A 230,686-nucleotide genomic window follows, 5' to 3' on the forward strand; every position below is an offset into this window, starting at 1 on the left:
ATACGGTCTGGTGGGCGAGGTGGTCCAGGTAGACCCCGCCGTCGTCAACGACGCCCTGGCGGTGGGCTATATTCCCGTGGTCTCTACCGTGGCCCAGGGAGTAGACGGGGAGACCGCCTACAACATCAACGCCGACACCGCCGCCGCCAAGCTGGCGGTAGCCCTCCACGCTGAGAAGCTGATCCTGCTCACCGACGTGCGGGGCCTGCTCCGGGACCCCAAGGATGAGGACACCCTCATCCCCGAGGTGGGGCTGTCCCAGGTCCCCGGCCTGGTGAAGGACGGGGTGATCCAGGGGGGGATGATCCCCAAGGTGGACTGCTGCGTGGAGGCCGTGCGCTCCGGCGTGAAGAACACCATTATCCTGGACGGGCGCATCCCCCACTCCATTTTGATCGAGCTGCTGTCCGATTCCGGCATCGGCACCATGCTGCTGTGAGGTGAAACCATGGATTTTCAGGAACTCAAGGCTCTGGACGACCAGTATGTGATGCATACCTACGGCCGCTTCCCGGTGGATGTGGACCACGGGGAGAACGCCACCTTGTACGACGCCCTGGGCCGGAGCTACATCGACTTTTCCAGCGGCATCGGGGTCAACTCCATCGGCTGCGCCCATCCCAGGTGGACGGAGGCCATCATGGAGCAGGCCATGAAGCTGGGGCATATCTCCAATCTGTTCTACACCGAGCCCTGCGCCCGGCTGGCCAAGGTGCTGTGCCAGCGCGCGGGCATGTCCAACGTGTTTTTCGGCAACTCCGGCGCGGAGGGCAACGAGGGGCTCATCAAGCTGGCCCGGAAGTACAGCTTTGACAAGTACGGCAAGGGCCGGGGCACCGTTCTGACCCTAAAGCAGTCCTTCCACGGCCGGACGCTGAACACCTTGGCCGCCACCGGCCAGGAGGTGTTCCACAACTATTTCTTCCCCTTTCCCGACGGCTTCCGCTACGCCGCCCCCACCATGGATGGGGTGAGCGAGGTGGCGGGACATGACGTGTGCGCCGTCCTGATGGAGCTGGTCCAGGGGGAGAGCGGCGTCTACCCGCTGGACCAGGGTTTTGTCCACGATCTGGCGGTGCTGTGCGCCGAGCGGGATTGGCTGCTGCTCATCGACGAGGTCCAGACCGGCATTGGCCGCACCGGCACCCTGTTCTGCTACCAGCAGTACGGCATCCTGCCCGACGCGGTGTCTTTTGCCAAGGGGATCGCCGGGGGCCTGCCCATGGGCGGCTTCCTGGCCAGCGACAAGTGCCGGGACGTGCTGGGGCCGGGCACCCACGGCTCCACCTTCGGGGGCAATCCGGTGTGCGCCGCGGCGGCCCTGGCGGTGCTGGACGTGCTGGACGAGGATACCATCTCCGCCGCTACTGACAAGGGCCGGTATATCCGCAATGCTATCGCATCCATGGCCCTGCCCTGTCTGGGGGCCACCCGCGGCCTGGGCCTGATGATCGGTGTGGAGGTCAAGGGGGACAAGACCAACAAGGAGCTGGCCGCCAAGCTCATCGAAAACGGCCTGCTGGTGCTCACCGCCGGCCCCGCCCTGCGCTTCCTGCCCCCGCTGACCATCACCCAGGCGGAGATGGACAAGGGACTGGAGATTTTGGAAAAGACCCTGAAAGAGGTGTGAGAAATGAAGAAGGATTTGCTCAAGCTGCTGGACCTGACCCGGGAGGACATCACCAAGATCCTCAACGTGGCCGACCAGATGAAGTACAACCAGAAGCACGGCCTGACCCACAACTATCTCCAGGGCAAGACTCTGGCCATGATCTTTGAAAAAAACTCCACCCGGACCCGGGTGTCCTTCGAGGTGGGGATGTACCAGCTCGGCGGCCACGCCTTGTTCCTCTCCGGCAAGGAGAGCCAGATCGGCCGGGGCGAGCCCATCGAGGACACCGCCCGGGTGCTCTCCCGCTACTGCGACGGCATCATGATCCGCACCTACGGTCAGGACGAGGTGGAGGAGCTGGCCAAGTACGCCTCCATCCCCGTCATCAACGGCCTGACCGACTTTGCACACCCCTGCCAGGTGCTGGCCGACCTGATGACCATCCGGGAAAAGATGACCCGGCTGGAGGGGCTGAAGCTGTGCTTTATCGGGGACGGCAATAACATGGCAAACTCTCTGATCGTGGGCGGCCTGAAGTGCGGTATGGACGTGTCCGTGGCCTGTCCTGCGGGCTATGATCCCGACCCCCGGGTGCTGGACTTTGCCAAGACCGTCACCGGCGCCGGGTTTGCCCTGTGCCGCGACCCGAAGCAGGCCGCCAAAGACGCCGACGTGATCATCACCGACGTATGGGCCTCCATGGGCCAGGAGGGGGAGAAGGCCAAGCGGGAGGCCGCCTTCGGCGGCGTCTATCAGGTCAACGAAGCGCTGATGGCTGTGGCCCACCCCGGCGCCATGGTGCAGCACTGTCTGCCCGCCCACCGGGGGGAGGAGATCACGGCGGAGGTGTTCGAGGCCCACGCCGGGGAGATCTTCGACGAGGCGGAGAACCGGCTCCACGCCCAGAAGGCGGTCATGTTCCTGCTGATGGGAGAGAAAAACTGACTTTCACAGACAAGAAAAAGAGCTGGAAGGCGATGCCTTCCAGCTCTTTTTGACGACAATTCAGCCGGCCAGATACTTTTTCACCAGCTCCTGAAGCAGCTCGTCCCGGTCCAGCTTGCGGATGAGGGAGCGTGCGTTGTTATAGTTGGTGATATAGGTGGGGTCCTCGGAGAGGATGTAACCGACGATTTGGTTGATGGGGTTATAGCCCTTCTCCTGAAGCGAGTTGTAAACCGAGGTCAAAATGGCCTTGATTTCGTCGCCACGGTCCTGATTCAAGCTGAACTTTCTGGTGAAGTCCAATTGTTCCTGCATGTCGGAAACACCTCCCTGTGCCGTTTTCCCTATTGTAACTGAATTTGCCGGTGGTGTAAAGAGGCCGCACACAAAATTTATGAAGAATTAAGATGCCCATTTTGGGACGAAATATTCCTCCAGCCGTGCGGCAGCCTGCCTCAGCGCAGCGTCGCGCCCAGCTCGGTTTGCAGCAGCGCCAAGATGCTCTTGACGTCCTCGTCCGCCTCGGCGGCGGTGAGGCTGCGCTCGTCGGAACGGAGGGTCAGGTTGAAGGCCACGCTCTTTTTGTCCTCGGGGATGCCGGGGCCGGTGTAGATGTCGAACAGAGCCACGTCCTTCAGCAGGCCCTTGGCCCCCCGGCGGATGCAGTCGGCCAGCTCGCCCACGGGGACGTCCTTGCCGCAGACCACCGCGATATCCCGGGCCACCGCAGGGAACTTGGGCAGAGGCTGATAGACGGGCAGGGGGCCCATACTCCGGTAGAGAGCGCCGAAGGCGAGCTCGGCGGCGTAGAGCGGGCAGTCCACGCCATAGTTGGCGGCCACATGGGGGTGGATCTGCCCCAGCACGCCCAGCAGCGTGCTGCCGCTGTAAACCTTCGCGCAGCGGCCGGGGTGGTAGGAGGGGTTCTCCTTCTCGGCCGCGAAGCGGACGCTGGGAATGCGCAGCCCGGCCAGCACGGCCTCCACCGCCCCCTTCAGGGCAAAGAAGTCCATGTCGGCGCCGTAGGCGCCCAGCGAGAGGACCTTGGGCTCGTCGGCCATGCCGGAGCCGTCGTTTTTGGCGAAGTAGGTCCTGCCCAGCTCGTAGAGCTTGGCGGACTTGTTGCGGAAGTTGTAGTTCCGGGCCAGGATCTCCAGCATGGAGGGCAGGGTGGTGGTGCGCATGATGGAGGTGTCCTCTCCCAGGGGGTTCAGGATGCGCATGGAGGTGCGCAGGGGGGAATCGGCGGGCAGGTCGATCTTATCGTAATACGCGGGGCTGATGAAGGAATAGGTGATGATTTCATCGTACCCGGCCGTGCGGCACAGCAGCCCGGCGGTGCGCTCGGCCTGCTGCTCCGGGGTGTAGCCGCCCCGGACGGTGGCCCCCCGCATGAGGGTGTTGGGGATCTTGTTGTAGCCGTAGAACCGGGCCACCTCCTCCGCGATGTCGGAGTAGTGCTCCACGTCGCTGCGCCAGGAGGGGACCAGGATGGTGTCTCCCTCCAGGCCGAAGCCCAGGGACAGCAGGATGCGGCGCATCTCCGCCTCGGACACGTCGGTGCCCAGCAGGGCGTTGATCTTCTCCGGCTCCAGCTTTACGGTGACGGGGGCGGCGTCCCTGGCGATCACGTCCAGCACGCCGTCCACCACCTCGCCGGCTTCCAGCAGCTCCACCAGCTCGCAGGCCCGCTGGACGGCCTTCATGGTGTTCATGGGGTCCAGACCCTTTTCATACCGGGATGAGGCGTCGGTGCGCATCCCCAGGGCGGTGGCGGTGCGGCGGACGGAGGCGCCGTTGAAGTTGGCCGACTCAAACAGGACCATGGCGGTGTCGCCCACGATCTCGGAGTTGGCGCCGCCCATGACGCCGGCCACACATACCGGCCGGTGCTCGTCACAGATGCACAGCATGGATGTGGTCAGGGCGTGGTCCTTGCCGTCCAGGGTCTGGATGGCCTCCCCCTCCCGAGCGGTGCGGACGACGATGTGCCCGCCTTCCACACAGGAGAAGTCAAAGGCGTGCATAGGCTGGCCATACTCCAGCATGACGTAGTTGGTGATGTCCACGATGTTGTTGATGGGCCGCACGCCGGAGTTGCGCAGCCGCTCCCGCATCCAGGCGGGGGAGGGCTTAATCTTTACATTTTTCACCATGCGGGCGGTGTACCGGGGACAGAGGTCCCCGTCCTCAATGTCAATATCCACCAGCTCGGCGATGGAGCCGCCGCAGCCCTTGATTTCGGGGGTATGGAGCTTCAGCTCCTTGCCGAAGGTGGCGGCAGCCTCCCGGGCCAGGCCGATGACGGACAGGCAGTCGGGACGGTTGGGGGTGATCTCGAACTCCACCACGTGGTCGTCGTAGCCGATGACGGCGGCCATGTCGTCGCCGGGCTGCACGCCCTGCTCGTGGAGGACCCAGATACCGTCCTCGATGCAGTGGGGGAATTCCTTCTGGTCGGCGTGGAGGTCGGCCAGGGTGCAGATGTGGCCCTTGGCGGTGTCATAGGCCACCCAATCGCCCGCGTGGATGTTCTGGCAGCCGGTTACGGCCTCCGCCTCACCGTCGCCGGTGTTGAGGCGGACGGTATAGGTAAAGCCGTCGCCCTCGATGGCGGCGACCTGGGCGGCAATGACCTTGCCGAACATCTTGTGTCCGGGGGCCGCGTCCGCCGGGATGGAGGGCTTGGCCGGGTCCAGGGGCTTGTAGTCGTTCAGCAGGGCGGCGGCCCGGATGACGGCGTAGGGATAGTCGTGGGCGGCGGTGAGGTTGAGCTCCTTCAGGGAGCAGAGCATCCCATTGGAGGGCACCCCCCGCAGCTTGCCCTTTTCGATCTTGACCCCGCCGGGGAGCAGGGATTTGTGCCGGGCCACGGGGACCAGGTCACCCACGTGGATGTTCCACGCGCCGGTGACGATCTGGACGGGCTCGTCCTGGCCCACATCCAACTGGCAGACCCACATGTGGTCGGAATCGGGATGGCGGTCCATCCGGAGGATGCGGCCCGCCACCACGTTTTTCAGCTCCTGGCTCAGGTCCGCCACGGACTCCACCTTGGAGCCGGAGAGCGTCATAGCCTCGGAAAAGTCGTGGTCGTTTGCATCAATCGCAACAAATTCGTTCAGCCATTTACGGGACAACTGCATGGTTCAACACTCTCCTTTCACTTAAAACTGGCTGAGGAACCGGACATCGTTTTCAAAGATCAGGCGCATGTCGCTGATCTTGAACTGGCCCAGGGCCAGCCGCTCCAGACCGAAGCCGAAGGCGAAGCCGGAGTACACGTCGGGGTCCACGTTGCAGTTGCGCAGCACCTTGGGGTGGACCATGCCGGCGCCCAGCACCTCGATCCAGCCCTCGCCCTTACAGGTGGGGCAGCCCTTGCCGCCGCACTTGTGGCACTGGATGTCCACCTCACAGGAGGGCTCGGTGAAGGGGAAGTGATGGGGACGGAAGCGGGTCTGGGTGTCGGGGCCGTAGATCTGCCGGATGACGGTGTTCAGGGTGCCCTTCAGGTCGGCCATGGTGATGCCCTTGTCCACCACCAGACCCTCGATCTGGTGGAACATAGGGGAGTGGGTGGCGTCCACCTCGTCCTTGCGGTACACCCGGCCGGGGGAGATGATGCGGATGGGCAGCTCGCGGGTCTCCATGGCCCGGATCTGCATGGGGGAGGTCTGGCTCCGCAGCAGGACGGAGGAGTCCTCAGTCAGATAGAAGGTGTCGGTCCAGTCCCGGGAGGGGTGATCCTCCGGGGCGTTGAGCTTGGTGAAGTTATACTCGGCCTGTTCGATCTCGGGGCCGTCCAGAATATCGAAGCCCATGCCGATGAAAATGTCCTTGATCTCGTCCAGAACGGTATACATGGGGTGCTTGTGGCCCACCTCGACGGGTTTGCCGGGGATGGTGACGTCCAGAGTCTCCGCCTCCAGCCGGGCGTGGAGGGCGGCGGCCTCCAGCACCTTCTGCTGCCGGGCCAGGGCCTCGGTGAGGGCCTCGCGCACCTCGTTGGCCAGTTGACCCATGACGGGGCGCTCCTCGGCCGAGAGCCTGCCCATCTGCTTGAGCAGAGCGGTGAGCTCACCCTTTTTGCCCAGATACCGGACTCGCAGGGCCTCCAGGTCGGCCGCCGTCTTGGTCTCACTGAGGGCGGCGAGGGCCTCGCGCCGGATTTGTTCCAGTGTTTCCTTCATATTCGCAGCTCCTTTGCGTAAGATAAGCAACAAAAAATGCCCCCCATCCCCAAAGAGGGACGAAAGGCAAGCCTTCCGCGGTACCACCCGCATTTCCACGCCCCGGTCCCGGGCGCAGACACTTCAACCACCATAACGGATGGAACCCGTCCGCGTCTTTCCCCGCGGCCGCTCCCGGGCGAACCAAGCGCGTTCCTCATGGGGCGGCTTTCAGCCGGTGACCGTCCCTCTCTGCCTGACGAACTGTGCGCTATTTTCCCGTTCTCAGCGTTTCTATCTTGCATTTATACCACATCGGCCGGAAAATTGCAAGATGAAATTGAATGTTCATGGCTTGCGGCGGGACGTGTTCCGCATTATAATGGACGGGTACATTCTGAGAAGAAACGAGTGGATTCGGTGAAACAAAGGCGTGACCGGACGGAGCTGCTGCTCCGGGAGCCCAATTTGTACAAGGCCTTTCTGATTCTGGCTCTGCCGGTGTTCGGGGCCAACTTTATGAAGGCCTTCAACGAGCTGGTGGACACCTATTTCATCGGCCAGATCGCCAACTCCGTGGCCGCCCAGGCGGGCGTTTCGCTGTCCTGGCCCCTGCTGAATATCTTCGCCTCCTTCCAGGCGGGCTTCGGCGTGGCGGGGGTGGCGGTGGTCAGCCAGCTTTTGGGTGCCGGAGAGCGGGAGCGGGCCCGGGATAACGCCGGGGTGCTGCTCCTGGTGTCGGTGGTGCTGGGGGCCGTCCTCAACCTGCTGCTGTATCTGGCTGCGCCGGGGGTCATGGCTCTGATGGGAGCGTCCGGGGATGTGCTGGCGTGCAGCGTGTCCTATCTGCGGGTGCGCTCCTTTGAACTGACATTTACCTTCATTTTTGCCGCATTCCAGGCCATCCGCCAGGCCCAGGGGGACACGGTGACCCCGGTGGTGCTCTCGGTGAGCGCCGTAATGCTCAACATCGTCCTCACCGCCGTCCATGTGCGCGTCCTGGGGCTGGGGGTGTTCGGCGCGGGCCTGGCCACCGCGGCGGGCAACGCCGTCATCGTGCCCGTCTGCCTGTATCTGCTGTTCGACCGGCGGCAGGCGCTCTTCCTGGACAGACGCCACCTGCGGCTGCAGTGGCCCCTGTTCCGGCGGCTCACCGCCGTGGCCGCCCCGGCGGCGGCCAGCCAGGCCCTCAGCTCTCTGGGCTTTCTGGTGCTGCAGGCCGTCATCCTCAGTTACGGCGACCACGTCACCGCCGCCTTCAGCATCGGCAACAAGGTGTCCAACCTGCTGCTCATGCCGGTGCTGGCCATGGGCTCGGTGCTGGCGGCCTACGTGGGGCAGAACATCGGCGCGGGCAACGGGGAGCGGGCCCGGCGGGCCTATCTGGTCAGCCGGAATGTGGGGCTGCTCGTCTCCATCGCCGGGAGCCTGCTGCTCTTCCCCCTGCGGGGGGTGCTGGTGACCGCCCTGACCAACGACTCTGCCACCCAGGCCGCCGCTTGGGAGTATATGTTCTGGGTGCTGCTCACCCAGCCGCTCATGTCTCTGTTCCAAAACTATCTGGGTGTGTTCAACGGCTCCGGGAACACCCGGTTTTCCTTCCTCATGGCCACCGCACGGCTGTGGATCATCCGCTTGCCCCTCATCCTCCTGTTCAAGCTTTTTACCAACGTGGGCAGTACGGGCATCTGGTACGCCATGGTCCTCAGCAACTTTATCATCCTCATCGTGGGCGCCCTGCTGTTCCGCCGGGTGAGCTTCACCCCTATGGACGCGGTGCAGGCCGCCGCGGAGCCCACTTCATAAGGAGGCGCATGGTATGCAATGGATCTCCAGCGCACGGGAGATGCGGGAGCTGGACCGCTCCGCCATCGGGGAGCGGGGAATCCCCTCCACGCGGCTGATGGAGGCCGCCGCCCGGGCGGTGGCGGAAGAGGCGGCCGCTCTGGCAGGTGAGAATCGGAGGGCCGCCGTCTTCTGCGGCAGCGGCAACAACGGTGGCGACGGCGTGGCCGCCGCCCGGTTCCTGCTGGAGCGGGGAATTTCGGTCCGGTGCTTTCTGGTGGGAGGGCGGGACAAGCTCACCGCCGATACCGCGGAGATGGAGCGCCGCCTGGGGGCCGCCGGCGGCGTGCTGGAGGCCTTCGATCCCGCCGACCCGGAGCAGACGGCCTGGGCCATGGGGGCCGGGGTGCTGGTGGACGCCCTCTTCGGCATCGGCCTGACCCGACCGGTGACCGGGGCCTTCCGCACCGCCATCGAGCGGATGAACGCCAGCCCCGCCCCGACCCTGGCGGTGGACCTGCCCAGCGGGGTGGAGACCGACACCGGTGCGGTGCTGGGCGCCGCGGCAGAGGCGGCGGTCACCGTCACCTTCACGGCGGCCAAGCCGGGCCACTATCTGGGAGAGGGAGGCGCCCTCTGCGGCAGGCTGTCCGTGGTCTCCATCGGTATCCCGGAGGACCTGACCGCCGCCGTGCCCAAGCCGGTTTGGGCGATGGGCCCCGGGGACCTGCCCCTGCCCCGCCGGCGGCGGGACAGCCACAAGGGGGACTACGGCAGGGACTATATCCTGGCGGGCAGCCGGGGCTACACCGGCGCGCCGGTACTGGCGGCCCGAGGGGCGCTGCGGTCGGGGGCGGGTCTGGTCACCCTGGCGGTGCCGGAGGACATCTATCCCATCGTGGCCGTCAAGTGTGACGAAGTCATGCCCAAGCCCCTGCCCGCCGACGGGGAAGGGGGCCTCTCCGCCGGGGCTCTGGCCCAGGTGCGCACCGACCTGGCGGGGAAGAGCGCTGCCCTGGTGGGGCCCGGCCTGGGCCGCGGCGCGGGAGCCGCCGCTTTGACGGCGGCGGTGCTGGAGGGGGCGGCGTGCCCCGTGGTGCTGGACGCCGACGGTCTAAACGCCGTTTCCGGGCATATAGATAGGTTGGACGCCCGGGCGGGGACGGGCCGGCTGACCGTGCTCACCCCCCACGACGGGGAGTTTGCCCGCCTGACCGGGGCAATGCCCGGGGCGGACCGGCTGCGGACGGCCCGGGACTTTGCCGGGGCCCACGGCTGTATCCTGGTCCTGAAGGGGCACCGTACCATCACCGCCTTCCCGGACGGGAGGGCCTTCGTCAACACCACCGGCAACCCGGGCATGGCCAAGGGGGGCAGCGGGGACGCGCTGGCGGGGGTGATCCTGTCTCTGCTGGGCCAGGGGCTGGCGCCGGAGCAGGCGGTCCCGGCGGCGGTGCTGTACCATGGCCTGGCCGGGGACCTGGCGGCGGAGGAGCGGGGGGAGTACGGCATGACCCCCATGGATCTGGTGGAGAAGCTGCCCGCGGCCCTCAGACACTTTTAGAAGGGGAGGACGTAGCCCGTGCGCATGAAGAGACTGTGCGCACCAATGATGACCCTCTGCCTGCTGCTGGCCGCCTGCGGCGGCGGGAGCGGGGGCAGGGGAGACGAGGAGCTGGCCCTGGACATCCGAGCGGAGTACCTGGGCATGGCGACCTGCGCCGCCACGGCGGAGATCACCGCCGACTACGGCCAGCGGGTGTATGTGTTTACGCTGGAACTGCAGTATACGAAGGGCGGGGAGACGGTGCTGACCGTCACCGCGCCGGAGGACATCGCGGGAGTGACGGCCCGGCTCAAGGACGGCGCGGCCACCCTGGAATACGACGGGGCCAGCCTGGAGACGGGGGAGCTGGACGGCCAGGGGCTCTCCCCGGTGAGCGCCCTGCCGGCCCTACTGAACGCCGTCCAGACGGGCTTCATCGCCGAGGTGGGCCGGGAGGACCTGGATGAGACGGCCACCCTGCGGATCTGCTGCCGGGACCCGGAGCAGGCCCCGGGCGCCGGCGTGGAGACGGCGGTGTGGTTCGATTTGGATACCCACGGCCTGGTGCAGGGAGAGATCTCGGTGGACGGGGCCCGGGTGATCCTGTGCCGGTTTACCCAGTTTACCATGGAGCCGGCCACACAACAGGAAGGATAGACCGATATGAGTGACGCACAGATGAGAACGTGGGCGGAGATCGACCTGGGCCGCCTGAAGCACAACTACACCGCCCTGCGGGAGCAGCTCGCCCCGGGATGCCGATTCGTGGGTGTGGTGAAAGCCAACGCCTACGGCCACGGGGCGGTCCCCGTGGCCCAAAAGCTGGAGGAGTGGGGGGCGGACTACCTGGCGGTGGCCTGCCTGGAGGAGGCCGCCGAGCTGCGGCAGGCCGGGGTCCGCGCCCCCATCCTGATCCTGGGCGTCACCCTGCCCCGGTACGCCGGGGAGCTGCTGGCGTGGGACGCCGCCCAGGCGGTGGGGGACCTGGAGACCGGCCGGGCCCTGTCCGCCGCGGCGGTGGCGGCGGGCCGAACGCTTACCATCCATGTGAAGGCGGACACTGGCATGTCCCGGCTGGGCTTCCTCTGTGACGAGGCCCATCTGGACCATGCCGCCGGGGAGATTGCCGCGCTGTGCGCCCTGCCGGGGCTGCGGGTGGAGGGCATCTTCACTCACTTCTCCGACGCCGACGGCTGCGAGGCATACACCATGCGCCAGTTCACCCGGTTCCTGGACCTGCTGGACAAGCTGTCCGCCCGGGGGGTGACCTTTGAAATCCGTCATTGCGCGGCCAGCGCCGCTATGTTAAACTATCCCTGTACCCATCTGGATATGGTCCGCCCCGGCATCGCCCTGTACGGCCACTATCCGGCCCCGGGCATGGAGTACACCTGCCCGCTCCTGCCGGTGATGACACTCAAGACCCGGGTGGCGGCGGTGCGGGACCTGCCCGCCGGGACCTGCGTCAGCTACGGCCGGACCGCCACCTTGGCGCGGGACAGCCGCCTGGCGGTGCTGCCGGTGGGCTACGGCGACGGCTATTTCCGCCTGTTTTCCAACGGCCAGCCGGTGGCCATCCGGGGGAAAAAGGCCCCGGTGGTGGGCCGGGTATGCATGGACCTGACCATGGTGGACGTTACCGACATCCCCGGCGTTATCCCCGGGGACGAGGCGGTGCTCTACGGTGACGCCGCCCCCGTGGAGGACGGAGCCGACCGGGCCGGAACCATCCAGTACGAGCTGCTCTGCGACGTGTCGCCCCGGGTACCCCGGGTCTATCTGGACTGAGGTGGCGGCCTCCGCGCTCCGCGCATAGAATGGCACGGGGGAGTCCCGCAGGAGCGGCGGCGGGGGCGAAAACTCTTCCTGATATTTGAAGGGATGTGTATAAATCCCGCCGCCCCGTGGGAGAATCATAGTGACCGCGTTACATAGGGCTTGCCCTCCCTGTGACGTTGGTGACTATCTTCCAGCGGAGTGTGAGCATGAGTGGACAACAGCGTGAAGCGCGGAGATATCTTTTATGCCGATCTGAGCCCGGTGGTGGGCAGCGAGCAGGGCGGGGTACGCCCGGTGCTCATCGTACAGAATGACACCGGGAACCGGCACAGTCCCACCGTCATCGCGGCAGCCATCACCTCACAGACCGGCAAGGCGAAGCTCCCCACCCACATCGAGCTGTCCGCCCGGAGCTATGGTCTGCCCAAGGACTCGGTGGTCCTGCTGGAGCAGATCCGGACCCTGGATAAGAAGCGGCTGCGCGAAAAAATGGGCAAGCTGGACGACAAGCTGATGCACCAGGTGGACTCGGCCATCGCGGTGAGCTTTGGGCTCCATCCGGAGCAGTTGATCTGAAGCGTGGGGGCCGCCCGAACGGCGGCCCTCCCCCTTTTTGACCTAGGAGGTTTTACGGATGAGAAAAAGCAGGACCAGACGTATTTTGGCGGCTGTGCTGGCGGTGGGAGCGGCGGCGGTGTTTCTGGGGGCGTCCCAGGGGACCCAGACCGACCCGCTGGTGACCATGAGCTACATAAACGAAGTGACGGCGCCCCAGATTCTCTCCGACGTAGATGCCAGACTGGACCAGCGGGAGCAGGCGCTGGTGGACCGGCTGGACGCCTCCATCGCCCGGTACGAGCGGGACATGGAGCAGAAGCTGTCCGGCTCGGCTGGGACGGGCACGGCGGGGACCTCCTCCGCCTTTACGGTGGTGAATGTGGCGGCGGGTCGGCAGCTCACCGGCGCCACCGGCTTCGAGTTCCTGCTGCGCTCCGGCTCGGCCACTGCGGTGGCGGCCTCGGCCCCGGGGCTCATCGATACCACCGGCGGCGGCACCCTGGCCTCCGGCGGGGCGGTGGAGCCCAACCACCTCTATCTCACCACGGCCGAAGGCAGGGGCCTGAAGGCCGTCACCGACCTCACCGTGCTGGTCCGGGGGAGCTATACCCTAACCTGAATGGAATGGAGCGGAAAAACACCCGGGACATCTGTCCCGGGTGTTTTGGCGTGTGGACCGTTCAGATTACGTAGTCGTTTCCCGGCTGGGTGGAGGCCGCCAGGTCGGCCAGCGTGATGCCGTCGAAGAAGTCCTGGATCAGGCCGTCCAGCTTCCGCCACATGGGCAGGGTGCGGCACTGGGCCATGCGGGGGCATTCGATGGGCTCCTGCTCCAGGCAGGCCACCGGTGCCAGACTGCCCTCCGTCAGACGCAGGATGCTGCCCACCGTATACTGCTCCGGCACTCTGGTCAGGCGGTATCCGCCCCCCTTGCCCCGCAGGCCGGTCAGGAACTTGTGCTTGACCAGGACCTTGAGGATGCTCTCCAGGTATTTTTCCGAGATATCCTGCCGCTCCGCGATCTCCTTCAGAGGGAGATAGCCCTCGGCCTGGTGCTCCGCCATGTCCACCATAACGCGCAGGGCATAGCGCCCCTTGGTCGAGATCATCATGTGGATCGCCCTCCCTTTCTTATATAAACCCATTATATAGCCAGGTAAATAGGAAATCAACGGGGCTGCTGCAAAAATTTTCGCTCCCCGGAACATACAGCAGGAGCCCCATGCGGGGCTCCTGTCACAGCGAGGATTATCCGGTTGTAAGCCACATGGGCAGGCGGGAAGGCCGCATACAGGCCATCAGGCAGAAAAAGACGCCCGCAGCCAGCAGAATGTCGCCCAGGCTGGCCAGACCGCCGAACAGCGGCAGGGGGCAGTAGAGGATGTCACCTAAAAACAACAGCCGGGTGGACGCGTCGGCGGCGCGGTACATGGGAATCTCCCCGGCCAGCAGGGCGGCCGCCCCCTGCTCGGAGAGCAGCGCCGCGGCCCAGGAGGCCACGGGCATCCTCCAGCCGTTGGCGGCGATGACCGCCAGATTGCACGCTCCGCCGGCCCCCACCAGGAGGCAGGTTTTTTTCAGATGCCGGTTTTGCCACAAAAAGAGGAAGATGAGCCCATAGGAGAGCAGCAGCGGCAGCCAGGCCCAGGCCTCAAAGGGCAGGGAGATACGGCCTGCCAGAGCGTTCATGGCCTGCTGGCAGGCGAAGGCTAGGACGGGCAGGGGAAGCAGCCGGAGGTACGCCTCCTCGAAGCGGGAGAGCCGGCCGCCGGTGCACCAGCCCAGGAGCAGGGCGAGGATCACGGAGAGCATCAGCATCGGCGCGCCTCCTCAGACCTGGACGGCCGCGCCGGCTTCGGCCGCCGCTTCGCCGTCGGGAGCCAGCTCGCCGGCCTCGGCCATCTTGGCCACCACCCGGGCCACCTCGGGGTGGAACTGCCTGCCGGCCTCCGCCCGCAGAATGCGGGCGGCCTCCACGGGGGTGCGGCCTTTCCGGTAGGGGCGGTCGCTGGTGATGGCGTCGTAGGCGTCCGCTGCACCCAGAATGTAGGTCTCCAGCGGCAGATCGTCGCCGGAGGTGCCGTCGGGATAGCCCCGGCCGTCAAAAAACTCATGGTGGTGGAGCACCAGAGGGATGATGTCCTCATAGGTGTCCATGTTCTGGAGAATGGATACGCCGGTGGCGGGGTGGCGCTGGATGACGGCCCGTTCCTCCGGGGTGAGCATGCCGGGCTTGCCCAGGATCGAGTCGGGTACGCCGATCTTGCCGATGTCGTGGAAGATGGCGGCGGTCTCCAGCCGGCGGACCCGGGCGCCGGACAGCCCCATTTTCTGGGCGATCCGGACGGAGTACAGGGACACCCGGGAGGAGTGGCCCTCGGTATAGGTGTCTTTGGCCTCCAGCGCGGTGGCAAAGGCCCGGATGATGTTGTATTGCTGCTTCTGGGCGGAGAGATAGAGCCGGAAGGAGAACCGGGTCATCAGCAGCGGCAGGACAAAGAGGATAGCGGGCCAGAAGGTGGGCATAGACAGCAGCATGGCCAGAAAATAGCCCAGCGTGGCGCTGCACAGCAGACTGGGGACCATGCCGATGGCCATCTGACCGAAGGTGACGAAGAAGGCCGCCCGGTACTCCAGATAGTAGAGAAAGGCCACGAACACAGCGTTGAGGCCCACGGCGCAGACGATATAGAGGATGCCGGGGGCCAGTACGGAGGGGAAGGTGATGGTGCCGGGCACGCCGCCCACGGCATGATAGACCACGCCCGCCGCCGCCATGGACAGATTCAGGTTGGCGGTGTTGAACAGGAGCTTGCTGGGGGCGGTGTTAAAAATATGATAAAAGCCCTTGCCGTCCTCGGTGGGTATGACCTCCAGAGGGGTAGTAAGGAAGATGATGGCCACAGCGGCCTCCGGCCCCAGCAGGAGGACCACGGCCAGAATGCTGATAAAGGACATATCAATGGTGCAGTCGTCCCGGACATAGAGGGGCAGACATCGGCAGAGGATGCACAGCACCGTCAGCACCACCAGCACCCCCAGCTCATGGGGGCTCCAGTTCTGCCTCTGACGGAAAAGCCAGGACCAGACCACATAGATACCGACGCCGATTCCGACGATGGAGAGCAGCGCCATATATCTTTTTGTAACCGGCTGCATAAAAACCTCCAATGATCGTGGGGGCCGTGGGATCGACCGCGGTACTCGAGACAGAACGCGGGAGCTATGGAAGGGCGAAGGGGAAAGCGGGCAGCCGGCCGTCGCCGGCTGCCCGCACCTCAGAGCTTGGGCTTCAACGCTTTCAACGGATCTTGAAGAATGCGCCGCAGGTAGCCAGCATAGAAGCCAGCGCGGTGAGGGCCATCATGATCTTCGCCTTTTTCATCGAATACAGCCTCCTCGTGACAGTACTCTGCCATCCGCTAAGACAGGCTATATCCGCTTCGCTCAGTTGATGCGGGAGGTCAGGGAGTCTGGACCTCCTCGTGCTCCTCCGGAGAAGGAAGGGCGGACAGCCGCCGGTTGACGGCGTCCAAGGTGGCCAGCGCCACCGAGAAATTGGGGTCCTCCCCCTCGTAGCAGGCACCCAGCAGGGGCTCGGCCTTGCCGCCGCTTTTGAGGAGAAGCCCCACAAGCACGGCCTGGTGTTCCCCCATGGCCGTGCGCCGGACCTCGTCCAGAGAGAAGACGAAGCCGGGGGCCAGCAGTTGGTTCAGAGCCGACACGGTGGCCTGGGCGATGGCGCGCCACCGTCCGCCCACCGAAAGGTCGCAGCCGGCCCGACCCACATAGCGCTTCCCGTCCGCCAGCAGATGGACCGAGGCGCTGGCCCCCTCCCGGCTGGTGGAGAGCTCCAACTGCTCGCAGCGCAGGCGCCGGGAGGGACGGTGTACCGCCGAGCCCGGAATCTGGGCCACGCTGACGATCCGATGGTCCAGCTCCACTTGAAACTTGGCCAGCATAGCCGACTGCACGTCCCGGACAATCTGCTTGGGGCTGCGGGACTGGTCGGAGAGAATATGGACCTCGCGAACGGTCCCGTTCTCCAGAGTGAATTCGGCCCCCAGCACGCCGGGCAGACGGGTGACGAGGGCCTTCCAGGATTCCGTGGCAGTATTGCTGTGCGGTTCGCTCATGGGCTGGACTCCTTTCCCGCAGGAGATAGAATGGGAGGACCCACCGCGGCAGCGATGGGAGGAAAAATCAGGAGCTTTTTTCAATAGACTCTATTATACAGAATCCGACGGGGCAAAGCAAGGGAAAAGCAAATTAAGTTTCCATAATGAAGGAATTCCCAATGCAAATTTTGGGATTCCCCGCGCATTGGGGCCGGGGTGTGGCATAGAATAGCAGTGAAAGTGCCGGAGCGGGGAGAGGAGGGCGATGAATTGGAACAGCGGATCGCGCTGGCGGGGGGGCTTGGCAGCCTGACCCTGCGGGAGGAGGGGCCGCGGCTGTGGGCCCGGGCCGAGCTGCCGGACGATGGCCGGGGGCTCTACAAGGTCTGGCTGAGCGGGCGGAACGGACGGGCTTTGCTGGGTACGCTGGTGCCGGAGCCCGGCGGCCGGCTGGCAGCGGAGCGGACCTTTACAGCCGACGCCCTGCGCCGGCAGGGGACATGGCCGGTGACCGGCGGGACGGCGGAGCTCACCTTCTCCTTCCATAACGACGGGCCGCCCGCCGGCTGGAACTGGGAGCGGCCGAACGGAGAGGCCTTTCGGGACCGATGCATCCGTTCGGCGGCGGCGGGGCTGGACCGGGTTCTGGTCCGCCGGGAGGGGGAGCGGTGGACCATGGCGTGCCCCTTTGCCTTCGACCGGGAATTTCCCCTGCTGCCCCTGTTCTGCTTCTCCCGGCTCAAGCAGTGGGACGAGGGCCTGTTCTGCCTATTTTCCTTTGACGCCGATGGGGCTCCCCTCATGCCGGGGAAGTGAATAAATGCCAGCCGCCGTGGGATACTAGGACCGCAATCTCAAAAAGGAGTGTGATCCAAGATGGTCAATCTCACCGGCAAGGAGCTGTCCGCTCTGGAGGATCAGTTGGGCTTTGAAAAGGTCCTGTACTGTAAATACCAGGCGGCGGAGCAGGAGTGCACCGATCAGGAACTGAAATCCTGCTTCCAGCAGTATGCCCAGCAGCACAAGCAGAACTACGACTGCCTGCTGACCTATCTGAACTAAGGAGGAAACGCCCACATGAACGATCAGGAGCACGTCACAGACCTTATCTTCACGGAGAAGAAGATGTCCGCCAACTACGACACCTATGCTTCCGAATGCGTGAATACCAAGCTGCGGGACGATTTTCTGCGCATGCTCAATCAGGGCCACGTGACCCAGAGCGAGCTGTTCCAGAAGGCCCAGGCCAAGGGCTGGTATCAGGTGGAGCCCGCCCCCGCCAGCAAGGTCCAGCAGGCCCAGACCAAGTTCCAGAACCAGAAGCCCCAGTAAAAAAGCCACAAGAGGGCCGCGCAGTGCGCGGCCCTCTTGTCATAGAGCGGGGAACTGTGATAAACTGAGGAAAAACCGAGAGGGAGGGAACGAACCGGATGAAAAACCAAAAAGCCCGGATCGGCGTCTTGATCCTGCTGGCGGCGGCCGCGCTGCTGGCGGCGGTCTACTACTTTGCCCGGCCCCAGCCGATGGCCGGAGCCAAGACCGTCACTGTGGAGGTAATCCACGGGGACGGCAGCATCAGGACGGCGGAGCTCCACACCGACGAGACGTACCTGGGCCCCGCCCTGCTGTCCAGTGAGGAGCTGGGCGTGGAGGGAGAAAACGGGCCCTACGGCCTGTATATCCAGACGGTGGACGGGGAGACCGCCTCCGACGCCGACCGGACCTACTGGAGCCTGTCCAAGGACGGGGAGATCACCCTCAACGGGGCCGACCTGACCCCCATCGCCGACGGGGAGCGCTATGAGCTGACGCTGACCAAGGGGAGCTGGTGATGGAACGGGGGCGTCTGGGGGCCAGGGGCATTGTGGTGCTGGGGCTGCTGGGGGCCCTGCTGGTGGTCTTGCAGGTTGCCATGGCCCTGCTGCCCAACATCGAACCGGTGTCGCTGCTGGTGATGGTCTACACCGCGGTGCTGGGGCGGCGGGCCGCCTATCCCATCGCGGTGTTCGTGGTGCTGGAGGCCCTCATCTGGGGCGTCAGCACCTGGGTCCTGAGCTACCTGTACGTCTGGGCCGTGCTGGCCGTACTGGCCTGGCTGCTGCGGGGTATGGAATCCCGGGTGGGCTGGGCCGTCCTTTCCGGCGCCTTCGGCCTGGCCTTCGGAGCCCTGTGCGCTCTGGTGTACCTGCCCGTGGGGGGATGGCGGATGTTCGCCGCCACCTGGGTGGCGGGCATCCCCTTCGACCTGCTCCACGGGGCGGGGAACTTCGCCATCGCCCTGGTGCTGTTCCAGCCCTGCCGGAGGGTGCTGGCCACCCTTTGTGCCAAAGTGTTTCCCCCGTGAAAAATGGTCCGCGGCGCGCCGGAGGATACCCGGCGCGCCGCGGATGCTTTCATTTGCAGCAGCCGTCATAGCGGCTTTCGACAAAGGGCCAGTTGATGAGGCTGAACCAGGCGTCCACGTAATCCGCCCGGCGGTTTTGGTAGCCCAGATAGTAGGCGTGCTCCCACACGTCCACGCACAGAAGGGGGTACTGCCCCTTGGACAGGGGACAGTCCTGGTTGGCGGTCTGGACCACCGACACGCAGCGGGAGGAGTCGCAGACCAGCCAGGCGTAGCCCGAGCCGAACTGCCCCACGGCGGCGGCCTTCATCCGGGTTTTCCAGTCCTCGTAGGAGCCGAAGGCGGTGTCCATGGCCCGGGCCAGCGCGCCGGAGGGGCGGGAGCCGCTCCGGGGGGCCATGCAGTCGAAATACAGGTAGTGGTTGTATACCCCGCCGCCGTTGTTGCGCACGGGGATGCGCTTGTCCGCGGGCAGGGCGTCCAGGTTCTGGAGCAGCTCCTCCAGGGTCATGCGCTGGCACGGAGCGCAGTCGGCCAGGGCCTTGTTTAGATTGTCCACATAGGTCTGCAGATGCTTGTCGTGGTGGAAGTGGAGGGTGGTGTCGCTGATTTCGGGGCACAGGGCCTCATAGCTGTAGGGCAGGGGACGAAGGGTGAAGGGATACGGCATAGAGAGGGCTCCTTTCGAATGATTGTGTTTTGGCGTGGTTTGCGGTATACTGATATTCATATGATTTCTATTTTGCAGGAGAAAATACCATGACAGATTATTTTCATCTGGATGCTGCGCCCGACCATATCCGGGCCATCAGCAATCTGGGTCTGGCCCACCTGGGAGACGCGGTCTTTGAGGTGATGGTCCGCTCCTGGCTGTGCCTGCGCGGCAAGGCCACCTCCAAAGGCCTGCACCGGGCCACCGTCCACTTTGTGGCCGCTCCCGCCCAGGCCGCCATGGCGGAGAAGATCCTGCCGCTCCTGTCGGAGGAGGAGGGGGACGTCTTCCGCCGGGGGCGCAACGCCAGCCCCCACTCCATCCCCAAGGCGGCCAGCCGGGAGGAGTACCAGACCGCCACCGCCCTGGAGGCTTTGTTCGGCTGGCTGTACCTCCAGGGAAGGACGGAGCGGCTTAACGCGCTATTTTCGACCATGATGGGGGACTGAACATGCCTTTGGACGCGATCTGCCTGACGGCAGTGGTGGAAGAACTGAAAAAGACCCTGGTGGGGGGCAAGGTGGACAAAATCTACCAGCCCACCCGGGATGAGGTGATCCTCAACATCCGGGCGGGGGAGAACGTAAAGCTGCTCCTCGCCGGCAGCCCCACGGCCCCCCGGCTCCACCTGACCCGGCTGCCCCGGGAGAACCCGGCCCAGCCCCCCATGTTCTGTATGCTCCTGCGCAAGCATCTCACCGGCGGGCGCATTCTGGCCATCGAGCAGCCGGAGCTGGAGCGCATCGTCCTGCTCCGGCTGGAGGTCATCGACGAGCTGGGGGACCGGGTGCCCCGCACCCTGGTGCTGGAGGCCATGAGCCGCCGGGCCAACCTCATCCTGTTGGACGCCGAGGGGCGCATCGTGGACTGCATGCGCCGGGTGGACGCCGACATGTCCGCCCAGCGGCAGGTGCTGCCCGGCCTGTTCTACCGGTTGCCGGAGCCCCGGCCCGGCCTGTCCCCCCTCATCGAGCGGGAGCTGGCCTTCCGGGGCGGGGTGGAGAGCGTGAAGGACCTGCCCCTGGAGAAGAAGCTGGAGCAGCTCTCACGGGCTGTGGGGGGAGCTTATGTTCCCACTCTGCTGGTGCGGGACGGCAAGGCCGCCGACTTCACCTTTCTGCCCATTTTACAGTACGGTCCGGGGACGGAGTCGAGGCCCTATCCCAGCTTTTCCGAGCTGCTGGAGGACTTTTACGCCACCCGGGAGACCGCCCAGCGCACCGGGCAGAAGGGGCAGGAGCTTTTGAAGGCGGTGGGCCGGATACGGGATCGCACCGCCCGCCGGGTGGGCCAGCAGGAGCTGGAGCTGGCGGCCACGAAGGACCGGGAGCGCAAGCGGGAGCTGGGGGACATCCTTACCTCCAACCTGTACGCGCTGGAGAAGGGAATGCGCACGGCCCGGCTGACGGACTACTACGACCCCGAGGGGCGGGAGGTGGACATCCCGCTGGACCCGCTTCTCACGCCCCAGCAGAACGCCGCCAAGTATTACAAGGAATACAACAAGGCCAAGACCGCCGAGCGGGTGCTCACGGAGCAGATCGAGAAGGGCCGGCGGGAGCTGGACTATCTGGACAGCGTACGGGAGGCTGTCAAGCTGGCCGAGGGGGAGCGGGACCTGCTGGAGATCCGGCAGGAGCTCACCGGCACCGGCTATCTCCGCAAGGGGAGCAAGGCCGGCCAGCGGAACCTGAAGGTGCAGACCCGGCCCATGGAGTTTCGGTCCTCGGCGGGGCTGCGGATTTCGGTGGGCAAGAACAACACCCAGAACGACGCCCTCACCACCAGGCAGGCGGGCAAGGGAGAGCTGTGGTTCCACACCCAGAAGATCCACGGCTCCCACGTCATCCTGTGGACGGACGGGCAGGAGCCTGACCTTCAGAGCGTCACCGAGGCCGCCCAACTGGCTGCCTGGTTTTCCCAGGGCCGGGAGGGCAAAAAGGTGCCGGTGGACTACACCCCGGTGAAATATGTGAAAAAGCCCGCCGGGGCCCGGCCGGGGATGGTGGTCTACACCACGTACCAGACGGCCTATGTGGACCCGGACGGGGAACTGGCCAGGAAGCTGCGGGTCAAATAAGAGGAGGAACGACTATGAAGTGGATCTGCTGGAGCTGCGGACGGGAAAATCCCTTTCGCCCTCTCAAGGCGGTGCAGGACAAGTGCCCCAAGTGCGGGGACGAACTCAGGACCGGCCGGGCGCCCCTGGCCACCACCACCAACATCGCCGGCTTTCTGCTGATGATCGGCGGCGTATTCTGGGGCATGGACCATCTGGTCCCCGCGCCTCTGAGCCTGCCCGTGTTTACCGTGCTGGCCGTCCTGTTCGCGGTGGCCGTAGGGGCCGGTATGGTGGCGGCGGGGCTGCATCTCTATAACCGGGCGGCCGAGGCCCGCCGGGAGGAGGCGAACCGATAGCATGGCGACCTATCACATCCTGGTGGTGGAGGACGATCCGGACATCAACCGCCTGCTGTGCCGCATTCTTACCGACGGGGGCTACGACGTGCGGCCCGCCTTCTCCGGCAGCGAGGCCGTGCTGTGGGCCGAGCAGTACGAGTACGACCTGGTGCTGCTGGATCTGATGCTCCCCGGTCTGACCGGCGAGGAGTTCATCGCCCAGATGCGGCGGAAAAAGACCATGCCCATCCTGGTCCTCTCCGCCAAGGCGGGATTGGAGGACCGGGTCAACGTCCTGCGGCTGGGGGCCGACGACTTCATCTCCAAGCCCTTCGACAACGCCGAGGTGCTGGCCCGTGTGGAGGCCCAGCTCCGCCGTTACCGGCAGTTCTCCGCCCCGGCGGAGGCGGGGGAGGTGCTCCGGCTGGGGGACCTGGTTCTGGACCGGGAGGCCGTCCGGGTGACGGCCGGGGGGAAGGACGTGGCCCTCACCGCCCGGGAGTTCGAGATCCTGGCGCTGCTGCTGTCCCACCCCAAAAAGGTCTACACCCGGGAGCAGCTCTATGAGAACGTCTGGGGCGGGGAGTACATGGGGGACGACAACACCGTCAACGTCCATATCTCCAACCTGCGCTCCAAGCTGGGAAAGGTCAGCGACCGGGAGTATATCAAAACGGTGTGGGGCATCGGGTTCAAAATGAACGAACTTTAAGGATTCTTCACCTTTGCTTTACGGGGATTTGTTGCTTCTTCGATAGAATGGCATCACAATCCAACAGAAAGGCTGATGCCACATGGCAGAATATGTACTGGTCACCCGGGCCCTGACCAAGCGGTACGGCGCCGCCGCGGCGGTGGACGGGGTAGACCTGGCCGTCGAGAAGGGCCAGATCTACGGCCTGGTGGGCCGCAACGGGGCGGGCAAAACCACCATTATTCGGATGCTCACCGCCCAGACCGTACCCACCACTGGGGAGATCGAGCTCTTCGGACAGACCACGGAGAAGGGGCTGGCCGCCGCCCGGGCCCGCACTGGGGCTATGGTGGAGACCCCCAGCTTTTACCCCTATCTGACCGCCCGGGAGAATCTGGAATACTACCGCCGCCAGCGGGGCATCCCCGGGGCGCAGTGCGTGGACCGGGCCCTGGAGCAGGTGGGGCTCCACGACGCGGGAAAAAAGAAGTTCAAGCAGTTTTCCCTGGGCATGAAGCAGCGGCTGGGGCTGGCCCTGGCCCTGATGAACCACCCGGACCTGCTGCTGCTGGACGAGCCCATCAACGGCCTGGACCCCGAGGGGATCGTGGAGTTTCGCAACATCCTGCTGGAGCTCAACCGCCAGCGGGAGACCACCATTCTCATCTCCAGCCACATCCTCTCTGAACTGAGCAACATCGCCACCCATTACGGCTTTCTGGACGGGGGCCGGATGCTGGAGCAGGTCTCCGCCGCCCGTCTGCGGGAAAAGTGCCGGGCGTGTCTCCAGCTCACCGTGGACGACGCCGCCCGGGCCGCCCTGGTGCTGGAGCAGGAGCTGGGCATCCGGGACTACGAGGTGCTGCCGGGGAACCTCCTGCGGCTCTATGACCGGCTGGACCGGCCCCAGACCGTCACCGCTGCCCTGATGGGGGCGGGGGTGGCCCTCATCGGGGCAGAGAATAAGAACGCCAACCTGGAGGACTACTTCCTGGGCCTGATCGGAGGTGTCCGCCATGGCTGACTACCTGAGTGCCGAGCTCTATAAGGTGGTACACCGGAAATACACCTGGATCGCCCTGGGACTGTTTCTGGGCTGTGTGGTGCTGCTGACCGCCCTGTGGTGGGCGACGAACTCCCACGGCGGCTTCGTCCCCCTGTCCGGGGCCCTGTATACCCTGGTGATGCTTCTGTCCGTGGGGCTTTACGCCCCCCTCATCACCACCGATCTGGTCTTTTCCGAGCAGTACAAGATCGGCACGCTGAAAAACGAGATCTCCTATGGCATCCCCAGAAGCCGCATCTATCTGGGCAAGCTGGTGCTGGAGATTGCCGTGGCGGTGCTGGCCTGCGCGCTGGCGGTGGGACTGTACCTGGCCCTGTGCGTGCCCACCCTGCCGCTGGAGGCGGACCCGGACGGCATGCTTATGGCGGAGACGGGCCGGATGTGGGAGCTGGTGGGCCGGTGCCTGCTGTCCGCCTTTCCCCTGTGGCTGGGAGCCCAGGGGGTGGCTCACCTGTGCTTTTTCCTGTTCCGCGGCGGCGTGGCGGCTCCCTTCGCCGCCGTCGGCGTGGTGGCCGGAATCCCGGGGCTGCTCAAGCTGCTGGGGCTGCTGCTGAACCCCCTGTTCCTGACGGCGCTCCGCCGCTTCACCCTGGTGGCCCCCATGGACAACTGGGACTACCCCATCTGGGAGTGCTGGCTCATCGGCCTGGGGTGGCTCGCCGCCAGCACTCTGCTGGGCCTGCTGCTGTTCCAACGCAGGGAGATCAACTGATGCCGAACCGGGGAGGCGGAGAAGATGCTCAACTACATCAGCGCGGAGCTCTATAAGGTCCGCCGCCGCAAGAGTACCTGGGCGCTGCTGGCTCTGCTCCTGGGGCTGGAGAGCCTCTACATCCTCCTGTTCGCCCACGGTGAGTGCTACGAGCTGCTGAACGCCTTCGTCACGACCCTGACTCTGGGCCTGCCTATGGCCATGCTGCTCTCCGCCCTGGTTTGCTCGGACATGGGCCGCAGCGGCACGCTGAAAAACGAGCTCTCCGCCGGCCTGCCCAGGAGCCGCATCTACCTGGGCAAGCTGCTCTCCGCCCTGATAGTGGCTCTGATCGCTCTGGCGCTGGTGGTGGGCCTGTGTCTGGCGGCAGGCGGGCTCCTGTTCCGCCATTCCGACCCGGCGCAGGACCGGGCGGCGCTGGCCGTCGTCGGCTACTGCCTGGCGGCGGCTTTGCCGCTGTGGGTGGGGGGGCTGGGCCTGGCCCAGATGCTGTTCTTCCTGGTGCCCAGTTCCGGCGCGGCGGAGAGCCTGTATTTCGTTTGGTTCGTCTTTCTGGACTGGATGGCCTCCCTCATCACCTGGAACGCCCAGGGGCCCCTGGCCCAGGCGGCCGCGGCCCTGCAGTCCCTGCTGCTGAGCTGGACCTTTGGTCAGCTTGAGGGCGTTTTGACCCGGGAGCTGCTGGCCCATAGCTGGCTGGTCGGCCTGGGGTGGCTGGCGGTCACCTCGTCGGTGGGCGTTTGGGTGTTCCGGCGGCGGGAACTGCGCTGAGAGAAAGGGGAGAGGACTTTGGTGATTGCGGCGGTGATTCTGGCGGCGCTGTGCGCCGTGCTGGGCCTGCGGCTCTACGCGCTGGAAAAGGATATCCGCTCCTGCGCCCGGCAGCTCCGGGAGGATGAGGGTGCCCGGGTGCGCATGGCCGCGCCCAACCGGGCGGCGGAGGACCTGCTCTCCGCCGTCAACCGCCTGCTGGAGCTGCGGGAGGCCGACGAGGCCGAGCACCGGCGGCAGGAGCACGCCATCCGGCAGCAGATCTCCAACATCTCCCACGACCTGCGCACGCCGCTGACCTCCATTCTGGGCTATCTCCAGCTCCTGGAGGGGGACAGCCTGACGGTGGAGGAGCGGCGGGAGTATCTGGGCATCGTCCGGGGCCGGGCTAAGGCCCTCCAGAGCCTCATCACCAGCTTTTACGACCTGTCCCGGCTGGAGGGGGGCGAATACCCCCTCTCCCGGGAGAAGGTGGACCTGTACCATGTGCTCAGTGAGCTGGTGGCCGAATTTTACAACGACTTCGAGCAGTCCGGCTTCGATATGACGGTGGAGCTGGCCCCGGGGCTGCCCGCCGTCACCGCCGATCCGGCGGGCGTGCTGCGGGTATTCACCAATCTGATCCGCAACGCCCTGGAGCACGGGCAGAAGCGGATGTCCATCCTCCTGTACCGGCAGGAGGAGACGGTGGTCTCCGCCTTTTCCAATGACGCGGCCGGGCTGACCCGGGAGGATGTGGAGCACGTCTTCGACCGCTTCTTTACCGCCGACAAGATGCGCACCGGCCAGTCCACCGGGCTGGGTCTGGCCATCGTCAAGGCTCTGGTCGGGCAGATGGGCCATCGGGTCACCGCGGCGCTGGACGGAGAGATGTTCACCGTGCAGGTGCGGTGGCGGATTTGAAAAACACCCCTGCGGCGCATCGGGTGGTGTCCGTAAAACAGTAAATCCTCCGTATGGTTACGACCATACGGAGGATTTACATGTCTGATCTTCAGGCTTGCTGACAGTCATAAAACGGGGGATAGCCGCCTTAGCGGTGCAAGGTGTGCGGTCACCTTGACGGCAGGAAGAGGCGAAATATTCTTGGTCATGCATGTTCTTTCTGCTGAGGTCGAATAAAGCGGCCGGGACGCACGATACTCCCGATAAGAGAGTATAGAAGTGCGCCTTTTAGTTCCTAAAGGGAATTCTTTGCTTAGTACTTTTTCATCAGCTTATTGAAAATGGCAATGTCTGCGATAACTTGAAACAGCAAATAGCTGCTGAGATAGAGCACGATCATACGAGCATGGCCTATGACCTCCAATGCCCCGAGGATACCGAAAACCAAAATAGAGAAACAAATGACCAGCAGCCCCAAGCTGTAAGTATATCTCCCGGCTCTATCTCTGATTATTGTTTTCAACTCGTCATGCTGTTCAATTCGTTCATTCTCCAAACGCTCCTCGTATCGTCCTTTATTCTTTGGGGAACTCCAATAGAAATATTTGCATATCATCATGATTCCGGGGAAGATACCTGCACCAGCAAATCCCCATAAAATGCTCTCTAACTTTGTTTCAAGCAATAGCGCAACGATCAAACAAGCTGCGCCGAAAAGCACATACAGTATCCCGGTTATGAAATTACCTTTTTTCATTTTCTGCACCTCTTTCATAGATGAAGATTTCTTCTATTCGTTTGCCGAAAAAATCTGAAATTGCAAAAGCTAACTCCAATGATGGATTATACTTCCCTGTTTCGATTGAACTAATGGTTTGTCTTGAGACACGGAGTATTTTTGCAAAATCATCTTGATTCAAACCTTGCTCCTTTCGTAACTGTTCAACTCTATTCTTCAAAAGACCATCTCCTTCGTGTAAAGCTTCCTTTACATCTCGTATGATAGCACAGCACGTGTCTATTGTCAAGTTTCCTTTACATTATTTCGCCAGTTCATCACAGAAAAGTGACAAATTATTTATATTCATATAAAGAGGAACGCCCAGAGCATTAGTCCGGGCGTTCCTCTCGGTATGCAGATAACTGCTTCTTTTACCTCATATTCCATTACTGTTTTATGACTGTCTGCCTATGCGCCGCAGGGGTGTTTTCGTTTACCAGCGGAACAGCCCGCCGGTCTCACGGGCGTCCAGGACCTCCAGCGCGCCGCAGAGCATCTCCGCGGCTTCGGCGCGGGTCAGGCCGCGGTTCAGGGAAAGGGAGCCAGTGGCGTCGGCGCGGATCACGCCTACCGTTTCCAGGTTGACCGCCGCCTGGTAGGCCCAGGCGGGGGTGGAGTCGGCGTCGGTAAAGAAGGTGGGGGTGGTCACGTCGGTGACCTGGAGCAGGCGGTTGAGCAGTACGGTGGCCTCCGCCTTGGTGATGGTGGCGTCGGGATGGAAGACCACGCCCTGGTCGCTGACGCTGCCCTGCACCACGCCGGACTTCAGGGCGGAGGAGACGTAGGGCTTGGCCCAGGTGGCGATGGAGGCGTCGTCGGCAAAGCCCGTGCGGGTGATGTCCTCCAAAGCCTCCAGGCCCACGGTGTGCATGGCCAGGGCAGTGAATTCATCCCGGCTGACGGGCAGGTCGGGCTGGAAGAAGTACTGCCCGCCCATGCACTCGCCGATGAGGATGCCCTCTTCGGCCAACCGGATGGCCGCCCGGTGGGCGGCGTGGCCGTCCAGGTCGGCGTAGGTCACCTTGGTGTTGGCTTTTTCAATTTTCACCTTGACGGTGGCGGGGGCGGAGGTGTTGCCCACGGCGTCCACGGCCACGTAGGTGAAGGTGTCCTTGCCGGTTTTGTTCTCATAGGGGGTGTAGACGAATGTGGCGGAGCCGTCCTCGGGCAGAGTGACGGAGCCCCGGGCGGGCTTGTTCGCCAGACGGAAGGTGAGGATGTCACCCTCCGGGTCCACGGCGGCGAACTGGGCGGTGACGGCCACGTTTTTATAAGTGGTCAGCTCCAGATTTTCCGCGATGGGGGAGCCGTTCTCTGCAGTGAGCAGATAGAGGTTCACCGTCGTGTCCGCCCCGGCGGAGCCGTCGGAGAACACGGGGGTGAAGGAGAAGGACGTGGTGGCCACGGTGGGGGTGGCCAGCGGGGTGAAGCGCAGGCCGGCCACGGCGCTCATACCCACCACGTCGCCCACCGCCAGCTCCACGTTCCCCATGGTCAGGATGCCGGCGTTGGCATCGGGCAGGGCGGTGAGCACGATGGAGTCCAGCTCCAGGTCGGTGTTCTCCACCAGGAAGTCGGCGGCCGAGAAGGTAAAGACCTCCTGCACGGTGCCGTTTTTGCCGAAGGTGGCCACCGCGGGCCCTTCCTCCTGGACGGTGGCGAGCAGTTGGGCAGAGGCGGGGATGGCGGTCAGGGCGGCCAGCACGGACGCCAGCGTCAAAAGGGTCATGCGGCGCAGGATCTGAGTTCGTTTCAAAGGGATGACCTCCTTGTACATTCGGGTCTTGTGATACCAGTACGGTGTGGTCTTATTCTTGACACATGCCAGACAAATATTCCAGCACAGCAGGAAAATTACAGGGACGCCGGATGACTCAGAGCGGACCGCGCCGGCGCCACCGCCCCAGCCGGAACCAAAGCAGGCCCAGCAGGGCCGAGGGAATGGGGGCCAGCATCTCGGCCCAGCACAGCCCGGAAAAGCCCAGCGCGCCGCCCAGCCACCAGGACAGGGCCAGGCGCATTACCACCGAGTGCAGCATGGCGTTGCCCATGGCCAGGCCCGCGGCTCCCACGCCGGTGGCCAGGGAGTCAAAGAGATACATGGCGGCGTAAAAGGCGAAGTTTACCGAGCAGCAGATGCGCAGATAGGTCACCCCCGCCGCCACCACGGCGGGATTCGGGTCAAAGAGGGCCACGATGGGCCCGGCAAAGAGCTGGACCAGCGCCACGGTGCCGGCGCACAGGGCCAAAGAGAGGTGCAGGCCCCAGCGGAGCGCCCCGGCGGCCCGGTCCGGGTCCCCGGCCCCCATGCACTGGCCGGCCATGGTGGTCACCGCCATCCCCACCGCCCAGCAGGGCATGGCGGCGAAGGTGTTCACCTTCAGCCCCACCCCCGCGGCGGCGGCCGCTGCGGTACCGTGGAGGTTGAACCATCCGGTGACCAGCAGATAGGACAGATTGACCACTGAGAGCTGTACGGCGGTGGGCAGGCCGATGCGCAGCAGGGCGATGGACAGGGCCCGGCCGGGGAGAAAGTGCCGGGGCTGGAGGCCGGAGAATAGGCCCCTGCGGAAGCAGAACCTTAAGGCGGCCAGGCAGGAGACCGCCTGGGAGCAAACGGTGGCCAGGGCGGCGCCTACGGTCCCGAGACCCAGCGCGCCCACCAGCAGCAGGTCCAGCGCGACGTTGACCGCGGTGGCCAGGGCCACGAAGAGGAGAGGGCTGACGGAATCCCCCAGGCCTCGCAGCACGCCGCACACGGCGTTGTAGCCCAGCACGAAAAAGGTGCCGCCGCAGATGACCAGCAGATAGCCGTGGGCCAGGGCCAGGGCCTCGCCGGGTACGTGCATGGCCCGCAGGATGGGCCCGCAGGTCAGCAGGCCTAGGGCGGTGACGGCCAGAGCGATCAGGCCGGAGAGGGTGAACAGGGCGCCGATGACCCGGCGGAGGCCCTCCGGGTCCCCGGCCCCCTGGCGCTGAGCCACCAGCACCGAGCCGCCGGTGGCCGCGCCGGAGCAGAGGGAGGTGATGACGTAGCAGAGCATGGCGGCGCTGCTGACGGCAGCTAGGCCGGGGCTGCCCAGAAAGCGGCCCACCACCAGCATATCCACCAGTTGGTAGAGGGATTGGAGCACGTTGGCGAACAAAAGGGGCAGGGCAAAGCGGAACAGGCGCTTGGGCACGCTGCCCGTGGTGAGATCGGATGTCATATCGGGTTTCCTCGCTTTGTATCAGATTGGGCCGGGACCGGAAAAGCAAAAAGGCCGCGGACGAGCCATCGTCCGCGGCCAAAGTTTTTTCCCGTCCCGGCGGAGGGCGCATTCCACCAGACGCGGCCGAAAGCCGCGCCTGCTGCGCCCTACTCGCCGATGAAGAGAAAAAGCAGCTCCGAACAATGCTTCATCGTTTCCGTTGTCCGGAGCCAAGTCTGATACACAGCTTCATACCCAAGGGGTCCTTTCCTGAGCTGAGGTCATTATAGCCAAAGAAGCCGAAATTGTCAAATTGGGGGTGCCAAACCGGGATGGGTGCGGTATAATGGACAGGCGACATTGCATAAAGAGAGGTACTTATGAAACGACTGCTGACATTGCTGCTAGGGCTGCTGCTGGCCCTGTCCCTCGCCGGGTGCGGAACATCTCGCCCCCAGGCGTCCGCCTCCGCCGGGCCGGCAGGGGGTACGCTGGAGGTCCATTTCATCGACGTGGGCCAGGCCGACGCCGCCCTGCTCCTGTGCGGGGGGGAGACCATGCTCATCGACGGGGGCAACGTGGACGATTCCGACCTCATCGTGTCCTACCTGTCCGGCCAGGGGGTGGAGAGGCTGGACTATGTGGTGTGCACACACGCCCATGAGGACCATGTGGGCGGGCTGGCCGGGGCGCTGGCCGCCTACCCGGCGGGGATGGTATACAGCCCCGTGATCCAATACGATTCCCGGGCCTTCGGGAATTTTGACAAGTATGTCGAGCAGCAGGGGCTGGAGCTCACCATCCCGGAGTCCGGCGACGCCTGGACGCTGGGGGAGGCCGCTGTCACCGTGCTGGGCCCCCGGAAGGAGTACGAGCAGACCAATAACACCTCCATCGTCCTGCGGGTGGACTTTGGGGAGACCTCCTTCCTCTTTACCGGCGACATGGAGCGGGACGCCGAGGCCGACCTGCTGGATGCGGGCGCGGACCTGAAGGCCGACGTGCTCAAGGTGGGGCACCACGGCAGCAGCACCTCCACCAGCTATCCTTTTCTGCGGGAGGTCCTGCCGGAGTACGCCGTCATCTCCTGCGGGACGGGCAACAGCTATGGCCACCCCCACGACGAGACCATGAGCCGCCTGCGGGACGCCGACGTGACGGTCTACCGCACCGATCTGCAGGGGCACGTCGTCTGCACCAGCGACGGGACCGGCCTGACCTTTACCACCCAGAAGAACCAGGACGCGGACACCAATCCCGATGAAGCGGAGGGGGCGGGGACCTATATCGGGAACAAAAACTCCCAGGTGTTCCACCGCCCGGACTGCACCGGCCTGCCCGCCGCGCAGAACCAGGTGGTCTTCGACAGCCGGGCCGAGGCGGTGGCGGCAGGCTATACCCCCTGCGGGCGGTGTAAGCCGTGAAAAGAAAGACCGGGCGCGAGGGTTTCCCTCGCGCCCGGCCTTTGCAATCCCATTACAACTGACTGCGGTCCCGGAGCCAACTGGGCAGGGAGCGCATCTTGACGCCGGAGACGATGCCCATGCAGGCGAAGAGGGTGAGGATGGAGGAGCCGCCGTAGCTGAAGAAGGGCAGGGTCAGCCCCACCAGAGGAAAGATATAGAGGCAGGAGGCCACGTTGACGAAGGTCTGGATGAGGAGCATCCCGCCGTAGCCCATGGCCACATAGGCGCTCATAGGGCTGCTGGCGTGGCGGGCCACCCACAGGCAGCGCAGGATGATGGCGGTCAGCAGCAGCAGGACCAGAAGGCATCCCACGAGGCCCAGCTCCTCCCCGCAGACGGCAAAGATCTCGTCGGTATAGCGGGCGTTCAGGGCCTCCTCCGCCGTGCTCTGGGTCTGTGTGCCCTGGAGGTAGCCCTGCCCGGTGAGGCCGCCGCTGCCGATGGCCAGGATGCTGCGGCTCTGCTGCCAGCCCTTGCCCTGGGTCTGTTCCAGGTAGCTGGCAGGCTCGGTGACGCCCAGGATGTGGTCGATGACGACGGTAAAGCGCAAAGTGATGTACTGGGGCAGGTGGGGCCACACCAGCGCCAGCCCGCCCGCGGCGGCCCCGCCGCCCAGGAGGAACCACCGCTTTTTGACCCCGGCGGTCCAGGCCATGACCACGAACAGGAAGAGATAGACCAGCACCATACCGAAATCGCCCGAGACCACCGCGATGAGCCCGGCCATGAAAAGCGTGTGGCCGGCCAGCAGAAAGACCGGGCCGGGGCGGCTGATGCCCCACTCCTGATAGCGGGCGCACTGCCAGGCCAGCACGAGGATGAAGAAGATCTTGGCCACCTCGGCGGGCTGGATGTTCACCGGCAGGAAGGGAAAGTCCAGCCAACTGTTGTTGCCGGTCTCCTCCTTGCCCACGCCGAAGGGGGTGAGCAGCAGCAGGATGAGGAAGACGTTGAAGACCAGCATCCACTTCCAGGACCGCTCGGTGAACAGCTCGATATCCACGAAGGACATGACGGCGTAGGCCACCACTCCGAGGCAGATAGCCGCGAGCTGGATGGGGACGAACCGGGAGCCGGCCTCGCCCAGATAGCGGGTGGCGCTGTAGATCAGCACCACGCCGAACAGGGAGGCCGCCACGCACAGCCCCAGAAGCAGCAGGTCAGCCTTATGGAAAAATTCGCGCAGGGCGTCCCGGAACCACATGGACACGGCCCTCCTTTTGGTATTCAGCAGCAAACGCGGATATATTATTGTACCACCTTCCCGCCGGTTCGTAAACCGTTTTACAAAAGCGGAAAGCTGTGATATAATACCTCAGAATTTTGAACGGAAGGGGGCGGGCGCGTGGACTATCTCTCCAACAGCGTGGAGGAGACCGAAGCCCTGGGGGCGGAGCTGGCCGGCCGGCTGGAGCCGGGAGACGTGGTGGCCTTCACCGGGGACCTGGGGGCGGGCAAGACCGCCTTTGTCCGGGGTCTGGCCCGGGGCCTGGGCATCCCGGACCGGGTGACCAGCCCCACCTTTACCATCGTCAACGAGTACGAGGGGGGGCGTCTGCCCCTGTTCCACTTTGACATGTACCGCCTGGGTTCGGCCGACGAGCTGTATGACATCGGCTGGGAGGACTATCTGGCCCGGGGCGGGGTATGCGCCGTGGAGTGGAGCGAGATCGTCCGCGACGCCTTGGAGCCCGGCTGTATCCGGGTGGACCTGCGCCGCGGGGAGCGCGACGGGCAGCGGCGGATCACCGTCACAGAGGAGGAACCCACATGAAGATACTGGCGCTGGAGTCCTCCGCCGTGGCCTGCTCGGTGTGCCTGTGGGAGGATGGGCGGCTGCTGGCCCAGTCCTTCCAGAACAGCGGCCTGACCCATTCCCGCACCCTGATGTCTCTGTGCGGGGACCTGCTGAAAAACGGTGGGTACACCCTGGATGAGGTGGACGTGGTGGCCGTGGCGGCGGGACCGGGGTCCTTTACCGGCCTGCGCATCGGCGTGGCGGCGGCCAAGGGGCTGGCCTGGGCAGGGGACAAGCTCTGCGCCGGGGTGTCCACTCTGGAGGCCATGGCCTGGCCCCTGGCGCATCTGGAGGGGGCCGACCTCTGCGCCGTCATGGACGCCCGGCGGCAGCAGGTCTACAACGCCCTGTTCGAGGTGCGGGGCGGCGCGCTGCTGCGCCGGTGCCCCGACCGGGCCGTGAGCGTCGAACAACTGGCAGCCGAGCTGGAGGTGCGGAAAAAACCGCAGATTTTGGTTGGAGACGGGACGAAGCTGTGCTATAATGAGCTCACGAAGCGCGGTCTTCCTATGGGGCCCGCACCGCCTCACCTGGTGTTTCAGAGCGCCTGGGGGGTTGCCCTGGCGGCGGCGGAGCTGGCTGGCCGGGGCGGACTGGTGACGGCCGCCGGGCTGGAGCCGGTCTACCACCGGCTCTCCCAGGCGGAGCGGGAGCGGCTTGCGAGACAAGGAAAAGCTGAAAAATGTAAAGGGGACAACTGACATGGACGAAATGGTACACATTTTTGATCACCCGCTGATCCAGCATAAACTGGCCATCCTCCGGGATGAGTGCACCGGCGTAAAGGAGTTCCGGGAGATCGTCTCCGAGATCGCCTCCCTCATGTGCTACGAGGCGACCCGGGACCTGCCCACCGAGGAGGTCACCATCAAGACCCCCGTGGCCACCGGCAAATTCAAGACCCTGGCGGGCAAAAAGCTGGCCATTGTCCCCATCCTGCGGGCCGGACTGGGCATGGTGGACGGCATTCTCACCCTCATTCCCTCCGCCAAGGTGGGCCATATCGGTCTGTACCGGGACCCCGACACCCTGGAGCCTGTGGAATACTACTGCAAGATGCCCTCCGACATCGCCGAGCGGGACGTGATCGTCCTGGACCCCATGCTGGCCACCGGCGGCTCGGCCTCCGCGGCCATCCAGTTCATCAAGAACTATGAGGTCAAGCACATCAAGCTGATGAACATCATCGCCGCTCCCGAGGGTGTGGAGCGCATCCGCAAGGACCATCCCGACGTGGCCATCTATTGCGCCGCGCTGGACGAGAAGCTCAATGACCACGGCTACATCGTTCCCGGCCTGGGCGACGCCGGCGACCGCATCTTCGGCACGAAGTAAGCCGGTGCAGCCAGTCTATGAGACGCGGCGGCTGCGCCTGATGCCGGCCGGACCGGAGTTGGCCGGGGCGGCGGCGGATTACTATCGCCGGAACCGGACCTTTCTGGCCGCTTTCGAGCCGGCGCGGGAGGAGAGCTTCTTCACGCAGGAGGGGCAGCGCTCCCTGCTGACGGAAGAGGCGCGGCTGGCGGAGGAGGACCGTTCCTACCGCTTCTACCTCGCCCTGCGGGAGGCGCCGGAGCGGATTGTGGGCCTGGTGGGACTCAACAATCTGGTCCGGGGGGCCTTTCAGTCTTGTTTTCTGGGCTACAAGCTGGACGGCGGGCTGCTGCGCCGGGGCTATATGACCGAGGCGGTGGAGGAAGCCGTCCGCATCGCCTTCACCGTGCTGGGGCTCCACCGGATTGAGGCCAACATTATGCCCCGGAACACGGCCTCCCTGGGCGTGGCCCGAAAGGCTGGCTTCCAAGAGGAGGGGCTGGCCGTCCGGTACCTGCGGATCAACGGGGTGTGGGAGGACCACATCCACATGGTCCGGCGCGACGAGTGAGCCCTCCATGCACCCCAAAGAGCGCCGGGCCGGAGCTTTGCCTCCGGCCCGGCGTTTGTTGCGGTTAGGATTGAGATTTTTTTCCGGCTGTGGTAAAATAAAAAATCAGGCGTACAATGGTAATATCTCTCTTGATAAAGGAGTTTCCTATGAAAATTGTTGTTTTAGCCGGGGGACTGAGCCCGGAGCGCAATGTCTCCCTCTCCTCCGGCACCATGATCGCCGAGGCCCTGCGGAGCCGGGGACACCGGGCGGCGCTGGTGGATCTGTACTTCGGCCTGGAGGACTACAACGGCCCAACAGAGGCCTATTTTGACGCGCCCCTGTCCGGCGCGGGCAGACGGGTACAGCGGGAGGCTCCCGATCTGGAGCAGGTGAAGGCTGCCCGGAAGTGGAAGGGCAAGAGCCAGTTCGGCCCCGGCGTGCTGGAGCTGTGCGCGTTGGCCGACGTGGTGTTCCTGGCCCTGCACGGCCAGTGCGGCGAGGACGGCCGGGTCCAGGCCGCCTTCGATCTGATGGGCATCCCCTATACCGGCGCGGGCTATCTGGGCTCCGCTTTGGCCATGGACAAGGACCTGACCAAGCGGCTCATCTCCGGCCTGGGGGTGGATACCCCCAAGTGGCGGACCGTTCGCTACACCGAGGCTGATGTGGACCGCCTGACCAGCACCACCCCGGCGCCCTGCGTGGTCAAGCCGGTGGACAGCGGTTCCTCCATCGGGGTCTCCATCGCCCACGACAAGAAGGAGCTCCACGCCGCCCTGCTGGAGGGCCTGCGCTTCGGCGGCCACTGCGTGCTGGAGCAGTATGTCCGGGGCCGGGAGGTCCAGGTGGGCGTCCTGGAGGACCGGGGCCTGCCCTCCATCGAGATCATCCCCAAGCAGGGCTTTTACGATTATGCCAACAAGTACCAGCCCGGCGCGGCGGTGGAGGTATGTCCGGCCCCCATTCCGGCGGAGGTCGAGGAAAAGCTGCGCAAGGCCACCCTGACGGTCTACCACGCCCTGGGCCTGAGCGTTTACTCCCGGGCCGACTTCATTCTGGACGAGGGCGGCACGCCCTGGTTTTTGGAGATCAACACCCTGCCCGGTATGACCCCCACCAGCCTGCTGCCCCAGGAGGCCGCCGCCGTGGGCATCGGCTATCCGGAGCTGTGCGAGCGCATCATCACCGCCTCCCTGGAGGCCAGAAAACAGGGAAAGTAGGGACTGTTATGGAGCCCATTACCGTTCGAGAGATCGCTGAGGCCGCGGGAGGCAAGCTCCTGGGGACGTTCGACGACCTGGACCGGACCGTCACCCATGTGTTTACCGACAGCCGGGAGCCCGACCCCGGCGCGCTGTTCATCCCCCTGGTGGGGGAGCGGTTCGACGGACACGCCTTCATCCACGACGCCCTCACCGGCGGGGCGGCGGGCTGCTTCACCCAGCGGGAGCGGGAGACCTATCTGCCCGGCAAGTTCTACATCAAGGTGTCCTCCACCCAGAAGGCCCTGCGGGATCTGGCCCGGCATTACAAGCAGAAGTTCAAGATCCCCTTCGTAGGCGTCACCGGCAGCGTGGGCAAGACCACCACGAAGGACATGGTGGCCGCCGTGCTGGGGGAGAAGTTCAAGGTCCTCAAGACCGAGGGCAACTTCAACAACGAGGTGGGCCTCCCCCTGACCCTGCTGCGGCTCAACCGCCAGCATGAGCTCTGTGTGCTGGAGATGGGGATGAACCATTTTGGAGAGATCGAGTACCTCAGCGGCATCGTGGAGCCCGACGTGGCCCTCATCACCAACATCGGGGACGCCCACATCGAGAACCTGGGCTCGAGGGAGAACATCCTCAAGGCCAAATGCGAGATCTTCTCCCACATGAAGCCGGGGGGGCTGGCGGTGCTCAACGGAGACGACGCGCTGCTGACCACCCTGCGGGGCGGGCTGCCCTTCCAGACCGTGTTCTGCGGTACGGCGGAGGGCCTGGAATACCGGGCCAGCCAGGTGTGGAGCGACGGGGAGCACAAGGTGGACTGCCGGGTGGACACCCCAGAGGGGGGCTTTCCGGTGGAGATCCCCGCTCTGGGCAACCACATGCTCTACCCCACCCTGATGGCCGCGGCGGTGGGACAGCACTTCGGCATGACCGGCGAGGAGATCGCCCGGGGCGTGCTCCGCTTCGCCCCCACCAAGATGCGCATGAACATCCTGCGCCGGGGGGACGGCATCACCATCCTGGACGACGCCTACAACGCCAATCCCCAGTCCATGCGGGCGGCGGTGGAGGTCCTGTCCAAGACCGGCGGGACCTATAAGATCGCCGTTTTGGGCGACATGTTCGAGCTGGGGCCCCTGGCCCCCACCCTCCACGCCGGTGTGGGCGCCTATCTGGGCAGGGCGGGCATCGACTGTCTGGTGGCCGTCGGCCCCCTGGCCCGGCACATCTATACTGCCGCCAAGGAGGCCCTGGTCCCCGGGGTATACTGGTTTGAGACGAAAGAGGAGGCCCGGGCCGCACTGCAGCAGGAGCTTCAGCCCCATACGACCGTGCTGGTCAAGGCCTCCCGTGGGATGGCGTTTGAAGAGATCGTGTCCTATCTGAAGAGCATTACGCCCGAGCCGTAGCGGCTCAGCCGAACCGCTCGGCGAGCTGCTCGGCAAAGGGCGGATGGATGACCCCCTTCTCGGTGATGATGCCGGTGAGCAGCCGGTGGGGCGTCACGTCGAAGGCGGGGTTATAGACCCCCACGCCCTCCGGCGCCGTCCGCACCCCGGCAAAGTGGGTGACCTCCGAGGCTTCCCGCTGTTCGATGGGGATGTGGCTGCCGTCGGGGATGGACAGGTCGATGGTGCTGGAAGGCAGCACCGAATAGAAGGGGATGCCGTGATAGTGGGCCAGCACCGCCACGCCGTAGGTGCCGATCTTATTGGCAAAGTCCCCGTTGGCCGCCATCCGGTCGCAGCCCAGAAGCACCAGGTCGATCTTCCCCTGGGCCATCAGGCTGGCGGCCATGTTGTCGGTGATGAGGGTGGCGGGGATGCCGTCCTTCACCAGCTCCCAGGCGGTGAGCCGGGCCCCCTGTAAAAGCGGCCGGGTCTCGTCACAGTAGACCATCTCCACCTTGCCCTGGGTAAAGGCCGAGCGCACCACCCCTAGGGCGGTGCCGTAGCCCCCGGTAGCGATGGCCCCGGCGTTGCAGTGGGTGAGGATGCGGGCCCCATGGGGGACGATCGCCGCCCCGGCCGCGCCGATGGCCCGGTTCATGGCCACGTCCTCCCGGTGGATGGCCTCGGCCTCCCGGATCAGGATGGGCAGGGCCTCTGCACCGCACCCCGCCGCCCCCAGGGCCAGGCCCATCCGGTCCAGGGCCCAGAACAGATTGACGGCGGTGGGGCGGCTGGCGGCCAGCTCCGCCGAGGCTGCCGCCATGCTCTTCTGGAATTCCTCCGGGTTTTGGCCCTTATATTCCATGGCGGCCAGGCACAGCGCATAGGCCGCCGCCACGCCGATGGCGGGCGCGCCCCGCACCACCAGACGGCGGATGGCGTCCGCCACCTTCCGGTAATCGGTATAGGTGTTCCAGACCTCCTCCACCGGGAGCCGGGTCTGGTCCAGCAGCGCAAGGGAATTCCCCTGCCAGCGAATGGCATCCATCGTAGAAACCCTCCAATCAAAGATATCGGTCTGTTGTTATCATACCACAACAGACGGCGGGAGTAAACGAATGATAGACATCTCCGTGTCAAGCCTCAGGAAAGAGTTTGAGGTTGGCAACAAAATATTGGACGGCCTCTCCTTCCAGGTGGACACCGGGGAGCGGGTGGGCCTTCTGGGCAAGAACGGGGCGGGCAAGACCACCCTGTTCAAGATCCTCACCGGGGAGCTGGACCACGACGGGGGCCAGGTCTCCATCGCCCCGGGCAAGCGGTTGGGCCTCATCTCTCAGATCCCCGTCTACCCGGCGGGCCACACCGTGGATATGGTGCTCCGCTCCGCCTTCGACCGGCTGGGGGACATGGAGCGCGAGATGGCGGGCCTCACCCGCCGCATGGAGGCCGGGGAGGACGACCCGGCCCTGCTGCGGCGCTACGACAACCTGGTGGCCGCCTTCGAGGCGGGAGGCGGCTACGACGTGGAGACCCCCCTCAACAAGGTGTGCAACGGTCTGCAGATCTCCCGGGACATGCGGGAGCAGCTTTTCTCCAGCCTGTCCGGCGGGGAGAAGACCCGGGTGAACCTGGGCCGTCTCATTTTGGAGGACACCGACATCCTCCTGCTGGACGAGCCCACCAACCACCTGGACCTGCGGGCCACCGAGTGGCTGGAGGACTACCTGGCCCGGTTCAAGGGCACCGTGCTGGCCATCTCCCACGACCGCTGGTTCTTGGACCGGGTGGTCACACGGGTCATTGAGCTGGTGGACGGAAAGGCGGAATTCTATTCCGGCAACTACAGCTTTTATGTGGAGGAGAAGGAGCGCCGCTACGAGGAGCGCAGAAAGCAGTATGAAAAGGAGCAGGCCAAGATCGAGCAGCTCCAGGAGGCGGCGGACAAGTTGCACCTGTGGGCCTTCATGGGGGCGGACAAGCTCCACAAGCGGGCCTTCTCCATGGAAAAGCGCATCGAGCGCCTGCGCCAGACCGACCGGCCCAGGAAGGAGCGGAAGCTGGACATCCGCTTTGGAGAGCGGGAGTTCCGGGGGGACGAGGTCCTGGTGGTGAAAGACCTCAGCAAGTCCTTCGATGGGCGGCGGCTCTTCTCGGACGTGAACCTGCTGGTGGAGGGGGGCGAGCGCATCGCCCTGCTGGGGGACAACGGCACGGGTAAGTCCACCCTTTTGAAGATCCTTCTGGGGGAGGAGGAGGCCGACACCGGCAAGGTCCGTATGGGCCCCACCGTCCGGCTGGGCTACCTGCCCCAAATCATCCATTTCGACCACCCGGAGCGCAGCCTGGTGGATACCATGCTCTACGACCTGGGCTGCTCCACCCAGGAGGCCCGGGACCGGCTGGCCGCCTTCAACTTCCGGGGAGAGGACGTGTTCAAGCCCGTCTCCGCCCTGTCCGGCGGGGAGCAGTCCCGGCTGCGGCTGTGTATGCTTATGGATGAGAAGATCAACCTGCTCATCCTGGACGAGCCCACCAACCATCTGGACCTCAGCTCCCGGGAGTGGATCGAGGAGGCGGTGGCCGACTACGGCGGCAACCTGCTCTTTGTCTCCCACGACCGCTACTTCATCCACCAGTTCGCCAACCGCATCTGGATGCTGGAGGACGGGCACATCACGGATTTCGTGGGCACCTTTGCCGAGTACAACGAGTTTCAGGAGCGGCGGACCAGGGGCCTGCCGCCCACCGCGCCGGTAAAGGAGGAGCCGCCGAAAAAGGAGAAGCCCAGGCGCACCGGCGGCACCAAGAATCTGGAAAAAGAGGTCAACGCCGCCGAGCGGGCCGTCACCAGGGCGGAGGAGCAGATGTACGACCTGACCTGTGAGATCGAAGAGGCCGCCAGCGACTATCTCCGGCTCACCGAGCTCTACGCCCGGCGGGATGCACTGGAGGACGAGATCGCCCACCTCTATGCGGTCTGGGAGGGCCTGGCGGCGGAGCTGGAGGAGGCGAAGGCGGAATGAGACGAAAAGGGGTATACCGTCCCTACGGCGGGCGGCGGAGGCGCTGGCTGCCCAGAGTGCTACTGTGCCTGCTCCTGGCCGGCGCTTTGGTATTCGGCGCTTTGGAGGCGCTGATCTTATCCGGCAGCCGGGACCAACTCCAGGGGGAACCACAGGTGATGGTGGTTTTTGGCTGCCAGGTGAAGCCCTGGGGACCGTCGGTGCTGCTGCAGGACCGACTGGACACCGCTCTGGCCTATCTGGAGGAGCATCCTGAGATGACGGTGGTGGTCACCGGCGGCCAGGGGGACGACGAGCCGGTCTCCGAGGCCCAATGCATGTACGACTACCTGACGGAGCACGGGGTGGACGGCTCCCGGATCGTAAAGGAAGACCGGTCCCGGAATACCTGGCAGAACATTAACTATACCCTGACGCTGTTTCAGGACGGGACAGTAGCGCCCGCAGAACAGATTCTGCTGGTGTCCAGCGGCTTCCACCTGACCCGCATCCGGATGCTATGGGAGCGGGTGTGGCCGGGGACCTATACCCTGTCCGTTCTGGCCGCGCCGGTGAGCCACGCGCCGTCGGCGGTGCAGATGTTTTTCCGGGAGCCGCTGGCCCTGGTGAAATCCTGGCTGCTGGACCGGCCGGGCTGAGGAGGAACGTATGTTAGAAGAGAAGCTGAAGGCCCTGGACCGGCAGTATGCCGAGCTGGAGGCCCGTCTGGCCGCGCCGGAGACCTACGACGACCCGACCCGGGTAGCCCGGCTCAACAAGGAGCAGCGGGATCTGGAGCCGGTGGTCACCGCCTACCGGACCTACGTCCGGCGGCAGAAGGACCTGGCCGACGCCCAGGCCCTGATGAGCGACCCGGACATGAAGGAGCTGGCTCAGGAGGAGTACCAGGCGGCCAAGGCTGACCTGGAGCGGCTGGTGGAGGAGATTCGGATTCTGCTGCTGCCCCGGGACCCCAACGACGCCAAGAACGTCATTGTGGAGATCCGGGCCGGGGTGGGCGGCGAGGAGGCCGCCCTCTTTGCCAACTCCCTCTATCGCATGTACTGCATGTACGCCGAATCCCGCCGCTGGCAGGTGGAGGTGGACAGCGTCAGTGAGACCGAGCTGGGCGGCGTGAAGGAGATCTGTTTCACCATCCAGGGGGACGGGGCCTACAGCCGCTTGAAATTCGAAAGCGGCGTCCACCGGGTCCAGCGGGTGCCCGAGACCGAGTCCGGCGGGCGCATTCACACCTCCACCGTCACGGTGGCGGTGCTGCCCGAGGTGGACGAGGTGGACTTTGCCCTCAACCCCGCCGACATCGAGATGCAGGTCTTCCGCTCCTCCGGCGCGGGGGGCCAGCACGTCAACAAGACCTCCTCCGCCGTGCGCCTGATCCACAAGCCCACCGGCACGGTGGTGGAGTGCCAGCAGGAGCGCAGCCAGTTCCAGAACCGGGACCGGGCCATGCAGATTCTGCGCTCCCGGCTCTATGAGGAGAAGGTGCGGGAGCAGGCCGATGCCGTCACCAGCCAGCGCCGCAGCCAGGTGGGCACCGGCATGCGCAACGAGCGCATCCGCACCTATAATTTTCCCCAGGGACGGCTCACCGACCACCGGGTGGGGCTGACCCTCTACCGGCTGGACAGCGTGATGAATGGAGACATTGACGAGATCATCGACGCCCTCATTACGGCGGATCAGGCGGAGCGCCTGAAGCACCAGGAACAGGGCGGTTAAGGAGGAAACACCCATGGAACTGCGGATTCACTTCCAGTCTCTGCCCACGGACATGACCCTGGAGAGCCTGAAGGCCGGGCTGGACGACATTCTGGAGGACGACGGCTGGCTCACCGGCTCCGGCGCGGACTACGTGGAGCTGGAGCTGGAGGACGAGCGCATGAACCCCAAATATGGCATCATGGCCGTCAAGAGCTACCTCCAGCGGGCCCGGTTCGCCCCGGACACCACCATCGAGCTGGCGGGCGTGCCCGTGGGCATCTACGAATAACGCGGAAATCAGGTGAACCGGATTGGAGACAAGGCGCTTCACGGCGGAGGAGATCGGACCCGCCGCCGACATCATACGCCGGGGCGGCCTGCTGGGAATCCCCACCGAGACGGTCTACGGCCTGGGGGCCAACGGCCTGGACCCGGCGGCGGTCCGGCGCATTTTTGAGGCCAAGGGCCGGCCACAGGACAACCCCCTCATCCTGCACGTCCCCGCGATGGATTGGCTGGAGCGGTACTGCAAACATATCCCGGCCGCCGCCTATACGCTTGCGGAGCGGTTCTGGCCGGGTCCGTTGACCATGATCCTGGAGCGGCGGGAGATGGTGCCCGACGTGACCACCGCCGGCCTGGAGACGGTGGGGATGCGCTGCCCCGACCACCCGGTGACCCGGGCCATCCTTACCGCGGCGGACCTGCCGGTGGCGGCCCCCTCGGGGAACACCTCGGGGCGGCCCAGCCCCACCAGCGCCGCCGATATGCTGGAGGATATGGACGGTAAAATCGACGGTATCGTAGACGGCGGGCCCTGCTCCGTGGGGGTGGAGTCCACCATCGTGGATCTGACCGTGACGCCGCCACGGCTTCTGCGCCCCGGCGGCGTCACCCTGGAGCAGCTCCGGGCGGCGCTGGGGGAGGTGGCGGTGGACCCGGCGGTGACCCGGCTCATGGGGGCGGGAGAGCAGCCCCGGGCTCCCGGCATGAAGTACCGCCACTACGCCCCCAAGGCCCCCGTCACGGTGGTGAAGGGGGAGCCCTCCGCCGGGGCGATCTTCATCGCCAGGCACGTCCGGGAGGGCGAGGGGATGATCTGCTTCGACGAGTACGCCCCTCTGTTTGAGGGACTGCCGGTGGAGCGGCTCGGCCCCGCGGCCGACAAGGCCGAGCAGGCGAGGAGGGTCTTTGACGCCCTGCGCCGCTTTGACCATACCGACGTGACCGGAATCTGGGCCCAGTGCCCCGACGACCACGGCATCGGTCTGGCCATCACCAACCGGCTCAACAAGGCGGCGGGCTTTCACATCATCGACCTGGACCGGGACGGGCCCACCGCCTCCGCCCCGATTTGCGGCAGGGCGCCGGATTATCGGGAGTGGGACGCCTTTCTGGACCGGGCGGCTGGGCGGGTCACACCCAACGCCCGCCCCCTGGCGGAGGTGATGGCGTGTCTGGAGCGGGACCGGGGCCTGACGCCCTATCAGCCCACGGCGGCCGAGCGGGTCCGCTTTCGGGGCCAGGTGCTGGAGTGGCTGAACCTGGACGGCCGCCCGGCGGACGCCCCCTTCCCGGAGATGGACCTGCGGTGCTGGCGGGTGCCGGGACAGCCCGAAGAGGGCAGACTTTGGCAGGATATGATCAGCGGCAAGGGCCTGGGAAGGGGTGCGGCCTGCCGGGGTCTGCTGGAGGAACTCGCCCTGCTGGAGGGTGTGACGGAAGAGGACATCCGAACCCGCAGCCCCCGCTTCCTCAACTATGCCTATATTTTGAAGCGCAGAGGTGCGATATGCTAGACAACGTCAGGCAAAAGGTTTATGATACGCTGGAGGCTGCCGGCATACCCTATCAGGTGTGGGAGCATCCGGCGGTGTTCACCATCGAGGAGATGGATGCGCTGCACCTGCCCCGGCCGGAGATCATCGCCAAGAATCTCTTCCTCCGGGACGCCAAGGGGAAGAAGTTTTTTCTGGCGGTGCTGCCAAAGGACAAAAAGGCGGATCTGAAGGCCCTGGGCGGCCGCCTGGGGGTCAGGCTAAGCTTTGCCTCTGAAGAGCGGCTGGAGGAGCATCTGGGTCTCACCAGGGGTTCCGTCACCCCCTTCGGCGTACTCAACGACGAGGCGCGGGCGGTGACGGTGCTGCTGGACGCCGGGCTGTGGGAGCTGCCCCTGGTGGGAGTCCACCCCAATGAAAACACCGCCACCGTGGTGCTCTCGCCCGACGATTTGGAGCGAGTGGTGCGGGAGCACGGCGGACCCGTGGAGCGGATCGAGCTGTAGCAAAGGAGAGGGGGACCTGCCATGTGGACTCTGGCTATGGCGCCGGGGCTGGTCGTTCGGCTGCGGGAGTCCTCCGGACAAACGGAGGCGTTTGTATGAAGATCCTCGGCATCACCGGCCCCACCGGGGCGGGCAAGACCACGGCGCTCAACGTGCTCACCAGCCTGGGAGCCTGCATCCTGGACGCGGACGCGGTGTATCACGACCTGCTGGAGCAGAGCCGTGCGCTGCGGGAGGCTTTGACCGGCCGATTTGGGGATATCTGCGATGAAACGGGCAAAATAGACCGCAAGAAGCTGGGCGGCGTGGTGTTCACCGACCCTGCGGCTTTGGCGGACCTGAACGGCATAACCCACCGCTTTATGGAGGCGGAGTTGGACCGCAGGCTGCGGGAGGCGGAGCAGGAGGGCCGTCCGGCGGCGGCCATCGACGCCATTGCCCTGCTGGAGAGCGGTTTCGGGACCAAGTGCGACGCCACCGTGGCGGTGGTGGCCCCGGCGGAGCTGCGGGTGCGGCGCATCATGGCCCGGGAGGGCATCCCGGAGGACTACGCCCGCAAGCGGGTGAACGCCCAGAAACCGGAGTCCTTCTTCCGGGAGAGCTGCGACTATGTACTGGAAAACAACGAGGACGACACGCCCGAGACCTTCGGGGCCCGGGCGCTGGCCCTTTTTCTCACCATATTAGAATGAAACTGGAGGGTTAACCCATGGAAGACAAGAAAAAGACCCCCGGCGAGCTGCGCCGGGAAGCCCTGTGCTGCAGCCCCAAGAACGGCTATGACCGTCTGACCCCCGCCGACGAGGCCGCCATGAAGGGCTACTGCGACGACTACAAGAAGTTCCTGGATAACGGCAAGACCGAACGCGAGGTGGTAGATACGGTGGTGGCCCTGGCCGAGAGCAAGGGCTTCCGGGCCTTTGTCCGCGGGATGGAGATCAAGCCCGGCGACAAGCTCTACCGGGTCAACCGGGGCAAGGCGATCATGCTGGCCGTGGTGGGGACCGCCTCCCTGGCCGAGGGCGTCAACATCGGCGCCGCCCACATCGACTCCCCCCGTCTGGACCTGAAGCAGAACCCTCTGTACGAGGACGCCGAGCTGGCCTTCCTCAAGACCCACTACTACGGCGGCATCCGCAAGTACCAGTGGGTGACCATCCCCCTGGAGCTCCACGGCGTCATCGCCCTCAAGGACGGCTCCAGCGTCAAGGTGGCTATCGGCGCCGGGGCAGGGGACCCCCTGTTTACCATCGACGACCTGCTGCCCCACCTGGGGGCGGAGCAGTCCAAAAAGCCCCTGGGCGAGGCCATCCCCGGCGAGAACCTCAACCTCCTGGTGGGCAGCCGTCCCTTCAAGGACGACGAGGGCGCCGAACGGGTGAAGCTGGCCGTTCTGGACCTCCTCAATCAGAAGTACGGCATCACGGAGACCGATTTTATTTCCGCCGAGCTGTGCGCTGTGCCGGCCTTCCACGCCTGCGACATCGGCTTCGACCGCTCTCTCATCGGAGCCTACGGCCACGATGACCGGGTGTGTGCCTACGCCTCCCTGGCCGCCCTGCTGGACTTGACGGGCGCCCCCCGCAGGACCGCCGTGTGCATGCTGGCCGACAAGGAGGAGATCGGCTCCGAGGGCGTGTCCGGCATGAAGTCCGCCGCCTTCGACACCTTTATGTCCGACCTGTGCGACAGCCAGCGGGTGATGCTTAAGACCTGCTATGAGAAGTCCTTCTGCCTGTCCGCCGATGTGACCGCCGCCTTCGACCCCAACTTCCCCGAGGTCTATGAAAAGCGCAACAGCGCCCGCATCAATTACGGCATGGGCCTGTGCAAGTACACCGGCGCCCGGGGCAAGTCCGGCGCGTCCGACGCCTCCGCAGAGGTGGTGGCCTATGCCAGACGGGTGCTGGACGACTACGGCGTGATGTGGCAGATGGCCGAGCTGGGCAAGGTGGACGCCGGCGGCGGCGGCACCGTGGCCTGCTATATGGCCGAGCGGGACATCGACACGCTGGACGCCGGCGTACCGGTGCTCAGTATGCACGCCCCCTTCGAGACGGTGTCCAAGCTGGACTGCTACATGACCTATAAGGGCATGAAGGCGGTCTATGAGGCGAAATAAATAAGACGATCCCAGCGGGAGGGGGGCGGCGGAAGCCGCTCCCCGTTTTTTCACTGTTTACAAAATATTTGTAGTTTTCCGGGGAAACATTTGATATCCTGGGAGCGTCTATAAAGACATACACCCGGCGAAAGGAGGGTCTGCATGGACCCCAAGGAGGACAAAGAGCGGGAGCAATCCCCTAAAAACCCCCTGTCCCGGCGGGACAGGGCCCTGCGCATCCTGCTGATCGTACTGGCGGCCCTGGCTGTCACCGCCGTGGCGGCTGTGGCCGTCTGGAACTTGGTGGTGGTCAAGCCCAGCGTGGCGCCCAAGCCCACCGCCCGGCCGGATACGCCTGTCGAGACCGACGGGGCGGACTATGAGGACCTGTGGATGCCCTATATCCCCGAGGGCGGGCGGAAGGACGATTTTTACACCTTTCTGATCGTGGGACGGGACACCGGCGGCGGCGGAAACACCGACACCATCCTGCTGGCGGCCTACGATCTGGCCAACCAGAAGCTGGCCGCCATGAGCCTGCTGCGGGACACCATGGTCAACGTATCCTGGGACATTAAGAAGATCAACTCGGTCTACAACGTCTATGGCGGCGGCGTAGACGGCATCGAGGCCCTCAAGCAGGAGGTGGGGCAGTTGGTGGGCTTCGTCCCCGACTTCCACGTGGTGGTGGAGTGGGAGGCCGTGGGCGAGCTGGTAGACGCCATCGGCGGCGTGACCTTCGACGTGCCGCTGGACATGAGCTACGACGACCCCACCCAGGACCTGCACATCCACGTGGACAAGGGGGAACAGAAGCTAGACGGCGACAAGGCCATGCAGCTTCTCCGCTGGCGCAAGAACAACAAGCTGGTCAACGGCCATGTGGTGAACTACGACGCCGAGGGCGGAGACGTCCGCCGCATCCAGATCCAGCAGGACTTTTTGAAGGCCACCCTCCAGCAGTGCCTGGAGAAGGTGCGGGACCTGCCCACCATTCTCCGGCTGGGCCGCATTTTTCTGGAGAATGTAGAGACCGATCTGCCGCTGAACAGCGTGGCCTACCTGGCCCAGAGCGCCGTACTGGGCGGGCTGTCCATGGAGGACGTGACCTTTTTGACGATGCCCTACCAGGGCGGGATGGTGTGGAGCCGCTCTCTCCGGGGGATGCAGGACTATGTGACCCCCAGGGCGGACGAACTGCTCAAGCTGGTCAACCAATATCTCAACCCCTATAACGCCGATCTGACCAGGGACAGTCTGGACGTCATGTCCATCCAGGCCGACGGCACCATCGCCTCCTCCACCGGTCGGTTGGCCGACACCAAGCACAACGCCCTGTGGCTGGAATATCAGGCGGCACAGAACGCACCCCCGGAGGAGACCGAGCCTCCGGCGCCGGAGGAGACGCCGCCGGAGGAAAGCGGCGGGCCGGAGACGCCGGAAGAGACGGCTCCGCCGGAGACGCCGGCACCCGGGGATACGTCCCCCACCGCCACGCTGCCCGTGGAGCCGGCGCCGACCGAGGCGCCGGCGGTCCAGACTCTTCCGGTGGAGTCCCGGCCGCTGCCCGACGGCATCCCCATTGCGTAGAGCAGAATGAAGCAGCCGCCCGGCGCTCCGGGCGGCTGCTTTGCCGGAAGTTTGAGAATGGGCCGGGGGATTTCTGCGCATGCTAACCCAAAGCAACATGGGGAGGCAGTTTCATATGGCAGAGGAAAAGCGGGAGACTCTGGAGACCGGAAACGAGGACAACAGCAATCCGTCGGAGCGGCAGCAGCAGATCGTGGACATGGGGTCGGCTACCATCAAGACCGACAAGGGGACCATCCACACCCTGACCATCGTGGGGCAGATTGAGGGCCATCAGATCCTGCCCCCCACCAGCAAATCCACCAAATACGAGCACGTTATGCCCCTGTTGGCCGCGGTGGAGGAGAGCGACGATGTGGACGGCCTGCTGGTGCTGCTCAACACCGTGGGGGGCGACATCGAGGCGGGACTGGGCATCGCCGAGCTCATCTCCAGCATGTCCAAGCCTACCGTCTCCCTGGTCCTGGGGGGCGGGCACTCCATCGGCGTGCCCCTGGCGGTGTCGGCCAAGACCTCCTTCATCGCCCCGTCCGCCGCCATGACCATCCATCCGGTGCGGCTGTCCGGCACGGTGATCGGCGTGTCGCAGACTTTCCACTACTTTACCCGCATCCAGGACCGCATCACCTCCTTCGTCACCCGCAACAGCCACGTCGCCCGGGAGACCTTTACCAAGCTCATGCTCCAGACGGGGGAGCTGGCCGCCGACGTGGGCAGCGTCATCTACGGGGAAGAGGCGGTGAAGATCGGCCTCATCGACCATATCGGGGGGCTGGCGGATGCGCTGGAGTGTCTGCACGGCATGATGGAGGAGCGCAAGCGGGAAAAGACCCAATAGCGGAAGCGGCGGGGAGAGGCCCCGCCGCTTTGTTTTACATAAAACAATGGAAATATCATGCGGCTTGTGTTAATATAATATTCGTATCTTTCTGCGTATAGGAGGGCTTTTCTTGACCTATCTCTTTTCCGTCCTGATGGGGGTGCTGCAGGGGGTCGCCGAGTTCCTACCCATCTCCAGTTCCGGACATCTGGCCCTGTTCCAGCACTTTTTCGGCGTGGAGAACTACGAGGAGACCCAGATGTTTTTCACGGTGCTGCTCCATCTCGGCACGCTGATCTCCGTGTGCGTCTATTACTGGCGGGATGTCATCGACATGATCCGGGAGTTCTTCCTGGGCATCCGGGACCTGACCGTCCGGCGGGGCGGGGGCGCTCCGCCGCCCCCCACCCGGCGGCTGGTAATGATGATTATCGTGGCCACGCTGCCGCTGTTCGCCATCCTGCCGGTGAAGGGCCTGGTGGAGGACGCCATGAGCAACGTGACTTTTGTCTCCGTCGCCCTGCTGGCCACCGGCTTCATCCTCTTTTTCTCCGACCGGATGGCCAGGGGCCGCAAAAACGCCCGGAACGCCACCGTGGCGGACGCCCTGCTGGTGGGCTGCGCCCAGGCGGTGGGCACGCTGCCGGGCATCTCCCGGTCGGGCATCACCATCTCCGCCGGACTGCTCCGGGGCTTTGACCGCACCTTTGCCGTGCGCTTCTCCTTCCTCATGTCCCTGCCCGCCGTGCTGGGAGCCAACATCCTCAGCCTGAAGGACGCCCTGGAGGCGGGGGTCGACCTGGAGATGCTGCCCATCTACCTGGTGGGCATGGTGGTCTCCGGCGTGGTGGGCTATTTTGCCATCCGGCTGGTGAACTTGCTGGCCGACAAGGGCAAGTTCGGCAATTTCGCCTACTATTGCTGGGTGGTGGGCCTGGGCTCCCTCATCGCCAGCTTCGTGGTGAAGTAAGACTCCTGAAAGGATGGACCTACATGGCATCGACACAAAAGAAATCCACCGGAGGAAAGCGGACGGCCCCGTCCTCCTCCGGTAAGCGGGCCGGCGCTTCCGCATCCCGGAGCGGCGGGAGCCGGAAGGCCGCCCCGGCGCCCAAGCCCATCCGGCGGGAGGTGGGGGCGGGGGTGTGCATCCTTCTGGCCTTCCTCACTGCCCTGGGCTGCTTCCATGTGGACGCCTGGCTGATCGACCTATTCTGCAACCTGCTGCGGGGCCTGCTGGGCTACGGCTTTTGGGCCGTGCCCGTCATGCTGGCGGTCGCCGGAGGCATCCTGGCCTTCCACCGGGGCCGCCCGGTCCGGCTGCGGGTGTGGTGCGCCCTGCTGACCCCGGTGCTCTTCGGCTGCCTGCTCCACCTGTTCCTGGCCTCCGGCGAAGCCCTCGTCTGGGGCTGGTCCCTGTTCCCGGAGCTGTGGAAGAGCGGCGTGGCCATGACCAGCGGCGGCGCAGTCAGCGGCCTGCTGGCCCAGCTCTGCATCGCGGGCATCAGCAAATACGGGGCCGGCGCGGTTTTCATCGTGGGCACCGCCCTGCTGCTGCTGGCCGCCTTCAACCTGACGGTCGTGGATGTGGTGGACTACATCCGCAGCCGCCCCCACCCGGAATATGAGGAAGAGGAGCTCCCCGAGCCACCGCGCTCCCGCAGGACCCAGCGGCCGGAGCCCACCCCACAGGCCCAGTCCGCAGCCCGGCGGGCCGACATCGATATCCCGGTGGACGACGGGCCCCTGGCCGGGGAGGCCAGACCCCAGCCGGAGGAGGTCCTTACCCCCCGGAAGGAGCGGCTGTTCAACCGCAAGCCCTCGGTGCGCACTCCCGACCAGGTCCTCACTGGGGCGCGGCCCATGGAGGCCCCGCCTTCCGCGCCGGCGGCCCCGGCGGAGCCGGCCGTTTCTCCGGAAGTTCCGGACGCCTCCGCCCCCGTGCCGGCACCCTTTGCCCCGGCCCCCGCGGCCCCGGCGGCCCCGGTTCCCGACCCGACTCCCATGCCGGAGATCCAGCGGGAACCGGCTGTGGAGAAGGTGAAAAAGTCCGACGCCGCCCAGGCTGCCGCCGAGGTGGCTCAGGAGGTGGAGAAGAAGCTGGAGGAGGGTCGGGCGGCCTATCAGTACCCGCCGGTCTCCCTGCTGCTGGAGGGGGGCGGCGATGTGGGCGTGGGGGCGGCCAAGGAGCTGCAGGCCAACCAGGCCCGCCTGGCCGACACCATCCAGTCCTTCGGCGTGGAGGCCCGCATGGTCAACGTGGTGCGGGGCCCCTCGGTGACCCGGTACGAAATGGAGTTGGAGCAGGGGGTCAAGCTCAACAAGATCACCAATCTGGCCGACGACATTGCCCTGGCCCTGGGGGCCACCGGCGTGCGCATCGCCCCTATCCCCGATAAAATTTCCACCGTGGGCATCGAGGTGCCCAACAAGCTGGTGAGTCCCGTCCACATCCACGAGGTCATCGACTCCAAGGAGTTCCGGGACCACCCCTCCAAGGTGGCCTTCGCCGTGGGCAAGGACATCGGCGGCAACTGCATCGTGGGCAACATCGCCAAGCTGCCCCACCTGCTCATCGCCGGCACCACCGGCTCCGGCAAGTCGGTGTGCACCAACTCCCTCATCATCTCCCTGCTCTACAAGGCCACCCCCGAGGAGGTCCGCCTCATCATGGTGGACCCCAAGATGGTGGAACTGGGCATCTACAACGGCATCCCCCACCTGCTCATCCCCGTGGTCACCGACCCCAAGAAGGCCGCCGGGGCTCTCCAATGGGCGGTGACCGAGATGATGAAGCGCTACCGGGCCTTTTCCGAGGTGGGGGTCCGGGACTTGGCTTCTTACAACGCCCACGCCGCCCGGACCGAGGGGATGGACAAGATGCCCCAGGTGGTGGTGGTGATCGACGAGCTGGCCGACCTGATGCTGGTGGCCGCCAAGGAAGTGGAGGAGTCCATCTGCCGGGTGGCCCAGATGGGCCGCGCCGCCGGGATGCACCTCATCATCGCCACCCAGCGGCCCTCCGCCGACGTGATCACCGGCCTGATGAAGGCCAACATCCCCAGCCGCATCGCCTTTGCCGTGGCCTCCTCGCTGGAGTCCCGCATCATTCTGGACACCACCGGTGCGGAGAAGCTGGTGGGCAAGGGCGACATGCTCTACTTCCCCCTGGGCTCCGGCAAGCCGCAGCGGGTCCAGGGCTGCCTCATCTCGGACGAGGAGGTGGCCGCCGTGGTGGAGTTTATCAAGAAGCAGTCCACCGCCGAGTACGACGAGGAGGTGCTCCACGAGATCGAGCAGCACGCCGCCGAGAAGGAGAAGGGCGCCAAGGGCGTGGGCGGCTCCGCCCCCGAAGAGGTGGGGGACGAGTACGACGAGCTGCTCCCCGCTGCCATCGAGGTGGTGGTGGACACCGGCATGGCCTCGGTATCCATGCTCCAGCGGCGGCTGAAGCTGGGCTATTCCCGGGCCGCCCGGCTGGTGGACCAGATGGAGGAGAAGGGCGTGGTGGGCCCCTTCGAGGGCTCCAAGCCCCGGCAGGTCCTCATCACCAAAGAGCAGTGGCAGGAGATGCAGTTCCGCCAGGGCATGGTGGACAAGGCCCCCGACCTGCCGCCCGGGATGCCCCCCCTCTCTGAGCCGGTGCCCGACGAGCTGGAATTTGAGGGGGACGCCATGCCCCAGAGCCGGGAGGCTCCCCCCTTCGACCTGTGAGGAGGGGGAACGACATGGAACCCTATGCGATCCTGCCTGCCACGGAGGAGGAGGTGGAGGCGGTCCACGCCGGACTGCGGGCCTATAACCGGAACTACTGTCCCGATGCAGAGGACCTGTCCCGGGCGGTCCGGGACGAGGCGGGCCGGGTCGTGGCCGGGACAGACTGCTTCCGCATGGGCACCCTGGTGCTGGTGGACGTCCTCTGGGTGGACGAGTCCTGCCGCGGCCAGGGCCTGGGGGCGCGGCTGCTGGCCGCCGCCGAGACCGACGGGCGCCGCCGGGGGGCCAGAAGGGTGGAGCTGAACACCTTCGGCTTTCAGGCCCCCGGCTTCTATGAGAAGCTGGGATACCGGCTCATCGGCAGTGTGGAGCCCTCCGTGGGGGACTACGGACACTATTATTATGCAAAAGAGCTGACATAACGGCACACGTCCCCCGGAGGCAGCGCCTCCGGGGGACATTTGCGGCAGGGGACAAAAAGGAAGAACGAAACCGGGTTCAGGAGTGGCCTTTTGGGGGGGAGGCGTGGCAGCCGCCGCAGCAACTGGAACAGCTTCCGCCGCAGGCGGAACAGCCGCCGCCTCCGGTTTTGTGCCGACGGACCATGTGGCGTACGAGAAGGGTCACGCCGGCCAACAGAAGCAGACCGACGATGATGGTAGCAGGGGTCATGGAAAAAGCTCCTTTCTAGAGGGAAGGCTCAGGCGTGGACGGCGTCCACCGCCCGCAGCCGTTCGCCCTCGCCGCGGTAGCCCTTGCGGAAGAGCAGCCAGAGGTAGACAGCCAGCACGACCAGGGCGGCCGCCGTTCCGGCGCGGAAGCCGCCGCCGGTGAAGGCCAGGCCAAACTGGTACACCATCAGGGCGATGGTATAGGCGAATACGCACTGATAGCCCACGGCGAAGAGCGTCCATTTGGGGTTGTTCATCTCCCGCTTGATGGCGCCGATGGCGGCGAAGCAGGGGGCGCACAGCAGGTTGAAGATCAGGAAGGAATAGGCGGACAGGGTGGTGAAATGGGCGGCGATGGGGGCCAGTCCGGCAAAGTCGCCCTCCTCCACCATGCCGAGGGCGTCGCCCGCTACGCCGTAGAGGGAGCCGAACACACCCACGACCTCTTCCTTGGCCACCAGACCCATGACGGTGGCCACGACGGGCTGCCAGGTCTCAAAGCCCAGGGGCCGGAAGAGGAACAGGACGGCGGAGCCGATGACGGCCAGCAGGGAGTGGTCCATATCCTCCACCAGGCCGAAGGAGCCGTCCACGAAGCCCAGATTGGAGGTGACCCAGATGAAGATGGAGGCCAGAACGATGACGGTGCCGGCACGTTTGAGAAAGGACCAGCCCCGCTCCCAGGTGCCGCGCAGGATGTTGACGGCCTTGGGGGCGTGATAGGGGGGCAGCTCCATGACGAAGGGGGCGGGGTCGCCGGCAAACGGCTTGGTTTTCTTCAGGATGATGCCGGAGAGAACAATGGCGGCCACCCCGATGAAGTAGGCGGAGGGGGCCACCCAGGAGGCCCCGCCGAAGATGGCGCCCGCGATCAGGCCCACGATGGGCATCTTGGCGCCGCAGGGGATAAAGGTGGTGGTCATGATGGTCATCTTACGGTCGCGGTCCTGCTCAATGGTACGGGAGGCCATGATGCCGGGCACGCCGCAGCCGGAGCCGATGAGCATGGGGATGAAGGATTTACCGGATAGGCCGAAGCGGCGGAAGATGCGGTCCATGATGAAGGCAACGCGGGCCATATAGCCGCAGTCCTCCAGGATGCACAGCATAAGGAAGAGCACCAGCATCTGCGGCACAAAGCCCAGCACGGAGCCCACGCCGCCCACGATGCCGTCCACAATCAGGCTGATGAGCCAGTCGGCGGTGCCGATGCCGGCCAAGAAGCCGCCCAGGGGGGCTTGAATCCACTCGGCCACGAAGGTGTCGTTGGTCCAGTTGGTGAGGATGTCGCCTACGGTGCTGATGGAGATGTAATAGACCACGTACATCACTACAGCGAAGATGGGCAGGGCCAGCCAGCGGTTGGTGACGATGCGGTCGATCTGGTCCGAGAGGGACAGGCCGGAGCGGCCCTTTCTGACGCAGCGGGCCACCAGCTTGGAGATGTATTCGTAGCGCTCGTTGGTGATGATGGACTCCCTATCGTCGTCCATGGCGGTCTCACAGATCTTGACGACGGCGGCCACCTGATCCGCGGTCTCGGCGTTCAGGGGCAGGGAGGCGAGCACCTTCTCATCCTGCTCGAAGAGCTTGACTGCGTACCAGCGGACGCTTTCCGCAGGCACCAGGCCGGAAATGTGGCCCTCGATCTCACCCAGCGCATCCTCCACCGCCGGGGCGAAGGTGTGCTTGGGGGTGAAAGGCCCGCCGGCGGTGGCCACCTGAGCGGCCTTCTCGGCCGCGGCGATGCAGCCCTCTCCCTTGATGGCGGAGGTCTCTACCACCGGACAGCCCAGAGCGGCGGACAGCTTGGCCCCGTCAATTTGGTCTCCGTTTTTCCGCACCACGTCCATCATGTTTAGGGCAATGACCACGGGGATACCCAGCTCCAGAAGCTGGGTGGTGAGGTACAGGTTGCGCTCGATGTTGGAGGCGTCCACCAGGTTCAGGATGACGTCGGGCTTCTCCTGGATGAGGTAATTCCGGGCCACCACCTCCTCCAGGGTGTAGGGGGACAGGGAGTAAATGCCGGGCAGGTCCATAATGGACACGTCCTTGCGGCCCTTCAGCCTGCCCTCTTTCTTCTCCACCGTCACGCCCGGCCAGTTGCCCACGAATTGGTTGGCGCCGGTTAGGGCGTTGAACATGGTGGTTTTGCCGCAGTTGGGATTGCCCGCCAGGGCAATGGTAATCGACATGTTCGAATTCCTCCTCCTTAGTTAGTTTTGGCTAACCGAATCTGAAATACATGGGGCGGTTTCGGACCGCCCCGTTACTCCACCTGGATGCTCTCGGCGTCTCCTTTTCGGATGGACAGCTCGTAGCCGCGGACGGTGACCTCCACCGGGTCGCCCAGGGGGGCTACTTTGCGGACATACACCGACGTGCCCTTGGTGATGCCCATGTCCATGATGCGCCGCCGGAGGGCACCCTCGCCGCCCAGTCGGACCACCTTGACGGTCTGACCGGGCTTTACGCTTTTTAAGGTCTGCATTTCCAATCCTCCTGTACTCACACAAAAATACGGTTGGCCATACTTTTGCTCAGGGCCACCCGGGTGTTCTTCACGTTGACGATCAGGTTGCCGCCCAGTTCAGAGATCACGGTTACCGACCCGCCCTCCACAAAGCCCAGACTGGCCAGAAATCGCCGGGTCTCGTCCCTCCCGCTGATTTTCCGGACGGTGGTTTCGGCGCCCGGTACCGCCATAGACAACGGCATGATACAGATCACCTCCTGAATTTAGTCAAGCCTAACTCTCGGGGAAAGGCGTGGAGGTTAGAAAACGCTAACCTCCGGGAACGTGGATAGTTTACCATCGCTAACCACAGATGTCAATCCCTATTTTGGAAAATTGTTTGGAAGCGGCGGATGGTTGACAGAGGAGGGCATATATGATAAGGTAAAAGCGGTTAGCTATATCTAACTTTTGAAAGGAGTGAAGTTTATGACGCAATCGCTGCTCTGGGCGGCCGGGGGCACGGGGTTTACCTTCCTGATGACCTCTCTGGGTGCCGCAGTGGTGTTCTTTTTTCGCAGGCAGGTGACGGCCTCGGCCCAACGGATCTTTCTGGGATTCGCCGCCGGGGTGATGATCGCCGCATCGGTCTGGTCTCTGCTTATCCCCGCCATTGAGGAGGCCGAGGGGGCCGGGCAGGTGGGGTGGGTCCCGGCGGCGGGCGGGTTTGTTTTGGGCGTGGCCTTCCTGATGGCGCTGGACGGCATCCTGCCCCACCTCCACCCCGGCGCACGGGAGCCGGAGGGAGCCAGGAGCAAGCTGCACCGGACCACCCTGCTCATCTTCGCCGTCACTCTGCACAACATTCCGGAGGGTATGGCGGTGGGCCTGTCCTTTGCCCTGGCGGCCCAGCACAATGACCCGGCCCTCTACGCCGGAGCCATGGCGCTGGCAGTGGGCATGGGCATCCAGAACTTTCCCGAAGGGGCGGCCATCGCGCTACCCCTGCGGCAGGAGGGCGTGGGCCGGACGAGAGCCTTCCTGTGGGGCAGCCTGTCCGGGCTGGTAGAGCCGGTGTTCGGCCTCATCACCGTCCTCCTCGCCGGGAGCATCCAGCCCCTGATGCCCTGGTTGCTCTCCTTTGCGGCGGGGGCCATGCTCTATGTGGTGGTAGAGGAGCTGATTCCCGAGGCCCACCTGGGGGAGCACTCCAACGTGGGCACCCTGGGGGTCATGGGAGGCTTTTTGGTGATGATGATTCTGGACGTGGCCCTGGGATAGATGTCTGCGTGCGCCGTCTGAGCCGGGCGGCGCGCTTGCATCTTGACGCCTTGGGCGGTATGATAAGGACAAGAAAACGGCGGGAGGGACGCGCCATGCTCATTGCGGATCTGCATATCCACTCCAAGTATTCCCGGGCCACCAGCAAGGACTGCGGGCCGGAGGCCCTGGACCTGTGGGCCCGGAAGAAGGGCATTGGTCTGGTGGGTACCGGGGACTTTACCCACCCGGCCTGGCGGGCCGAGCTGCGGGAAAAGCTGCTCCCCGCCGGAGGGGGACTCTATACGCTGAAGGACGGGGGGACGGGCGGTCCGCCGGGGGCGGAGCCGCCCCGGTTCGTGGTCACCGGAGAGATCAGCACCATTTACAAAAAAGACGGCAGGACCCGCAAGGTCCACAGCCTGATTCTGCTGCCCTCCCTGGAGGCCGCCGAGGACCTGTCCCACCGGCTGGAGGCCATCGGCAATCTCCACTCCGACGGGCGGCCCATCCTGGGGCTGGACTGCCGGGATCTGCTGGAGATCACGCTGGAGTCCTGCCCCCAGGCGGTGTTCGTCCCCGCCCACATCTGGACGCCCCATTTTTCGGTGTTCGGAGCTTTTTCCGGATTCAGCACGCTGGAGGAGTGCTTCGGGGACCTGACGGGCCACATCCGCGCGCTGGAGACAGGCCTGTCCTCTGACCCGCCCATGAACGGGCGGCTGTCGGCTCTGGACGGCTATCGGCTCATCTCCAACTCCGACGCCCACTCCCCGTCCAAGCTGGGCCGGGAGGCCAATCTGCTGGACATCGAGCCCTCCTATTCCGCCCTGGCGGCGGCCATCCAGGAGGGGAAGGGGCTGGTCGGGACCCTGGAATTTTTTCCGGAGGAGGGAAAGTACCACTTTGACGGCCATCGGAACTGCCAGCAGTGCCTGAGCCCGGCGGAAACGGCGGCGGCGGGGGGCCGGTGCCCCGTCTGCGGCAGAAAGCTGACCATCGGGGTGCTCCACCGGGTGGAAGAGCTGGCCGACCGACCGGAGGGCGTTGTGAGGCCGGACGCACCATACTTTGAAAGCCTGGTCCCCCTGCCCGAGGTCATTGCCGCCTCGGAGGGGTGCTCCGCCGCCTCCAAAAGGGTGGAGGCCAAGTATGAACGCCTGCTCCATGCGCTGGGGCCGGAGTTTTACATTTTGCGCCAGGCCCCTCTGGAGGACGTCGGCCGGACGGCGGGCCCCTGCGTGATGGAGGGCATTCGCCGCCTGCGGCAAGGGCGGGTGGAGCGGACCCCTGGCTACGACGGGACCTATGGCAAGATTCAGCTTCTGGACCCGGCGGAGCGGGAGGCCCTGAACGGACAGGTGAGCCTGTTTGGGGTGTCCCCGGCGGCGAAACGGCGGGGACTGGTGGCCGCCCCAAGCGCCGCCGCCGCGGAGAAACGCCCGGCGGCCGAGGAACCGGAAGGGGAGGCCGGTCCCCTGGCGGGGCTCAACGCCGAACAGCGCGCCGCCGTTCTGGACGAGAGCCGGGCCGTGGCGGTGGTGGCCGGGCCCGGCACCGGAAAGACCAAGACGCTGGTGTCCCGCATCGCCTGGATGATCGGGCAGCGGGGCATCCGGCCTGCCGAGATCACCGCCGTCACCTTTACCAATCAGGCGGCGGGAGAGATGCGGGCCCGGCTGGAGCAGGAGCTGGGGAAGAGAGCCGTCCGGGGCCTCACCGTGGGCACCTTCCACGCCATTGCGCTGGATCTGCTGAGGCAGAGGCGAGAGCCGGTCCGACTGCTGGCCGAGCAGGACGCTCTGGCCGAGGCAGCGGGAGTACTGGAGGCCTTGGGGCACAAGGGCTCGCCGCGGAAGCTGCTCCAGGAGGTCTCCCGTCGGAAAACCGGCCTGAAGCTGGAAGGCGGCGGGGACGAGGCGGCCTGCACCGCCTATGCCGCCCGGCTGAAGGAGCTGGGTGCGTTGGATTTTGACGACCTGCTCCTGGCTGCCCTGGCGGCGGCGGAGGAGGGCGCGCCGGACCGGCGTTTCCGCCACCTGCTGGTGGACGAGTTCCAGGACATCGACGGTCTGCAGCTCCGGCTGGTGGGGGCCTGGAACCGGGAGGGGGAGAGCCTCTTCGTCATCGGGGACCCGGATCAGTCCATCTACGGCTTTCGGGGCTCCGCCGCCAACTGCTTTGCCGCCCTGGCGGCGGAGTATCCCGGCCTGAGTACCGTCCGGCTGGTGCAGAATTACCGCTCCACCCCGGAGATCCTGGGCTGCGCCCTGCCGGTCATCGGCAAAAATCCCGGGCCCACCCGTAGGCTGGAGCCCAACCGGGCCCAGGGCGCCCGGCCTCTGCTGGTCACCGCCGACAGCGAGTGGAGCGAGGGTGCATTCATCGCCAAGGAGATCGGGCGTATGGTGGGGGGCGTGGACATGGTGGAGTCCGACCGCTGCGCGCCCCGGAGCGACCGGGACAAGCCCTGGAGCTTCGGCGATATGGCGGTGCTCTACCGAACCCACCGGCAGGCTGAGCTGGTGGAACAGTGCCTGGCCCGGGAGGGCATCCCCTGCGTGGTCGCCGGCCGGGAGGATTTTTTGAGCCATCCCCGGGTGCGGGCGGCGCTGGACTTCTTCCGGCGGCTGATGGACGGCGGGGTCCGGGAGGGGGAGGAGGCCTGGGCAGCCCACTTTTTGCCCGGACTGGGGACCGAGAAGCCCCGACGGCTGCTGGAGGACTGGGCGGAGCGGTCGGGCTGCCGGGAGGAAGGCGCGGTGGAGAAGCTGCTCCACACCGCGGTATTCCACGCCACCATGGCCGAGCTACTCAATACCCTGACATTGGGCGAGGAGGGAGACGTGCGCCGCAGCGGCCGGCGCCGCTACGAGACCGGGGCGGTTACCCTGATGACCCTCCACGGTGCCAAGGGGCTGGAGTTCCCGGTGGTCTTTCTCTGCGGCATCCGTGAGGGGGTCCTCCCACTGGAGAGCAAAGGGCGGCCAAGCGATCCGGAGGAGGAGCGGCGGCTGTTTTACGTGGGCATGACCCGGGCCAGGGACGAGCTGATCCTGCTCACCGGCCGGGAACCCTCCCCCTTTCTGGCGGACATCCCGGCGGGCCGGGTCCGGAGGCTGGCCGCCAATGGCCGGCACAGGCCGGAGAACAGGCAGCTCAGCCTGTTCGACCTGCGGTAGGATTTTTTACACAAGCCGCGTTGTATCCGGCGGCGTCCCGTGCTATAATCAAACCATAAATTGGAACTCAAAGGGGAGGTCACGGTATGAAAAAAACGGAGGCGTACAGCCCGTCCGACTTGCGCTATCTCCAGCTCCTGGCCCGCCAATATCCCACCGTGCAGGCGGCCAGCACCGAGATCATCAATTTGCAGGCCATTATGAATCTGCCCAAGGGGACCGAGCACTTCATCTCCGACATCCACGGGGAGTACGAAGCCTTCCTCCACATCCTAAACTCCGCCTCCGGCGTGGTGCGGGAGAAGATCGACGAACTGTTTGAGTCCACCGTTTCCCGGGCGGACCGGGACCAGCTTGCCACCCTCATCTACTATCCGGCGGAGAAGCTGGAAGAGCTGCGGGACGAGATCGACGACATGAGCGAATGGTACCGCATCACCCTCCACCGGCTCATCGAGGTGTGCCGCCTGGCCACCTCCAAGTACACCCGTTCCAAGGTCCGCAAGGCCCTGCCGCCGGAATACGCCTACATCATTGACGAGCTGCTCAACACCAACTACGAGGTTCACGATAAAAAGGACTACTACGAGAACATCATCAACACCATCATCGACATCGACCGGGCCGAGGACTTCATCGAGGCGGTGTGCGGGGTCATCAAGCGCATGGTGGTGGACCAGCTCCACGTGGTGGGGGACCTGTTCGACCGGGGGCCCCGGGCGGACATCATTCTGGACGCCCTGATGGAGCACCCCAATGTGGACATCCAGTGGGGCAACCACGATGTGCTGTGGATGGGGGCCGCCACCGGCAGCCGCACGGCGGTGGCCACCGTGCTGGCCAACTCCATCCATTACAACAACCTGGAGGTCATCGAGACGGGCTACGGCATCTCCCTGCGGCCCCTGGCCCTCTTCGCCAACGAGGTGTATAAGGACTGCGACTGCTCCTGCTTCCAGGCCAAGTTTGCCGGGGACGACGCCGAGCACTACACCGAGAAGGACAAGGCCCTGGCCGCCCGGATGCACAAGGCCGTCACCGTCATCCTCTTCAAGCTGGAGGGGCAGAAGATCCTGCGCAACCCCGGCTTCGGCATGGAGGACCGGCTGCTGCTGGACAAGATCGACTACGACAGCCAGACCATCGCCATCGGCGGCCACACCTACGCGCTGGCGGATACCGATTTCCCCACGGTGGACCGGGAGCACCCCTATGAGCTGTCCGGGGAGGAGTCAGAGCTCATCGCTCAGCTCACCGCCTCCTTCCAGCGCAGCGAGAAGCTCCAGCGCCATGTCCGGTTCCTGTACTCCAAGGGCGGGCTGTATAAGGTGTGCAACGGCAACCTGCTGCTCCACGGCTGCGTCCCCCTCACCGCCGACGGCAAGCTCCAGACCTTCTCCATCGGCTGCAGGGACTTGGGGGGCAGGGCCTTTCTGGACCACGCCGAGCGGGTGGCCCGTCAGGGCTACTATGCCAAACCGGGCTCGCCCGAGCGCATTCTGGGCCAGGATTTCCTGTGGTTCCTTTGGGCCGGGCGCAACGCGCCCACCTTCGGGCGGGACCGGATGACCACCTTTGAACGGCGGCTCATCAAGGACGAGTCGGCCTGGACCGAGCCCAAAAACGCCTACTATACCTACTACAACGACCCGGAGGTCTGCGACCGGCTGCTGCGGGAGTTCGGCCTGCAAGGGCCCCACTGCCACATCATCAACGGCCACATCCCAGTAAAGTCCAAAAAGGGGGAGAGCCCCATCAAGGGGGGCGGCAAGCTCATCGTCATTGACGGCGGCTTCTGCCGGGCCTACCAGCCCACCACCGGCATCGCCGGGTACACGCTGATCTATAACTCCAACTGCATCCGCATCGTCTCGCACCAGCCCTTCGCCGGCCGGCGGAACGCCATCCGGGAGAATGTGGATATCGCCTCCTCCTCCGAGGTTTTTGAGCGGATGGAGAAGCGCATCAAGATCGCCGAGACCGACGTGGGCGCCCAGCTCCAGAAGCAGGTGGACGACCTGAAGGCCCTGCTGCGGGCCTACAGGATGGGCGCGGTCACCGAGGACCACAAGAGCTGACGCGGAAAATGAAAAACCGCCCGGAACGGCTTGCCGTTCCGGGCGGGCTTTTTGCCTCTTACAGCGCGAAGGTGAACAGGGGGATATCCCTGGCGTCGCCGGGATAGGCGGTGTAGGTGGCGGCCATCAGGTCCATGGTGGCGTCGTATACGTCGGTACACCATACCGACATGCTGTCGGCGCCGTCCAGAAAGCGGGAAGCCGACTGGAGGAAGTCGTATTGGGGCAGGTTGATAAAGACCTTCAGGAACCTGGGCTCCAGGCCGGGCTGAATGCGCAGATAGTCAAAGACAAAGTGGGAACGCAGGTAGTCCAGGGTGGGGGTGATGTCGTCAATGAGGGAGCAGGGGATGTAGGTGTAATCCAGCGACTCGTTGCGCTCGCCGTCCTTGTTGGCCAGGATGATCTCGTAAAAGGGGGTGCCCTCCTCCACCTTGGCCCGCTCGGCCAGCTCGGGATAGGCCCCCATCACCCGAAACTGGAGGAGCTGATGGTGACGGCTGCCGGTGACATCCAGCTTGACCGCGGAGGCGAAGGCCTTGGCGCTGGTGGATAGATGGGGGTGGGCGCACACGAAGGTGCCCCGGCCCCGGACCCGCTCCAGCAGGCCCATGAGGGCCATCTCCTTGATGGCCTTGTTGGCGGTGATGCGGGAGACGGAGAATTGCTCGGCCAGCTCCGTCTCCGAGGGAATCTTGCCGCCCACCGGGTATTCTCCGCTGCGGATCTTTTCCGAGACATAATGCTGGATTTTCATATAACCGGGGGTGGCGTTCTCCTGGCTGTGCATACCAATGATCTCCCTTTGGGTTCTGTCTCCGATGTGGAGGCAAAAATGGTAGGACCATTCTCTCACAAATATTATATGGCTTCCACGGAATTTGTCAACACAGGCGGCGCCAATTTGTATATATTTTTGCAGATATGTATAGAGTTTATAGGGCTAAGGAGAGAAAGTGGAGGGAAAGGTTTCCTTTCAGGTGGCTTCGTGTTACAATACATAGCAACGATTTGACCGGAGAAGGGAGGACGAGCATGGACAGACGGCAGATCGCGGCACGGGCGCTCCAGTTCCCGCTGACCATCCTGTGGCTGGAAGGCGTGATCCGGCTGACTTGTGTGGGCGCTCTGGCCGGGCGCGGGTTGGCCTACACCCTCCTGTTCGGCCTGTCCGGCGGGCTGGCCTGCGGGGTTTTGGCCTGCCTGTGGGGTCCCAGGGGCAACCGGCGGGCTGCCTTTTTCCTCACCGGGCTGCTGACGGTGTGGTATATGGCCCAGGCTGCCTACTTCCGGGTGTTCAAGACCTTTTTGACGCTGGATACCGTCACCCTGGCGCGAAGCGCCATGACCGACTACTGGCCGGTGGCCCTCTCGGGCATTCTGGGGGCGCTGCCCATCCTGGCCCTGCTGGCCGTGCCGCTGCTGCTGCTGTGCCTATGGGAGCGGCGGGGCCGCCGGAAGGGGCGCAGGGAGCGGTCCACCCGCCCGTCCTGTTTTGCTCATACCCCCCGGGCCCTGGCGGCCTGCCTGCTGGTGGGGGCAGCGGTAGTCCAACTCACCGCCGTACTGGCCGTGGCGGCTGACGACCGGGGTATCCAGTCCCCCAGCGAGCTCTACCGGGGGCCGGTGGAGCCCGAGCTCTCGGTGTCGCACTTCGGCGTGCTGACCACCCTGCGCCTGGACGCCCAGCAGCTCCTGGCGGGGGAGCTGCCGGAGCTGGAGCTTGAACCTCCGGTGGGGCGGCCCGCCGCGCCGATGCCCGTCCGCCCGGAGCTGCTGGCCTGGCCGGAGCCCCCGTCGGAGTCCCGGAAGTCCGCCTATGCGCCCAATGTGCTGGACATCGACTTTGCCGGGCTGCTGGCGGAGGAGACCGACCCCGCGGTGGCGGAGCTGCACCAGTATTTCAGCCAGCGGCCCCCCACTTTGAAAAATGAGTATACCGGCCGGTTTGCGGGGAAAAACCTGCTGTTCATCACCGCCGAGGGCTTTTGGAAATATGCGGTGAACGAGACCTATACCCCCACGCTTTGGAAGCTGGCCCACGAGGGCTTTGTCTTTGAAAATTTCTACACTCCCCTGTGGTGGAAGTCCACCACCGACGGAGAGTATACGGTGTGCACCTCGCTGATCCCCACCAGCGCCCGGCGGTCCTTCAAGGCCTCGGCCGGGAACGACATGCCCTTCTGCATGGGCTGGATGCTGCGGGACCAGGGCTATCCTACCGCCGCCTACCACGACCATACCTGGACCTATTACGATCGGAATCTCTCCCACCCCAACATGGGCTACGATTTTTACGCCCTGGGCCACGGGCTGGAGGTGACGGAGAGCTGGCCGGAGTCCGACCTGGAGATGATGCAGCGTACCATCCCCAAGGCCCTGGCGGGGGAGAAGCCGTTCCATAACTACTACATGACGGTCAGCGGCCACATGAACTACAACTTCACCGGCAACGCCATGTCCATCAAGCATCAGGCCGAGGTGGCGGAACTGGACATGAGTGAGGAGGCCGCCGCCTACCTCGCCTGCAACATGGAACTGGACCAGGCCCTGGCCTATACGCTGGAGGAGCTGAAAAAGGCGGGGGAGCTGGAGAACACAGTGATCTGCCTGTCCGGCGACCATTACCCCTACGGCATGGACCCGGCCACCTGGGACGAGTTCTATGGCGGGCATATGGACACCGATTTTGAGGTCTATCACAGTACGCTGATCCTCTGGTCGGGCGATATGACCGAGCCCGTGGTGATCGAAAAGCCCTGCGAGAGCCTGGACATTCTGCCCACCCTGCTCAACCTGTTCGGGCTGGAGTACGACTCCCGGCTGCTGGCGGGGCGGGACATCCTGGCCGACGAGCCGGGCCTGGTGATCTTCTCCAACAGGAGCTTTCTCACCGACCTGGGGCGGTACAACGCCCGCACTGATACCTTTGCGCCCAGCGAGGGGGCGGCGGTGCCGGATGGATACGCCGTGGAGGTCTATCAGCAGGTAAGGGACCTGTTTGCCTACTCGGTGGCCGTTTTGGACGAGGACTATTACAGCCGGCTGGACCTGTATCCCGGGTGGGCGCGGGTCAGCCGGAGCGATATGGGAGGAATGTAAGAATGCAGACGTTGGACCGACTGATGACCTATCTGGAACACAGCCCCAGTCCCTTCCACGCGGCGGCCAGCGCCGCCGCGCTGCTGGAGGAGGGCGGATTTGTCCGGCTGGAGGAGGGGGATGCCTGGGCCCTGAAGCCCGGGGGACAGTATTATGTTACCCGCAACCAGTTCAGCCTCATCGCCTTCCGGCTGCCCGGCGGCCCTCTGACCGGCTGGCGCATGACCGCCGCCCACAGCGACTCACCCACCTTCCGGGTAAAGAACGACGGCATGGGCGGGGACAAGCGCTATGCCAGGCTGGAGGTGGAGGGTTACGGCGGCATGAACTGCGCTTCCTGGCTGGACCGGCCTCTGACGGTAGCGGGCCGGGTGGTGGTGCGCACCCCGGAGGGGGTGGAGAGCCGCCTGGTGTATCTGGACCGGGACCTGCTCACCATCCCCAGCCTGGCCATCCATCAGCAGCGGGACGTGAACAAGGGCCATGAGTACAACCTCCAGCGGGACATGCAGCCGCTCTTCGGTCTGAACGGCGCGGGGGAGGACCTGGGGGAACAGCTTGCCCGGGCGGCGGGGGTGGAGTATGGGGACCTGCTCTCCACCGACATTGTGCTGTGTCCCCGGCAGAAGCCGGTGCGGCTGGGGGCGGCGGGGGAGCTTTTCCAGGCCCCCCGCATCGACGACCTGGCCTGCGCTTACGCCACCTTGGAGGGCCTGCTCCGGGCCGGGCCCAACCCGGCGGCGGGGCAGGTCTACTGCCTCTTCGACAACGAGGAGGTGGGCAGCGGCACCCGCCAGGGGGCCATGAGCAGCTTCCTGCCCGACGTGCTCGCCCGGGCGGCTCTGGCTCTGGGCCTGGGGGAGGAGGAGCGGAGGCGGGCCCTGGCCAACAGCCTGCTCCTCAGCGCCGACAACGGCCATGCCGTCCACCCCAATTTTCCGGAGAAGGCCGACCCGGAGAACCGGGTCTACCCCAATGGCGGCGTGGTGGTCAAGCTCAACGCCAGCCAGAAGTACACCACAACCGGCCTCACCGCCGGGCTGTTCCGGGCCGTCTGCCAGCGGGCCGGGGTACCGGTGCAGGTCTTTGCCAACCGGGCCGACGAGCCCGGCGGCTCCACCCTGGGCAACCTGCTCAGTCACGCCGTCAGCATCCCCATGGTAGACATCGGCATGGCACAGCTCGCCATGCACGCCGCCGTGGAGACGGCGGGGAGCCAGGACCCGGAGCACCTCTCCCGGGCCTGTACGGCCTTTTTTGAAGCGAACTTCACCCAGTGCGCCGACGGCCGGTATGTACTTGGCTGAGGGGACGGGGAGATGAGACCGGAGCATTATGAGCGGGCCGCTTTGGCGCAGGGCTTTCTGGCTCGTTTGCCCCAAAACCTGGCACCGGAACAAAGCCAATTGGCGTTGAAGGCCTTGGGATTCAAGCCTTTTCGCTTTGTTCGGTGCGCATTAAAAGAAAGACTGTTGTGTGGCAGAAGTGCGTAAATCCAAATTTGGATTTACGCACTTCTGCCTTTATTCTTATGTCTCGGGAGGTCCTTATCTGGCCACGGAGCCCCTCGGAAAGCTGCCGCTCAAGTTCTCAGCGCCCTGTGTGCTGTCCATGCGAGGGAGCGATCTCTACCACATCGTGGATCAAATCTTTATCGGGCAGAGCGTGGGCTGTCCGGGCAACGCTGATACCAACGCGGAATCCATTTGGCTCGCAGTGGAGCGCCTGTTTTGACGGCCGGAACAGCAAACCCGGCCCGGTCCAGTTCATCGCGGTAGAGGCATCCCCTCCCGCCGGCAGGGCGGGAGGGGATGAAAGACCTTTATTTGCGGAACAGGCCGGTGATGGCATTCCAGAAGTCCCGGAACATGGCGGCGACGCGGCTCCAGAAGGTGCCCTGATCGGCGCTCTGCTGGGAGAGGGTCTGCTGGGATTCCTCCTCGTCCGCCTTGATCTCCTGGGTACGCATGATGTACTGGACGCTCTGGGGATTGCCGTTCTGCGCCGAGGTGAGGGAGCCCGGGCCCGCCCCGGCGTCCATCAGCAGCAGGTTGTTGTCCCCGCCGGTGTGGCTGTCCCACTCGTCGTCGATGAGGCTGGTAATGGTGTCCTTAGCGTTGCGGATGGTGCCGGTCTGCTCCAGTCCGGCGGTGGAGCGCCGCAGGGCGTCGCTGAGCCCGCTGAGGGTCTGGCGGGGACCGTCATCCAGGCTGGGGCCGCTCTGCTTCAGCAGGGCTTCTGCCGAGGAGAGAAAGGCATGGGTGTCCTTCAGGGCCGCCTGGGTGGTGTCGGAGAGGGCCTTGGCGTCGGTCAGGGCCTGCTGGGCCTGGGGCTCGTAGGTGTTCAGGGTGTCGTCCAGCTTCTGGACCAGATCCAGGGCGGTATCGGCGTTTTGGGTCACCCGGCCGGCCAGGTCGCCCAGCTCGTCCAGGTGGTCCAGCAGTCCGGCGGCATCCCCTTCATGGGCCTTCAAATCCTTTAAGAGGTCGGAAGCCAGCTTGGACAGGCGGGTCAGGTCGTCGCTGAGTCCATCCTCGCCCAGAGCGATGGTGAGGCTCTGGAGGTCGTCCACCACGTTGGCGGTGGGCTTGGCCAGGCCGGAGACCAGGGAGTTAACCTCGTCGATCTTGTCGTTGACCCCGGGGATGGCGCTGTTGGCGGTGTCCAGCAGCTTGAGCTGCTCTTCAAAGTCGGCTTCCTGGGACATCTCCAGCAGCTTTACGGCCAGTTGGGCCTCCTCGGCGGTCTTGCCGGGGCCGCCCATCTCCGTGGGGATCATCAAAAACTGCTCAAAGGTGGTGCCCTCCGGCAGCAGACCGGCGGCCAGCATCTGGTCGTAGGTGGCCTTTCCGGCCTGGACCTCCTCCAGCTTTTCCAGGATCTGCTCCGAAGAGGTAAAGCCGCCGATGTGGATGGTATCCACCTCAGAGACCCCCTTGGCGCCCTTCAGAGCGCTCTCCAGCTTGGCCAGGCTGCGCTCCAGGTCCTCCAGGGCGTCGCTCATATCGCTGAAGTCGTTCTCCAGGTTCCCGGCGATCTGGGCGGCCTCCTTGTTGTAGGACTCGATGCTGCCCGCCAGCTCCTTGAGCTTTTTGGTGTCGGACTGGAGGTTTTGGATGGATTTCCGGGCGGCGGAGAGCTCAGGCTTGAGGGCCACGGCGTTCTCCGTCAGGGCGGTGAGGGTGCCGGTGGTGTCGGTCAGGGCCTGAGAGGCGGTGTCCAGGTGGCCGTTCAGGGGGGCCAGGGCCCCGTTCAGGGCGTCCAGGTCGGCCAGAGCGGCGTCGGCGCTGTCGTAGACCTGCCCCTTGCCGCTGGAGATGGTGCCCCGGGCGGCGTTGAGCCGATCCAGGCCGCTGGCGGTGGCGTTGAGGCTGCCGCTCATGCCGTCCAAGGTGTTGAGGATCACGTCCATACTGTCGTTGATGGCGTCGTAGGAGTCCTCCACCTTTTCCTTGGCTTCCCGCAGATCCGCGATCTGGTCGAGCTGCTGGAGGGTGGCGGGGACGGCCAGCAGCACCAGGCCGGAGAAGGAGAAGTCGTCGCTGCCCACCCGGATGGCAAAGTGCTGCTCCTCGCCGGGCATGACCATGAACAGGACGGTGCGCAGGTTGCCCACGAGCTGGACCTCGGCCCCCGGAGCCTCCAGGGAGAGGATGTCGTCGGCGTTGAAGGCGGTGGCGGCGGTGAGGACCAGGTTGTTGCGGCTGTACTCCGAGGCGTTGGGGTTGGGCAGCACGTCCAGGTCGATCTCCACCAGGCCGGTCTTGCCCGCCAGGTCCTCGGCCAGGGCCGGGGCGCCGTTGAGCTTATAGGATACCGAGAAGGTCCAGGGCAGGTCATGGAAGGGCTGCTGGGTCTTGCCCTCGAAGTAGAACCGGGACGGGGCGTCCTCCCCCAGATCGAAGGTGACCGTGCCGTCAGACACGGTGGGGGTGCGGTCGTCGGTGAGGTTGATGATGTCGTCGTAGGTGCCGTAATCAGTAAGGCTGGTGTGGCCGTTGGTCTGGTAGCTCTTGACCACGCTGGCGTCCATCAGGCCGCCGTAGTAGTCCAGGGTGGCGTAATAGGACTCGTCGCAGACGGGCTCCAGCTCTCCCGCGGCCAGGGCGGAGGTGCACAGCGGGGCGGCGGCCAGAACGGCGGCGAGGAGCAGCGCCAAGGGGCGCCGATAAGGGGTTTTCATAGGGAACGATCTCCTTTCAGTGTTTTTCGGCGGCGGTGAGGGCGGCCTCGCCGGTTTTGGATGCTTTGGAGGCCTTGGACGGCTTGGCCTTCCGCCACCACAGGGTGGTTTTGGAGATGATGGGCTCAAAGACCACCAACACGGAGGGCAGGATGAACATGCTGATCAGGGCGGAGATGATGGCGCCCCGGGACAGCATCAGGCAGATGCTGCTGACGATGTCCATGGTAGAGATCAGCGCAACGCCCAGGGTGGAGCAGAAAAAGACCAGAGCGCTGGTGAGGATGGAGACGTCGGACGAAGCGGCGGCGATCTGGATGGCCTCCTTGCGGTCCCTCCCCTTTTGCAGCTCCTCCTGGAACCGTGTGGTCATCAGGATGGCGTAGTCCACCGTGGCGCCGAGCTGGACGCAGCCGATGACCGTGGGGGCCACGAAGGCGATCACCGTTCCGGTGAAGTAGGGGATGCCCTGATTGATGAAGATGGCCAGCTCGATGGTGGCCACCAGCAGGATGGGAACGGTGAGGGAGCGGAAGGTAAAGGCCACGATGATGAGAATGGCGAGGATGGACAGATAGCTTGTGATCCGGAAGTCGGAGTCGGACACGGTGATGAGGTCGTCGGTCATGGCGGCCTCGCCGGTGATATAGGCGCCGGGGTCGTAGGTGTGGAGCAGCTCGGTCAGCTCGGCGAGCTGCTGGGAGACCTCGTTCGAGGCGGTGACGTATTCGGAGTTGACCATCAGCATCTGATAGCCCTCCGCCTTGCACAGCTCCTTCACGTCGTCGGGGATGAAGAAGTCCGGGATGGTCCCGCTGATGAGCTTGTCGTAGGCCACCACGCTGGTGATGCCGGGGATGTCGTCGATGGCCTCCTCCAGCTCCTTCATTTTGGCCCGGCTCAGGTCGTCCCGCATCACGATGAAGTGGGACGAGGCCATGTTGAACTCATCCTTGAGCTTGTCGGTGGCCACGATGGAGGGCATATCCTGGGGCAGGGACTGGTCCAGCTTGTAGTAGACCTGCGTGTGGTTGTTGGAATAGACGGCGGGGAGGAACAGAACCAGGAAGAGCCCCACGAAGAAATGCCGGTGCCGGACCACGAAGGCGTTTAGCTTTTCGAAGTTGGGCTTGAGAGCCGGATGGCGGTATTTCCGGATGGCGCCGTCCATCTGCAGCAGGATGGAGGGCAGCACCAGTACCACGGTGGCCACGCCCAGCACCACGCCCTTGGCCATGACGATGCCCAGGTCCATGCCCAGGGTCAACCGCATGAAGCACAGGGCCAAAAAGCCCGCGATGGTGGTCAGGGAGCTGCCGGACAGGGACTTGAAGGCGGCCACGATGGAGGTGGCCATGGCGTCCCGCTTGTCCGCGTGGCGGGGGACCTCCTCCACATAGCGGTGGTAGAGGAAGATGGAGTAGTCCATGGTGACGCCCAGTTGCAGCACCGCCGCGATGGCCTGGGTGATGAAAGAGATCTCACCCTTGAAGAAGTTGGTGCCGAAGTTATAGATCACGGCCAGGCCGATGCTGCACATCAGGGCCACCGGCAGCGCCCAAGACTCCATCATCACGCACATGGCGATCATGGACAGGGCCACGGCCATCAGTACGTACAGCGGCATCTCCTGGGAAATCAGGTCCTTGGTGTCTTTGATAAAGACGGAGAAGCCGGCCAGAAAGCAGTTTTTGTTGCACAGGGAGCGGACCTGTTCGATGGATTTCATCGTGGCCTCCGAGGCGCCGGGCTGGTCGTACTGGACGATCATCATGGTGGCGTCGCCGGAGAAGAAGATGTCTCGGATGTCCGCGGGGATCATCTCCTGGGGGATCTGGATGCCCACCAGGCTGGACAGCCAGATGGCGTTGCTGACGCCGGGGACCTGCTCCACCTCTTTCTGGAGCTGGTTGGTGTACTCGGGGGGCATATCCTCCACGATCAGCATGGTGGTGGCCGCCATGTGGAAGGGCTCCTCCAGCAGAGCCTCCCCCTTGGCGGAATCCAGATCGTCGGGCAGATAGGACAGGATATCGTAGTTGATGCGGGTGGCAACGGCCCCCAGGATGCTGGGGATCAGAAGCAGGACCGCAATCGAAACCACTAGTTTTGGCTTCCGTGTCAGCGCGTGGGCAATTTTCTCAAGCAAAGCAGTCACCTTCCCAAATCGGATACCGGCGGCCGGGCCCGGCCGCCTTAAGGACCCCTCCATCTTAGTGTCGCGCCGTCCAAGAGTCAACAAAACCGGGCCGATCCTTATAATTCTTAATAAACGGACAGGCTTGACAGCCCGGGGGCAAGCAGCTACTCTAATCTTAATGATTCTTCATGGTTTGGCCTGGCCCGGCTGTGGTATCATCAGAGGGAAAGGAGGCGCGGCGGGATGCATGAGAAGATTCTTTTGGTAGACGACGACGTATCCATTCTTTTGCTGGTCTCCGACGTGCTGGAGGAGAAGGGCCTGGAGGTGACGGCCGTCCGCTCCGGGGAGGAAGCGCTCCGGCGTGTGGAGGAGGGGCGCTTCGACCTGATCTTGCTGGACATTATGATGAAGGGCCTCAGCGGGCTGGAGGTGTGCCGGCAGATCCGGGGACGGGTGGACTGCCCCATTCTGTTCCTCAGCGCCAAGGATTCGGTAAAGGATATCGTGAAGGGGCTGGACCTGGGGGCGGACGACTATCTGACCAAGCCCTTTGCCCTGGAGGAGCTGGCCGCCCGGGTGCAGGCCCATCTGCGGCGACAGGAGCGCTCCGCCCCGGGCCGGCCCGCCGGTGGCCCCATCCAGATCGGCGCCATTCGCCTGGACCCGGAAAAGCTGACGGTGACCAAGGCGGGGGCTCCGGTGGCCCTGTCCACCCGGGAGCTGGAGCTTTTGACCTATCTGATGCGCCACGCCGGGGAGACCCTGTCCCGGGACCGCATCTTCCACGACGTGTGGCGGACCGACTACGGCGACGTAGGCACCGTGGCCATCAACATCAAGAACCTGCGCAGCAAGCTGGACCCGGAGTGGCGCTACATCAAGACGGTGTGGGGCTCCGGCTACCGCTTCGTGACCCAGAGCGGGTTCGCGGAGGAAGAGGCGGAGAAGGGGTAACATGGAACAGAAAACGAAACGCGGGCGTTTTCCCGGCGCAGGCTGGCTGAGCGCCCATCTGTCCCGGAAGATGCTCCTGGCCCTGATAGCGTTGGCGGTGCTGAGCTGGGCCGTGATGTGCGGGTGCTTTCTGGCCTACCTGGGACGGTACGCCGGGAATACCTACGACCAGGTGCTCTCTGACGCGCAGGAGGACGCCCGGCAGGCCGCCGCCTTTTTGGAGGGCTGCGACGGAGATTTCCAGGCGCTGGAGCGCTATTTGTCCGAGCGGGACCTCTACGGTACGGTCCGGGGCGGTGGGGAGGAGCTTCTTTACGCCCGACTGCCGGAGGAGAGCCAGGCGGGCCTGGTGGCCGCCTCCGCCGTAGAGGTGGAGCTGACCGGCGGGCGGCGGGTGGAGCTGCTGCTGTGGGTGCGGGCCATGCAGCGCAACGAGCTGAGCCGCTCCCTACAGCGGGAGGCCCTGATTGGTCTGGCCGCCTTCAACGTCTGCGTGTTTCTGGTGGTGGCGGTCATCATGTACCTGGTGCTGGTGGACCCCATCGTCCGGCTGCGCAAGACCATGCGCTGCTACTCGGAAAGGGGAGAGCGGCCCGAGCGCAGCGAGCGGCAGGACGAGGTGGGCAAGCTGCAAAACGCCTTTGCCGATCTGGCGGGGGTGCTGGAGTGCAAGGAAAAGGCCGAGCACCAGCTCATTGCCTCCATCTCCCATGACATCAAGACCCCGCTGACCTCGGTGCTGGGCTATTCCGAGCGCCTGCACTCAGCGGACCTGCCCCCGGAAAAGCAGCGGCAGTACCTGGACCGGGTTTATGAGAAGGCCCTGCGCATCAAGTCCGTGGTGGATGAGTTCGACGATTACCTGGACGTGGGTTTGCGGGACACGGCCCCTATGCGGCTGATGACGGCGGAGGAGCTGTGCCGGCGGCTGCGGGAGGAGTACGAGGCCGAGCTCTCCGACGCCGGGGTGACGTTTCAGGTGGACTGCCGGTGTCCCCAGGAGCAGATCATCTGCAACTGGGAGCACATGCGCCGGTTTCTTGGAAATTTAATTGGGAACAGCTTTCAGCACGCGGAAAGCGACCATCTGGAGCTGCGGCTCCAGTGCCAAAAGGAGGAAGAGGAGCTGGTGCTGCTGTTTCAGGACAACGGCAGGGGTGTGGCGCCTGCGCTGCTCCAGCAGATTTTCGAGCCGCTGTATACCTCCGACCCGGGGCGGAAGGTCTCCGGCCTGGGACTGTCCATTTGCAAGAGCATCATCCGGGCCCACGGCGGCAGCATCAGCGCCGAAAATGTCCCCACCGGCGGGCTGCTCATCCGAGCTAGCCTGCCGTGCGTGAAGTTTTGAAGCCCAAAAGACGCCTCTTGCCCCGCGGGGCAAGAGGCGTCTTTTGGGCGTGCCGGTCACACGAACAGCTCGTTTTCCCGCCGGACGGTCCGGAGAGGGGCGAGGCGCTGGTCCACCATGGCCTGGGCCTTGGCCGGATAGGTCCGGGCGTGCTGAGGGCATCGGGCGATGCAGCGCATGCACAAAAAGCAGCGCTCCGGATCGGTGTGCTTCGGGTCGTCCGGGGAGATGGCCCGGGCGGGGCACTGGGCGGCGCACTGGCCACAGGCGGTGCAGGTCTCCGACACGGCGGGGACGGCCCGGGAGGGGGTCCACGCCCGGTAGGGACGGTTCCCGGGAACCGAAATATCGCCGCCGGAGGCCAGTTTGCGGAGGATGGCGGGGGCAAAGCCCAGAAGCTGCTCCCGGTCCGCCCCGTCGGGCCGCCCGGCGGCCACGGCCCGAGAGATGGAGTGCTCCGCTACCAGCGCGGCGGAGGCCACCACCCGGAAGCCCTGGGCCGTTACGCAGTCGTTCAGCTCCAGCAGGGCGTCATCAAAGGCACGGTTGCCATAGACGGCGGCGGTGACGGCCGGCGTACCTTCGCCGGTACAGTTTTTGAGCCGCTGCGTCATGAGGGGGGGCAGCCGGCCGCCGAAGACCGGCCCGGCAAAGAGGACCGCGTCCTGCGGGCCGAAGGCCCGGCCCGTCGATGTGGGGAGAGTGAGGTCCAGCTCTTCGATGCGCTCGGCCAGCCCCTCCGCCAGCAGCAGAGCTGCCCTGCGGGTGCCGCCGGTGGGGCTGAAGTGGACAACAGTGAGATGCTTTTGCACAAAAACGACCCCTTTCGTGATGGGAAGTGTAAGGACAGTATAACACTCCGGGGCCGGGGGTGCAACCTGCTGAGCGATCAGACCTCTCCGGCGGCCCCGGCTGCCGATCCAGGTGCCGATCAGGTGCCGATGACGGTCAGGAAGGTGGACATGAGAGAGACGGTGCACAGGACGTTGACCACGATGTGGGCGCGGAAGCGTTCCGTCATGCGTGGGGGCGCAAGACAAAAAATCAGCGCGAGATCCGTGCATTGATCTCGCGCTGAACCATTCTACGCGCCCATATGAACGGCTTTTACTTGATCGGACCGGGGGCCAAAATGCAAAGGCTATTTTGTATGGGAAAAACTATGGTTCAAGCGCGCGTTCGGTCCATTTTGGTAAAAACAGGTTCAGAGTCCCTGAATGACGGCCAGAAGCTCCGGGCCGATGGGGCCGTTGGAGGCCACCACAGCTCCGCCGCGGGACAGAGAGAGGGGCGTTCCCTCCGGGGTGGAGACCGTCCCACCGGCCTCCTGTACCAGCAACATGCCGGCAGCGTAGTCCCAGGGCTTCAGGCCGCCCTCCACGAAGCCGTCCACCCGCCCGGCGGCCACATAGCACAGGGCGATGGAGGCTGCGCCGATGCGCCGGATGTCGTGACTGCGGTCATAGACGGCCCGCATCCAGCGGAAGGTGCGGTCGGCGCCGGGGCGGTCGCTGGGATTGGTCCCCACGTCCACCAGGCTCTCGGCCAGGGTTTGGGCGCCGCTGGTGCGGATGGGCGCGCCGTTGCAGCGGGCGCCTTTGCCTTGTACGGCGGTGAACAGCTCGTCGGCATAGGGGTCGTAGACCAGACCCAGGACCACCCGACCCCTGTCGGACAGGGCCAGCGAGACCGCGCTGTGCCGATAGCCGTGAATCAGGTTGGTGGTACCGTCCACCGGGTCCAGAATCCAGACCGGGCGGCGGAAATCCACCCCGGCGTTGTCCTGTTCCTCTCCCATGAATTGCACCTCCGGGGCCAGCTCAGCCAGGCGGGCCTTCAGAAGGGCCTGGACGGATATGTCTACGCTGGTGACGAAATCCGTCGGGCCCTTTTGGCGGATTTGTCCGGCCATGGCCCGGTCGTCAAACAGGCGTCCGGCCTGCCGCACGGCCTCGGACAGCGGCCCAAGCAGGGCTTTTCGGTTCTGAATCATCAAAATGTCCCCTTTCAAAGAGCAGTCAGGAGATGTGTACGTTGACGCCGTTGACCTCCACGCCGTCGTCGGCCCGGATCAGGATGTACCGCTTCCCGTCGATGACACGGGTTTCCACCAGGTCGCTGTGCTCCGGATTCACGTGGATGGTCACATCCGGGGTGCGGAGCTCAAGCTGCTTGGCGTCCACCAGGTTCCGGGGGCTCAGGTCGGTGTCGGCGCCGAAGGCGGCGTCGTACTGCTGGTCAAAGGTAGCCACATGGGAATCGGCCACGCCGCAGGATTTGAGCATACACTTCACCGTCCCCTTGGAGATGACCAGCGGTTCGGTCTCCCTGCCCGCCTTGTGCTCCTCGATCATACCGCAGAGCTGCTCGTGGACGGCCTGGACCACCTCATACCGGCTGTCCTCGGCCAGGGTGTCCCCCAGGATGGACTGAAAAGTCTCCTTCTGGGCGGCGGCGGGCATGGGGACCGGGCTGCGGAACACGGCGTCCACGAATTCCGCATGGTTCTCCGCGATGTCCCGGGTGTAGTAGAGGGAGTTGTAGAGGTTGGTGCTGCGGTCGTCAAAGGCGGGGAAGAGAAAGCCCAGTTCCGGCGCGGACACGACCCAGTCGGTTCCCAGGGCATGGAACTGATTTTCATGGACGTGGTAGCTCAGGGCGGGTTTGGTCAGCTTCACCGGACAGATGCTGCACAGGATGTAGGAGTAGACCTCCGATGAGGCGTCGGCCTGGGTCTCGCCGTCTCTGGAGCGGTAGGGCACGTCATAGGCGTCGTGAGCCAGCAGGATGAGGTAGTTGCCCTCTAGGGCCAGGCCCTGAATGACGCGCCGGAAGAACTCTCCCACAGCGGCCTCGTCCTTCAGTGCGGAGCCCCGCAGGGCCATGAGGAGCCGGTGCTCGTCGCTGTCCACCACCTGCTGAGTGGTGAAGGAGAGGTCGATGAGGTGTTTGCCGGGGGTGCCGGACAGGGTGCGCTTGAGAATGGCCAGGAATTTTTCCGACTCCTCCTGGGACATGAGGGCCAGGGACGGATCAAACTCAGAGACGATCTCCCGCTTTTCGTTGACGTAGCAGCCCCGTACATGGGTGATGTTGTTCTTATCCGGCCGGAAACGCCGGCGGATTTCTGCGATTTCTTTCTCGTTCATAGCTGCCTCTTTCTTCTCGGACGGAGTGCCGTCCGGCTGGAATGGATTGGCCGGAAGACCGCTTTGGGCGGTCTCCCGGCCCTCCATTATAAAACAAAGCCCGGTCGGTGGAAAGAGGCAATGGATCCCCGAGCTCCGGAGACAGATCTGTCAATCCCTGCCGACTGCCCCGCTGCGGCGATGTCCCCTCAGGAGCAGTGGGCACGTGCTGCCCCGGCGACCGTGTCCTTATCCGTCCATTGATTGAGGACCTCTGTGCTGGCAGCCGACTCTGTCCGATCAAAATCCCCACACAGGGACCCATCTTGTGGGCCTCCAGCAGGTCTGCCGCTGCCTGCATTCTCTGCACCACGGCAGTAGGGGCGGCGGAACGCAGGCCTTATGAGGGGTGCCTTCCTTTTTGTTCTGCAAATACATAAGCCTCCCTCAGCCAGCCCAGCAGTTCGGCATCAAGCTGCCCCTCCTGATCCACCACCACATGGTGTGTCCAGCGGTTGGGGTACGGTTCTGTAGCCACGGCGATACGGGGCGCGGACAGCCGGTGGGACAGCCCGAAGGTGACAAGCAGGCAGTGCTCCGGCCAACTCTTCCGGCGGCGCACTGGAAGCGATACGGCGGCAAAGAGGTGTCTGGCATAAAAGCTGATCTGGCTTTTTTGCACCTTGACAGAGGTATCCGGGAACACCGCGTCTAGCTGTTGTAACAGCGCCTCATACAGCGAGTGCTCCAAAGGCTTGCCGTCAAAGAAAAACAGAACGTCAGCTTCATAATGCGCAGGCGTTAACATAGCGTTTACCTCCAAACAAAGGTGATTCTATCATACCATGCCTTTGACCGCTTGAAAAGCAAAGAAAACCTTGCAGTAAACACTGCAAGGCTCTTTGTGGTGGAGATAAGCGGGATCGAACCGCTGACCTCTTGAATGCCATTCAAGCGCTCTCCCGGTTAGATCGGTTACATACCCCTCTAAATCGGGCCAATAGAGCGTTCAATACGCGGGACACCCCACCAAAAGCCGACAAACCCATAGGCTTCATTGATGCCGCAATCCCCTTTCCACATGGTATAATTTCCTTGTTCCATAGCGAAAGGGGGTGTTGAGTATGGAGAAAGAATATATAGCTGGTGAGCTGCAAAGATATGAGATCGGCAATCGCGTTTTTATCGTGGAGCCCCGTTATGATAAAAACGGTGAAAGTATGTCGGACATCCTGTTAAAGCTGATGATGGCCGATGTCGATGAAAAATGTGGAACGAAGGCCACCGCGAAAAAATCTAATCTAAAATTTAATCCAAGTTGTCAAGCAAGGTTTTTATTTTAAATCAATTTCATATTGAACTTAACGCCGCCCGAGCCGGGCGGCGTTTCTTATGACTGGACTTTCCTGTCCATATATTTCCGCAAATAAAAATTCCATGCAGCAGAGCAAAATGCTACCTCAACAATGCACGCAAACAAACACCTAATAAAATATGCAAGAATATGAGTCAGAACGGGCATTAAGACCATGTTCTCCGTAAGCCGCAACGCAATGTTTAAGCTGATCCCCACTATCGGAGTAAAACCAGTTAAAGCTACAAATGGAGCAGAAGCAATTAAAGCTATGGCTGTCATCTGAAATTCGGTACCAGCTTCATATAGGTCTAACTCGATATAGCGTTTTCGTATAAAGTTGTATATGCATTTACCAGCAAGCCATAGGGAAATCACAGACCACAGGATAGGAAACTGTGATTCCATGGCAGTAGAAAACAGATAGTCAAACATAAATCATCACTTCTTTTTGTTGCTCCAATGAAGCAGATAAACTAAATACATCATAATCAACGCCAATCCAACGGCAAACGCTGAAACAGCAAATATCTTTGTCTGGAGATAGCATTGATAATTTTCGGTTACATACGGGGAGAGACTCAAGGGATAGACAATATTTACCGCAGAGAAGAGCGCAAACAAGGCTAATCCCTGCTTCATTCCTTTCGGTTTTTTGAGCGCTTTGAGGCGAGTTTCCTGTTGCTTTCGTTGCAGCATCAAATAGGTGATTTTGTTGTCAGCAGAAATCACCTTTTCTTGAGTGTCAGCATACCATTTTCCCGTTTGAATAGGTGCATCCAATCCTCGGTGCAAAGCAGCAAGCGGAGATGACTTATCCTCTATATACTCACATATTTTTTTGCAGACAGCATATTCAAAGTCTTGCGTGAATACCTTTGCTGCCTCTCGGGAACACCATCTTCATTTTCTTCGTAGTTGTTCATAGTTTTCTTTATGATAGCGCGTTACTGAGAATGTGTTTTCTCGGCCCTACTCCAATAAGGCTGCAATACTTCTTTTTCAAGCCGCGGGCGCTCTGCTTCTTTGTAAGCGTCGTCAAGAGTACACCGATTAACTATGTATTCAATGTTCTCGCAGACAAAGTCCAACGCGTCATCCTCGTCAAGCTGCTCTTGCAGCATATCCACGAAGCCCGCAAGCTCACTGGCTTTTTGGCGGCGGTGGCCCGACACGATTTCATACCCGCCGTCCTCACGGGGACGGACGATAGCGGGCTGGGTCACGCCCTTATCTCGGACGCTGGACACCATAGCCTTCATTTCCTCGTCATTACGGACTTGGAAGGGATGATTTTTGAAGGCGTGGAGCTCGGATAGCTTGATATAAACAATCTGCTCCTCTTTGCCCGGACGGGGAGCCTCGGCAGAAGTCGCAGGCGTTTCAGTCTGAACGGGAGTCTTTACCTCGGGCGTACCCTTGGCAGGCTTGGGAGTTTTCTCCGCTTTGCCAGCGGGAACACTCTTTTCGGCTTTCTTAGTCTGGCCTGATTTTTGAGCGGCTTTGTCTTTTTTCGCTGGAGCCTCCTTCTGTCCGGGAGCGGCAGTTTTTTCCTTGTCTGTCTTTGGCGGACGGCCCCGGCGTTTCGGGGGCTGGGCCTGTTCCTCCTGTTTCGGTCCGTTTTCCTTGGAGGGGACGGTAGAAGCCGCTTTTTCCGGGGCTTTCGCCTCCTGCTGGGCGGCAGCCCGTTCTGTGGCCTTCTTCTCGGCCATAATTTCAGAGAAATTGAAAACCGACACGCTGGCGGTTTTTTGCTCCTTGGGAGCGTCTGCGGCCTTGTCCTGTGAAGCTGTGGCCTCCTGCTCGGGAGCTTTAGACTTATCCGGGGCGGAAGCCTCGGAAGTGGGCTGCTCCTGCTTAGGAACCTGCGCGCCCGCTTCGGGCTGGGCAGGGGTAGAGCCCGGCCCGGTTGCGTCAGTTACGATTTTTGCTTTTTCATCGGCCATTCGCATTTCCTCCTATTACAATACATTTACGGGTTAAGGCACGGCAGCCAGCCGTGTCTTTTTCCGCATTGTTGCCTAAACTGTTAGAATGAGAGAGTCTTGGCCTGATGTTTTCCTCCAAGGACCATTGCGTCCGTATGAAAGTCCGTCAGCCAGCCTCTCATTCGCAGCATTCGATTTATGCAGGTTGAGCCACCACACCGGTGCGCCCGTGTCATCAAATAGATTGGATCGGCAATGATGAAATGGCTGGACGCCAAAAGACAAATCTACGATGAGGAGTTGCACGCTATGAACAAGGCCTGACTTTTTGCAGTCAAGCCCCGCTTGTAGGGATACCTCCTTCCTCTGCCTATGAAAAAACCGCCCTGTGTCTCATTAGGGCGGTAATTTCAGTAGGTTGGCAGTCCATATTTGGTTGTTTTATTGTGTATCCCTTTGTCCACCGACGCAAATATTTTTGGAGCCCGAAAAACTTTTGAGTACGAACTTGCTGCTTATCCGGAAAATATTCCTTAAGCAGGGAGGCATCAAGAGCATTTTAAACATACTGGCAGGGTCGATGGATGGGCGACCTGTTGCCGGATAATATGGCGCCAGAAGATCATAGATGAAGTCGAAGGATACCATCCGGTCGATTTTCCGCAGCAGGTGGTTTTCCGGGATTAATGACTCCATATCCACGAAAATCATTGCCATTTGTCTGCTTTGGTATCCCATCATGCAGCATCCCTCCCTATCGTTATTGTACCATAGGAAGGGTTTATACGCCACTTTGTCAACTGGTCCCTTATTTTACCTTATCGCAATTTTTATTCACACTCTGCGATTCAAAAAATCCCTGTTTGGCTGGAAAAGCTGCGCCGTACGGCGCAGCTTTTCCAGCCAAACAGGGATTTTTCACGCTTATGGCCGGCCCATTTTACCGGAATTCTTTGCCTGTACGGCAACCGGACTTTTCCAGACGTACACCGGTCAAATGCCCCGTTTGGTCTGGCAGTTATAGGGGCTCAGGGCCCATAGCGGTGTGGAGGTCAGAGGTGACAGCCCCACGGAACAGGCGTACCGCATGTCCGTGGAGCCCCTCCAAGACAGCCGGGACCCGGTCGGCAGAGAGGCTGCCGGCGACGGAAAAATCCCCATCCAGGATAAATTTAATCTCCGGGTCCTTTTTCCCGCCACCCAGCAGACCGGGACCGGCGTGGAGCTTCAGACGCTGGCCTTCTGGAAGGGCCAGGTGGGCGTCCACCGAGGAGCGGCTGGCCGCCTGCTCGTCCACGTCCAGCTCGGCCAGGACCCCCAGGAAGGCGGGCTGGATGAGGGAGACCCAAGGGACGTCCTCCAGCCCCAGGGCCTTGCGGGAGACGGCGTTGACGTACCGCAGACCGATGCGCTCAAAAAAAGCGGGCTGATAGAGCTGGATGAAGGAGGCCAGAGGCTTGTCCAGGCGCTGGGCAAAGTCCTCCCAGCAGTGGTAGCCCAGGGTGGACAGGGCGATGAAGTCTTTCGTCAGATTGAGCTTCCATAGGCCGTCAGCAGAGACGAAATTGTAGTTGGTCACAGGGGGCTGGGCCTCCAGCTTGGGGGCCGGACCGCCTGCGCCCACCACCCGGGGAGCGGGCTGTTCCTGCCGGACGGCGTAGCGGGGGAATTCGCGCCGGATGGCCTCCTGAAAAGCGGCGGGCTCCTGGCTGCCGATGGAGAGAATGGTGGGGAAGCGGAGCTGGCAGATGACCTCCACCAGCGGGCTTTTGGCATATTGATAGCGGTCGTAATGTCCGAAGAGCATGGTACCCGGCTCCTTCCGTGGAAAAATGACTCGATGAGCCTATTGTACCTGCTCTGCCAGAAGAAGTCAAACGGTGCGCACCCTTTTTTCTTCCTTGAATAGGATGGAACAGTCACGGAAACAACGGAGGGGAATGCCCATGAGACATGAACTGAATTTCTGGGTCGTCGGCGGAGATATGCGACAGGCCAAGCTGGCCGAACAGCTCAGCGACGACGGCCACACGGTACATACCTATGCCCTGGACCGGGCGCCGGAGCCTGTGCCTGACCCACAGGACAGCCTGGAGGACGCCGTTCTGGCCGACTGTGTGATCCTGCCGCTCCCCGCCGCAGGGGAGGGGGGGATGCTCAACGCCCCCATGTCGGGTCGGGAGACCGCCCTGGAGGAGGTTATGGACGCCCTGCGGCCGGGGCAGGTGGTCTGCGCGGGCCGGGTAACGCCGGAGCTGGAGGCCCTGGCAGAGCGGTACGAGCTCCGATTATACGACTACTTCGCCCGGGAAGAGCTGGCGGTGGCCAATGCGGTGCCCACCGCGTTTGCGGTGGGACACAGGACTGGGAACTGCAGCGGGGTCCGGCATGGAATCGGCCGGACCTCTCATATACTCCTACGGTGGAAAGAGCGCACGGCAGTCCCGGTGAACCGGATGCAGCATGGGAGGAGGCACGCCAGTGAAAACAGATAGAAAAGTATTTGGGAAAGCACAGTGTCCCACAGCGAGCGGGCGCCCCTGCGGGTAGCCGCTTACTGCCGCGTTTCCACCGATAAGGAGGATCAACTCAACTCCCTTGCCGCCCAGCGCCGATTCTTCCAGGAGTATATCGCTGACCATCCAGCATGGGCCTTTGCCGGCATCTTCGCGGACGAGGGGCTGTCCGGAACCTCGGTCAAGCGCCGTCCACAGTTTGCCGAGCTGGTGCAGCGGGCGATGGCGGGTGGTATCGACCTGATCCTTACCAAAGAGGTCTCCCGTTTCGCCCGCAATACGGTGGATGCCCTTCAAATCACCCGGCAGCTCAAGGGGCGTGGCGTGGGGGTCCTCTTCCTCAACGACAACATCGACACCCGGGAGAACGACGGGGAATTCCGGCTGACGATCATGGCCAGCGTGGCCCAGGAAGAGAGCCGCAAGGTCTCGGAACGGACTCGCTGGGGACAGCTCCAGGCCATGAAGCGCGGGGTGGCGTTTGGAAACAACTCCCTATATGGCTATACTCTGAGCGACGGGCGGCTGACGATCCAGCCGGAACAGGCCGAGGTGGTGCGCGCCGTATACCGCAAATTCCTGACCGAGCGCAAGGGGAGCCACATCATTGCCCGGGAGCTGACGGAGAGCGGCGTGCGCCCCCCGCTGCGCTCCGGAGGGGCCTGGTCCTCTGCCATGGTGCTGCGCCTGCTGAAAAACGAAAAATACTGCGGCGATCTGCTGCAAAAGAAGTACCGCACCACAGACCACCTGACCCACCGGAAGATCGTCAACGACGGGGCGGAGGAGCAATTCTGCCTGCGGGACCACCACGAGGCCATCGTCAGCCGGAGCCAGTTTCAGGCTGTGCAGGAGGAGCTGGCGCGGCGTTCGCGCCTGACGGCGGACAGAAACCGTTTTTCCGCCCGCTACTGGTACTCGGGGAAAATCCGCTGCGGCGCCTGTGGGAGAAGCCTGACCTTGAAGCGGACCCGGCGTCCGGACGGGACTGAGTACCGGCGCTTTGTTTGCCGGGGACGGCTGGAGGGGAGTGGGGGCTGCCAGATGCGGGCGGTCCGCGCGGAGGAGCTCTTCGCCTGTACCCAGTATGTTCTGGAACGGCTGGCCCTGGACCGCAGGGCCATGCTGGAGGAGCTGCTGGGCGCATGGCGGGCCTGGCGGCAGCCGGACGGCACTCCGGAGAAGATTCGGCAGGCCCTCCGGCGCCAGGGAGCCCGAAGGGAGCGGGCGGTGGAGGCTTTTCTGGACGGAGACTTGGATCGTGCGGCCATGCATCGGGCGATCTCTCGATGTGAGGGGGAGATGCAGAGGCTGGAGGCGGAACTGGCGCAGTGGGAACGGAGTTCCGTAACGGAGGACGAGGCGGAGATCCGGGCCCGGCTGGAACGGGAGCTGGAGGACGGGGACGCCTTTCTGGATGAGGCGGTCCAGCGCGTCACGGTTTACCCGGAGGACCTCCTGGTGGAGGTGGCGGAACTCCCCGTCCGGTTTCGGGTCCGCGCTGAGGGGCGGGGAACGGGGGCGGAGTATACGGTCGCGGTGCGGGCGTGTCTGTCGGAGCCGAGGGAGCGGGAGTAATTGGGAAAGAAAGATGAGCGTGTGCGTGACGATCGCATTACGCGGAATCCTCGGGCTTTTGGTTCCATGCTGGGCACCAATTTCTATTATCCGGACCGGAGTACATTGAAAGCCGAACCCGCATGTGAACCCTGGGCATCCGCTTCTATACCGGGACGGAGTTGCTGGGGTAATCCTCCGAGCGGGTGCGTTTGAGGGTCAGGATATCCTCCTTACGGTAACGCGTCATGTACTCCAATACGTGATAGCTGAACAGAAGGCGCTCCCGCAGGATGGGGTCGTCCAGGCTGCCGCCGATGATCTCTTCGATCTTGCGGATTTTATACAGGGCCGTATTGCGGTGTATGTAAAGGGCCTTGGCTGTCTCGGTGGCGTTGCGCTCATGCAGCAGATAGGTATATAGAAAATCCAGCAGATTGCCGCCCGTCTTGTTGTCGTGCAGGAGCAGAGCTACGGTTTCGTTGTTGCACAGGTGGACCAGGTTCCGGCTGCCCAGCTTCTGGCGGGCGGATTCCGCCGCCAGCTCGATCATCTGGTACATGCTGTAGTCCTCATAGTATAAGATGCGCTGGCCGGGGTCCATCGCCCGGCCCAGACGCAGGGCATCTCTGGCCTGGTGGTAGACCGGGGGCAGGGAAGTAAGGAATTCCGAGGTATTCCCGATGGCGGCATACCCGTTATAGTGCTCCAGAATGGTCAGCAGCTTCTGCCGGTCAAAGGAGATGCGGCTGCCGCGCTTCGTCTTACGTACCACCATCAGGATCTCGCCGTGGTAGGTGGTGATGTTGCTGAAGGGAAAGACCTGTTCCAACTGGCTAATGATGTAGTTCCAGGGGATGGTGCTTCGGTCCTGGTCGGTGTCGAAAGCGACCACAATGACGTGGTAGTACCGGCGCACAGCCAACTGGATCTGCTTGAGCCGCTGCTCCAGCTCATCGGGGTCGGTCAGGCGGCATTCAATCAGGTCGGCCGCCAGGCTGCCGAAGGCGGCATTGCTGCCATAATCCACCCCCTGATTGCTGAACATGTATTCCGTCACATAACCGGCCAGGATAGAGCTCAGGTCCGAATAGCATCGGTTGGGCTCCGGTCCGTTCAGAATGATGCACAGCCGGGCAGCCAGGGTGTCCTGATAGCGGATAAGCCGGACGATGGTGTAGTTATGGCTGACCTGAGAGATGTACTCGACAAACTCACCATAGGTTCCGCGCCGGACCGGTGTCTCACGGCGTACGGCCTGGATGGTATCGAAGGACTGATACCCATTGTCCCGGAGCTCGTCGGCGGTAGGGTCCTGGACCATGGGGCAGTAGACCGAAGCGATGTGCTTGTAGCCGGTGTTGACCAGCAGGATGGTGGCGTGCAGCTCAGAAGAGGCCCTTTGGAGCAGTTCCTGAAGCCCGGCGTTGTTGTAGACCACCTCGTGAAGGCTGGAGTCCCAGGCGATAAAACGGTGGACATGCTCCTGGACACAGTTGTAAAGCTCCAGCAGAGGCAGGTTGGTCTCAATCAGCGTAAGCACATCTGGAAGCATTTCGGCCCCGCACCTGCCGCTGGAAACGATCAGAAGGCATTCCTGAGGCAGCCTGCCGCAGGCGAGGGCATGTGTCACCGCCTGCGCTGTGCCGATATACAGACACTCGGCACGCAGGACGGATTCCCCCTGATCCAGCAGCTTGATGCCTCCCTCGCAGTGCGGCTCCGCGGCCCCGGGGCGGACGTCCAAAACGGCATCCCCGAGCCAATACGACAACATGGCGGGTGTATACAGGCCCATGCGACATCACTCCATCCCAAGCAAAATGATAAATGTGCATATTGCACATGAATAGGATGCGAAATTTGTGTGCTCCGCAGTGTAAAGGGCGCTTGACAACTCTATTATAGAGCAAATCTAAAAAATAGCAAGCAAATATTCAAAAATATTGCAAAAACTGCTATAAAAGTGGGCAAAATTCATAGTTGAGGCCTGGGAAGCCGTTATGTGCAAGATGAACATATGTTGACGCTCGTTTTTATGCAGGCCACATCTACCCAAGTGGTTGTATGGTGTGATAAGGTAAAGGTGCACAAAAAAATAACGTGTATGCGGAGAAAATTTGAAGATGGAGGGAGGTTCGGAGCAATTCACAAGCCGGCCCATATGTTCTGGAATTGATGGAGAGAAGAGCCCATTTTTGAAAGAGAAATTGAGGAAGGAAGTGCTATTATCATGTTATCCGCAGTTGGTTTCATTCTGGTCATCGCCATGGTGGCCCTGATTATCTGGGGCAAGGTAGCCCTGCCCCCCATCCTTGTCATTCTGCCTACCATCGCTGTCATCATCCTGGGCCTGATGGGCTATCTGGTGCCCCCCAAGGCCGAGGTGGCCGCTCCCATGGACCTGCTCATGTGCCTCAAGACCCTCCAGGGCTATCTGAGCACCGGCTTGAACAGCACGCTGAACACCGCCGCCCTGTTCACCTTTGCCGTGGTGTTCTTCAACGTGCTGGGCGACGCGGGCATGTTTGACTTCATCGTGTCCAAGGTCATGAAATACATCGGCAACAACGTCAGCATGATTCTGCTGATGACCTGCCTGCTGACCGCCATCTCCCACCTGGACGGCTCCGGCGCCACCACCTGGCTGATCACCGCGCCCACCATGCTTCCCCTGTTCAAGAAAATGCGCATCAGCCCCATCATTCTGCTGACCTATGTGGCTCTGGTTTCCGGCGTGGAGAACATGCTGCCCTGGACCTCGGCCCTGGCTCGCGTTTCCGCCTCCACCGGCGTGGAGGCCCGCGAGATCTGGACCGCCCTGCTGCCCACCCAGGTCGTGGGCCTGGTGTTGCTGTTCGCTTCCGTCTTCATCGTGGGCCCCATCCTGAAAAAGCGCGGCTGCGGCATGACCGATGAGGAATTCGCCGAGCTGAAATCCGGCATGCTCAAGCTCAATGACCCTGTGCTGAAGGTCAGCAAGGGCGTGCTGTTCTTTGATATGGCCTTCCTGGTGGTGCTGGTGGTCTGCCTGCTGATGGGCTGGATCAACACCAATGTGGCCTTTATGATTGGCCTGTCCATCGCTTTGATCGTCAACTGCAAGGACGCCAAGGAGATGACCTCCCAGATCAAAAAACACGGCTCCAACGCCCTGAACATGGTCATGATTATCTTTTCCATCGGCATGCTGGTGGGAGTCATGAAGGATTCCGGCATGATGAACGCCATGACCGACACCCTGATGAGCCTGGTTCCCGCGTCCATGGGCACCCACCTGACCTTCATCATCGCCCTGCTGTCCGTGCCCCTGTCCATGGCCGTGGGTTCCGACACCCTGTACATGGTCATGGCCCCCATCTTCGGCAACATGGCGATTGCCTATGGCGGCACCATGCTGGCCGGCGCCGCCGCCTGCACCGTGGGCGCCTGTGTGGCTGTCAACCTGTGCCTGGTGGCCCCCACTCCCTACCTGGCCCTTGGCCTGTGCGGCGTGGAGATGAAGGACAACCTGAAGTACTGCTTCCTGCCTACCTGGGGCCTGGGCATCTTTCTGGCCATCGTGGGCGGCCTTTCCGGAGCCTTCCCCTTCTAAGAGAAGCAACCCGGCCCCTTCCGGCCGCCGCCCCCGGGCCGGCGGCTGGGGGCGGGCCCATCGAGGATATTAAAGAAGGAAGTGATGTCTTATGAGCATCCGTGAATGCGCACTGCGAAGCCAGGCCTTTGCCGCGCTGAAGGATGTCTACGACCACCGGGAGACCGTGGCCGCCCGGTGGCGCGCCGATGGAGGAAAGGTGGTCGGGGAGCTGGGCTGCGATGTTCCGGACGAGTTCATACTGGCCGCCGGCATGCTGCCGGTGCGGGTCTACGCCGAAGTGGGAAAGCCCCTGGTGGAGACCGACAAGTATCTGGAATACGCCTTCGACCCGGTGGTCCGGGCCCAGTTTGAAAAGATCGTGGACGGGACCTATGACCGCCAGATCGATGCCCTGGCCATCTCCAACAGCACCGATGTCATCATCCGTATCTATCTGTACCTGCGAGAGCTGTGCCGGGTGGAGCCGGAAAAGCCGGTGCCGCCGGTGGAGTTCATCGATTGGTTGTTTACCCGCAACCGTCTGCACCAGGTCCGCAACGAGCAGACCTTGGAGCTGTTCCGCCAGACGGTGGAGCGGTGGGCAGGCCGGGCCATCACCGATGAAGAGATCGCCGCCGCCGGAGCCATCTGCAATGAAAACCGGCAAGCTCTGCGGGAAATGGCCGCCTTGCGCCGGTGTGCGCAGCCCCGAATCACCGGCAGCGAGGCCTTGGTCATCATCGGCAGCGCCTTCTTCATGGAGCGCTCCGCCCATACCGCTCTGGTAAGACAGGTGGTGACCGACGCCCAAAGCTGGCCTGTCCTCCACGGCCCGCGGGTGTTCTTCACCGGCAGCAACCAGGAGGATACCGCCCTGTATGAACAGATTGAGGCGGCCGGCGCCGTCATCGTGGGCGAGGACCACGACTGGGGCGACCGTTGGTATGACCGGGACTACAATCCCGAGTACTCCCCCGTTCGTGCGGTGGTGGACCGGTACATGCTGCGGGAATTCAGCAGCAAAAAAGCCTTCGTCAGCCAGCGGGTGGCCGCGCTGGACCGGGAAGTGGACGCCTCTGCCGCCCAGGCCGTGGTGTTCTATACCAACATCTACGAGGAGGCCGCGAGCTGGGACTATCCCAGCCAGAAGAAGAGTCTGGAGAGCCGGGGCATCCCCACCGCCTGCTTTGCCAAGATGGCCTGGCCTGCCCACCGCAACGAGGGACTAGAGGGGCGGTTCAGAGCCTTTGTCTCCACACTGAAAGGAGGTGCCAGCCGTGGCTGACGGAAAGAAAATGGCGGAGTCCCAGTCCACCGCCGTCAAAAAGCTGAAGGCCACGGCCGCCGCCGGAGCCCATCAAAAGGAGTGGTTTACCGGGCTGAAGGCACGGGTGGAGGCGGGCGAGGACTTCGGTTACCTCAACGCCGACGTACCCATGGAGGTCCTGCGGGCCATGGACATCCCCTTTGTGGTCAATCAGTGGTGGGCCGCCATCTGCGGAGCCAAGCGCATGACCAAAAAGTATTACGGCCTGCTGCGGGAGGCCGGCTACCGGGATGACCTGTGCTCCTACTGTGCCACCGCCTTTGCCGAGAGCCTGGACCCCGACGACCACAAGAGGGACGCCGAGGGCAGGCCTCTGGGGCCCTGGGGCGGTCTGCCTGCCCCCACCATCGCCATCACCCGGCTGACCTGCGACTGTCAGAGCAAGATCTTTGAACTTTTTGCACAGAATCACGGGGCCAGCTTCTACGCTATGGAGAATACCGTGGCTCGGAAGACCCCCCTAAAGTGGTTTGAGCTGGCCCCCGACCGCTGGGAGGAGCTCTACGACACCGACCGCCTGGATACCGCCGTGGAGGAGCTTAAGGAGCTCATCCGCTTCCTGGAGATGAAGACCGGGAAGATGTTCGACATCAACAAGCTCGAGCAGGTGATGAACCTTATCAACGAGCAGGAGATGTGGTACAAAAAGACCCGGGACCTCATCGCCGCTTGCCACCCCGTGCCCGTCACCGTGGTGGATACCATCAACGCCGTGATGCAGGCCCAGTGGCAGCGGGGTACCCAATGGGCTGCCGACCATGCCAAAAGCCTGTATGAGGAGGTCAAGGCTCTGGCCGACAAGGGCGAGGCCGCCGTGCCCAACGAGAAGTACCGCCTGATGTGGATTGGACGGGGCATCTGGCACGATTTCAGCTTCTATCAGCGCTTTGAGCAGAAGTACGGCGCGGTATTCATGTGGAGCATGTATCTGGCCATGGGGGCGGACGCCTACATCCGCAACCACGTCGAGGCCGATCCCCTACGGGCCCTGGCCGCCCGTTATATCGGCATGGAGGACTTTCTCCACATGCCGCCCTGGAACAGCCAGTGGTATCTCCAGCAGGCCGCCCAGAACGATATCGACGGCGTGGTCTACATGGTGCCGGAGAACTGCATGCAGGCGGTGGAAGGCAGCTACTTCATCAAAAAGGCCCTGGAGGACGCAGGCATCCCGGTGCTCATCTTCAAGGCCGACCCAGTGGATGCCCGTAAGTGGAACGCCGACACCATGACCGGGCTGGTGGAGGAGTTTATCGAGCAGCGGGTCATCCCCAATAAAAAATGAACTGGTTCATATGAATGTGTTCACAAATGCAAAAAACGGTATTATAATATAGGAGGTACTTACTATGGCTTGCAGAGGACCGCTTTCCGGTTACCGCGTTTTGGATATGACCCAGTTTGAGTCCGGCACTGTGTGCACCGAGACCCTGGCTTGGCTGGGGGCCGACGTATTCAAGGTGGAGCGCCCGGTGAAGGGGGAATTGGGTCGTTATTCCCAGGCCAATCCGGGCGTGGACAGCTACGGCTTTTTGGTGATGAACATGAACAAAAAGTCCATCACCTGCAACGCCAAGGCCCCTGAGGGCCTGGATCTGCTCAGGCGCCTGGTGGCCAAATGCGACGTCGTCGTGGAGAATATGGGGCCCGGCTCCATGGACAACCTGGGGCTGACCTATGAGGCGTGCCGGGAGATCAACCCGAAGATCGTCTATGCCAGCCTGAAGGGCTTCGCGCAGGACGGCCCCTACGCCGACTACCCAGCCTTCGACCCCATCGCCACCCACACCGGCGTCATGGTCTCCGCCACCGGTCTGCCCGAGCAACCCATCAAGTGCGGCATCTCGGTGGCCGACTCCGGCACCGGCATCACCCTGGCCATGAGCATCATCGCCGCCCTGCTCCAGCGGGAGCGGGAGGGGATCGGCCAGCGGGTAGACGTGGCCATGCAGGACTTTATGATCGGTCTGAGCCGTTCCCAGTGGGAGCCCTACCTCAACAACGGAAAGCCCAACCGCCGGGTGGCCAACGGGATGCCCCTGGAGGATGTGGCCCCGTCGGACACGTATCCCTGCAAGCCTTTCGGGCCCAACGACTATGTGCACATCTACTGCTCCCGCCACCCCGGCAGCAAGCAGTGGGACAATCTGTGCGATGTCATCGGGCGGCCCGACCTGAAGCAGGACGTCTGCCCCGAGATGGCTACGCCCCGCTCCCGGTACGAGCACCGGGAGATCTGCGACAGTGCCATCAAGGACTGGCTGAAGGACTATGACAAAATCACCGCCATGGATATCCTGTGCAAGGCGGACATCCCTGCCGGCGCATTGCTGGACTGCGCCGACATCACCAACGATCCCCAATATCTGGAGCGGGGCATGATCGTGGAGATCGAACATCCCGAGCGGGGCAAGGTGAAGGTGCCCGGCTTCGCGCCAAGACTCAGCGAGAATCACGTGGAGTACCAGTGCAGCCCGGCGCTGGGCGGCAGCAACCAGGAAGTCTATGGGGGGCTGTTGGGCCTGTCTGGTGAGGAACTGGACGCATTGAAGGAGAAAAAGGTCATCTGACCGTGCCAGAGGGCATGCCGCCAGACCGGCGCGCCGCCGTCGCTCCCTGCTCTGGAGCGGGGCGGCGCGCCGGTCTTTTGTGCCGGATACGGGGAAAAGGGAGAGAAAGACGTGAGGAACATGCTGCCATTGGAAGACCTGACCGTGGGAGGGCTGCTGCGGCGGACGGCCCGGCGGTTTCCGGACCGGCCGGCCCTGGAGTACCGGGGCCGGGTGTGGAGCTATGCCGCACTGGACGGGGAGGTGGATCGGACGGCCCGGCGGCTGCTGGGCTGGGGTGTGGACAAAGGGGACCACCTGGCTCTCTGGTGCGAGGCGGAGCCCAACGCGATCGTGCTGCTGTATGCGGCGAGCCGCATCGGCGCAGTCACCGCGCTGCTGAACACCAGCCTGGGGCGGACGGAGCTCAAAACACTTCTGGAGCGCAGCGACATCCGGTATCTGGTGATCGGAGATGGCTATAAAGAGCTGGACTACCCCGCGCTTTGCCGGGGCCTGACGGAGGAGTTGTCCGGACTGAAGGCGGTCCTCTACGCGGGGCAGCGGGGCTGCGGCGGGTATGCGGCCCTGGAGGATCTGGAGGAAGGTATGGCCTCGGAGGAGGTGCTGGCTGGGGCAGAGGTCCGGGTGCGGCCGGAGGACACCGCCTTTCTCCTCTATACCAGCGGTACCACCAGCGTCCCCAAGGCGGTACTGGGCAGCCACTACAGCCGGGTCAACAGCGGTATCCAGCAGGCCAACGACCTGGGGGCCACCCAGGCCGACCGCTTCTGCGTGGCTATGCCCATCTTCCACTGCTTCTGCCTGTCTGTGAATGTGATGGCGGCCTGCGCGGTCGGCGCCTGCCTGTATTTGCCGGAATCCCGGCGGACTGCCGCCCTGCTGGAGGCGGTGAGTCAGGGACGCTGCACCGTCATGAGCAGCGTCCCAGCCCTGTATCACGCCATGCTTTGCCGCCCCGACTTTGACACCTGGGACATCTCCACCCTACGGACCGGCTTCATCGGTGGCAGTCAGTATCCGCCCCGGCTTTTTCGGGAAATCAACGACCGCTTCGGATTTACGCTGCTGTCTAGCTTAGGGCAGACCGAGGCCACCGCCGGCATCACCACCGCCGCCCTGGGTGATTCTCTGGAGGTGCGGGCCACCACGGTAGGACACTTTATGGACCACCTAGAGGGGAAAATCGTCTGTCCCCGCACCGGGGCGCAGCAGCCCGCGGGGCAGATGGGAGAGATCTGCGTGCGGGGCTACGCCGTTATGCAGGGCTATTACCGCCAGCCGGAGTGCACCGCCCGGACTATAGACGCCGACGGTTGGCTCCACACCGGGGATATGGGGTATCTGGACGGCGATGGGAACGTGCATCTGACCGGCCGTCTGAAGGAACTCATCATCCGGGGCGGCGAGAACATCAGCCCGGCGGAGGTGGAGGCAGTGCTGGCCGGAGACGACCGCGTAGAGACCTGCAAGGCGGTGGGCGTGCCCGACCCCCACTACGGGGAGGTGGTCTGCCTGTGCGTGGTATGCCGCAAGGGGGCCCGCTGCACAGAGGCGGAACTGAAGACGGAGCTGAAAGCCGGCCTGGCCGACTTCAAGGTGCCCCAGTACATCCTGTTTTTGGAACGCCTGCCTGAGACCCTGACCGGAAAGGTCCGGGTGCAGGAGCTCAAGGACCTGGCGCGGGAGACCCTGGGCCTGACCTCGGACTGAAAGGGGGGAGGAACATGGCGCTGTTCGTCCGGGACCGGAGCTTTTATCGGAAGATCTTGCTCCTCGGCGGGCCCATCTCGGCCCAGCAGATCATTACGGTGGGGGTCAATATGATGGACACCGTGATGCTGGGACAGTTGGATGAGACGGCTCTCTCCGCCAGTTCCATGGCCGCCCAGGTCCACAACCTGTTCCATTTCATGTGCATGGGGTTGGGGATGGGGGCCAGCGTGCTCATCGCCCGGTACTGGGGCGCGGAGGAGCACGCCAGCCTGCGCAAGACCCTGGTGCTGATGTACCGCTTCTGCCTGCTGACGGCGCTGGTGTTCACGGCGGCGGTGGCGGCGGCTCCGGCGGGCATCATGGGACTGCTGACGCCGGACGGAGAGGTGGTGGCCGAGGGCGTGCGCTACCTGCGCTGGGCACTGCCCTGCTTTTTCTTCTATGGCTTATCCATGACCACCACCATCGTCCTGCGGAACACCGGACAGATGCACATTCCGCTGCTCACAGCGGTGGGGGCCTTCTTCCTCAATATCTTTTTCAACTGGATGTTTATTTTCGGCAAGTTGGGGGCCCCCGCCATGGGGGTGGCGGGGGCGGCTCTGGGTACCCTCATCAGCCGGGCCTTTGAATTTGCCGTCATCTGCGGCTATTTCCTCCTGCGGGACCGGAAGCTCCGGTTCCGGGTCCGGGACCTGCTGCTGCCCTGCGGCGACCTGTTGCCGGAGTATCTGCGTATCTCCCTACCCGTGCTGGTCAGTGACACCCTGCTGGGACTGGGAAACAGCATGACCATGGCGGTGGCCGGTCATATCGGCCGGACCTTTATGTCGGCCAACACCATTACCAGCGTCGCCCAGCAGATTACCACCGTATTCACAGCGGGGTTGGGGCAGGCGGCGGTCATCATTACCGGAAACACCCTGGGCCTTGGCGAGATGGAGAAGGCCCAGCGGCAGGGCGTGACCTTTGCGGTGCTGGGGGTCCTTCTGGGCGGGCTGTGCGGCGGGATCATTGTGGCGGTCAGCCCTCTGGGGGTGGGAAGCTACCAGATCACGGCGGAGACCCACGCCGTGGCGATGGAGCTGATGAACGCGGTGGGAGTGATAACGGTGTTTATGGCCGTCAGTTCCATCCTGACCAAGGGGGTGCTCCGGGGTGGAGGCGACACCCGTTTCTTGATGGTTGCCGACGTGTGTTTCCTCTGGGTGGTCAGCGTACCGCTGGGGGCCGGGGCGGGCCTGGTGTGGGAGTGGCCGCCCTTCTGGATCTTTTTCTGCCTGCGCATCGACCACGTTATCAAGGCGGTGTGGTGTATCTTCCGCCTGCGGAGCGGTAAGTGGATCAAGAGAATCCGGGCGGTTTAGGCTCGAGTGAAAAAAGGCAGCGGCGTAGCCGCTGCCTTTTTTCTGTGTCCGACCGCCAATGCGGTGCCCACCGCAGAGGGGGCCGTGCAGATCGCCATGGAGGAGCTGCCCATCACTCTACATCGGGCCCGGGTGCTGGTGCTGGGCTTTGGGCGGCTGGGCAAGCTGGCGGCCCACCGCTTCGCCGCCTTGGGGGCCAAGGTCAGCGTAGCGGCCCGAAAGTGGGCCGATCTGGCCTGGGCGGAGGCCTACGGCTACGGGGCGGAGCGCATCGACCAACTGGGAGGCTGGCTGTGCGCCTATGATTTGGTAATCAACACAGTGCCCGGCCGGGTGCTGGGCGCCGGCTACCTGGCCGACCTGAAGCCCGGCTGTCTGGTGGTGGACCTGGCCTCCAAGCCCGGGGGAGTGGACCTGGAGGCGGCGTCCCAGATGGGAGTCCGGGTGATCTGGGCCCTGTCGCTGCCGGGCAAGGTGGCTCCCGTCACAGCGGGCCGGGCCATACGGGACACGATCTATCACATTTTGCATGAGTTAGGAGTATGACTATGGAACACCTGCGCGTGGGCTTTGCCTTCTGCGGCTCCTTTTGTACCTATGACAAGGCCATGGCGGCGCTGGAGCAGGTACGGGCCCGCTACGGGGACGTGACGCCCATCGTCTCGGAAAGAAGCGCCGATACCGACACCCGCTTCGGGGAGGCCCATGAGTTTATGCGGGAGATGGAGCGCATCTGCGACAAGCGGGTGATCGATTCCATCCCCAAGGCGGAGCCCATCGGCCCGCAAAAACTGCTGGATGTGCTGGTCATCGCCCCCTGCACGGGCAGTACCCTGGCCCGGCTGGCCAACGGCTTCAGCGACACGGCGGTGACCATGGCGGCCAAGGCGATGTGGCGCAACGGCCGCCCCGTGGTGCTGGCCGTGAGCACCAACGACGGACTGGGCGCGTCGGCCAAGAACATCGGCGCGCTGCTGGAGAAAAAGTACGTATACTTTGTCCCCTACGGACAGGATGATCCGGAGAAGAAACCCACCTCCCTGGTGGCCGACTTCACCCGAATCCCGGATACCATCGACGCGGCGCTTGAGGGCAGGCAGCTTCAGCCCCTGCTGCTGGCCGCCGGGTGTTGAGAAAGCGCAAAAAGGCCGTGGACGGCGTACGCCGTCCACGGCCTTTTTGCTGCGCCGCCAAGGGCGCCTTCCCCTTTTTCACCGCCGATCTACTTCACCACAAAGCCGTATCCGCGCAGGATGTCCCGCAGACGCTCCACCTCCTCCTGGGAGGGGGTACGGCTGGTGAAGCCCTCGGTGCCGGGCTCAAGCTGTTCCCGCTTGCCCTGGCCCAGGTTGTGGTAGGGCAGCAGGTTGATCTCACTGCACCGGATGGCCTTTTCGGTCAAAAAACGGCCCAGAGCGTGCAGGTTTTCCGCACGATCATTACAGGGCGGGATGACCGGGCAGCGGACGATGATGGTGCAGTCCGTCCGGCGGGAAATGTGCTCCAGGTTGGCTAGAATCAGCTCATTTCCCTGGCCGGTGTACGCCCGGTGCCGGGCGGAATCCATGTGCTTTATATCGTAGAGAACGATATCGGTGTGGGCGAGGACCGGTTCCATGACCGCCCAGGGCACCGCACCGCAGGTCTCCACGGCGGTGGTAATGCCCGCCTGCCGGCACAGCTCTGTCAGGGCCCCGGTGAATTGTGGGTGCGCCAGGGCCTCGCCGCCAGTGACGGTAAGCCCGCCGTCCGTGCCGTAAAAGAGCCGGTCTCCGGCCACCTCGTCAAAGGCTTCGCCCGCTGTCATGGTATGGCCCATGATGCTGCGGGCCTCGGTGGGACAGCCATCCACACAGCGGCCGCAGGCGGTGCAGAGCGTGCGGTCGGTGTGGACCCGGTCGGGGCGGTCCGTCCGGCGGGAGACCGCCTTTTGGGGACAGGTCTGGATGCATTGGCCGCAGCCGGTGCACTTGTCCGCAAGGTACATGAGCTGGGGCGCCCCGGCCTGGGACTCCGGGTTGGCGCACCACAGGCACCGCAGGGGGCACCCCTTGACAAACACGTTGGTCCGGATGCCGGGCCCGTCGTGGATGCAGTAGTGCTGGATGTTGAACACGGTGCCGGGGACAGCTCTGAGAGCTTCCGTCATGGAGGTCATTCCTTTCCTTCCTGTGGAGGCGAAGCGGCCAATCGCTTGCCCAGATTAATTTTGGCGTAGCGGTCGTAATACCGCAGAATCTTACAGGAGAAGACCATGCGCTGCTGGATTTCGCCGTTGGCCAGGTCGGCTTTGGACAGCTCCTGCAGCTTGGCCAGCCGGGCGGAGAAGGTGTTGCGGTGCATATAGGCAGCCCGGGCGGCCTGGGAGACGCTGCAGTTTTTGAGGCAGTAATAGTAGAGCACGTCCAGCAGATTGGATTTGTGGGCCAGATCGTAGCGATAGAGTTTCACTGCGTCGGGGTGCGTCAGATAAATGATATCGTCATGGCCCAACAGGGCACTGAAGCTGTTAATGCACAGGTCGATGGCAATGTACTCGGCGTAGTCCTCAAAAAAGAAGATGCGTTCCTTTTCGCATGAGCGCAGGGCCCGTCCCAGTTGCAGAACGCTTTTGGTCAGCAGATAGTTGGTGCGCAGCATGGCGCGGCGGCTGGTGGCGTTGCTGATGGCGGCAAAGGCGTCGTAGCGGGTCAGCAGATCCCGGAGCTGTTCCCGATCAAAAACGGGGGCGGGCTGGAAATCCCGGCCCGGCCGGCTGAGCAGCAGTACGATCCCGCCGTCATAGAGGGCGGCGTTGCTCTCGGGGAAGATGGCCTCCAACTGTGCCAAAAGGGAGGTCGGAGAGACCGGCAAAGCGCCGGGAGCGGTGGGCTCCACAATGATAAAGCTGCAAAACTGCTGGGGAATGCGGGAGATTAGGGAGAAGCGGCGGCTGATCTCATCCTCGCCCGTGAGCTTGCCGGTGAGCAGATCGGTAAGGAGCGTCTTGAAATCGGCGCCCGCCCAATAGGCGCCTTTCTCCGCGGCGGCCACCCGGCTGACATTGTCCTGCACCAGGTCCAGCAGGGTGCAGGCGTCACCGTCGCACCAGTCGCGGGGGGTAAAGAGCAGCATGCGGGAGATCAGACTGTCATCCTGAAAGACCCGGCGTGACCAGCACCTGCCCTCGCTGCCCATGACCCGGCAGAGCGGGACGGCGGAATCGGTCCGCCCTTCTTCCAGCAGGTCCCGGGCGGTATTGGGGGAGAGCAGGCCCCGTTCCAGCATCTCCCGGGCGGGCGCACTGTCCAGACAGGCTCTCCCACCAAAAAAGACCACGCGGCAGCCGGCATTCAGCAGGAACAGGGCCCCGCCCGCCAGCTCCGCCGCCGTGTCCACCACATCCTGGATGCTGTGGCGGCGTCCGGCAGCGCGCAGCAGGAGAACGTTCCACTCCTGGTGGCGGCGCAGCACGGCGGACAGCCGTTCATGGAGGTCCAGCAGCTCCAGACGGGTGATCACCAGGTTGACCGAGCGGGACTCTGCCAGAGAAAGCAGCCCCGCGGCGTCGCCGGCGGCAAAAAAAGTGACGCCGGACAGGTCTCCGGATATCTCCAGAAAGGAGCGGATCTCTGCCCCTTCGCCCAGCCACAATACGGTGGGATCGGGTCCCTCCCAGTGGCGGACAAACCGGACTGCCCGTATCTGAGGCAGGCTCGCCCTGACGGCCGGCCGGGCCAGAAGGTATCCCTGCAGCGGCTGTATCCAGTATTCCAGTTGCGACATGGAACTCCCCCGCCTCTGTACCATTTATACATTTATGAACAGGTTCATTATAGCAAATCCTGTGCGAAATGTCATCCGGTTTTTATGGAGTTCCAAAGTTTGTGCATAGGTGCTGAACAGGTTCATCAAAAATGGCGTTCATGCACAGGAATCCGGTCCGGGCGCTGGACGACTGTTGCGGAAACCGGAAATGTCATGCTATGCTTGCGCCAGCGAATGGGCGGCGTACCGCGGCGCCGCCCGGCCAGGAAAGAAAGAATGAGGAGGTTTTTTCTATGTCAGCTTCGACAGTCCTGATCCTGTTTCTTGTGGCAATGGTCCTCTCCATCTATTTCGGCAACAAGTTCGATGCAATCGGCCTGATCTCCATGTCCTTTGCCTATCTCATCGGCGTGTTTGGTCTGGGACTGAAGACTTCGGTCGTGGTCGGCATGTTTCCTGCCAAGATCCTCTTTACCATCATCGGCATCTGCTGGCTGTTTGGCTACGCCAATGAAAATGGCACCCTTCGGCAGATCACTCTCATCCTGGTCTACCGATTCCGCCGGTTCCCCAGCATCCTGCCCTGGGTCTTCTTCCTGATTGCGGGCGTGATCTGTATGACGGGCGCCTCCCCGTATGCGCCCAATGCCGTGCTGATGCCCATCATCATCTCCATCTGCCTGGCCACCAATATGAACCCCCTGTTTGGCTCCCTGATGGTCAATATCGGCTCGTACATCGGCGCACAGGTCCCCTGGGGGCAGGGCGCCAACATCCAACGCGGCGTTCTGGAGGCCGGTATTCATGCCGAAGAGGTGGATTCCATCCTTTGGAACGGCTTTTTTACCTGCGCACTGTTTGCGCTGGTCTCCGGTATCCTGACCTTCCTGCTGTTCCGCGGCTGGAAAGCTAGGGTGACCGATACCAACTTTATCACCCGGCCGGAGCCCATGACGCCTGTGCAGAAAAAGACCTTTGCGCTGATTCTGGTCCTGGTGGTTCTGATGGTGGTTCCCTCTCTGCTGGGCAACCTGGGTTTGAGCGCCCTGGCCGCTCTGTCCAGAAAGCTGGATATCTCCCTGGTGTGCATCGTGCTGGCCACCGTGGCCGCCCTGCTGAAACTGGCGGACGCCAAGACCGTGGTCACCCGACACATCCCCTGGAACACCCTGATGATGCTGGCTGGCGTGTCAATGCTGGTGGGCGTGGCCTCCGAGGGAGGCGCAGTGGACCTCATCGGCACCTGGATCGGCGGCAACGTGCCCACGGCGATCATCGTGCCCATGTTCGTCCTGCTGGCCGGCTTCATGAGCGTTTTCTCTGCCGGCTCCTCCGTGGTGGTTCCCACCCTGTTTGTGCTGGTGCCCTCCGTACTGACCACAGCCGTGGGCGTCAACTATCATGCGCTCTATGCCGGCATCGCCATCGGGGCCAACGCCTCCGCCGTGTCCCCCTTCTCCGGCGGCGGCTCCCTGACCCTGGCCAACATCAAACAGGATGATATCCGGGAGAAAATGTTTCTGCCGCTCATCCTCTCAGCCGCCGCGCTGGTGCTTGTGGCCGCCGTGCTGGGTGCTGTCGGGCTGTACGGTCTGGTATAAGCCATGAAAGAAAACAGACTTTCCCAGGCGCTGATTCGTCATGTGCGGACCACGGGCTATGGCGATATCCCCGCCGCCGCCTTGGCGGCGCAGAAACAGTCCCTGGCCGACATGCTGGCCGTTATGCTGGCGGCCACCGGGCTGGATGCCGCCTCCGCCCCCTTTGCCGCTTTTGCGGCGGAGGAGGGCCGGGGACGGTGCACGATCCTGGGCCGTGAGGAAAAGACCTCCCCCATGCTGGCGGCACTGGCCAATGGGGCGCTGGTCCACGCGCTGGACTACGAGGATTCCCACGAGACAGCCACCGTCCATCCCAATTCCGCTGCTTTGCCCGCCCTTATGGCTTTGAGCCAGCACATCGGGGGCGTTTCGGGGCGGAGCTTCCTGACTGCCATGGCCCTGGCCAGCGATATCTGCTGCCGCCTGGACCTGGGGGTCAACGAGGACCTGCTGAAATACGGCTGGAACATGCCCCCCATCCACGGCTCCATGGGGGCGGTGCTGGGAGCCGGTAAGCTGCTGGACCTGGACGAGGGGCAGCTCGCGGACGCAGTGGCGCTGAACCTGTGCCAAGCTACCTGCAGCGGCGAGGCGGCCAACAGCGCCGGCTCCGCTGTACGAACCGTCCGGGAGGGCTTTGCCGCCCAGGCTGCGGTACAGTCGGCGCTACTGGCCGGGCGGGGGGTGCCGGCTCGGTTTGAGACGCCTTTTGAGGGAAAGCTGGGCTACTACCACATGTACGCCCGGGACAACTATACCCCGGAAAAGGTGCTGGAGGGTTTGGGGACGGTGTTTCAGGGCCAGTTCATCAGCTTCAAGCCCTGGCCGTCCTGCCGTGCCACCCATACCTCCATTGACGGGGTGCTCACTCTGATGCGGGAGCACCACATCGAACCGGGGGAGATCCAGTCCATCCACATCACTCTTCAGGAGATCGGCCGTATGGTCACCGAGCCCCGCGATGTAAAGTACCGGCCCCGGTCCGCCGCCATCGCCAAATTCAGTCTGCCCTTTGTGGTGGGCACCGCGGCAGTCTGCGGCCAGGTGGGGCTGGACAGCTTTGAGACCGAGCGGCTGTCCGACCCAGCGGTGCTGGCCATGGGGGACAAGGTGACCTGCGCCATTCGCCCGGACTGGACCAAGGAGCAGAACAAGTACACGGACCTCACCATCCGGACGGTGCGGGGGGAGTTTTCCCTGCACCTGGAACATCCCCTGGGCTGTGTGGAACATCCCATGGGGGAGGAGGCGCTGCGCCGCAAGTTTTTGGACTGCGCTGCGCGGGCGAAGAAGCCCATCTGTCCGGAGCGGCTGGAGCAGCTCTACGGCACGATCCTGCACCTGGAGGAGCTGGAAGACATGAACGGACTTTTCGACCTGCTGTAAATACAAACTGCGACATCGCACATGAAAACGGAGGAACCAAGTATGACAGACAGAATCAAACGGATGCAGGCGGCGCTGAAGGTGGACAAATTCCCCTTCTGCGCGGAGAAGGCAAAACTGGTCATCGAGTCCTGGAAGAAGCACGAGGGTCTGCCGGCCATCCTGAGCCGGGCCCACGCCACCGCCGACTATTTGGACCATCGGACCATCTATGTGGACGAGGACGAGCTCATTGTGGGCAACGTAGCCAGCAAGCCCATGGGTCTGGAGGCCTCCTGCTGGGGCCCCTTCTGGGACGACGACGATCTGGATTCCATCCTGGAGGGCAACTACACCATCTCCGACGAGGACCGAAAGACCCTGCGGAGCCTGGATTCCTTCTGGGACGGTCAGGACCGGCAGATGTATGAGTGGCAGGGACGCTTTTACGATGATGAACGCATGTGGCCCTTTATCCGCTCCGGAATCCTATGTCCGCCCTGGACCAGCAAGGTAAAGGGCCGGGGCTCCGGCGGCGCAGGCTTCGGCTGGGGTCTGGGCATCGGCCTGAGCTTCTTTGTCCCCGACTACGGTAAAATCGTCACCGAGGGCATCCACAAGACCCTGGATGAGGCCAAAGAGGAGCTGCGTCAGATCCGTTATGTGGATGATGACTCCTTTGACAAGGCCATGTATCTCCAGGCCGTCGTTATCGCCCTGGAAGCCATGGTGCGCATGTACCATCGGTATGGCGACGCCTGCCTGGAGGCCGCCGCCCGGTGCGCCGAGCCCAAGCGGAGAGCTGAACTGGAGCAGATGGCCGACACCTGCCACTGGATCGCGGAAAAGCCCTCCCGGGGATTCCGGGACGCCATCCAGAACTTCTGGTTTTACTGGATGATGATCACCCACGGCACCGTTCCCGGCGGCCGGTTTGACCAGTATATGTATCCCTTCTACCAAAAGGATATCGCCAGCGGTGCGCTCACCGACGACGATGTGGTAGAGCTCATCGAGTGCCTGCGCATCAAAATCATGCAGTTCAACTTTGTCTCCGGCAACGCCAAACAGCGGGACAAGTGGGCCGGCATGGCCCGGTGGCACAACTTCGTCATCGGCGGCGTGGACAAGGACGGCAACGACGCCTCCAATGAGTTAAGCTATCTGATCCTGCGCGCGGCCGACGAGGTCCGGACTCCCCAATTCACCATCACGCTGCGGGTTCATGACAAAACGCCGGAAAAGTTGATGCAGAAAGCCCTGGAGCTGGTCAAGACCGGCCTGGGTATGCCTGCCTTTGTCTCGGACAAGAGCTATATCCAGGGCCTGGTGGACCAGGGGGTGCCGCTGGAGGAGGCGCGGGACTATGCCCTGGCGGGCTGTCTGGACCTGAATCTGCCCGGCAAGTCCCGCATCAACGCCCTGGGCATGTTCATCGTGCCCAAGGTGCTGGACATCACCATGCACAACGGTATCATGCGGGAGACCGGCGAACGCATTGGACCCGAGACCGGCGAGATGAGGGACTTTAAGAGCTATGAGGACTTCGAAGCTGCCTTTAAAAAACAACTTTACTATTTTATGGGCATGTACAATGAGGAGCACAACATCCTCATCCGCGTCACCCGGGCGGTAAACTGCGACGTGGTCCACTCTGCCTTTGCCTATGACGGCATCAAGTGCGGCAAGGATATCATGGACCGAAAGATGCCCTATGAGAACGCCTCGCTCCTGAACCCGGTGGGCATGATCTCGGTGGCCAATTCCCTGGCCGCAGTGAAAAAGCTGGTGTTCCAGGATCAGGTGTGCACCATGGAGGAGCTGTTCCAAGCCATCGAGGCCGACTGGGAGGGTCACGAGGAGCTGCACAAGCGATGTGTGGCCGCGCCCAAATTCGGCAACGGAGACGATCTGGTGGACGATATCGCCGCCGACCTCTATAGGTTCTGGGCCAACAGATGCAATACTTTTACCACCGTCTACGGCGTACCGCCCCGTCCCACCGGTATCTCCATCACCGCTCATGCCCCCGGCGGGAGCTATACCTGTGCCACGCCTGACGGCCGCCATGCGGGAGACACCCTTCCCGACGGCGTGGCTTCTCCGGCTCAGGGTACGGACCGAAAGGGCCCTACGGTCTCACTGTGCAGCGCCATGAAGATCAACCAGGACCCCTTCAATGCCATGCTGCTGAACATGAAGCTCCATCCCACCGCGCTGGGCAGCGAGGACGACATCCATAAGCTGGGCGCCCTGATCCGGACCTACCTGACCAACGGCGGCAAGCACATTCAGTTCAATGTGGTGGACAACGAAACCCTGCACAAGGCCCAGGAGAAGCCCCAGGATTACCGGGACCTGGTGGTCCGTGTCGCGGGCTACAGCACCTACTTTACCCTGCTGACCAAGGCCGTCCAGGACGAGATCATCGCCCGGACCGAGAACCGGCTGTCCTGAAGATCCCTTCCGCAAAAGCGCCTCCGTGCCACGGCACGGAGGCGCTTTTGCGCTGGGAAGGCATTCAGGGCCGGAACTCCCGCTTCAGGACGTTTTCATAATACCGGATGAACTGGCAGGAGAACATCAGCCGCTGCCGCAGGTTGCCGTCCTCCAAATCCAACTGCAGCAGGTCCAGGATCTTGTTGACTTTGTTGATGACCGTATTGCGGTGCATGTAGGTGGCGGCGGCAGTTTTGACCAGATTGCGGTCATTGAGCAGATAATAGTACAGCACGTCCCGCAGATTGCTGTTATGCTGAGAGTCGTAGCGGGTGAGCAGGATCACTGCCGGATGCACCAGGTAGAGCACGTCGTCGTTGCCCTCAATCTCCAGATAGCGCTGCACGCACAGGTCAATGACGCAGTACATGGAGTAGTCCTCGTGGAAGAAGATGCGCTCGTCGCAGCTTTTGCGCAGTGCCTGGGCCAGAAGCGCGGTTCGTTTGGCCAGCAGGAAATTGGAGCCCAGTGCGTCCAGGTTGCGGGTGCCGTTGCTGACGGCCATAAAGCCGTTGTAGCGCTCCAGCAGGCGGGTGAGCTGCCCACTGTCGTCCAGCTCGGGACGGAAGGTACGCTCCCGGTAACTGAGCAGGATGACCACATCCTTGTGGTAGACAGCCAGATTGGCTCTGGGAAAGCATTCCCGCAGCCGAGCCGGCAGATAATTGTAGGGTACGCCGGCGCCGCCCCCGGCGAAGGTAATCACCGCCACCTGCACAAACGGCTCCACCGGATTGGGCATCCGGGACAGGGCGGAACGGATCTCAGCCGAGTCGGTGAGCCGGCGTTCCACAATATCCTCCCAGCACTGCTGAAAGAGCTTGGTGCTGGAGCCCAGCCGCTCCAGATCATGGGAGAGGAGTCGGCGGCTGAGGCAGTCGGCGGCGCAGTCGCACAAAGACTGTACATCCGACCCGTCCCGTTCCTGGCGGCCTTCGATGAGCAGCATCCCGAAGGGGTCGCCCAGGTGGGCCATGCGGCGGCCGTAGAGGACCAGTTCGGTGCCGGGGATGGCACAGGACCCGCCGCCGTCCGGCGGCATGCTGCCGAAGAGCAGCTCGGCAGTGCGCAGGGGGAGGGCGCCGGTGGCGGCCACCTGACGGGACAGATAGGCGCTGCCTTCCATCCCGGCTCCGGCCACCACTCGTCCGTTGTGGTCCAGCAGCAGGACGGCGGAGCCGGCCAGCTTGGCGGTGAGAGCCACGATGGCGTGGAGCCCTCCGCCGTGGTCGGTGAGCTCCTGATAGGCATGGCGCCAGCCGGCTTTCCGGGCGGAGGCATCGGCCAGGGTGTTGTAGAGCTTGGCCAGGGAGCAGGAAAAGAGAACCAGACTGCCGCCCGGAAGGGAGAGCTTCGGCAGGTCGTCGGCGCAGGCGTCGGAGAGAAGTACGGTGGTCCCTGGAGCGATCCGGGCCCCGGATAGTCCGGTGGCCGCCCGCACGTCCCCCAGGTAGAGCCGGTCGGCGGTCAGCGTTTTCTGAGTGCAGAGCAGCTCCACCCGGTCGGGACAGGCATCCTGGCCGGGGCAGAGAGCGGTGCGGAGGACAAAAGGCTCCAGTTGCCGGAGCAGAAAGCGCAGGCTTGACATAAACTCTCCTCTTTTCAGCCATGAAGTTATAAGAACGGAGGGGACTGGGGAGGAAACACCCATATTATACACAAAACCTGGAGCTTTTGCATAGGATGCGAGAAAAAAGAAAAGGAACTATTGTGAAAAATGTGCAACCCGCACATTTGTGAACACGTTCATTGTACGCTTGATACAGAAAAGATCCCACGCAGGCTTCTCCTCTTGCAGTGGGCGGAGCGGTGTGTTATGTTCAGGATGAACTTGTTCACTACATTTTTGCAGACGAAGGCCGCGTCGGATGTCCGCGCGGATAGAAGGGGGAAACAGGATGACAGACCGAGTCAAACGTATGAAAGAGAGCCTGCGGGTCAACAAATATCCACTGTGTGTGGAGATGTTCCGGCTGGCCAACGAGTCCCTGGATGTGACGGCGGGGGAGCCCATGCTGCTGCGCCGCTCCAAGCTCCACGCCCATATCCTGGACAACATCACCATTTTCATCGAGCCCGACGACCTGCTGTGCGGCTCTGGAGCCAGTAAGCCCTTTGGCCTGGAGATGCAGTATGAGTACGGCGTGTGGACCAAGGATGAGGTGGAGTCGCTGAAAAGCGAGATCTACGACATCAGCCCCGAGGATGAGGAAGAGCTCTATCGGCTCAACGAGCGGTTTGCCGGCAACGCCCTGAACACCAACCTGGTGGAGGCCATGGGCAAGAGCCTGGGGGAGAACGACCGGCTGTGGCCCTTCATGAAATCGGGAGTCATCCTGCCACCCTGGAAGGACAAAAGGGGCGGTTCCGGCGGCGGCTTCGCCATGTCGGGGTATGGTCTGGGGCCGGGATTTTCGCTGGTATGCGTGGATTACGCCCGCATCCTGAACGAGGGCGCCAAGGGAATCCTGTCCGAGGCGCGCAAGTGCCTGGAGGACCTGCGGTACGACAGCCCGGACGCCATTGAGAAGCGCAACTTCTGGGAGGGCGTTATCATCGTGTTCGAGGCGTGGGTCCGCTTCGCGGGCCGCTACGCCGCGCTGGCGGAGCAGATGGCCGAGGAGGAGGACGACCCCGTCCGGAAGGCCGAGCTGCTGGAGATGGCGCGGATCTGCCGAAAAGTGCCCTATGAGCCCGCGGGGAGCTTCCGGGAGGCGATGCAGTCCTTCTGGTTCACCTTCCTGATGATTTGCCCCTCGCCCACATCCACCGCAGGCCGCTTTGACCAGTACATGTACCCCTTCTACCGCAGGGATATTGACGAAGGGAAGATTACCGACGGCGAGGTGCTGGAGCTGCTGGAGATCATGCGCTGCAAGGTGATGAAGGTCAACCGGGTCTCCGGCAAGGCCAACCGGGCCAAGAACGCCGGCATGGCCAAGTGGTACAACTGGACCATCGGCGGACAGAAGGCCGACGGCTCCGACGCCACCAATGAGCTGTCCTATCTGCTGCTGGAGGCGGCCCGGGATACCCACCTGCCCCACCACACCGTGACCGTCCGGGTCCATGCCGGCACGCCGGAGAAGCTGATGCTCAAGGCGCTGGAGTGCGTCCGAAGCGGCTTGGGAATGCCCGCCTTCCTGGGGGATGAGTCCTACATCCATTTCTTTGCCAACCAGAGCCAGACCAACCGGCTGCCCATTGAGGTAGCCCGGGACTACTGCGCCACCGGCTGTGTGGATGGCAATGTTCCGGCCGTGACCCGCACCCAGGTGGCCTGCTTTTTCATCATCCCCCACGCCATGGACATCGCCATGCACAACGGCTACTGCCGCTACACCAAGGAGATGGTGGGGCTTCCCACCGGCGATGTGACCCGGATGGCCACCTTCGAGGAGTTCAAGCGCGCCGTCTACGATGAGATCCGATACCTGATGAGTATGGCCAACGAGCGCATCAACGTGGAGATGATCGCCGAGCGGGACCTGTTCCCCGATGTGTTCCGGTCCGCCCTGATGAAGGACGGTGTGAAGGTGGGCAAAGACATGTTTACCCGCCGGTTCGATTTTGAGAATGGCGCTGTGCTGGGCGCTGTGGGCGGGGTGAACACCGGAAACGCCCTGTACGCCATCAAAAAGCTGGTCTTTGATGAAAAAAAATACACCATGGAGGAGCTCCTGAAGGCGCTGGACGCCGACTGGGTGGGCTACGAGGCCATGCAGAAGGAGTTCAAGGCCCAGCCCAAGTACGGCAACGCCTATAAAGAGGTGGACGACATGGTGGCCGATGTCTACAAGCTCCACGCCGACACCTGCCTGGGCCTGCCCTGCGTCTACGGCGACAGCCTGAAGCCCAACGCCATCTCCATCTCGGCCCACCAGCCCGGCGGCGCGCTGACCGGCGCTACGGCCGACGGGCGCAAGGGCGGCGAGATTCTGGCGGACGCCTCCCTGTCCCCTGACCACGGCCAGGATACCCACGGCCCGCTGGCGGTGTTCCGCAGCGCCATGGAGGTGGACCAGGACCCCTATCAGGGCACCCTAATGAACATGAAGTTTCACCCTTCCAACATGAAAAGCGAGGACGATTTAAAGAAGCTGGGCTCTATGATCAAGACCTATCTGACCCATGGCGGCAAGCACATCCAGTTCAACGTGGTGGACCGGGCGGAGATGGAGGACGCCAAGATCCACCCGGAGGAGCATCCCGAGCTGGTGGTCCGGGTGGCGGGCTACAGCGCCTACTTCACCCGCCTGCCCGAATCCATCCAGGACGAAGTCATTGAGCGCACCTCCCAGGACCTGTAACGAAATGCGAAAAGGGGCGCGGCCCGCTTCCGCGCAAAAAAGAAAGAGAGGTAACGGTTTATGGCACTTTGGCTGTGTATCATCGCAATCGTGATCTCCATCCTCGTCGGCTGGAAGTTCAAGCTCAACACGGGTATCCTGGCAATGGGCTTTGCCTTTGTCATCGGCATCTGCGTCATGGGTATGAAGGCCTCGGCCATCATCGCCTTCTGGCCCACAACCATCGTATTCTACCTGCTGTCCATCTCCCTGTTCTTCAACTATGCCACGGAAAACGGCACCATGGAGGTGCTGGGGCAGAAGCTGCTGTATGCCATGGGCGGCAACGCCAAGCTGGTGCCCTTTGCCATCGCCGCGGTGTCCGCCATCGTGGGCGGGCTGGGTGCGGGCGCCTCCACTCCCGCTATCGTGGGCCCCTTCGCTTTTGTCATGGCCGCCACAGCCGGCGTAAACCCGGTCCTGACGGCGATCGCCATCACCTTCGGCAACCTGGTGGGCTCCAATAACCCCTACAACGGCTACGGCGGAAGCATCTCCAAGAACCTGATTATCGCCAACGGCGTGGATGAGGTCACCACCATGGATTGGTCTCTAAAAATTTGGTTCAACTGCTGCATCATCACCATCCTTATCATTGTCCTGTTTTACCTTGTCCTGAAGGGCCACAAGGCCGATAAGGTAGCCATGGGGCAGAGGCCGCCCGCCTTCAACCCGATTCAGAAGAGAACGGTGACCATCCTGTTGGCGGCCTTCTTTCTGATGGTAGTGCCCCCCATCCTGAACACCTGGATTCAGGGCGTGGCCATCCTGTCCACCCTGAACCAGTTGTGCCAGCCGCAGGTCATTATGATGCTGGGCGCGCTGCTGTGCGCGGTGCTGAAGCTGGGCGATGAGAAGACGGTGATCCGCAAGATCCCCATCAGCACCATCGTCATGATTGTGGGTGTCTATTCCCTGATCAAGGTGGCCGCTGAGGCCGGCCTGGTGGATTTTATCTCCGGCGTCCTGAGCAGCAGCATTCCGCGCCTCCTGGTGCCCGCTGCCATCGTCCTATTTGCCGCGTTCCTCAGCTTCTTCTCCAGTTCCACCTCCACCGTCATGCCTCTTATGTATCCTATGGTTCCCGCGCTGGCAGCCAGCCTGAGCCTGAATCCCATCACTTTGTATACCTGTATCTTTTTCGGTGGCCTGGCGACGGCCTGCTCCCCCTTCTCCACCGGAGGCGCCGTGTGCATCGCCGCCAACCCCTATGAGGATCAGAAGGAGCTGTTGTCCAACAAGATGATCGTTGCCGCGCTGGTGTGTCCGGTGGTTACCATCATCGCCGCAGAACTGGGTTTGTTTAGCCTGTTCCAGGCGTGAATGTCCATAGTGAATTGTCAAACCAAGTGCAACCGGAATTGAGTTCGAAGTCCCATAATTCCTGGATAGAGGTACGGACAAAGGGGGCCGCTGCAATTTGCAGCGGCCCCCTTCCTTGCAGCGCTTCAGTTCAGTATCCAGACACCAAAATTCAAGTAGGCGGCAAAGGTTACCCAGAGAAGATAGGGGATTTGCAGCCATGCCGCCAGAGGATCGACCTTGCGGAAGGAGAAGATCATCCACAGGATTAATAGCCATAATATGATCAACCAGATAAGCGCAAAGCCAAAGTTCTGGAGATTGAAGAAGATAATGCTCCAGAAAAAGTTGAACGCCAACTGAACAAGGAAAAGCAGCAGACCGTGGGTACGTGCCCTGGACGCCTGTGCGGAGTAGATCCGGGCGGCACCGAAACCCATGAGTGCAAATAGAACGGCCCAGACAATTGGGAACACGATGCTGGGCGGTGACAAAGGAGGCTGTTCCACTGTTGCCATATAGGCTTTGGTGCCATCCCGGGTCAGCCATCCGGAGAGGCCTCCGACTGCTTCTGTAAAGACAATCCAAATGAGATATGGTTTCCGCATGTGCTTTTCCATACACAATCACCCAAGCATAGAATATGTGAGTTTGTTCCCCAATTATGCATTCAGAGCAACTGCTTTCAGACGGGCTTAGAAAATGATAAGGCAAAACGGTGCGCAGCCTGCCACGGGAATCGTTCCCCCTTCCAGGCCGCAGACCAGCGCAGCGATTGCAGTTTAGAGACGAGAAGCAGCAGAATGCGTGCACGACGAGGTTTGCTGTGAAATAGAAAAGCTCGTCGCAGACGCTATAACGCTTGCGACGAGCTGGCTCGACAGGAACGAGCGATAACCACCCGCGCCGCGAATGGGACGGCCATCCCTGGCCACAATCCGCCCGAGGACAGGCTGATCGCCTGTCCCTCCGGGCCACCGCTCCGGACAGACATAGGCATCCCGTGCCGCGTCATAGCAAAAAGCACTGCTGTCAAGCTCCGTCTTTTGAATGGCTGGCGTTTGCCGCGACCGAGCGCAGAACACCGTATGGAACCGCCTCAGATGAAAATCAAGAAACTTTATAACCAATTGGTATTGACAACGGAGAAAGCGTTGTCTTATCTACGTTATATGGAAAATATTCAAATATTACACTGTGAGCAATATATATCTACGGAACGAGTTTACGCAAGTTTAGAGATATTTTCCGTGATGCCGTAGACGTGCGCTTGCCCACAGTCCATTCACCTCTGTGAAACGGCCTCCCCGCAAGGAGAGTGGAACTCCTGGGGAAATTACAACAAGTTTCCACCTTTTGGATGGCCGCAGACATTAGAAAATGGAGTAGCGGCCGCGCCTTATCATTTCGGGAAACGAAGAAGCGAGGGTTACAGCGCTCCGGAAACCACTTCGCCGTGGAAGAGAACTGCTTTCAGATTGTAGTCCTTGTCCAGCACGGCAATATTAGCATTCTTGCCCACATCCAGAGAACCGACGTGGTCGTAAATGCCCAGCACCTTAGCAGGATTTACCGCCGCTGCGGTGACGGCATCCTCCAGAGAGATACCAAAGCCAGTGACGGTTTTTACGCACTGCATCAAATCACTGACAGAGCCGGCCAGCGTGTTGGGATCACCCTTTATGGTGGCTCGATTGCCGTGTACTTCGATGGCCTGTCCGCCGAAAGGATACTCGCCGTCAGGCATCCCGGTAGCCCGGAGGGAGTCGGAAACCATGATGACCCGGTCCCGACCGAAGAGCTGGAACACGGTGCGGATGACGCTGGGATGAATGTGTACGCCATCGCAAATCAGCTCCACTTTGACCTCGGGATGGTCGAAGGCGGCGCCTACCACACCAGGTTCCCGATGGGTAAAGGGCAACATAGCGTTGAACAGGTGGGTAGCCTGCCGTGCGCCTGCCGCATAGGCGGCGTAAGCGGTGTCGTAGTTGGCGGTGGTGTGGCCCAGAGAAACCGTCACCCCGTCGTCAATTGCTCCCTTGATGAACTCCATGGCGCCAGGCTGCTCGCAGGCCAGCGTCACCAGTTTCACCAGACCGTTTGCGGCTACCTGAAGCCGATGGAGCATGGCGGGGTCCGGATTGTGAAGGTAGGCGCCGTTCTGTGCTCCCTTTTTTGCCATGCAGAGAAAGGGACCTTCCAAATTGATACCTACCAGCTCCGCGCCGCCTGGGCCTGCGGCCTTGTGAGCAGCGGCGGTTTTGCACACGTCGGTGAGAATCTCCTCGGACAGCGTCATACCTGCCGGGCAGATCTGGGTAATGCCCCGGCTCAGCTCATAATCTGCCATCTTCCGGAGTCCTTCTGCCGATGCATCAGAGAAGTCTTCTCCCACACATCCGTGGAAGTGGAGGTCCGTCAACCCGGGAATGAGATAGCAGCCAGACACATCCACAGAGCTGTCGGCATCTTGTGTAATCAATCCGTTTTCTACACAGAGATCCCGGAGGATAAAGCCTTTCGTCGAATCAAAAACCTGTCCGCCGGCCAGTTTCATATGACTACAACTCCTTCCCGGGAAGGCAGCTTGCTCAATGCTGCGCGGTCAGCTACAATGATGACATCGGGGTGAATCTGAAGAATAGAGGCGGGTACCTGCGGATCAATCTTGCCGGAGAGCGTTTTGACGACAGCGTCTGCCTTTTCGATGCCGCTGACAACTACCAGAACCCGCTTAGCCTGCATGATGTGCTTCACGCCCATGGTTAGAGCCTGACGAGGCACATCAGCCTCAGAGGTGAAAAACCGCTTGTTGGCGTCGATGGTGTTTTCAGTCAGATTTACTACGTGAGTGCCAAGAGTGAATTTATCGGCCGGCTCGTTGAAGCCAATGTGGCCGTTGCGGCCCAGACCCAGAAGTTGGAGGTCAATGCCGCCCAGAGAGTCGATAAGGGCGTCGTAGCGGGCGCACTCTGCGTCGGGATCTTCCGCCAGACCGTTGGGGACATTGGTTTTGCTGACGTCAATGTCCACCCGGCTGAACAGGTAGTGATTCATAAACCAGCGATAGCTCTGATCGTGGTCACCCCCTAGCCCCCGATACTCGTCCAGATTGACGCTATGCATCTTGGAGAAGGAGAGATCCTTCTTCTCACACCACTCCACCAGCTGATCATAGGTGCCGATGGGGGTGGAGCCGGTGGCCAGGCCCAGCACGCAGTCGGGCTTTAGGATCACCTGAGCAGAAATGATATTGGCTGCCTGACGGCTCATGGCGCGGTAATCCGCGCACTCGTAAATGCGCATGGAGTGATCTCCTCTCAGCAGAATTTCTGAATGGCTGCCTGAATCATATCAGAGCAGACATGCACAACGGCACTATCGGCTTCGGTCAGATTGGGTAGAGGAGCCCGGACACCGCCCAGATTCAGACCGTACTGCTTTTTCAGAATGGCCTTCATAACAGCATACAGATTGCCCTTGGCAGAGCACATCTTGTAGATAATACGGCAGATTTCGTTCTGAACTGCTGCAGCCTTTTCCACCTTACCGGCATAGAACAGCTCCCATATCTTCAAGAACAACTCGGGCATCACGGCATAGGTGCCGCCGATACCACCGGTAGCACCGATGGCAAGTCCGGAGACCAACTGCTCGTCGGGACCATTCATCACCACGAAGTTGCTGCCGCCTTGATCCTTCCACATCTGAATGTCCTGAGTGGGCATGGAGGAGTTTTTTACGCCAATAACTTTGGGGTTTTTCTGCATTTCTGCCAGAAGAGAGGGCGTCAGGGATACGCCTGCCAGTTGTGGGATGTTGTAGATGATGAAGTCGGTGCTGGGGGCGGCGGCGGATATGTCGTTCCAGTACCCGGCGATGCCGTAGGGGGGCAGGTGGAAGTAGATGGGCGGGATGGCCGCGATAGCGTCCACGCCCAGGCCCTCGGCATGCCTTGCCAGCTCCTGGGAGTCGGCGGTGTTGTTGCAGGCCACGTGGGCGATGATGGTCAGCTTGCCGCCCACCTCGGCCATGACGTTCTCCAGCACCACCTTGCGCTCGGCTACGCTCTGGTAGATGCACTCGCCGGAGGAGCCGCCCACGTAGAGGCCCTTCACGCCCTTTTCGAGCAGGTGCCGGGCCAGGGCCCGGGTCCGCTCGGGGGAGATGCTGCCCGCATCGTCATAGCAGGCATAGAAGGCGGGGATGACCCCCTGGTATTTTTTAATATCCATAGGAATATGACCTCTTTCCGCCCGAATAGGCAATTTTTAAGACCAGCTTATCCACGTCCACCGCGGTGCCGGCGGCGATCTTTGGCAGATGCCCTTCACCGGGGAAAACGAGCAGAAAAGCCCCCTGCTCCAGGGTGAGGATTTCTTTAGGCGCCCCATGGTACATGACCGCGTCTTCCTCCGCCCGAACCTCAACCGGCTCCAGCGCTTCGATGGGCGCAAGCGCCACCTTTTCAATGCCGGTGAGGACGACGTGGAGATCCAGGTATCGCTGATGTGCCTCGAATGGCGTCCCTTGGGAGAGGGGGGCGGTCGTGTAAGTGAAATGGTTGCCGTAGACTTCGTCCCCAGCGATCTCTACCCGTCCAAGTGGGAGCGCCGTCAGGTCAGCCGTCTGGAGGAAGTCAATCCCCCTGTCGATGTTTGGCGACATCCCACGGTACCGGGCCAGATAACACAGTCGATCAAATATCATTCCAGATCCACTCCGAATTCTGTCTTACATACCTGCTGGGCGGCTCCATATAGCCCAGCCATGTTTCCCAGGGCGGCCCCGACCACGCGGACACCGCGGAACCCCGGTATCAGGAGCTTCTCTATCCGCGCCTGGGCGCCCTGGATGGCATAGGGCTGCTCCATGACGCCGCCGCCCAGGACCACGCATGGGATATTAAATACGTGGATCAGGCTCACGGCTCCGGCCGCCACCTGGTCCAGCCAGGCGTCCACCACGGTGCGGACCTCTGGTTCATCCAGCCGCTGGAAGATGGCGTGCCCGCTGGTCAGCACCGGGTCCAGACCACTGGCCGCCGTGCGGAGGGCCGTCGCGGAGGCATAGCGCTCATAGGTGCCCGCAAAGGGGTCCTGCGGGTCCAGGTCCTCCGGGTGCAGGATCAGGCCACCCAACATACCGCCGGCGGAGGGGCCGGTCCCGTAGTAGAGCTGACCGTCCAGGACCACCCCGCCGCCAATGCCGGTACCGTAGGTCAGACAGATATAGTCCCGCACACCGGCGGCCGCGCCCCGGGTACCCTCGCCCAGCGCCGCCGCGCATACGTCGTTGAGCACGGCAGCGGGCCTTTGGAACTGCGCCTCGAAGTAGCCCTTGACGTCCATCCCGGTATAGCCGGGCAAGTTCTCATTTGCATAGCGGATGACCCCGTTATTCGGATCCACCTGGCCGGCGGTGCTCACTCCAATGGCGTCAAATGGGCCGAACGTACGGATCAGAGCTGCGGCCCGGGCCAGAACGGCAGCGGCGCCCTCATTGGCCGCCGTGTCGCATTCGCTCTTTTGGGACGGTGTGCCGCCTTCAAAGACACATGCTTTTATTTTCGTGCCGCCGATGTCCAGGGCGGCAATCCTCTGCGCCGCCCTCATTTCAGTGCGGCCACAAAGCGCTTGGTGATCTCCAGGGGCCGGGTGATGGCGCTCCCCACCACCACGGTGAGCACGCCGATGTCCATGGCGTGTCGGAGCTGCTCCGGCGTGGAGATGTTCCCCTCCGCCACCACGGGCTTCCCGCACTCGTGGACCAGGGTCTTGATCATGCCGTAGGGCGGCAGGGAGCAACCCGCCGTGTAGGGCGTGTAGCTGGCCATGGTGGTGCCGATGAGGTCAAAGCCCAGCGCTGCGGCTTTCATGCCCTCCTCCACGTTGGAGCAGTCTGCCATGAAAAGCTGGTCAGGGTATTTGGAACGCACTTCGGGGAACAGGGTCTCGATGGTCTCCCCGCCGGGGCGGGGACGGTGGGTGGCGTCCATGGCGATCACCTCCACCCCGCAGGCGATGAGTTCATCTACCTCTTTCATGGTGGGGGTGATGTAGAGCTCTGGGTGGTCCTCATACACCCGCTTGATGATGCCGATGATGGGCAGGGAGACCGTCTTGCGAATCTCGGCGATGTCCTCCACCGTGTTGGCCCGAATGCCTACCGCGCCGCCCAGATAGGCGGCGTAGGCCATCCGGGACATGATGTAGGAGCTGTGCAGGGGTTCCTCGGGAAGAGCCTGGCAGGATACCACCAGGCCGCCGCGGAGCTGTTGAAGGATCGCTTGGTTCCGGCTGTTCATGAAAAAGACCTCCTGCTTTTACATGTCACACTTTAGCATCAGAGCAACATGGGAGCAGTGGCGTTCAGGGTACGTTCCCGGTTTTCCTGGGCCTTTTTAAAATCTCTGGCGCAGTACTCGTGAAAAAGAACATCTATGATAAACAACTGCCCCATCTTTACCGCCACGGAGCCCTGTTGGTTCGGGGCCTCGTCCGCGCCGCAGATGAGGAGCAGGTCGGCGTACTTGGCGCCGGGGGACTTGGGAAAGCGTGTCACCAGGATGAGCTTGGCCTGCGTCTTCTGCATGAGCTGTCCCAGCTCGGACAGCTCCCGAATGGCGCCGGAGAAGGAAAAGTAGAGGATGACGTCGTTGGCACCCAGCGTGGCGGCGGTGACCGCCTGCATGTGGAAGTCGCTGATCCAATGAAATTTTGATGTGATGGTGGCGAAACGCCCCCAGGCGTCCATGGCGATGATGGAGGAGTTGCCCTGTCCAAAGCAGTAGACGTTCTCGGCGTCGCGGAGGCAGTCCACCACCTTGCTGATCTGCTCATAGTCCAGCATCTCGAACGTCTGCTGAAGCGCCTGTGTGCCCACGTGGTAGAGCTTTTGACATTTCTGCTCGATGCTGTCCCCCGCCTGGACGTTCCCGTATATATCGTATCCACTGGCCGGCCCCGATCCGCCGTCTGCGGAGAGGACCTGGGCGGCACGCATTTTGAAGTCGTTGAAGCTCAGACAGTCCACCGTGCGGCAGAAGCGGGTGATGGTCGCCTCGCTCACCCCGCAGGCGTCCGCCAGGTCCCGGATCATGATATGGGGCAGTTCAGGCCTGTGCTTTAGAACGTAGTCGGCCACTTTGATCTCCGAACGAGTCATCCCGTTGTAGCCCTGGACAATCAGGTCAAAAATATTGTTGCCATTCATGGGTGGTCATTCCTTTCTCTTACCCGCGGTTTCATCTATCATCTGAAAAAGCCATCCGGTCATGAGGTGGCCGTCCATGAAAATCAGTTTCAGATCTGTAAGCATCCGTAATTGCATTTTAGTCCTATTTTTCGTTTCTTACAATCAGCAGTTTTGCGAAACGGAAATTTTTGTATATCTGCACAAGAAAAGAAAGTAAATTTCGTTTATCATTTACAGTTGAAAATAATTTTCATTTAAGCTACAATGAGGCCAGCATCAGAGCAACCGTTACTCCAGCGGCACCACGGGCCCCATCAGTACTCGAACCAGCCATACCTGATTTCAGGAAGGAGAAACGAAACAATGAAAACCTTGTGGAAACGCGCGACAGGTCTCTTGCTCAGTTCCGCCCTGATATTCAGCCTCGCCGCCTGTACCAGCGGCGGGACAGGGGACACCAACACCAAGCAGCCGGACGACTCCGGGTCGGCCCAGGCGAGTGAGCCCGCTATGCCCGACTCCGGCGCCACTGGCGAAAAGCTCATCTACACCAACGGCGGCCCCGAGGAGTTCTTCGAGACACCTTGGCTCAACCCCGGTACTTACGTCTATAACAAGGCGGTCTACGGCCACCTCATTGTGGCCGACGAGAACCTCAATCCCATCCCGGACCATCCGGACGCCTTGGCCACCTATGAGTATAGCACCGACGGCAAGACCCTGACCTTCACCCTCCGGGACGACGCCTACTGGCACAACGGTGACAAGGTCACTCCCGAGGACATTAAGTGGAGCATCGAGTTCGTGTCCAAGACCCCGGTGGCCAACGCCGTGTTCGTCTCCACCTTCTCCGCCATCGAGGGCAGCAAGACCAACGATGTCTTCAACGAGACCTTCTCCGGCATCGCCATCGACGGCCAGAAGATCACCATCACCTTTGACAAGATCGCCCCCGACGCCCTGCTCACCTTCACCCAGTTCGCCCCCGTGCCCAAGAGCGAGTTTGAGGGCATCGACCCCTTGCAGGTCCAGCAGGCCCCCTTCTTCCAGCACCCCATTGGCTGCGGCCCCTTCATGGTGGAAGAGGTCAACATGAAGAACTACACCATCCTGGCCCCCTTTGATAAATACTACAATGGCGTAGCCGATTTCAAGATCCAGATGCTGCCCTCTGCCGGTGACTCCGACCCCAACGTTGTCACCCGCGCCAAGTCCGGCAACCTGGACTACGGCTACACCAAGATGATCTCCGACGTGCAGGCCCTGGAGGGTACCCCCGGCATCACCATCACCCCCATCGACGTGCGCTACACCCGCCTGTTCTTCCTCAACAAATTCGATAAGCAGGACGGCTCCCCTGCGCCTCTGGCCGATGAGCGGGTCCGCCAGGCCATCCGATATGCCATCGACATGAGCACCATCTGCGAGACCCTCTTCCAGGGTGCCGCCGTCCCCGCCAACGCCATGGCACCCGACGCCAACCTCAAGGATTCCAGCCTCAACGACTACAACTATGACCCTGCGAAAGCGAAGGAGCTGCTGGCCGACGCCGGCTGGGATGCCAACACCACCATCAAGGTGGTCTACTACTACACCGACCAGGCCACCGTGGACCTGATGACCGCCATCCAGGCCTATCTGGCCGACGTGGGTATCAAGATGGAGTTCGAGCTGGTGGAGGGTGACTTGGCTACCATCCTGTGGGCCGCCCCCGCCGACCAAACCAATGGCCCCCGCGCGGTGGACTGGGATATGTGCTACGCAGCCAACGCCGCCCTGTCCCTCCACGAGTATTACGACCGCTACCGCACCGGCTCCCCCACCAACTCCCACACCCCGGAGGACGCCGAGCTCAACCGCCTGATCGACGCCACCAACGCCTCCGCCGACGTGAACGCCCAGAACGAGGCGTTCAAGGACCTCATCAAGTACGAGAACGAGAATATGTTCACCATGGCCCTGTACTATCAGCCCATCTTCCTCATCACCAGCGACAAGATCGGTGACATCCAACTGGGCACCCCGCAGTTCTGCATTAACTGGGACATCCAGAATTGGAACGTGCAGTAAGCCAGTGATCTCTATTTGAGCCTTACCAAAGTACATAGGGGCCGGGTCCTCTCCGTTTAGCCCTGGTCATAGGGCTCAAAGAAGACTTCCGTTGGGAAGGGGCGGCGCAACGCCGCCCCTTCTTCTTTTAAATCCGGGAGGGTGAAAAATGCGAAATACACTGCAGTATATCTTAAAAAAGCTCCTGTTCATGATCCCTATGGTCCTGGTCATCACGTTTCTCATCTATGGAGGATTGGAGCTGACGCCCGGCGACGCCATCTCCCACATGATCCCGCCCGATCAACTGGCCAACGTAGACCCTTCTCAACTGGAGGCCCTGCGGCAAGCCTATGGCCTCAACGACCCCTTCCTTCTGCGCTACCTGCGCTGGCTGTGGGAGCTGCTCCACGGCAACTTCGGGTACTCCATCACCAGCGGCGTACCCATCAAGGACATCCTGCTCCAGCTCTTCCCCGCGACCCTGGAGCTCTCCTTGGCCGCGCTGGTCATCTCCACCGTGCTGGGCAGTATCCTGGGCATCCTCAGCGCCCTCAAAAAGGGGTCCATCGGGGACAACGTGCTCACCGTGCTCGGTATGATCGGCGTGTCCATCCCTCAGTTCTTCTTCGGCATGCTCTGCATCTTGGTGTTCGCTCTGGACTGGGCCATTTTACCTATTGGAGGGCGGATGGCGCCGGGGGAGTCGGGGATATGGGCCCACTTCAAGTACCTGATCCTCCCCGCCAGCGTGCTGGGTATCTCGCTGACCGCCGGCGTGATGCGGTACTCCCGCTCCAGTATGCTGGACACCATGAATAAGGACTACATCAAGACGGCCCGGGCCAAGGGCCTGCCGGAGTGGCGGGTCAACCTGGTCCACGGCTTCCGGGTGGCACTCACCCCCGTGGTGGTGCTGATCGGCTTCCGACTGCCCACCCTAATCGGCGGCTCGGTGGTCATCGAGACCATCTTTCAGTGGCCGGGCATCGGCAACGCCTTTAAGACCGCCGTAACAGGCCAGAATTACCCGCTGGTTATGATGATTGCCCTTTTCTCGGTGCTGGCCGTGCTGGTAGCCAGCTTCCTGGTGGATATCCTGACGGCGATCCTCGACCCGCGGGTCAAGCTGGAGTAAGGGGGCATATGAAATGACTGCTGAATCAACAACAAGAAGGCGCACCCGTCTGGACCGGAAGTTCGACAAGCTCCGGGACGCCGAGGAGGCTGGCAGGCTGGGTAAGAGCAAAACCAGCCGCGCAGTCCGCAAAATGATGGAGAACCGGCTGGCCGTCATAGGTATCGTGGTGTTCGCAATTATCCTCCTGGCCTGCGTCTTGGCGCCCCTGATCTCCCCCTACGACCCCCTCACCACCGACCTGCGCGCCATGACCCAGCCGCCCTCCTTGGCCCACCTCTTCGGCACCGATAAGCTGGGCCGGGACGTGTTCACCCGCACCCTCTACGGCGGGAGGCTCTCCATCCTCATCGGCCTGGGCTCTGCCCTGGGGGCCGCTGGCATCGGCGTGCTGCTGGGCTGCTACGGCGGCTACAAGGGCGGGCTCTTCGACAAGATCGTGCTGCGCCTCTCGGAGATCTTTATGTCCTTCCCCCAGCTTATCCTGGTGATGATGCTTGGCACCATTTTCGGCCGGGGGCTGTGGAACCTCATCTTCATCTTCATCCTCACCGGCTGGGGCGGCGTGTACCGCCAGGCCCGAGCCAAAATGCTCTCCCTGCGGGAGGAGGAGTACGTCCAATCCATGCGAGCCTTTGGCTTGAGCGACATGGTCATCGCCTACAAGCACATGCTACCCAACGCCGTGGGGCCGGTGGTGGTCAACCTCACCCTCTCCACCGCCATGTTCATCCTGGACGAGGCCGCCATGAGCTTCTTAGGGCTGGGCGTCCCGCCGGAGATCGCCACCTGGGGTAATATCCTCAACGCCGCTCAGGACCTCTATGTCATGCAAAATTACTGGTGGCTGTGGCTGCCGGTGGGCATCGTCGTCTCCCTCTTCGTCATCAGTGTCAACTGTATTGGCGACGGCCTGCGCGACTCCACCGACCCCACCCAGCAGGGTTAAGGAGGAGGAAATATGGAACAGCAAGCCATCATCACCGTCAAGGACCTGCGGACCTATTTTTACTCCGACAAGCGGTGTAACAAGGTCCTCAACGGCATCTCCTTCGAGCTCTATAAGGGCCGCACCCTCTGCGTGGTGGGGGAGTCCGGCTGCGGCAAGAGCGTCACCGCCACCTCCGTCATGCAGCTTCTGCCCAAGCTCTCCCGTATCGAGAGCGGCTCCATCACCTACCATAGCGACAAGGGGGATATCCGCATCGACCAGCTCCCCCGCAACGGCAAGCAGATGCGCGCCCTCCGGGGGCGGGACATGGCGATGATCTTTCAGGACCCCATGACTGCCCTCAACCCGGTCTACACCATCGGTTTCCAGATCGGTGAGGACCTCAAGTACCACACGGACCTCGATAAGAAGGCTCGGCGGGCCCGGACCCTGGAGCTACTGACCCAGATGGGCATCTCCACCCCGGAGAAGCGCATCGACCAGTACCCCCATGAGTTCTCCGGCGGTATGCGCCAGCGGGCCATGATCGCCATGGCCATGAGCTGCAACCCCAAGGTGCTCATCGCAGACGAGCCTACCACCGCTCTGGACGTGACCATCCAGGCCCAGATCTTCGAGCTGATGGAGAAGCTCAAGCGGGAGCACGACACCGCCGTTATGCTCATCACCCACGACATGGGCGTGGTGAGCGAGCTGGCCGACGACGTGGCCGTCATGTATATGGGCAGCATCGTGGAGCGGGGCTCCGTCCGGGACGTGCTCAAGCACCCGGCCCACCCCTATACCTCCGCACTGCTGCGCTCCATCCCCGTGCTCCACCAGGGCAAGAACCAGCGGCTGGAGCCCATCCGCGGCTCCACGCCGGACCCCTATGACCGGCCCAAGGGCTGCCAGTTTGCCCCTCGGTGCGACTTCTGCTGCGACAAGTGCACGCAGGAGATGCCGCCGGAGGCCCCGGTCTGCAACGGGCACGCCGTACGCTGCTGGAATGCCGACAAGGTCTATACCGGGCGCAGAGAGGAGGCGGCTGCCATATGAGTGAATCGAAGGAAGTGCTGTTGCAGATGCGCGGTGTGAAGACCTTTTTCCCCGTGCGCAGCGGCTTTTTCAACAAGGTGACCGACCACGTCCAGGCAGTCAACGACGTGGACTTGGACATCTACAGGGGCGAGACCCTGGGCCTGGTGGGGGAATCCGGCTGCGGAAAGACCACCCTGGGTAAATCCATCATCCAGTTGGTCAAGGCCACCGATGGAACCATGATGTACGATTTCGGTCCCCATCACGGCGGGAAAAAAGACCTGCGGCACCTGAGCAAGGAGGAGGAACAGGTCCTGCACCGCCGCATCCAGATCGTCTTCCAGGACCCCTATTCCTCCCTGAACCCCTCCTTTACGATTTACCAGTCCTTGGCCGACCCCCTCAAGCATTTTGGGGTGACCAACAAAAAGAATCAGCGGGCGCTCATTGCCGATATCCTGGAGGCGGTGAATATGCGCCCGGAGTATATGGACCGCTATCCCCATGAATTTTCTGGAGGCCAGCGCCAGCGGATCGGGATCGCCAGGGCTTTGCTGGTCCACCCCGAGATGGTGGTCTGCGACGAGGCGGTCTCCGCCCTGGACGTGTCCATTCAGGCCCAGGTACTCAACCTCCTCATGCAGCTCAAGGAGGAGCGCCATCTCACCTACATCTTCATCACCCATAACCTCTCCGTGGTGGAGTACATCTCTGACCGCATCGCCGTCATGTACCTGGGGCGCATCGTAGAGCTCTCCACCACCGAGCAAATCTTCGACCACACCATGCACCCTTACACGGAGGCCCTCCTCTCCGCCATCCCCGTGGTGGACCCGGACAACAAGCGCAGCCGCATTGTGCTGGAGGGCGACGTGCCCAACCCCGTCCACCCACCCGAGGGCTGTCATTTCCACCCCCGTTGCAAGAAGTGCATGGAAATATGCAAGCACCAGAAGCCCGTGCTCAAGCGGCACATCATCGACGGGGAGGAGCACTTCTGCGCCTGCCACCTCTATGATGATACCTCCGCCGCGGCCCCGGCGAAAAAAGAATAAAGGGGCGGTCCCATGCGGTTGACACGCACACACTCCTGTGACGTCCTGGTTCTGGGTTCCGGCATCGCGGGGATCACGGCGGCTCTGACGGCCGCTGAGGCGGGCCGCTCCGTGATCTTGGCCTGCAAGGGCAAGCTCTTCTCCGGCTCCAGTTTCTACCCTGGGACCTGGGGGCTGGGGCTGGTCGGGCCCGCGGACGAAAGCGATGAAGCGGATCTTGCCGCCACCATTGAGGCGGTGGGCTGCGGTATGGCCGATCCCGCCATGGTCCGGGCCTTTGTGGCGGGCATCCACCCGGCCATCGAGCAGGTTCGCTCCATGGGGGTCAAGCTCCGCCGGGCGGACAACGGCGGTCAAAAGGAGTACATCCCCTGCTTCGACCACAAGCACCGGGACTGGAACGGCATCGAGTTTGACAGCGCCCGGGAGATCTTTTCCCGGCGGCTGAAGGAACTGGGCGTGACGGTGCTCCCCGGCTGCGAGGCCCTGGAGCTGGTCCAGACCGACCGCCGGGTCTGTGGGGCGGTCGTCGCCCAGGGCGGCAGCCTCTGCTACTTGGGCTGCAAGGCCCTGGTGCTGGCCACCGGCGGCTATGGCGGCCTATTCAAGTACCACCTGTGTACCGCGGATGTGGAGGGGGTGGGCCAGTCTCTTGCCCTCGATGCCGGGTGCCGGCTCGTCAACATGGAGTTCATGCAGATGATGCCCGGCTACATATCCCCGGCCTACCAGACCATTTTTAACGAGAAGACCTTCCGGTTCACCCGGCTGCGCTGTCCGGACGGCCGCCCGCTGCTGAATGGAGCCGCGAAAGAGCTGTTGACGCAGCGCTCCACCCACGGCCCTTTCACCTCCCGCCTGCCCTCCAAGGCGGTGGATCTGGCCCTGTTCCGGGCCTTCCTGGAGGATGAGCGCGGCGTGGAGGCCACCTACACAGAAGAGATGCGCAGCGATCCGCCGGAGTTTGTCAAGACCTACTTTGACTGGCTCCGGGAGTCCCGGGGTCTCACCATGGAGGACCCCATCCACATCGGCATCTTTGCCCATGCCGCCAACGGCGGCATCAAGACCGATCCCAATGCGTTCACCGGCGTGCCCGGCCTGTTCGCCGCCGGGGAGGTCACCGGCGGAATGCACGGGGCCGACCGTATCGGCGGGCTCTCCACCGCCAACGGGCTGGTGTTTGGCGGAAAGGCCGGCCGGTCCGCCGCCGAGGCCTGTGCCGGGACGCCGGAACCGCCGGACGAGTATCTCTTCCATGCCGCTTCGTCGGGTAACGTCCCTGAGGTCCTCTCCACTTTACAAGAGACCATGTTCCGCAATGCCATGGTGATCCGTGGGGAGGAGGGCCTTAGCGCCGCCTTGGGCACGGTAGAGAGGCTGTCCGCCGATCTATCGCTTTGCCCCTCCGCGGATGTCCACGCCATTGCTCAGACGCGGCGGCTGACCGGTCGGCTGCACACGGCGGAAGCGATCTTGAAGGCCGCCCTGCTGCGGCGGGAGAGCAGAGGAGCCCACTACCGGGCCGACTATCCGGAAGCAGACCCGGCCCAGTCATCTCCAATCATCGTCTCGCAAGACTCCGGCGCCATCCGCGCCCGCTTTACCAAGGAGGATGTGCCATGCTCATGACCAAGGAGACCATTGATCAACTGGCGGGCTACCTGGGGAGCACCCCCATCCCGGAAGATTTTGACACCTTCTGGGCGGCCCGGATGGCGGAGGCCGACCAAGTTTCGTTGGACTACTCCGTCAGTCCCTCGGAGATCCCCGCCTTCGACACCTGTGACTACCTGGATTTTTGGTTTCGCGGGATGAACGGTGCCCGACTCTACGCCAAGTACGTTAAGCCCCGGTCAGACCGGCCCATTCCGCTGGTGCTCCAGTTCCACGGCTACCCCGGTGCCAGTCGAAGCTGGCTGGAACAGTCCTCCTATGCCGGTATGGGCTGCGCCCTGCTGGCTTTGGACTGTCCGGGCCAGGGCGGCCTGGGCGACGATCCGGGGGGCTACGCCGGGACCACCGTCACGGGCCACATCGTCGCCGGCCTGGACGGTCCTCCCGAGCGGATGTACTACGTCCGCCTCCACCAGAATATCCGCGTCCTCTGCCGCATCGTCCGGGAACTGGAGGGCATCGACCAGAAAAAGATCTACATCAACGGCGCTTCCCAGGGCGGCGGCATTGGTATTGCCTGCGCCGCCCTCAACCCCGGCCTCATCAACAGGGCGGCCATCCTCTACCCCTTTCTCAGCGACTACCGGCTGGTTTGGGAACTGGGGGCCGACCAGATCGCCTATGAGGGCCTGCGCTACTACTCCCGCTGGTTCGACCCCGAAGGGACGCGCCAGGAGGCATGGTTTGCCAAGCTAGGCTACATCGACACCAAGAATTTTGCCCATCTGGTCTGCTGCCCCGTGCTCTTCGGCACCGGCCTCGCCGACGAAGTCTGTCCCCCTGCGAGCCAGTGCGCGGTCTATAACAACCTTAACTGCCCCAAGCGGCGGCACCTCTTCGAGGGGTTTGGCCACGAGGAGATACAGGACTTCGACGACCTGATCCTGGACTTTTTCGGCAGGGAGGATGCGCTACTATGACAATCACGGAACAGACGACAGCCCTGGAGGCATATCAGGGCTGTGCCCGCTGCCCTGACGACTTGGAGTCTTTTTGGCGCAGGTGTCTGGCGCCGACGGCCAAGATGGCCGAATGCCATACTCACCCCGTCCCTTTCCAAAACTCTGCGGCGGTTTATGAGGACTTGTTTATCCCCTCCGCAGGCGGCGGAACCATTCATGCCCGGCACATACGCCCTGTGGGTGAAGGTCCATTCCCCATCATCCTGATGTTTCATGACCTGGGTCGCAAGATCCGCGGCTGGCATCACATGACCCGGTTCACAGCCTTGGGCTATGCCGTTGTGGCCTTGGAGAACCGTCTGGATGCGTCCGATTATCTTCAGGAGCTGCCGCCCCTGAAGCTGGAGCAAAGCTTGAAGGATGCCTTCACCGTGGCCACCGCTGCGAGGGCACTGCCCTATACCGATGCCGCCCACCTTGCCACGTGGGGGGAGGGCTTCGGCGGCGCACTGGCCCTCGTAACGGCGGCTCTGCTGCCGGGGGAGGTCCGCTGCGCCGCCCTGAACCCCATGCCCGCCGACTTCCGCCGGAGAAACGGCGTTTCGGATGAAAAGCTGCTCTCCGCGCTGGATTATATGGACCCGGTCAACTTTGCGCCCTTTCTAAGGGGGGCACTGCTGATGGGGACCGGCCTCATGGACAAGGTGGCGCCGCCGGAGGGACAGTATGCCATCTACAACCGGGCAGTCTGTCCCAAGCGGCACCTGGTCTATCCCAAGTACGAACATGAGCGCATCAATTTTTTTGAAAACGAGCTCATCAAATTTCTTCATCTATGAGGTGCCCTATGCTGAGATTGGGAATTGCCGGGATCGGCGTCATCGCGGGCGACTACATCGGCCTCATCGCGGGTGGGCGAGTCCAGGGTCTGGAGCTCACCGCACTGTGCAGCCGGAACGAGGAACACATCCAGGCCGTATCCGAACGGTACGGGCTCCAGGTCGCCGCCTTTACGGACTACGGTGAGATGCTCTCCTCCGGGGCGGTGGACGCAGTCCTCATCTGCACCCCACACGGCCAGCACCCCTCCATGGCCCGACAGGCCCTGGAAGCCGGGCTCCATGTGCTGGTGGAGAAGCCGGTGGGCATCTTTGCCGACGAGGTGGAGGAGCTCGTGGACGTGCTCCACAGCAGGTCCGGCCTAATCTGCGGCGTCCTCTATAACCGCCGGGCCTCCCAGGCCTACCGCTATGTGCATGATCTTGTTCAGGGCGGAGCGCTGGGCGAACTGGTGCGGGCCACCTGGATCATCACCGATCTCTACCGCACCGACGCCTACTATGCTTCCGGCTCCTGGCGGGGAACCTGGCAGGGCGAAGGGGGAGGTCTTCTGATGACCCAGGCCTCCCATCAGTTGGACCTTATGCAGTGGGTCTGCGGGATGCCCACCTCCGTGCTGGCCCGCTGCTCTACGGTGGAAAGGGACATTCGGGTGGAAAACGAGGCGGAGCTCTTTCTCACCTACCCAAACGGGGCCCACGGCCACTTCCTGGCCTCCGCCCACGAGTGCCCCGGCACCAACCTGCTGGAGGTCTGCATGACCCGGGGCAGGGTATCCATCCGGAACGACAGCGAGGTGGAGGTCCTCCAGCTGGAGGAGGATGAGCGGGTATTTGCCCGGACCTGCCCCAGTTCGTTCGGAAAGGTGCCGGGGACGGCGAAGACGCTGACCTTTGACGACCGCGACAACAAAGTCCAGCAGGCGGCCACCATAGAGAACTTCGCACGGGCCGTCCGGAGTGAGACGGACATCCAATGCAGCCTGGAGGAGGGCCTGCGCTCACTCCAGATCATACACGGGGCGTATCTGTCCCACTGGCTGGAACGGACCGTGCCCCTGCCCCCGCCGGAGGACCTCTTCCGCAGCCATCTGGCCCAACTTTCATAACACGTTACGGAGCGATGTCCTCCGTACAGAAGACAAAGTGAGGGTGCCGCTCAACGCGACCCCTCACTTTTCTTGTGTCCGACATTTTACGACAGAATGGGCGTGGTCCCTATGGGCTGGTACACCTGATCCAGGAAATCACTTTAGCATATTTCCGCCTATACTTCTCCCCTTTGTCTTGTGCGGTATTGCCCAAGATATCGAGGTTCTGTGAAAACAGACGGCAAAACGGAATATAGTGTTTGCATTGGCAAAACTGATTTTGGCGGACGGGCCCCGCTTGGCAGTCTGATTTGGGTTGCTCTAGCAAAGAAAATGCGGGGGCTTAGCGACTCTTTATCATCAGCAGGTCAGGTGTTTGAAGCGCATTATCGACTGCGGAAACGATTGGTTTTTTCAGGAGATCCAATGCTTTTAAACCTTTTTGAATTCTTCTGCTGTCTGGTGGTAGACTGTCAGAGCATGTAAAAAACTATCGGGGGCCGTCTATCGGCAGTTTGGTATAAAGGGTTTTCCCTGCTTCATTTTGTGGGATAATCGCAACAGGATATACCCGAAGGACCCGGCTGGGAAGGTGCATCTGCTCTGCAAGATACATCAGCGCTTGACTCGGTATAGCAGGGGAATTGCTGACTGTATAGATACCCAAAAGATCGTCCCGCCCCACACAGGCAAATTGAACATCTGGGAAGCGGGCTGTGAGCAATCGCTCCACCTCGTCCAGGTTGACCCGATTGCCAAAGAGTTTGACAAATCGCTTTTTGCGTCCCACGATGTAATAGAAACCGTCTCGATCCCTGTATGCCATGTCTCCGGTGCGCAGGAGACCGCCCCATTCATCGCCCTTGGAAAGGTCTTCGGCACACTGGGCATAACCCATGGCCACATTATCTCCACGATAGACAAGCTCACCTGTGGCATCCGGCGTTTTGATCTCGGCACCGTCAGCGTCTTCCAACCAGAATGAGCCGCCGGGGATGGGTACGCCCATACTGCCGCACTTCTCCACCGCCCGGTTGGCTGGGAGGTAGCCCATGCGGGGAGCTGCTTCGGTCTGACCGTACATAACGAAGAACTGTCTGCCAGTTCCCATTGCCCAAGCGGCGAATTCCCGGTGGAGCTCCAGGGAGAGCTTTCCGCCGGCCTGGGTAAGTGTGCGCAGGCGGGGGAGATTCATGGAGATGAGCCCAAGCCGATGAAACATTTGGTAGGTGTAGGGAACCCCCGCCAAGGAGGTGGCTCCCTCCCGGTCCACCCTGTCCCAGAAGGATCGTTCCATCACGCTGTGGCGGGTAAGCAACAGCGGGGCTCCCACCAGCAAGTGACTGTTGACGATGGACATGCCGTAGGAATAGCTCATGGGCAGGGTGGTGATGGGACGCTCATCTTCTCCGAGGTTGAGATACTCCGCAATGGAACGGGCATTGGCGTCGAGATTTTTTTCACTCAGGCGGACCAGCTTAGGGCTTCCGGTGCTGCCGGAGGTGGTGAGCAACAGCGCCAAGTCTGGGTGAATGGCCGGCCCTTCAACACTACTGGAAAGAAGCAGGCTTCCATGCAGCTCCAATACCGGAGCGGCTTGGGGCAGGACCGCCCTAGTCTCTTTAGGCAAATCACAAGGCGCGTAGTAGAAGGCAGGACGGTAGGTTTCCGCCAAGCCCTTCAGAAGCCCGGGAGCAATGTGAGCGTCCAGCAACAGCGGAACAGCCCCACATCGCAGGCAACCCAGATAGCCCAGCAGAGTGCCGGGTGTGTTCTCACACAGGAGAAAGACCAACACGTGCCCCCCAATGGCACGAGCCAAAGCCTCTGATGCGGCGCTTAAGTCGCCGCAGGATAGGTGCTCATCCGCATCGGTGACGGCCAGCAACCGTCCCGGCTCGCGGTCGGACAAGGCAAACAGTTCCATATAGGGACCTCCTATTCTATGGAAGGGCGCCGCACTCCCGTCTCCACCAGGGCCCCTTCCTTGTTCTCTATCGGATCACTCGGGACAGGGCCTCGATAAGGTCGCGCCCGTCCCAGACCGTGTCCATCTCCAACGCCTGACCCAGGTGGACCACCCGGTCCACGCCTCTGGCACGATGGGCTGCCAGAAAAGCGGCCATATCTCCCGGCTCCGGCCCGGCGCAGACGAGGGTCTGCACTTTGGCGGAGAGCATGGGGAGCAATTGGTTCAGAGCCGTCGCCTCACATTCGAAGAAGAGCCCAAATCCTCCTTTCAGCTCCAGTGGGGCGGTGGGCAGAGCCGAAAGTTGGGCTACATAGACCAGATTCCCGCCATACCGGTCCAGACTAACCACCGTCGGATCTGTCATGGTCATAGCCGCACGGCAGAATCGCTCGTACTTTTGGGCGGCTTGAAAGGGACCCAGAGAGTAGCGCCCCCGGGCCTCCTTGGCCACGGTCTCCCACCAGCGGCGGCGGATGCCCGCCTCTCCGCCGTCGGCCAGCCACACCACCATCTGGGGGCTGGAGCAGGCGTTTTGGTCCATGAGATAGGTGTCGTTATAAAAGCGATGGGCCAATCCGGCGAGAGCCTCTTCCCCCAGAGCGGAGAGGTGAGCCTGACTCAGCAGGGCCAGGGACCAGCGGTCAGGGAAGCAGACCTCCACAGCGTGGGGAGGCATGGGGAGGCGGCGCATGGCCGCCACTGCGGCGTCCCCGCCCCAGATGACCCGACCGTCGCACCCGGACAGATAGGCGGTGGTGATCTCGTCGTCCCGACCATAGGACACGAAGGAGCTGCGGGCTTTCACGGACGCGAACTCCGGACGGTCCAGGGTCTCCCGCAGAATGCCGCACAGTTCCGCCTCCGTCTCTCCGCGCCGGGTGGAGAGGCGGATGATGTTGGCATTTCCCGCCAGAAGGCCGATGACATAAGTATAGGCGAACATGGTGGGCACGTTGGAGGGAGCCACATGGAAGAGGAGCCCCCGGCCCAGCCGGGGGGGAAGGCAGGCATGGCGGTTCTTCAGGGCCTCCAGACGGGATCGGCGGCACCAGAAAGCGAAGGCCGCCAGTTCCTCACGCCGCTTGCTGGAAGCCCGGACGGCGACCGAAAGAGCGTCCAAGAAGTCCAGCGCCTCGGGCGCGAAGGGGACCCAGGGCTCCGCAGACGGATGCTCCACCCCTGCCAACAGGATGACGTTATCCCTCATAAGTGTCGCTGCACCCCCTCACCTCCGCCCGGGGCGCCCGCCCCGTGACGGTAAAATACTTGCCCAAACGTCCGCAGGGGCAGTCGTCCTCCCCCAGCAGCACCCCCATATCCTCGGTGAGCAGGGAGTGCCCGGGATAGGACCTGGGCAGTAGGGAGAGGACTTGGATGAGACCGGACTCCCCCGGCTCACAGATGCCAAAATCGCTCGGCCTGCGGAAGATAACATCCGACCAAATACTGGCATGGAGGTGTCCGCAGGGACATTCCATATAGATGCACCCCGTCTGCTCCGCCATGCCGTAATAATCATAGACCCGCCCGACCCCAGTGGCCTTCCGGACGCGGGCTTTGAATTCTGCTGGTGAGACCGCATCTCCAGCCAGCTTTTTCCACCCTCCGCCGTGGATGAGGATTCCCTCCGGAATGTCCAGTCTCTCTCCACGGGCCTCCAGCGCCTGAACCAGATGCTTCCACACCATATAAGTGAAACCGAAGAGGAGGACCGGTCCGCCCCCGTGGGTGTCCAGGAACCGGCGTACACCGTCCAGATCCAGAACCATGTTCTCGTCCAGGGCATAGAAGGTCTGGGAGGCAAAAATGGAAAAGCCCAGGATGCCCGCACCTCTGGCTGAGAACATCGCCCGGTCCCGCAGAACCTTTTTGCTGTCCAGTACGAGGTAGGGCAAGCGCTTCTCCCCCACAAAGTCGGAAACGATTCGATAGAGGACCCGCTGCTGATTGGCGGAGGTCTCGGCATCCAGATAGATTTTGGAGACTCTCTGCCCAGTGGTGCCCGAGGAAGTGAGCGTCTTAAAGACGGCCTCATCGGAGACACTCTTCAGGTCCAGATCCTTGAAGATGGAGACCGGCAGCATGGGCGTTGTCTCGGGAGAAAAGACCCCCTCCTCAGGGTGGCCCAACGCCTTCAGCAATCGCCGGTATTCCGGGCAGTTCTGCTGGTGGAACCGGGTCAGCCGTGTGAGAAACTCCTCGTAAAGGGCGGCCTTTTCCTTATGGGGTATGGAATAGGGGGCGGATATCATCCGTGTGTTGAGATCCATGGCTCTCTCCTTCCTCTCTTACAGCCTGTAGGGGGCGCCATGTCCGGGGCAGATATGCAGCCCCGAAGGAAGGTTCTCCAAAAAGGGCCTGGTTTTGGCCTGGTAGTCTGCCTCGCTGCCGCCAGGCAGGCGGAGGATGACCGCACGGTCCGGGAGCAGGTAGTCGCCGGAAAAAAAGTAAGTCTCATCCCAGAGGATGCCGGCGCTGCCCGGCGTGTGCCCCGGCAGGCTGACGCACTGCAGGACATGGCCCCGCCAGTTGGTCTCATAGGTCTGATCGTAGGTCAGATCCGCCGGGCGGCAGACAAAGGGAGGATAGGTCACACCGGGCTTGCCGTGGAAGGTGAGATAGACCTCCATCATCCGGGACATGTTGAGCCGGGTACTCGCCAGCCCGGAGCTGCAGGCCGCGCTGGCGAGTACCCGGACCGCGGGATACCGCTCCCGCAGGGCCTCCAGCCCCGCAGTGTGATCGCAGTGCTCGTGGGTAAGCAGGATCAGTTCCGGGCTCCATCCGCGCTCCTCCAGTACCCTGAGGGGCCCTTGGGGGTGGTTGGGGTCGATGACCACGCAGCCCCCATCCTCCGCCAGTAGATAGCAGTTGCTCTCCGCTAGGGGCTCGGTCCACAGGGTAAGCTCGCTCATGCCCCTCAGAGCTCCACGCCGTATTTTGCCAGGATTTCCTTGCCCTTTTCATAGGACGAGAAGTCCAGTACGTCCAGCGTGCTGATGTTGATGCCGTAGGTCTCCTCCATGCCGCTCATCAGGTCCATGTGGCCGATAGAGTCCCACGCCCGGATGCCTCGGTACTTCAGACCGGGCAGGTCCTCCCTGGACACGGGAAAGGATTCCAGGAATAGCTTATCGTACTTCTCCAAATTTGTCATGTCATTCTCTCCTGCTCTGTGTGATAGTATGCCATTTCCGGGGCGGCGGTGGGGGAGGGAAAGGCGGAGGCGCTTAGTACTTGCAGTGGAACCGCTTTTCGTATTCCGCTTTCAGTCCGTCTCGGAAGTCGGGATGGGCAATTTCGATGAGCGCACGGGCCCGCTGACGCAGGGTCCGGCCCTTGAGCGCGGCCACGCCGTACTCGGTGACCACGTAGTCGATGTCGTTGCGGCTGGTGGTGACGGCGGCCCCCTCGTCCAGCAGGGGGACGATTTTGGAGACCTTGCCCTTGACGGTGGAGGGCATGGCCATGATGGACACGCCGCCCTTGCTGGCGGAGGCGCCCCGGACGAAGTCCACCTGGCCGCCCACGCCGGAGATCTGCTTGGGGCCGATGGTCTCGGAGGCGACCTGGCCCATCAGGTCCACCTGAACGCAGGAGTTGATAGAGATCAGGTTGTCATTTTGAGCGATGATAAAAGGATTGTTCACATAATCCACCGGACGCAGCTCCACGTCTGGGTTGTGGTCCACAAAGTCGTAAAGCCGCCTGGTGCCCATGAGGAAGGCCACCACGAATTTGCCGGGGTTCAGGGTCTTTTGGGCGTTTGTGATGACACCGGCTTCGGCCAGCTCCACCACGCCGTCGGAGAACATCTCAGAGTGGATACCCAAGTCCTTTTTGCCCTTAAGGAAGAGGAGCACAGCGTCGGGGATGGCACCGATGCCCAGTTGCAGGGTAGCTCCGTCGGGGACGAGGGAGGCGCAGTGCTCGCCGATGGCCTTCTCCACCTCGCCGATCTTGGGGGGCGCCAGTTCGATGAGAGGGGCTTCATACTCCACGATGCAGTCCAGCTCGTCTACCGACACCAGGCTGTGGGGGCCGGTCCACGGCATTTGGGGATTGACCTGAGCGATGACCAGCTTGGCCTGCTTGACGGCCTCCAAGGTGTAGTCCACGGACACACCCAGGGAACACATGCCGTTCTCGTCCGGAGGCGTTACCATCACCATAGCCACGTCCACGGGCATGGTAGTGGAAAACTGCCGTGGAATCTCGAAGAAGAAGCTGGGGGTAAAATCACCCCTCCCCTCGGCAATGGCGTCCCGGGTGCTTCCGCCCACGAAAAAAGCGTTGTGGCGGAAGTTGTCAGCGTATTCTGGTTTGCAGTACTCGCCCTTGCCCATGGCCACCATATGGACAATCTCCACATCCCGGTAGGCATCGGCGTTGGCCACCATGGCTTCCAGCAAGTGGGAGGGCTCGCCGCAGGCGTGAGCGACCACCACCCGGTCGCCGGACTTGATTTTTTTCACGGCCCCTTCCGCCGTGGTCAGATGTTCCTGATAATAAGTTTTCCAGTTCATAGTATTACTCCCACAACTTATTTGAAATTTGGTCAGCGCATAGCCAGCCGCACTTCCACATCGGCCGCCAGTTCCCCGCGGACAAAGATTTGCCCCCGGCAGACGGCCACTCCCAACTCCTCCCGCTCCTCCAGGAGGTCGGCGTGGACCTCCAGAGTATCTCCGGGAAGGATCTTTTTCCTGAAATTAGCCTTGCGGATTCCCATGAAAAGGGGCGTCTTTCCGGCATAGCGGTCCAGGGTCAGTAGGAGCAGATCCGCCGTCTGGGCGGCGGCCTCCACGGTGTAAACGCCGGGGAGGACCGGGGCCCCCGGAAAATGCCCGGACAGGGCGGGCAGGGCGGGGTCCACATAAAAAGTGGTCGCCGCCTCGACGCCGGGGACCAGGCGAATTGCCTCGTCCACGAACAGCATGGGCGGACGGTGGGGCAGGATGCGCAGTACCTCCTCGCGGCAGAGGCTGCGTACCGCCGGACCCTCCAGAGCCTGGCGCAGCCGATCCCTCGCGGGGAGCAGATCCTCCCCGCCGTTGAGGTATATCAAGCGTCCCATTGGAACGGCCAGACCGGACACATTGGCGCAGCGGCTGCTGCATCCGCAGGCCACCACCACGGCGGGGTAGCTTTTGCCTTCCTCGGCGCCGACAAAGGTTGCTTCCGGGAAAAACGACTCCAGGCGCTTGACCAGGGCCACTCTGTCATAGCGGGAATTGCAGCCTCCGCAGTAGCGCAGGCCGATTTCCGGCTTATCCGCCATGATGCGACCTGATGATGGCCCTGGCCTGATCCAGCAGCTCATCGCTGATATCCTGGACCAGAACGGCCTTTCGGATGCCCGGTACGCGCTCCACCAGCTCGCTTTGGATGAGTGCCTCCGTAGTCAGGTCGGCGGCGGGACAGCCGGCGCAACGGCCCTTGAGCTTGAAGCGGACCACTCCGTCTTCCACCTCAAGGACCTCCATATCTCCGCCGTCTCCCCGCAGCAGAGGACGCACATGCTCATCTAACACGGCTTCGAGCTCTTCATACATGGCGGTAAGCCTCCTTTTGGAATAGACCGGAGGCGGCGGAGTGCCGCCGCCTTCGGTCTATCGTCGATTCTGGTTTTGGGAAATCTTACTCCTTGATATGGGCGATGGCCTTGGCCAGGGCCTTCTTTTGGACCAGGTTGCCCTGACGGGAGATCATGATGCGCTGCGCCTGGGGAGAGCCGGCGCCGTGCATGGACTCGGTGCGGTAGCCCACGGCGGCGGTGCCCAAAGACAGGTTCTCGATGAGCCGCAGGATGCGCAGGCGGTTCTCGGTGGAGACGCTGTTCACGCCGCGGAGATACTTGTCGATGACGGGGCCCAGCTTGGGGTCCCGGAGGTCGGCCTCGGCGGGAGCGGTGACCATCAAGCCGCCGGCGATGTCCTCCGCCAGACGAACGATCTCGTAGGGGAAGCGGGTCACGTTCTGCTTGCAGACGTTGGCCAGTAGGAGGTCGATCATGTAGTTGCCGCTCTCGGTGGGATAACCCTCGGCGGAGCAGGCGATGCCGCAGCAGTAGAGGGTTTCGTTCAGGTGGGTCATCTCGATGAGCTTATCCTTCACATGGCTTGCCTTATTGGCGCCGTTGTAGTCTGCGGCCACGGCAGCAGCACCGATCAGCACGTCGCCCACGCCCACCTTGCACCCGCCATAGCTCTGGCGGTGATAGCCAGCGAAGCGCTCCACCAGCATTCCGGCAAACTCGGTCTCGCCGTTGAGGAAGATGCGCTCGTTGGGCACGAATACATGGTCAAAGACGGTGAGGGCCTCCACACCGCCGAACTCGGCGTTGCCCACATCCATCTCGCTGCCCTCCCGCTTGCGGGTGTCGCAGCTCTGGCGGCCGATAATCATAAAGAGACCCTTGGTGTCCAGGGGCACCGCGAAGGAGATGGCATAGTCCTTGTCGTCGGGGCCCATGGACTGGGTGGGCATGACGATGACCTCGTGGGAGTTGATGATGCCGGTCTGATGGGCTTTGGCGCCGCAGACCACCACGCCGTCGGGACGGCGTTCCACCACGTGGAGGAAGAGATCCGGATCGGCCTGCTCATGAGGGGCCTTGGAACGGTCGCCCTTGGTGTCGGTCATGGCGCCGTCCACGGTCAGGTCGTTCTCCTGGCAATAGAGCATAAACTTCTTGAAGTTTTCATGGTAGGTGGTGCCGTACTTTTTGTCAACTTCATAGGTGGTGGAGTACTCGGCGTTGAATGCATCCATGCCAACGCAGCGCTGGAAGCAGGCGGCGGTCTTCTGGCCCAACAAGCGCTGCATCTTCACCTTGTTCCGGAGATCCTCGGTGGAGCGATGGATGTGGGTGAAGCGGTTGATGCGCTCGCCGGTCTCGGGGGAGACCACCGTCATCAGGTCCTGATACTCGGGCATCTGTGCCAGGTCGTAGGTCATGCGCACGGAGTTTAGAGAGGGGCGGAGGATGGGGTCGTCCACGGGGTTTTCCACTTTTTTGCCGAACATGTAGATTTCCATGGGGATTTTACGGATGGATTCGATGTACTGTTCACCGGTCATGAGTGCCATAATAAATGCTTCCTTTCTTTACATGAGATACTGTTACTTGTCACTTTGGTATAACTTTATCCCGGCTTTACCAGCATCCGCCACCGGAGCTGCGGGCGGATTCGCCGTCGGAGACGGCCACGGGAACAGGCTCCTGCTCGACCTTCTGCTTTTTCTGGTGCAGGATAAAGAAGAGGATGATGCCCACAGCCAAACCCCAGGCGGCGCCTTTGGTGGCCAGAACCGCGCCCATAACGCCGCAGATACCGCGCTCGATATCGCTCCTGCACATATTCATGGCTAACTGCGTACAGATGTAGCCCTGGACGATCAGAGTCAGGGAGAGGGCTACGGGCAGCACAGGCTGGAGCAGGGAGGAGATCGGCATCAGAGCTACGGCGATGAAGGTGCTGATACGGAAAGTGCCGCAGCCGCTGTAGATGGATTCCATAGCTTGGGGGCCTTCTTTATAACGCTGGGATACGGCGGCGGTGACGGCCGCCCACAGGGGACCACACATCTGGGTATAGGGACACACCATAGCCATAGCGGAGTTGCGGATACCGCTGATGATGTTGGAGCGGTTGGCGTTGAAATCGATTTTCTCATCCTGGCGGACCTCATCAGCCTCAGAGATGAGGGCCTCGGAGGTGACAAAGTCGCCGAAAGCGATGATGTAAACTACGATGGCGGTAGGGATGGCGGCAATCCAGGTGGCGGCGCTGGGCCAGCCTATGGCAAATGGCGAAAGCTGATTCCAAATGTTGCCAAACTCAGGAATCTTTACAAAAGGCCACCAGACGATCTCCGGAATGGCAATCTCTCCCACGATGGGCCCGATGATCACTCCGATGATGATGGCGGGCAGCATACCGAACTTGCCAATCATATCAATGGCTTTATGCTTCTTTCTCAGGTTCGCCCAGATGGGGCTGAAGAGGCAGAAATAGGCCACAAGTACGCCGATGCAGATGGAAATGGGGTAAAGGCCAAATCGACCCCCGTCTTTGAACTCGCCGATTACGGCGGAAATGCCGCCGCCCATGAGTACGCCAGCCTTCACGGAGTTCGGCACCAGATCCACCATCTTGGAGCCCAAGCCGGTAATACCGAAGATCAGGAAGATGATACCTAGAATCATTTGGAGGGCGATCAGGGCCTGGGTTCTTGCGGGACCCATTTCGTATCCCTTAGTTAGGAAGGCTGTGATAAGGGGAATGGCCGGCGTAATCCAGCCAGGCACCACCGGATCGCCCAGCAACACATGGATGGTGTAAAAGAATCCGTTGATGATCACCATAGACAGGGCTACATCATAGGAAACACCCAACACCTCGGTAAGGACCGGGATGGCGCCTAAACAGGTGGCACACATGAACAGGGCCTGGACCATCTCGGGCACTGACCATGCATAATGGATGAAGGGCAGGCGGACCTTAAAGATCCCCAGCTTCCAGCAGGGCTGCTCTTCCCCATATTTGCGGTAGCGGCTGACAGCTTGCTTGTTTGCCATAGACTTTCCCTCTTTCTTTCCCGTACTGTATTTTTCGCAAGGATCGCTGTGGGGCAGTTGGCCAACTGTTCACTTCGTTCCTACGCCCATTTATTACCGCAAAACCGATGCCAACTTTAAAAAATACCCGGCACCCCTTGCAATACAATGGGTGCCGGGTATTTCCCCACAAGGGGGGCGCCGTGTCTCTTGCTTCGTTTTTGCAGCATCCTCCGTTTAGACAGGTGGAAAAAGTCCCTAAAAATCAAGGAAACTAAACTTTGCTTCAAAAATAAAACAATGCTTTATTTTTGAAGCAGTTTTTCATATTTCTTTCGCTTGCGCACGAAGGTGGCATCGTCCATTCCCAGGCTGGCCGCGGCGGCCCTCACGTTTCGGTATTTTTTGTAAGCCAGGCAGATGTGGTCGTATTCGAATTGTGCCACAGCCAACCGCAGGTCCAGGGTCCCACCATCGCTATCAGCCTCATGGCGGCTTGTAATGGGCAAGTCGGTGGGCAAGATATAGTCCCCGCTGCTGAGGATGACGGCCTGTTCCACCACGTTTTTCAACTCCCGGACATTACCAGGCCAAGCGTAGCGGTGCATTACCTCCATAGCCGCCGGGGTAAAAGCCTTCTGAAAACGGTATTTCTTGTTCATATCGGTCAGGAAAGACTGAATCAGGGGCTTTATGTCCCCCTTTCGCTCCCGCAGGGGTGGAATTTGGATGGGCACCACGTTAAGCCGATAGTAGAGATCCTCCCGGAAGGTCTTTTCGCGGACCATCTCCAGCAGGTCCCGGTTGGTGGCGGCCACGATGCGCACATCCACAGAGATCGAACGGACGCCGCCGACACGCTTGACCTGCCGCTCCTGAAGGACCCGCAGCAGATGGACCTGCATATCCAGGGGCAAATCGCCGATCTCATCCAGAAAGACGGTGCCCTTGTTGGCGCTTTCAAAGACCCCCATTTTTCCCTCCCGGTTGGCCCCGGTAAAGGCCCCACGCTCGTAGCCGAAGAGCTCGCTTTCAATGAGCGTGGGCGGGATTGCTCCGCAGTTGATGCCGATAAAGCTTTGTCCGGACCGGGCGGAGTTTTCGTAGATGAAACGGGCGAACTGCTCCTTGCCCACGCCGGTTTCCCCCAGCAGGAGTATGGTGGTGTCCAAGGCGGCCACCTTCTGAACCCGGCGCAGGGTATCCAGAGTACGCGGGTCCTGGGCGATGAGCTGGGAGGTGAGCTGTTGGCTGCGCTGGAGAAAAGCCATCTCAGACCGGTGGCGCTCCTCGCTCTCGTGGTATTTCTCCTGCAGACCATAGAGGTCCGTCATATCCCGGACCACGGTGATAACCATGGAGATTTTGTCCTTGTCGGAAAAACAGGGGGTGCTGGTAATCAGGGCCTGTTTCCCGGTGCGGAAGGTCTGCTCCAGGGTGGCAGGCTTTCCGGTCTCCAGAGCGATTAGCGTGCCCGAGCGGTCAATGAGGCCGGAGGCGACGATGTCCCGCATGTTTTTGCCCAGCACGTCCTCGGGGTTCAGACCGGAGATGGTCTGGTATGCCTGGTTGATGAGAATGGTGACGGCGTTGCCATCGGTTATGAACAGGCCGTCGTAAACGCTGCCCAAGATGGCGAAGAGCTGGCGATTAATTTCCTCTGTGCTACCGTGCAGCAGGGAGGCACCGCCCTTCTGCAAATAGATGGGATTCCGCTCCTGCATGGAAATCCTCCTTTCGTGTCTCTGTAGCCGATCACCATCACCGCTGTGGCCCGGTCCCCTTGAGCGTCACCAGAGCCGTCCCAGATTTCTCTTCGATATATGTCCGGAACCGCACCGACTCCTCTGGAGAGGCAAAGGCGGAGGTATGAAAGATGTAGGCTGCCTGACCAAAGAAGAGAAAGCGCCATTCCCCCAGAGCGGCAAAGCCGGTGGCCTGTTCATATTTGACCATGGAGACCTGTTCCCCCACTTTGGAACGAATGCTCTCCCGCCCGAAGCTGAACTGGATATCTACCGGGAATTCTCCCCGGGACGTGGCGGCCTTGACGGCGGTACGGCACATCTTGGCCTTGGCGCTCCTACCGCTCAGAGGAATAGAGGCCAGGAGAAGAACCACGAACAGTCCCGCTCCAATTAGCACGGGAGGGCTATAACGGCCTCGGCCGCGGATGAGGACAAATAGGGTGAGAGCGGCCAGCGCAATCAGGATTGGGTAAGTCTGGGTTTGCATCCGAGGCTTTCGGAAGAGCTGCCAGGAGGCCTCTGCCAGAGCCTCGTAGGCGCTTTTGTCGTACCTAGTGTTCAAGGCAAAGTCGTAATTCATGCTTTAAGACCCTTTCTGTAGGCAGTATCAGAAGTGTAGTTGGCCAAACTTGAGACTAGTATACCGTCCTCGAATTCAACTTGTCAACAGCCACCCTCCACCTCTGGTTTTGCTGCGTGCAGGAGTACGATACATGTTTTGCTCCGGGTGCAACTGGCGCTTGCGGGGCAGGACTGGGTATGCTATGATAAAGTCATACCAACTTGGAGGAGATTGATGGTGGACAAGGTCAGGCGATATACCCCGCGCCCACGGCAGGCAGCCCAGGAGGCTATCGAGGCATACATTCTAAAAAACCAGATGAAGGCCAACGACAAGTTTCCGCCCGAACGGACCATGTGCCAAATGTGGGGACTGAACCGCAGCACCTTGCGCAGCACATTGGCCCGGATGGCGCGCGACGGGCGTGTGCATGCGGTCCAGGGCAGCGGGACCTGCTTTACCCCGCGGGTGGACCGGGTACTTCAGGACCTGAAAAGCTTTACTCAATATGCGGCGGACCTGGGTATGAAGCCGGAGACCCGGCTGCTGGGCCTTTCCATGGTGGAGTGTGATAAACAACTGGCCCGGCGCTTTCAGCGTGTGCTGGGCGATAAGCTGTACCGTGTCATCCGCCTTCGGATGTTGGACGGAATGCCTCTTATGATCGAAACCGCTTATATCCCCGCCGCGCTGACGCCCGGGCTGGAGGAGCGGGATTTGGTGGGAGGGTCTCTCTTTGCCATTATGGAGGAGAACTATCATCTCATCATGCACCACGGCTATGAGAGGATCAGCATCACCACCACTACGCCCGAGGAGGCCAACTACCTAGGGACGGGGGCGGGGGTGCCTGCCTTCTGGATCGTCAGCGAGGTCTACGGCGACGATGGGGCCCTCATTGAATACTGCCGCACCATCGGGCGCTGTGACCGGATGCAGATGAGCAGTACGCTCTACTGGATCGGAGGCGGAGATGAAGGATAAACGAACGGATTGTTCTCCACTTCACACCCAACTCAGGGAAGTGATCCGCGCCAAAATTGATGAGGGAGAGTATCCCCCCGGAACCTGCATCCCCTCAGAAAGTCAGCTATCGGAGACCTATGGCCTCAACCGCCTGTCGGTGCGAAGCGCTTTGGCGGCGCTGGAATATGAGGGGCTGCTTCACAGTGTGCAGGGCAAGGGCGTTTTTGTCACCGCCCCAAAGTTGGAACGGGATATGGAGTCCCTGGGCGGCTTTCGGCAGACCATGCGGGAGCGGAGCCAGCGTCCCGGTATGCGGGTGCTCATCAAAGCGCTTCGACAGGCGGGGCCCCTCTACGCACAGATCTTGGGCTGTGCCCCGGAAGAGGACATCTGGTATGTCCGGCGCATTTGCCAGGCAAACGGGAAGCCCATCGCACTGGAGGAAATCTTCATCCCCACGGACGTGGTACCCGGCTTTGAAGAGGTGGACATCAATCTCTTCTCCGTCTTCGAGGTCTATCGGTGGAATGGAATCTACCCGGTTCGGGGGGAACAACGTCTTGCCATCACGCATCTGGACCCGGCTGAGGCCAGGCTGATCGGCCTCAGAGAGGAGAACGCCGTCCTGGAATTTTCCGGCGCCACCTATGACAGGGAGGGGCGGGCCATCGAGTTTTCCCGCAGTTATACCCATAGTGACCGCTGCGAGTTCCTGGTTCATTTCCAAAAGTAAATATTATACCAATTTATGTTTTGGTATTATTTCATGACCGCTATTTTTGGAATAGTGGTCATTTTTTATGTTTACACCTTGTATGATATACTAAAAACTGTTTATAATGCACACTTTGCATTGTAATTGGTACAAAGAAGATATATACTTATCTTATCCTGGAGAGCAAAGGAGTGGGAGGAATGGCTGCTTCCATCGTATCTCTACGGAATGTGGAGAAATGGTACGGCAACAACCATGTCGTCAAAGACATGAACCTGGAGATCGAAGAGGGAGAATTTCTTACGCTGCTGGGACCGTCCGGCTGCGGGAAGACCACGACCCTGCGTATGATCGCAGGTTTTGAAGACGCCACAGAGGGCAGCATTGAGGTCCAGGGCGTCCGTGTGGAGGAGAAGGAGCCCTTCCAGCGGGACGTGAACACGGTCTTTCAGAACTATTCACTCTTCCCGCACATGACGGTGTATGACAACGTGGCCTATGGCCCGACCATCCGCAAGATGCCCAAGGATGAAATCCGCCGTCGGGTGACCGAGATGCTGGAGCTCGTGCAGATGGCCAACTACGAAAAGCGCAAGCCGGAGGCCCTGTCCGGCGGCCAGAAGCAACGCATCGCCATTGCCCGGGCGCTTATCAACAATCCCCGGGTCCTGTTGTTGGACGAACCTCTAGGGGCACTGGACCTGAAGCTGCGCAAGCAGATGCAGATCGAGCTTAAGCGCCTTCAGAAGAAGCTGGGCATTACCTTTGTCTATGTCACCCATGACCAGGAGGAAGCCATGACCATGTCCGACCGCATTGCGGTCATGCGGGACGGGGTCATTCTCCAAATGGGCGCCCCGATGGAAATCTATGAGCGGCCAGCGACCCGGTTTGTAGCTGACTTCATTGGCGAATCCAATGTGCTGGAGGGCAGGGTGACCGGTGTGAAGGAGGGGGTGCTTTCGGTGGAGACCCCTGCGGGGGGCGTCCGGTGCCGGGGCCAGGGCTTTGGGGTGGGTGACGCGCTGTGCGTGGCCATCCGGCCCGAGTACCTCCGTATTTCCAGGGAACCGGTGGATGGGTTTTCCCTGCCTGCAACGGTAAAGGACTTCATCTATATGGGCGCTCTGATCAAGACCAGTCTGGACCTAAAGAATGGACAGGAGGTCAAGCTCTCCCGGCTGGAGGCCGATTCCTCTCTGCGGGAGGGGGACGCGGTGCATCTCTGGTGGGAGGCGGAGAAAGCGGTCGCTATCCATGACGACTCCAGGCAGGGCGCGGTCCGGGAGGCGGCGGTATGCTGAAGCGCAAAGGAACGCGCCGCGGGAAAAAGAGGCACAGCCGCCTGCCCATGTTGGCGCAGGCGGGTCCCGTCTCCCTATGGATGATTCTTTTTGTTACCATTCCCATGCTCTTTGTCATCTACATCAGCTTTATGACACGGGGCACCTTCGGCGGAGTGGAATATGTATTCAGCATCGACAGCTATCAGACGCTGCTGGATGTGATCTATTTCAAAGTCATTGCCAAGAGCTTTCGGGTGGCCGTGGTGACCACGGTGCTGTGCCTGCTGGTGGGCTATCCCTTTGCGTACTATATTGCCCGCAAGCCGCCTGAGGTGGCCTCCCGCCTCATTATGCTCATCATGATCCCCTTCTGGACCAATTCACTGATGCGGCTGAACGCCTGGATGCTGCTGTTTCAGGTCAACGGTCCGGTGAATCATGCGCTGATGGCCCTGGGGCTGACGCCTGAGCCCATAAAGTTCATTTACACCGATTGGCTGGTCATGCTGGGTCTGATTACCAATATGCTGCCCTTTGCGGTCCTCCCCATGTACGCCTCCATCGAAAAGCTGCAGAAGTCGATGCTGGAGGCCTCGGCAGATCTGGGGGCAAAGCCGTCGGTCACCTTCCTACGGGTGACCCTCCCTCTGACCTTCCCTGGTATTTTCTCTGCCATCATCCTTACCTTTATCCCTGCGCTGGGCATTTACACCGTGACCGATATGCTGGGCGGCGGTAAGGTGCTCTACATCGGCAACATCATCAAAAACCAGTTCGGCGCCATCCGAAACTGGCCTTTGGGCGCGGCGCTGAGTGTGCTGCTGCTGGCGATTACTGCGCTGCTCATCTTCGTTTACATGCGCTTTGCCAAACTTGAGGATATGGAGGTGGTATAACGTGACAAAGAACAAGCGGCTCCTCCGCCGGAAAGCGGTGCGGATTCTAAGCAACCTCTACGCCGTGCTGATCTATTCCATCTTCTATATCCCGGTAGCGGTAATGATCCTATTTTCCTTCAACGACGCCAAACGAAACTACTACTGGCAAGGGTTTACCACCGAGTGGTATGGTAAGCTGTTCTCCTTTGCAAATACCGACTTGTGGGACGCGCTGCTCTATTCGCTGATCATCGCCGTGCTGGCCACCCTGATCAGCGTGACCATCGGCGTTTTGGGTGGGATCGGGCTGAAAAAGTTCGAGTTTCGGACCAAGCGCTTTATCAACATGATGATCTATGTGCCCATTATCGTGCCCGAGATCGTGCTGGCGGTGGCGATGCTGATCATTTTTATGACAGTGGGCATCCGTCTGGGCATGGGCACTATCCTCATCGGCCACTGCACCTTCTGCATCCCTTATGCTGTGGTCACCATCAAGGGGCGTATCACCGGCGACAGTGAGACGCTGCAGGAGGCGTCCATGGATTTGGGGGCCAATCGGTTCCAGACATTCTGGAGAGTTACGGTGCCCAGCATTATGCCCGGCATTCTTTCCTCCGCCTTTCTGGCGTTCACCCTGTCCATCGACGACGTGGTCATGTCCAATATGCTGGCCGGGCCGTCTCAGTCCACCCTTCCGGTGCTCATCCTGTCGCTGAATCGCACCGGAATCACTCCCGACGTCAATGCGCTGACCACCGTGATGGTGGCGCTGATGGTGGCGGGGATGCTGGTGCTCAACGGCGTGCAGCGGCACCTGAAAAAACGCGAAAACCGGCTGGCCGCAGGGGTGGAAACCAAACGCTCATCCGCGCACGCCGCTTGACCGGTCCGGCTGGCGGCGGAAGATATGTAATGATTTTTAGGAGGGAACAACAAAATGAAAAAAGCACTGACTCTGATCCTGGCGCTCGCACTTGCTCTGTCCCTGTGTGCCTGTGGCGGAGCCCCCAAGCCCACCGGCAGCGGAAACGAACCGTCCACCGCCAGCAGTGAGCTGAACATCTTCATGTGGGGCGACTACATCTCCGAGACCCTGATCTCCGACTTTGAGAAGGCGAACAACTGCACCGTCAACCTGAGCTATATGTCCGACAACGCCGACTCCATCACCAAGCTGACCGCCGGTGCTGGTGACAGCTATGACCTGATCATGACCTGCGACGCCTATATGGAATCCCTCATCAAGGGCGGCTATCTGGAAAAGCTGGACCATGAGCAAATTCCCAACGCCGACGCCAATATCAACGAGGCCTATTGGTTTGGCGACAACCGGGACTACTGCGTGCCCTATCTCATGAACTATATCTATATCGTGTACGATACCGAGCGCTGCCCCATCGACATCACCTGCTACAACGACCTAATCCGGCCGGAGATGGCCGGCCAGATTGGCAGCATTGACGGTGCGCGCAACCTGTTCCCCATGGCCCTGATCGCGCTGGGCTATGATCCCAACTCCACCAAGGAAAGCGAGATCAAAGAGGCCTATGAGTGGCTGACCAAGTTCAACAAAAACGTGGTCGCCTATGGCGCCACCCAGGAAAACATCGTAAACGGCACCATCTCCTGTATGCTGACCTATGACGGGAATGCCTCCTGGGCCATGAACGAGCTGGGTGCGAACAACACTCTGACCATCGCTCCCTTTACGAACGACCCGGTACAGTTGGGCTTTGACCTGTTTGTAGTACCCAAGGGCGCCAAGCATATCGACCTGGCCCATAAGTTCCTCAATTACATCTGCGAGCCTGCGGTTATGGCCGCCAACCTGGTAGACTTCCCCTATTCCTGTCCCAACGACGCCGCCGTGGCCGCCGCCAGCGAAGCGTACCGCAACGACCCTGCCTTCGATTTCGACTATAAGACCAACATCTTCTTCCAAAAAGATGTGGGCGACGCGCTGGCCATCTATGACCAGTATTATCAGATGCTGAAGGTCGGCGAATGATCAATCCGCGCGAAGGCTGATATCACAAAGGCCCTCGGCAAAGAGGAGAGAAGTATTCATGGTAAAATTTGAGGAAGAAAGGTTTTTGGACAATGTGCGCGGCGCCCTGGCGCTCAGAGGACAGATCGAGGCGATCGTGGACGCGGCGGACGGTCAGTGCGACAACCTGTGTTGGCTGGGCATCGGCGGGACATGGGCGAGCTGCCTTCAGACCACGGTACACATGAAGGAGCACAGCGCCATGGAGGTGTTCGCCCTCAACGCCGCCGAGTACAACACCACCGGCGACCGGCGGGTGGGCGCGCGGACCTTCGTGGTCATCTCGTCGGTGACAGGTACTACGGAGGAGATGTGCACGGCGGTGGAAAAGCTCCACGCCGCCGGCGCCCGGGTGCTGGGGTTCATCGACAAGGAGGACTCCCCCCTGGCCCGGGCGGTGGACTGGTGCATCAGCTTCCCCCACAACGAGCAACTGAAATTCTTCATGACGGCGGACCGGTTCATGTTCCTCCGGGGTGAGTTCAAAGACTACGACCGCTACTACGCCCAACTGGACGCCTGTCTGCCGGAGGGCCTGGCTGCGGCGGAGAAGGCCGCCGACGAGTTTGGCCGCTCCTTCGCTAAGGCGCACATGAACGACAAGCTCCACTATTTCGTGGGCGCAGGCACCCTTTACGGCGCCACCTACTCCTATGCCATGTGTTACTGGGAGGAAATGCACTGGATCCGAACCAAATCCATTCACGCAGCGGAGTTCTTCCACGGGATGCTGGAGATCGTAGACCGGGATACTCCGGTGACCGTGTTTGTTGGAGAGGACTCCCAGCGTGAGCTGGCTCTGCGGGTGGCCCACTTCCTGCCCAAGGTCTGCGACAATTTCTGCGTGATCGACACGGCGGATTACCCCCTGGAGGGCATCGACCTGGAATACCGCGGCAACCTCAGCCACCTGCTGATGCATGCGGTGACCAACCGCATCGACGCCCATCTGGAGGCGCTGTCCGGACACGATATGAAGCTGCGGCGCTATTACCGCCAGATGGAATATTGATGCTGACCGCGGGGCGGAGGACTCTCCTCCGCCCCGCGCCCATTACGGAGGAAACATGAAATTCGGACTGTTTACCTGTGGATATCAGCGCGCCGCACTGGAAGATGCGTTTGCAGACGCCGTCCGTTTCGGATATGATTATATCGAGCTCTGGGGCGGGCGGCCCCACGGGTTTGCCCCGGATCTGCTTTCTGATGATGGAGCGGAGATCCGTGGGCTGATCCAGCGCTTTGGGATGCCGGTGAGGGTCTATACCCCGGAGCACAACGCCTACCCCTACAACTATATGCTGGGCAGCCGGCGGCAGTGGGAGGACAGCATGGAGTACCTGGAGTCTGCCATCCGGGCCGGAGCTGCCATTGGAGCGGAGTATACACTCGTTTCCCTGGGACACAGCGGCGGCCTCCCGCTCCAGGAGAGGACGCGGCGCCTGGAGCGCAGTCTGCTCCGCCTGGCAGACGCGGCACAGCGTCTGGGTCATGCCCTGGTGGTGGAGAACCTGACCCCCTGGGAGTCGGACACCTGTACCAACTTGGCTTCCTATGCCGCACTGCTGGAGCGCCTGGACCATCCTGCCCTTTGCGGCATGTGCGATGTGGTGGTGCCCTTTGTCCAAGGGGAGGACCCGGCGGATTATCCCCGCCGCCTGGGGAGCCGGATGCGGCATCTCCATCTGGTGGATTCCGATGGGATCAGCGAGACCCATCTGGTGCCCGGCGAGGGAATGATGCCGCTGGGCCGGGTGCTGCGGGACATCCGCGCGGCGGGCTATGACGGCGCCGCCACCCTGGAACTGGTAACCCACTATATTGACGCCCCCTCCCGGTATGCGCGGCTGGCGCTAGAGCGGACAAAGGAGCTGATGGTATGAAGATTGCCTGCGTAGGCGATAACTGCGTGGATTATTACGACAACACCGGCGAGGTGTTTCCCGGCGGGAACCCGGTCAATGTGGCGGTCTACGTCCGCCGTATGGGCGGGCAGTCCGCCTATCTCGGCGCGGTAGGAACCGACGCATACGGCGGGCTGATCCTCCAGGCGCTGGAAGAAAAGGGCGTGGATGTGCACCGGGTGAAGCGCCTGCCCGGAGCCACCGCGCTCAGCCACGTCTGTCTCATCAATGGTGAGCGGGTGTTCGGCGACTACGACGAGGGAGTGATGGCGCAGTTCGCCCTCACTCCCGGTGATGTGGAGTTCCTCTGCTCCTATGACCTGGTGGTATCCGGGCTGTGGGGGAGAGTAGAAAAGAGCCTGGCCCAGATCGCGGCCCGAGGGGTGCCGGTCGCCTTCGACTGCTCGGAGCGGCCGGAGGATGAGGCTGCACAAATCGCCCTCCCCCATACCACGCTGGCCTTTTTCTCCGATGATGCCAGCGATTTGAAACGCCTGAAGGAGCGGATACTGGCTGTGGCGGCCCTGGGCCCCCGTGTGGTAGTCGCAACCCGGGGCGAAAAGGGCAGCGTGGCCTTTGAAGGCACGGCGTTCCACACACAGGGGGTTCTGCCCTGCGTGGTGAAAGATACCATGGGGGCAGGGGACAGCTACATCGCCGGGTTCCTGATGGAATACCTGCGGGGAAAGGACATTCCTGCCTGCATGGCCGCCGGCGCGGCCAGCAGCGCCGTGACCCTGGGCTATGTTGGCGCATGGTGATTTCGGTCATTTGGGATTGTCGAGTGCCCTTTGATTGCGAGAGGAAAGGCCCCGAAAGCATGGAAAGTCAATGCCTTCGGGGCCTCAGCTACTCTTCGCAATCAGCAGATTGTGTGTTCAAGCCACATGATCAGTTTCCCAAGGATGGCTTCACCCGTTGGGATTCCAATGCTCGCTCCCTGCGAGAGGGAAAGGCTGGCTTTTTGCAAGGAATGATTTGTGCCAGCGCCCAAGCATCATGGAAGGGTGATGACGGGAGCGAGGTCAGTTTTGTTCCGGGCCGGCGCCGCTGAGCAGGAGCTTGCGCGTGGCGGGGAGCAGGTCGTGCCCCTCCACCTTCTGCACCAGCTTAGCCGCCTTGTCCGAAGCTCCAAGACCCCTCAGCGCCATGCTCCGGTAGGCGGTCAGCAGGTCCCGCCCGGCTTCGTCCAGGTCCTTCCTGGGAAGCTCGCCCAACTGCTTCAGCGCAAGCTCATATTCCCCGGAGAGGATGCGGTAGTGGATCTCGTAGGGCAGGCAGCCGATCTTCATGAGATCGCTCACCTCGGGGAGGGTACGCATGGTCATTGCGTAAGCGCCGTCGGCGCCCTCCCGGTCCCCGAGCTGGAGGTGGGCCCGCAGAAGTTGGGTCCAGTAGACCAGCCGCAAGGTGGGGTTGGGCATCTTCTCCGGCGGCGGGAGCCGGCGCAGAAGGGCCAGCGCCTCACCATTGTCCCAGTTTGCCAGCAGGGCGGTACACAGATTGAGCTGGGCGGTGAGCTTGAGCTCTGGATGGCGTAGCTTGTCCGCCCGCGCCCGCTGACCAGGGATGTACGCCGCAGGACCGTCCGCCCCCTTGATCTCCAGCAGGCGGCGGTTTTCCTCCTGGAAGAAGGCAATCCACTCCTTCTTCTGCCTGGCCCGAATGACGTAGACCAGAATCAGTACCACTACGCCGGCTACCAGCAGACCGGCGGCCAGGGGCGTGCGCTCGTTGAGATATACGGTGAACAGGGCCACCACCAGAGCGACGGCCAGTGCGCCCGGCACCCGTGCATAGCGCCGGGGGATAGGGAACAGATCGAGCAGCATGGGCGGCCGCCTCCTTTCAGGGTCGGGTTCAGGCAATGATAGCGGCCAAAGACAGCAGTTGGGTCACAATCCAGCTGGACGCATAGTAGGTCATGAACTGAACGCCAGTGTGGACGCCGAACTCGGAATGCAGAAAACCGCCCACCAGGCCGATGGTCAGGGCCAGGAACACGCCCAAGATACCGGCCTCATAGAAGGCCAGCATGACCACCAGGCCGCAGAACGCGCCGATGAGGGCTTCGTGACTGATGGCGCGGAGCATCAGCTCGGTCCAGGAGCGGGCCTTGTGCATGGCGATGGGGTAGGCCACCAGGGCGCCGCCGATCAGGCCGATGATGCCGAAGATGATGTAGTCGGGGATGGTCAGAAGCTGGGACAGGTTGTTTCCGACCTCAAATCGGGGCAGACAGGAGAACAGGGGGGCGGCAGGACCGGCGGCCACGCCGCCGATGGCTACGCCGCCCAGGCCCAGCAGGGGGATAATCAGACCGGCGATGTAGGTGGCGTTGGAGGTGGAGTCCTCCACCGCCAGACAGGTGGACACCCGGTCATACAGCTCCTTACACTGTCCGGCGGAGGCCTCGCCGCTGAGAACGGTCATGCCTACGGGGCTCATGGTGAAGCCCACGCAGGAGACGGCGGACCATGCAGCGCTCAGGGCAATCTGTTTCTTGGTCAACTGCTTGAAGGGATTGGGGAAGAAGGACAGCTTCTGCTTGGAGTCAGGAGCCAGCCAGGTCTCGTTGGGGGTGTCGGTGGAAAAATTTTTACGGCGGCTGGGAATCAGGGAGCCAAAGAGCTCGTAGATCATGGGGCCGATGGTGATGCCCATGAAGATGGAGGTAAACACGGTGGAACCGTGGCCCTCAATGGCGATGCGCTGGAGGGCCTGGATGAAGATGGCGAAGGGGATGATGGCGGCCACCGCGCCCCACTTGGCGCTGGAGATAAAAGCGATGAGTACGGCGCAGATGGTAAAGATCAGGCCGGAGTACTGGGCGATGATGCCGCCCAAAGGGGACAGGAGCAAGGCCACGATCAGAGCCAGGGGGAGCACAAAGATGGTGCCCACCAGGGAGCCGGAGGCCATCTTGCGCATGGCCATGTGAGGTACGCCCAAACGTTTGGCGATGGAGCAGTTGAGCACCATGGGCACCGCCATGGTGCTGCCCGGAAGGGCGGACATGGCGGTGGGGATGGTATGGGAGATCTGAATGGCCACGATAATGCCGATCTCCCAGGCAAAGAGCGCGCCTGCGGGCAGGCCGGCCAGCACCAGGATGATTGTGATGGGCACCATGGTGGCAGTCTCATCGGTGCCGGGGATGATGCCGATGAGGGTATACAGTAGACCACCGACGACGGCGGCGACAATGGCAATCAAGATTTCTGTCATGTTCAGTTGCCCTCCTTCCTGTGAATCTTCTGCCGGTACTCAGGCTTGAAGTTGTCACAGTCCTCGGGGATGAGGGACAGCAGGGAGTAGAGCTCCAGATTCTCCATCTCCCGAATGACCTCCTTGCTGACATGGCGAAGGGCCTCCGACTCCTCCTCCATGGTCATGCCTGCGACTTTGAGAATATCCTCGATGTTTTCGGACTGGGATTCCACCATGATCTTCCGCTTGGGCTTGAACGTTTTGGCGCAGATGGCCGCGCCCAGGAAGGTGCCCACGATGCCTACCAGAAGGGAGTAGCCCTTTGCCAGTGCGGGGTCCAGAGATTGGATTTGGAGCAGGCCGGCCCTGCCGGCCAAGTAAAACACCATCGTCAGGATAACACAGATGACGGCTGAGATCGCCAGCTCCTTGAGCACGACGGTATCGCCCCAGACAAACATGTACTTGCCCACATGATCCTTGCTTTTTTCCATGCTGAAACCTCCTTCTCTTTTCTGGCGGCCCCGCGAAGGATGCAGGTCCCTCGCGGGACCGCCCCGGTATGAGCGTCTTGCTTCGCGCTGTGATTGGGATGGCTTTGTCTACTGGTACTGTTTCATGAGCTCCTGGGCGTACTCCAGGCGGACGTTCTTTTCGGCGACCATCTGCTTGACGATCCGTTCCAGCACTTCGCCCTTGGCCCCGGCGGTGGCGGCCAGGTTGCGGGCGTGGAGGGACATGTGCCCGCGCTGGATGCCCTCGGTGGCCAGGGCCTTGATGGCGGCCATGTTCTGGGCCAGGCCCACGGCAGCGATGATCTGGGCCAGCTCGCTGGCGGTCTTGACCCCCAGCATCTTCACTGCCACCTTGGCGGCGGGGTGGATCTTGGTGGCGCCGCCCACCAGACCCACGGCCATGGGCATCTCGATGGAGCCCACCAGGTCGCCGTCGGCGTTCTTTTCCCAGGTGGCGAAGGGGGAGTAGTGCCCGCTGCGGGCTGCGTAGGCGTGGGCCCCCGACTCGATGGCCCGGGTGTCGTTGCCGGTGGCGATGACCACGGGAATGACGCCGTTCATGATCCCCTTGTTGTTGGTGGCGGCCCGGTAGGGGTCGGCGGCGGCGAAGGCGTAGGCGGCGATCATTTTGTCCACGACTTCTTCTCCGCCCACGGCCTCCTTCTTGAACACGGCCCGGGCGCGGGCCAGACGGCGGTCGGCCAGATTGGAGAGGATGCGCAGCTCCGCGCGGCCGCCGGTCAGCTCCTCCAAGAAGGGGGCCACGGCCTCGGCCATGGTGTTGACCGCGTTGGCGCCCATGGCGTCCCCAGTGTCCACCAGAAGGTGGACGATGACCATGGGCCCCACGATGGAGTCCAGGATGCGCACCTCCACGTCCTTGACGCCGCCGCCCAGGCTCACCAGCACAGGGTCCTTTGCGTTGCAGATCTCCGCGATCTGCGCCTTGTGCTCCAGGATCTTGCCCTTGGCGTAATGGGGAGTGGGCACGTCCAGAAGTTGAATCTGGGAGATCATGATGTTGCCGGTGTAGTCGGTGGTGAAGCCGCCGCCGGGCCGGGCCATCTTGGCGGCGTTGGAGCAGGCGGCCAGGACGGAGGGTTCCTCAGAGGCCATGGGGATGACGTAATCCTTGCCGTTGATCACGAAGTTGATGGCCACGCCCAGGGGATAGGTATAGCGGCCGATGACGTTCTCGATCATATGGTCGGCCTTGTCCATATCCAGAGAGTTGGCGTCCTTGAGAATGGCCTGTTCTTCTTGGGTCAGGCCGCAGAACTCGGCCACCTCCTTCATACGTTCCTCGGTGGAAAGCTTAAAGAATCCGGAATAGCTGCTGGTTTTCATATGGCGTTTCCTCCTTGCGTCATTCAGCGTTGGGGTGCGGTCACTGGATATGGCTGGTGAACGAATCCAGCCGACGGCCCAAGATGCGTTCCAGCATGCGGCAGATCTGATAGCATTTGTGCTCGTCCACGCCGGTCTCTACGCCCATGCCGTTGAGCATGGTCACGAAGTCGCAGGTCTCCACCAGGCCGGTGCGGCAGTTGTCATAGTAATAGGCTCCGGCACCCTTTACAGGTACGCCGTCCACAATGTTGGCTACCTGCCCACCGATGCCGCCCATGGAGCAGTCAAAGGTGCTCACCCCCGCCTGGGCCGCGGCGTAGTAGGCGGTCATGCCCATGCCGTACACATCGTGGACGTGGAAGGAGTGCATGTTCCGGTCGGGGTATTTTTCCAACACGTTGGAGAAATATTCGTAGACTCGGTCGGGTGTGGCGGTGCCCTCGGTATCCGAGTGCTCGATTTCGTCAAAACCGATGGAGAAGGTGCGGTCCACGAACTCATAGGCCCGTTCGATGAGCACCTCGCCTTGGACCGGGCAGCCGAAGATGGTGCCTACGTTGGCAAATACGTGCTTTACGCCGTGGTCGTGGAGGAACTTCACGTTCTGCTCTGCCTCCCGGAAAAGCTCCTCGTGGGTGCGGTTCATGTTCTTGCGGGCGTAGGCCTCGCTGGTGGCGAGCTGGCCGCACAGGACCCGGTCGATCTGGGCCCCCTTGTCCAAGGCGTCCACCGTCCGCTCGCAGGCCTTGGTGTTCAGAGCTAGGACGGTGTACTCCACGTCCGTCCGTTTCGGCAGGCCGGCAAGGACATGCTCAATGTCCTTGAATTGCGGGACGTATTTCACATGACTGAAGGTGCCCACCTCGAACCGCCGGAAGCCGGCTTCGATCAGCCTGTTGGCGATCCACAGCTTGGTCTCGGTGGGGAGGAACATCTCCTCATGCTGGATACCGTCCCGCAAAGTGACGTCAATGACGTCGATGTGCTTGGGGAAGGTCAGCGGCATACTGCAAGTCTCCTTTCTGTCAGGGGTTTGGAATTTGGCTGCTGCTTTATAGAACAGCAATCCACGTGCCAAATTTCCTCCACGGGACGAAGCCTTGGGCCACAAAGGATACGCCCGTTGGGGCAAAGGGCTGCCTAGGATGGAGTGCCAATTCTGGCACAAAAGGCAAAAAACAACGGTGCCAAAAATGGCATAGCGCCATTTTTGGCACCGTGGACAGCGGTCAGAGCCGGTGCTGGCTGAGCTTGCGGTAAAAGGTGCGGCGGCTGAGGCCCAGAGCCTCCATGGCGCGTTTTCGGTCGCCGGGGAAGCGGGCCAGGGCGGCGGCGATGACCTGGCGTTCGTGGCGGGCCATTTCCTCGGCCAGGGTGCCGGTTTCCGGCGGGGGAGCGGCCGCCGTCTGGGGGGGTGCCGCAGGGGAGGACTGGGGTAGGGGCTCGAAGGCGACAATCTGCTCGGGCAGGTCCTCCAGGCGGATCACAGGGCCGTGGCTGAGGACGACGACACTCTCAATCACGTTCTGGAGCTGGCGGACGTTGCCCGGCCAGGCGTAAGCCAAAAACCGCTGGTAGACCTCGCCGGAGATGTGCAGGTCTTTGTGGTATTTGCGGTTGTAGACCGACAGGTAGTGGTCCGTGAGCAACAGGATGTCGTTTCCCCGCTCCCGCAGGGGCGGGATGTGAATGGAGACCACGTTGAGCCGGTAGTAGAGGTCCTCTCGGAAGCGGCCCGAGCGGATCATTTCCTCCAGGGGCTGATTGGTGGCGGCGATGATGCGCACGTCAATGGGGATATTTTTCTGGCGGCCCAGCTTTTCGATCTCTCCCTCCTGGAGTACGCGCAGCAGCTTGGCCTGCATGGGCATGGGCATATCGCCGATTTCGTCCAGAAGGAGGGTTCCGCCCTGGGCCAACTGGAATTTGCCCATACTGCCGCCCCGCTTGGCCCCGGTGAAGGCCCCTTCCTCATAGCCAAAGAGTTCGCTCTCAATGAGGGTCTCCGGGATGGCGGAGCAGTTGACGGTGATGAAGGGCTTGTCTTTCCGGGCGCTGTTGTCCCGCAGGATGCGGGTAAACACCTCTTTGCCCACGCCGTTCTCGCCCCGCAGCAGGACCGCCGCGTCGGTCTTGGCCACCGTCACCGCCTTCAGGATGCTGTTGGTGTAAACCTTGCTCTCACCAATCACTTGGCTCTGCTTCAGGACGGTCTCGGCCTCCAACTGGCGGCTGTATTCCTCCGCCACCTGGGAGATGCGCTCCACCTCCTGGTTGAGCTCGTTGAGGCGGGTGATGTCGGTGAAGATGGACATGGCCCCCTGGAACCGGCCGTGAAGGAATGTGGGGTAGACGCGGATGGATACGTACTTGTTGATGCTGCGAATCAACTGCTTTTTCTCCGAGACTGGCCTGTGTGGAGGCTTGAGCACGGTGAGCAGGGCAGAAGAAGGTTCCAAGCGCTGGAGATAGCGCCCGAGCACCCGGCCCACCGGTACTCCCAGGACTTTGGTGTAGGAGGGATTCACGTAGTAGATGCGTCCCTCCCGATCAATGGCGATAACCGCCTCGTCGATCTTGTCCAGGATGGCCATAAACCGCTCCGGGAGCTGGGTGCCGCGCAGGTACTCCAGGAGCTCCCGCTTGACGCTGCCTACGCACTTCCCAGTGCCGTCCACCACCCGCACTAGGGTGTCCTCACGGGGGATGGCGTCCAAGTCCAGATCCAGGGTATTCCCGTCCGCAGGCAGGGCGGATACGGAGACCGTATCCGTCAGCCTGGGGTTCATCACATCCCGCCAGAGCATAGCCATTCCCTCCCTCGTCCGTTTTAGCTCATTGTATCGAAGGGATGGGACGATGTAAAGAGGAAAATCGAAGATGCGACCAGAAACAAGGCCGCCTACCGGGTGGCAGCCGGTCCGACTGTGTTCGGTTCGCGTTCCTCCCTTCCTGCGGCTGGCCGCAGGAAGGGGCAGGCCCGGCTCAGGGCTGCGGGTTCTCGCTTCCCGGGACGCGCTGGTCCTCCTCGGGAAGTTGAGCTGCTTCCGGGTGTTCTCCATCGAATCCGTGCAGTTGGAATAGAAAGGGGCAGCCGGTTGGTGGAGATGCCCGACTTCTCGGCCATGGCGTTGATCTGGTCCCAGCTTGCCCGATCATCGCCCTCAGCACCAGATCGTACAGATCGCCGCACTTGCCCTCGTGAGAGAGCAAGGCCGGTTTGATCTCTCTGCCACGATCTTCTCAAGGCTCAGGAACATCTCCGGGAGCCAAACATCAAAGCGTGCTGTATGGCTTTTGCTTTCTGGTATTTGAGCGAGATGTGCGGCGTCAATCTGCTAGCGATGATTTCAGTTGTTAGAACACTTCATGAGGCTGTCCAAGCCGCATAACACAAGGCCCGCCGGTCAGAGATGACCGGCGGGCGATATTTTGCTCAGATTACCTTTCCCATATCCTCAAGGTTTTAAGCCCTACTTACGTTACTTTCCGATGTACAACTAAATATAAAAGCAACGGTGTACAAGGGGCTACAAGCGGTATAAAGAAACATGTGGTTTGATAGAGTGGAAAAGGGGTCATATTTTCCACTCTATTTTTACATAGTCGCTGGTTGCGCTGATTGATGAAATCAGGCCGTCAGCGGCTTTTCGTTTGTCCTCAAAGCTGATATGCTCCCAATCGTCCAGATACCCGGACAGCAATTCAATCTGCTGGGAGGACAGCGTTTCAACGGACAGGTCGGCAATCGCCTTTGACAGCTTTTTGCGGCGGTCGTCTAAATCCTCGATTTTCTTGTTGGCGTAGGCAAGCAAGGTAGCGTTGGCCCCGGTCAGCGTATCAAGCAGTTTTTCAATCTCGGCCTCTACCTGTGCAAGCTCCACCTGATAGGCGGTAATCTTGGGATTGACTTTTCCCTCGCCGCCCTGGAGCAGCTTGAACTCCCGGAACTTTTCTCCCATAGCGGTAAAAATGAATTGTTCAAACTCATTCTTGCGGAGTGTGCCGCATCCCGGACAGCCTTTGTGGTCGGCTCGCTTGGAACAGCGGAGGTATTCATAGCCGGAGGGGTTATGGGTCGTTTTGAGAGCGTACCCACATTTCCCACATTTGATTTTCCCGGCCAGCCAAGTATTCCGGGCCTTGCGCCCATTCTGGAAGGTGATGTTGGTCATTAGCTTCTTGCGGCACCGGAGCCACACATCCGAAGGGATATGCCAAACGAAGCCACCCAGGACGAACTGCAGCAGGCGGCAAATATTCTGGATAATCTTCTGAAATTCTGATAGCTATTCCGCCAAAGGTGTGGTATATGTTTGTGTCACAAGGAGGCGAAGCCATGAAAAACAAACTGCTCAAAGAGCTGTACGACTGCTTCTATGTGCCGCCGGAACTCCCGGCGCAGAAGAAGGAAATCGAGGAATGCCACCAGGCGCTCATAAAGGTATTGGATAAACCGGAGCGCCGACTGGTGCTTCAGGTCATCGACGCCAAAGATCAAATCGTGGAGGACACCTCCATCGACAGCTTTATCTCTGGATTTACGCTGGCGTGGAAGCTGTCCGCAGAACTGAACAATTACGAAAACGAGCGCTTAGTCTCCTGCCGCACCGGGAGACTGGGCGCTCGTTTCACAATCAAAAAGGAGGAGCCAAAATGAAAAAGAGATTCATCATTACCGCTGCAATTGGCGCCTGTCTCGCCCTGTGTGCCGCTGTGTGGCCGCAGGCTGAAACAGTAGAGAAATCACCACTGCCGAGTGAAACGCCAGCCGTGACCGCCTCACAGCCGACACCTACGGAGCCAGAGAAATTGGTGTTGACTGTGACAACAGAGAAAGAAGTGGTCGAAATACCCGAAGCCGGGCCTGCCCCGGAAACAACCTCCGAGGAGCCAACTACTCCTGAAATAGAAAAGCAAGCTGAAGCGGAGCAGGAACCCGCAACGCCTGCGCAGCCAGAGCCTATCCAGGCACCGCCAGCACAATCGGAACCTGAACCGACACTGGAGCCTGAAGCCAGCGAGAACAGCTCGGAGGATATGGTCTATGTCGAGGGCTTCGGTTGGATAGAAAGCCAGGGACCCAACCAGGTCGAGTATGCCGAGGATATGTACGAGAACGGCAACAAAATCGGCAGCATGGGCTGACCTCAAGAACTGCGCCGCATAAACAATGAAAAAGCCGCGGGAGCGAATCGGAACGCTTTCGTGGCTTTTCGTCGCAACCGAACAATCTGAAATCTTCTCTCTGAAATTAAAATCACAAATCTGAAAACTGGATTTTCGATAGACAAAACGGCATCTTTGTGCTAAGATTATACTGTATCATTGTAAACTCAGTGCATGAGGTGTTAATTATGACTGTTTGCTACAATAAATTGTGGAAGCTCCTGATCGATAAGAATATGAAGAAGAAGGATCTGCGTCTGGCTACTGGTATGTCCACTACCGCCCTTGCCAAACTGGGCAAGAACGAGCATGTCAGCACAGAGATCCTCACAAAGATTTGCAAAGCGCTTGACTGTGACTTCTGCGACATCATTGAACTGGTGAAGGAGGAGCAGCATGATTGATTTTTCTAAGATAGAGCAGTATCGGGAGAATAACCGCATCGAGGCCAAGAAAGCCCTTGGCGGTCTGCCCAAGAGTATTTGGGAAACCTATTCTGCCTTTGCGAATACCCATGGCGGTATTATCCTGTTGGGCGTGGAGGAACTGGCCGATAAATCCTTCCGCACGGTGGATCTGCCTGACCCGGAGAAACTCATCAAGGAGTTCTGGGATATCGTCAATAATCCCAACAAGACCAGCGTGAATGTGCTGTCTTCCAAGGATGTGTTCGTTCAGGAGGTGGACGGTGACCATATCGTGGTCATCAATGTACCCCGTGCGGAGCGATCCTATAAGCCGGTCTATGTAGATGGCAATCCCCTCTGTACCTATCGACGTAACGGCGAGGGTGATTACCGCTGCACCAAGGAAGAATATCAGGCCATGGTGCGGGATGCCTCCGTGAAAACCCAGGATATGCTCGTCCTCGACGAAATGGATATGTCGGTATTTAACAAGGAGAGCGTCCGCAGCTACCGCCAGAGAATGCGTCTGTCCCGTCCCGGTCATATTTGGGAGGCTCTGGAGGATGAAGATTTCCTCCTGAAGCTGGGCGCCGTTGGCATTGGCTCCGATGGAAAGAAACATCCCACCTCTGCCGGGCTTCTCATGTTTGGCAACGAATACGACATCGTGCGGGAATTCAACGCTTACTTCCTGGACTATCAGGAACAGTACGATGCCGACACCCGCTGGACTGACCGTATCATCTCTTCTTCTGGTGACTGGAGCGGTAATGTGTACGACTTCTATTTCCGGGTCTACAACAAGTTGATTCAAGACGTCAAGGTTCCCTTCAAGATGGAGGGCGGCACCAGAGTGGATGATACCAATGTGCATAAAGCCTTGCGCGAAGCACTGGCAAACTGCCTGGTCCACGCTGATTATTACGGCAGACAAGGCCTGGTCATCATCAAAAAGCAGGATTCCATCACGATGGCCAATCCCGGCGGATTCCGCATTGAGGTCGATGCTGCAAAAAGCGGTGGTGTGTCTGACCCCCGGAACGGAACGATGCTGAAAATGTTCAACCTGATCGATATCGGTGAGCGCTCCGGCAGTGGCATCCCTCTCATTTTCGGTGCCTGGCGCGAGCAGGGCTGGGCAATGCCTGCTGTCACAGAGCAGCTTGAGCCGGAGAGAACAATACTGACACTCATATTCGAAAAAATCGGCGATAAAAAATCGGCGATAAAAATCGGCGATAAAAAATCGGCGATAAACGCAAAGATGAAGGAAACCATCATTGTGTATCTTACCGATCATGCAGAAGCAAAGGCTTCCTCGATTGCTGAGTATATCGGTCTCAAACCGTCCCGCACAAGAGATTATCTGAATGAGCTGATTGCGGAGGGAATCGTTGTTGCCGATGGCAGTAACCGCAACAGAACCTATAGATTGAAGGCTTAACGGTTCTGTTATTAGCCAAGAGAATGAGAAAAGCCGATTTGCGCTATGCTGGATACAATCTCTGGATTGTTGTTGAGCAAGTAACAGTCGAACAGTATGTCCGTTTTTTGGGACACATAAGCCTGTAAAATACGAATATGGGAGATTATAAATGTCTCCAGAAAACGGAGGTAGCGATTAATGGCAAGAACGATTACTGTAAAAGGCATCGGCAAGGCATCCGCAAAACCCGACTATGTGGTACTTTCCATGACCCTGGAATCCAAACATAAGGATTACGATAAAGCAATGGAAATGGCTGCTGACCATATCCAGCATCTCAATGAAACCCTATGCGGCGCCGGTTTTGAGAAAGGCTCTGTGAAAACTACGAACTTTAATGTCCGCACCGACTATGACCGGGTAAAAGACCGCAACGGTAATTATCAGAGTGTATTCTGTGGATATGAAGTGACCCACAATCTGAAACTTGCTTTTGATTTTGATATGGGCAGACTGTCCTTGGCGCTTTCCGCTATTGCCGGTTGTCTGTCTCACCCGCAGCTTTCGGTGGCCTTTACTGTGAAGAATGCGACTGCTATCAATGAGGAAATGCTCCGTTCCTCCACCGCCAATGCAAAGAAAAAAGCCGAGATCCTATGCGAAGCATCCGGCGTTACAATGGGTGACCTCATTGCCATTGACTACAATTGGGGAGAACTGGATATCTACTCCCATACCCGTTATGAGTGTTGCGAGGACACCATGCCTTTGATGGCAAAATCCATCGATATCGATCCTGAAGATATTGATGTCAGCGACACTGCCACATTTGTGTGGGAAATCAAATAAGCGGAGGAAACCACCATGTCTATGAACGAACTGCAAAAGCAGACAAATGCAAATATACAGGCGAAAGCCAATCTGATCTGGGAAATTGCGACCCATCTGGTGGGTCTGTTCAAGCCCCACGAGTACGGCAAGGTTATTCTTCCCATGACCGTCTTGAAGCGTTTTGATGATGCTCTGAAGCCTACCAAGGCAGCTGTCGTGGAAATGGCAAAGAAGCTGGACGCACAGCATGTTGAGGGTGCTGCCCGTGACGGTATTCTGTGCCGTGTATCCAAGTATGATTTCTACAACACCAGCAACTATGATTTTGCAAAGCTGATCGCTGATCCTGACAATGTGGAGAGCAACTTTGACGCCTATCTGCAGGGTTTCTCTTCCAATATCAAGGACATTATCGAAAACTTCGACTTTGCCAATACTGTCAAGTTGATGGTCAAAGGCGGCGTTCTGTTCGTGACCCTGCAGGAGTTCAACTCCGCAAAGGCCGATATGTCCCCGGACAAGATCACCTCTGCCGATATGGGCTATATCTTTGAGGAACTGATCCGGAAATTTTCCGAGTCTTATGACGAACAGGCTGGTGCTCACTTCACAAGCCGCGACATTATCTATCTGATGACCGAGCTGTTGGTGGCTCCCGAAAAGGCTGAGATCATGGCAGAGGGCTGCACCAAGACTGCCTACGATATGGCGATGGGTACTTCCCAGATGCTTGGCTGTCTGACTGAGCGACTGCAGGCAATCAGCTCCGATGCTACTTTGACCTGCTTCGGACAGGAGTTCAACCCCGAAACTTACGCTATCGCAAAGGCTGATATGCTCATCAAGGGCGGCAACGCATCCGGCATGAAGTACGGTGACACTCTGAGTGATGATGCGTTCACCGGCTATGAGTTTGACTATATTATTTCCAATCCGCCTTTCGGCATCGACTGGAAGCGCGAAAAGACTCAGGTTGAGGCGGAAGCCAAGCGCGGCTTTGACGGCCGCTTTGGTCCTGGTCTGCCTGCAATCTCCGACGGACAGATGCTGTTTATGCTGAACGGTGTGAAGAAGCTGAAGGAAGGCTCCGGTAGAATGGCGATCATTCAAAACGGATCTTCTTTGTTCACGGGTGATGCCGGTTCTGGTGCATCTGAGATCCGCCGCTATGTCATTGAGGGCGATCTGGTGGAAGCTATCATTCAGTTGCCCACCGATCTGTTTTACAACACGGGTATCTCTACATACATTTGGGTGCTGACCAAGGGAAAGGCAATGCACCGCAGCGGCAAGGTTCAGCTGATCGACGCGAGCAAGTGCTTTGTAAAAAGACGGAGGAATATCGGTTCTAAGCGGGTTGATTTGGATGATGTCAGCATCGATATCATTCTCCGTGCCTACGAAGGCTTCGTGGATGAAACCTACGAGGAAAACGGCCTTGTGGTGGAATCCAAGGTGTTTGACAACAGCTTCTTCGGCTTTACAAAGGTGACGGTTGAAACCGCACAGACAGATGCCGGCGGCAAGCCTGTTCTGAAGAAGGGAAAGAAGCAGCCGGTCAAGGGAGCGTCTGATACCGAAATCATCCCGTTGTCCGAAGATATCGATGCCTATATGGAGAAGAATGTCCTGCCCTATAATCCGTTGGCCTATATTGACCCGTTGAAGGACAAGATCGGCTACGAAGTGCCGTTTACTCGCCTGTTCTATAAGTTCGAGGCTCCGGCATCCTCTGCGTCTATCTTTGAGGACATCAAGGCATTGGAGGCGGAGGAAACAATTCTGATGAAGGAGTTGTTTGGTAATGCGTGATATGAAAGATAGTGGTGTTGCATGGCTGGGCGAAATTCCTTCACATTGGGAAGTTGTATATCCTAAAGCTTTATTCCGGTTAAGAAAAGAAAAAGCTAAACCAGGAGATCGACAGCTTACAGCGAGTCAGCAGTACGGTGTCATTTATCAAGAAGATTATATGGCATTAACTGGAAGCCGAGTAGTTGTTGTTGAAAAAGACTTTGACATTTTGAAGCGAGTCGAAAAAGGCGATTTTGTCATTAGTATGAGGAGCTTCCAAGGTGGCTTGGAGTACAGCGAAAATGCTGGTTCAATTAGCTCTGCCTATGTTATGCTTATTCCTAACTTGGAATATGTTGTTCCTGAATTCTACAAATGGGTATTGAAATCTCCTACATATATTACTGCACTGCAATGTACCTCTAATCTAATTCGTGATGGACAGGCAATGAGGTATTCAAACTTTGTACAAGTCCCATTATGTATTATTCCGAAGGAAGAACAAAGGAATATTGCAAATGCGCTAAGTAATGAGTGTGGGAAGATTGATGCGCTCATTGCAAATGTACAGGCGCAGATTGAAAAGCTGAACGCCTACAAGCAGAGCATAATTACCGAAGTTGTCACGAAGGGCCTTAATTCCACTGTGTCGATGAAGGATAGTGGTATAGATGTTTTCCCATCCGTTCCCGAACATTGGAATGTGCAAAAGACACTTACAACATTGACCATGCCAATTACAGACGGTCCGCACACAACCCCAGAATTACTTCCGGAAGGTATTCCGTTTGTTTCCGCAGAGGCCGTATCCTGTGGAAACGGTAGCATTGACTTTGACCATATAAGAGGTTTCATTTCACAGGAATTCTACGATGAATGTAGCAAAAAGTATGTGCCGCAGATGCACGACATTTATATGATCAAATCTGGTGCAACAACTGGCAGAGTTTCTGTGGTTGACACTGAGAGAATTTTTACGATTTGGTCCCCGCTGGCGGTTTTTCGCTGCAATCCAGATGTAGTACATTTTAGATTTTTATATTATTTCCTGCAATCAACAGCCTATCAGAGACAGGTTCAATTTGGTTGGACTTATGGCACACAGCAAAACATCGGTATGAGAACATTAGAACGCCTAAAGGTTTTTGTGCCTCCACTTGATGAGCAATATGCCATTGCGGAATACTTAGATGCCAAATGTATTCAAGTAGACCGGTTGATTGCCATCAAGCAGGCAAAAATCGAAAAACTGGAACAGTATAAGCGTTCTCTCATTTACGAATATGTCACTGGAAAGCGGGAGGTATCATGAAGAAAGATAAGAAGCATCCAGAAAAGATACATTTCTTCAAGGCGGCTATTCCGGCAATGCTGTTTGGAATCTATGTAATTCTTGACTATTTGAATGTGCCGCAGTTGCTCGGCCTTTCCAGTGACCGGATCAACATGGATTTCTTCGATGTGTTTCTGAATTCTGTGATTGTGGTTGTTTTGTACATCATCACATACTACTTCGTGGACAGACGGCAAATTCAAAAGGATGCGAATTCCAAAGATACGGCAGATGTATTGCTTCTGTATACATACAAAGAGTGTCTGGATAATTTGCGGATGGTTTGGAACAGCGAATGGGTTAAGAAATACATTGTTCCCAAGGTGGATGGCAACAAGCCTGTGACGGAAAACAAGATTATAATGAATCTTCAGCGCCTTCCGTTTTCTTCAAAGGGAGAAATTCTGGAATTATCAAAAAGCGGTTATGTGGAAAAAGAAGTATTGGCTCGGTATCTCCACATCCAGCAAGAATATAACCATATCATCAATATGAAAATCACTTTTTACGACCTGATCAATCCGCAAACTGCTGATCAACAGGCACTTTTTATGGATATCAATCACAGAAGTGACGAACTGATGTCCTTACTCGGCGAAGAAATCAAAAGATTGGAGGGAACATCGTGATGGATAAAAGCGAGAAACGATTTGAATGGGATATAGAATCTTTCCTGATTTCCCCGGAAGGCGGCTACACCCAGTTCTGCGGACAGGATGCTGAGGGCAATTGGGTACATACCCGTCAGCACGATGTTTCTAAGTGCATCTATATGGATGTACTCTGCGAGTTTATCGCCAAGACCCAGCCCAAGGAATGGGCTAAGTACACCAAATATTATGGTGCCAATGCTGCGGACAAGTTGTACCACCGGCTGGAGACCACTATCTCCAACCAGGGCCTGCTGTATGTCCTGCGCAATGGCATTGAGGATATGGGCTGCAAGCTAAAGGTATGCTTCTTTAAACCGGAGTCCGATTTGAATCCAGTTGATGCCGAACGCTACGAAGCAAACATTCTCGGCTGCGCCCGTCAGTTCCGCTACACGATGGCAAACACTAATACCATCGACATGGTGCTTTCCGTGAACGGTATTCCCGTGGTGGCTCTGGAACTGAAGAACCAGTTGACCGGGCAGGACTATGTCTGTGCCATCAACCAGTTTAAGCACGACCGCAGCTCCAAGGAGTTTGCATTCCGTCTGAACCACCGTTTCCTGGTCTACTTTGCTGTTGACCTTTACGAAGCATGGATGACCACACAGTTGGCAGATGGCAGCACTCGATTCCTGCCGTTTAACCAGGGCTCTAACGGCGCTGGAGTGACCGGTGGCGCAGGTAACCCGCAGAATCCCAATGGTTATGCCACAAGCTATCTGTGGGAGGAAGTTCTGCAGCGTGACAGCCTTCTTGACCTGATCCACCGCTTCATTTCCTTTGTGAAGGAAAAAGAGGAAGTAGTTAAGAACGGCGTTACTAAAACAGTCACCAAGGAAAAGATGATTTTCCCGCGTTACCACCAGTATGATGTGGTGCGTAAAATTATGGCCGATGTGCGCCAGAACGGCGTCGGTACGAACTATCTGATTCAGCACTCCGCAGGTTCTGGCAAATCCAATTCCATTGCATGGATCGCATACCGACTTGCATCTGTTCATGATGCCGAGAACAATGGTCTGTTCGACTCTGTTATCGTGGTCACCAACCGTGTGGTGTTGGACAGCCAGTTGCAGGATACTATTAACAGCTTTGAACATCAGGTCGGTCTGGTGGAAGCGATTGATGATAAAAAGAACTCCCGCAGCCTTGCGGAAGCTATCAATGATAAAAAACGTATCATCATCTGTACTATTCAGAAGTTCCTGTTCGCCAAGAAGGACATGGAGAAGTTCCGTGGGCGTAAGTTCGCCATCATTATTGACGAGGCGCACCAGGGACAGAATGGTGAAAGCGCAAAATCCCTCCGTCGCAGTTTGATTGATATTGGTATCGCCATCAAAGAGTATGCAGAGGAAGCTGGTATCGAGGAGGAAGAAGTGGATCTGACTGACGATTACATCAATGCAGTCATCGGTCAGGGCAGACACGATAACCAGTCCTTCTTTGCATTCACCGCAACTCCGAAGGGACAGACCCTTGAGTCCTTCGGCACTGTGGTCGGCGCGACTCCGGAGGGTGAACCCATCAAGGCTCCGTTCCATGTGTACTCCATGCGACAGGCCATTGAGGAAGGTTATATTCTGGATGTGCTGTCCAACTATACTACGGTCAAGGAAGCATTCAAGCTGATTCGCGTATCCGAGGACAACCCGGAGCTCATCGAGGGGCAAGCCTCCCGTGCGCTGTTCAAGTATTACAAACAGCACGGTTATACCATCGCTCAAAAGACAGAAATGATCATGACCAATTTCTTGGAAAACTGCCGTTATCAGATCGGCGGTAAGGGCAAGGCCATGGTCGTGGCAGACAGCCGTGCAAACGCAGTCCGCTATTATCTCGCAATCAAGAAGTACCTTGCTGACCATGCCGAGCAGTGTGTTGGCTGTGATGTTATGATCGCATTCTCCGGTGAGGTTACTCTGGACGATTATCCCAGCGAGAAGCCGTTCACCGAGGCTACTATGAATCTGGACGAGAACGGCAAGTACATCACCACCGATAAAAAGTTCCGCAAGGCGTTCCACAGTAGCCAGTACAATATCCTGGTCGTTGCAAACAAGTATCAGACCGGCTTTGATGAACCGCTGCTTCACACCATGTATGTAGATAAGAAACTGCGCGATGTAACTGCTGTCCAAACTCTCTCCCGTCTTAACAGAACTACTTTCGGTAAGAACAGCACTTTTGTTCTGGATTTTGAAAACACCGAGGAGGACATCAAGGGAGCGTTTCTGCCGTACTATGAAACTACTACCCTTGAAGGCAGCACAGATTTGAACAGAGTCTATGACCTCCGCAACAAAATCCGTGACTTCATGCTTTACAATTATGAGGACGTGGATGCATTCAATAAGTTCATGGCAACTCAGGCGAACAGAGAGCGAGATGCAACTGCTCTGGGGCGACTGGCAGGTATGTTCCGCCCTGTCATCGCACGCTACATGGATCTAAGCGACGAGGATCAATATGCCGCCCGCGACTATGTGCGTAAGTTCAACAAGGCGTATGCTTTTATCACACAGTTGGTGCGTCTCCATGACAGGGATCTGTTCAACGAGTACCAGTACACTCTGCACCTCATCAGACTTCTTCCGAGAACTGGCGGTGAGGATATTGGCAATATCGAAGATAAAATCAAGCTGGAATACGCATCCCTTACTGAGACCTTCCGTGGAGCAATCGTGCTGGACGAGAAACCGCCTGCATTTGTTCCTGGAGGCAGCACTGCTCCGAAGGTGCCGAACAAGAAGAAAGATACGCTCCAGAGTATTATTGACAAAGTGAATGAACGCTTCAGCGGTAATTTCACTGATGCCGACCGCGTTATTATCGAGGGCATCTATCAGATGTTCATGAAGGACTCTGAGGTCAAGAAGTTCAGAAAATACGCCAAGGACAACAGCACAGAAATGTTTGTGCGGTCTTTGTTCCCGGATAAGTTCCGTGATATCGTGACTCAGTGCTTCCTCGACAATAACGACTCCTTTGCAAAGCTGTTCAATGACCCGGACTTCTACCAGAAGGTTCAAGAAGCAATGGCACAGGAATTGTACAAGGCATTGAGAAAAGAGTAATACGATGTACCATTTTACACTTGCAGCTTTGGTTGCTGTTGGAGACCGAATATAAGGCCAATTTTTAGAGCAAAGAATGGGGGTATGGATATGCAGATACTTCAATTAGATGAGTTTTTAAGGTCAATAAAACAAAATATAGATACTCCACATTCTTTGCTACTCGGTGCAGGTGCATCTATTGAGTCGGGAATCCCATCGGCAGCAGACTGCATTTGGGATTGGAAACGTGAAATCTATTTATCGCAAAACCCAGGTGCAATAGGAAACTTTGACAATTCCAAGTCTGAGGGTGTCCGCAGAGTTATTCAGCGGTGGATCGATTCACAAAATATATACCCGGCAGAGAATAGCGCAGAGGAGTACTCGTATTTTGCGGAAAAGGCATACCCAATAGCGGATGACCGCCGGAAATACTTTCAGCACTTGGTGTCAAACCATGATCCAAGCTTGGGATATCATCTGATTTCTTTGCTTGCGTTAGAAAATATAATAAAAAGTGTGTGGACAACAAATTTTGATGGTATGACACTGAAGTGTGCACATCAATACAGCCCGCTCGTCCCCATAGAAATAACCGCAGAAACCTCGGACAGGATATACCGTGGCGATGTCGACAAGGAACTCCTATGCATCGCTTTACATGGTGACTATAAATATGGGGCGCTAAAAAACACGGAGAAAGAACTTGATTCGCAAGACGGTGAACTGGTAAAGGCATTGCTGCATGAACTGACCAACCGAGATTTAATTGTTATGGGATACAGCGGGCGAGACCAGTCACTTATGAATGCTTTGCAGCAAGTTTATTCGACGAAAGGTGCGGGCAAACTTTTTTGGTGTGGTTACGGAACGAGGGTTTCATCAGAAGTTAAAGCGTTGGTTGAGATGGCCAACAAAAATGGCAGGGCCGCTTTCTATATTCCAACTGAAGGCTTTGACAGTACAATGTATGCAATCGCCCGCCACTGCATGAGTGAAAATAGAGAGTTTTTGGGGAAAGTGGACGATATCAAAAAGAAGCTGTCTATTACACTTGAGCCACAGCATAGTGGGTTCCTGCAACCTAATCTAACTATAAACAAAGTGGTAAGCACCAATGCGTTCCCAATCGCATTCCCAAATCAGTGCTACCAGTTTGAGGTTTTGCTTGCTCCTGGCGAAAAACAGTGGGATTTTTGCAAAATGCTGGGTAGAGATGATGTTATGGCTGTGCCCTATAAGAATCTTGTGTATGCGTGGGGGGCGAAATCTGTCATCGAGGAAGCGTGCAAAGGCAAGCTAAAAACCAATATTGAGTTATGCCCGTTAAGCAGAGCGACAATCGCTGGAAATGGTACATTTCGGGAGTTATTGCTCAAAACACTTGTTCACATTCTTGCCGCAAGCCATGGCCTGGGACATTCAAAGGACAAAATCTGGGATACAAAAGAAGTGTTGAAGTACCGTATTGGAGCCAAAACTGTTACAGCATATTCTGGAGTCCGGCTTGCGTTGTTATTTGATAACAAATACAGTTATCTCACACTTGTTCCGAGTTTTATGTACGCGGATGACGCAGTACTGAACAGGGAAGAAAAAAAGCAATTTGCGGACTGGTTCAATGCGAAAGTCAATAATGGTCGTCCAAACCAAAACGCAAATGAGTACATTAGAAAATGGGTCAGAAAAGTAATCGGCAATAAAAGGTTTTCTGCCAATTATCCTTTAGGGAGTACAACGAACTTTACATTTTCGGTTGTAAATAGCAGTGCGTTGGTTGGCGTGAACTTCGGAAAACAAGCTTCGATACAATTGCCTGATACCATTTCGCCCAAACGGATTATTTTTTCTGGAATAGAATATCGAGATCCAACACTTCGATTCTGCGGCGCATCTATGCGCGATGTGGCTGAAGATTTCCATCCAATGCGCGGGTTGATTCTGAATGCCCCTGTAGATCATGCCATGAATAACGGCGTATTACATTCTGCAATCTCGGTAGGGGTGGTTTGTCCAGATGAGCATAACCAAAAGTTTGCTCAGTTCATTTCCGGTTTGAATCGCCAGTCGCAAGCGAAGCACAATACTGATTATCTGATTTCTTTCCCGGGTTTCTATCAGGCCTTCAAGACGGGTCTTGATTTACCAGATCCCAACAGCAGCAAGTGGAAGCAAATTACCGCTTCAAGTGAGCGGAATGTCCATAAAGCCGCTGTTGAGTTTGGTGATTCAATAATCAGAAAAATTGACCAGCTTAGCGCAAACTCTATTGATGTTATACTGATTTACATTCCCAAGGAGTACGAAGTATTCACATCATATACCGATGGAACGGTAAATTATGATTTACATGATTACATTAAAGCTTACGCTGCGCAAAAACAGGTAGCAACACAATTTGTTCGAGAAAAAACGATTGAGAGCGATCTGCATTGCCAAATTATGTGGGCTCTTTCTTTGGCGCTGTATGTAAAGTCCGGGCGGACTCCTTGGGTGGTGAACGGAATACAGCCAGATACGGCTTTTGCTGGAATTGGATACAGTGTTATGAATGGACCGTCAGGAAGCAATGTGGTTGTTGGTTGTAGCCATATATACTCTTCTGATGGTCGTGGAATGAAGTACAAGCTTTCCAAAATTCAAGATTATTCGTTCGACAGAAAGAAAAATCCGTATTTGTCCGAAGAAGAAGCATATAGAATTGGTCTCAATATCAAAGAATTGTTCTACAAATCTTTTTCTGAACTACCGAAGCGGGTCGTTATTCACAAACGTACCCCTTTCCGAAAAGAGGAAGTCAAAGGATTGGTGGAAAGCCTGTCATCTGCGGGAGTTAAGAATATAGAGCTTCTTGAGATAACATACGAAGATAACCTGAAGTGCTTTGCGTTAAATGAGCGTTGTACACAGGTGGACGGATATCCTGTGCGTCGAGGGATGTGCTTCCCAATTGACAAAAACACCATGTATCTTTTTACCCATGGAATTGCATCATCTGTAATTTCTCCGAACAGGAGATATTTCCAGGGCGGTAAAAGTGTTCCGCTACCACTAAAAGTGGTTAAACACTATGGTTCTGGAGATATGGCGCAGATCGCTACGGAAATTCTTGGATTGTCGAAAATGAACTGGAACAGTTTTGGACTGTATTCAAAACTGCCCTGCACGATAGAATCTTCGAATGAAATTGCACGAATCGGATGGTTGCTGTCTCAATTTGAGGGAACACTTTACGATTATCGCTACTTTATGTGAAATCCGATGTAACCAAAGCGGGCGGCAATAAACAGTGATACTAAAACCACCAGACAAATGACGGCAAAACCAACGATAACACCATACAATCAGAAGGAGCTGAGACCGACAAGTCTCAGCTCCTTCTTTCATAACAACTATTCTTTTCTCTGTGATCCATTCCGGCTGGCCCAGTGGTTGCGCAGTAGGCCTTCGATCTCTCTGTCCTTGAATCGGAAGAATACCGGGATGGCAACTGCTGCCGCGATTGCATAACCAACGTACTCCAGCCAAGGATACAGCGGCAGGAACTGCTCCACGATGATCTCGATTCCAAAATAGAATGCAAACAACGCAAGCAGTACGAAGAACAGAGTAACAGTAGAACCAGAGCCTTCGCGTTTTGTAATCTTACTCTTCAACTGACGAAGCGCACGAGCCCGGATATCCCGGATATTTCTGGACGAACACTGTTTGTCCCGTGCGACGGATTCGGTGGACTCGCCGTTGATGACCGTGCGAAACAAAACCTCTCTCTGCAACTCAGTCAGCTCATGAAGTCCCTCCTCAAGTTCCTTGCTCACATACATGAGCGGGTCTTCGTCAGACCCCTCCGGCAGGTACTTCGCCCGGTCGAACCAACGCATATCATCGTAGATCGCATTGCGCACTTCCTCCGGCAGGAACGCTTCCGGATTGTAGGAAATGGGTTGTCTCATCTCTGCCTCTTCCAGTGAGTCCAGAGAAACGCGCTTATGGAAGTTCGCTTCGCTGTAGTAGAGTACACGCTCCAGCTCCTTCCACTCCTCCGGATGTTCCTTCACCCACTGGTCTGCGGCAGCGGCGGCTTCCGGGTCCATGGAGTGTATCCAACGCCAATCGGCCTGCAGCTCTTTATACGATTGAGATTTTCTGAAGGACATGAACTCACCACACTTTCCGCGTCCAAAAAATTTTTGAAAAATTTTCGTTTCCGACCTTCCGATTTTACGATTTTTCTCTAAGTAATAGTAGAAGGACAATTTCACCCGGATGGAATCCCCTTCGGTTCGGTACGGCACGGTATCCGCGCTGACGAACCAACATGGTTTTCGAATGAGCATCTTACGAGGAAATGGCAAGACTGATCCTCAAGAGTCCGTATATCAAAAGCACTGGTGGAGCATGTGCTGGGTATCGGTCTGGCCCACGCCTATGAGGTGGCCCACCGCAGGGATTTCCCCACCATCACTCTGGGAAGCCGCATCATTGTCCCCCGTGACAAATTCATGGAATGGATCGACGAACAGGCGGCGAAAAAATCTGAAATATTATGATAGCTATTTCGGAGATTCTGTGGTATTTGTTTGTGTTACCAAGGAGGGATCAATATGGCAAAGAAACGAGCCAACGGTGAGGGCAGCATCCGTAAAAAGCCCAGCGGCCGCTGGGAGGGCAGATATACCCAGGGCATCGACCCGGTCACCGGCCGGGCTATCCAGAAAAGCGTGTCCGCAAAGACTCAGGCGGAGTGCAAGGAGAAGCTGGCGAAAGCCATTCGGGAAAACCGTGGCATACCGCTCAACCACACCGGTGACTACACCGTAGCGGAGTGGTGCCGCCTGTGGTTTGAGACTTACAGCAAACCCAACATCCGCTACAACACTGCCAAGGGTTATGAGGGGATCATCGAGCACCACATCATCCCGGCCATCGGCGCCATCAAACTCAAACAGCTCACGTCCATCCACATCCAGAGAATGTACAACGATGTGAAAGAAAACGGCAGGATGCAGCGAGGGGCGAAGCAGAACGACAAAGCCCTGTCCAACACCTTCGTGCGGCGTATTCATGCGGTGCTGCAGGCGGCGCTGAAACAGGCGGTAAAGGAACGGCTCATCCCATACAACCCCTGTGAGAACTGCCGCATCCCGCCCAAGGACAAGAAAGAGATGACCATCCTGCCGCCGGAGAAAATCGGCAGATATCTTCAGGAAGCGGAGAAGTACGGCGTCCTGCCTATGTTCTATCTGGAACTGCCCAGCGGCCTGCGTCGGGGCGAACTGCTGGCGCTCCAGTGGACAGACCTGAATGTGAAAGAGCGCATCCTGACGGTAAACAAGCAGGTTACCCGTATGGAGGGCGAGCTGGATGTGACGGAGCCGAAAACGAAAAACTCGGTCCGCAAGGTGGCGCTGTCCCAACAGGCGGTGGACTTACTGGTGCAGGAGCATGAACAGCATCCGGACAACCCCATCCTGTTCCCGTCGCCCCGGACGGGCGGCTACTGGAGTCCGGACGCCGTGTCGAGGATCAACCGGAAGCTGCTGAAAAATGCAGGCATCGAGGAACACGTTCGCTTCCACGATTTGAGACACACATTCGCGACCATGGCCATCTCCAGCGGCGTGGATGTAAAAACCCTGTCCAGTATGCTGGGCCATTTCAGCGCCGGGTTCACCCTGGACACCTACACGCATATCACCAACGATATGCAGCGGGGTGCGGCGGAGAAGATCGGCGGCTTCATGGAATCGGCAACAGCAGCCAACACTCCGGAGCCTCCCGACCCGCCGGAGCAGAACCGGTGCAAGGTGATACCGTTCGAAAAGGTGGGATAAAAATATGCCGGCAGAGCATAAAACTCTGCCGGCATATTTTATTTTTCATGGGATTCAGCTTGTGCAATTATCATATCAATTACATCAAGAAGCGGAATAAACCTTGAGAAGTCAATCGTCTGGTAGTTCTCATAAACATATTGTGAGAAGATTTCTTTGCCAAAGTATTTGCTGTTGTCGAATTTATCTTTGCGGCAGAAGGTTTTTCCCTCTAAATTGAGACTCAGCAGCTCATCGGAAAACAAATCTTCTATTTCACACTCTTCTTTATCTCCCATAAGAGGTGGTGTAACCACAAATAACTTGCTGCCCGTGATTAAACGTATATGCAGATTTGCTTTGAGCTCTGCTTTTTGATCTGCGGTGGCATGCACATCCTCACCTAAGAACTTTTTTAATGGTCTCTCGCTTTTGGATTCATTGTCATACAGAAGTATGACAGGGTTATGCTGTTCGTGACCACTTAACTTATGAAAGTAAGTGAGATAAGGAGGAATTCGTTTGTTGCTACCAACATGATAACGATATAAAATTCTCATAGCATCGGCACCGTCCAAGCTGATTCCGAAGAAATACTTCCACCTTTTTGTTCGTCTGAAGAACGAAAACTTGTAGACGAATTTACTTTCAGCATCTTTTTGTATGAGCCGTGGATACTTGGTATAAAGGCTCTTCAGAGCGGCTTTTATATACCGTATATCAGTTTTTCCTTCTGTTACAATGACAGGGGTGTCATTGGCGAAAAGGTATTTATAAAAAATAAATGCTTGGTACTGTCTCTCGCGGCCATTTAGATTAAAAGCGTCATGCTTAATTTCCTGTGGATCAAGAATATTATTGTAGTGATCCAGTTGATCAATAAAAGAAAAGCGCCCTTCGAGTTGCTTGATTGATCCTGGCACGCCATCGATAAGGTACTCACCAGTAGAGTAGAGCTGATGGGCCATTGCTCTCGTTTTACGCACATAGGAGTGATTGACATTTAGCTTTTTGTTCACAATTAGCCCCGTGACTTCTTGGCGTGAATCCCTAAATTGAAGCCGGGTTTTCTTTTCGTTGATAGAGAAGCCAGCCCTTTTTATGGAAGCAGTGGCTTCCGCCAAGAATTTATCCTGATTCTCCACAAAGTTTCTGTCGTTGGTAGAGAAAGTCAAATCGTCAGCATACCTGGTGTAGTCCAGCTTGTATTTTTTGGCTACTCTCAAAAGGTAGGTATCAAGAGGTTGGCAGATGAGATTTGTGATGATTGGGGAACTGGGAGCACCCTGTGGTAGCCGACCTTGATAACAGGTCAATTGTGCGAGAATAACAGCAACATCGTGTGGTAGCTTGAAGTGATTATTTTTTTTAAAATAGCCCTGAACGCGACCAAAGTGGAAACTATCAAAAAAGCTCGCCAAGTCTAAGTTTAGGACATAACGCTTATTGCGATGAATTCTTGCATTGGTAATAATACTTTTTTCTTTCTCAAACCCATGAGAAATATTAGGTTTGATACCGTTCTCCTCCCAAATGTTTCTTTGGTAGAGCCACAGAATGTTTGAGAGTTTTTTCTGCAGGACTTTCAAATCACCAGAGGGAGCGCAGATGGCACGAGTGTCACCATTACGTTTCGGAATCTCAAAGGTGGTGTAATAACTATCCGGCTTTTTAACATAAAGAATGTGTGTTAGCTTACTGCGCGGGATACCCAAATAGTTAGCCAACTCATTTCTTGATTGAATATCACAGAATTTTTTCATAGGAACCTCCCCAAAGGGAGAGCGTGTGGCAACTCATTGTGCGAAAGGATAAGTCAACATGAGTCAACACAAGTGACATCATGGCAGGAAAGGGCTATACGCTAAAGCGCCACCCAGTTTAATCAACACTTGCGAAACACAAGTACAAAATCTTGCCACACGCTCTTTACAGACATTGAGCCTGTAGACAAATTATATCTGATTTCGACCTTTTTTTCAATCTGAATATGCGCAAGAGTACCTTCGAGTTCACATTTTAGAATGAATTTAGAATTACTCGCAGTTAGGGATGGGTTAGGGATTTTGCGGTTTCCGGCGTCCCTCTGCACCAAGGCCGCAGCCGCTATTTTACCTCTCTGACCACAATGAAAATGTGGTCAAGTACATTCAAAAAACCGAACTTTTAACGCAGAAAAACCGCCTAAAAAGGCGGTTTTTCCAAGAAAGGTGGTCCGAGTGACAGGATTCGAACCTGCGGCATCCTGCTCCCAAACTTTTGAATAAAAATTTTTCTACTTTTTCCGGTGCTTTATAGCCGTTTTTGCTTTATTGTGGATGCTCTTCGCAACTCTTGACTCCGCTATTTCCGCACACTCCACGGCTGTCTGTAGTCAAACATGTGGTCAAAAACCGCTTTCTGAACACCCTCATGACAGGGCACAGAAAGCGGTTTTCACAGTTTGCCGGAGTGCTGTGGGCAGGTAATCCGGTACCCCAGTTTGCCGCATTGTACCTCTGCTGGAGAGGTTAAGCAAGTCCTTTATGCAAGTATAGGCGGTGCAGTATTTGCATCGCTATAGACAAAGAAGAATCAATTTCCACAGTAGGCGGCGATGGCCTGTGCGACAAACGCTGCCGTGCCCTCACCGCCAGCCATGTCAATGTTTTTACGGAAGCGGTCATCGGCCACATACATCTGGCCTAAGCCTGCCAGAATCTCCGGCGTGCAAGTGTAAAAATGGTCGGTGATGAATTGCTGCAAATCATGAATGGCCGCCTGCGCTTCCAGCGAGGTAGGAGCAAGATGCTTCAGCTCGCCCAGCTTTGCAAAGTGCCTCATCAAATCGGCAGGGTTGCCGGTAGACCCGCCTTTTTCATGCTGCTGATATTCCTGATAGGCGATGGTATTGCCCCATTTTTCTTTGACCTCTGCGGTGTACTTCTCTTGCTCGGTTTTACTAAATGCGTCAAATTTCATAGGTATCACTCCTGTTTCTAAGGTTTCACGGGCGAGGGTGATGAGCCGTCCCAACCGCGCCTGTCGCAGCTCCAGCAGCTTGATCTGATCTGTGAGAGCGGTGGCCTGGTCGAATTTCGGGTCATCCAGAATGCGCTTGATGTCCTTGAGCGGAAATTCCAGCTCGCGAAATAGCAAAATGGATTGAAGCCGCGCCAAGGCTGTATCGTCATACAGCCGGTAGCCCGATTCTGTGAGGGCTGTGGGCGGCAGCAACCCGATGGCATCATAGTGGTGAAGTGTCCGGACACTGACACCGGCCAGTTTGCCGACTTCGTGAATGGTCATCATGGGCATCCCTCCTCCGTGTGAGCTTACCATACACTATAACGTAACGGAAAAGTCAAGAGGGAAATGGAATGTTTTGAAATATCTGTAATGGTAAAATTGAATATCGCTATACAAATGATGTGCTAGAGACAATAGTGAGGACTGACGTCAAAAAGGTAAGAAAGCTCATAAATTAGATCATATACGAAGAGAGTGAAAATGCCTCTTGACAAGCTGTAAGTCATTTCTTATAATTATGCTTGTACACGAGAAAAGTTAAAAGCAAATCGACCCGGTATATATAGACGTTGTTTAGCGATTTGTATATAACCTGATATGTTGTATTTTCAACGGTTCTCTTGTACATGTCAAGAGAACCGTTTTATTTTGTTTCAAGACAGGAGGGATTCCCACGGATACGGCATTTATGCGAAAAGCATTCGCGCTGATTGCAAAAGGATTGATTGAGAAAGAACAGCTTCTGCAAAAGGAACCGACAAGGTATCCCTACAGCAAAGCCTTGCAGCATGGAATCAACATGTTTTTAGCTGCAAGTCAAAGGGCAGGGAGTCAAGTTGCTGTCAAGTATCCTGATGAGGCCGCTTTCCTTGCGTATTTTATTACCAGGCCTATTGAAGAGTGGTTCGATACATGGGAATCGGGAGTTGTCGAGCAATTGCATCTTCAGGAAGAGCCTTTTTATGCCTATGACGCCTTTGCGTATCAAAAAACCGGTAATGCATATGTTCCCAGCTCAGATTGCTATGAGTTCCTGGAAACGCAGGATAGTGATATCATGAACGGAACAGACGAGCGTATTCTTTATGAAAAAATAATCGCTTTGAGTCAAGAAGATTACTGCAGGGTCAGAAAGTATATTATCGAGCATCCGATTATCACACTCGAGGATAGGCGCACCATGTCTCTTGAGCTGGCCGATGATCCGATGGCCAAAGATGCTTTCCAGTTTGCCTACGAGGAAATTACGGAGGAAAGCTACCGCTGTCCTCGATGCGGATGGACGATGGTGCAAGGAAAGTATGGATACATCTGTCATTCGACTCACTGCACAGATACGCTCCCTGAACTCACGGATGAGATGAAGCTGGATAGTTCGGCCGGCGATCTCTACCGGTTAAAGAAAGGCGTCATGCGGTACTTTGCCGCACCGGGAAAGCTTGAACTTGAAATTGCGGCGTTTTGCGAGAAAAAGAAACTTTGCTGGGAATTGTGGCCACAGATGGACCGCTATGATGTGGAGATCCGGTTCTCTGACGGGGATATTTGGGAAATCGACGCAAAGGCATATCGAAATCCCATCGCGCTCCGCACGAAGATTCAAAATGACGGTGGATTCCCTTCTGGGGACTATGCACGTGGTTATTTTGTAATCCCCAACGAATATACGGTCAATCAGCGAAACTATACCGCGATCATCAACCGCGTACTGAAGGATCAAAAGAATGTAGAGTGTGTGACTCTGAGGGCGCTGAAAACTGCAATTGCGAAGAAGGAGGCGGCATGCAATGATGAATAAGAGTAAGGACGGTTGGTATGATCCGCTTGCGGCACTGTTTCAAGGCATGGAAGAACCTATGCCGCTTGCCAGATTTGCGGCGATCGAAGCAGTTCTGCATTTGCTTGCTCTGAATGCACCTGCCACCGATCCAGCAAAAGCCTATCTGTTATTTACTCAATATCAGCTTATTGGCACAACGGCGTGTACAGATATGGAACACACTTTGCAGCAGGCCCGGCACACGTTGGGGTACTATCGTTCTCAAAAGTACTGGCAGGATGATTTGCGGGCATATCAGGCCCCCAAATATGATGCAGTTCGCGCTTTTTCGTTTGAGAAATCGGAGAAAGGTCATTCGTTTTCCAAAACAGAGGGGGAATATCCCTATCCGTATGAGCAGCGCCAAAGGGAGTGGGGACGTTTTTGGCCGGAGAGACTTGAAGAAGCCAAGCCGCCTTCTTATGCCGGAGCCGGAACATATCGCTATCCATATCTGAACTTGGAAACTGGGGAAACCGAAACTGTTACGGCCAGATTCGACAGTGACTGTGTCGTGTCTGTTCCACCGAGAGTTCCCGAAAAGGGACGCAGAGAACCAATTTCCATTACCCTGGACGAACTGCTGAACGCCGCAAAGGAAATGGCCGGGATGCATCCCGGTGACCCGTGCTATGCGATTTTATCGACCAATGTTCTCAAGCAGATCAAAGGGGCTTCTGTCAGTACATGTACGGAGCTCACGATTCTTGAGGTCATCAATATCGTTGGCATGGTTGGCGCAGGCAAATCCACACTCATTAAGGTGTTGGCATTTTGGTGCCATAAAAATGGATATCGGATGACGGTTGTTGTTGACACGGTAGCCGAAGTCATGAACCTGCAGAAATATTTATCAGCCTTTGGGGTTGCAGCAAGCCCGTTGATTGGACGCAGCGAAAGGCTGAAATATATCAATCAGGTCGCGCAGCCCTATGAGACTTGCTTGCCGGCAGGATTTTCTCAATACTTAACGCCATTATGTTTGGTTGATGGGATGGATGAGCAGCGCAGCGAAGCGGTCGCCTTCGGCAAAGAGCCGTGCTATTCCCTGAAAAAAGGAAACAAGAATCACCTGTGTCCGTATTTTCATCAGTGCATGGGCACCAGAATGCTCCGTGAATGCTATACAGCTTCCGTTGTTATCACAACGGTTGCGGGCTTTGCGGCATCTCGGGTAGGAGCGCAGCGGGAAACCTTTCTGGAGCTGGTAATGCGCAGCTTTGATGTAGTTGTCTTTGATGAGAGCGACAGGGTTCAAAAAACGCTTGATCACTTTTTCATGCCGGAAACGAGTTTTAATAGCTATATCCGTGAATGCGCCGAAGATTGCAGCGCCTATATGCGGCTGAGCAGCAAACGCAGAGAGGAGAATCTGGCCGAGCAGAGATACGATGAAATGCAGCGCCAGAGCGTGACGGTCCTGAGCTGCCTTATAAAATCTCTGCACCATGAGTTGGGTACATGGAAGAAAATTGCGTATGGGGATCCTTTTTCAGCCCTTATCCTCTTAGAGGATATGTACCGGGATGAGTCGGAATATAGAATCCCGTATGCCGTCTATCAAGCCGTCTATGACCTGATCGATATGCAGGATGAAGACGGCATTCGTCAGAGTACGCTATGGGCCGTCCTTGAGAGCTCCTGTAAGAGTACCGACGAGACGTTCTTTAACCAAATGTACCGTGCTTGGCTGAATGAGCTGGGTGATGATTTTCCGCGGCCTGAGAAGGATAAGGTAAAACAAATTCAAGATGCCCGCATCAAGCTTATTTTGCGGCTCATTTATTTTGATCACTTTATCCGAGACCTCAGCGATGCGTATGAGGCCAGCCACGAAACCTCTTATGGACAAAATGAGCTGTTCGGATTCCTGCAAACTCGTTTTCGGCAGCAGCAGTATTTCCTCCCCTCCGCGCTGTGCGGCAACCTGTTCGGCTTGAAAAAGACAGATGACGAAGATATTATTCTGTTCCGTCAGTTCGCGTTCGGACGAAGCCTGATGAAGGATCTTCCGTATTTGCGCACTGACGCACAGGGCAATCCTGCGGGCCCCCATGTGATTATGCTGTCCGGTTCCAGCTGGGCGGAGGGTTCATATGAGTACCACGTAAATCGGCCGGTGAACTATATCTTGGAGGCGGATGGTGAGAAACGCGCATTTTTAGAAAAAACGCGTTTCTTTGAATCCGGGTTTCCGGAGCGTATTTCCGGCGCGTCAGATGATCAACGCATGCTGCAGCTGCGGTCCGCAACCGAAAAGACAGTCGATCTGATCGTCAGAGAATATGAAAGAAAAACCGGGAAGATCCTGTTGGTCGTCAACAGCTATGTTCAGGCACAGGAAGTACAGCGAACACTGGAAACGGCCCTGCGGAAGGTCAATTGCCCTGCACAGGTTTGCCGGATGATCTCTGATGCTGTCAGCAGCGAGAATGTTCAGGGAACGGTGCGCCGGGGGGAGGTCAGCCGGTTTGCCTGGATGAAAGAGGAGATCCTGATTGCGCCTGCTATGGCGATCGAACGCGGACACAACATTGTCGATGAGTACGGCCACTCTGCCCTTTGCGCGGTGTTTTTCATGGTACGGCCGATGGCTGTTCCTGACGATATCCAGCAGAAGGGCAGCAAGCTCAATGGATTTGTGGAAGCCCACTGTCATCGGGAACCACAGGAATCTCTGTTCGCATACAATGTGCGCATCCGGCAATTTGCGGCACAGCAGTGGGCCAAGATGAGCAAAAGCAAATCGTTTGGTTTGGCTGAGCTGGATGCCGAAGAGCGGAAAGATGTGGTTGCAACGCTGTTTGTTTTGATCCTTCAGATTTTTGGCCGGTTGGCGCGTGTAACGGATGTGACGAAGCCGGAACCGCATGTTTATTTTATCGACGGTGCATTTCGCGGCCGTGAAGAAAAGCAAGGTGACTTTGACTGTCTCACCGAGCTGGGCAGGTACTTAGATACGTTGATGACCTGCAAAGACAGCGCGGAAATTTCTGAAACGCTGTATGCTCCATTTTATAAAGCTTATCGAAAGGACATTCCATATGAATCATAAAATCTATCCGCTGGCATATAAACTATCTCCCAATCAAACCTGTACCCTGTACTATCTCGGGTTTCCCGCATCATGGAAACCGGCCTTACTGGACATTGCACGGAAGACGAACCCAAAGTTCAAGGATGAGTATGGACTTCCGACGAATGCGCTGAAGAAACTGGTCGACAGTTGGATGGAAGGTATTATCGCGTTAGCCCCTTTAAAAAAGGACAGCCATGACGAGCGTTGGCTTACATCCTGCTATGAATACTCTGAGAAAAATATTCAGGCATTGTGCAGTATTATTAAGACCTGGGTAAAGGCCACGTATATCACGCCTTCAAGAGTAACCCCCCTAGCAAAAGAAATCGCAAAAAAAATTTGCGATACGATGAATTGGGAAGAACTTGCGGCGGCTCAATCCACAGATGAAGTCCGTCTTACACTCGAAGATGGGACAGTTTGTGAAGCTGCTTATCAGGCAATTCCGCTTCTGGCAATCAACCGCCTGTTGGGGAAAGAGATTTCCCTGAGCGGGCAAACACTGCACCTGTGCTATGCTGCTAAGAATCAGCTGGTCAGCGATCCGATCGCAGATATGAAAAGTCACCATCAGTACTCTTTTGTATTTGATTTATCTGTGCAGACAACTCCTCCGGAAAGAAAAGCGCTGCTGCTGTGCCAGATGAGCATTCGCCGCTGGATTCCCGATAATTACAATAAAGAGCGGACTCCGTTTTTAACGAATGCCGTCAATTCTCATATTAAGATTTCAGAGGATAAATATTGTCAAGTTCCCATTATCTATGGTTACACGGACAAACAGCCCGTATGGAGAGAACAGGACAAAGAGTGCTACAATATTTGGGGATATGCGCAATTACCATCGGCGGAAGCTGTTGTAAGAAATCCTGCAGCATATGCGGGAAAAATTCTCCTTCCCTACAAAAACGGCATGGCCGGCTTTGCAGCTTCCAAAATCGGAACAGGTGTGTCCGTTGTTGACAAGGCATCACTGTACCAGTCAGTGTCTGCTCTGCTCGGTGATATGATTCGTGAGCAGCCCGAAGCGGAACGGGTTATGCTGCGAGGACAGAAACTCAAAAAATATAACTCTCCGCAGGAATATGAGAATTCTGAAGATTTCCGGAACTGGGTCAGACGATGCGTGGAGACAGACCGAATCACATTCGAGCTGTATGGCCTGTGGAAAGATGATTCACAGCAAAGAATGCTGAAACAGATTCAGGCCAAAATTGAACGGGATTTTGGCGACGAAAAGGATACATCCAGCTTGAAGGTGCGATATGTGTGTAAAGAAATCGGTAGTCTTGCGGATAGCATGCCAGACGATAAGCTGCAGACGCAGATTACACGATGCGGCGAAATCGTCGAGGTATTAGACGATACCGATGGGGTAACGGCTTGTATTTTCACTTTACCTGGGCAAGAGAACTATGGTGTTGGTGATCCGAAATCCGTTCTTCGCAATGCGTTTGCCAAAACGGGACGAGTTGTGCAGTTTGTTACCCCGGAGGAGAATGCCAGCCAAAACAAAATTGAAAATGCTGTGAACGATCTCTATCGACAGTTGGGTGTTGTGACCCTGTTGGATCCTAAACAGAAACAACCTAATTTGGCGTATACACCCTGTGTGGGGATGCATTTGTGTACGCAAGTTCAGGGAATCTCCAATAAGGCGCGTTTTCTTCCGCTTTATGTTACGGTTGATTTGATAGAAGGAAAGGTACAAGTACATTGTGACGCATTCTCAAAGAGGGCGCTCTCTTATCGGGAAGCATGCCTTGAGATGGCGCAGCTTTTCTGGAAAAGTGATTTGGAACAGCGCTGTGTTGCTGCGAGCCGCACCCCTGCGAAGCAAAAACTCATAGAGCTGAAAAACCGGTACGATACGCCGGAAAACGGAGTGTTGGTTTTGGTTCAATCCGATGGAAATACACGAGCGGTATGGGGCGGTATCTCCGATAAGGAGATTAGCGGATATGCCATGGTAGATGAGTATTGCCCATCTCAGGTCAATGTTGGAATGCCACAAAGTCCATATTTATTCTCATTAGCAAATTCAGGTGTGCGGATCATCCGAATTAGGAGCAATCAAGAAGTTCCGGATTATTTCACGGAGTTGAGTGCGAAAGCTTCTGACGAAAATTTGCAGCGCTCTTCTGCATCGGGTATTTTTAAATATCAGGATGTGTATTGGGGCATTCATACGAAGCCGAATGATAATCGCTATACATGGAGTTTTAGAGAATCTAAAATCAATTATCCCAAGCATCCATTTGCCGAAAAGGACATGATTGAATTGTACCCATTGCAGCTTCAACCGGGGGATGATGCAGCAAGCTGGATCTTCTATACCAATGCATTGAGAGATCTTCCGATTCAGTACAATCAGTCGACGGTTCTGCCTTTACCGCTTCATTTGGCAAAAGGTCTTGAAGAGTACCTTTTCAAGGTATAAGTAGATAATACAAAAGTAGGCATCACCTCAAGAATAGAGGTGGTGCCTACTTTTCATATCAGTTTTGCAATGAGATTAATTAGGAGGGCGACTATTTTAATATGATAAATGGCTGAATGTGTGTAAAATTTTCCTAAATTAGTAGTAATTTAGGCGTGTTGTCAGAGATAAAGAGATACGCTCAAAAGCGCTAACTGAGATTTATACTTGCCTTATCCGAAGAAATACTGCTTCATATCTGAGACGCCGCCATCCTTATCGCAGAACCATTCGTAATCGGTGAGGCAGTTCCTGCAGTGGGCAATTACATCAAATCCACCGAGTGAATGCCAACTGTCGGCAATGCTCATGATTTCCAAAGGTTTCCCACAGGCTGGGCACGGTCGGATTTTTCTTGCTTCACAAGTGGCACGCGCTCGCTGTTCTGTCTCAAGTACGCCTAAAAGGCTCTGCCAAAGATTCGAATTTGGCTCATGCTCTGCGTAGTCTTCAAGGTATCGCCTGATATCATCGGCAGCCAGAACGAGAAACTTATCATCCAGAAGATGAATGTGACGCTTGATATAATCGGAAACCACCACGGGCATACATATGTTTTTGCCCATCGCATACCGCAGTGCTGACAGCAGGATCAAGCGAAAGTCGGAATCGCAGATCGGAGCGAGCAGGTCTTGAGGGAACAGCAGAAACTCTTTGCCATTATTCATGCATACGCGCAGCGGTCGCTGTTCTTCCGTTACCAGATTCAGTAGACTGTTAGCTTGATCCTTCAGTTCGTCAATGGTGATCGATTCGTAGTTCTGAAATGAGTTTACTTCATAATTCATCATTTGACCTCCAATCAGTTTATCCTCGCGATGAGGTGTTGGCATTGTAGCTCTGACTGCTTGTAGGTTCAACTGTTTCTTTTGTGGCTCGAAAAGAAATTTAATAGAGTCGGAATTCGTGCGGATTTATCATTTTCTTGCTTTTTCTACCCAAACGTGCTATCATTATAAACAACGCTGTCAAGTGTTGGATAGGCCTTGGCAGTACGGCTGCAATAGACCGAATGCTCTGCCAAGCGGCAGAGCATTTTTGTATATCGGTACGGAGGAGATATTTTATGTCTGTAAGTTATAAAAAACTCTGGAAACTACTTATCGACAAGGATATGAAGAAAAAAGACCTGTGTGAGAAGGCAGGCATCAGCCCAGCATCCGTCACCAAGATGGGACGCAACGGTCATGTCACCACGGAGATACTCGTGAAGATTTGTACGGCGCTGGATTGTAGAATTGAGGATATTGTGGAAATCGTGCCTGGCAAATGATTGACCCAGCAAATAACGATTAGCGATAGCTGCGTTTTCTCAATATGCAACTGGGATTTTGATGAAAGGAGAACTCCGTGAAATCAAATTTTGATTTTCTGAATCGATACTGGCCTGCATTGGCACAGATTGGCGCAACCGCAGAAACCTATGTCTATTCTGATCCCAATGCCTGTATCTATAAACTCGGAATGTTTGCTGAGCGCTTAGTCCAGGAGATCCTTGTCTTTGAGCACATTGCGGAGCCGGCTGTTGACAACACCCACGCAAATCGAATTCGCATTTTGAAGCGAGCCGGTTTATTGCCGCACGAAATTGACAACACGCTATATGTTCTTCGCAAGACAAGAAACTCGGCGGTACATATAGGTACGGACTCCGTGGACGAAGCAAAGACATTGCTGTCCTTGACATACAATCTTGCTGTTTGGTTTATGGAGACCTATGGAGACTGGGGATATATTGCGCCTGAGTTCGTTATGCCGAGCGAGACCACGCACGAAGATTTGGAATCCGTTATTGCCGAGCAGGAAAGGAAAATCGAGGAATTGACGAAGCAACTGGCCGTGGTCAAGACCGCCGCTTCGGGCAAAACGCAAAAGGAGCGCGCAAAGCGGTCGGAATCTGTCTCCGCTATGATGAATTGGAATGAGGTGCAGACCAGATGCTTGATTGACGAGCAGCTTCGTCTTTCTGGTTGGGAAGCTGATACGCAGAACCTGCGCTACAGCAAAGGAACGCGTCCTGTAAAGGGGAGAAATATTGCCATCAGCGAATGGCCTACCAATTCGGCCTTTTACAAAAACGGGTATGCGGATTATGCATTCTTCGTTGGCGAGAAGCTCGTAGCATTGATGGATGCAAAAAAGATGTCGGAAGATGTGGCATCTACCATCGATGTGCAGGTAAAGGACTATGCTGCACATATTAAGCCGGAGGATATTCCACATACGGTTGGAAACTGGAATGGTTATCAGGTCCCCTTCCTCTTTGCTTCAAATGGCAGGGCGTATTTAGAGCAGCTGCGGACGAAGTCTGGTATTTGGTTTTTGGATGTCCGGGAACAGGAAAATCAACCGTATCCTATTCGGAACTGGTTTAGCCCAAGTGACCTGATGGAAAAACTTGGTCAGAGTACAGCGGCGGCCAACCAAGCGCTGGCTGCGGCAGATAATTCGTTTATGACAGATCCTAATGGGTTGAATCTGCGCGACTACCAGATCAAGGCCATTGATAAGGCAACAGAGGCAATCGTTGACGGCAAGAGAACGGCCTTGCTTGCAATGGCCACCGGAACAGGCAAAACCCGTACTGTTCTGGGGCTTATCTACAAGATGCTGGAATCCAAGCGTTTCCGCCGTATTCTTTTCCTTGTGGATCGAGTGTCCCTCGGTGAGCAGGCAATGGACACCTTCAAAGATGTCAAGCTGAAGGAACTGCTGACGCTGGACAAAATATATGAGATCAAAGCGATCGATGACAACATCATCAATCTGGAAACCAAGGTCAGCATTTCAACGGTGCAGGGGCTTTTGAAACGCACGATTCTGGCAGAAGAACCGGATTTGATGCCCGGTGCATTTGATTTGATTATTGTGGACGAAGCCCACCGAGGCTATATTCTTGACCGTGAAATGACGGAAGAAGAAATCCTCTACGATAATCAAGATGATTATATGAGCAAGTACAAGCAGGTTATCGAATATTTCGATGCGGTGAAAGTTGCCTTGACTGCTACGCCCGCCCTGCACACGACCGAGATTTTCGGGGAGCCGGTCTATACCTACAGCTACCGTGAGGCGGTTATCGATGGCTGGCTGGTGGATCACGATCCTCCGTATCTGATTAATACGGATTTCATTGAAAATGACGCACAGTTCAAGAAGGGTGAAACCTTGGCGCAATATGACCCCAACACCAATGAACTTTTGAACGGTGCAGTTTTGGACGATGAAATGGATTTCGATGTGTCGGAGTTCAACCGCAAAATTGTTCTGCCGGATCATACCCGCAAGGTGCTGGAAGAAGTTTCGACCTACCTGAATCCGGAAAGTGGAGAAAAGACGCTGATTTTCGCAGTAAATGATGCACACGCTGACCGTATTGTGGATACGCTCCGAGAAATTTACAAGCCCTATGGCATTTCCAATGATGCCATTATGAAAATCACGGGCAAAACTGCCGGCGGCAACAAAAAGAAGATTTTGCAGGTGATCAAGCAGTTCAAGAACAACCAGTACCCCAACATTGCCGTAACAGTCGACTTGCTGACTACCGGAATCGATGTGCCGGCAATTTGCAATTTGGTGTTTATGCGCAAGATCAACAGCCGGATCCTCTTTGAGCAGATGCTGGGACGCGCTACTCGCCTTTGCCCGGAAATCGGAAAGACGCACTTCAATATCTTCGATGCAGTTCGCGTGTACGAGGACTTGGACGACACTTCCAATATGAAGTCAGTCTCCGTCAGCAAATCAATGGCTGAATTGTTGGAGGATTTGTTCCGTCCGGGTGAGGCCAGCAAGCAGCCTGTCAAAGATCGCATTTTGGCAAGATTGCAGCGTAAGAGCAACAATCTGACCGATGAGCAAAAGTATGATGTATCCGAGCGTTTAGGCGGAAAAACAATTCGGGAATATGCGAAGGAATTGAAAAGCTGTACAGAGGAAGCTTTTGTGCGACGCTGCCGGGAGGATAAGGATTTCCTGCTTTGGTTTGACAACCTGAAGGGCAAAAAGCGCGGGCATTACTATTCCGAAAAGGAAGATACCCTTTTGGAAACGACCCGCGGCTATGGTGACACGGAAAAACCGCAGGATTATTTGGACTCTTTTGTGGCCTATGTCAACGAGAATAAAGACCGCATTGAAGCGATCCGCATTGCCTGCACCCGCCCCAGCGATATGACCAGGGCGCAGCTTCGGGAGCTGAAGCTGGAGCTGGATAAGGAGAATTTCAACGAGAGCAGCCTGAACGAAGCGGCCAGTGCAGTGACCAACGAGCGGATCGTGGCAGATATTATAGCTTTTATTCGTGGGGCTGTACTTAAAACGCCGCTTGTAAACCACGATGACCGTGTGAAAATGGCTTTTTCTAAGCTGATCTCGGCGCATCACTTTAACAAAATGCAGCTTGATTTGCTGGAAAAGATCAAGGTATATATGCTTCACGAGAGCATTCTCAATACCGAGACCTTTGAAGCACCGGCGTTCAAGATGGATGGTGGTTTCGCACGCTTTAACAAGAAGTTTGACGGGCAGCTTGCGGAGATTATCCGTGAGATCAATACTTATATTTACGAAGGAGCAGCTTAAATGAGCACGCAAGATATAGTACAGAAACTTTGGAATCTCTGCAATGTGCTGCGAGATGACGGTATTACTTATCACCAGTATGTGACAGAACTGACCTATATTCTCTTCTTAAAGATGCTGGAAGAAACCGGCGAAGAAGCCGCCTTGAGGAAAGAAATAGAGCAAGCCTACAAGAAACGCCTGGAACAGTATGCGAAGTCGAGGGGCAAACGGGTTGATGAATTAACGGAAGAGGAAAGGAACGGGCGGAAAAATGCGCTTTATGATTATTCGTGGAAGTATTTGACCTCTCTTTCTGGAATCGCGTTAAAAAAGTACTATAACGTTATTTTGACGGAGTTGGGCAAGACAACCATGCCGAAAATCAGCAACATTTATACGAAAGCGGTTTCCAGCATCGAAGAGCCTAAGAACCTGGAAAAGCTAATAAAAAAGATCGACGAACTCGATTGGTACGAAGCCAAGCAAGAGGGACTTGGCGATTTGTATGAAGGCTTGCTGCAAAAAAACGCGGACGAAAAAAAATCAGGAGCCGGGCAATATTTTACACCCCGCCCACTGATTGATGTGATGACGGAGCTTGTCAATCCGCAGCTGGGGGAAAGGTGCTTTGACCCCGCCTGCGGAACCTTCGGTTTTATGATTGCGGCATATCGTAATGCAACCGACGGAAGAAGTCTTTATGAACTTTCCGATGCAGAGGTAAATTCAATTCAAGGTGGCTATACTGGCGTTGAGTTGGTTTCGGATACACACCGGCTTGCTATGATGAATGCGTATTTGCATAGTGTTCCGGCGCAGATTTCCTGTGAAGACTCTCTTGCGCAAGACGCAAAGAGATTCAAAGAATATGACGTTATTCTCACGAACCCACCTTTTGGCACGAAAAAGGGCGGTGAGCGTGCCACACGGGATGACATCTCTTTCCAGACCTCCAACAAGCAGCTGAACTTCTTGCAGGTGATCTATCGCAGCCTGAAGGCGGACGGCAAGGCCCGCTGCGCCGTGGTGCTGCCGGATAATGTGTTGTTTGCTGCCGGTGACGGTGCCAGCGTGCGCCGGGAACTGATGAATTTCTGCAACCTGCACACCATTCTGCGCCTGCCTACCGGCATTTTCTATGCGCAGGGCGTCAAGACCAATGTGCTATTCTTTACCCGCGGGACAACCGAGCAGGATAACACCACCGAGGTTGCGTTCTACGATATGCGCACCAATATGGACAGCTTTGGTAAGACCCGGCAGCTGCGCAAGAGTGATTTCGACGAGTTTGTGGCAGGGTATGAAGACCCGTCCAAGCGCACGGGCGAGCGCTGGAGCAAATTCACTCGTGAGGAGATCGCCAAGAATCCGGATGATAGTCTTGACCTGGGCTTGATCCGCGATGACTCCATCGTGGATTATGACGATCTCCCTGACCCTGTAGAAAGCGGCGAGGAAGCGATTGCGAATCTGGAAGAAGCGGTCGATCTGCTGAAAAGTGTTGTGCGTGAGCTTCGTGTTCTGACGGAGGAAAAGTGATGGCAAGAGCAAAAAAAGAAGCCGCCCTCACGCCCGAAGAGCGTTTGCAGGCAGCTTTAGTGCCGGATTGGGAGTGGCCGTATAAATTGCCGGAGAATTGGTGCTGGACAAGAATCGGCATGGTTAGTAATTTTGAACGCGGAATTACTTTCCCAGCAGCCGCAAAAGAAGCTGCACCAACTGAGGATAATATTCCGTGCCTTCGCACAGCAAACGTGCAAGAAAATCTTGAAATTGACGATATGATATATGTCAACAGAGATTTTATGAAGGGAAATATCGCAAAACTGGTGCGTGAAAACGACATTATTATGTCTTCGGCCAATTCCAGAGAGCTTGTTGGTAAATCTTCTTTAGTAACATATATTCCTTTCCCTATGACTTTTGGTGGTTTTGTTCTTAATATAAGAGCGAAAGAAATGTCCAGTAAATATTTGTTCTATTTCTTGCGGCACGAATTCCTTGCAGGGAAATTCATCGGAGAATCTTCACAGACAACGAACATTGCAAATATCAACACAACGACGCTAGGAAACTACGAAATCCCTCTTCCGCCACTTCCCGAGCAACAGCGCATTGTAGACCGCATTGAAAGCCTGTTTGCCAAGCTGGATGAGGCCAAGGAAAAGGCACAGGCCGTGGTGGATAGCTTTGAAACCCGCAAAGCCGCTATTCTCCATAAGGCCTTCACCGGTGAACTGACTGCGAAATGGCGGGAAGAGCACGGTGTGGGGATGGAGAGTTGGGAAAAGCACTTACTTTCGACCGTTTCGTCTTTACAAACAGGATTAATGAAGGGAAAAAAGTATACGGGAAAGACTGTCGAATTGCCATATCTAAGAGTAGCGAATGTGCAGGATGGATTTCTGCGTCTGGATGAGATTAAAAAAATCAATGTAGAAGAGAAAGCTATTTCAAGGTATAGTCTTGCTGTTGGGGATGTTCTTTTTACAGAAGGTGGCGATTTTGATAAGTTAGGTCGGGGAACGGTCTGGGAGGGCCAAATCAAAAACTGTCTTCACCAGAATCATATCTTTGTTGTTAGGCCTAATCCAGAGGTACTTAATCCTTATTTCCTGTCATATCAAGCGGGAAGCCGGTATGGAAAAGCATACTTTCTGAGTTGTTCCAAGCAAACGACAAACTTAGCGTCGATTAATTCAACACAGCTCAAGAATTTTCCTGTTATAATTCCATCTATGATGGAGCAAGAAGTGATTATTAGGTTAATCGATTCTTCCCTTGAAAAGGAACAGCAAGCCAAGAATGTAGCTGAATCTGTTCTTGACCAGATCGACCTGATGAAAAAATCCATTCTCGCTCGTGCCTTTCGCGGTGAACTGGGTACGAATGACCCGAGCGAGGAGAGCGCGGTGGAATTGCTGAGGCAAGTAATCGAACAAGAGGATGGAGATGTGATCAGGCCAAAGGCAAAAGCGAAGCGAATTGCAATTCCCGCAGAAATTAAGCCGTTGTTGTCAGGTGCTAATGAAGAAGCAATTGTCAAACTCCTATTAAAAGCTGCGCCCCAATCTGTTTCTACACAGACAGTAATGTCCATTAGTAAGAAAAAATTTGAGCTTATGGACGCATTACGCAATCTGGAGAAAAAACAGATTGTGTCGAAAAGTGATTCTGGAGAATACTCACTAGTGAGGTAATATTATGCAAATCAAACGGCTTCGGATCGATGATTATCTTTGTTTGGTTGACTTTGATATAGTATTTGACACCGTATCGGGTGGTAGCTCAACAATTCTGATTGGAGAAAATGGCGCTGGAAAATCGACGATGATTGAGTGTATTCTGAACATTCTGATGTCTTTTGATTCTCCCGCAATAGAAAAACAGATTGACTACAGCTATTCTATGGAGTACAACTATGCGCAAAAGGCGGTATACATTGTCCAAAGCAATCATAATTATCGTATCACGGTAGATGATGTTTTCTGTGAGGGAAGCTATAAAAGGGTGCGCTCTTTTATCCAATCTCATTCTTTGTTCCCTCAACGCATCATTGCGTTTTATTCTGGGGCCAACAATAAGCTCTTGCCTCAAATAGAACAAATTAATAAAAGCTATGTAAGGCAATGTAGAAATACACTTGTGCGCTTTCTTAAAGCAATGAACGATGAATCTGAGCGCTTCTTGCCGAACTTTCCCAAAAGAAAGTACAATTATTGTGATGAGGGAATGACTCCAATATATTTGGCTTCTATTCTCTGTGGTCAGGAGTCTTATGAACAGAATTATCTTGTTGATGCGTGCCATTTCGATGAAGTCCAATGTGTGGATATGGCCATTAATATTAATAAAGTTGAGGGCGTTTTTGGCAGAGGACGGTTCGAAGGAGATGTGCCCATAGGCCTGTACTATTTGACGGATTTCATTGACCATCGGTTTACGGATTTGCTGCGAAGAGGATTACTATATTCTGCTGCAGGAAAGTCCTATTTCGAAATTAAAGGTCTTGAAAAGTTAGGGTTAGATTCTATTGCAATCTTAGAATTTTTTGAGAAACTATACTCTCTGTTTGATGCGAGATTTGAGGTGACCGTCACTCAAGGGAATTCCATAGTGAAATGCAAATCAATGAGCGAAGGGCAGCGCCAACTTATCAAAATCCTTGGTATGCTTGGTATTTGCAAGACGGAAGATTGCCTCATTTTAATGGATGAGCCAGATGCATATATGAATCCGCGCTGGAAGTATGACATTAAAAGCACAATGGACCAATCTTTGCAGGAGGCTGTGAACACTCAGGCGATTATTGCAACACATGATCCGTTGGTGATAAATGGTGTTCCCAAAGAACACATTCGGATATTTACTCGAAACGAGAATCAAGGGAGATTCTTTACAAGAGTTATTACCCCTGTCGAGAATACCGAGGGAATGGGAATTGATGGGTTACTACAAAGTGAGTATTATGGGTTACAGACTTCTTACGACCAAAAATCGCATAAGAAATTCTTGCGCAGACAAGAATTATATCTAAAACTTATTGGTGAGAGCGCTACGGACGAGGAAAAAGCGGAGCTCCGTGAAATAACGAAGGATTTGGGATTGCTGCCGCTATCGTATAATTCGATTGATTTTTTATATGATGACTTTTTGAACGTATATAAGAGGTGCAATCTGTATAGTAAAGAGTATCTTACCTACGACCAGGTGTTAGAGCGCAGAGAAAAAATTAAAGAAATTATTGAGGCGTTATACGAAGGGCAAGTATGAGATATATAAAGATAGAAGACCTCCTAGAAAACAGAAATAGATGGGGGCAAGGTAATGAACTCTGGAAAAATAGTGTGCTCAAAAAGGATTTCAGGGATTTCTTTCACAATAAGTGCTGGTATACAGAGGTGCCCCTTGTTGGGCAAGATGTGCATATTGACCACTTTCGACCCAAGGCGGAAATAAAGCCTTTTGAGAATTTTAAATATAATCATTTAATTCAGAATGAGGGGTACTATTGGCTAGCAAATAATCCTTCGAATTATAGGGCATGCTGTATTTGTGCCAATCGGAAAACAGGAGGCGGTGGCAAAGGAAGCTATTTTCCTTTGGAAAACGATAGCATGTACCAATCGGAAACAAGCGAAAATAATGAGCAACCATTACTATTGGATCCGTGCATTGCAGAGGATGTTAAGTTGCTGTCCTTTTGGGGCAATCGCGTAGTTCCTGCTACGAATGATGAATTAGGCAAAGAAAGGGTTAGAGTTTCGGCATCTATTTACAATCTGACCGATGCTTACATAAGCAACGAAAGAGGAAGAATTTGGGCGAGCATTGAAAAACTGCTTGCAGAGTATGCCTCCGGAGATATTAGCAAGCATAGCTGTATTCGTCAGCTAAGGGATGCTATATCACCAGAAGCACCCTTTTCTGCTTGCGCAATTTCCTGTGTACAGTCCTTGGCTCCAGATAATATTAAAGAACAGTTAGATCTTACATTATAAAAACAATAGTTACTTTGCTACATAATGAACTTTAGAACCTTAAAGGTGCAAAGACGTATACCGATCTGGGAACAGTAAGCTATGTGAAGCACAAGAATAGCAGACCGATGAATATCACATGGCGGCTGAATCGCCCGATCCCGGCGAAGTTCTTGAAGACGACGAATAAGTTGGTAGTGGGCTGACGTACTTTTACATGATTTAGAGGAGTCTCTATGGACGCACGAAAGCACTTAATCATCATAAAAGGAAAAGACCAGACGGACTCGGTCGCGAGCTTTCAGTTCCATGACGGGAAGTGCGAGGTCGTCTATACCAGTGCGCCCAATAAGTCATACAGCTTTCAGCGTAGCAATGTGGAGATCCTACCCCTGCAAAAGAAAATCGACCCTGCACGGGTGATTGTCACTGTAAACGGGCAAACCATCAGCGGAATTGATGAGATTCTCGACTTCGGTGGGTATTATCGTATTGTCCGCAACGGAAAGAGAGATTTATCATTCCGTAGGAGCGAAGTGCAGTTCCAGCAAAATTGCCTGACAGACGGTAAAAATCAAGAAACATTCCAATATTTCAAGGAGACTGCCGCTGCAATCAGTCTGGTGGCGGAAAACGGTATCAACATTCTAAGTATGCAGTATGACAAGATCCAGCAGGTCAGCGAGGATACCGTGTTGGCAAGCTATCTTGCACCGCAGAAAGACGTCAAAATGCCCCAGATGCCGGAGGCAGTGATCTATCCGTTTGGCCTGAACCAGAGTCAAAAGCTGGCGGTAGAACGGGCGCTTTCCTCCAAAATCAGTATCATTCAGGGGCCACCGGGTACTGGAAAGACACAGACGATCCTGAATATCATCGCCAATGTTGTCCGAAGTGGGAAAACCGTGGCGGTTGTCTCCAACAACAATTCCGCAACGCATAATGTTGTGGAAAAGCTGGAGAAGAAAAATGCTGCCTTTCTGACTGCGTTTCTCGGCAGTCTTGCCAACAAAGAGAGGTTTCTGGATGCACAGACAGGCGCCTATCCGAATATGAGCGATTGGGAAATGCCCCCGGAGGAACGACAGCAATTAGATCAGGAAACGACTGCACTCTCCAAAGAACTGAACGAAATGCTCAATGCCAAAAACCGCATTGCGGAAATTGAGCAGGAGTTCTTGCAGCTAAACCCGGAGCAGCATTATTTTGAGGAATATTACGCAAGTTACAGTGACATGCCAATGGAGAGCTTGGACAAGCTGTCCTCGCAGAAGCTTCTTGCGCTTTGGATGGAATTTGAACAGTATGCAGAGCGTGAGACTCGCTTGGGCCTGTTGCAAAAAATATCTATCATGTTCCGATTCAACCGTAATGCGCTCAAATTGTTTATCCGCGCCCCAGAACAGGTCATTCCCTATTTGCAAAACCAATTCTATTTCGTAAAGAGGCGGGAACTGGAGGCCGAAAAGCAGGAATTGAACCGAAAGCTGGAGCGCTACGCTTTCGATGCGAAGATGGATGAGCTCACACAGAAGTCCCTGCGGCTGTTCCGGGCGGAACTGGCAACACGGTATCATTGGCGGAATAATAGACGGTGCTTTGAAAAGAATGATTTCCGCCGAAATTCTGCGGAGTTTACCCGTGAGTACCCGGTGGTACTTAGCACGACCTATTCCATCAAGGGAACGCTGAGCATTGAACATATCTATGATTACCTGATCGTGGATGAGGCCTCGCAGGTCGATTTAGCTACTGGCGTTTTGGCATTTTCCTGTGCGCGGAATATCGTGATTGTTGGGGACTTAAAGCAGCTCCCCAATGTGCTGACGGAGGATGACATTCGCACCAGCGATGCCATTTGGCAAAAGTATTCCTTGGATGAGCGGTATCGATTTTCCACTCACAGCCTGCTGTCCTCTGCATTGGAAATATGGCAGGATGCACCTGTTACGCTGCTGCGGGAACACTACCGCTGTCACCCGAAGATCATCAATTTCTGCAATCAGAAGTTCTACCACGGACAGCTGATCGTTATGACAAAAGACCATGATGAGCCGGATGTATTGACCATGTACCGGACGATTGCCGGTAATCACGCCCGTGGACATCTCAATCAGCGCCAGATCGATGTCATCCAGCAGGAGGTGCTTCCGCGACTGCATCAGCAAAATATCCAGAGCATCGGTATTATCACGCCATATCGGGATCAGGTGACAGCCATCCGCAAGCAGCTGGGAGATACTTATGAGGTGGACACCGTCCACAAGTTTCAGGGACGGGAGCAGGATGCAATCATTCTGACTTCGGTCGACAATGTCATCACAGATTTCGTGGATGATCCCCATATGCTGAATGTGGCGGTTTCCCGTGCGGTTCATTCGCTGGCTGTGGTCACATCACAGGACCCGCGCAATGACCAGACCAACTACGGCGACCTGACACGGTACATCGAATATAACAATTTTGAAGTCATCCAGAGTCAGGTCTACTCCGTGTTCGATATGCTCTATCAGGGCTATGCTGAGCAGCGCAAAGCATATCTGAAAAAACATAAGCGGATATCGGAGTACGATTCCGAGAATCTCATGTACTCTGTGATTCAAGAGGTGTTGTCTGAGGAGGCGTTTTCCTCTATCGGTTGTGCAGTGCATGTTTCTCTTGCGACACTGGTGAAGAACTATGAACCGCTGACAGAGGGAGAACGCCAATATGCCCGCAATCCATTGACCCATGTGGATTTCTTGCTGTTTAATCAGATGGATAAGCAGCCCGTGTTGGCGATTGAAGTAGACGGGACTGGCTTCCACGAAGCGGGGAGCAAGCAGGCAGAGCGAGATATGAAGAAAAACTCCATTCTGGAGAAGTGCGCCGTCCCGCTGCTACGCCTCCGCACAGATGGCAGTGGGGAAAAAGAGAAAATCAAAAATGCGCTAAAGAGGGAATGATTATGCCGAGAATTATCAGGAACGCGATCAGATGCAAGAAATGCGGAGATATCATCGAAAGCAAAACCGTCCATGATTTCAAGTTTTGCAGCTGCGGTTCATGCGCCGTGGATGGTGGCCGCGACTACCTTCGCAGATGTGGAAATCGTGAGGACTGGGAAGAACTGTCTGAAGTGGGGACAGCAGAGAACAACGGCGCATTGACTTGATTTTAAATGATAGAAATTGAGGGATAGAACCATGCCTCTTGAAATTGTTCGCAATGATATTACGAAAATGAGCGTGGACGCCATCGTCAACGCGGCGAAGGAATCCTTGCTGGGCGGAGGCGGCGTGGATGGCTGCATCCACCGCGCGGCGGGACCGGAGCTGCTCCGAGAGTGCCGGACGCTGGGCGGCTGCCGGACCGGCGAGGCCAAGATCACCGGTGCGTACCGCCTGCCGTGCAAATATGTGATCCACACTGTCGGCCCTGTGTGGAACGGCGGTAAGTACGGCGAGCGGGAACAGCTCGCCTCCTGCTATCGCACCAGCCTTGCGCTGGCGAAGGAACACGGCTGTGAAACGGTTGCCTTTCCGCTGATCTCCTCCGGCATCTTCGGCTACCCCAAGGATCAGGCGCTGCGCGTGGCGGTGGACGCCATCAGCGAATTTTTGGCTGAAAACGACATGACGGTGTATCTTGTCATTTTCAGCCGCGCGGCGTATGCGATCGGCAATAAGCTCTTCGCGGACATCGCCGCCTACATCGACGACCACTATGTGGACGCCCACACCGACCTTCACAGGGAGCGGATGCGCCGGATGAGCGTCGTCGAAAGCCGGAGGCTGACCGCCTACGAGGACGCACCCATGGCGGCGGGCGGGCTGGACGAGGCGCTTGCGCATCTGGATGCCGGATTTTCGGAGACACTGTTGAAGCTTATCGACCGCAGCGGCAAAAAGGACGCAGAGGTCTACAAGAAGGCTAATGTGGATCGCAAGCTGTTCTCGAAGATCCGCAATAACCCGGACTATAAGCCCTCCAAGCCCACAGCGGTGGCCTTTGCCATCGCGCTGGAGCTGAGCCTGCCGGAGACACGCGACCTCATCGCCCGCGCGGGCTACGCCCTCAGCCCCAGCAGCAAGTTTGACGTCATCATCGAGTATTTCATCATGCAGCGGGACTATGACATTTTCAGAATCAATGAGGCGCTGTTCGCCTTCGACCAGAGCCTGCTGGGAGCATAATTGCTATAGACTTTCAGACTGTCGGAGTGTGTAGAATGAGGATAAAGCAGAAAGAAAAAATTGTATTGTTACTACGGGCGGGAAGTGCAATGACACAGGGAGAGCTGGCGGAAGCTATTTATGGAGATAGCTTTCATACGTCTAATATTTATTCTGCCCTTATGGCACTTGTGAATGAAAAGGTTATAATGCGATTAGACGGATACCCTGCAAGGTACTCTATCTATGGAACATCAGCTATTCAACAGACTGCAAGGCAAGACTGCGCTGAACAAGCGTCGTGTGATGAAATCGAACATCAAACGATGACCATGTCAGCGGAATGTGCAGTTAATCTTATACGAGCATATTTCGAGCAAACCATGAGTGATCCCCATGGCAGATATCTGTCCTGGGAGCATTGCTATAAGGCATTTTTGGAAAACAGAGATGCAAATGATGAACAGGCGATAGATCATTTGGCACTTCACCTTGCGTTCTATTTAGCAAGTTGGGGAATGTACCGGGGATCATCATTTTTGTTGCAAAAGGATTATAAGGTGCATATTCCAGTCGTGAAAATTATTCAAGAGAAAAAATATGATCCGTTAGTGGGAATATGCGCGAAAGACTTATGTAAAGAACAGAATCTCGCACTATTGGAAGATATAGGGGAACGAATATGTGAGTGCTACGCTGCAGAGGGGCCTGCTATCGACGGAAAAGTCAATGCCGCAAGCGATACGTTGATAACAAAAATACTGCTGGGAACGCTTGGTTGTGTCCCGGCTTATGACCGTTACTACAAAGAGTCTGTAAAGAAGCACCATATATCCAGCGGCAAATATAATAGGGACTCTGTTTATCGTGTAGCAAAATTCTATTGTAATCATGAAGATGTATTTGAAAGGCTAAGACTTGAGTTGTCTGAACGTAGAGTTGAGTATCCGCCAATGAAACTTATGGATATGTGTTTTTGGCAGGATGCATACATAAGTGACTCTAAGGCTGCAACCATTCAGAGAATTGAATAAGCAATATGTCGCCCCACAGGCGACCAAACCCTCCTTCGGATGCGCTACAATGGGAGCGTAATCAAACGAAGGAGGGCTTTTTTATGACGGAATTGGTTTTTATTCTGGATCGCAGCGGCTCTATGTCTGGGCTGGAATCGGATACCATCGGCGGCTTCAACTCCATGATCGCCAGGCAGAAGAAGGAAGCGGGCGAGGCACTGGTCTCTACGGTGCTCTTTGACCACGAGAGCGTGGTCATCCATGACCGCCTGCCGCTGGAGAAAGTACCGCCCATGACGGAGAAGGATTATTTCACCCGTGGCTGCACGGCCTTGCTGGATGCCGTGGGCGGAGCCATCCACCACATCGGCAACATTCACAAGTACGCCCGCCGCGAGGATGTGCCGGAAAAGACGATGTTCATTATCACCACCGACGGCTACGAAAACGCCAGCCGTCGCTACGACTACGAGAGGGTTCGGCGGAAGATCGAGCGGCAGAAGGAGAAATACGGCTGGGAGTTCCTCTTCTTGGGCGCGAATATCGACGCGGCAAAGGAGGCAGCCCGCTTCGGCATCGGCGCTGACCGTGCGGTGAACTACAAGTGTGACAAGGCAGGCACGGCGTTAAATTACGAGGTCATCAGCGAGGCGGTGTGCAGCGTCCGTGCTGCCCGGCCGCTCAGCGCCGACTGGAAGCGCCGCATCGACGAGGATGTGCAGAAAAGAGGGAGGTAAGGTATGTACGGAGCGATTTTGGGCGACATCGTGGGCAGCCCCTACGAATTCGACTGCAACAACTATAAGGCGAAGGATTTTCCGCTGTTCAGCTGCCGTTCCGACTTCACGGACGACACGGTGATGACGCTGGCGGTGGCGAAGGCGCTGCTCAGCAGCCGTGGGCAGGACGATACCGCCATCAAAGCGGCACTGGTGCGGGAGATGCAGCAGCTAGGCCGCGCCTACCCTGACCGGGGCTATGGCACCCATTTTGGCGGCTGGCTCTATGAGGATGACCCGCAGCCCTACCAGAGCTACGGCAACGGCAGTGCCATGCGGGTGTCTCCCGCCGCATGGCTGGCAACAGATATGGCGGAAACGCTGCGTCTGGCGCGGCTCACCGCCCAGGTGACCCACGACCACCCGGAGGGCATCAAGGGCGCACAGGCCACCGCCGCGGCCGTTTTTCTCGCCCGCACCGGTCACGGTAAGGCGGAGATCAAGGCACATGTGGAGCGCAAGTTTGGTTATGATCTCAGCCGCACCTGCGACGAGATCCGTCCAAACTACCACCATGTAGAGAACTGTCAGGAGACCGTGCCACAGGCTATCACTGCGTTTCTGGAAAGCACAGATTTTGAGGATGCTCTCCGCACGGCGGTGTCCATCGGCGGCGACAGCGACACCCTCGCCGCCATCACCGGCAGCATCGCCGAGGCATTCTACGGCGTGCCGGAGGAACTGCAGCAGGAGTGTCGCAAGCGGCTGACACCGGAGCTGGCGGAGATCCTGATTGAATGGGAGAAAGCTGCGTTTTGATGGCGTATCAAAGACGCGGGCGGTTTAAAATCTGCCTCGCAATAGACAAAGAACACCGTGTGCTGACCGCAAGGTCAGCACACGGTTTTTCATTTGGATTCCTTCAGCCACTGCTGGAATTCCACTAACGAGATAATATCTCGGTCACATTTCTTTTTCTCTTCTCTAGCTTTTTCGCTCCATGCATAGAACGTCTCGTCCGTGATGCGCCCCGCCTTGATCCACGCAAAGCGCCGCTTATACTCTTTGCGGTATGCCTTGAAGATTGGGTCATCCGACTGCTTCTTTGTCCACTGCTTGAAAGCCCCGATCTCCCGACAGACCTGCTCTCCTCTTGGAACAGGCCGCTCGCAATACTCCGCGCTGACCCGCCCGGTCTGCGGAAACCATCGTCCGCAGTTCTTGCAGCGCCGCACGGTGATGTTCCGTTCCACGCAACTCCGCAGAGAGTAGTCGATCATATCCCGAATGCCGGAGGAATACAGCACCGGCGAACACCGCCCCGGCTCCACCGGCTCAAAGCTGAGCGGGATGGGGTGGAAACAAAACAGGTCGGGATCTTTCGGAGAGTCGTGAAAGTAATTTTTTGCCGCCTGCGACTGCGGCTCCCGTCCCGCGCTGTCTACATCCAGCACCAACTCAAAAAATCGCTGGATCTGCTGCTGATACAGCGGAAGCTGCTCGGGGAGCTGGTGCAGCTCGTCCAGTATCTGCGCATCCTCTGCACTGCCTCGGTCATTTTGAATGTACATCGCTGACTGGCGGTAGCGGCAGTGAACATGGAGAAGTCGAAAATAAATGTGTATGGAGGCTAACCTCCCCAGTTTTCTCCTGACATTCTCAAGTGCGTCCCTGTCATCCTCTGCGATAAACCGGCTCCAGTTATCAGTGATGCTTTGCAGTATCGGCGTCACTTCCGCGCAGTCCAGTTCCTGAAAGGAGAGGAGGCTTTCCAGAAAGGGAAACTCCTTCTGGACGTCCGGAACGCCTTGCGTACCAAGGGAATCATACTGGAAAATCTCTCTGTCCTCAGAGAAATACATTTTGGCATACCACATGGCAGATCACCTCAAAATAGACAATCGTAATATAGAAATACAGACAGTCTTGACAAGGGGTGAAAAGTATGTTACCATACGATCACGGAAAGACTGTCAAAAGTAATTTACAGTTAGTCTAACACGAGGACTGCGGATTGTCAATGAAAAAGACGGTCACAAATCCGAAAAAGCACCTCGACAACTGAATACCCATCACCGGAGATGATACACGCCGGAGAAGTAACGCCAGGACGCTGCGCAAAGCGGTCGAGCGTACCAAGGCAGCGAAAACGCCGTGCAGGTCAAACAAGGCCGCGGGGCAGGAACGGGTACGGTGCGTGGCAGAGAACAAAGAAAGGGGGAAGAAACATACATCGTTCCTGCAAAAAAGGAAAACCGCTGAACTGTTGCAGCAGTTCAGCGGCGTGCCGCGTTTCGGAAAACGCAGACTCCATCTGCAAACAGTCTAACAGAGGGACCTCCGAAACGCAAGTAATTTTTCTCTGAATTCTATTGGAGGTAACGATTTTGAAAATATCGACCTATCACAGCTACGATGAGTTGCCGCTGTTTCTCAACGCGGAACTGGTGGCAAAGGTGCTGGGCGTGTCCATCTCCAGTGCCTACGAGCTGATGCACGAAGAAGTATTTCCGTCTGTGCGCATCGGCAGTCGGTTCGTGGTGCCCAAGGATAAATTCCAACAGTGGGTAGAGCGGCAGACTGGAGGTGCCAGATGAGAACCTGGACAAAGCGCGATCCGGTCAAGAATTATTTTCCTCTGCCCAATGAGATCTATCAGCTGGGCCTGTCTCACGGCGCGATCGCTGTCTACGGTTACCTGCTCCGCATCGAAGACCGCAGAACCTATCAGTGCCATCCCAGCTACGCCACCATCGGCAAGGCGGTGGGTATGAGCAATAACACCGTGCGGAAGTATGTGCAGGAGTTGGAGGAACGCGGGCTCATCGTCACGGAGCGCACCAGCATCATCACGCAGGACGGGCGCAAGCAAAACGGAAGTCTGCTCTACACGATCCTGCCGATCCAGTTTTCCATTGACCAGTTTTATCAGCGGCAGATGGATGCTGTGGACAGAGCAAAGGAGCGGCAGCGCGTGGCAAGACGCATGGAGCAGACCAGCGTGTGAAGGCGACAAAGTTTGCCGTTCTGACACCCGGCCGCGCAGGGTTTCCGAACCACACAAAACGGTCTGAGGGTAGAGATAGCGCCCCCGCTCGAAACGCCCCGTGTTTCGCCCTGTGAGCCGCTGTGTGCGCGGTTCCGGGATGGGGTGGCGTGTGTACCCGCCAAAGCCCTTTGAAACGAGCGTTGCAGCGTTTGTGGGCGATGTGGGAAAAGCTACGGTGAATCCTGCTCCGACGATGGGAAAATGAGCCTTTGGGGAGGGTGTTTTTCCTCCTGACCATGCCCTGTTCCGGAGGTTTTCGCCCCTTATTTACCCGTTCGATAAAAGCACAAGATAAAGGGCCGCAGTCGCAAGCGCCTGCGGCCCGCCCACAAAGCCCCGCAGTGCGGGGCTTTTTCGCGCTTTCCAAAGCGCAGTCTATTTCAGCATATTTCAGAAAAACCGCAGTCTGGTTTCCAAAGAGGCACGGTGTTTCCGGCACTCGCGCCCCTTTTGACCGACGGCAAGGAAAGGAGAACACCGATGGAAGAAAAAGTGAAAAAGAAAACGACATTCTGGCTCCCGCCCGACATGATCGACCGCATGGACAGCTGGCTGAAAGCTGATAACTGCCGCAGCCGCAATGAATTCGTAGAAAAGGCCCTGCGGTTCTACATGGGCTATCTCGGCACGGAGGACAACACCGCCTATCTCTCCCAAGCCATCCTCACCGCCATTCAGGGTACGCTGGACGACAACAACAATCGGCTCTGCCGCATTCTTTTCAAGTGCGCGGTGGAGCTAAATATGCTGTGCCACACCATCGCTGCGCACTTCCGTACCGATCCCATCCACACGCGGGAGCTGCGGGCCTACGCGGTGGATGAGGTGAAGCGCACCAATGGTCAGGTGAGTTTTGAGAGCGCAGTGCATCAGCAGCGCCGCATTAAGCCGGAGGATGAATGGCCCGGATCGTACTGATTTCCCCCTACCTCAAGGGCGGACAGAACGCCGCGAAGCTGGCCCAGCGTACTCGCTACGTCGCCACCCGTCCTGGCGTGGAGCTGTTGGCGGATGAGCGCAGTACACTCCCCGTCACAAAAAAGGCTGCTCGATGCGGATGCATATGTGAACAGGTTTGGAAACGTATTTTTTGCGCCGCAATAGTCAAAGAAACATTTTGGAAAACAGTAGCTTTGTGCGCCGGGTTGTGGTATGTGTTGTGGCAACCAAAAGGAGGTGCCGCAATGTACGACTACATGAAAGCCCTGCAAAAGCGTTTCGACCGTCAGGAACACAGCGAATTGGACGCACAGGTCGAATACGCCCAAGAGAAACTGCGGCGGGATATGGACGCCGTGGGGCGCAGAAAGCTGCTGCGGCTGTTGGACGCGCAGAATGCGTTGCTGGTTGAAGCCACGCTGATGAGTTTCACGGCGGGTTTCAAGTTGGCGTGGGGCATGGCAAAAGAGTTGGAGGCAGACGGGCTCTACTCCTTCGAGCGTGAGGAAGAAGAACACATCTGCCGTCCGGCGGAACAGGAGGACTGAATGGCGAAACGAAGACCGTCCGGCGACGGCATGGTGCGCAAGCGGGAGGACGGCCGCTGGGAGGGCCGCATCGTGGTGGGCCACAAGAAAAACGGTACGCCCATCTTCCAGCACGCCTATGCGCATACGCAAAAGGAGCTGACGGAAAAGCTCCATCAGAATATCGAACGCTATCAGGATGTGGAGCTGACCGAGGACAGCCGCATGACCTTGGGGGAGTGGCTGGACCGTTGGCTGACGGACTATAAAGAGAACACCGTCCGCCCTGGCACCCTTGCGGGGTATCGAAGCTGCATCGAAAACTACATCAAGCCGCAGCTCGGCGGCAAGCAGGTGTCGCTGGTGACATCGCAGGATGTGCAGAAGCTCTATCGGAGGCTGAAAGAGAACGGTCGGGTCAGGGAGCATCTGAGGTTTGGTTCCGCACTGTCGGACACCACCATCAACCGCCTCCACGCCATCTTCCACCAGGCAATGGAGGACGGCCTCCATGCGCATATCATCGCCAAGAATCCAACCGTGGGCGCAACGGTGCCAAAGGCAAGCCATGCGCCGAAACGTGTCCTGACCGACAGGGAATTGGACACCTTTCTGGACGCCGTGCGGGAAGACAGGATATGGGGAGACTTCTTCTATGTGGAGCTGACCACGGGCCTGCGGCGGGGCGAGATCTGCGGGCTCATGTGGCAGGACTTTGACGCACGGAACGGCATCCTGCAAGTGCGCCGCACCCTTCATGACCGAAAGTTGGGGGTCGATATGCTGGGTAAGACCAAGACCCGCAGCGGTGAGCGCACCATCGTCCTGCCCCGCAGCACGGCGGAGATCCTGCGCAGACGGAAAGAAAACGCCATCACCCAATGGATCTTCCCCGATCCCGTCCGACCGGAGATGCCGCTGTCTCCGAACTGCGCCTACACGCACATGAAAGCGATCTTACACAAGGCGGGTCTGCCGGACATCCGCTTTCACGATCTGCGGCATACCTTCGCCACCCACGCCATCGCCAGCGGCGTGGACGCCAAAACCCTGTCCGGCATTCTGGGTCACACCAACGCCAGCTTCACGCTGGATACCTACACCCACGTCACACCGGATATGCAGAAAGCCGCCAGCGGCATCGTTGGCGGCTTCATGGAGGAAATCTTCGGGAAGGAGTTGAAACCGTGGCAAAGAAACGGAAAAGCGGAACCGGCACCGTAAGACAGCGCGGCGACGGCCGGTGGGAGGGCCGCGTTGTCATCGGCTATGATGACAATGGCCTTCCCAAGACAAAGAATGTTCTCGCCAAAACAAAGCGGGAATGTCAAGAAAAGTTGAAGACACTCGCCGAAAGCATGGTGGGGAGGAATGACCGAAAGGTCAAACCGGATATGCTGTTCGGGGACTGGCTATGCTACTGGTATGAAACCCACAGCAAACCGACGCTCCGCGCCTCCACACAGAACAACTACGAAAACGTCATCCACAACCATGTCCTGCCGGAGATCGGGAAAATCCCGCTGAACAAATTGTCGCAGAATGATTTACAGCAGTTCTACGGACGGCTGAAAAAGAACGGCCGCAAGCGTCTGACGGAGCAATACGGCGCGGGACTTTCCGACCGCATGGTGCGGATGTGCCACGCGGTCTGCCGCTCCGCCTTGGAACGGGCCGTGCGGGATGACCTGCTCCGTACAAACCCAGCCATCGGCTGCAAGCTGCCGCCGAAAAAGGCAAAGGAAATGCAGGTGCTGGATCGGGAGGAATTGCAGAAATTTCTCATTCAGGCGCAGGCGGACGGGTACTACGAGCTATTCCTGCTGGATCTCTGCACCGGCCTGCGGCGTGGCGAACTGATAGCGCTGCAATGGGACGACCTGAACTTTGAAACCGGTGTGCTGACCGTCAACAAACAGGCGTACACGGTAAACGGTGAATTGCAGATTATCCCACCGAAAACAAAAGCGTCCGTTCGAAAACTGGTGCTACCGCCTGCGGTGCTGGCCGTGCTGCGGGAGTACCGCAGGAAGGCGGATTCCCGCTGGATGTTTCCGTCCCCGGTGAAGGCGGATCGACCGATCACGCCCGGCGTGGCACGAAGGCGGCTTCAGACGATACTGGAGCGGGCAGACTGCAAGCGTGTCAGATTTCATGATCTGCGGCACACCTTCGCGACGCTGGCGCTGGAAAACGGCATGGATGTGAAAACCCTCTCCGCCATGCTGGGCCATGTGTCGGCGGTGACAACGCTGGACATCTACACCCACATCACCGGCGATATGCAGCGGGCAGCCGCCGCCAGCATCGACCGGAGCATCGGCAAAGCAGAACCGCAGGAAGAAGCGGAGCCGGAGCAGAAAGGCATCGTGGACTTCCAGCCCTATGTGGGGAAGAAAAGGAAACCGGGCACCGGCTGCGTCAGCGAACTCAATGACCACCTGTTTGAAGGGCGCTATTCTCCCATATGGCCGGACGGGACACAGCATTCCCGCAACGTCTACGCCCGCACCCGCGAGGAGTGCGAGGAAAAGCTCAAGGCGCTGATCACGGAGATGAACGAGGAACGCAAAAATCTCAAGGAGCAGCTTGCGGGCATCGCCCCACCGGAAAAGCTGACAAAGAAGCAGCGCAAGCTGTGGGACTATATGCGCCTCCACCCGGAGGTCACGGAGTTCTCGACCATCGCCAAACGAACCGGACTGGCAAGAAATACCGTGAAGAAGCACTATGGGATGGTGGCGGGGATGCTTGGGAGAAAATAGAAATCACGGAAGTGCAAGAGCAGAGGCGAAGAGGATTGATTGGAATCCTTGCCTCTGTTTTTCCTGTTTTGATATAGATGAAATATGTAAAAAACTAAGATAATTCTATGACAGTATTGCGTATGCGTAATGCGGATTCTTGTCTTTTGCTAAAATCGATGGTACTATGATATTGAAAATTGTGTGAGGTCTCACGGCAGAAAACTACCACATCATCCAGCAGGCATTTGCCAAACGCTTCTATCGTGAGCCATAAATGAGCTGAAATATCGGAGGTGCAGCATGGCTATACCAAAGCTGAAAAAGCAGGATGTTATTGATGCCCTGAAATTTATCGACGAGAACGGAGTTCCCGAACATAATACAAGCGTAAAATATGTACTTGTGTCTGAGAATGGGAAAAAGTATCCGCCGAAGTATGTAGTAGCCGTTGCTGACCATTTGGCAAACGGCACAGATATTTCAACAACTGGATTTAATGCCGTTGAAGCGAAAAACTATTTGGAGGAGCAGGGATTTACCATCGAGACTAAGCAGCAGGAGAAGTTTGAACTTACCATTACTGCCGAAAGTGTCGAGTCAACAGATGAACGTTTTACAATGGATAATCTGAGCCTCGGTGATAACTATAAGCCTTTGGATGCCTATTTCCAAAGAGCGAATGGGGATATAATCAGGCGTGCCTATAACAAAGGCGAAAGAAGAAACACAAATCAGACTCTGCCGCGCATTGCCTGCCAGGTTTTTGAGAAACAGCTTGCCACATTGTCGGTTGAGGATAAGGAGAACTTTCCTGTCTGTAAATATAATCCGGACAGCGACGTAATCAGAGGTATCTATACGAGTGTGGATGAATTCAAGAAACACCGCAACACGATAGAATACCTGACATATAGTTATGATAACGGCCGCCAATTTGTGATCTACAGCTGGAATATCTTTACTACGGTTGTCTTTGTGCAGGAATGCTTGAAGCGTTTTGGCGAACCGGGGGATCAATTCGTCCTTGTGTACCGCGAAAAAGATGAGAAGGAAACCGCAGCGGCGGAACCGACTGCCCAGATAAATCTTGATCAGAGGGCTAAAAAGTATCTGAATGAATTCTCTTCTATGCTGATCAAATCAAAAAATCTGATTTTCAGAGGAGCGCCTGGTACTGGCAAGACTTATCTTGCAAAAGAAATTGCTGCGGATATTATTAGCAATGGTTATGAGGACAAGTATGATTGTCTTACTGACGAGCAGAAAAAACAGGTAGAGTTTGTCCAGTTCCACCCGAGTTATGACTACTCTGATTTTGTTGAGGGGCTGAGACCAAAGGTCAACGATGACGGGACGATGGGCTTTGAATTGCAGGACGGCATTTTTAAGAAGTTTGTTGCCCGCGCCAGAAAGAACTATGAGGACTCACAAAAAACCAGAGAAGACGTGGAAAAGGAAGTCACGGTTCAGGAATCCATGGCGGAGTTTTTCTCTGATATTGAGTTTGGCGTTGATACATTTAAGACGATTAACGGAAATGAGTTTACCATTACCGGTGTGGATGATGGGCATATTTATATTTCTATTCCTGGAAACGCAATGGCGAACAAGCTTGCTTTGAATCTGGACGAAGTTAGAAAGATGTTGGAATCCGGGCAGAAGTTTGAGAAGATAAAGGATATTACGACCTTTTTCGGCAAAACGTTTGCTACGCAGGGATACTCCTATGACTTTGCCATCTATAAAGCCATTAGAGCAAAGAAAAGCACAGCTTCAAAGACAAAGGCAAAGCAGGAAGAATTGAAAAAATACATATTTATCATCGATGAGATTAATCGCGGCGAAATTTCAAAGATTTTTGGTGAACTGTTCTTTGCGATAGACCCTGGTTATCGCGGCAAAGCCGGAGAAATCTCCACGCAGTATTCCAATTTGCACTTTAATCCTGATGAAAAGTTCTATATTCCTGAGAATGTCTATATTATCGGCACCATGAACGATATCGACCGCTCTGTAGACAGCTTTGATTTTGCCATGCGCCGCCGCTTCCGCTTTGTGGAGCTTAAAGCGGATGAACATCTCGAAGCAATTAATGAGTCGATAGAGGACGAAGAGCGTAGGTCTGAAGCAATCAGAAGAATGAGCGAGCTCAATAAGGCAATCCCCGAGGTTGAGGATCTGAACGAAAACTATCAGATTGGCGCAGCCTATTTTGCGAAGTTGAGAACGCTTGATTTTGACCAGCTTTGGACAGATTACCTGCAGCCGCTCCTGCAGGAGTACATACAGGGAATGTACGATGAGGAGGGGATCATGAATCGGTTCGCGAGGGCATACGGCTATCAGAAACCCGCCAGAGGTGATGAGAATGAAGCTGCTCAGAATCAAGGATAACTCTCAGCAGAAAAAGGATGCCTTTTCTCAAATAGGGAAGTTGACAGGGAAAATTGCTGATAAAACGCTGGAGCAGCTTGAGCGAGAAGGAGTATTCGTATTTCCTGAAACCGTAAAGGACGCAGGGGATATTTCACGAGATCAGATGATCCTTCAAAGCGTCAATGACACCTATCGCACGGGTAATGTGATGGGCTTTCTTGGATGTGGTGATGAGCGGCTTGTTATTGAGTCGCGTTTCTGCGGAGAAGGCGAAGATTACTTTTTTCAGTATCTTTTGGACAAGGTTCTGGACTTTCCCAATATTGTTGATTTAGAGTCCGATGCCAATCAAGATAACCGGCTGTTCAATTTTTTGCTGTTCCTGTTCCCGTACTATCTCAAGGCAGCTATGCGGAAGGGCTTATTCAAGAAGTATATCCGATACAGGTACAATGACGGAAATGTAAAGGGTACGATTGATGTTGCAAGACATATAGAGAAGAACACACCGTTTGTTGGAAATGTTGCATACAGCCAGCGTGAGTTTTCTTATGACAACTGTCTAATGGAGTTGGTGCGGCATACCATAGAGTTTGTTAAGAGAAAACCATATGGGAACAGCCTGCTTGTCAAAGTAAAAGATGAGGTAAAACTCATTGTAGATGCAACTCCGGGTTATGAGCCGTATGATCGACAGAAAATCATTGAACAGAATAAGAAGAATACCGTCCGCCATGCCTATTTCCGCGAGTATCTCGCATTGCAGAGGCTGTGCCTCCTGATCCTTCAACACCAGAAACACCAAATCGGCACAGGGTCGAGGCAGATATACGGCATTTTGTTTGACGGTGCATGGCTGTGGGAGGAGTATATCAACTCGCTCATCAAAGAAACTTTCTATCACCCGATGAACAAGAACGGCGCGGGCGCGCAGAGATTGTTTGAGCGGAATGTGGGACTGATTTATCCGGATTTCATCAGCCGGAATAGCAAAACGCGGATCATTGCGGATGCTAAGTATAAGCCCATCGACAACATCGGCAATCGAGATTATTTACAAGTGCTTGCCTATATGTTCCGCTTTGATGCGAAGACTGGCTATTATCTCTATCCAGAAACAGAAGGCTCTGCCGATTTGAAATTGCGGATGAATTGCGGTTCTACCTATGAGAAAAATGTTATGCCGCGTGACGACATCAGCCTTACCAAGCATGGCTTGAAAATTCCTGTAGATGCGCTAAATTATGCTGAATTCTCTGTGAGAATGAAGACCTGCGAACAAGAATTCAAAAGTGCGCTAATATTTTAACTTGTTCAAAGAAGTGTATACTTAAATAAGAAAACAGCCCCTGAAATCATTCGATTTCAGGGGCTGTGGTCCGAGATGGGAGACTCGAACTCCCGGCCTGATGGTCCCAAACCACCCGCGCTACCAACTGCGCTAATCCCGGATTTTAGGTTATTGAGTTTTGCGCCAGATGTGGTCAAACATGTGGTCACGGCGATTTTTTGACCACCTCGGCTTGCGGGGAAAGTGCCTGTATTGCAGGCGTATCAAGGGATTGCGAGGATGGCGTTTTCCGGCTTGAAGGGGGAGCGACCCGCTCCCAAAGCAGGCGCGCTACCAACTGCGCTACACCCGGTTATTAAGTTGTTTTATCCGGCTGGGCGTATTCTCCCAAGCAGGCGTGCTACCAACTGCGCTACACCCCGATATTTGATTTTTGTCTGTCTCGTGGTTGCTTCCAAGCGGTCTTTGCAGATCGGACCGGCAGTCTTTTTGCAGTATAATATATGAAAACAGATTTTTCAAGTCCTATTCCGAGGTGCAGTGTGAATCAATGGAAAGGCGCGGACCCTGCATTGGCTGCGCCTGTCTCCCCAAGTGCATAAAAAAACCCGGATAAATCCGGACTATAGACACAAAAGACTTGACGGGGAAAAAATTACATGGTATACTGAAACGCTTCCATACATGGGAAACCTTTTGCAGATACCCTTCCACGCTATAGCAAGTATAGCAGGTTTCAGGGCCCACCGCAAGAGGGAAGAACAAACAACAAAACAACGCTGTCGTGCGTATCAAAATCGCTGAAAGCCGGGGTTTTGGTCGAAACGACGGAGATCCGGCGGAAAAATGGCGTAAACCGGCGGCCTGAACAGGCAGACCGGTGGAAACAGTCCGGAAATGGAGGGCGAAGTTTGGAGATTCTCCGGCTTCGTGGAGCCAGCGGCGAGGGCGCTTGTGAGCAGAGCAGTCCGCGTCGGAAGATTTAGGGAAAGGAATGGTCATTCGGAATGGTCAACGAGAACCTGAACGGCATGGTCAAAGACGTCTACTACGGCAAGACCCTGCGCAAGAGCTATGCCCGCCACGAAGAGATCCTGGAGATGCCCAACCTGCTGGAGGTCCAGAAGAACTCCTACCAGTGGTTCCTGGACAAGGGCCTGCGGGAGGTCTTTAAGGATGTGGCGGCCATCACCGACTACGCGGGGAACCTGGAGCTCTCTTTCATCGACTACTCCATGGACGAGCCGCCCAAGTACGACGTGGAGGAGTGTAAGGCACGGGACGCCACGTATGCCGCCCCCATCAAGGTGCGGGTGCGTCTGCGCAACAAGGAGACCGAGGAGATCAAGGAACAGGAAATCTTCATGGGCGATTTCCCCATTATGACCGCCTCTGGCTCCTTTGTCATCAACGGCGCCGAGCGCGTTATCGTCTCCCAGATCGTCCGCTCTCCCGGCATCTACTATGCCCGTAATGAGGACAAGGCGGCCAACGTGACCTACGGCACCACCGTCATCCCTTATCGAGGCGCCTGGCTGGAGTATGAGACCGACCTGAGCGACGTGTTCTATGTCCGCATCGACAAGAACCGCAAGCTGCCCATTACCTGCCTGATCCGGGCCGTGGGCCCCCGCACCGACGCCGAGATCATCGAACTGTTCGGCGAGGACCCCCGCATCCTGGCCACCATCGAGAAGGACACCTGCAAGACCCGGGAGGAGGCCCTGCTGGAGATCTACCGCAAGCTCCGCCCCGGCGAGCCCCCCACGGTGGACTCCTCCGAGAGCCTCTTGAACGCTCTGTTCTTTGACCCCCGCCGGTACGACCTGTCCGCGGTGGGCCGCTACAAATTCAATAAAAAGCTGGCCATCTGGCAGCGCCTCAGCGGCCAGAAGCTGGCCCTGCCCGTGGCCGATCCCATGACCGGCGAGATCCTAGCCGAGGCCGGGGAGGTCCTGACCCGCGAGCGGGCCCGGGTGCTGGAGGCCAAGGGCGTCAACGAGGCCGTCATCGACCTGGAGGGCACCCTCGTCAAGGTGTTCTCCAACAACATGGTGGACATGAAGGGCTTTGTCTCCTTCGACCCCGAAGCGTGCGGCGTCACCGAAAAGGTCTATTTCCCCCTGCTGCAGGAGCTGCTGGAGCAGTATGCGGGCGATGAGGAGGGGCTGAAGGAGGCCGTGGCCGATCGGGTAGACGACCTGGTGCCCAAGCACATCTTCGTCGAGGACATGATGGCCTCCATCAACTACCTCAACTGTCTGGCCCACGGCGTGGGCACCGCCGACGACATCGACCATCTGGGCAACCGCCGCCTGCGCTGCGTGGGCGAGCTGCTCCAGAACCAGTTCCGTATCGGCTTCAGCCGTATGGAGCGGGTCATCCGGGAGCGCATGACCATCCAGGACCTGGACATCGTCACTCCCCAGAGCCTGATCAACATCCGCCCCGTCACCGCCTCCATCAAGGAGTTCTTCGGCTCGTCTCCCCTGAGCCAGTTCATGGACCAGACCAACCCCCTGGCCGAGCTGACCCATAAGCGCCGTATGTCCGCCCTGGGCCCCGGCGGCCTGAGCCGCGACCGGGCCTCCTTCGATGTCCGCGACGTCCACTACAGCCACTACGGCCGCCTGTGTCCCATCGAGACCCCGGAAGGACCCAACATCGGCCTGATTTCCTACCTGGCCTCCTATGCCCGCATCAACCGCTACGGCTTCATTGAGGCGCCCTACCGCAAGGTGGATAAGGCCACCGGCCGCCTCACCGATGAGATCGAATATATGACCGCCGACGTGGAGGACGAGTATATCATCGCCCAGGCCACCGAGCCCACCGATGAGGAAGGCTACCTGCTCCACGACCGTATCACCTGCCGCCATCGCAACGAGATCATCGAGGTGGACCGGGACCAGGTGGACTATATCGACGTGTCGCCCAAGATGATGGTGTCCATCGCCACGGCTATGATCCCCTTCCTGGAGAACGACGACGCCAACCGCGCCCTGATGGGCGCCAACATGCAGCGGCAGGCCGTGCCTCTGCTGACCACCGAGGCCCCCATCGTGGCCACCGGACAGGAGCACAAAAACTGCATCGACTCCGGCGTGGCCGTGCTGGCCGAGGGACCCGGCGTGGTGACCAAGGTCTCCGCCGACTACGTCACCGTCCGCTACGACTCCATGGGCGTGAAGGACTATAAGCTGACCAAGTTCATGCGCTCCAACCACACCACCTGCATCAACCAGCGGCCCATCGTCAGCGTGGGCGACCGGCTGGAGAAGGATGACGTGATCGCCGACGGCCCCTCTACGCAGAACGGCGAGGTGGCCCTGGGCAAGAACATCCTCATGGGCTTCATGACCTGGGAGGGCTACAACTACGAGGACGCCATCCTGCTCAACGAGCGTATGGTCAAGGAGGACGTGTTCACCTCCATCCACATCGAGGAGTATGAGACCGAGTCCCGGGACACCAAGCTGGGTCCCGAGGAGATCACCCGCGACATCCCCAACGTGGGCGAGGACGCCCTGAAGGACCTGGACGAACGGGGCATCATCCGCGTGGGCGCCGAGGTCCGGGCCGGCGACATCCTGGTGGGCAAGGTCACCCCCAAGGGCGAGACCGACCTCACCGCCGAGGAGCGGCTGCTCCGGGCCATTTTCGGTGAGAAGGCCCGGGAGGTCCGGGACACCTCCCTGAAGGTGCCCCACGGCGAGAGCGGCATCATCGTGGACGTGAAGGTCTTTACCCGGGAGGCCGGCGACGAGCTGTCCCCCGGCGTCAACATGGTGGTCCGGGTCTATATCGCCCAGAAGCGCAAGATCTCCGTGGGCGACAAGATGGCCGGCCGTCACGGCAACAAGGGCGTGGTCTCCCGCATCCTGCCCCAGGAGGATATGCCCTTCCTGCCCGACGGCACCCCCCTGGACATCGTCCTGAACCCCCTGGGCGTGCCCTCCCGTATGAATATCGGACAGGTGCTGGAGGTCCACCTGGGCTACGCCGCCAAGGCTCTGGGTTGGAAGGTGGCCACCCCCATCTTCAACGGCGCCAACGAGCCCGAGATCGACGCCACCCTCCGGGCTGCCGGCCTGCGCCCCGACGGCAAGAGCTACCTCTACGACGGCCGCACCGGCGAACGCTTTGACAACCCCGTCACCGTGGGCTATGTCTACTTCCTCAAGCTGCACCACCTGGTGGACGATAAGATCCACGCCCGGTCCACCGGCCCCTACTCCCTGGTCACTCAGCAGCCTCTGGGCGGCAAGGCCCAGTTCGGCGGCCAGCGCTTCGGCGAGATGGAGGTGTGGGCCCTGGAGGCCTACGGCGCCGCCTACACCCTCCAGGAGATCCTGACCGTGAAGTCCGACGACGTCACCGGCCGCGTGCGCACCTACGAGTCCATCGTCAAGGGGCACAATGTGCCCAAGCCCGGCGTGCCCGAGTCCTTCAAGGTGCTGGTCAAGGAGCTCCAGGCCCTGTGCCTGGACATCCGGGTGCTGGACGACAAGGGCCAGGAGATCGAGCTCAAGGACGACGACGAGGATACCTACCAGCCCGACCGCATCCGGGATGACGACGACTTCTACGGCTATAATGCCGGCGGGGAGTCGGACTTCGCCGCCGCCGGCTTCACCCTCAAGGAGGGCAGCGACGAGGACGATCTGGTGGTGGACGATGCCGGCGACGAGGACGAGGACCTGATGGACGACGCCGACGACGGCGACCTGGACTAAGAGAGGGAGGACGCTTTAGAATATGAGTTACGCTGAATTCGACGCAATCCGCATCGGCATCGCCTCCCCGGAGCAGATCCTGGAGTGGTCCCACGGCGAGGTGCTCAAGCCGGAGACCATCAACTACCGGACCCTCAAGCCGGAGCGGGACGGCCTGTTCTGTGAAAAGATCTTTGGGCCCACCAAGGACTGGGAGTGCCACTGCGGCAAATATAAGAAGATCCGCTACAAGGGCAAGGTCTGTGACCGCTGCGGCGTGGAGGTCACCCGGGCCAAGGTCCGCCGGGAGCGCATGGGCCACATCGCCCTGGCCGCCCCTGTCAGTCATATCTGGTATTTTAAGGGCATCCCCTCCCGGATGGGCCTGCTGCTGGACATCAGCCCCCGTATCCTGGAAAAGGTGCTCTACTTCGCCTCCTATATCGTTACCGATCCCGGCTTCTCCCCCTTGACCAAGAACCAGATCCTCACCGAGAAGGAATACCGGGACATGCGGGAGAAGTACGAGGACGACTTCGAGGCCGGCATGGGCGCTGAGGCGGTCAAGAAGCTGCTTCAGGACATCAATCTGGAGGAGCTCTCCGAGTCCCTCCGCGCCGAGCTGAAGGACGCCTCCGGCCAGAAGAAGGCCCGCATCGTCAAGCGCCTGGAGGTGGTGGACGCCTTCCGCATCTCCGGCAATAAGCCCGAGTGGATGATCATCGACGTGCTGCCCGTCATTCCCCCGGAGCTGCGCCCCATGGTGCAGTTGGACGGCGGCCGCTTCGCCACCTCCGACCTGAACGACCTGTACCGCCGGGTCATCAACCGCAACAACCGCCTCAAGCGGCTCATCCAGCTCAACGCCCCCGACATCATCGTCCGCAACGAGAAGCGGATGCTCCAGGAGGCCGTGGACGCCCTCATCGACAACGGCCGACGCGGCCGGGCCGTCACCGGCGCCAACAACCGCGCCCTCAAGTCCCTCAGCGATATGCTCAAGGGCAAGCAGGGCCGCTTCCGTCAGAACCTGCTGGGCAAGCGTGTGGACTACTCCGGCCGCAGCGTTATCGTGGTGGGCCCTGAACTGAAGATCTACCAGTGCGGCCTGCCCAAGGAGATGGCCATCGAGCTCTTCCGCCCCTTCGTCATGAAGAAGCTGGTGGAGGACGGTCTGGCCAACAACATCAAGTCCGCCAAGAAGATGGTGGACAAGGGCCGGGCGGAGGTCTGGGACGCCCTGGACTTCGTCATCAAGGACCATCCCGTCATGCTCAACCGCGCCCCCACGCTGCATCGCCTGGGCATCCAGGCCTTCGAGCCCGTGCTGGTGGAGGGCCGCGCCATCAAGCTGCACCCCTTGGTGTGTACCGCCTTCAACGCCGACTTTGACGGCGACCAGATGGCCGTCCACGTCCCCCTGTCCGCCGAGGCCCAGGCCGAGGCCCGCATCCTGATGCTGTCTGCCAACAACCTGCTGCGGCCTCAGGACGGCGGCCCTGTCACCGTGCCCACCCAGGACATGGTGCTGGGCTCCTATTACCTGACCTATGAGAAGTATCCCGCCCACACCGCGGAAGAGACCTACGACGACGTGGCGGCGGTGAAGGCTGATTTGGACAGCGGCGTCATCGCCCCCGGCGACCACGTCTGGGTTAAGAATCCGGGCAAACTGGACGACATCCCCACCGTGGCCGGCGTCTGCGCTGAGACCCCCGACGGGGAGCTGCCCCAGGAGGTCCTCCACGTCTTTTCCGACGATACCGAGGCCCGCCTGGCCTATGACGAGGGCGAGCTGGACCTCCACGTGCCCATCCTGGTCCGCCGGGAGCGGGAGGTGGACGGCGTGCTCCGCCACAAGCTGGTCCGCACCACCGTGGGCCGCCTGATCTTCAATGAGGGCATCCCGCAGGATCTGGGTTTCGTGGACCGCAGCGATCCCGAGACCATGTTTGACCCGGAGATCAACTTCATCACCGGCAAGAAGCAACTGGGCAAGATCATCGACAAGTGCATCACCAAGCACGGCTTCACCGTTTCCGCCGGCGTGCTGGACACCATCAAGGCCCGGGGCTACAGGTTCTCCACCCGCGGCGCCCTCACCGTCTCCATCAGTGACATGACGGTGCCCGAGAAGAAGAAAGAGCTCATTTCCGCCACCGAGAAGGAGATCGTCAAGATCGAGCGCCAGTACAAGCGCGGCTTCCTCACCAACGACGAGCGCTACCGCCTGGTGGTCAAGGCGTGGGAGCAGACCACCAAGGACGTCACCGACGCCCTGATGGCCGGACTGGACCGCTACAACCCCATCTGGATGATGGCCGACTCCGGCGCCCGTGGCAGTACCGCCCAGATCCGTCAGTTGGCCGGCATGCGCGGCCTGATGGCTGACACCTCCGGCCGCACCATCGAGATCCCCATCAAGGCCAACTTCCGTGAGGGCCTGTCCGTGCTGGAGTACTTCATCTCCAGCCGGGGCGCCCGGAAGGGCCTGGCCGATACCGCGCTGCGGACCGCCGACTCGGGTTATCTGACCCGCCGTCTGGTGGATGTATCCCAGGAGGTCATCATCCGGGAGCACGACTGCGGCACCCATGAGGGCATCACTGTGTCTGAGATCGTGGAGAACGGCCAGACCATTGAGACCTTCGGCGAGCGGCTTAAGGGCCGTTACGCCGTGGAGGACGTTCTGGATCCGGCCACCGGCGAGGTCCTTATCTCCCACGAGCACATGATGACGCCCGACGACGCCGCGCTGCTGGAGGCCCATGGCATCCACGAGGTCACCATCCGCAGCGTCCTGACCTGTCGCGCCCGCAGCGGGGTGTGCTCCAAGTGCTACGGCATCAACCTGGCCATCGGTGAGCCGGTGGGCGAGGGCGAGGCCGTGGGCATCATCGCCGCTCAGTCCATCGGCGAGCCCGGCACTCAGCTCACCATGCGTACCTTCCACACCGGCGGCGTGGCCGGCGGCGATATCACCCAAGGTCTTCCCCGTGTTGAAGAGCTGTTCGAGGCCCGCCGCCCCAAGAAGATGGCCCAGCTCGCGGAGATCAGCGGCAAGGTCAGCATGGAGGATGCCAAGCGGGGCGGCATGGTCAACGTCACCATCACCGCCGACGACGGCGAGGTGGTCTCCTACGCGCTGCCCCACAGCGCCGGCATCCGCGTGAAGGACGGCGACACGGTCCAGAAGGGCGCCGAGCTGTCCGACGGCGCGCTGTGGCCCTCCGACGTGCTGCGCATCCGCGGCCTGTCCGCCGTCCACAACTACCTCATCCAGGAAGTCCAGAAGCCCTACCGGCAGCAGGGCGTAGACATCAACGACAAGCACATTGAGGTCATCGTGCGCCAGATGATGCGCAAGGTCCGCGTGGAGGACGCGGGGGATTCCGTCCTGCTCAGCGGCTCCACCGTGGATATCATCGAGTTCCAGGACGCCAAGGACGCCGTCCAGGCCCGCATCGACGCCGGCGAGACCAACGACGGCCTGGAGCTGCGGCTGCCCGTGGCCACCCGGCTTATCATGGGCATCACCAAGGCATCCCTGGCCACCGAGTCCTTCCTGTCCGCGGCCTCCTTCCAGGAGACCACCAAAGTCCTCACCGAGGCCGCCATCAAGGGCAAGGTGGACCACCTGCTGGGCCTGAAGGAGAACGTTATCATCGGCAAGCTGATCCCCGCCGGCTCCGGCCTGTCTGTCTACCGGAAGTTTGACTGGGACACCCTCAGCGACGAGGACGAGGCCCCCGAGACCCCGGCGGAGGCCGCCGAACCGGAGCTGGAGACCCTCTGAGCCCCTCTGCATTGTGAAAAACGCCGCCCCGCAAAGGCTTGCGGGGCGGCGTTTTAACGATTTTACAGGTTGACATCCCAGGGGGTTCGTGATACAATACTTACTCGTTGGATTGGGAAAATTGCGCCCAAAACTGGGGGGTAAGCGCCCCAATCCGCGGTAAAATCGGACACAGGGGGGATGACGGTGCTGACCGAGCTCAAGGCCGGACCCCGGGTGGTGGGTGCAAAACAGACCCGCCGGGCCGTCAATGACGGACGCGCCCTCCGGGTATTCCTGGCGAAGGATGCAGACCCAAATGTAACGGCTCCCATTGAGGAGCTGTGCGCCCAGCGGCAGGTGAGTGTGGAGTGGGCGGACGCCATGCGCGAGGTGGGCGCCGCCTGCGGAATCGCCGTGGGAGCCGCCGTGGCCGCGCTGGTGAGGGAGTGAAGCCCGGACCGGCTTCCGCTTTTTCACGCTCCTATTTGGTTTTGGCAGAATAATCCCCGGATTATCCTGTTAAAATAATAAAATGATTTCCGAAGAAAGGAGGAACATCCATGCCTACGTTTAACCAGCTCGTTCGGAAGGGCCGCAAGACTGCCATCGACAAGTCCAAGTCCCCCGCCATGCAGCATGGCCTGAACACCCTGAAGAACCGCGAGACCGACCTGCCTTCTCCTCAGAAGAGAGGCGTGTGCACCGCTGTTCGTACCTCCACCCCGAAGAAGCCGAACTCCGCCCTGCGTAAGATCGCCCGTGTGCGTCTCACCAACGGCTACGAGGTCACCGCTTATATTCCCGGTGTGGGCCACAACCTGCAGGAGCACTCCGTGGTCATGATCCGCGGCGGCCGTGTCAAGGACCTGCCCGGCGTCCGCTACCACATCATCCGCGGTACTCTGGATACCCAGGGCGTCAACGGCCGCATGCAGGCCCGCTCCAAGTACGGCGCCAAGCGTCCCAAGGCCGGCAAGGGCGGCAAGAAGTAATCTTCATTACTTCCTCAGCAATGGAACATCTTTTGCGCTCATAGCGCAAGGCAGTTGTCCTTGCAAGATGCGCTTACCTATATAAGAGGGGGCGTCTCCCTTGTGAGGCACTGGACAAGCAGGCACTTGTCTTTACACGGGGCCTGTTTTTAAAACAGGTTTCGAGTACCTATGAAATCATACTGTGAAGGAGGGAAGCAAAGTGCCCAGAAGAGGAAACGTACCCAAGCGGGAGATCCTGCCCGATCCCCTGTATAACTCCGTGCTGGTGACCAAGCTGGTCAACAGCATTATGCTGGACGGCAAAAAGGGTGTCTCCCAGAAAGTGGTTTACGGTGCTTTCGATATCATCAAGGAAAAGACCGGCAAGGACCCCCTGGAGGTCTTCACCACTGCTCTGGAGAACATCATGCCGTCCCTGGAGGTCAAGGCCCGCCGTGTGGGCGGCGCCACCTACCAGGTGCCTATCGAGGTGCGGCCCGAGCGGCGCCAGACCCTGGGTCTGCGCTGGCTGACCAACTACGCCCGCGCCCGCAGCGAGAAGACCATGAAGGAGCGGCTGGCCGGCGAGATCATGGACGCCGCCAACAACCTCGGCTCCGCGGTCAAGAAGCGCGAGGATACCCACAAGATGGCCGAGTCCAACAAGGCCTTCGCGCACTACCGCTGGTAGGTTAAGGAGTTATTAGAGTATGCCTAGAAAAGTAACCTTAGAGAATACCAGAAACATCGGCATCATGGCCCACATTGACGCAGGCAAGACCACCACCACCGAGCGGATCCTGTTCTACACTGGCGTCAACTATAAGATCGGCGAGACCCACGAGGGCACCGCTACCATGGACTGGATGGCCCAGGAGCAGGAACGCGGCATCACCATCACCTCCGCCGCCACCACCTGCTACTGGAAGGGCACCAAGGACCAGTTCCCCCAGACCCGGATCAACATCATCGACACCCCAGGTCACGTGGACTTCACCGTGGAGGTGGAGCGCTCTCTGCGCGTGCTGGACGGCTCCGTGACCGTCATGTGCGCCAAGGGCGGTGTAGAGCCCCAGTCCGAGACCGTGTGGCGTCAGGCCGATCACTACCATGTGCCCCGCATGATCTACGTCAACAAGATGGACATCATGGGTGCAGACTTCTACAACGTCCTGCGCATGATCCATGACCGCCTCAAGTGTAACGCCGTACCCATCCAGCTCCCCATCGGCAGCGAAGATACCTTCAAGGGTATCATCGACCTGGTGGAGATGGACGCCGACATCTACTACGATGAGATGGGTAAGGACATGCGGGTGGAGCCCATCCCCGCGGATATGATGGAGCTGGCCCAGGAGTACCGCACCAAGCTGATCGACGCCTGCGCCGACCTCAACGACGAGATCATGGAGCTGGCCCTGGAAGAGAAGCCCATTCCCCAGGAGCTGATCCGGAAGGTCATCCGCCAGGGTACCATCGACAACAAGTTTGTCCCCGTGACCTGCGGCACCTCCTACAAAAACAAGGGCGTGCAGAAGCTGCTGGACGCCATCGTGGACTACATGCCCTCACCAGTGGACATCCCCGCCATCCAGGGCGTCAATCCCGAGACGGATGAGGAGGACGAGCGCCCCGCCAGCGACGAGGCTCCCTTCTCCGCCCTGGCCTTCAAGATCGCCACCGATCCCTTCGTGGGCCGTCTGTCCTTTGTGCGCGTGTATTCCGGTGTCCTGAATACCGGCACCTCCGTTCTGAACTCCACCAAGAAGCAGAAGGAGCGCATCGGCCGTATCCTGCAGATGCACGCCAATCACCGCGAGGACATCGAGTGCTGCTACTCCGGCGATATCGCCGCCGTGGTGGGCCTGAAGAACTCCACCACCGGCGACACGCTGTGCGACGAGAAGGCCCCCATTATCCTGGAGTCCATGGAGTTCCCCGAGCCTGTCATCCGCGTGGCCATCGAGCCCAAGACCAAGGCCGGCCAGGAGAAGATGGGCATCGCGCTGATGAAGCTGGCCGAGGAGGACCCCACCTTCAAGACCTACACCGACGAGGAGACGGGTCAGACCATCATCGCCGGCATGGGCGAGCTCCATCTGGAGATCATCGTGGACCGTCTGCTCCGCGAGTTCAAGGTGGAGGCCAACGTGGGCGCGCCTCAGGTGGCCTACAAGGAGACCATCAAGAAATCGGTCGAGCAGGACACCAAGTACGCCCGTCAGTCCGGCGGTAAGGGCCAGTACGGCCACGTCCGCATCACGGTGGAGCCCAACGAGCCCGGCAAGGGCTACGAGTTCAGCAATGAGATCACCGGCGGCGTGATCCCCAAGGAGTATATCCCTGCGGTGGACGCCGGTATTCAGGGAGCCATGCAGGCCGGCGTGCTGGCCGGCTATCCCGTGGAGGACGTGAAGGTCCACCTGACCTTCGGCTCCTACCACGAGGTGGACTCCTCCGAAATGGCCTTTAAGATCGCCGGTTCCATGGCGTTCAAGGAGGCCTGCCGCAAGGCCGATCCCATCCTGCTGGAGCCCCTGATGAAGGTTTCCGTCACCGTGCCCGATGATTATCTGGGCAATGTGATCGGCGATCTGACCAGCCGCCGTGGCCAGATTCAGGGCCAGGAGAGCCGCCCCGGCGCCACGCAGGTGGACGCTCTGGTGCCTCTGGCCAATATGTTCGGCTATGCCACTGACCTGCGCTCCTCCACCCAGGGCCGCGGCCAGTACACCATGGAGCCCCACAGCTATGTGGAGATTCCCAGGAGCATTGCGGAGAAGATCATCGCCGAGCGCGGACGCAATAACGATTAAGCGCAGCGCGGCTGCGCCGCATCTGTGAGCATCAACGGTGGATTTTACCTTCAAATGGCGGGAAGAAGCGGAAAATGCTGTTGCATTTCTGCCTGCTATGCGGTAGAATATCAACCGTAACCCCTTGAAATATCGTTGAAACATGTAATTGTAATATAAGGAGGACAACTTAAAATGGCTAAGGCTAAATTTGAGCGTACCAAGCCCCACGTAAACATCGGCACCATCGGCCACGTGGACCACGGCAAGACCACCCTGACCGCCGCCATCACCAAGTACCTGGCTCTGAAGGGTCAGGCCCAGTTCGAGGCTTATGACGCCATTGATAAGGCTCCCGAGGAGAAGGAGCGCGGCATCACCATCAACACCGCTCACGTGGAGTATCAGACCGACGCCCGTCACTATGCCCACGTTGACTGCCCGGGCCACGCCGACTATATCAAGAACATGATCACCGGCGCTGCTCAGATGGACGGCGCCATCCTGGTGATTGCCGCCTCCGACGGCCCCATGGCCCAGACCCGTGAGCACATCCTGCTGGCCCGTCAGGTGGGCGTGCCCGCTATCGTGGTGTTCCTGAACAAGTGCGACCAGCTCGACGATCCCGAGCTGCTGGAGCTGGTGGAGATGGAAGTCCGCGAGCTTCTGAGCAAGTACGAATTCCCCGGCGACGATATCCCCATCATCAAGGGCTCCGCCCTCAACGCCCTGATCAGCGAGTCCACCGACGTGAACGCTCCCGAGTATGCCTGCATCAAGGAGCTGATGGACGCTGTTGACAGCTATATCCCCACCCCCGACCGTAAGGCCGACCAGCCCTTCCTGATGCCCGTCGAGGACGTGTTCACCATCTCCGGCCGCGGCACCGTGGCCACCGGCCGTGTGGAGCGCGGCCAGCTGAAGGCCGGCGAGACCGTCGAGATCGTGGGCCTCACTGACGAGAAGAAGTCCACCGTCGTCACCTCCATGGAGATGTTCCGCAAGACTCTGGATTACGTCGAGGCCGGCGACAACGTGGGCTGCCTGCTGCGCGGCGTGGCCAAGACCGACATCGAGCGCGGCCAGGTGCTGTCCAAGCCCGGCTCCATCCATCCCCACACCAAGTTCAAGGGCCAGGTCTACGTCCTGTCCAAGGACGAGGGCGGCCGGCATACCCCCTTCTTCAATAACTATCGCCCCCAGTTCTACTTCCGTACCACCGACGTGACCGGCGTCATCTCCCTGCCCGAGGGCGTTGAGATGTGCATGCCCGGCGATAACGTCGACATGGACGTGGAGCTGATCACCCCCATCGCCATCGAGAAGGGCCTGCGTTTCGCCATCCGTGAGGGCGGCCGTACCGTGGGTTCCGGCGTCGTCATCGAGATCAACGAGTAAGTAAGCTGCTCAGAAACGCCCGCCGCTTTTGCGGCGGGCGTTTTTTAACCGGCGGTGGAACACAAAAGAGAGGAGCATGGCGATGCCTGAAACAATCACGGATCTGGAGACCGCGGCTCCGGAGATCGCGGAGACCTTCGGCAGCGTTATGGAGGGCTTTACGCTGAGCAAGGCCCTGTATACGGCGCTTTTGCTGATGGCCTGTATTGTGGTGGTCAAGGTCCTGCTGCGGCTGCTGGAGCGGACCATCCTGCGGTTGAAGGTGGAGCGGAGCCTCCACACCTTTATCCGGTCCACGGCGAAGATCCTCCTGTGGTTTATCACGATTCTGATCGTGGGAGACTACATCGGACTTCCGGTCAGCGCCCTGCTGGGTGTGCTGGGGGTGGCCGGCCTGGCCCTGTCCCTGGCGCTTCAGGGGACGCTGTCCAATCTGGCGGGCGGCATCATGGTACTGATCTCCAAGCCCTTTGCCGTAGGGGACTTCGTGGAGGCCGGCGGCCTGTCCGGCACGGTGTCCGACATCGGCCTGGTCTATACCAAGCTGACGACCATCGACAACAAGATCATCTATGTGCCCAACGGGGAGATCTCCGGCGAAAAGATCGTCAATTACAACGGCCAGACCCAGCGCCGGGTGGACCTGAAATTCGACATCTCCTATGACAGCGATCCGGAAAAGGCCAAGCAGGTCATCCAAGAGGTGGTGGGGGCCCATCCTAAGGCGCTGTTCACTCCGGTGCCCTTTGCGCGGGTCTCCGCCTACAATGAGAGCAGCGTCAGTGTCACGGTACGGGTATGGTGCGCCACAGAGGACTACTGGGACCTGTACTTCGATCTGCTGGAGCAGATCCGTGTGTCCTTTGACCGGAACGGGATCGAACTGACCTACAACCACCTCAATGTGCATATCGTGGACACAGGCCGATAAAAGGGGCGGCGCTCAGATGAGCGCCGCCCCCGGCTTTATTCCGGCATGGACAGCCCGTGGATGAAGCCGTCCAACTGGCTGGAGAGCACCTCACCCCCTACCACCGTGTTTTTGTAGACCAGGATGCCCACCTGGACGCCGGTCTCCCCCGTGGGATAGTTGGTGATCTCATAGGTATAGCGCTTGACCCGCTTGCCCTGGTACTTGGTCAGATCAAAGCCCTGTTCCGACTGGAGCGCCAGGTACTGGTCGTAGGTCTCGTCGAACTCGTCGGGGATCAGCAGCTCCTCCACGGCGATGGGGTCGGCGGACACCTGCCAGCCGTAGCTCTCCAGATAGGCCACCCGGTCCTCGTTGGTTTTGATGCCCTTGGGGCTGGCCGGAGTGGTGGAGACCGCGTCCACCCCCCGGGCGGATAGGGCTCCTCCCACCAGGGCCGCGGCTCCGCAGAGCACCACCAGGGCCACGGCGCCTGCCAGCAGCCTGCCCCGGTGCAGCTTGGCGGTCCAAATAAACACAGTGCAACGCTCCTCTCGTTTTATATCGTGATAATTTCTATGTGCAAGCCGGACCGGATATGATAAAATAGGCGAAAAAGGACAAGGGGAGGACGGCATGGACCGACTGGATAAGATACTGGCCGGCACCGGACGCTGGTCCCGCCGGGAGGTCAAGGACCTGGTACGGGCGGGGCGGGTGACGGTCAACGGGGCCGTGGCAGGGAGCCCGGAGCAGAAGTATGACCGCCTGGGCCTGGATTTGCGGGTGGATGGAGCGCCCATTGGAGCGGAAAAGTTTGTCTATCTGATGCTCCATAAGCCGGGGGGTGTTCTCTCCGCCACCGAGGACCCGAAGCAGTCCACCGTGGTGGACCTGCTGCCGGAATATCTGCGGCGGGTGGGGCTCTTCCCTGTGGGCCGGCTGGACAAGGATACCGAGGGGCTGCTGCTGCTCACCAACGACGGCCCGCTGGGACACCGGCTGCTGGCGCCGGGCCGGCATGTGGACAAGGTGTACTTCGTCCGGGTGGAGGGGACGCTGACCGCGGAGGACGCCGCCGTCTTTGCAGCGGGTATGACCCTGGGCGACGGTCTGCGCTGTATGCCCGCCGGCTTGGAGCGTCTGCCGGAGCCGGATACCGCCCTGGTGACCCTGCGGGAGGGCAAGTACCACCAGATCAAGCGGATGCTCGCCTGTCGGGGAAAGCCGGTGCGCTACCTCAAGCGGCTGTCCATGGGCCCGCTGCGGCTGGACGAGGACCTGGGACCGGGGGAGTGGCGGGAGCTGACCGCGGAGGAGATTCAGGCCTTGACGAGCGCTTGAAGGGGGGGCGGGCGGCTGAATGGTCCGGCGCTGAGGGGGGCGGAACTTTGTTTCGGCATTTTCAACAAAAAAATACGAATACCCTATTGAAAAGGGAGAAAAAACTCGGTATAATAGAATTCGTGATTGAATGTTATGGCGCCTAGGCGCCGAGGAGGAGGCAGAACGATGTCCAGCAGGATTTTTCAGAGCGTTGTGCTCCAGATGAAGGACAGCACAGACCGGGCCGTGGGCGTCATCGACTCGGAGGGCACCGTGGTCGCCTGCAACGAGCTCACCTGTATCGGGGAAAAGTGGGCCGGGGCGGTGGAGGTCATCAACGGCTCCGATGCAGAGACGGTGAAGTATTCCGGCAATACCTTCAAGCCCCTGGCGGGCTGGAGCTCCCAGTTCGACTACGCCGCCTTTGCGCGGGGGGAGGACGAGCTGGCGCAGATGGTGTGTGCCATGGCGGCGGTGGCCCTCAACGGCGCCAAGGCCTACTACGAGGAAAAGCACGATAAGGCCACCTTTGTCAAAAATATTATCTCGGACAACATCCTGCTGGGCGATATCTACGTCCGTGCCAAAGAGCTGCACTTTGTGTCCGAGGTCCCCCGCGCCGTGTTCCTGGTCCGCCAGGTGGGCAGCACGGATATGGCGGCCATGGACGTGGTGCAGAGCCTGTTCCCGGACAAGCAGGTGGATTTTGTCCTCTCCACCAGCGAGACCGACATCACCCTCATCAAGCAGCTCCCCGACGGCACCGACGGCAAGGAGATCTACAAGATCGCCAAGCAGGTGGAGGAGGCCCTGGAGGGCGAGCTCAACCTGAAGGTGGTCATCGGCATCGGCACCGTGGTGGGCCACATCCGGGAACTGGCCCGGGCCTATAAGGAGGCCCAGGTGGCCATCGAGGTGGGCAAGGTGTTTGACACCGAGAAGTCCATCATCAATTATGAGAACCTGGGCATCGGCCGTCTCATCTACCAGCTTCCCACCACCCTGTGTGAGATGTTCCTCCAGGAGGTCTTTAAGAAGAACCCCATCGACTCCCTGGACCAGGAGACCCTGTTCACCATCAACAAGTTCTTCGAGAACAACCTGAACGTCTCCGAGACCGCCCGGAAGCTTTTCGTCCACCGCAACACTCTGGTCTACCGCCTGGAGAAGATCAAGAAGCTCACCGGGCTGGATTTGCGGGAGTTCGACGACGCCATCACCTTCAAGGTGGCCCTGATGGTCAAGAAGTATCTGGTCTCCCGCGGCATCGAATCCTGAATCCTGTGACACGCTGCCGTCTCTGGGGCGCCGGTTTACCGGCGTCCCTTATGGCGATTTATGGAAAGCGCCCGCCAGACCTTGACAGATCCTGCCGAACCGGGTAAAATGTCCCTACAAGAACTTCTGCAAATGCAAAAGAGGTAGCTATGATACGGCTCATTGACATACAAAAGACCTATGACAACGGCACCCGGGCTCTGAAAGGCGTCTCCATGCGCATTGACGACGGGGAGTTCGTCTTTTTGGTGGGGCCTTCCGGCTCCGGCAAGTCCACCATCATCAAGCTCATCACCGGGGAGATCGCCCCCAGCGAGGGGCGGCTGATGGTGAACGGCTACAATATGAACACCATCCGTCCCAAGCAGGTGCCCGGTATGCGCCGGACCCTGGGGGTCATTTTTCAGGACTTCCGGCTCATTGAGAAGAAAACGGTGGAGGAGAACCTCACCTTCGTCATGCGGGTGGTGGGGGCCTCACCCCGGGAGATCAAGAAGCGCATCCCGTACGTGCTGCAGCTTGTGGGGCTGGACCACAAGGGGGACCGGCTCCCCTCGGAGCTCTCCGGCGGCGAGCAGCAGCGCGTGGCCATCGCCCGGGCGCTGGTGAACAACCCCAGCGTTATCATCGCCGACGAGCCCACCGGCAATCTCGATCCCCAGCGGTCCCTGGAGATCATGATGCTGTTGGAGAAGATCAACGAGCTGGGCACCACCATGCTGGTGGTCACCCACGAGAAGGAACTGGTCAACCGCTTTGCCAAGCGGGTGGTGGCCATCGAGAGCGGCCGGGTCATCAGCGACGGAATGGGTGGGTACTACAACAATGAGACAGTTTAACATGGGTTATCACCTGCGGGAGGGATTCCGCAGCATCTTTACCCACGGCCTCATGTCCTTTGCCGCCGTGTGTATGATTCTGGCCTGCCTCATCATCATGGGCTCCTTCTCCCTGGTGGCCATCAATATCGACAATACCCTGGGCCGGTATGAGGCGGAGAACGAATTCATCGCCTACATAGACGAGACCCTTGCCGAGGACGAGGCCCGGGCGCTCCAGAGCAAGCTGGAGGCCATCCCCAACGTGTCCTCCGTCACTTTTATGACAGCAGGGGAGGCGCTGGAGCGCTACACCGAGCGCTATACCGACAGCGAGACCCGGGAGCTCTTCGACGGCATGGACGACTCGGTGCTCCGCCACCGCTACCGCATCCATGTGGACGACCTGGAGCAGATGGGGGAGACGGTCCGCCAGGTGGAGGCCGTCTCCGGCGTGGCCAAGGTCCAGTGGGAGCAGGCCATCTCAGACGGCTTTGTGGCCCTGCGCAACGTGGCCAGCGCCGTGGCCTTCATTCTCATCGCCATGCTGCTGGTCATCTCCCTGTTCATCATCGCCAACACCATCAAACTGGCCACCTTCCACCGGCGGGAGGAGATCGCCATCATGAAGATGTGCGGCGCCACCAACTGGTTTGTCCGCTGGCCCTTTATCTTTGAGGGCATGCTGCTGGGCCTGATGGGGGCCATCCTGGCCTTTTTCCTCCAGTGGGGGCTCTACACCATCATCGTGCAGGCCATCGACGGTTTCGGCGGGCTCCAGCTCGTGGCCATCATTCCCTTCCAGACCTTGTGGACCCGCGTGGCGGGGGCCTTCGCGGTCACCGGACTGGTCATCGGAGCCGGCGGTTCTCTGCTGGCCATCCGCAAATTCCTGCAGGTTTAAAAACTTCCCGAACCAATTCCACCGCCTGTACATCCGAAAAGGAGGATCGCCGTGGCAAATCCCAAGCAGAACCGGC

At 59.1% G+C, this 230,686-nt stretch carries 200 protein-coding genes and 1 tRNA gene (2 of these 201 running past the window's edge); 132 read left to right on the forward strand and 69 right to left on the reverse strand.

What is annotated here, in order from left to right:
* The 3 genes in view from argB to argF are tightly spaced (at most 9 nt apart) and all read left to right on the forward strand, a layout consistent with a single transcriptional unit that may run on beyond the window.
* A protein-coding gene (gene argB / locus BN2154_RS05305; RefSeq protein WP_050617836.1) for an acetylglutamate kinase crosses the window boundary here: on the forward strand, positions 1 to 439 show its 3' portion. Its footprint begins 416 nt before the window's first position; only the last 439 of its 855 coding nucleotides appear in the window; its start codon lies off the left edge, out of view; the stop codon is at positions 437 to 439.
* Between the two features lie 9 nt (positions 440 to 448).
* Positions 449 to 1,630 (forward strand): aminotransferase class III-fold pyridoxal phosphate-dependent enzyme, encoded by a 1,182-nt coding sequence (locus BN2154_RS05310; RefSeq protein ID WP_050617837.1) that lies wholly within the window; start codon positions 449 to 451, stop codon positions 1,628 to 1,630.
* Between the two features lie 3 nt (positions 1,631 to 1,633).
* On the forward strand, positions 1,634 to 2,557 hold the full coding sequence (argF, locus tag BN2154_RS05315) for an ornithine carbamoyltransferase (RefSeq protein WP_050617838.1): 924 nt from the start codon (positions 1,634 to 1,636) through the stop codon (positions 2,555 to 2,557).
* A 60-nt stretch (positions 2,558 to 2,617) separates the two neighbouring features.
* On the opposite strand, the gene BN2154_RS05320 is transcribed toward argF, so the two are convergent.
* From BN2154_RS05320 to pheS, 3 genes are all read right to left on the reverse strand, one after another.
* Positions 2,618 to 2,872 (reverse strand): IreB family regulatory phosphoprotein, encoded by a 255-nt coding sequence (locus tag BN2154_RS05320; RefSeq protein WP_050617839.1) that lies wholly within the window; start codon positions 2,870 to 2,872, stop codon positions 2,618 to 2,620.
* A gap of 140 nt (positions 2,873 to 3,012) precedes the next feature.
* Positions 3,013 to 5,703, reverse strand: a complete 2,691-nt coding sequence (pheT, locus tag BN2154_RS05325; protein WP_050617840.1) for a phenylalanine--tRNA ligase subunit beta — start codon at positions 5,701 to 5,703, stop codon at positions 3,013 to 3,015.
* Between the two features lie 21 nt (positions 5,704 to 5,724).
* Positions 5,725 to 6,750: a phenylalanine--tRNA ligase subunit alpha gene (gene pheS, locus BN2154_RS05330; protein WP_050617841.1), complete on the reverse strand. Its 1,026-nt coding sequence runs from the start codon at positions 6,748 to 6,750 to the stop codon at positions 5,725 to 5,727.
* A gap of 399 nt (positions 6,751 to 7,149) precedes the next feature.
* On the opposite strand from pheS, the gene BN2154_RS05335 reads away from it, so the two are divergent.
* The 6 genes from BN2154_RS05335 to BN2154_RS05360 all read left to right on the forward strand — a co-directional run bounded on the left by BN2154_RS05335 (position 7,150) and on the right by BN2154_RS05360 (position 13,016).
* Positions 7,150 to 8,535, forward strand: coding sequence for an MATE family efflux transporter (locus BN2154_RS05335; RefSeq protein ID WP_050619552.1), 1,386 nt, complete (start codon positions 7,150 to 7,152; stop codon positions 8,533 to 8,535).
* Between the two features lie 13 nt (positions 8,536 to 8,548).
* Positions 8,549 to 10,078 (forward strand): bifunctional ADP-dependent NAD(P)H-hydrate dehydratase/NAD(P)H-hydrate epimerase, encoded by a 1,530-nt coding sequence (locus BN2154_RS05340; protein WP_050617842.1) that lies wholly within the window; start codon positions 8,549 to 8,551, stop codon positions 10,076 to 10,078.
* A 24-nt stretch (positions 10,079 to 10,102) separates the two neighbouring features.
* Positions 10,103 to 10,717 (forward strand): hypothetical protein, encoded by a 615-nt coding sequence (locus BN2154_RS05345; RefSeq protein ID WP_242853772.1) that lies wholly within the window; start codon positions 10,103 to 10,105, stop codon positions 10,715 to 10,717.
* Positions 10,718 to 10,723: 6 nt separating this feature from the next.
* On the forward strand, positions 10,724 to 11,848 hold the full coding sequence (alr, locus tag BN2154_RS05350) for an alanine racemase (protein WP_050617844.1): 1,125 nt from the start codon (positions 10,724 to 10,726) through the stop codon (positions 11,846 to 11,848).
* A 201-nt stretch (positions 11,849 to 12,049) separates the two neighbouring features.
* On the forward strand, positions 12,050 to 12,415 hold the full coding sequence (locus BN2154_RS05355) for a type II toxin-antitoxin system PemK/MazF family toxin (protein ID WP_050617845.1): 366 nt from the start codon (positions 12,050 to 12,052) through the stop codon (positions 12,413 to 12,415).
* Positions 12,416 to 12,473: 58 nt separating this feature from the next.
* Positions 12,474 to 13,016, forward strand: coding sequence for a hypothetical protein (locus BN2154_RS05360; protein ID WP_050617846.1), 543 nt, complete (start codon positions 12,474 to 12,476; stop codon positions 13,014 to 13,016).
* 61 nt (positions 13,017 to 13,077) lie between these two features.
* On the opposite strand, the gene BN2154_RS05365 is transcribed toward BN2154_RS05360, so the two are convergent.
* The 5 genes from BN2154_RS05365 to BN2154_RS05380 form a co-directional block, all read right to left on the reverse strand.
* Positions 13,078 to 13,509, reverse strand: a complete 432-nt coding sequence (locus BN2154_RS05365; protein WP_050617847.1) for an RrF2 family transcriptional regulator — start codon at positions 13,507 to 13,509, stop codon at positions 13,078 to 13,080.
* Between the two features lie 136 nt (positions 13,510 to 13,645).
* Positions 13,646 to 14,215 (reverse strand): DUF5317 domain-containing protein, encoded by a 570-nt coding sequence (locus BN2154_RS05370; protein WP_050617848.1) that lies wholly within the window; start codon positions 14,213 to 14,215, stop codon positions 13,646 to 13,648.
* A 12-nt stretch (positions 14,216 to 14,227) separates the two neighbouring features.
* Complete coding sequence (locus BN2154_RS05375; protein WP_094762373.1) at positions 14,228 to 15,556, reverse strand: HD-GYP domain-containing protein; 1,329 nt, start codon at positions 15,554 to 15,556, stop codon at positions 14,228 to 14,230.
* Positions 15,557 to 15,675: 119 nt separating this feature from the next.
* Complete coding sequence (locus tag BN2154_RS16005) at positions 15,676 to 15,816, reverse strand: hypothetical protein (protein WP_195892314.1); 141 nt, start codon at positions 15,814 to 15,816, stop codon at positions 15,676 to 15,678.
* Between the two features lie 45 nt (positions 15,817 to 15,861).
* On the reverse strand, positions 15,862 to 16,533 hold the full coding sequence (locus BN2154_RS05380) for a hypothetical protein (protein ID WP_050617850.1): 672 nt from the start codon (positions 16,531 to 16,533) through the stop codon (positions 15,862 to 15,864).
* A 252-nt stretch (positions 16,534 to 16,785) separates the two neighbouring features.
* On the opposite strand from BN2154_RS05380, the gene BN2154_RS05385 reads away from it, so the two are divergent.
* From BN2154_RS05385 to BN2154_RS05405, 5 genes are all read left to right on the forward strand, one after another.
* Entirely contained in the window at positions 16,786 to 17,331 is a 546-nt protein-coding gene (locus BN2154_RS05385) for a hypothetical protein (protein ID WP_050617851.1), read from the forward strand.
* 60 nt (positions 17,332 to 17,391) lie between these two features.
* A complete protein-coding gene (locus BN2154_RS05390) occupies positions 17,392 to 17,577 on the forward strand; it encodes a hypothetical protein (RefSeq protein WP_050617852.1) in 186 nt (61 codons plus the stop codon).
* Positions 17,578 to 17,592: 15 nt separating this feature from the next.
* Positions 17,593 to 17,847 carry a spore coat protein gene (locus BN2154_RS05395; protein ID WP_050617853.1) on the forward strand — a complete coding sequence of 85 codons (255 nt, stop codon included), beginning with the start codon at positions 17,593 to 17,595 and terminating at the stop codon, positions 17,845 to 17,847.
* Between the two features lie 98 nt (positions 17,848 to 17,945).
* A complete protein-coding gene (locus tag BN2154_RS05400) occupies positions 17,946 to 18,347 on the forward strand; it encodes a DUF4430 domain-containing protein (protein WP_050617854.1) in 402 nt (133 codons plus the stop codon).
* Positions 18,347 to 18,859 carry a hypothetical protein gene (locus tag BN2154_RS05405; RefSeq protein WP_050617855.1) on the forward strand — a complete coding sequence of 171 codons (513 nt, stop codon included), beginning with the start codon at positions 18,347 to 18,349 and terminating at the stop codon, positions 18,857 to 18,859. The genes BN2154_RS05400 and BN2154_RS05405 overlap by 1 nt, the downstream gene beginning before the upstream one ends.
* A gap of 49 nt (positions 18,860 to 18,908) precedes the next feature.
* On the opposite strand, the gene BN2154_RS05410 is transcribed toward BN2154_RS05405, so the two are convergent.
* Positions 18,909 to 19,529, reverse strand: a complete 621-nt coding sequence (locus BN2154_RS05410; protein WP_050617856.1) for a superoxide dismutase — start codon at positions 19,527 to 19,529, stop codon at positions 18,909 to 18,911.
* Between the two features lie 89 nt (positions 19,530 to 19,618).
* Between BN2154_RS05410 and BN2154_RS05415 the strand changes: the two genes are divergently transcribed.
* The 8 genes from BN2154_RS05415 to BN2154_RS05450 all read left to right on the forward strand — a co-directional run bounded on the left by BN2154_RS05415 (position 19,619) and on the right by BN2154_RS05450 (position 26,117).
* Positions 19,619 to 20,020, forward strand: coding sequence for a Mini-ribonuclease 3 (locus BN2154_RS05415; RefSeq protein ID WP_050617857.1), 402 nt, complete (start codon positions 19,619 to 19,621; stop codon positions 20,018 to 20,020).
* Between the two features lie 2 nt (positions 20,021 to 20,022).
* On the forward strand, positions 20,023 to 21,651 hold the full coding sequence (locus BN2154_RS05420) for an Rqc2 family fibronectin-binding protein (RefSeq protein WP_050617858.1): 1,629 nt from the start codon (positions 20,023 to 20,025) through the stop codon (positions 21,649 to 21,651).
* Between the two features lie 14 nt (positions 21,652 to 21,665).
* The gene (locus tag BN2154_RS05425; protein WP_050617859.1) at positions 21,666 to 21,989 is read left to right on the forward strand and encodes a DUF983 domain-containing protein; all 324 of its coding nucleotides are present in this window, start codon (positions 21,666 to 21,668) and stop codon (positions 21,987 to 21,989) included.
* Between the two features lies 1 nt (position 21,990).
* Positions 21,991 to 22,683, forward strand: coding sequence for a response regulator transcription factor (locus BN2154_RS05430; protein ID WP_050617860.1), 693 nt, complete (start codon positions 21,991 to 21,993; stop codon positions 22,681 to 22,683).
* An 82-nt stretch (positions 22,684 to 22,765) separates the two neighbouring features.
* Positions 22,766 to 23,689 carry an ABC transporter ATP-binding protein gene (locus BN2154_RS05435; protein WP_050617861.1) on the forward strand — a complete coding sequence of 308 codons (924 nt, stop codon included), beginning with the start codon at positions 22,766 to 22,768 and terminating at the stop codon, positions 23,687 to 23,689.
* The gene (locus BN2154_RS05440; protein WP_050617862.1) at positions 23,682 to 24,443 is read left to right on the forward strand and encodes an ABC transporter permease subunit; all 762 of its coding nucleotides are present in this window, start codon (positions 23,682 to 23,684) and stop codon (positions 24,441 to 24,443) included. The genes BN2154_RS05435 and BN2154_RS05440 overlap by 8 nt, the downstream gene beginning before the upstream one ends.
* Positions 24,444 to 24,467: 24 nt before the next feature.
* Entirely contained in the window at positions 24,468 to 25,214 is a 747-nt protein-coding gene (locus tag BN2154_RS05445) for an ABC transporter permease (RefSeq protein ID WP_050617863.1), read from the forward strand.
* Between the two features lie 21 nt (positions 25,215 to 25,235).
* The gene (locus tag BN2154_RS05450) at positions 25,236 to 26,117 is read left to right on the forward strand and encodes a sensor histidine kinase (RefSeq protein WP_242853773.1); all 882 of its coding nucleotides are present in this window, start codon (positions 25,236 to 25,238) and stop codon (positions 26,115 to 26,117) included.
* Positions 26,118 to 26,412: 295 nt separating this feature from the next.
* On the opposite strand, the gene BN2154_RS05455 is transcribed toward BN2154_RS05450, so the two are convergent.
* From BN2154_RS05455 to BN2154_RS05465, 4 genes are all read right to left on the reverse strand, one after another.
* Positions 26,413 to 26,856 (reverse strand): hypothetical protein, encoded by a 444-nt coding sequence (locus tag BN2154_RS05455; protein ID WP_050619553.1) that lies wholly within the window; start codon positions 26,854 to 26,856, stop codon positions 26,413 to 26,415.
* A complete protein-coding gene (locus BN2154_RS15150; RefSeq protein ID WP_094762375.1) occupies positions 26,843 to 27,058 on the reverse strand; it encodes a helix-turn-helix transcriptional regulator in 216 nt (71 codons plus the stop codon). Before BN2154_RS15150 ends, BN2154_RS05455 begins: the two co-directional genes overlap by 14 nt.
* A gap of 255 nt (positions 27,059 to 27,313) precedes the next feature.
* Complete coding sequence (locus tag BN2154_RS05460) at positions 27,314 to 28,636, reverse strand: S-layer homology domain-containing protein (RefSeq protein WP_050617865.1); 1,323 nt, start codon at positions 28,634 to 28,636, stop codon at positions 27,314 to 27,316.
* A 118-nt stretch (positions 28,637 to 28,754) separates the two neighbouring features.
* Positions 28,755 to 30,089 (reverse strand): MATE family efflux transporter, encoded by a 1,335-nt coding sequence (locus BN2154_RS05465; protein WP_050617866.1) that lies wholly within the window; start codon positions 30,087 to 30,089, stop codon positions 28,755 to 28,757.
* A 362-nt stretch (positions 30,090 to 30,451) separates the two neighbouring features.
* Here BN2154_RS05465 and BN2154_RS05470 point away from each other — a divergent pair, with 362 nt between their 5' ends.
* Positions 30,452 to 31,495: an MBL fold metallo-hydrolase gene (locus tag BN2154_RS05470; protein ID WP_050617867.1), complete on the forward strand. Its 1,044-nt coding sequence runs from the start codon at positions 30,452 to 30,454 to the stop codon at positions 31,493 to 31,495.
* Between the two features lie 52 nt (positions 31,496 to 31,547).
* Here the strand turns inward: BN2154_RS05470 and BN2154_RS05475 are convergent, their stop codons facing one another.
* Complete coding sequence (locus BN2154_RS05475; RefSeq protein WP_242853700.1) at positions 31,548 to 32,774, reverse strand: FtsW/RodA/SpoVE family cell cycle protein; 1,227 nt, start codon at positions 32,772 to 32,774, stop codon at positions 31,548 to 31,550.
* A 108-nt stretch (positions 32,775 to 32,882) separates the two neighbouring features.
* Here BN2154_RS05475 and tsaE point away from each other — a divergent pair, with 108 nt between their 5' ends.
* The 6 genes from tsaE (at position 32,883) to BN2154_RS05505 (ending at position 37,825) form a co-directional block, all read left to right on the forward strand.
* On the forward strand, positions 32,883 to 33,311 hold the full coding sequence (tsaE, locus tag BN2154_RS05480) for a tRNA (adenosine(37)-N6)-threonylcarbamoyltransferase complex ATPase subunit type 1 TsaE (RefSeq protein ID WP_050617869.1): 429 nt from the start codon (positions 32,883 to 32,885) through the stop codon (positions 33,309 to 33,311).
* Positions 33,308 to 34,036, forward strand: coding sequence for a tRNA (adenosine(37)-N6)-threonylcarbamoyltransferase complex dimerization subunit type 1 TsaB (gene tsaB / locus BN2154_RS05485; RefSeq protein WP_050617870.1), 729 nt, complete (start codon positions 33,308 to 33,310; stop codon positions 34,034 to 34,036). The genes tsaE and tsaB overlap by 4 nt, the downstream gene beginning before the upstream one ends.
* Position 34,037: 1 nt before the next feature.
* Positions 34,038 to 34,670 carry a uracil phosphoribosyltransferase gene (gene upp / locus BN2154_RS05490; RefSeq protein WP_050617871.1) on the forward strand — a complete coding sequence of 211 codons (633 nt, stop codon included), beginning with the start codon at positions 34,038 to 34,040 and terminating at the stop codon, positions 34,668 to 34,670.
* A gap of 4 nt (positions 34,671 to 34,674) precedes the next feature.
* Entirely contained in the window at positions 34,675 to 35,220 is a 546-nt protein-coding gene (locus BN2154_RS05495) for a GNAT family N-acetyltransferase (protein WP_242853701.1), read from the forward strand.
* Positions 35,221 to 35,369: 149 nt separating this feature from the next.
* Positions 35,370 to 36,425 carry a D-alanine--D-alanine ligase family protein gene (locus BN2154_RS05500; RefSeq protein WP_050617873.1) on the forward strand — a complete coding sequence of 352 codons (1,056 nt, stop codon included), beginning with the start codon at positions 35,370 to 35,372 and terminating at the stop codon, positions 36,423 to 36,425.
* 8 nt (positions 36,426 to 36,433) lie between these two features.
* Entirely contained in the window at positions 36,434 to 37,825 is a 1,392-nt protein-coding gene (locus BN2154_RS05505; protein ID WP_050617874.1) for a UDP-N-acetylmuramoyl-tripeptide--D-alanyl-D-alanine ligase, read from the forward strand.
* Between the two features lie 4 nt (positions 37,826 to 37,829).
* Here BN2154_RS05505 and mtnA read toward each other — a convergent pair whose 3' ends face one another.
* Positions 37,830 to 38,855 (reverse strand): S-methyl-5-thioribose-1-phosphate isomerase, encoded by a 1,026-nt coding sequence (mtnA, locus tag BN2154_RS05510; RefSeq protein ID WP_050617875.1) that lies wholly within the window; start codon positions 38,853 to 38,855, stop codon positions 37,830 to 37,832.
* A 70-nt stretch (positions 38,856 to 38,925) separates the two neighbouring features.
* On the opposite strand from mtnA, the gene BN2154_RS05515 reads away from it, so the two are divergent.
* The 13 genes from BN2154_RS05515 (at position 38,926) to BN2154_RS05575 (ending at position 53,471) form a co-directional block, all read left to right on the forward strand.
* A complete protein-coding gene (locus BN2154_RS05515; RefSeq protein WP_050617876.1) occupies positions 38,926 to 40,833 on the forward strand; it encodes an ABC-F family ATP-binding cassette domain-containing protein in 1,908 nt (635 codons plus the stop codon).
* The gene (locus BN2154_RS05520) at positions 40,830 to 41,471 is read left to right on the forward strand and encodes a YdcF family protein (RefSeq protein WP_050617877.1); all 642 of its coding nucleotides are present in this window, start codon (positions 40,830 to 40,832) and stop codon (positions 41,469 to 41,471) included. The genes BN2154_RS05515 and BN2154_RS05520 overlap by 4 nt, the downstream gene beginning before the upstream one ends.
* 10 nt (positions 41,472 to 41,481) lie before the next feature.
* On the forward strand, positions 41,482 to 42,552 hold the full coding sequence (gene prfA, locus BN2154_RS05525) for a peptide chain release factor 1 (protein WP_050617878.1): 1,071 nt from the start codon (positions 41,482 to 41,484) through the stop codon (positions 42,550 to 42,552).
* 13 nt (positions 42,553 to 42,565) lie between these two features.
* On the forward strand, positions 42,566 to 42,823 hold the full coding sequence (locus BN2154_RS05530) for a hypothetical protein (protein ID WP_050617879.1): 258 nt from the start codon (positions 42,566 to 42,568) through the stop codon (positions 42,821 to 42,823).
* Between the two features lie 22 nt (positions 42,824 to 42,845).
* The gene (locus BN2154_RS05535; protein WP_207641543.1) at positions 42,846 to 44,333 is read left to right on the forward strand and encodes an L-threonylcarbamoyladenylate synthase; all 1,488 of its coding nucleotides are present in this window, start codon (positions 42,846 to 42,848) and stop codon (positions 44,331 to 44,333) included.
* Positions 44,327 to 44,818 carry a prolyl-tRNA synthetase associated domain-containing protein gene (locus tag BN2154_RS05540; protein WP_050617880.1) on the forward strand — a complete coding sequence of 164 codons (492 nt, stop codon included), beginning with the start codon at positions 44,327 to 44,329 and terminating at the stop codon, positions 44,816 to 44,818. The genes BN2154_RS05535 and BN2154_RS05540 overlap by 7 nt, the downstream gene beginning before the upstream one ends.
* A 95-nt stretch (positions 44,819 to 44,913) precedes the next feature.
* Complete coding sequence (gene coaE, locus BN2154_RS05545; RefSeq protein ID WP_050617881.1) at positions 44,914 to 45,510, forward strand: dephospho-CoA kinase; 597 nt, start codon at positions 44,914 to 44,916, stop codon at positions 45,508 to 45,510.
* Between the two features lie 17 nt (positions 45,511 to 45,527).
* Positions 45,528 to 46,940 carry an aminopeptidase gene (locus BN2154_RS05550; RefSeq protein ID WP_050617882.1) on the forward strand — a complete coding sequence of 471 codons (1,413 nt, stop codon included), beginning with the start codon at positions 45,528 to 45,530 and terminating at the stop codon, positions 46,938 to 46,940.
* Between the two features lie 144 nt (positions 46,941 to 47,084).
* The gene (locus BN2154_RS05555; protein WP_050617883.1) at positions 47,085 to 48,512 is read left to right on the forward strand and encodes an LCP family protein; all 1,428 of its coding nucleotides are present in this window, start codon (positions 47,085 to 47,087) and stop codon (positions 48,510 to 48,512) included.
* A 115-nt stretch (positions 48,513 to 48,627) separates the two neighbouring features.
* A complete protein-coding gene (locus BN2154_RS05560) occupies positions 48,628 to 49,350 on the forward strand; it encodes a ClpP family protease (protein WP_050617884.1) in 723 nt (240 codons plus the stop codon).
* Positions 49,351 to 49,462: 112 nt separating this feature from the next.
* Positions 49,463 to 50,302, forward strand: coding sequence for an undecaprenyl-diphosphate phosphatase (locus BN2154_RS05565; protein WP_050617885.1), 840 nt, complete (start codon positions 49,463 to 49,465; stop codon positions 50,300 to 50,302).
* A 23-nt stretch (positions 50,303 to 50,325) separates the two neighbouring features.
* Complete coding sequence (locus BN2154_RS05570) at positions 50,326 to 53,046, forward strand: FtsK/SpoIIIE family DNA translocase (RefSeq protein ID WP_050617886.1); 2,721 nt, start codon at positions 50,326 to 50,328, stop codon at positions 53,044 to 53,046.
* A 14-nt stretch (positions 53,047 to 53,060) separates the two neighbouring features.
* Positions 53,061 to 53,471 carry a GNAT family N-acetyltransferase gene (locus tag BN2154_RS05575; protein WP_050617887.1) on the forward strand — a complete coding sequence of 137 codons (411 nt, stop codon included), beginning with the start codon at positions 53,061 to 53,063 and terminating at the stop codon, positions 53,469 to 53,471.
* A 76-nt stretch (positions 53,472 to 53,547) separates the two neighbouring features.
* Here BN2154_RS05575 and BN2154_RS15155 read toward each other — a convergent pair whose 3' ends face one another.
* From BN2154_RS15155 to BN2154_RS05590, 4 genes are all read right to left on the reverse strand, one after another.
* On the reverse strand, positions 53,548 to 53,721 hold the full coding sequence (locus BN2154_RS15155) for a FeoB-associated Cys-rich membrane protein (protein WP_094762377.1): 174 nt from the start codon (positions 53,719 to 53,721) through the stop codon (positions 53,548 to 53,550).
* 28 nt (positions 53,722 to 53,749) lie between these two features.
* A complete protein-coding gene (gene feoB / locus BN2154_RS05580; RefSeq protein ID WP_050617888.1) occupies positions 53,750 to 55,918 on the reverse strand; it encodes a ferrous iron transport protein B in 2,169 nt (722 codons plus the stop codon).
* A gap of 74 nt (positions 55,919 to 55,992) precedes the next feature.
* On the reverse strand, positions 55,993 to 56,214 hold the full coding sequence (locus BN2154_RS05585; protein ID WP_050617889.1) for a FeoA family protein: 222 nt from the start codon (positions 56,212 to 56,214) through the stop codon (positions 55,993 to 55,995).
* 17 nt (positions 56,215 to 56,231) lie between these two features.
* A complete protein-coding gene (locus tag BN2154_RS05590) occupies positions 56,232 to 56,441 on the reverse strand; it encodes a FeoA family protein (RefSeq protein ID WP_050617890.1) in 210 nt (69 codons plus the stop codon).
* 226 nt (positions 56,442 to 56,667) lie between these two features.
* Here BN2154_RS05590 and BN2154_RS05595 point away from each other — a divergent pair, with 226 nt between their 5' ends.
* From BN2154_RS05595 to BN2154_RS05605, 3 genes are all read left to right on the forward strand, one after another.
* A complete protein-coding gene (locus BN2154_RS05595; RefSeq protein WP_050617891.1) occupies positions 56,668 to 57,459 on the forward strand; it encodes a ZIP family metal transporter in 792 nt (263 codons plus the stop codon).
* A 95-nt stretch (positions 57,460 to 57,554) separates the two neighbouring features.
* Positions 57,555 to 60,620 carry a UvrD-helicase domain-containing protein gene (locus tag BN2154_RS05600; RefSeq protein ID WP_050617892.1) on the forward strand — a complete coding sequence of 1,022 codons (3,066 nt, stop codon included), beginning with the start codon at positions 57,555 to 57,557 and terminating at the stop codon, positions 60,618 to 60,620.
* An 86-nt stretch (positions 60,621 to 60,706) separates the two neighbouring features.
* Positions 60,707 to 62,698, forward strand: a complete 1,992-nt coding sequence (locus BN2154_RS05605; protein WP_050617893.1) for a fructose-bisphosphatase class III — start codon at positions 60,707 to 60,709, stop codon at positions 62,696 to 62,698.
* Positions 62,699 to 62,756: 58 nt separating this feature from the next.
* Here BN2154_RS05605 and BN2154_RS05610 read toward each other — a convergent pair whose 3' ends face one another.
* On the reverse strand, positions 62,757 to 63,488 hold the full coding sequence (locus BN2154_RS05610; protein ID WP_050617894.1) for a GntR family transcriptional regulator: 732 nt from the start codon (positions 63,486 to 63,488) through the stop codon (positions 62,757 to 62,759).
* A 245-nt stretch (positions 63,489 to 63,733) separates the two neighbouring features.
* Here BN2154_RS05610 and BN2154_RS05615 point away from each other — a divergent pair, with 245 nt between their 5' ends.
* The 3 genes from BN2154_RS05615 to BN2154_RS16565 all read left to right on the forward strand — a co-directional run bounded on the left by BN2154_RS05615 (position 63,734) and on the right by BN2154_RS16565 (position 67,534).
* Complete coding sequence (locus BN2154_RS05615) at positions 63,734 to 65,800, forward strand: LTA synthase family protein (RefSeq protein ID WP_050617895.1); 2,067 nt, start codon at positions 63,734 to 63,736, stop codon at positions 65,798 to 65,800.
* Positions 65,801 to 65,802: 2 nt separating this feature from the next.
* Entirely contained in the window at positions 65,803 to 67,107 is a 1,305-nt protein-coding gene (locus BN2154_RS05620; protein ID WP_050617896.1) for a M18 family aminopeptidase, read from the forward strand.
* Positions 67,108 to 67,411: 304 nt separating this feature from the next.
* On the forward strand, positions 67,412 to 67,534 hold the full coding sequence (locus tag BN2154_RS16565) for a hypothetical protein (RefSeq protein ID WP_368013985.1): 123 nt from the start codon (positions 67,412 to 67,414) through the stop codon (positions 67,532 to 67,534).
* Between the two features lie 88 nt (positions 67,535 to 67,622).
* On the opposite strand, the gene BN2154_RS05630 is transcribed toward BN2154_RS16565, so the two are convergent.
* Together BN2154_RS05630 and BN2154_RS05635 are read right to left on the reverse strand one after the other, a co-directional pair.
* On the reverse strand, positions 67,623 to 69,983 hold the full coding sequence (locus tag BN2154_RS05630) for a hypothetical protein (protein ID WP_050617898.1): 2,361 nt from the start codon (positions 69,981 to 69,983) through the stop codon (positions 67,623 to 67,625).
* 16 nt (positions 69,984 to 69,999) lie between these two features.
* Entirely contained in the window at positions 70,000 to 72,132 is a 2,133-nt protein-coding gene (locus BN2154_RS05635; RefSeq protein WP_050617899.1) for an efflux RND transporter permease subunit, read from the reverse strand.
* 234 nt (positions 72,133 to 72,366) lie between these two features.
* Here BN2154_RS05635 and BN2154_RS05640 point away from each other — a divergent pair, with 234 nt between their 5' ends.
* Together BN2154_RS05640 and BN2154_RS05645 are read left to right on the forward strand one after the other, a co-directional pair.
* Complete coding sequence (locus tag BN2154_RS05640; protein ID WP_050617900.1) at positions 72,367 to 73,080, forward strand: response regulator transcription factor; 714 nt, start codon at positions 72,367 to 72,369, stop codon at positions 73,078 to 73,080.
* Between the two features lies 1 nt (position 73,081).
* Positions 73,082 to 74,428 (forward strand): HAMP domain-containing sensor histidine kinase, encoded by a 1,347-nt coding sequence (locus BN2154_RS05645; RefSeq protein WP_050617901.1) that lies wholly within the window; start codon positions 73,082 to 73,084, stop codon positions 74,426 to 74,428.
* Positions 74,429 to 74,484: 56 nt separating this feature from the next.
* On the opposite strand, the gene BN2154_RS05650 is transcribed toward BN2154_RS05645, so the two are convergent.
* The 4 genes from BN2154_RS05650 to BN2154_RS05665 all read right to left on the reverse strand — a co-directional run bounded on the left by BN2154_RS05650 (position 74,485) and on the right by BN2154_RS05665 (position 78,364).
* Positions 74,485 to 75,240 carry a 4Fe-4S binding protein gene (locus tag BN2154_RS05650; protein WP_050617902.1) on the reverse strand — a complete coding sequence of 252 codons (756 nt, stop codon included), beginning with the start codon at positions 75,238 to 75,240 and terminating at the stop codon, positions 74,485 to 74,487.
* A gap of 392 nt (positions 75,241 to 75,632) precedes the next feature.
* Positions 75,633 to 76,421 carry an inositol monophosphatase family protein gene (locus tag BN2154_RS05655; protein ID WP_050617903.1) on the reverse strand — a complete coding sequence of 263 codons (789 nt, stop codon included), beginning with the start codon at positions 76,419 to 76,421 and terminating at the stop codon, positions 75,633 to 75,635.
* A 25-nt stretch (positions 76,422 to 76,446) separates the two neighbouring features.
* The gene (locus tag BN2154_RS05660; RefSeq protein WP_050617904.1) at positions 76,447 to 77,577 is read right to left on the reverse strand and encodes a DUF4317 domain-containing protein; all 1,131 of its coding nucleotides are present in this window, start codon (positions 77,575 to 77,577) and stop codon (positions 76,447 to 76,449) included.
* A gap of 379 nt (positions 77,578 to 77,956) precedes the next feature.
* Positions 77,957 to 78,364: a DUF5655 domain-containing protein gene (locus BN2154_RS05665; protein WP_050617905.1), complete on the reverse strand. Its 408-nt coding sequence runs from the start codon at positions 78,362 to 78,364 to the stop codon at positions 77,957 to 77,959.
* Between the two features lie 316 nt (positions 78,365 to 78,680).
* Here BN2154_RS05665 and BN2154_RS05675 point away from each other — a divergent pair, with 316 nt between their 5' ends.
* A complete protein-coding gene (locus BN2154_RS05675; protein ID WP_050617906.1) occupies positions 78,681 to 78,899 on the forward strand; it encodes a hypothetical protein in 219 nt (72 codons plus the stop codon).
* Between the two features lie 47 nt (positions 78,900 to 78,946).
* Here BN2154_RS05675 and BN2154_RS05680 read toward each other — a convergent pair whose 3' ends face one another.
* The 5 genes from BN2154_RS05680 to BN2154_RS05700 form a co-directional block, all read right to left on the reverse strand.
* Positions 78,947 to 79,345: a hypothetical protein gene (locus BN2154_RS05680; RefSeq protein WP_050617907.1), complete on the reverse strand. Its 399-nt coding sequence runs from the start codon at positions 79,343 to 79,345 to the stop codon at positions 78,947 to 78,949.
* 6 nt (positions 79,346 to 79,351) lie between these two features.
* Positions 79,352 to 79,705: a hypothetical protein gene (locus BN2154_RS05685; RefSeq protein WP_195892315.1), complete on the reverse strand. Its 354-nt coding sequence runs from the start codon at positions 79,703 to 79,705 to the stop codon at positions 79,352 to 79,354.
* Positions 79,706 to 79,857: 152 nt separating this feature from the next.
* On the reverse strand, positions 79,858 to 80,856 hold the full coding sequence (locus BN2154_RS05690) for a ParB N-terminal domain-containing protein (RefSeq protein WP_050617909.1): 999 nt from the start codon (positions 80,854 to 80,856) through the stop codon (positions 79,858 to 79,860).
* Positions 80,857 to 81,279: 423 nt separating this feature from the next.
* A complete protein-coding gene (locus BN2154_RS05695; protein WP_050617910.1) occupies positions 81,280 to 81,579 on the reverse strand; it encodes a transposase in 300 nt (99 codons plus the stop codon).
* Positions 81,580 to 81,856: 277 nt separating this feature from the next.
* Complete coding sequence (locus tag BN2154_RS05700) at positions 81,857 to 82,645, reverse strand: TIGR04255 family protein (RefSeq protein WP_050617911.1); 789 nt, start codon at positions 82,643 to 82,645, stop codon at positions 81,857 to 81,859.
* A gap of 139 nt (positions 82,646 to 82,784) precedes the next feature.
* Here BN2154_RS05700 and BN2154_RS05705 point away from each other — a divergent pair, with 139 nt between their 5' ends.
* Together BN2154_RS05705 and BN2154_RS05710 are read left to right on the forward strand one after the other, a co-directional pair.
* The gene (locus tag BN2154_RS05705) at positions 82,785 to 83,333 is read left to right on the forward strand and encodes a dipicolinate synthase subunit A N-terminal domain-containing protein (protein WP_094762380.1); all 549 of its coding nucleotides are present in this window, start codon (positions 82,785 to 82,787) and stop codon (positions 83,331 to 83,333) included.
* Positions 83,334 to 83,354: 21 nt separating this feature from the next.
* A complete protein-coding gene (locus BN2154_RS05710; protein WP_050617912.1) occupies positions 83,355 to 84,932 on the forward strand; it encodes a recombinase family protein in 1,578 nt (525 codons plus the stop codon).
* Between the two features lie 145 nt (positions 84,933 to 85,077).
* On the opposite strand, the gene BN2154_RS05715 is transcribed toward BN2154_RS05710, so the two are convergent.
* Entirely contained in the window at positions 85,078 to 86,709 is a 1,632-nt protein-coding gene (locus BN2154_RS05715) for a PucR family transcriptional regulator (RefSeq protein ID WP_050617913.1), read from the reverse strand.
* A 435-nt stretch (positions 86,710 to 87,144) separates the two neighbouring features.
* On the opposite strand from BN2154_RS05715, the gene BN2154_RS05720 reads away from it, so the two are divergent.
* The 8 genes from BN2154_RS05720 to BN2154_RS05755 all read left to right on the forward strand — a co-directional run bounded on the left by BN2154_RS05720 (position 87,145) and on the right by BN2154_RS05755 (position 96,601).
* Positions 87,145 to 88,506, forward strand: a complete 1,362-nt coding sequence (locus BN2154_RS05720; protein ID WP_050617914.1) for an SLC13 family permease — start codon at positions 87,145 to 87,147, stop codon at positions 88,504 to 88,506.
* A gap of 91 nt (positions 88,507 to 88,597) precedes the next feature.
* Positions 88,598 to 89,773 carry a 2-hydroxyacyl-CoA dehydratase subunit D gene (locus BN2154_RS05725; RefSeq protein WP_050617915.1) on the forward strand — a complete coding sequence of 392 codons (1,176 nt, stop codon included), beginning with the start codon at positions 88,598 to 88,600 and terminating at the stop codon, positions 89,771 to 89,773.
* A complete protein-coding gene (locus BN2154_RS05730) occupies positions 89,766 to 91,100 on the forward strand; it encodes a 2-hydroxyacyl-CoA dehydratase subunit D (protein ID WP_207641544.1) in 1,335 nt (444 codons plus the stop codon). The genes BN2154_RS05725 and BN2154_RS05730 overlap by 8 nt, the downstream gene beginning before the upstream one ends.
* A gap of 64 nt (positions 91,101 to 91,164) precedes the next feature.
* Entirely contained in the window at positions 91,165 to 92,385 is a 1,221-nt protein-coding gene (locus BN2154_RS05735) for a CaiB/BaiF CoA transferase family protein (RefSeq protein WP_050617916.1), read from the forward strand.
* 120 nt (positions 92,386 to 92,505) lie between these two features.
* The gene (locus BN2154_RS05740) at positions 92,506 to 94,098 is read left to right on the forward strand and encodes an AMP-binding protein (RefSeq protein WP_050617917.1); all 1,593 of its coding nucleotides are present in this window, start codon (positions 92,506 to 92,508) and stop codon (positions 94,096 to 94,098) included.
* 14 nt (positions 94,099 to 94,112) lie between these two features.
* Positions 94,113 to 95,468 (forward strand): MATE family efflux transporter, encoded by a 1,356-nt coding sequence (locus BN2154_RS05745; protein WP_050617918.1) that lies wholly within the window; start codon positions 94,113 to 94,115, stop codon positions 95,466 to 95,468.
* Positions 95,469 to 95,474: 6 nt separating this feature from the next.
* A complete protein-coding gene (locus BN2154_RS05750; protein WP_238073995.1) occupies positions 95,475 to 96,014 on the forward strand; it encodes an NAD(P)-dependent oxidoreductase in 540 nt (179 codons plus the stop codon).
* A 2-nt stretch (positions 96,015 to 96,016) separates the two neighbouring features.
* Positions 96,017 to 96,601, forward strand: a complete 585-nt coding sequence (locus tag BN2154_RS05755) for a dipicolinate synthase subunit B (protein ID WP_050617919.1) — start codon at positions 96,017 to 96,019, stop codon at positions 96,599 to 96,601.
* A gap of 89 nt (positions 96,602 to 96,690) precedes the next feature.
* On the opposite strand, the gene BN2154_RS05760 is transcribed toward BN2154_RS05755, so the two are convergent.
* Both BN2154_RS05760 and BN2154_RS05765 read right to left on the reverse strand, forming a co-directional pair.
* Entirely contained in the window at positions 96,691 to 97,626 is a 936-nt protein-coding gene (locus tag BN2154_RS05760) for a glycyl-radical enzyme activating protein (protein ID WP_050617920.1), read from the reverse strand.
* Positions 97,623 to 99,233 carry a PucR family transcriptional regulator gene (locus tag BN2154_RS05765; RefSeq protein WP_154666647.1) on the reverse strand — a complete coding sequence of 537 codons (1,611 nt, stop codon included), beginning with the start codon at positions 99,231 to 99,233 and terminating at the stop codon, positions 97,623 to 97,625. The genes BN2154_RS05760 and BN2154_RS05765 overlap by 4 nt, the downstream gene beginning before the upstream one ends.
* Positions 99,234 to 99,508: 275 nt before the next feature.
* Here BN2154_RS05765 and BN2154_RS05770 point away from each other — a divergent pair, with 275 nt between their 5' ends.
* From BN2154_RS05770 to BN2154_RS05780, 3 genes are read left to right on the forward strand one after another with little or no spacing between them, the layout of a single operon-like run.
* The gene (locus tag BN2154_RS05770; protein ID WP_050617922.1) at positions 99,509 to 100,816 is read left to right on the forward strand and encodes an SLC13 family permease; all 1,308 of its coding nucleotides are present in this window, start codon (positions 99,509 to 99,511) and stop codon (positions 100,814 to 100,816) included.
* Between the two features lie 3 nt (positions 100,817 to 100,819).
* Entirely contained in the window at positions 100,820 to 102,202 is a 1,383-nt protein-coding gene (locus BN2154_RS05775) for an MmgE/PrpD family protein (RefSeq protein ID WP_094762383.1), read from the forward strand.
* 42 nt (positions 102,203 to 102,244) lie between these two features.
* Positions 102,245 to 104,638, forward strand: a complete 2,394-nt coding sequence (locus BN2154_RS05780) for a pyruvate formate lyase family protein (RefSeq protein WP_050617924.1) — start codon at positions 102,245 to 102,247, stop codon at positions 104,636 to 104,638.
* Between the two features lie 64 nt (positions 104,639 to 104,702).
* Here the strand turns inward: BN2154_RS05780 and BN2154_RS05785 are convergent, their stop codons facing one another.
* On the reverse strand, positions 104,703 to 106,268 hold the full coding sequence (locus tag BN2154_RS05785; protein ID WP_050617925.1) for a helix-turn-helix domain-containing protein: 1,566 nt from the start codon (positions 106,266 to 106,268) through the stop codon (positions 104,703 to 104,705).
* A gap of 310 nt (positions 106,269 to 106,578) precedes the next feature.
* On the opposite strand from BN2154_RS05785, the gene BN2154_RS05790 reads away from it, so the two are divergent.
* Both BN2154_RS05790 and BN2154_RS05795 read left to right on the forward strand, forming a co-directional pair.
* On the forward strand, positions 106,579 to 108,990 hold the full coding sequence (locus BN2154_RS05790) for a pyruvate formate lyase family protein (protein WP_195892316.1): 2,412 nt from the start codon (positions 106,579 to 106,581) through the stop codon (positions 108,988 to 108,990).
* A 60-nt stretch (positions 108,991 to 109,050) separates the two neighbouring features.
* The gene (locus BN2154_RS05795; protein ID WP_050617927.1) at positions 109,051 to 110,352 is read left to right on the forward strand and encodes an SLC13 family permease; all 1,302 of its coding nucleotides are present in this window, start codon (positions 109,051 to 109,053) and stop codon (positions 110,350 to 110,352) included.
* A 125-nt stretch (positions 110,353 to 110,477) separates the two neighbouring features.
* On the opposite strand, the gene BN2154_RS05800 is transcribed toward BN2154_RS05795, so the two are convergent.
* The 8 genes from BN2154_RS05800 to BN2154_RS05835 form a co-directional block, all read right to left on the reverse strand.
* Entirely contained in the window at positions 110,478 to 110,951 is a 474-nt protein-coding gene (locus BN2154_RS05800) for a TspO/MBR family protein (protein ID WP_050617928.1), read from the reverse strand.
* An 809-nt stretch (positions 110,952 to 111,760) separates the two neighbouring features.
* The gene (nagA, locus tag BN2154_RS05805; RefSeq protein WP_050617929.1) at positions 111,761 to 112,891 is read right to left on the reverse strand and encodes an N-acetylglucosamine-6-phosphate deacetylase; all 1,131 of its coding nucleotides are present in this window, start codon (positions 112,889 to 112,891) and stop codon (positions 111,761 to 111,763) included.
* Positions 112,888 to 113,640: a glucosamine-6-phosphate deaminase gene (gene nagB, locus BN2154_RS05810; RefSeq protein ID WP_050617930.1), complete on the reverse strand. Its 753-nt coding sequence runs from the start codon at positions 113,638 to 113,640 to the stop codon at positions 112,888 to 112,890. Before nagB ends, nagA begins: the two co-directional genes overlap by 4 nt.
* A 14-nt stretch (positions 113,641 to 113,654) precedes the next feature.
* Entirely contained in the window at positions 113,655 to 114,569 is a 915-nt protein-coding gene (locus tag BN2154_RS05815) for a dihydrodipicolinate synthase family protein (protein WP_050617931.1), read from the reverse strand.
* Positions 114,559 to 115,044: a NanQ anomerase/TabA/YiaL family protein gene (locus BN2154_RS05820; protein ID WP_050617932.1), complete on the reverse strand. Its 486-nt coding sequence runs from the start codon at positions 115,042 to 115,044 to the stop codon at positions 114,559 to 114,561. Before BN2154_RS05820 ends, BN2154_RS05815 begins: the two co-directional genes overlap by 11 nt.
* The gene (locus BN2154_RS05825) at positions 115,041 to 115,949 is read right to left on the reverse strand and encodes an ROK family protein (protein WP_050617933.1); all 909 of its coding nucleotides are present in this window, start codon (positions 115,947 to 115,949) and stop codon (positions 115,041 to 115,043) included. Before BN2154_RS05825 ends, BN2154_RS05820 begins: the two co-directional genes overlap by 4 nt.
* Complete coding sequence (locus BN2154_RS05830) at positions 115,946 to 116,641, reverse strand: N-acetylmannosamine-6-phosphate 2-epimerase (protein ID WP_050617934.1); 696 nt, start codon at positions 116,639 to 116,641, stop codon at positions 115,946 to 115,948. The genes BN2154_RS05825 and BN2154_RS05830 overlap by 4 nt, the downstream gene beginning before the upstream one ends.
* Before the next feature lie 38 nt (positions 116,642 to 116,679).
* The gene (locus tag BN2154_RS05835) at positions 116,680 to 117,549 is read right to left on the reverse strand and encodes a MurR/RpiR family transcriptional regulator (RefSeq protein WP_050617935.1); all 870 of its coding nucleotides are present in this window, start codon (positions 117,547 to 117,549) and stop codon (positions 116,680 to 116,682) included.
* A gap of 378 nt (positions 117,550 to 117,927) precedes the next feature.
* Between BN2154_RS05835 and BN2154_RS05840 the strand changes: the two genes are divergently transcribed.
* The 9 genes from BN2154_RS05840 to BN2154_RS05880 all read left to right on the forward strand — a co-directional run bounded on the left by BN2154_RS05840 (position 117,928) and on the right by BN2154_RS05880 (position 128,272).
* Positions 117,928 to 119,601, forward strand: a complete 1,674-nt coding sequence (locus BN2154_RS05840; RefSeq protein ID WP_242853702.1) for an ABC transporter substrate-binding protein — start codon at positions 117,928 to 117,930, stop codon at positions 119,599 to 119,601.
* A 148-nt stretch (positions 119,602 to 119,749) separates the two neighbouring features.
* Positions 119,750 to 120,718 (forward strand): ABC transporter permease, encoded by a 969-nt coding sequence (locus BN2154_RS05845; RefSeq protein WP_050617937.1) that lies wholly within the window; start codon positions 119,750 to 119,752, stop codon positions 120,716 to 120,718.
* A 13-nt stretch (positions 120,719 to 120,731) separates the two neighbouring features.
* Positions 120,732 to 121,667 (forward strand): ABC transporter permease, encoded by a 936-nt coding sequence (locus BN2154_RS05850; RefSeq protein ID WP_050617938.1) that lies wholly within the window; start codon positions 120,732 to 120,734, stop codon positions 121,665 to 121,667.
* 12 nt (positions 121,668 to 121,679) lie between these two features.
* Complete coding sequence (locus BN2154_RS05855; protein ID WP_050617939.1) at positions 121,680 to 122,708, forward strand: ABC transporter ATP-binding protein; 1,029 nt, start codon at positions 121,680 to 121,682, stop codon at positions 122,706 to 122,708.
* Positions 122,705 to 123,745 (forward strand): ABC transporter ATP-binding protein, encoded by a 1,041-nt coding sequence (locus BN2154_RS05860; protein ID WP_050617940.1) that lies wholly within the window; start codon positions 122,705 to 122,707, stop codon positions 123,743 to 123,745. The genes BN2154_RS05855 and BN2154_RS05860 overlap by 4 nt, the downstream gene beginning before the upstream one ends.
* Before the next feature lie 12 nt (positions 123,746 to 123,757).
* On the forward strand, positions 123,758 to 125,377 hold the full coding sequence (locus tag BN2154_RS05865; RefSeq protein ID WP_050617941.1) for an FAD-binding protein: 1,620 nt from the start codon (positions 123,758 to 123,760) through the stop codon (positions 125,375 to 125,377).
* Positions 125,368 to 126,342 (forward strand): acetylxylan esterase, encoded by a 975-nt coding sequence (locus tag BN2154_RS05870; protein WP_050617942.1) that lies wholly within the window; start codon positions 125,368 to 125,370, stop codon positions 126,340 to 126,342. Before BN2154_RS05865 ends, BN2154_RS05870 begins: the two co-directional genes overlap by 10 nt.
* Positions 126,339 to 127,163, forward strand: a complete 825-nt coding sequence (locus BN2154_RS05875; protein ID WP_050617943.1) for an acetylxylan esterase — start codon at positions 126,339 to 126,341, stop codon at positions 127,161 to 127,163. The genes BN2154_RS05870 and BN2154_RS05875 overlap by 4 nt, the downstream gene beginning before the upstream one ends.
* Positions 127,164 to 127,171: 8 nt before the next feature.
* Complete coding sequence (locus BN2154_RS05880; protein WP_050617944.1) at positions 127,172 to 128,272, forward strand: Gfo/Idh/MocA family protein; 1,101 nt, start codon at positions 127,172 to 127,174, stop codon at positions 128,270 to 128,272.
* A 472-nt stretch (positions 128,273 to 128,744) separates the two neighbouring features.
* Here BN2154_RS05880 and BN2154_RS05885 read toward each other — a convergent pair whose 3' ends face one another.
* The 12 genes from BN2154_RS05885 to BN2154_RS05940 all read right to left on the reverse strand — a co-directional run bounded on the left by BN2154_RS05885 (position 128,745) and on the right by BN2154_RS05940 (position 141,117).
* The gene (locus tag BN2154_RS05885; RefSeq protein WP_050617945.1) at positions 128,745 to 130,181 is read right to left on the reverse strand and encodes an AMP-binding protein; all 1,437 of its coding nucleotides are present in this window, start codon (positions 130,179 to 130,181) and stop codon (positions 128,745 to 128,747) included.
* A gap of 67 nt (positions 130,182 to 130,248) precedes the next feature.
* Positions 130,249 to 131,433 (reverse strand): acyl-CoA reductase, encoded by a 1,185-nt coding sequence (locus BN2154_RS05890; protein ID WP_050617946.1) that lies wholly within the window; start codon positions 131,431 to 131,433, stop codon positions 130,249 to 130,251.
* Positions 131,423 to 132,496 (reverse strand): LuxE/PaaK family acyltransferase, encoded by a 1,074-nt coding sequence (locus BN2154_RS05895; protein WP_050617947.1) that lies wholly within the window; start codon positions 132,494 to 132,496, stop codon positions 131,423 to 131,425. Before BN2154_RS05895 ends, BN2154_RS05890 begins: the two co-directional genes overlap by 11 nt.
* Before the next feature lie 18 nt (positions 132,497 to 132,514).
* The gene (locus BN2154_RS05900) at positions 132,515 to 133,141 is read right to left on the reverse strand and encodes an MBL fold metallo-hydrolase (protein ID WP_050617948.1); all 627 of its coding nucleotides are present in this window, start codon (positions 133,139 to 133,141) and stop codon (positions 132,515 to 132,517) included.
* Between the two features lie 5 nt (positions 133,142 to 133,146).
* Entirely contained in the window at positions 133,147 to 133,383 is a 237-nt protein-coding gene (locus BN2154_RS05905; RefSeq protein WP_050617949.1) for an acyl carrier protein, read from the reverse strand.
* A 73-nt stretch (positions 133,384 to 133,456) separates the two neighbouring features.
* Positions 133,457 to 134,752 (reverse strand): acetyl-CoA hydrolase/transferase family protein, encoded by a 1,296-nt coding sequence (locus tag BN2154_RS05910; protein WP_050617950.1) that lies wholly within the window; start codon positions 134,750 to 134,752, stop codon positions 133,457 to 133,459.
* A gap of 32 nt (positions 134,753 to 134,784) precedes the next feature.
* Positions 134,785 to 135,507 carry a 3-hydroxyacyl-ACP dehydratase FabZ family protein gene (locus BN2154_RS05915; protein WP_050617951.1) on the reverse strand — a complete coding sequence of 241 codons (723 nt, stop codon included), beginning with the start codon at positions 135,505 to 135,507 and terminating at the stop codon, positions 134,785 to 134,787.
* Entirely contained in the window at positions 135,497 to 135,781 is a 285-nt protein-coding gene (locus tag BN2154_RS05920) for a NifU family protein (RefSeq protein WP_050617952.1), read from the reverse strand. Before BN2154_RS05920 ends, BN2154_RS05915 begins: the two co-directional genes overlap by 11 nt.
* A gap of 85 nt (positions 135,782 to 135,866) precedes the next feature.
* Positions 135,867 to 137,318, reverse strand: coding sequence for a 4-hydroxyphenylacetate 3-hydroxylase family protein (locus BN2154_RS05925; protein WP_050617953.1), 1,452 nt, complete (start codon positions 137,316 to 137,318; stop codon positions 135,867 to 135,869).
* 67 nt (positions 137,319 to 137,385) lie between these two features.
* Positions 137,386 to 138,810: a hypothetical protein gene (locus BN2154_RS05930; RefSeq protein WP_050617954.1), complete on the reverse strand. Its 1,425-nt coding sequence runs from the start codon at positions 138,808 to 138,810 to the stop codon at positions 137,386 to 137,388.
* 284 nt (positions 138,811 to 139,094) lie between these two features.
* Complete coding sequence (locus BN2154_RS05935; RefSeq protein WP_094762388.1) at positions 139,095 to 140,513, reverse strand: sigma-54 interaction domain-containing protein; 1,419 nt, start codon at positions 140,511 to 140,513, stop codon at positions 139,095 to 139,097.
* A 37-nt stretch (positions 140,514 to 140,550) separates the two neighbouring features.
* Entirely contained in the window at positions 140,551 to 141,117 is a 567-nt protein-coding gene (locus tag BN2154_RS05940) for a hypothetical protein (RefSeq protein ID WP_050617955.1), read from the reverse strand.
* A 216-nt stretch (positions 141,118 to 141,333) separates the two neighbouring features.
* Here BN2154_RS05940 and BN2154_RS05945 point away from each other — a divergent pair, with 216 nt between their 5' ends.
* The 9 genes from BN2154_RS05945 to frlD all read left to right on the forward strand — a co-directional run bounded on the left by BN2154_RS05945 (position 141,334) and on the right by frlD (position 149,659).
* Positions 141,334 to 142,083 (forward strand): GntR family transcriptional regulator, encoded by a 750-nt coding sequence (locus BN2154_RS05945; protein WP_050617956.1) that lies wholly within the window; start codon positions 141,334 to 141,336, stop codon positions 142,081 to 142,083.
* The gene (locus BN2154_RS05950; protein WP_050617957.1) at positions 142,073 to 142,798 is read left to right on the forward strand and encodes a GntR family transcriptional regulator; all 726 of its coding nucleotides are present in this window, start codon (positions 142,073 to 142,075) and stop codon (positions 142,796 to 142,798) included. The genes BN2154_RS05945 and BN2154_RS05950 overlap by 11 nt, the downstream gene beginning before the upstream one ends.
* A 182-nt stretch (positions 142,799 to 142,980) precedes the next feature.
* Positions 142,981 to 144,084, forward strand: a complete 1,104-nt coding sequence (locus BN2154_RS05955; RefSeq protein ID WP_050617958.1) for an ABC transporter ATP-binding protein — start codon at positions 142,981 to 142,983, stop codon at positions 144,082 to 144,084.
* Positions 144,078 to 144,962 carry an ABC transporter permease gene (locus tag BN2154_RS05960; protein ID WP_050617959.1) on the forward strand — a complete coding sequence of 295 codons (885 nt, stop codon included), beginning with the start codon at positions 144,078 to 144,080 and terminating at the stop codon, positions 144,960 to 144,962. Before BN2154_RS05955 ends, BN2154_RS05960 begins: the two co-directional genes overlap by 7 nt.
* Position 144,963: 1 nt before the next feature.
* Entirely contained in the window at positions 144,964 to 145,830 is an 867-nt protein-coding gene (locus BN2154_RS05965; protein ID WP_050617960.1) for an ABC transporter permease, read from the forward strand.
* Positions 145,831 to 145,884: 54 nt separating this feature from the next.
* Positions 145,885 to 146,955 carry a polyamine ABC transporter substrate-binding protein gene (locus BN2154_RS05970; protein WP_050617961.1) on the forward strand — a complete coding sequence of 357 codons (1,071 nt, stop codon included), beginning with the start codon at positions 145,885 to 145,887 and terminating at the stop codon, positions 146,953 to 146,955.
* 58 nt (positions 146,956 to 147,013) lie between these two features.
* Entirely contained in the window at positions 147,014 to 148,006 is a 993-nt protein-coding gene (locus tag BN2154_RS05975) for an SIS domain-containing protein (protein ID WP_050617962.1), read from the forward strand.
* Positions 148,007 to 148,061: 55 nt separating this feature from the next.
* The gene (gene frlC / locus BN2154_RS05980) at positions 148,062 to 148,877 is read left to right on the forward strand and encodes a fructoselysine 3-epimerase (protein WP_050617963.1); all 816 of its coding nucleotides are present in this window, start codon (positions 148,062 to 148,064) and stop codon (positions 148,875 to 148,877) included.
* Positions 148,874 to 149,659 carry a fructoselysine 6-kinase gene (frlD, locus tag BN2154_RS05985; protein ID WP_050617964.1) on the forward strand — a complete coding sequence of 262 codons (786 nt, stop codon included), beginning with the start codon at positions 148,874 to 148,876 and terminating at the stop codon, positions 149,657 to 149,659. The genes frlC and frlD overlap by 4 nt, the downstream gene beginning before the upstream one ends.
* A 264-nt stretch (positions 149,660 to 149,923) precedes the next feature.
* Here frlD and BN2154_RS05990 read toward each other — a convergent pair whose 3' ends face one another.
* From BN2154_RS05990 to BN2154_RS06020, 7 genes are all read right to left on the reverse strand, one after another.
* Positions 149,924 to 150,730, reverse strand: a complete 807-nt coding sequence (locus BN2154_RS05990; protein ID WP_050617965.1) for a hypothetical protein — start codon at positions 150,728 to 150,730, stop codon at positions 149,924 to 149,926.
* Between the two features lie 28 nt (positions 150,731 to 150,758).
* Positions 150,759 to 152,126 carry a tripartite tricarboxylate transporter permease gene (locus BN2154_RS05995; RefSeq protein WP_242853703.1) on the reverse strand — a complete coding sequence of 456 codons (1,368 nt, stop codon included), beginning with the start codon at positions 152,124 to 152,126 and terminating at the stop codon, positions 150,759 to 150,761.
* A gap of 2 nt (positions 152,127 to 152,128) precedes the next feature.
* Entirely contained in the window at positions 152,129 to 152,602 is a 474-nt protein-coding gene (locus BN2154_RS06000) for a YrzE family protein (RefSeq protein WP_050617967.1), read from the reverse strand.
* Between the two features lie 108 nt (positions 152,603 to 152,710).
* On the reverse strand, positions 152,711 to 154,081 hold the full coding sequence (locus BN2154_RS06005; RefSeq protein ID WP_368013998.1) for a hydroxymethylglutaryl-CoA reductase, degradative: 1,371 nt from the start codon (positions 154,079 to 154,081) through the stop codon (positions 152,711 to 152,713).
* Positions 154,011 to 154,979 (reverse strand): beta/alpha barrel domain-containing protein, encoded by a 969-nt coding sequence (locus BN2154_RS06010; protein WP_050617969.1) that lies wholly within the window; start codon positions 154,977 to 154,979, stop codon positions 154,011 to 154,013. Before BN2154_RS06010 ends, BN2154_RS06005 begins: the two co-directional genes overlap by 71 nt.
* 223 nt (positions 154,980 to 155,202) lie before the next feature.
* A complete protein-coding gene (locus BN2154_RS06015; protein WP_050617970.1) occupies positions 155,203 to 156,780 on the reverse strand; it encodes a sigma-54 interaction domain-containing protein in 1,578 nt (525 codons plus the stop codon).
* A gap of 771 nt (positions 156,781 to 157,551) precedes the next feature.
* A complete protein-coding gene (locus tag BN2154_RS06020) occupies positions 157,552 to 158,148 on the reverse strand; it encodes a recombinase zinc ribbon domain-containing protein (RefSeq protein ID WP_242853704.1) in 597 nt (198 codons plus the stop codon).
* Between the two features lie 164 nt (positions 158,149 to 158,312).
* Here BN2154_RS06020 and BN2154_RS06025 point away from each other — a divergent pair, with 164 nt between their 5' ends.
* The 10 genes from BN2154_RS06025 (at position 158,313) to BN2154_RS06070 (ending at position 171,903) form a co-directional block, all read left to right on the forward strand.
* Positions 158,313 to 158,633 (forward strand): DUF6809 family protein, encoded by a 321-nt coding sequence (locus BN2154_RS06025; RefSeq protein WP_050617971.1) that lies wholly within the window; start codon positions 158,313 to 158,315, stop codon positions 158,631 to 158,633.
* The gene (locus BN2154_RS06030) at positions 158,630 to 159,121 is read left to right on the forward strand and encodes a DUF6550 family protein (RefSeq protein ID WP_050617972.1); all 492 of its coding nucleotides are present in this window, start codon (positions 158,630 to 158,632) and stop codon (positions 159,119 to 159,121) included. The genes BN2154_RS06025 and BN2154_RS06030 overlap by 4 nt, the downstream gene beginning before the upstream one ends.
* A gap of 209 nt (positions 159,122 to 159,330) precedes the next feature.
* Positions 159,331 to 159,546 (forward strand): helix-turn-helix domain-containing protein, encoded by a 216-nt coding sequence (locus BN2154_RS06035; RefSeq protein ID WP_050617973.1) that lies wholly within the window; start codon positions 159,331 to 159,333, stop codon positions 159,544 to 159,546.
* Entirely contained in the window at positions 159,539 to 160,993 is a 1,455-nt protein-coding gene (locus BN2154_RS06040; protein ID WP_050617974.1) for an RNA-binding domain-containing protein, read from the forward strand. The genes BN2154_RS06035 and BN2154_RS06040 overlap by 8 nt, the downstream gene beginning before the upstream one ends.
* 180 nt (positions 160,994 to 161,173) lie before the next feature.
* A complete protein-coding gene (locus BN2154_RS06045) occupies positions 161,174 to 161,824 on the forward strand; it encodes an SIMPL domain-containing protein (RefSeq protein ID WP_050617975.1) in 651 nt (216 codons plus the stop codon).
* A gap of 21 nt (positions 161,825 to 161,845) precedes the next feature.
* Positions 161,846 to 163,618 (forward strand): type I restriction-modification system subunit M, encoded by a 1,773-nt coding sequence (locus BN2154_RS06050; RefSeq protein WP_050617976.1) that lies wholly within the window; start codon positions 161,846 to 161,848, stop codon positions 163,616 to 163,618.
* The gene (locus BN2154_RS06055; protein WP_050617977.1) at positions 163,611 to 164,912 is read left to right on the forward strand and encodes a restriction endonuclease subunit S; all 1,302 of its coding nucleotides are present in this window, start codon (positions 163,611 to 163,613) and stop codon (positions 164,910 to 164,912) included. Before BN2154_RS06050 ends, BN2154_RS06055 begins: the two co-directional genes overlap by 8 nt.
* Positions 164,909 to 165,562 carry a hypothetical protein gene (locus BN2154_RS06060; RefSeq protein WP_050617978.1) on the forward strand — a complete coding sequence of 218 codons (654 nt, stop codon included), beginning with the start codon at positions 164,909 to 164,911 and terminating at the stop codon, positions 165,560 to 165,562. The genes BN2154_RS06055 and BN2154_RS06060 overlap by 4 nt, the downstream gene beginning before the upstream one ends.
* Positions 165,562 to 168,666, forward strand: a complete 3,105-nt coding sequence (locus BN2154_RS06065) for a type I restriction endonuclease subunit R (protein ID WP_050617979.1) — start codon at positions 165,562 to 165,564, stop codon at positions 168,664 to 168,666. Before BN2154_RS06060 ends, BN2154_RS06065 begins: the two co-directional genes overlap by 1 nt.
* Positions 168,667 to 168,756: 90 nt before the next feature.
* Positions 168,757 to 171,903, forward strand: a complete 3,147-nt coding sequence (locus BN2154_RS06070) for an SIR2 family protein (protein WP_242853705.1) — start codon at positions 168,757 to 168,759, stop codon at positions 171,901 to 171,903.
* A gap of 137 nt (positions 171,904 to 172,040) precedes the next feature.
* Here BN2154_RS06070 and BN2154_RS06075 read toward each other — a convergent pair whose 3' ends face one another.
* Positions 172,041 to 172,985: a sigma-70 RNA polymerase sigma factor region 4 domain-containing protein gene (locus tag BN2154_RS06075; protein WP_195892317.1), complete on the reverse strand. Its 945-nt coding sequence runs from the start codon at positions 172,983 to 172,985 to the stop codon at positions 172,041 to 172,043.
* 54 nt (positions 172,986 to 173,039) lie between these two features.
* On the opposite strand from BN2154_RS06075, the gene BN2154_RS06080 reads away from it, so the two are divergent.
* Both BN2154_RS06080 and BN2154_RS06085 read left to right on the forward strand, forming a co-directional pair.
* Entirely contained in the window at positions 173,040 to 173,198 is a 159-nt protein-coding gene (locus BN2154_RS06080; RefSeq protein ID WP_195892318.1) for a MerR family transcriptional regulator, read from the forward strand.
* Positions 173,199 to 173,252: 54 nt separating this feature from the next.
* Positions 173,253 to 174,482, forward strand: a complete 1,230-nt coding sequence (locus tag BN2154_RS06085; RefSeq protein ID WP_050617983.1) for a tyrosine-type recombinase/integrase — start codon at positions 173,253 to 173,255, stop codon at positions 174,480 to 174,482.
* Between the two features lie 38 nt (positions 174,483 to 174,520).
* Here the strand turns inward: BN2154_RS06085 and BN2154_RS06090 are convergent, their stop codons facing one another.
* Complete coding sequence (locus BN2154_RS06090) at positions 174,521 to 176,224, reverse strand: retron Ec67 family RNA-directed DNA polymerase/endonuclease (protein ID WP_050617984.1); 1,704 nt, start codon at positions 176,222 to 176,224, stop codon at positions 174,521 to 174,523.
* 811 nt (positions 176,225 to 177,035) lie between these two features.
* A complete protein-coding gene (locus BN2154_RS06095) occupies positions 177,036 to 177,752 on the reverse strand; it encodes a MerR family transcriptional regulator (RefSeq protein ID WP_050617985.1) in 717 nt (238 codons plus the stop codon).
* Between the two features lie 406 nt (positions 177,753 to 178,158).
* On the opposite strand from BN2154_RS06095, the gene BN2154_RS06100 reads away from it, so the two are divergent.
* Genes BN2154_RS06100 through BN2154_RS06110 form a run of 3 tightly spaced genes read left to right on the forward strand, consistent with a single transcriptional unit; the run spans position 178,159 to position 184,808 of the window.
* A complete protein-coding gene (locus BN2154_RS06100; protein WP_050617986.1) occupies positions 178,159 to 179,268 on the forward strand; it encodes a restriction endonuclease-related protein in 1,110 nt (369 codons plus the stop codon).
* Positions 179,258 to 182,344: a pPIWI_RE_Z domain-containing protein gene (locus BN2154_RS06105; protein WP_050617987.1), complete on the forward strand. Its 3,087-nt coding sequence runs from the start codon at positions 179,258 to 179,260 to the stop codon at positions 182,342 to 182,344. Before BN2154_RS06100 ends, BN2154_RS06105 begins: the two co-directional genes overlap by 11 nt.
* Positions 182,334 to 184,808, forward strand: a complete 2,475-nt coding sequence (locus tag BN2154_RS06110) for a pPIWI_RE module domain-containing protein (protein ID WP_050617988.1) — start codon at positions 182,334 to 182,336, stop codon at positions 184,806 to 184,808. Before BN2154_RS06105 ends, BN2154_RS06110 begins: the two co-directional genes overlap by 11 nt.
* 212 nt (positions 184,809 to 185,020) lie before the next feature.
* Here the strand turns inward: BN2154_RS06110 and BN2154_RS06115 are convergent, their stop codons facing one another.
* Complete coding sequence (locus BN2154_RS06115; RefSeq protein WP_050617989.1) at positions 185,021 to 185,635, reverse strand: hypothetical protein; 615 nt, start codon at positions 185,633 to 185,635, stop codon at positions 185,021 to 185,023.
* Between the two features lie 278 nt (positions 185,636 to 185,913).
* On the opposite strand from BN2154_RS06115, the gene BN2154_RS06120 reads away from it, so the two are divergent.
* The 12 genes from BN2154_RS06120 to BN2154_RS06160 all read left to right on the forward strand — a co-directional run bounded on the left by BN2154_RS06120 (position 185,914) and on the right by BN2154_RS06160 (position 201,604).
* Positions 185,914 to 186,120: a helix-turn-helix domain-containing protein gene (locus BN2154_RS06120; protein ID WP_050617990.1), complete on the forward strand. Its 207-nt coding sequence runs from the start codon at positions 185,914 to 185,916 to the stop codon at positions 186,118 to 186,120.
* 77 nt (positions 186,121 to 186,197) lie between these two features.
* Positions 186,198 to 189,434 carry a type I restriction-modification system endonuclease gene (hsdR, locus tag BN2154_RS06125; protein ID WP_050617991.1) on the forward strand — a complete coding sequence of 1,079 codons (3,237 nt, stop codon included), beginning with the start codon at positions 186,198 to 186,200 and terminating at the stop codon, positions 189,432 to 189,434.
* Positions 189,435 to 190,955, forward strand: a complete 1,521-nt coding sequence (locus BN2154_RS06130) for a class I SAM-dependent DNA methyltransferase (protein ID WP_050617992.1) — start codon at positions 189,435 to 189,437, stop codon at positions 190,953 to 190,955. It abuts the gene before it with no gap.
* Positions 190,955 to 192,616 carry a restriction endonuclease subunit S gene (locus tag BN2154_RS06135; RefSeq protein WP_050617993.1) on the forward strand — a complete coding sequence of 554 codons (1,662 nt, stop codon included), beginning with the start codon at positions 190,955 to 190,957 and terminating at the stop codon, positions 192,614 to 192,616. Before BN2154_RS06130 ends, BN2154_RS06135 begins: the two co-directional genes overlap by 1 nt.
* A 4-nt stretch (positions 192,617 to 192,620) precedes the next feature.
* Positions 192,621 to 194,189, forward strand: coding sequence for an AAA family ATPase (locus BN2154_RS06140; RefSeq protein ID WP_094762392.1), 1,569 nt, complete (start codon positions 192,621 to 192,623; stop codon positions 194,187 to 194,189).
* A complete protein-coding gene (locus tag BN2154_RS15730) occupies positions 194,186 to 194,917 on the forward strand; it encodes an HNH endonuclease family protein (RefSeq protein WP_154666650.1) in 732 nt (243 codons plus the stop codon). The genes BN2154_RS06140 and BN2154_RS15730 overlap by 4 nt, the downstream gene beginning before the upstream one ends.
* 215 nt (positions 194,918 to 195,132) lie before the next feature.
* Positions 195,133 to 197,841 (forward strand): AAA domain-containing protein, encoded by a 2,709-nt coding sequence (locus tag BN2154_RS06145; RefSeq protein ID WP_050617995.1) that lies wholly within the window; start codon positions 195,133 to 195,135, stop codon positions 197,839 to 197,841.
* Between the two features lie 2 nt (positions 197,842 to 197,843).
* Positions 197,844 to 198,050 carry a DUF7695 domain-containing protein gene (locus BN2154_RS15165; protein ID WP_094762393.1) on the forward strand — a complete coding sequence of 69 codons (207 nt, stop codon included), beginning with the start codon at positions 197,844 to 197,846 and terminating at the stop codon, positions 198,048 to 198,050.
* A 31-nt stretch (positions 198,051 to 198,081) separates the two neighbouring features.
* Positions 198,082 to 199,071 (forward strand): O-acetyl-ADP-ribose deacetylase, encoded by a 990-nt coding sequence (locus tag BN2154_RS06150; RefSeq protein WP_050617996.1) that lies wholly within the window; start codon positions 198,082 to 198,084, stop codon positions 199,069 to 199,071.
* Positions 199,072 to 199,106: 35 nt separating this feature from the next.
* A complete protein-coding gene (locus BN2154_RS15170) occupies positions 199,107 to 200,084 on the forward strand; it encodes a hypothetical protein (protein ID WP_207641545.1) in 978 nt (325 codons plus the stop codon).
* 83 nt (positions 200,085 to 200,167) lie between these two features.
* Entirely contained in the window at positions 200,168 to 200,803 is a 636-nt protein-coding gene (locus tag BN2154_RS06155) for a vWA domain-containing protein (protein ID WP_094762394.1), read from the forward strand.
* A 3-nt stretch (positions 200,804 to 200,806) separates the two neighbouring features.
* Positions 200,807 to 201,604, forward strand: coding sequence for an ADP-ribosylglycohydrolase family protein (locus tag BN2154_RS06160; RefSeq protein WP_050617998.1), 798 nt, complete (start codon positions 200,807 to 200,809; stop codon positions 201,602 to 201,604).
* Positions 201,605 to 201,693: 89 nt separating this feature from the next.
* Here BN2154_RS06160 and BN2154_RS06165 read toward each other — a convergent pair whose 3' ends face one another.
* Positions 201,694 to 202,662, reverse strand: a complete 969-nt coding sequence (locus BN2154_RS06165; RefSeq protein ID WP_050617999.1) for a DUF6076 domain-containing protein — start codon at positions 202,660 to 202,662, stop codon at positions 201,694 to 201,696.
* Positions 202,663 to 203,172: 510 nt separating this feature from the next.
* Between BN2154_RS06165 and BN2154_RS06170 the strand changes: the two genes are divergently transcribed.
* The 8 genes from BN2154_RS06170 (at position 203,173) to BN2154_RS06205 (ending at position 211,732) form a co-directional block, all read left to right on the forward strand.
* Positions 203,173 to 203,382 (forward strand): helix-turn-helix transcriptional regulator, encoded by a 210-nt coding sequence (locus tag BN2154_RS06170; RefSeq protein WP_050618000.1) that lies wholly within the window; start codon positions 203,173 to 203,175, stop codon positions 203,380 to 203,382.
* Positions 203,379 to 203,792 (forward strand): helix-turn-helix domain-containing protein, encoded by a 414-nt coding sequence (locus BN2154_RS06175; protein WP_050618001.1) that lies wholly within the window; start codon positions 203,379 to 203,381, stop codon positions 203,790 to 203,792. The genes BN2154_RS06170 and BN2154_RS06175 overlap by 4 nt, the downstream gene beginning before the upstream one ends.
* A gap of 522 nt (positions 203,793 to 204,314) precedes the next feature.
* Positions 204,315 to 204,752, forward strand: coding sequence for a ribbon-helix-helix domain-containing protein (locus tag BN2154_RS06180; protein ID WP_050618002.1), 438 nt, complete (start codon positions 204,315 to 204,317; stop codon positions 204,750 to 204,752).
* Positions 204,734 to 205,321, forward strand: a complete 588-nt coding sequence (locus BN2154_RS16250; protein WP_242853706.1) for a hypothetical protein — start codon at positions 204,734 to 204,736, stop codon at positions 205,319 to 205,321. Before BN2154_RS06180 ends, BN2154_RS16250 begins: the two co-directional genes overlap by 19 nt.
* The gene (locus BN2154_RS06190) at positions 205,322 to 206,524 is read left to right on the forward strand and encodes a tyrosine-type recombinase/integrase (RefSeq protein ID WP_050618004.1); all 1,203 of its coding nucleotides are present in this window, start codon (positions 205,322 to 205,324) and stop codon (positions 206,522 to 206,524) included.
* Complete coding sequence (locus tag BN2154_RS06195) at positions 206,488 to 208,065, forward strand: tyrosine-type recombinase/integrase (RefSeq protein ID WP_050618005.1); 1,578 nt, start codon at positions 206,488 to 206,490, stop codon at positions 208,063 to 208,065. The genes BN2154_RS06190 and BN2154_RS06195 overlap by 37 nt, the downstream gene beginning before the upstream one ends.
* Before the next feature lie 282 nt (positions 208,066 to 208,347).
* Entirely contained in the window at positions 208,348 to 210,441 is a 2,094-nt protein-coding gene (locus BN2154_RS06200) for an McrB family protein (protein ID WP_050618006.1), read from the forward strand.
* Positions 210,416 to 211,732 (forward strand): 5-methylcytosine restriction system specificity protein McrC, encoded by a 1,317-nt coding sequence (locus BN2154_RS06205; protein ID WP_050618007.1) that lies wholly within the window; start codon positions 210,416 to 210,418, stop codon positions 211,730 to 211,732. The genes BN2154_RS06200 and BN2154_RS06205 overlap by 26 nt, the downstream gene beginning before the upstream one ends.
* 66 nt (positions 211,733 to 211,798) lie before the next feature.
* On the opposite strand, the gene BN2154_RS06210 is transcribed toward BN2154_RS06205, so the two are convergent.
* Positions 211,799 to 211,874 (reverse strand) — tRNA-Pro (locus tag BN2154_RS06210).
* Positions 211,875 to 212,745: 871 nt separating this feature from the next.
* On the opposite strand from BN2154_RS06210, the gene rpoB reads away from it, so the two are divergent.
* From rpoB to BN2154_RS06250, 8 genes are all read left to right on the forward strand, one after another.
* Positions 212,746 to 216,450, forward strand: coding sequence for a DNA-directed RNA polymerase subunit beta (rpoB, locus tag BN2154_RS06215; RefSeq protein ID WP_050619557.1), 3,705 nt, complete (start codon positions 212,746 to 212,748; stop codon positions 216,448 to 216,450).
* Between the two features lie 22 nt (positions 216,451 to 216,472).
* Positions 216,473 to 220,225 carry a DNA-directed RNA polymerase subunit beta' gene (rpoC, locus tag BN2154_RS06220; RefSeq protein WP_050618008.1) on the forward strand — a complete coding sequence of 1,251 codons (3,753 nt, stop codon included), beginning with the start codon at positions 216,473 to 216,475 and terminating at the stop codon, positions 220,223 to 220,225.
* A gap of 180 nt (positions 220,226 to 220,405) precedes the next feature.
* Complete coding sequence (locus BN2154_RS06225; RefSeq protein ID WP_242853707.1) at positions 220,406 to 220,657, forward strand: ribosomal L7Ae/L30e/S12e/Gadd45 family protein; 252 nt, start codon at positions 220,406 to 220,408, stop codon at positions 220,655 to 220,657.
* Between the two features lie 110 nt (positions 220,658 to 220,767).
* A complete protein-coding gene (rpsL, locus tag BN2154_RS06230) occupies positions 220,768 to 221,199 on the forward strand; it encodes a 30S ribosomal protein S12 (RefSeq protein ID WP_050618009.1) in 432 nt (143 codons plus the stop codon).
* Between the two features lie 202 nt (positions 221,200 to 221,401).
* Complete coding sequence (rpsG, locus tag BN2154_RS06235; protein ID WP_050618010.1) at positions 221,402 to 221,872, forward strand: 30S ribosomal protein S7; 471 nt, start codon at positions 221,402 to 221,404, stop codon at positions 221,870 to 221,872.
* A gap of 19 nt (positions 221,873 to 221,891) precedes the next feature.
* Entirely contained in the window at positions 221,892 to 223,997 is a 2,106-nt protein-coding gene (fusA, locus tag BN2154_RS06240) for an elongation factor G (protein WP_050618011.1), read from the forward strand.
* A gap of 174 nt (positions 223,998 to 224,171) precedes the next feature.
* Complete coding sequence (tuf, locus tag BN2154_RS06245; RefSeq protein ID WP_050618012.1) at positions 224,172 to 225,374, forward strand: elongation factor Tu; 1,203 nt, start codon at positions 224,172 to 224,174, stop codon at positions 225,372 to 225,374.
* Between the two features lie 82 nt (positions 225,375 to 225,456).
* Complete coding sequence (locus BN2154_RS06250) at positions 225,457 to 226,305, forward strand: mechanosensitive ion channel family protein (RefSeq protein ID WP_050618013.1); 849 nt, start codon at positions 225,457 to 225,459, stop codon at positions 226,303 to 226,305.
* A 35-nt stretch (positions 226,306 to 226,340) separates the two neighbouring features.
* Here BN2154_RS06250 and BN2154_RS06255 read toward each other — a convergent pair whose 3' ends face one another.
* The gene (locus tag BN2154_RS06255; RefSeq protein ID WP_050618014.1) at positions 226,341 to 226,823 is read right to left on the reverse strand and encodes a DUF4830 domain-containing protein; all 483 of its coding nucleotides are present in this window, start codon (positions 226,821 to 226,823) and stop codon (positions 226,341 to 226,343) included.
* A 97-nt stretch (positions 226,824 to 226,920) separates the two neighbouring features.
* Between BN2154_RS06255 and BN2154_RS06260 the strand changes: the two genes are divergently transcribed.
* From BN2154_RS06260 to BN2154_RS06280, 5 genes are all read left to right on the forward strand, one after another.
* Entirely contained in the window at positions 226,921 to 227,628 is a 708-nt protein-coding gene (locus BN2154_RS06260; protein ID WP_050618015.1) for a pseudouridine synthase, read from the forward strand.
* A 168-nt stretch (positions 227,629 to 227,796) separates the two neighbouring features.
* Complete coding sequence (locus BN2154_RS06265) at positions 227,797 to 228,888, forward strand: PucR family transcriptional regulator (RefSeq protein ID WP_050618016.1); 1,092 nt, start codon at positions 227,797 to 227,799, stop codon at positions 228,886 to 228,888.
* A gap of 149 nt (positions 228,889 to 229,037) precedes the next feature.
* Positions 229,038 to 229,727 (forward strand): cell division ATP-binding protein FtsE, encoded by a 690-nt coding sequence (ftsE, locus tag BN2154_RS06270; RefSeq protein ID WP_050618017.1) that lies wholly within the window; start codon positions 229,038 to 229,040, stop codon positions 229,725 to 229,727.
* Complete coding sequence (ftsX, locus tag BN2154_RS06275) at positions 229,714 to 230,610, forward strand: permease-like cell division protein FtsX (protein ID WP_050618018.1); 897 nt, start codon at positions 229,714 to 229,716, stop codon at positions 230,608 to 230,610. Before ftsE ends, ftsX begins: the two co-directional genes overlap by 14 nt.
* A 51-nt stretch (positions 230,611 to 230,661) precedes the next feature.
* Positions 230,662 to 230,686 carry the start of a murein hydrolase activator EnvC family protein gene (locus tag BN2154_RS06280; RefSeq protein ID WP_094762397.1) on the forward strand. Its footprint extends 1,238 nt past the window's final position, so the window shows 25 of its 1,263 coding nt (coding positions 1–25); the start codon lies at positions 230,662 to 230,664; its stop codon lies off the right edge, out of view.

This window comes from Intestinimonas massiliensis (ex Afouda et al. 2020) (genome assembly GCF_001244995.1).
In the GTDB taxonomy this organism is placed as follows: domain Bacteria; phylum Bacillota; class Clostridia; order Oscillospirales; family Oscillospiraceae; genus Intestinimonas; species Intestinimonas massiliensis.

Excerpts from the sequence above, each read along its gene's own strand:
- BN2154_RS05310 (WP_050617837.1), top strand. The coding sequence starts at position 449 with ATGGATTTTCAGGAACTCAAGGCTCTGGACGACCAGTATGTGATGCAT.
- argF (WP_050617838.1), top strand. The coding sequence starts at position 1,634 with ATGAAGAAGGATTTGCTCAAGCTGCTGGACCTGACCCGGGAGGACATC.
- BN2154_RS05320 (WP_050617839.1), bottom strand. The coding sequence starts at position 2,872 with ATGCAGGAACAATTGGACTTCACCAGAAAGTTCAGCTTGAATCAGGAC.
- pheT (WP_050617840.1), bottom strand. The coding sequence starts at position 5,703 with ATGCAGTTGTCCCGTAAATGGCTGAACGAATTTGTTGCGATTGATGCA.
- pheS (WP_050617841.1), bottom strand. The coding sequence starts at position 6,750 with ATGAAGGAAACACTGGAACAAATCCGGCGCGAGGCCCTCGCCGCCCTC.
- BN2154_RS05340 (WP_050617842.1), top strand. The coding sequence starts at position 8,549 with ATGCAATGGATCTCCAGCGCACGGGAGATGCGGGAGCTGGACCGCTCC.
- BN2154_RS05345 (WP_242853772.1), top strand. The coding sequence starts at position 10,103 with ATGAAGAGACTGTGCGCACCAATGATGACCCTCTGCCTGCTGCTGGCC.
- alr (WP_050617844.1), top strand. The coding sequence starts at position 10,724 with ATGAGTGACGCACAGATGAGAACGTGGGCGGAGATCGACCTGGGCCGC.
- BN2154_RS05360 (WP_050617846.1), top strand. The coding sequence starts at position 12,474 with ATGAGAAAAAGCAGGACCAGACGTATTTTGGCGGCTGTGCTGGCGGTG.
- BN2154_RS05365 (WP_050617847.1), bottom strand. The coding sequence starts at position 13,509 with ATGATGATCTCGACCAAGGGGCGCTATGCCCTGCGCGTTATGGTGGAC.
- BN2154_RS05370 (WP_050617848.1), bottom strand. The coding sequence starts at position 14,215 with ATGCTGATGCTCTCCGTGATCCTCGCCCTGCTCCTGGGCTGGTGCACC.
- BN2154_RS05375 (WP_094762373.1), bottom strand. The coding sequence starts at position 15,556 with ATGCAGCCGGTTACAAAAAGATATATGGCGCTGCTCTCCATCGTCGGA.
- BN2154_RS16005 (WP_195892314.1), bottom strand. The coding sequence starts at position 15,816 with ATGGCAGAGTACTGTCACGAGGAGGCTGTATTCGATGAAAAAGGCGAA.
- BN2154_RS05380 (WP_050617850.1), bottom strand. The coding sequence starts at position 16,533 with ATGAGCGAACCGCACAGCAATACTGCCACGGAATCCTGGAAGGCCCTC.
- BN2154_RS05390 (WP_050617852.1), top strand. The coding sequence starts at position 17,392 with ATGGTCAATCTCACCGGCAAGGAGCTGTCCGCTCTGGAGGATCAGTTG.
- BN2154_RS05395 (WP_050617853.1), top strand. The coding sequence starts at position 17,593 with ATGAACGATCAGGAGCACGTCACAGACCTTATCTTCACGGAGAAGAAG.
- BN2154_RS05400 (WP_050617854.1), top strand. The coding sequence starts at position 17,946 with ATGAAAAACCAAAAAGCCCGGATCGGCGTCTTGATCCTGCTGGCGGCG.
- BN2154_RS05405 (WP_050617855.1), top strand. The coding sequence starts at position 18,347 with ATGGAACGGGGGCGTCTGGGGGCCAGGGGCATTGTGGTGCTGGGGCTG.
- BN2154_RS05410 (WP_050617856.1), bottom strand. The coding sequence starts at position 19,529 with ATGCCGTATCCCTTCACCCTTCGTCCCCTGCCCTACAGCTATGAGGCC.
- BN2154_RS05415 (WP_050617857.1), top strand. The coding sequence starts at position 19,619 with ATGACAGATTATTTTCATCTGGATGCTGCGCCCGACCATATCCGGGCC.
- BN2154_RS05420 (WP_050617858.1), top strand. The coding sequence starts at position 20,023 with ATGCCTTTGGACGCGATCTGCCTGACGGCAGTGGTGGAAGAACTGAAA.
- BN2154_RS05425 (WP_050617859.1), top strand. The coding sequence starts at position 21,666 with ATGAAGTGGATCTGCTGGAGCTGCGGACGGGAAAATCCCTTTCGCCCT.
- BN2154_RS05430 (WP_050617860.1), top strand. The coding sequence starts at position 21,991 with ATGGCGACCTATCACATCCTGGTGGTGGAGGACGATCCGGACATCAAC.
- BN2154_RS05435 (WP_050617861.1), top strand. The coding sequence starts at position 22,766 with ATGGCAGAATATGTACTGGTCACCCGGGCCCTGACCAAGCGGTACGGC.
- BN2154_RS05440 (WP_050617862.1), top strand. The coding sequence starts at position 23,682 with ATGGCTGACTACCTGAGTGCCGAGCTCTATAAGGTGGTACACCGGAAA.
- BN2154_RS05445 (WP_050617863.1), top strand. The coding sequence starts at position 24,468 with ATGCTCAACTACATCAGCGCGGAGCTCTATAAGGTCCGCCGCCGCAAG.
- BN2154_RS05455 (WP_050619553.1), bottom strand. The coding sequence starts at position 26,856 with ATGAAAAAAGGTAATTTCATAACCGGGATACTGTATGTGCTTTTCGGC.
- BN2154_RS05465 (WP_050617866.1), bottom strand. The coding sequence starts at position 30,089 with ATGACATCCGATCTCACCACGGGCAGCGTGCCCAAGCGCCTGTTCCGC.
- BN2154_RS05470 (WP_050617867.1), top strand. The coding sequence starts at position 30,452 with ATGAAACGACTGCTGACATTGCTGCTAGGGCTGCTGCTGGCCCTGTCC.
- tsaB (WP_050617870.1), top strand. The coding sequence starts at position 33,308 with ATGAAGATACTGGCGCTGGAGTCCTCCGCCGTGGCCTGCTCGGTGTGC.
- upp (WP_050617871.1), top strand. The coding sequence starts at position 34,038 with ATGGACGAAATGGTACACATTTTTGATCACCCGCTGATCCAGCATAAA.
- BN2154_RS05500 (WP_050617873.1), top strand. The coding sequence starts at position 35,370 with ATGAAAATTGTTGTTTTAGCCGGGGGACTGAGCCCGGAGCGCAATGTC.
- BN2154_RS05505 (WP_050617874.1), top strand. The coding sequence starts at position 36,434 with ATGGAGCCCATTACCGTTCGAGAGATCGCTGAGGCCGCGGGAGGCAAG.
- mtnA (WP_050617875.1), bottom strand. The coding sequence starts at position 38,855 with ATGGATGCCATTCGCTGGCAGGGGAATTCCCTTGCGCTGCTGGACCAG.
- BN2154_RS05515 (WP_050617876.1), top strand. The coding sequence starts at position 38,926 with ATGATAGACATCTCCGTGTCAAGCCTCAGGAAAGAGTTTGAGGTTGGC.
- BN2154_RS05520 (WP_050617877.1), top strand. The coding sequence starts at position 40,830 with ATGAGACGAAAAGGGGTATACCGTCCCTACGGCGGGCGGCGGAGGCGC.
- prfA (WP_050617878.1), top strand. The coding sequence starts at position 41,482 with ATGTTAGAAGAGAAGCTGAAGGCCCTGGACCGGCAGTATGCCGAGCTG.
- BN2154_RS05530 (WP_050617879.1), top strand. The coding sequence starts at position 42,566 with ATGGAACTGCGGATTCACTTCCAGTCTCTGCCCACGGACATGACCCTG.
- BN2154_RS05540 (WP_050617880.1), top strand. The coding sequence starts at position 44,327 with ATGCTAGACAACGTCAGGCAAAAGGTTTATGATACGCTGGAGGCTGCC.
- coaE (WP_050617881.1), top strand. The coding sequence starts at position 44,914 with ATGAAGATCCTCGGCATCACCGGCCCCACCGGGGCGGGCAAGACCACG.
- BN2154_RS05550 (WP_050617882.1), top strand. The coding sequence starts at position 45,528 with ATGGAAGACAAGAAAAAGACCCCCGGCGAGCTGCGCCGGGAAGCCCTG.
- BN2154_RS05555 (WP_050617883.1), top strand. The coding sequence starts at position 47,085 with ATGGACCCCAAGGAGGACAAAGAGCGGGAGCAATCCCCTAAAAACCCC.
- BN2154_RS05560 (WP_050617884.1), top strand. The coding sequence starts at position 48,628 with ATGGCAGAGGAAAAGCGGGAGACTCTGGAGACCGGAAACGAGGACAAC.
- BN2154_RS05570 (WP_050617886.1), top strand. The coding sequence starts at position 50,326 with ATGGCATCGACACAAAAGAAATCCACCGGAGGAAAGCGGACGGCCCCG.
- BN2154_RS05575 (WP_050617887.1), top strand. The coding sequence starts at position 53,061 with ATGGAACCCTATGCGATCCTGCCTGCCACGGAGGAGGAGGTGGAGGCG.
- BN2154_RS15155 (WP_094762377.1), bottom strand. The coding sequence starts at position 53,721 with ATGACCCCTGCTACCATCATCGTCGGTCTGCTTCTGTTGGCCGGCGTG.
- feoB (WP_050617888.1), bottom strand. The coding sequence starts at position 55,918 with ATGTCGATTACCATTGCCCTGGCGGGCAATCCCAACTGCGGCAAAACC.
- BN2154_RS05585 (WP_050617889.1), bottom strand. The coding sequence starts at position 56,214 with ATGCAGACCTTAAAAAGCGTAAAGCCCGGTCAGACCGTCAAGGTGGTC.
- BN2154_RS05590 (WP_050617890.1), bottom strand. The coding sequence starts at position 56,441 with ATGCCGTTGTCTATGGCGGTACCGGGCGCCGAAACCACCGTCCGGAAA.
- BN2154_RS05595 (WP_050617891.1), top strand. The coding sequence starts at position 56,668 with ATGACGCAATCGCTGCTCTGGGCGGCCGGGGGCACGGGGTTTACCTTC.
- BN2154_RS05600 (WP_050617892.1), top strand. The coding sequence starts at position 57,555 with ATGCTCATTGCGGATCTGCATATCCACTCCAAGTATTCCCGGGCCACC.
- BN2154_RS05605 (WP_050617893.1), top strand. The coding sequence starts at position 60,707 with ATGAAAAAAACGGAGGCGTACAGCCCGTCCGACTTGCGCTATCTCCAG.
- BN2154_RS05610 (WP_050617894.1), bottom strand. The coding sequence starts at position 63,488 with ATGCACAGCCAGGAGAACGCCACCCCCGGTTATATGAAAATCCAGCAT.
- BN2154_RS05615 (WP_050617895.1), top strand. The coding sequence starts at position 63,734 with ATGGACAGACGGCAGATCGCGGCACGGGCGCTCCAGTTCCCGCTGACC.
- BN2154_RS05620 (WP_050617896.1), top strand. The coding sequence starts at position 65,803 with ATGCAGACGTTGGACCGACTGATGACCTATCTGGAACACAGCCCCAGT.
- BN2154_RS16565 (WP_368013985.1), top strand. The coding sequence starts at position 67,412 with ATGCGAGGGAGCGATCTCTACCACATCGTGGATCAAATCTTTATCGGG.
- BN2154_RS05630 (WP_050617898.1), bottom strand. The coding sequence starts at position 69,983 with ATGAAAACCCCTTATCGGCGCCCCTTGGCGCTGCTCCTCGCCGCCGTT.
- BN2154_RS05640 (WP_050617900.1), top strand. The coding sequence starts at position 72,367 with ATGCATGAGAAGATTCTTTTGGTAGACGACGACGTATCCATTCTTTTG.
- BN2154_RS05645 (WP_050617901.1), top strand. The coding sequence starts at position 73,082 with ATGGAACAGAAAACGAAACGCGGGCGTTTTCCCGGCGCAGGCTGGCTG.
- BN2154_RS05655 (WP_050617903.1), bottom strand. The coding sequence starts at position 76,421 with ATGATTCAGAACCGAAAAGCCCTGCTTGGGCCGCTGTCCGAGGCCGTG.
- BN2154_RS05660 (WP_050617904.1), bottom strand. The coding sequence starts at position 77,577 with ATGAACGAGAAAGAAATCGCAGAAATCCGCCGGCGTTTCCGGCCGGAT.
- BN2154_RS05665 (WP_050617905.1), bottom strand. The coding sequence starts at position 78,364 with ATGTTAACGCCTGCGCATTATGAAGCTGACGTTCTGTTTTTCTTTGAC.
- BN2154_RS05675 (WP_050617906.1), top strand. The coding sequence starts at position 78,681 with ATGGAGAAAGAATATATAGCTGGTGAGCTGCAAAGATATGAGATCGGC.
- BN2154_RS05680 (WP_050617907.1), bottom strand. The coding sequence starts at position 79,345 with ATGTTTGACTATCTGTTTTCTACTGCCATGGAATCACAGTTTCCTATC.
- BN2154_RS05690 (WP_050617909.1), bottom strand. The coding sequence starts at position 80,856 with ATGGCCGATGAAAAAGCAAAAATCGTAACTGACGCAACCGGGCCGGGC.
- BN2154_RS05695 (WP_050617910.1), bottom strand. The coding sequence starts at position 81,579 with ATGATGGGATACCAAAGCAGACAAATGGCAATGATTTTCGTGGATATG.
- BN2154_RS05700 (WP_050617911.1), bottom strand. The coding sequence starts at position 82,645 with ATGCTCTTCGGACATTACGACCGCTATCAATATGCCAAAAGCCCGCTG.
- BN2154_RS05705 (WP_094762380.1), top strand. The coding sequence starts at position 82,785 with ATGAGACATGAACTGAATTTCTGGGTCGTCGGCGGAGATATGCGACAG.
- BN2154_RS05715 (WP_050617913.1), bottom strand. The coding sequence starts at position 86,709 with ATGGGCCTGTATACACCCGCCATGTTGTCGTATTGGCTCGGGGATGCC.
- BN2154_RS05720 (WP_050617914.1), top strand. The coding sequence starts at position 87,145 with ATGTTATCCGCAGTTGGTTTCATTCTGGTCATCGCCATGGTGGCCCTG.
- BN2154_RS05725 (WP_050617915.1), top strand. The coding sequence starts at position 88,598 with ATGAGCATCCGTGAATGCGCACTGCGAAGCCAGGCCTTTGCCGCGCTG.
- BN2154_RS05735 (WP_050617916.1), top strand. The coding sequence starts at position 91,165 with ATGGCTTGCAGAGGACCGCTTTCCGGTTACCGCGTTTTGGATATGACC.
- BN2154_RS05740 (WP_050617917.1), top strand. The coding sequence starts at position 92,506 with ATGCTGCCATTGGAAGACCTGACCGTGGGAGGGCTGCTGCGGCGGACG.
- BN2154_RS05745 (WP_050617918.1), top strand. The coding sequence starts at position 94,113 with ATGGCGCTGTTCGTCCGGGACCGGAGCTTTTATCGGAAGATCTTGCTC.
- BN2154_RS05755 (WP_050617919.1), top strand. The coding sequence starts at position 96,017 with ATGGAACACCTGCGCGTGGGCTTTGCCTTCTGCGGCTCCTTTTGTACC.
- BN2154_RS05760 (WP_050617920.1), bottom strand. The coding sequence starts at position 97,626 with ATGACCTCCATGACGGAAGCTCTCAGAGCTGTCCCCGGCACCGTGTTC.
- BN2154_RS05765 (WP_154666647.1), bottom strand. The coding sequence starts at position 99,233 with ATGTCGCAACTGGAATACTGGATACAGCCGCTGCAGGGATACCTTCTG.
- BN2154_RS05770 (WP_050617922.1), top strand. The coding sequence starts at position 99,509 with ATGTCAGCTTCGACAGTCCTGATCCTGTTTCTTGTGGCAATGGTCCTC.
- BN2154_RS05775 (WP_094762383.1), top strand. The coding sequence starts at position 100,820 with ATGAAAGAAAACAGACTTTCCCAGGCGCTGATTCGTCATGTGCGGACC.
- BN2154_RS05780 (WP_050617924.1), top strand. The coding sequence starts at position 102,245 with ATGACAGACAGAATCAAACGGATGCAGGCGGCGCTGAAGGTGGACAAA.
- BN2154_RS05785 (WP_050617925.1), bottom strand. The coding sequence starts at position 106,268 with ATGTCAAGCCTGCGCTTTCTGCTCCGGCAACTGGAGCCTTTTGTCCTC.
- BN2154_RS05790 (WP_195892316.1), top strand. The coding sequence starts at position 106,579 with ATGACAGACCGAGTCAAACGTATGAAAGAGAGCCTGCGGGTCAACAAA.
- BN2154_RS05795 (WP_050617927.1), top strand. The coding sequence starts at position 109,051 with ATGGCACTTTGGCTGTGTATCATCGCAATCGTGATCTCCATCCTCGTC.
- BN2154_RS05800 (WP_050617928.1), bottom strand. The coding sequence starts at position 110,951 with ATGGAAAAGCACATGCGGAAACCATATCTCATTTGGATTGTCTTTACA.
- nagA (WP_050617929.1), bottom strand. The coding sequence starts at position 112,891 with ATGAAACTGGCCGGCGGACAGGTTTTTGATTCGACGAAAGGCTTTATC.
- nagB (WP_050617930.1), bottom strand. The coding sequence starts at position 113,640 with ATGCGCATTTACGAGTGCGCGGATTACCGCGCCATGAGCCGTCAGGCA.
- BN2154_RS05815 (WP_050617931.1), bottom strand. The coding sequence starts at position 114,569 with ATGGATATTAAAAAATACCAGGGGGTCATCCCCGCCTTCTATGCCTGC.
- BN2154_RS05820 (WP_050617932.1), bottom strand. The coding sequence starts at position 115,044 with ATGATATTTGATCGACTGTGTTATCTGGCCCGGTACCGTGGGATGTCG.
- BN2154_RS05825 (WP_050617933.1), bottom strand. The coding sequence starts at position 115,949 with ATGAGGGCGGCGCAGAGGATTGCCGCCCTGGACATCGGCGGCACGAAA.
- BN2154_RS05830 (WP_050617934.1), bottom strand. The coding sequence starts at position 116,641 with ATGAACAGCCGGAACCAAGCGATCCTTCAACAGCTCCGCGGCGGCCTG.
- BN2154_RS05835 (WP_050617935.1), bottom strand. The coding sequence starts at position 117,549 with ATGAATGGCAACAATATTTTTGACCTGATTGTCCAGGGCTACAACGGG.
- BN2154_RS05845 (WP_050617937.1), top strand. The coding sequence starts at position 119,750 with ATGCGAAATACACTGCAGTATATCTTAAAAAAGCTCCTGTTCATGATC.
- BN2154_RS05850 (WP_050617938.1), top strand. The coding sequence starts at position 120,732 with ATGACTGCTGAATCAACAACAAGAAGGCGCACCCGTCTGGACCGGAAG.
- BN2154_RS05855 (WP_050617939.1), top strand. The coding sequence starts at position 121,680 with ATGGAACAGCAAGCCATCATCACCGTCAAGGACCTGCGGACCTATTTT.
- BN2154_RS05860 (WP_050617940.1), top strand. The coding sequence starts at position 122,705 with ATGAGTGAATCGAAGGAAGTGCTGTTGCAGATGCGCGGTGTGAAGACC.
- BN2154_RS05865 (WP_050617941.1), top strand. The coding sequence starts at position 123,758 with ATGCGGTTGACACGCACACACTCCTGTGACGTCCTGGTTCTGGGTTCC.
- BN2154_RS05870 (WP_050617942.1), top strand. The coding sequence starts at position 125,368 with ATGCTCATGACCAAGGAGACCATTGATCAACTGGCGGGCTACCTGGGG.
- BN2154_RS05875 (WP_050617943.1), top strand. The coding sequence starts at position 126,339 with ATGACAATCACGGAACAGACGACAGCCCTGGAGGCATATCAGGGCTGT.
- BN2154_RS05880 (WP_050617944.1), top strand. The coding sequence starts at position 127,172 with ATGCTGAGATTGGGAATTGCCGGGATCGGCGTCATCGCGGGCGACTAC.
- BN2154_RS05885 (WP_050617945.1), bottom strand. The coding sequence starts at position 130,181 with ATGGAACTGTTTGCCTTGTCCGACCGCGAGCCGGGACGGTTGCTGGCC.
- BN2154_RS05890 (WP_050617946.1), bottom strand. The coding sequence starts at position 131,433 with ATGAGGGATAACGTCATCCTGTTGGCAGGGGTGGAGCATCCGTCTGCG.
- BN2154_RS05895 (WP_050617947.1), bottom strand. The coding sequence starts at position 132,496 with ATGGATCTCAACACACGGATGATATCCGCCCCCTATTCCATACCCCAT.
- BN2154_RS05900 (WP_050617948.1), bottom strand. The coding sequence starts at position 133,141 with ATGAGCGAGCTTACCCTGTGGACCGAGCCCCTAGCGGAGAGCAACTGC.
- BN2154_RS05905 (WP_050617949.1), bottom strand. The coding sequence starts at position 133,383 with ATGACAAATTTGGAGAAGTACGATAAGCTATTCCTGGAATCCTTTCCC.
- BN2154_RS05910 (WP_050617950.1), bottom strand. The coding sequence starts at position 134,752 with ATGAACTGGAAAACTTATTATCAGGAACATCTGACCACGGCGGAAGGG.
- BN2154_RS05915 (WP_050617951.1), bottom strand. The coding sequence starts at position 135,507 with ATGGCGGATAAGCCGGAAATCGGCCTGCGCTACTGCGGAGGCTGCAAT.
- BN2154_RS05920 (WP_050617952.1), bottom strand. The coding sequence starts at position 135,781 with ATGTATGAAGAGCTCGAAGCCGTGTTAGATGAGCATGTGCGTCCTCTG.
- BN2154_RS05925 (WP_050617953.1), bottom strand. The coding sequence starts at position 137,318 with ATGGCACTCATGACCGGTGAACAGTACATCGAATCCATCCGTAAAATC.
- BN2154_RS05930 (WP_050617954.1), bottom strand. The coding sequence starts at position 138,810 with ATGGCAAACAAGCAAGCTGTCAGCCGCTACCGCAAATATGGGGAAGAG.
- BN2154_RS05935 (WP_094762388.1), bottom strand. The coding sequence starts at position 140,513 with ATGCAGGAGCGGAATCCCATCTATTTGCAGAAGGGCGGTGCCTCCCTG.
- BN2154_RS05940 (WP_050617955.1), bottom strand. The coding sequence starts at position 141,117 with ATGAATTACGACTTTGCCTTGAACACTAGGTACGACAAAAGCGCCTAC.
- BN2154_RS05945 (WP_050617956.1), top strand. The coding sequence starts at position 141,334 with ATGGTGGACAAGGTCAGGCGATATACCCCGCGCCCACGGCAGGCAGCC.
- BN2154_RS05950 (WP_050617957.1), top strand. The coding sequence starts at position 142,073 with ATGAAGGATAAACGAACGGATTGTTCTCCACTTCACACCCAACTCAGG.
- BN2154_RS05955 (WP_050617958.1), top strand. The coding sequence starts at position 142,981 with ATGGCTGCTTCCATCGTATCTCTACGGAATGTGGAGAAATGGTACGGC.
- BN2154_RS05960 (WP_050617959.1), top strand. The coding sequence starts at position 144,078 with ATGCTGAAGCGCAAAGGAACGCGCCGCGGGAAAAAGAGGCACAGCCGC.
- BN2154_RS05970 (WP_050617961.1), top strand. The coding sequence starts at position 145,885 with ATGAAAAAAGCACTGACTCTGATCCTGGCGCTCGCACTTGCTCTGTCC.
- BN2154_RS05975 (WP_050617962.1), top strand. The coding sequence starts at position 147,014 with ATGGTAAAATTTGAGGAAGAAAGGTTTTTGGACAATGTGCGCGGCGCC.
- frlC (WP_050617963.1), top strand. The coding sequence starts at position 148,062 with ATGAAATTCGGACTGTTTACCTGTGGATATCAGCGCGCCGCACTGGAA.
- frlD (WP_050617964.1), top strand. The coding sequence starts at position 148,874 with ATGAAGATTGCCTGCGTAGGCGATAACTGCGTGGATTATTACGACAAC.
- BN2154_RS05990 (WP_050617965.1), bottom strand. The coding sequence starts at position 150,730 with ATGCTGCTCGATCTGTTCCCTATCCCCCGGCGCTATGCACGGGTGCCG.
- BN2154_RS05995 (WP_242853703.1), bottom strand. The coding sequence starts at position 152,126 with ATGACAGAAATCTTGATTGCCATTGTCGCCGCCGTCGTCGGTGGTCTA.
- BN2154_RS06000 (WP_050617967.1), bottom strand. The coding sequence starts at position 152,602 with ATGGAAAAAAGCAAGGATCATGTGGGCAAGTACATGTTTGTCTGGGGC.
- BN2154_RS06010 (WP_050617969.1), bottom strand. The coding sequence starts at position 154,979 with ATGCCGCTGACCTTCCCCAAGCACATCGACGTCATTGACGTCACTTTG.
- BN2154_RS06015 (WP_050617970.1), bottom strand. The coding sequence starts at position 156,780 with ATGCTCTGGCGGGATGTGATGAACCCCAGGCTGACGGATACGGTCTCC.
- BN2154_RS06020 (WP_242853704.1), bottom strand. The coding sequence starts at position 158,148 with ATGACCAACATCACCTTCCAGAATGGGCGCAAGGCCCGGAATACTTGG.
- BN2154_RS06025 (WP_050617971.1), top strand. The coding sequence starts at position 158,313 with ATGAAAAACAAACTGCTCAAAGAGCTGTACGACTGCTTCTATGTGCCG.
- BN2154_RS06030 (WP_050617972.1), top strand. The coding sequence starts at position 158,630 with ATGAAAAAGAGATTCATCATTACCGCTGCAATTGGCGCCTGTCTCGCC.
- BN2154_RS06035 (WP_050617973.1), top strand. The coding sequence starts at position 159,331 with ATGACTGTTTGCTACAATAAATTGTGGAAGCTCCTGATCGATAAGAAT.
- BN2154_RS06040 (WP_050617974.1), top strand. The coding sequence starts at position 159,539 with ATGATTGATTTTTCTAAGATAGAGCAGTATCGGGAGAATAACCGCATC.
- BN2154_RS06045 (WP_050617975.1), top strand. The coding sequence starts at position 161,174 with ATGGCAAGAACGATTACTGTAAAAGGCATCGGCAAGGCATCCGCAAAA.
- BN2154_RS06050 (WP_050617976.1), top strand. The coding sequence starts at position 161,846 with ATGAACGAACTGCAAAAGCAGACAAATGCAAATATACAGGCGAAAGCC.
- BN2154_RS06055 (WP_050617977.1), top strand. The coding sequence starts at position 163,611 with ATGCGTGATATGAAAGATAGTGGTGTTGCATGGCTGGGCGAAATTCCT.
- BN2154_RS06060 (WP_050617978.1), top strand. The coding sequence starts at position 164,909 with ATGAAGAAAGATAAGAAGCATCCAGAAAAGATACATTTCTTCAAGGCG.
- BN2154_RS06065 (WP_050617979.1), top strand. The coding sequence starts at position 165,562 with ATGGATAAAAGCGAGAAACGATTTGAATGGGATATAGAATCTTTCCTG.
- BN2154_RS06070 (WP_242853705.1), top strand. The coding sequence starts at position 168,757 with ATGCAGATACTTCAATTAGATGAGTTTTTAAGGTCAATAAAACAAAAT.
- BN2154_RS06075 (WP_195892317.1), bottom strand. The coding sequence starts at position 172,985 with ATGCTCATTCGAAAACCATGTTGGTTCGTCAGCGCGGATACCGTGCCG.
- BN2154_RS06085 (WP_050617983.1), top strand. The coding sequence starts at position 173,253 with ATGGCAAAGAAACGAGCCAACGGTGAGGGCAGCATCCGTAAAAAGCCC.
- BN2154_RS06090 (WP_050617984.1), bottom strand. The coding sequence starts at position 176,224 with ATGAAAAAATTCTGTGATATTCAATCAAGAAATGAGTTGGCTAACTAT.
- BN2154_RS06095 (WP_050617985.1), bottom strand. The coding sequence starts at position 177,752 with ATGATGACCATTCACGAAGTCGGCAAACTGGCCGGTGTCAGTGTCCGG.
- BN2154_RS06100 (WP_050617986.1), top strand. The coding sequence starts at position 178,159 with ATGCGAAAAGCATTCGCGCTGATTGCAAAAGGATTGATTGAGAAAGAA.
- BN2154_RS06105 (WP_050617987.1), top strand. The coding sequence starts at position 179,258 with ATGATGAATAAGAGTAAGGACGGTTGGTATGATCCGCTTGCGGCACTG.
- BN2154_RS06110 (WP_050617988.1), top strand. The coding sequence starts at position 182,334 with ATGAATCATAAAATCTATCCGCTGGCATATAAACTATCTCCCAATCAA.
- BN2154_RS06115 (WP_050617989.1), bottom strand. The coding sequence starts at position 185,635 with ATGAATTATGAAGTAAACTCATTTCAGAACTACGAATCGATCACCATT.
- BN2154_RS06120 (WP_050617990.1), top strand. The coding sequence starts at position 185,914 with ATGTCTGTAAGTTATAAAAAACTCTGGAAACTACTTATCGACAAGGAT.
- BN2154_RS06130 (WP_050617992.1), top strand. The coding sequence starts at position 189,435 with ATGAGCACGCAAGATATAGTACAGAAACTTTGGAATCTCTGCAATGTG.
- BN2154_RS06135 (WP_050617993.1), top strand. The coding sequence starts at position 190,955 with ATGGCAAGAGCAAAAAAAGAAGCCGCCCTCACGCCCGAAGAGCGTTTG.
- BN2154_RS06140 (WP_094762392.1), top strand. The coding sequence starts at position 192,621 with ATGCAAATCAAACGGCTTCGGATCGATGATTATCTTTGTTTGGTTGAC.
- BN2154_RS15730 (WP_154666650.1), top strand. The coding sequence starts at position 194,186 with ATGAGATATATAAAGATAGAAGACCTCCTAGAAAACAGAAATAGATGG.
- BN2154_RS06145 (WP_050617995.1), top strand. The coding sequence starts at position 195,133 with ATGGACGCACGAAAGCACTTAATCATCATAAAAGGAAAAGACCAGACG.
- BN2154_RS15165 (WP_094762393.1), top strand. The coding sequence starts at position 197,844 with ATGCCGAGAATTATCAGGAACGCGATCAGATGCAAGAAATGCGGAGAT.
- BN2154_RS06150 (WP_050617996.1), top strand. The coding sequence starts at position 198,082 with ATGCCTCTTGAAATTGTTCGCAATGATATTACGAAAATGAGCGTGGAC.
- BN2154_RS15170 (WP_207641545.1), top strand. The coding sequence starts at position 199,107 with ATGAGGATAAAGCAGAAAGAAAAAATTGTATTGTTACTACGGGCGGGA.
- BN2154_RS06155 (WP_094762394.1), top strand. The coding sequence starts at position 200,168 with ATGACGGAATTGGTTTTTATTCTGGATCGCAGCGGCTCTATGTCTGGG.
- BN2154_RS06160 (WP_050617998.1), top strand. The coding sequence starts at position 200,807 with ATGTACGGAGCGATTTTGGGCGACATCGTGGGCAGCCCCTACGAATTC.
- BN2154_RS06165 (WP_050617999.1), bottom strand. The coding sequence starts at position 202,662 with ATGTGGTATGCCAAAATGTATTTCTCTGAGGACAGAGAGATTTTCCAG.
- BN2154_RS06175 (WP_050618001.1), top strand. The coding sequence starts at position 203,379 with ATGAGAACCTGGACAAAGCGCGATCCGGTCAAGAATTATTTTCCTCTG.
- BN2154_RS06180 (WP_050618002.1), top strand. The coding sequence starts at position 204,315 with ATGGAAGAAAAAGTGAAAAAGAAAACGACATTCTGGCTCCCGCCCGAC.
- BN2154_RS16250 (WP_242853706.1), top strand. The coding sequence starts at position 204,734 with ATGGCCCGGATCGTACTGATTTCCCCCTACCTCAAGGGCGGACAGAAC.
- BN2154_RS06190 (WP_050618004.1), top strand. The coding sequence starts at position 205,322 with ATGGCGAAACGAAGACCGTCCGGCGACGGCATGGTGCGCAAGCGGGAG.
- BN2154_RS06200 (WP_050618006.1), top strand. The coding sequence starts at position 208,348 with ATGGCTATACCAAAGCTGAAAAAGCAGGATGTTATTGATGCCCTGAAA.
- BN2154_RS06205 (WP_050618007.1), top strand. The coding sequence starts at position 210,416 with ATGAAGCTGCTCAGAATCAAGGATAACTCTCAGCAGAAAAAGGATGCC.
- rpoB (WP_050619557.1), top strand. The coding sequence starts at position 212,746 with ATGGTCAAAGACGTCTACTACGGCAAGACCCTGCGCAAGAGCTATGCC.
- rpoC (WP_050618008.1), top strand. The coding sequence starts at position 216,473 with ATGAGTTACGCTGAATTCGACGCAATCCGCATCGGCATCGCCTCCCCG.
- BN2154_RS06225 (WP_242853707.1), top strand. The coding sequence starts at position 220,406 with ATGACGGTGCTGACCGAGCTCAAGGCCGGACCCCGGGTGGTGGGTGCA.
- rpsL (WP_050618009.1), top strand. The coding sequence starts at position 220,768 with ATGCCTACGTTTAACCAGCTCGTTCGGAAGGGCCGCAAGACTGCCATC.
- fusA (WP_050618011.1), top strand. The coding sequence starts at position 221,892 with ATGCCTAGAAAAGTAACCTTAGAGAATACCAGAAACATCGGCATCATG.
- tuf (WP_050618012.1), top strand. The coding sequence starts at position 224,172 with ATGGCTAAGGCTAAATTTGAGCGTACCAAGCCCCACGTAAACATCGGC.
- BN2154_RS06250 (WP_050618013.1), top strand. The coding sequence starts at position 225,457 with ATGCCTGAAACAATCACGGATCTGGAGACCGCGGCTCCGGAGATCGCG.
- BN2154_RS06260 (WP_050618015.1), top strand. The coding sequence starts at position 226,921 with ATGGACCGACTGGATAAGATACTGGCCGGCACCGGACGCTGGTCCCGC.
- BN2154_RS06265 (WP_050618016.1), top strand. The coding sequence starts at position 227,797 with ATGTCCAGCAGGATTTTTCAGAGCGTTGTGCTCCAGATGAAGGACAGC.
- ftsE (WP_050618017.1), top strand. The coding sequence starts at position 229,038 with ATGATACGGCTCATTGACATACAAAAGACCTATGACAACGGCACCCGG.
- ftsX (WP_050618018.1), top strand. The coding sequence starts at position 229,714 with ATGAGACAGTTTAACATGGGTTATCACCTGCGGGAGGGATTCCGCAGC.